Annotated in this window: 177 protein-coding genes and 7 pseudogenes; 52 read left to right on the top strand and 132 right to left on the bottom strand. The window is 60.4% G+C overall.

Annotated elements, in window-relative coordinates:
• Positions 1 to 111: 111 nt before the first annotated feature.
• On the bottom strand, positions 112 to 732 hold the full coding sequence (locus tag AC0L30_RS15335; protein WP_007594267.1) for a UbiX family flavin prenyltransferase: 621 nt from the start codon (positions 730 to 732) through the stop codon (positions 112 to 114).
• Between the two features lie 165 nt (positions 733 to 897).
• Between AC0L30_RS15335 and AC0L30_RS15330 the strand changes: the two genes are divergently transcribed.
• A complete protein-coding gene (locus AC0L30_RS15330; protein ID WP_473404641.1) occupies positions 898 to 1,869 on the top strand; it encodes a LysR family transcriptional regulator in 972 nt (323 codons plus the stop codon).
• Between the two features lie 193 nt (positions 1,870 to 2,062).
• Positions 2,063 to 3,103 carry a Bug family tripartite tricarboxylate transporter substrate binding protein gene (locus AC0L30_RS15325; protein WP_007594269.1) on the top strand — a complete coding sequence of 347 codons (1,041 nt, stop codon included), beginning with the start codon at positions 2,063 to 2,065 and terminating at the stop codon, positions 3,101 to 3,103.
• Positions 3,104 to 3,262: 159 nt separating this feature from the next.
• On the opposite strand, the pseudogene AC0L30_RS15320 reads toward AC0L30_RS15325, so the two are convergent.
• From AC0L30_RS15320 to AC0L30_RS15240, 17 genes and pseudogenes are all read right to left on the bottom strand, one after another.
• Positions 3,263 to 3,413: pseudogene (locus tag AC0L30_RS15320) on the bottom strand (acetyl-CoA C-acyltransferase); the annotation flags it as partial.
• Between the two features lie 67 nt (positions 3,414 to 3,480).
• Positions 3,481 to 4,179, bottom strand: coding sequence for an SDR family NAD(P)-dependent oxidoreductase (locus tag AC0L30_RS15315; protein WP_007594270.1), 699 nt, complete (start codon positions 4,177 to 4,179; stop codon positions 3,481 to 3,483).
• Positions 4,176 to 4,760, bottom strand: coding sequence for a 2-hydroxychromene-2-carboxylate isomerase (locus AC0L30_RS15310; protein WP_007594271.1), 585 nt, complete (start codon positions 4,758 to 4,760; stop codon positions 4,176 to 4,178). Before AC0L30_RS15310 ends, AC0L30_RS15315 begins: the two co-directional genes overlap by 4 nt.
• A 70-nt stretch (positions 4,761 to 4,830) precedes the next feature.
• On the bottom strand, positions 4,831 to 5,619 hold the full coding sequence (locus AC0L30_RS15305) for a glutathione S-transferase family protein (RefSeq protein ID WP_007594272.1): 789 nt from the start codon (positions 5,617 to 5,619) through the stop codon (positions 4,831 to 4,833).
• A 396-nt stretch (positions 5,620 to 6,015) separates the two neighbouring features.
• Positions 6,016 to 6,999, bottom strand: coding sequence for a molybdopterin-dependent oxidoreductase (locus tag AC0L30_RS15300; RefSeq protein WP_035995094.1), 984 nt, complete (start codon positions 6,997 to 6,999; stop codon positions 6,016 to 6,018).
• Between the two features lie 83 nt (positions 7,000 to 7,082).
• Positions 7,083 to 7,976: a LysR family transcriptional regulator gene (locus AC0L30_RS15295; RefSeq protein WP_007594274.1), complete on the bottom strand. Its 894-nt coding sequence runs from the start codon at positions 7,974 to 7,976 to the stop codon at positions 7,083 to 7,085.
• A gap of 198 nt (positions 7,977 to 8,174) precedes the next feature.
• Complete coding sequence (locus tag AC0L30_RS15290) at positions 8,175 to 9,329, bottom strand: CmpA/NrtA family ABC transporter substrate-binding protein (RefSeq protein ID WP_245285897.1); 1,155 nt, start codon at positions 9,327 to 9,329, stop codon at positions 8,175 to 8,177.
• Between the two features lie 209 nt (positions 9,330 to 9,538).
• Positions 9,539 to 10,582, bottom strand: a complete 1,044-nt coding sequence (locus AC0L30_RS15285) for a carbon-nitrogen hydrolase family protein (protein ID WP_007594277.1) — start codon at positions 10,580 to 10,582, stop codon at positions 9,539 to 9,541.
• A gap of 35 nt (positions 10,583 to 10,617) precedes the next feature.
• Positions 10,618 to 11,673 carry a phenylacetaldoxime dehydratase family protein gene (locus tag AC0L30_RS15280; RefSeq protein WP_007594278.1) on the bottom strand — a complete coding sequence of 352 codons (1,056 nt, stop codon included), beginning with the start codon at positions 11,671 to 11,673 and terminating at the stop codon, positions 10,618 to 10,620.
• A 16-nt stretch (positions 11,674 to 11,689) separates the two neighbouring features.
• Positions 11,690 to 12,424, bottom strand: a complete 735-nt coding sequence (locus AC0L30_RS15275) for an ABC transporter ATP-binding protein (RefSeq protein WP_007594279.1) — start codon at positions 12,422 to 12,424, stop codon at positions 11,690 to 11,692.
• Complete coding sequence (locus AC0L30_RS15270; RefSeq protein WP_473404633.1) at positions 12,421 to 13,200, bottom strand: ABC transporter ATP-binding protein; 780 nt, start codon at positions 13,198 to 13,200, stop codon at positions 12,421 to 12,423. Before AC0L30_RS15270 ends, AC0L30_RS15275 begins: the two co-directional genes overlap by 4 nt.
• Positions 13,197 to 14,405: a branched-chain amino acid ABC transporter permease gene (locus AC0L30_RS15265; RefSeq protein WP_007594281.1), complete on the bottom strand. Its 1,209-nt coding sequence runs from the start codon at positions 14,403 to 14,405 to the stop codon at positions 13,197 to 13,199. Before AC0L30_RS15265 ends, AC0L30_RS15270 begins: the two co-directional genes overlap by 4 nt.
• A gap of 1 nt (position 14,406) precedes the next feature.
• Entirely contained in the window at positions 14,407 to 15,327 is a 921-nt protein-coding gene (locus AC0L30_RS15260; protein ID WP_007594282.1) for a branched-chain amino acid ABC transporter permease, read from the bottom strand.
• A gap of 69 nt (positions 15,328 to 15,396) precedes the next feature.
• The gene (locus tag AC0L30_RS15255) at positions 15,397 to 16,563 is read right to left on the bottom strand and encodes a branched-chain amino acid ABC transporter substrate-binding protein (protein ID WP_007594283.1); all 1,167 of its coding nucleotides are present in this window, start codon (positions 16,561 to 16,563) and stop codon (positions 15,397 to 15,399) included.
• Positions 16,564 to 16,861: 298 nt separating this feature from the next.
• A complete protein-coding gene (locus AC0L30_RS15250; protein ID WP_473404640.1) occupies positions 16,862 to 17,812 on the bottom strand; it encodes an MFS transporter in 951 nt (316 codons plus the stop codon).
• 659 nt (positions 17,813 to 18,471) lie between these two features.
• Positions 18,472 to 20,094: an MFS transporter gene (locus tag AC0L30_RS15245; protein WP_007594284.1), complete on the bottom strand. Its 1,623-nt coding sequence runs from the start codon at positions 20,092 to 20,094 to the stop codon at positions 18,472 to 18,474.
• Between the two features lie 14 nt (positions 20,095 to 20,108).
• Positions 20,109 to 21,050, bottom strand: a complete 942-nt coding sequence (locus AC0L30_RS15240) for an alpha/beta fold hydrolase (protein ID WP_473404632.1) — start codon at positions 21,048 to 21,050, stop codon at positions 20,109 to 20,111.
• Positions 21,051 to 21,147: 97 nt separating this feature from the next.
• Here AC0L30_RS15240 and AC0L30_RS15235 point away from each other — a divergent pair, with 97 nt between their 5' ends.
• On the top strand, positions 21,148 to 22,518 hold the full coding sequence (locus AC0L30_RS15235) for a sigma-54 interaction domain-containing protein (protein WP_245285899.1): 1,371 nt from the start codon (positions 21,148 to 21,150) through the stop codon (positions 22,516 to 22,518).
• Between the two features lie 53 nt (positions 22,519 to 22,571).
• Here the strand turns inward: AC0L30_RS15235 and AC0L30_RS15230 are convergent, their stop codons facing one another.
• Complete coding sequence (locus AC0L30_RS15230; RefSeq protein ID WP_007594288.1) at positions 22,572 to 24,254, bottom strand: methyl-accepting chemotaxis protein; 1,683 nt, start codon at positions 24,252 to 24,254, stop codon at positions 22,572 to 22,574.
• 188 nt (positions 24,255 to 24,442) lie between these two features.
• On the opposite strand from AC0L30_RS15230, the gene AC0L30_RS15225 reads away from it, so the two are divergent.
• From AC0L30_RS15225 to AC0L30_RS15190, 8 genes are all read left to right on the top strand, one after another.
• Positions 24,443 to 25,441, top strand: coding sequence for a CobW family GTP-binding protein (locus AC0L30_RS15225; RefSeq protein ID WP_007594290.1), 999 nt, complete (start codon positions 24,443 to 24,445; stop codon positions 25,439 to 25,441).
• Between the two features lie 139 nt (positions 25,442 to 25,580).
• The gene (gene nthB / locus AC0L30_RS15220) at positions 25,581 to 26,303 is read left to right on the top strand and encodes a nitrile hydratase subunit beta (RefSeq protein WP_035995101.1); all 723 of its coding nucleotides are present in this window, start codon (positions 25,581 to 25,583) and stop codon (positions 26,301 to 26,303) included.
• Positions 26,304 to 26,313: 10 nt separating this feature from the next.
• Positions 26,314 to 26,934 (top strand): nitrile hydratase subunit alpha, encoded by a 621-nt coding sequence (gene nthA, locus AC0L30_RS15215; RefSeq protein ID WP_007594292.1) that lies wholly within the window; start codon positions 26,314 to 26,316, stop codon positions 26,932 to 26,934.
• Positions 26,935 to 26,941: 7 nt separating this feature from the next.
• The gene (locus AC0L30_RS15210) at positions 26,942 to 27,256 is read left to right on the top strand and encodes a nitrile hydratase accessory protein (protein ID WP_007594293.1); all 315 of its coding nucleotides are present in this window, start codon (positions 26,942 to 26,944) and stop codon (positions 27,254 to 27,256) included.
• 195 nt (positions 27,257 to 27,451) lie between these two features.
• Positions 27,452 to 28,474 carry a GlxA family transcriptional regulator gene (locus AC0L30_RS15205; protein ID WP_007594294.1) on the top strand — a complete coding sequence of 341 codons (1,023 nt, stop codon included), beginning with the start codon at positions 27,452 to 27,454 and terminating at the stop codon, positions 28,472 to 28,474.
• A gap of 296 nt (positions 28,475 to 28,770) precedes the next feature.
• Entirely contained in the window at positions 28,771 to 29,835 is a 1,065-nt protein-coding gene (locus AC0L30_RS15200; protein ID WP_007594295.1) for a GlxA family transcriptional regulator, read from the top strand.
• A 116-nt stretch (positions 29,836 to 29,951) separates the two neighbouring features.
• The gene (locus tag AC0L30_RS15195; RefSeq protein WP_245285901.1) at positions 29,952 to 30,221 is read left to right on the top strand and encodes a HoxN/HupN/NixA family nickel/cobalt transporter; all 270 of its coding nucleotides are present in this window, start codon (positions 29,952 to 29,954) and stop codon (positions 30,219 to 30,221) included.
• Entirely contained in the window at positions 30,193 to 30,456 is a 264-nt protein-coding gene (locus AC0L30_RS15190; protein ID WP_473404631.1) for a hypothetical protein, read from the top strand. Before AC0L30_RS15195 ends, AC0L30_RS15190 begins: the two co-directional genes overlap by 29 nt.
• 345 nt (positions 30,457 to 30,801) lie before the next feature.
• Here AC0L30_RS15190 and AC0L30_RS15185 read toward each other — a convergent pair whose 3' ends face one another.
• From AC0L30_RS15185 to AC0L30_RS15105, 17 genes are all read right to left on the bottom strand, one after another.
• Positions 30,802 to 32,190, bottom strand: coding sequence for an amidase family protein (locus AC0L30_RS15185; RefSeq protein WP_157158575.1), 1,389 nt, complete (start codon positions 32,188 to 32,190; stop codon positions 30,802 to 30,804).
• A gap of 17 nt (positions 32,191 to 32,207) precedes the next feature.
• A complete protein-coding gene (locus AC0L30_RS15180; protein ID WP_473404630.1) occupies positions 32,208 to 32,981 on the bottom strand; it encodes an ABC transporter ATP-binding protein in 774 nt (257 codons plus the stop codon).
• Positions 32,978 to 33,769, bottom strand: a complete 792-nt coding sequence (locus AC0L30_RS15175) for an ABC transporter permease (RefSeq protein WP_473404629.1) — start codon at positions 33,767 to 33,769, stop codon at positions 32,978 to 32,980. Before AC0L30_RS15175 ends, AC0L30_RS15180 begins: the two co-directional genes overlap by 4 nt.
• Positions 33,766 to 34,428 (bottom strand): urea amidolyase associated protein UAAP2, encoded by a 663-nt coding sequence (locus tag AC0L30_RS15170; protein ID WP_007594301.1) that lies wholly within the window; start codon positions 34,426 to 34,428, stop codon positions 33,766 to 33,768. The genes AC0L30_RS15175 and AC0L30_RS15170 overlap by 4 nt, the downstream gene beginning before the upstream one ends.
• 28 nt (positions 34,429 to 34,456) lie before the next feature.
• On the bottom strand, positions 34,457 to 35,245 hold the full coding sequence (locus AC0L30_RS15165; protein WP_007594303.1) for an urea amidolyase associated protein UAAP1: 789 nt from the start codon (positions 35,243 to 35,245) through the stop codon (positions 34,457 to 34,459).
• A gap of 34 nt (positions 35,246 to 35,279) precedes the next feature.
• Positions 35,280 to 36,269, bottom strand: a complete 990-nt coding sequence (locus AC0L30_RS15160; protein WP_007594305.1) for an ABC transporter substrate-binding protein — start codon at positions 36,267 to 36,269, stop codon at positions 35,280 to 35,282.
• A 132-nt stretch (positions 36,270 to 36,401) separates the two neighbouring features.
• Entirely contained in the window at positions 36,402 to 37,313 is a 912-nt protein-coding gene (locus tag AC0L30_RS15155) for a LysR family transcriptional regulator (RefSeq protein WP_198288237.1), read from the bottom strand.
• A 543-nt stretch (positions 37,314 to 37,856) separates the two neighbouring features.
• Positions 37,857 to 39,410 carry a tripartite tricarboxylate transporter permease gene (locus AC0L30_RS15150; protein WP_473404628.1) on the bottom strand — a complete coding sequence of 518 codons (1,554 nt, stop codon included), beginning with the start codon at positions 39,408 to 39,410 and terminating at the stop codon, positions 37,857 to 37,859.
• On the bottom strand, positions 39,411 to 39,878 hold the full coding sequence (locus tag AC0L30_RS15145; RefSeq protein WP_007594310.1) for a tripartite tricarboxylate transporter TctB family protein: 468 nt from the start codon (positions 39,876 to 39,878) through the stop codon (positions 39,411 to 39,413). It lies immediately after the preceding gene.
• Between the two features lie 9 nt (positions 39,879 to 39,887).
• On the bottom strand, positions 39,888 to 40,421 hold the full coding sequence (locus tag AC0L30_RS15140; RefSeq protein ID WP_007594313.1) for a helix-turn-helix domain-containing protein: 534 nt from the start codon (positions 40,419 to 40,421) through the stop codon (positions 39,888 to 39,890).
• A gap of 89 nt (positions 40,422 to 40,510) precedes the next feature.
• Positions 40,511 to 41,461: a PDR/VanB family oxidoreductase gene (locus AC0L30_RS15135; protein WP_007594314.1), complete on the bottom strand. Its 951-nt coding sequence runs from the start codon at positions 41,459 to 41,461 to the stop codon at positions 40,511 to 40,513.
• Positions 41,462 to 41,971, bottom strand: a complete 510-nt coding sequence (locus AC0L30_RS15130; RefSeq protein ID WP_007594315.1) for an MOSC domain-containing protein — start codon at positions 41,969 to 41,971, stop codon at positions 41,462 to 41,464.
• Between the two features lie 32 nt (positions 41,972 to 42,003).
• The gene (locus tag AC0L30_RS15125; protein ID WP_007594316.1) at positions 42,004 to 43,647 is read right to left on the bottom strand and encodes a thiamine pyrophosphate-dependent enzyme; all 1,644 of its coding nucleotides are present in this window, start codon (positions 43,645 to 43,647) and stop codon (positions 42,004 to 42,006) included.
• Entirely contained in the window at positions 43,644 to 44,321 is a 678-nt protein-coding gene (locus AC0L30_RS15120) for a 3-oxoacid CoA-transferase subunit B (RefSeq protein ID WP_007594317.1), read from the bottom strand. Before AC0L30_RS15120 ends, AC0L30_RS15125 begins: the two co-directional genes overlap by 4 nt.
• Positions 44,318 to 44,980, bottom strand: coding sequence for a 3-oxoacid CoA-transferase subunit A (locus AC0L30_RS15115; protein WP_007594318.1), 663 nt, complete (start codon positions 44,978 to 44,980; stop codon positions 44,318 to 44,320). The genes AC0L30_RS15120 and AC0L30_RS15115 overlap by 4 nt, the downstream gene beginning before the upstream one ends.
• Positions 44,981 to 45,000: 20 nt before the next feature.
• Positions 45,001 to 46,179 (bottom strand): acyl-CoA dehydrogenase family protein, encoded by a 1,179-nt coding sequence (locus AC0L30_RS15110; protein ID WP_007594319.1) that lies wholly within the window; start codon positions 46,177 to 46,179, stop codon positions 45,001 to 45,003.
• A gap of 18 nt (positions 46,180 to 46,197) precedes the next feature.
• Entirely contained in the window at positions 46,198 to 47,193 is a 996-nt protein-coding gene (locus AC0L30_RS15105; protein ID WP_007594320.1) for a Bug family tripartite tricarboxylate transporter substrate binding protein, read from the bottom strand.
• 244 nt (positions 47,194 to 47,437) lie between these two features.
• Here AC0L30_RS15105 and acuR point away from each other — a divergent pair, with 244 nt between their 5' ends.
• From acuR to AC0L30_RS15080, 5 genes are all read left to right on the top strand, one after another.
• Positions 47,438 to 48,112, top strand: coding sequence for an acrylate utilization transcriptional regulator AcuR (acuR, locus tag AC0L30_RS15100; protein ID WP_473404627.1), 675 nt, complete (start codon positions 47,438 to 47,440; stop codon positions 48,110 to 48,112).
• Between the two features lie 9 nt (positions 48,113 to 48,121).
• A complete protein-coding gene (acuI, locus tag AC0L30_RS15095; protein WP_007594325.1) occupies positions 48,122 to 49,105 on the top strand; it encodes an acrylyl-CoA reductase (NADPH) in 984 nt (327 codons plus the stop codon).
• A 94-nt stretch (positions 49,106 to 49,199) separates the two neighbouring features.
• The gene (locus AC0L30_RS15090; protein WP_473404626.1) at positions 49,200 to 50,411 is read left to right on the top strand and encodes a trans-sulfuration enzyme family protein; all 1,212 of its coding nucleotides are present in this window, start codon (positions 49,200 to 49,202) and stop codon (positions 50,409 to 50,411) included.
• A gap of 33 nt (positions 50,412 to 50,444) precedes the next feature.
• Positions 50,445 to 50,954 (top strand): ester cyclase, encoded by a 510-nt coding sequence (locus AC0L30_RS15085; RefSeq protein ID WP_007594328.1) that lies wholly within the window; start codon positions 50,445 to 50,447, stop codon positions 50,952 to 50,954.
• Between the two features lie 12 nt (positions 50,955 to 50,966).
• A complete protein-coding gene (locus tag AC0L30_RS15080) occupies positions 50,967 to 51,593 on the top strand; it encodes a LysE family translocator (protein ID WP_007594331.1) in 627 nt (208 codons plus the stop codon).
• A gap of 1,312 nt (positions 51,594 to 52,905) precedes the next feature.
• On the opposite strand, the gene AC0L30_RS15075 is transcribed toward AC0L30_RS15080, so the two are convergent.
• The 6 genes from AC0L30_RS15075 to AC0L30_RS15050 form a co-directional block, all read right to left on the bottom strand.
• Positions 52,906 to 54,654 (bottom strand): FAD-dependent oxidoreductase, encoded by a 1,749-nt coding sequence (locus AC0L30_RS15075; RefSeq protein WP_007594332.1) that lies wholly within the window; start codon positions 54,652 to 54,654, stop codon positions 52,906 to 52,908.
• A 76-nt stretch (positions 54,655 to 54,730) separates the two neighbouring features.
• On the bottom strand, positions 54,731 to 55,579 hold the full coding sequence (locus AC0L30_RS15070) for a sugar phosphate isomerase/epimerase family protein (RefSeq protein WP_473404625.1): 849 nt from the start codon (positions 55,577 to 55,579) through the stop codon (positions 54,731 to 54,733).
• Positions 55,580 to 55,636: 57 nt separating this feature from the next.
• Positions 55,637 to 56,707, bottom strand: a complete 1,071-nt coding sequence (locus AC0L30_RS15065) for an ABC transporter substrate-binding protein (RefSeq protein ID WP_473404624.1) — start codon at positions 56,705 to 56,707, stop codon at positions 55,637 to 55,639.
• A 105-nt stretch (positions 56,708 to 56,812) separates the two neighbouring features.
• Positions 56,813 to 57,886: an ABC transporter ATP-binding protein gene (locus tag AC0L30_RS15060; RefSeq protein WP_007594335.1), complete on the bottom strand. Its 1,074-nt coding sequence runs from the start codon at positions 57,884 to 57,886 to the stop codon at positions 56,813 to 56,815.
• 28 nt (positions 57,887 to 57,914) lie between these two features.
• Complete coding sequence (locus AC0L30_RS15055; protein WP_473404623.1) at positions 57,915 to 59,648, bottom strand: ABC transporter permease; 1,734 nt, start codon at positions 59,646 to 59,648, stop codon at positions 57,915 to 57,917.
• Positions 59,649 to 59,748: 100 nt separating this feature from the next.
• Positions 59,749 to 60,504 carry an SDR family NAD(P)-dependent oxidoreductase gene (locus tag AC0L30_RS15050; protein ID WP_007594338.1) on the bottom strand — a complete coding sequence of 252 codons (756 nt, stop codon included), beginning with the start codon at positions 60,502 to 60,504 and terminating at the stop codon, positions 59,749 to 59,751.
• 178 nt (positions 60,505 to 60,682) lie between these two features.
• On the opposite strand from AC0L30_RS15050, the gene AC0L30_RS15045 reads away from it, so the two are divergent.
• The gene (locus AC0L30_RS15045) at positions 60,683 to 61,723 is read left to right on the top strand and encodes a LacI family DNA-binding transcriptional regulator (protein ID WP_007594341.1); all 1,041 of its coding nucleotides are present in this window, start codon (positions 60,683 to 60,685) and stop codon (positions 61,721 to 61,723) included.
• Between the two features lie 179 nt (positions 61,724 to 61,902).
• Here AC0L30_RS15045 and AC0L30_RS15040 read toward each other — a convergent pair whose 3' ends face one another.
• The 25 genes from AC0L30_RS15040 to madL all read right to left on the bottom strand — a co-directional run bounded on the left by AC0L30_RS15040 (position 61,903) and on the right by madL (position 85,965).
• Positions 61,903 to 64,017 carry a TonB-dependent receptor gene (locus AC0L30_RS15040; protein ID WP_473404621.1) on the bottom strand — a complete coding sequence of 705 codons (2,115 nt, stop codon included), beginning with the start codon at positions 64,015 to 64,017 and terminating at the stop codon, positions 61,903 to 61,905.
• 217 nt (positions 64,018 to 64,234) lie between these two features.
• Positions 64,235 to 64,948, bottom strand: a complete 714-nt coding sequence (locus tag AC0L30_RS15035; protein WP_007594345.1) for a HoxN/HupN/NixA family nickel/cobalt transporter — start codon at positions 64,946 to 64,948, stop codon at positions 64,235 to 64,237.
• A 164-nt stretch (positions 64,949 to 65,112) separates the two neighbouring features.
• Positions 65,113 to 66,093 (bottom strand): hydrogenase nickel incorporation protein HypB, encoded by a 981-nt coding sequence (gene hypB, locus AC0L30_RS15030; protein ID WP_473404620.1) that lies wholly within the window; start codon positions 66,091 to 66,093, stop codon positions 65,113 to 65,115.
• The gene (locus AC0L30_RS15025; protein WP_473404619.1) at positions 66,093 to 66,434 is read right to left on the bottom strand and encodes a hydrogenase maturation nickel metallochaperone HypA/HybF; all 342 of its coding nucleotides are present in this window, start codon (positions 66,432 to 66,434) and stop codon (positions 66,093 to 66,095) included. The genes hypB and AC0L30_RS15025 overlap by 1 nt, the downstream gene beginning before the upstream one ends.
• An 8-nt stretch (positions 66,435 to 66,442) precedes the next feature.
• Positions 66,443 to 67,510, bottom strand: coding sequence for a hydrogenase expression/formation protein HypE (gene hypE, locus AC0L30_RS15020; protein ID WP_473404618.1), 1,068 nt, complete (start codon positions 67,508 to 67,510; stop codon positions 66,443 to 66,445).
• Positions 67,507 to 68,637 carry a hydrogenase formation protein HypD gene (hypD, locus tag AC0L30_RS15015; RefSeq protein WP_473404639.1) on the bottom strand — a complete coding sequence of 377 codons (1,131 nt, stop codon included), beginning with the start codon at positions 68,635 to 68,637 and terminating at the stop codon, positions 67,507 to 67,509. The genes hypE and hypD overlap by 4 nt, the downstream gene beginning before the upstream one ends.
• The gene (locus tag AC0L30_RS15010) at positions 68,634 to 69,326 is read right to left on the bottom strand and encodes a D-sedoheptulose-7-phosphate isomerase (RefSeq protein WP_007594355.1); all 693 of its coding nucleotides are present in this window, start codon (positions 69,324 to 69,326) and stop codon (positions 68,634 to 68,636) included. The genes hypD and AC0L30_RS15010 overlap by 4 nt, the downstream gene beginning before the upstream one ends.
• 13 nt (positions 69,327 to 69,339) lie before the next feature.
• Complete coding sequence (locus tag AC0L30_RS15005; protein ID WP_007594357.1) at positions 69,340 to 69,621, bottom strand: HypC/HybG/HupF family hydrogenase formation chaperone; 282 nt, start codon at positions 69,619 to 69,621, stop codon at positions 69,340 to 69,342.
• A complete protein-coding gene (hypF, locus tag AC0L30_RS15000) occupies positions 69,591 to 72,050 on the bottom strand; it encodes a carbamoyltransferase HypF (protein WP_473404617.1) in 2,460 nt (819 codons plus the stop codon). The genes AC0L30_RS15005 and hypF overlap by 31 nt, the downstream gene beginning before the upstream one ends.
• Positions 72,047 to 72,985: an NHL repeat-containing protein gene (locus AC0L30_RS14995; RefSeq protein ID WP_473404616.1), complete on the bottom strand. Its 939-nt coding sequence runs from the start codon at positions 72,983 to 72,985 to the stop codon at positions 72,047 to 72,049. The genes hypF and AC0L30_RS14995 overlap by 4 nt, the downstream gene beginning before the upstream one ends.
• A 266-nt stretch (positions 72,986 to 73,251) precedes the next feature.
• On the bottom strand, positions 73,252 to 74,121 hold the full coding sequence (locus AC0L30_RS14990; RefSeq protein WP_473404615.1) for a NifU family protein: 870 nt from the start codon (positions 74,119 to 74,121) through the stop codon (positions 73,252 to 73,254).
• 29 nt (positions 74,122 to 74,150) lie between these two features.
• On the bottom strand, positions 74,151 to 74,375 hold the full coding sequence (locus AC0L30_RS14985; RefSeq protein ID WP_085359213.1) for a hypothetical protein: 225 nt from the start codon (positions 74,373 to 74,375) through the stop codon (positions 74,151 to 74,153).
• A 13-nt stretch (positions 74,376 to 74,388) separates the two neighbouring features.
• Positions 74,389 to 74,598: a hypothetical protein gene (locus AC0L30_RS14980; protein WP_473404614.1), complete on the bottom strand. Its 210-nt coding sequence runs from the start codon at positions 74,596 to 74,598 to the stop codon at positions 74,389 to 74,391.
• Positions 74,595 to 75,662 carry a hypothetical protein gene (locus AC0L30_RS14975; RefSeq protein ID WP_473404613.1) on the bottom strand — a complete coding sequence of 356 codons (1,068 nt, stop codon included), beginning with the start codon at positions 75,660 to 75,662 and terminating at the stop codon, positions 74,595 to 74,597. The genes AC0L30_RS14980 and AC0L30_RS14975 overlap by 4 nt, the downstream gene beginning before the upstream one ends.
• Before the next feature lie 69 nt (positions 75,663 to 75,731).
• Positions 75,732 to 76,058, bottom strand: coding sequence for a hypothetical protein (locus AC0L30_RS14970; protein WP_473404612.1), 327 nt, complete (start codon positions 76,056 to 76,058; stop codon positions 75,732 to 75,734).
• Positions 76,055 to 76,540 carry a hydrogenase maturation protease gene (locus AC0L30_RS14965; protein ID WP_085359219.1) on the bottom strand — a complete coding sequence of 162 codons (486 nt, stop codon included), beginning with the start codon at positions 76,538 to 76,540 and terminating at the stop codon, positions 76,055 to 76,057. Before AC0L30_RS14965 ends, AC0L30_RS14970 begins: the two co-directional genes overlap by 4 nt.
• Positions 76,541 to 76,674: 134 nt before the next feature.
• On the bottom strand, positions 76,675 to 76,983 hold the full coding sequence (locus AC0L30_RS14960) for a hypothetical protein (RefSeq protein ID WP_473404611.1): 309 nt from the start codon (positions 76,981 to 76,983) through the stop codon (positions 76,675 to 76,677).
• A 45-nt stretch (positions 76,984 to 77,028) separates the two neighbouring features.
• Entirely contained in the window at positions 77,029 to 77,340 is a 312-nt protein-coding gene (locus tag AC0L30_RS14955; protein WP_473404610.1) for a hypothetical protein, read from the bottom strand.
• A 100-nt stretch (positions 77,341 to 77,440) separates the two neighbouring features.
• Positions 77,441 to 79,039, bottom strand: coding sequence for a nickel-dependent hydrogenase large subunit (locus AC0L30_RS14950; RefSeq protein ID WP_007594382.1), 1,599 nt, complete (start codon positions 79,037 to 79,039; stop codon positions 77,441 to 77,443).
• A 61-nt stretch (positions 79,040 to 79,100) separates the two neighbouring features.
• Positions 79,101 to 80,063, bottom strand: a complete 963-nt coding sequence (locus tag AC0L30_RS14945; protein WP_473404609.1) for an NADH-quinone oxidoreductase subunit B family protein — start codon at positions 80,061 to 80,063, stop codon at positions 79,101 to 79,103.
• 735 nt (positions 80,064 to 80,798) lie between these two features.
• Positions 80,799 to 82,244, bottom strand: a complete 1,446-nt coding sequence (locus AC0L30_RS14940) for a sigma-54 dependent transcriptional regulator (protein WP_473404608.1) — start codon at positions 82,242 to 82,244, stop codon at positions 80,799 to 80,801.
• 222 nt (positions 82,245 to 82,466) lie between these two features.
• Positions 82,467 to 83,783: a DUF3422 family protein gene (locus tag AC0L30_RS14935; RefSeq protein ID WP_473404607.1), complete on the bottom strand. Its 1,317-nt coding sequence runs from the start codon at positions 83,781 to 83,783 to the stop codon at positions 82,467 to 82,469.
• 269 nt (positions 83,784 to 84,052) lie between these two features.
• Positions 84,053 to 84,769, bottom strand: a complete 717-nt coding sequence (locus AC0L30_RS14930; protein WP_473404606.1) for a GntR family transcriptional regulator — start codon at positions 84,767 to 84,769, stop codon at positions 84,053 to 84,055.
• The gene (gene madM, locus AC0L30_RS14925; RefSeq protein ID WP_473404605.1) at positions 84,770 to 85,534 is read right to left on the bottom strand and encodes a malonate transporter subunit MadM; all 765 of its coding nucleotides are present in this window, start codon (positions 85,532 to 85,534) and stop codon (positions 84,770 to 84,772) included. It lies immediately after the preceding gene.
• On the bottom strand, positions 85,531 to 85,965 hold the full coding sequence (gene madL / locus AC0L30_RS14920; protein WP_007594390.1) for a malonate transporter subunit MadL: 435 nt from the start codon (positions 85,963 to 85,965) through the stop codon (positions 85,531 to 85,533). Before madL ends, madM begins: the two co-directional genes overlap by 4 nt.
• A 192-nt stretch (positions 85,966 to 86,157) precedes the next feature.
• Here madL and mdcA point away from each other — a divergent pair, with 192 nt between their 5' ends.
• From mdcA to AC0L30_RS14885, 7 genes are read left to right on the top strand one after another with little or no spacing between them, the layout of a single operon-like run.
• Entirely contained in the window at positions 86,158 to 87,804 is a 1,647-nt protein-coding gene (gene mdcA, locus AC0L30_RS14915; RefSeq protein ID WP_473404604.1) for a malonate decarboxylase subunit alpha, read from the top strand.
• 10 nt (positions 87,805 to 87,814) lie between these two features.
• Positions 87,815 to 88,132: a malonate decarboxylase acyl carrier protein gene (gene mdcC / locus AC0L30_RS14910; protein WP_473404603.1), complete on the top strand. Its 318-nt coding sequence runs from the start codon at positions 87,815 to 87,817 to the stop codon at positions 88,130 to 88,132.
• Positions 88,129 to 89,043: a biotin-independent malonate decarboxylase subunit beta gene (locus tag AC0L30_RS14905; protein WP_473404602.1), complete on the top strand. Its 915-nt coding sequence runs from the start codon at positions 88,129 to 88,131 to the stop codon at positions 89,041 to 89,043. The genes mdcC and AC0L30_RS14905 overlap by 4 nt, the downstream gene beginning before the upstream one ends.
• Entirely contained in the window at positions 89,030 to 89,770 is a 741-nt protein-coding gene (gene mdcE, locus AC0L30_RS14900) for a biotin-independent malonate decarboxylase subunit gamma (protein ID WP_473404601.1), read from the top strand. The genes AC0L30_RS14905 and mdcE overlap by 14 nt, the downstream gene beginning before the upstream one ends.
• A complete protein-coding gene (gene mdcG, locus AC0L30_RS14895) occupies positions 89,763 to 90,410 on the top strand; it encodes a malonate decarboxylase holo-[acyl-carrier-protein] synthase (RefSeq protein ID WP_473404600.1) in 648 nt (215 codons plus the stop codon). Before mdcE ends, mdcG begins: the two co-directional genes overlap by 8 nt.
• Entirely contained in the window at positions 90,407 to 91,255 is an 849-nt protein-coding gene (gene mdcB / locus AC0L30_RS14890; protein WP_007594401.1) for a triphosphoribosyl-dephospho-CoA synthase MdcB, read from the top strand. Before mdcG ends, mdcB begins: the two co-directional genes overlap by 4 nt.
• Positions 91,255 to 92,175, top strand: a complete 921-nt coding sequence (locus tag AC0L30_RS14885; RefSeq protein ID WP_473404599.1) for an acyltransferase domain-containing protein — start codon at positions 91,255 to 91,257, stop codon at positions 92,173 to 92,175. Before mdcB ends, AC0L30_RS14885 begins: the two co-directional genes overlap by 1 nt.
• Positions 92,176 to 92,690: 515 nt before the next feature.
• Here the strand turns inward: AC0L30_RS14885 and AC0L30_RS14880 are convergent.
• Entirely contained in the window at positions 92,691 to 93,356 is a 666-nt protein-coding gene (locus AC0L30_RS14880) for an RraA family protein (RefSeq protein WP_473404598.1), read from the bottom strand.
• 23 nt (positions 93,357 to 93,379) lie between these two features.
• Positions 93,380 to 94,591: an aspartate transaminase gene (locus AC0L30_RS14875; RefSeq protein ID WP_473404597.1), complete on the bottom strand. Its 1,212-nt coding sequence runs from the start codon at positions 94,589 to 94,591 to the stop codon at positions 93,380 to 93,382.
• 188 nt (positions 94,592 to 94,779) lie between these two features.
• On the opposite strand from AC0L30_RS14875, the gene nac reads away from it, so the two are divergent.
• The 12 genes from nac (at position 94,780) to AC0L30_RS14815 (ending at position 104,473) form a co-directional block, all read left to right on the top strand.
• Complete coding sequence (nac, locus tag AC0L30_RS14870; RefSeq protein ID WP_473404596.1) at positions 94,780 to 95,697, top strand: nitrogen assimilation transcriptional regulator NAC; 918 nt, start codon at positions 94,780 to 94,782, stop codon at positions 95,695 to 95,697.
• Positions 95,698 to 95,834: 137 nt separating this feature from the next.
• Positions 95,835 to 96,281, top strand: a complete 447-nt coding sequence (locus AC0L30_RS14865; RefSeq protein ID WP_473404595.1) for an acetyl-CoA carboxylase biotin carboxyl carrier protein — start codon at positions 95,835 to 95,837, stop codon at positions 96,279 to 96,281.
• A 4-nt stretch (positions 96,282 to 96,285) separates the two neighbouring features.
• Positions 96,286 to 97,638, top strand: coding sequence for an acetyl-CoA carboxylase biotin carboxylase subunit (accC, locus tag AC0L30_RS14860; RefSeq protein WP_473404594.1), 1,353 nt, complete (start codon positions 96,286 to 96,288; stop codon positions 97,636 to 97,638).
• Complete coding sequence (gene pxpB, locus AC0L30_RS14855; protein ID WP_473404593.1) at positions 97,635 to 98,294, top strand: 5-oxoprolinase subunit PxpB; 660 nt, start codon at positions 97,635 to 97,637, stop codon at positions 98,292 to 98,294. The genes accC and pxpB overlap by 4 nt, the downstream gene beginning before the upstream one ends.
• On the top strand, positions 98,291 to 99,280 hold the full coding sequence (locus AC0L30_RS14850) for a 5-oxoprolinase subunit C family protein (protein ID WP_473404592.1): 990 nt from the start codon (positions 98,291 to 98,293) through the stop codon (positions 99,278 to 99,280). Before pxpB ends, AC0L30_RS14850 begins: the two co-directional genes overlap by 4 nt.
• Position 99,281: 1 nt before the next feature.
• Positions 99,282 to 99,704: an acetyl-CoA carboxylase biotin carboxyl carrier protein gene (locus AC0L30_RS14845; protein ID WP_473404591.1), complete on the top strand. Its 423-nt coding sequence runs from the start codon at positions 99,282 to 99,284 to the stop codon at positions 99,702 to 99,704.
• A gap of 8 nt (positions 99,705 to 99,712) precedes the next feature.
• Positions 99,713 to 100,480 (top strand): LamB/YcsF family protein, encoded by a 768-nt coding sequence (locus AC0L30_RS14840; RefSeq protein WP_473404590.1) that lies wholly within the window; start codon positions 99,713 to 99,715, stop codon positions 100,478 to 100,480.
• Positions 100,481 to 100,585: 105 nt separating this feature from the next.
• On the top strand, positions 100,586 to 101,350 hold the full coding sequence (locus tag AC0L30_RS14835; protein ID WP_473404589.1) for an SDR family oxidoreductase: 765 nt from the start codon (positions 100,586 to 100,588) through the stop codon (positions 101,348 to 101,350).
• Between the two features lie 7 nt (positions 101,351 to 101,357).
• Positions 101,358 to 102,059, top strand: coding sequence for an amino acid ABC transporter permease (locus AC0L30_RS14830; RefSeq protein WP_473404588.1), 702 nt, complete (start codon positions 101,358 to 101,360; stop codon positions 102,057 to 102,059).
• 3 nt (positions 102,060 to 102,062) lie between these two features.
• Positions 102,063 to 102,824, top strand: coding sequence for an amino acid ABC transporter permease (locus AC0L30_RS14825; protein WP_473404587.1), 762 nt, complete (start codon positions 102,063 to 102,065; stop codon positions 102,822 to 102,824).
• A 34-nt stretch (positions 102,825 to 102,858) separates the two neighbouring features.
• Positions 102,859 to 103,593, top strand: a complete 735-nt coding sequence (locus AC0L30_RS14820) for an amino acid ABC transporter ATP-binding protein (RefSeq protein ID WP_473404586.1) — start codon at positions 102,859 to 102,861, stop codon at positions 103,591 to 103,593.
• A 130-nt stretch (positions 103,594 to 103,723) separates the two neighbouring features.
• The gene (locus tag AC0L30_RS14815; protein WP_473404638.1) at positions 103,724 to 104,473 is read left to right on the top strand and encodes an ABC transporter substrate-binding protein; all 750 of its coding nucleotides are present in this window, start codon (positions 103,724 to 103,726) and stop codon (positions 104,471 to 104,473) included.
• Positions 104,474 to 104,515: 42 nt separating this feature from the next.
• On the opposite strand, the pseudogene AC0L30_RS14810 reads toward AC0L30_RS14815, so the two are convergent.
• The 12 genes and pseudogenes from AC0L30_RS14810 to AC0L30_RS14755 all read right to left on the bottom strand — a co-directional run.
• Positions 104,516 to 104,636, bottom strand: a pseudogene (locus AC0L30_RS14810) (SDR family oxidoreductase); the annotation flags it as partial.
• A gap of 427 nt (positions 104,637 to 105,063) precedes the next feature.
• A complete protein-coding gene (locus AC0L30_RS14805; RefSeq protein WP_473404585.1) occupies positions 105,064 to 105,789 on the bottom strand; it encodes a ribonuclease activity regulator RraA in 726 nt (241 codons plus the stop codon).
• A gap of 26 nt (positions 105,790 to 105,815) precedes the next feature.
• Complete coding sequence (locus tag AC0L30_RS14800) at positions 105,816 to 106,151, bottom strand: cupin domain-containing protein (protein ID WP_473404584.1); 336 nt, start codon at positions 106,149 to 106,151, stop codon at positions 105,816 to 105,818.
• A 90-nt stretch (positions 106,152 to 106,241) separates the two neighbouring features.
• Positions 106,242 to 107,477 carry an LVIVD repeat-containing protein gene (locus AC0L30_RS14795; RefSeq protein ID WP_473404583.1) on the bottom strand — a complete coding sequence of 412 codons (1,236 nt, stop codon included), beginning with the start codon at positions 107,475 to 107,477 and terminating at the stop codon, positions 106,242 to 106,244.
• Positions 107,474 to 108,484: a 2-hydroxyacid dehydrogenase gene (locus AC0L30_RS14790; RefSeq protein WP_473404582.1), complete on the bottom strand. Its 1,011-nt coding sequence runs from the start codon at positions 108,482 to 108,484 to the stop codon at positions 107,474 to 107,476. The genes AC0L30_RS14795 and AC0L30_RS14790 overlap by 4 nt, the downstream gene beginning before the upstream one ends.
• Positions 108,484 to 109,230 carry an ABC transporter ATP-binding protein gene (locus AC0L30_RS14785; RefSeq protein ID WP_473404581.1) on the bottom strand — a complete coding sequence of 249 codons (747 nt, stop codon included), beginning with the start codon at positions 109,228 to 109,230 and terminating at the stop codon, positions 108,484 to 108,486. Before AC0L30_RS14785 ends, AC0L30_RS14790 begins: the two co-directional genes overlap by 1 nt.
• Complete coding sequence (locus AC0L30_RS14780; RefSeq protein WP_473404580.1) at positions 109,223 to 109,996, bottom strand: ABC transporter ATP-binding protein; 774 nt, start codon at positions 109,994 to 109,996, stop codon at positions 109,223 to 109,225. Before AC0L30_RS14780 ends, AC0L30_RS14785 begins: the two co-directional genes overlap by 8 nt.
• Positions 109,993 to 110,970, bottom strand: a complete 978-nt coding sequence (locus AC0L30_RS14775; RefSeq protein WP_473404579.1) for a branched-chain amino acid ABC transporter permease — start codon at positions 110,968 to 110,970, stop codon at positions 109,993 to 109,995. Before AC0L30_RS14775 ends, AC0L30_RS14780 begins: the two co-directional genes overlap by 4 nt.
• Positions 110,967 to 111,842, bottom strand: a complete 876-nt coding sequence (locus tag AC0L30_RS14770) for a branched-chain amino acid ABC transporter permease (RefSeq protein WP_473404578.1) — start codon at positions 111,840 to 111,842, stop codon at positions 110,967 to 110,969. The genes AC0L30_RS14775 and AC0L30_RS14770 overlap by 4 nt, the downstream gene beginning before the upstream one ends.
• A gap of 71 nt (positions 111,843 to 111,913) precedes the next feature.
• A complete protein-coding gene (locus tag AC0L30_RS14765) occupies positions 111,914 to 113,062 on the bottom strand; it encodes an ABC transporter substrate-binding protein (RefSeq protein WP_473404577.1) in 1,149 nt (382 codons plus the stop codon).
• A gap of 70 nt (positions 113,063 to 113,132) precedes the next feature.
• The gene (locus AC0L30_RS14760) at positions 113,133 to 113,861 is read right to left on the bottom strand and encodes a GntR family transcriptional regulator (protein ID WP_473404576.1); all 729 of its coding nucleotides are present in this window, start codon (positions 113,859 to 113,861) and stop codon (positions 113,133 to 113,135) included.
• A gap of 164 nt (positions 113,862 to 114,025) precedes the next feature.
• Positions 114,026 to 114,217, bottom strand: coding sequence for a hypothetical protein (locus AC0L30_RS14755; RefSeq protein WP_473404575.1), 192 nt, complete (start codon positions 114,215 to 114,217; stop codon positions 114,026 to 114,028).
• Positions 114,218 to 114,243: 26 nt separating this feature from the next.
• On the opposite strand from AC0L30_RS14755, the pseudogene AC0L30_RS14750 reads away from it, so the two are divergent.
• Positions 114,244 to 115,069, top strand: a pseudogene (locus AC0L30_RS14750) (dioxygenase family protein).
• A gap of 42 nt (positions 115,070 to 115,111) precedes the next feature.
• On the opposite strand, the pseudogene hpaD (AC0L30_RS14745) reads toward AC0L30_RS14750, so the two are convergent.
• The 7 genes and pseudogenes from hpaD (AC0L30_RS14745) to AC0L30_RS14715 form a co-directional block, all read right to left on the bottom strand.
• A pseudogene (gene hpaD / locus AC0L30_RS14745) lies at positions 115,112 to 116,093 on the bottom strand (3,4-dihydroxyphenylacetate 2,3-dioxygenase).
• A 152-nt stretch (positions 116,094 to 116,245) separates the two neighbouring features.
• The gene (locus AC0L30_RS14740; RefSeq protein ID WP_473404574.1) at positions 116,246 to 117,802 is read right to left on the bottom strand and encodes an acyl-CoA synthetase; all 1,557 of its coding nucleotides are present in this window, start codon (positions 117,800 to 117,802) and stop codon (positions 116,246 to 116,248) included.
• A gap of 109 nt (positions 117,803 to 117,911) precedes the next feature.
• Entirely contained in the window at positions 117,912 to 119,237 is a 1,326-nt protein-coding gene (locus tag AC0L30_RS14735) for an aminomethyltransferase family protein (protein ID WP_473404573.1), read from the bottom strand.
• Between the two features lie 60 nt (positions 119,238 to 119,297).
• Positions 119,298 to 120,419: an ABC transporter substrate-binding protein gene (locus AC0L30_RS14730; RefSeq protein WP_473404637.1), complete on the bottom strand. Its 1,122-nt coding sequence runs from the start codon at positions 120,417 to 120,419 to the stop codon at positions 119,298 to 119,300.
• Between the two features lie 29 nt (positions 120,420 to 120,448).
• Positions 120,449 to 121,219, bottom strand: a complete 771-nt coding sequence (locus AC0L30_RS14725) for an ABC transporter ATP-binding protein (protein WP_473404572.1) — start codon at positions 121,217 to 121,219, stop codon at positions 120,449 to 120,451.
• The gene (locus tag AC0L30_RS14720; RefSeq protein ID WP_473404571.1) at positions 121,216 to 122,982 is read right to left on the bottom strand and encodes a branched-chain amino acid ABC transporter ATP-binding protein/permease; all 1,767 of its coding nucleotides are present in this window, start codon (positions 122,980 to 122,982) and stop codon (positions 121,216 to 121,218) included. The genes AC0L30_RS14725 and AC0L30_RS14720 overlap by 4 nt, the downstream gene beginning before the upstream one ends.
• Entirely contained in the window at positions 122,979 to 124,022 is a 1,044-nt protein-coding gene (locus tag AC0L30_RS14715) for a branched-chain amino acid ABC transporter permease (RefSeq protein WP_473404570.1), read from the bottom strand. Before AC0L30_RS14715 ends, AC0L30_RS14720 begins: the two co-directional genes overlap by 4 nt.
• A 750-nt stretch (positions 124,023 to 124,772) precedes the next feature.
• On the opposite strand from AC0L30_RS14715, the gene AC0L30_RS14710 reads away from it, so the two are divergent.
• Together AC0L30_RS14710 and AC0L30_RS14705 are read left to right on the top strand one after the other, a co-directional pair.
• Complete coding sequence (locus tag AC0L30_RS14710) at positions 124,773 to 124,943, top strand: TetR family transcriptional regulator (RefSeq protein ID WP_473404569.1); 171 nt, start codon at positions 124,773 to 124,775, stop codon at positions 124,941 to 124,943.
• Between the two features lie 3 nt (positions 124,944 to 124,946).
• Positions 124,947 to 125,441, top strand: coding sequence for a TetR-type transcription factor C-terminal domain-containing protein (locus tag AC0L30_RS14705; protein WP_473404636.1), 495 nt, complete (start codon positions 124,947 to 124,949; stop codon positions 125,439 to 125,441).
• A gap of 153 nt (positions 125,442 to 125,594) precedes the next feature.
• Here AC0L30_RS14705 and AC0L30_RS14700 read toward each other — a convergent pair whose 3' ends face one another.
• The 4 genes from AC0L30_RS14700 to AC0L30_RS14685 form a co-directional block, all read right to left on the bottom strand.
• Complete coding sequence (locus tag AC0L30_RS14700) at positions 125,595 to 126,305, bottom strand: substrate-binding domain-containing protein (protein WP_473404568.1); 711 nt, start codon at positions 126,303 to 126,305, stop codon at positions 125,595 to 125,597.
• A gap of 23 nt (positions 126,306 to 126,328) precedes the next feature.
• The gene (gene hpaD, locus AC0L30_RS14695; protein ID WP_473404567.1) at positions 126,329 to 127,333 is read right to left on the bottom strand and encodes a 3,4-dihydroxyphenylacetate 2,3-dioxygenase; all 1,005 of its coding nucleotides are present in this window, start codon (positions 127,331 to 127,333) and stop codon (positions 126,329 to 126,331) included.
• 69 nt (positions 127,334 to 127,402) lie between these two features.
• Positions 127,403 to 128,173: a ribonuclease activity regulator RraA gene (locus AC0L30_RS14690; RefSeq protein ID WP_473404566.1), complete on the bottom strand. Its 771-nt coding sequence runs from the start codon at positions 128,171 to 128,173 to the stop codon at positions 127,403 to 127,405.
• Between the two features lie 28 nt (positions 128,174 to 128,201).
• Complete coding sequence (locus AC0L30_RS14685; protein WP_473404565.1) at positions 128,202 to 128,537, bottom strand: cupin domain-containing protein; 336 nt, start codon at positions 128,535 to 128,537, stop codon at positions 128,202 to 128,204.
• A 566-nt stretch (positions 128,538 to 129,103) separates the two neighbouring features.
• Here AC0L30_RS14685 and AC0L30_RS14680 point away from each other — a divergent pair.
• The gene (locus tag AC0L30_RS14680; protein ID WP_473404564.1) at positions 129,104 to 129,820 is read left to right on the top strand and encodes a helix-turn-helix domain-containing protein; all 717 of its coding nucleotides are present in this window, start codon (positions 129,104 to 129,106) and stop codon (positions 129,818 to 129,820) included.
• 208 nt (positions 129,821 to 130,028) lie between these two features.
• On the opposite strand, the pseudogene AC0L30_RS14675 reads toward AC0L30_RS14680, so the two are convergent.
• From AC0L30_RS14675 to AC0L30_RS14665, 3 genes and pseudogenes are all read right to left on the bottom strand, one after another.
• Positions 130,029 to 130,372, bottom strand: a pseudogene (locus AC0L30_RS14675) (homogentisate 1,2-dioxygenase domain-containing protein).
• Entirely contained in the window at positions 130,327 to 130,506 is a 180-nt protein-coding gene (locus AC0L30_RS14670) for a homogentisate 1,2-dioxygenase domain-containing protein (protein ID WP_473404563.1), read from the bottom strand. The pseudogene AC0L30_RS14675 and the gene AC0L30_RS14670 overlap by 46 nt, the downstream one beginning before the upstream one ends.
• A 52-nt stretch (positions 130,507 to 130,558) precedes the next feature.
• A pseudogene (locus tag AC0L30_RS14665) lies at positions 130,559 to 130,954 on the bottom strand (homogentisate 1,2-dioxygenase); the annotation flags it as partial.
• Positions 130,955 to 131,034: 80 nt separating this feature from the next.
• On the opposite strand from AC0L30_RS14665, the gene AC0L30_RS14660 reads away from it, so the two are divergent.
• The gene (locus AC0L30_RS14660) at positions 131,035 to 131,439 is read left to right on the top strand and encodes a helix-turn-helix domain-containing protein (RefSeq protein ID WP_473404562.1); all 405 of its coding nucleotides are present in this window, start codon (positions 131,035 to 131,037) and stop codon (positions 131,437 to 131,439) included.
• Positions 131,440 to 131,811: 372 nt separating this feature from the next.
• Here the strand turns inward: AC0L30_RS14660 and AC0L30_RS14655 are convergent, their stop codons facing one another.
• The 6 genes from AC0L30_RS14655 to AC0L30_RS14630 all read right to left on the bottom strand — a co-directional run bounded on the left by AC0L30_RS14655 (position 131,812) and on the right by AC0L30_RS14630 (position 137,367).
• The gene (locus AC0L30_RS14655; protein WP_473404635.1) at positions 131,812 to 132,528 is read right to left on the bottom strand and encodes an ABC transporter ATP-binding protein; all 717 of its coding nucleotides are present in this window, start codon (positions 132,526 to 132,528) and stop codon (positions 131,812 to 131,814) included.
• 2 nt (positions 132,529 to 132,530) lie between these two features.
• A complete protein-coding gene (locus tag AC0L30_RS14650; protein WP_473404561.1) occupies positions 132,531 to 133,307 on the bottom strand; it encodes an ABC transporter ATP-binding protein in 777 nt (258 codons plus the stop codon).
• Positions 133,300 to 134,325 carry a branched-chain amino acid ABC transporter permease gene (locus AC0L30_RS14645; RefSeq protein ID WP_473404560.1) on the bottom strand — a complete coding sequence of 342 codons (1,026 nt, stop codon included), beginning with the start codon at positions 134,323 to 134,325 and terminating at the stop codon, positions 133,300 to 133,302. The genes AC0L30_RS14650 and AC0L30_RS14645 overlap by 8 nt, the downstream gene beginning before the upstream one ends.
• Entirely contained in the window at positions 134,322 to 135,185 is an 864-nt protein-coding gene (locus tag AC0L30_RS14640; protein ID WP_473404559.1) for a branched-chain amino acid ABC transporter permease, read from the bottom strand. Before AC0L30_RS14640 ends, AC0L30_RS14645 begins: the two co-directional genes overlap by 4 nt.
• A gap of 23 nt (positions 135,186 to 135,208) precedes the next feature.
• Positions 135,209 to 136,078 carry a formyltetrahydrofolate deformylase gene (gene purU / locus AC0L30_RS14635; protein WP_473404558.1) on the bottom strand — a complete coding sequence of 290 codons (870 nt, stop codon included), beginning with the start codon at positions 136,076 to 136,078 and terminating at the stop codon, positions 135,209 to 135,211.
• 74 nt (positions 136,079 to 136,152) lie between these two features.
• Positions 136,153 to 137,367 (bottom strand): ABC transporter substrate-binding protein, encoded by a 1,215-nt coding sequence (locus AC0L30_RS14630; protein WP_473404557.1) that lies wholly within the window; start codon positions 137,365 to 137,367, stop codon positions 136,153 to 136,155.
• Between the two features lie 157 nt (positions 137,368 to 137,524).
• Here AC0L30_RS14630 and AC0L30_RS14625 point away from each other — a divergent pair, with 157 nt between their 5' ends.
• The 4 genes and pseudogenes from AC0L30_RS14625 to AC0L30_RS14610 all read left to right on the top strand — a co-directional run.
• On the top strand, positions 137,525 to 138,241 hold the full coding sequence (locus AC0L30_RS14625) for a GntR family transcriptional regulator (RefSeq protein ID WP_473404556.1): 717 nt from the start codon (positions 137,525 to 137,527) through the stop codon (positions 138,239 to 138,241).
• A gap of 8 nt (positions 138,242 to 138,249) precedes the next feature.
• Complete coding sequence (folD, locus tag AC0L30_RS14620) at positions 138,250 to 139,143, top strand: bifunctional methylenetetrahydrofolate dehydrogenase/methenyltetrahydrofolate cyclohydrolase FolD (protein WP_473404555.1); 894 nt, start codon at positions 138,250 to 138,252, stop codon at positions 139,141 to 139,143.
• Between the two features lie 33 nt (positions 139,144 to 139,176).
• On the top strand, positions 139,177 to 140,454 hold the full coding sequence (locus tag AC0L30_RS14615) for an aminomethyltransferase family protein (RefSeq protein ID WP_473404554.1): 1,278 nt from the start codon (positions 139,177 to 139,179) through the stop codon (positions 140,452 to 140,454).
• A gap of 30 nt (positions 140,455 to 140,484) precedes the next feature.
• A pseudogene (locus tag AC0L30_RS14610) lies at positions 140,485 to 141,075 on the top strand (nuclear transport factor 2 family protein); the annotation flags it as partial.
• 182 nt (positions 141,076 to 141,257) lie between these two features.
• Here AC0L30_RS14610 and AC0L30_RS14605 read toward each other — a convergent pair.
• Together AC0L30_RS14605 and AC0L30_RS14600 are read right to left on the bottom strand one after the other, a co-directional pair.
• Positions 141,258 to 141,704, bottom strand: coding sequence for a cytochrome P450 (locus tag AC0L30_RS14605; RefSeq protein ID WP_473404553.1), 447 nt, complete (start codon positions 141,702 to 141,704; stop codon positions 141,258 to 141,260).
• A gap of 26 nt (positions 141,705 to 141,730) precedes the next feature.
• Positions 141,731 to 143,050: an aminomethyl transferase family protein gene (locus tag AC0L30_RS14600; protein WP_473404552.1), complete on the bottom strand. Its 1,320-nt coding sequence runs from the start codon at positions 143,048 to 143,050 to the stop codon at positions 141,731 to 141,733.
• A gap of 1,286 nt (positions 143,051 to 144,336) precedes the next feature.
• On the opposite strand from AC0L30_RS14600, the gene AC0L30_RS14595 reads away from it, so the two are divergent.
• Positions 144,337 to 144,915, top strand: coding sequence for a TetR-type transcription factor C-terminal domain-containing protein (locus AC0L30_RS14595; RefSeq protein ID WP_473404551.1), 579 nt, complete (start codon positions 144,337 to 144,339; stop codon positions 144,913 to 144,915).
• Positions 144,916 to 145,013: 98 nt separating this feature from the next.
• Here AC0L30_RS14595 and AC0L30_RS14590 read toward each other — a convergent pair whose 3' ends face one another.
• The 6 genes from AC0L30_RS14590 to AC0L30_RS14565 form a co-directional block, all read right to left on the bottom strand.
• The gene (locus AC0L30_RS14590) at positions 145,014 to 146,693 is read right to left on the bottom strand and encodes an FAD-dependent monooxygenase (RefSeq protein WP_473404550.1); all 1,680 of its coding nucleotides are present in this window, start codon (positions 146,691 to 146,693) and stop codon (positions 145,014 to 145,016) included.
• Positions 146,694 to 146,707: 14 nt separating this feature from the next.
• Positions 146,708 to 148,462, bottom strand: a complete 1,755-nt coding sequence (locus AC0L30_RS14585) for a CocE/NonD family hydrolase (RefSeq protein WP_473404549.1) — start codon at positions 148,460 to 148,462, stop codon at positions 146,708 to 146,710.
• Positions 148,459 to 148,995 carry a DoxX family protein gene (locus tag AC0L30_RS14580; protein ID WP_473404548.1) on the bottom strand — a complete coding sequence of 179 codons (537 nt, stop codon included), beginning with the start codon at positions 148,993 to 148,995 and terminating at the stop codon, positions 148,459 to 148,461. The genes AC0L30_RS14585 and AC0L30_RS14580 overlap by 4 nt, the downstream gene beginning before the upstream one ends.
• Positions 148,996 to 149,013: 18 nt before the next feature.
• Positions 149,014 to 149,889, bottom strand: coding sequence for a beta-keto acid cleavage family enzyme (locus AC0L30_RS14575; protein ID WP_473404547.1), 876 nt, complete (start codon positions 149,887 to 149,889; stop codon positions 149,014 to 149,016).
• A 21-nt stretch (positions 149,890 to 149,910) separates the two neighbouring features.
• Positions 149,911 to 150,444, bottom strand: coding sequence for a cupin domain-containing protein (locus tag AC0L30_RS14570; protein ID WP_473404546.1), 534 nt, complete (start codon positions 150,442 to 150,444; stop codon positions 149,911 to 149,913).
• 80 nt (positions 150,445 to 150,524) lie between these two features.
• Positions 150,525 to 151,523: a fumarylacetoacetate hydrolase family protein gene (locus AC0L30_RS14565; RefSeq protein WP_473404545.1), complete on the bottom strand. Its 999-nt coding sequence runs from the start codon at positions 151,521 to 151,523 to the stop codon at positions 150,525 to 150,527.
• Between the two features lie 298 nt (positions 151,524 to 151,821).
• Here AC0L30_RS14565 and AC0L30_RS14560 point away from each other — a divergent pair, with 298 nt between their 5' ends.
• Positions 151,822 to 152,376: a TetR/AcrR family transcriptional regulator gene (locus AC0L30_RS14560; protein WP_473404544.1), complete on the top strand. Its 555-nt coding sequence runs from the start codon at positions 151,822 to 151,824 to the stop codon at positions 152,374 to 152,376.
• Between the two features lie 20 nt (positions 152,377 to 152,396).
• Here AC0L30_RS14560 and AC0L30_RS14555 read toward each other — a convergent pair whose 3' ends face one another.
• Both AC0L30_RS14555 and AC0L30_RS14550 read right to left on the bottom strand, forming a co-directional pair.
• Entirely contained in the window at positions 152,397 to 152,882 is a 486-nt protein-coding gene (locus AC0L30_RS14555) for a PaaI family thioesterase (RefSeq protein WP_473404543.1), read from the bottom strand.
• Positions 152,883 to 152,972: 90 nt separating this feature from the next.
• The gene (locus AC0L30_RS14550; protein WP_473404542.1) at positions 152,973 to 154,196 is read right to left on the bottom strand and encodes an MFS transporter; all 1,224 of its coding nucleotides are present in this window, start codon (positions 154,194 to 154,196) and stop codon (positions 152,973 to 152,975) included.
• 162 nt (positions 154,197 to 154,358) lie between these two features.
• On the opposite strand from AC0L30_RS14550, the gene AC0L30_RS14545 reads away from it, so the two are divergent.
• Positions 154,359 to 155,153 carry a helix-turn-helix transcriptional regulator gene (locus AC0L30_RS14545; RefSeq protein ID WP_473404541.1) on the top strand — a complete coding sequence of 265 codons (795 nt, stop codon included), beginning with the start codon at positions 154,359 to 154,361 and terminating at the stop codon, positions 155,151 to 155,153.
• A 303-nt stretch (positions 155,154 to 155,456) separates the two neighbouring features.
• Here AC0L30_RS14545 and AC0L30_RS14540 read toward each other — a convergent pair whose 3' ends face one another.
• The 3 genes from AC0L30_RS14540 to AC0L30_RS14530 all read right to left on the bottom strand — a co-directional run bounded on the left by AC0L30_RS14540 (position 155,457) and on the right by AC0L30_RS14530 (position 158,099).
• A complete protein-coding gene (locus tag AC0L30_RS14540) occupies positions 155,457 to 156,584 on the bottom strand; it encodes an FAD-dependent oxidoreductase (RefSeq protein WP_473404540.1) in 1,128 nt (375 codons plus the stop codon).
• A gap of 89 nt (positions 156,585 to 156,673) precedes the next feature.
• A complete protein-coding gene (locus AC0L30_RS14535; RefSeq protein WP_473404539.1) occupies positions 156,674 to 157,075 on the bottom strand; it encodes a Rieske (2Fe-2S) protein in 402 nt (133 codons plus the stop codon).
• A 100-nt stretch (positions 157,076 to 157,175) separates the two neighbouring features.
• A complete protein-coding gene (locus AC0L30_RS14530; protein ID WP_473404538.1) occupies positions 157,176 to 158,099 on the bottom strand; it encodes a VOC family protein in 924 nt (307 codons plus the stop codon).
• A 159-nt stretch (positions 158,100 to 158,258) separates the two neighbouring features.
• On the opposite strand from AC0L30_RS14530, the gene AC0L30_RS14525 reads away from it, so the two are divergent.
• The 4 genes from AC0L30_RS14525 (at position 158,259) to AC0L30_RS14510 (ending at position 162,192) form a co-directional block, all read left to right on the top strand.
• Complete coding sequence (locus AC0L30_RS14525) at positions 158,259 to 159,176, top strand: LysR family transcriptional regulator (RefSeq protein ID WP_473404537.1); 918 nt, start codon at positions 158,259 to 158,261, stop codon at positions 159,174 to 159,176.
• Positions 159,177 to 159,255: 79 nt separating this feature from the next.
• Positions 159,256 to 160,128, top strand: coding sequence for an ABC transporter substrate-binding protein (locus AC0L30_RS14520; protein WP_473404536.1), 873 nt, complete (start codon positions 159,256 to 159,258; stop codon positions 160,126 to 160,128).
• Complete coding sequence (locus AC0L30_RS14515) at positions 160,125 to 161,132, top strand: fumarylacetoacetate hydrolase family protein (RefSeq protein ID WP_473404535.1); 1,008 nt, start codon at positions 160,125 to 160,127, stop codon at positions 161,130 to 161,132. Before AC0L30_RS14520 ends, AC0L30_RS14515 begins: the two co-directional genes overlap by 4 nt.
• A 100-nt stretch (positions 161,133 to 161,232) precedes the next feature.
• A complete protein-coding gene (locus tag AC0L30_RS14510; protein ID WP_473404534.1) occupies positions 161,233 to 162,192 on the top strand; it encodes a LysR family transcriptional regulator in 960 nt (319 codons plus the stop codon).
• Here AC0L30_RS14510 and AC0L30_RS14505 read toward each other — a convergent pair.
• The 18 genes from AC0L30_RS14505 to AC0L30_RS14420 form a co-directional block, all read right to left on the bottom strand.
• A complete protein-coding gene (locus AC0L30_RS14505) occupies positions 162,159 to 162,404 on the bottom strand; it encodes a DUF2274 domain-containing protein (protein WP_473404533.1) in 246 nt (81 codons plus the stop codon). The genes AC0L30_RS14510 and AC0L30_RS14505 overlap by 34 nt on opposite strands.
• Positions 162,405 to 162,409: 5 nt before the next feature.
• On the bottom strand, positions 162,410 to 163,621 hold the full coding sequence (locus AC0L30_RS14500) for a TraB/TrbI/VirB10 family type IV secretion system protein (RefSeq protein ID WP_473404532.1): 1,212 nt from the start codon (positions 163,619 to 163,621) through the stop codon (positions 162,410 to 162,412).
• Positions 163,618 to 164,652: a P-type conjugative transfer protein TrbG gene (gene trbG, locus AC0L30_RS14495; RefSeq protein WP_473404531.1), complete on the bottom strand. Its 1,035-nt coding sequence runs from the start codon at positions 164,650 to 164,652 to the stop codon at positions 163,618 to 163,620. Before trbG ends, AC0L30_RS14500 begins: the two co-directional genes overlap by 4 nt.
• Entirely contained in the window at positions 164,649 to 165,332 is a 684-nt protein-coding gene (gene trbF, locus AC0L30_RS14490; protein WP_473404530.1) for a conjugal transfer protein TrbF, read from the bottom strand. Before trbF ends, trbG begins: the two co-directional genes overlap by 4 nt.
• 98 nt (positions 165,333 to 165,430) lie before the next feature.
• The gene (trbL, locus tag AC0L30_RS14485; protein WP_473404529.1) at positions 165,431 to 166,660 is read right to left on the bottom strand and encodes a P-type conjugative transfer protein TrbL; all 1,230 of its coding nucleotides are present in this window, start codon (positions 166,658 to 166,660) and stop codon (positions 165,431 to 165,433) included.
• Positions 166,657 to 167,013, bottom strand: a complete 357-nt coding sequence (trbK-alt, locus tag AC0L30_RS14480; protein WP_473404528.1) for a putative entry exclusion protein TrbK-alt — start codon at positions 167,011 to 167,013, stop codon at positions 166,657 to 166,659. Before trbK-alt ends, trbL begins: the two co-directional genes overlap by 4 nt.
• Positions 167,013 to 167,744: a P-type conjugative transfer protein TrbJ gene (gene trbJ / locus AC0L30_RS14475; RefSeq protein WP_473404527.1), complete on the bottom strand. Its 732-nt coding sequence runs from the start codon at positions 167,742 to 167,744 to the stop codon at positions 167,013 to 167,015. The genes trbK-alt and trbJ overlap by 1 nt, the downstream gene beginning before the upstream one ends.
• Positions 167,741 to 170,182: a conjugal transfer protein TrbE gene (trbE, locus tag AC0L30_RS14470; RefSeq protein ID WP_473404526.1), complete on the bottom strand. Its 2,442-nt coding sequence runs from the start codon at positions 170,180 to 170,182 to the stop codon at positions 167,741 to 167,743. The genes trbJ and trbE overlap by 4 nt, the downstream gene beginning before the upstream one ends.
• A 9-nt stretch (positions 170,183 to 170,191) precedes the next feature.
• Positions 170,192 to 170,455, bottom strand: coding sequence for a VirB3 family type IV secretion system protein (locus tag AC0L30_RS14465; protein ID WP_247500554.1), 264 nt, complete (start codon positions 170,453 to 170,455; stop codon positions 170,192 to 170,194).
• The gene (locus AC0L30_RS14460) at positions 170,455 to 170,781 is read right to left on the bottom strand and encodes a TrbC/VirB2 family type IV secretion system protein (protein WP_279681334.1); all 327 of its coding nucleotides are present in this window, start codon (positions 170,779 to 170,781) and stop codon (positions 170,455 to 170,457) included. Before AC0L30_RS14460 ends, AC0L30_RS14465 begins: the two co-directional genes overlap by 1 nt.
• 1 nt (position 170,782) lies before the next feature.
• Positions 170,783 to 171,697: a P-type conjugative transfer ATPase TrbB gene (gene trbB, locus AC0L30_RS14455; RefSeq protein ID WP_473404525.1), complete on the bottom strand. Its 915-nt coding sequence runs from the start codon at positions 171,695 to 171,697 to the stop codon at positions 170,783 to 170,785.
• A 257-nt stretch (positions 171,698 to 171,954) separates the two neighbouring features.
• The gene (locus AC0L30_RS14450; protein ID WP_473404524.1) at positions 171,955 to 173,289 is read right to left on the bottom strand and encodes an MFS transporter; all 1,335 of its coding nucleotides are present in this window, start codon (positions 173,287 to 173,289) and stop codon (positions 171,955 to 171,957) included.
• Between the two features lie 135 nt (positions 173,290 to 173,424).
• Complete coding sequence (locus AC0L30_RS14445) at positions 173,425 to 173,850, bottom strand: ribbon-helix-helix domain-containing protein (protein WP_473404523.1); 426 nt, start codon at positions 173,848 to 173,850, stop codon at positions 173,425 to 173,427.
• 6 nt (positions 173,851 to 173,856) lie between these two features.
• Positions 173,857 to 175,845: a conjugal transfer protein TraG gene (locus AC0L30_RS14440; RefSeq protein ID WP_473404522.1), complete on the bottom strand. Its 1,989-nt coding sequence runs from the start codon at positions 175,843 to 175,845 to the stop codon at positions 173,857 to 173,859.
• A 28-nt stretch (positions 175,846 to 175,873) separates the two neighbouring features.
• Positions 175,874 to 177,637 carry a relaxase/mobilization nuclease domain-containing protein gene (locus AC0L30_RS14435; protein ID WP_473404521.1) on the bottom strand — a complete coding sequence of 588 codons (1,764 nt, stop codon included), beginning with the start codon at positions 177,635 to 177,637 and terminating at the stop codon, positions 175,874 to 175,876.
• 385 nt (positions 177,638 to 178,022) lie between these two features.
• Complete coding sequence (locus AC0L30_RS14430) at positions 178,023 to 178,853, bottom strand: lytic transglycosylase domain-containing protein (protein ID WP_473404634.1); 831 nt, start codon at positions 178,851 to 178,853, stop codon at positions 178,023 to 178,025.
• Positions 178,854 to 178,855: 2 nt separating this feature from the next.
• Positions 178,856 to 179,368 carry a S26 family signal peptidase gene (locus AC0L30_RS14425; RefSeq protein WP_473404520.1) on the bottom strand — a complete coding sequence of 171 codons (513 nt, stop codon included), beginning with the start codon at positions 179,366 to 179,368 and terminating at the stop codon, positions 178,856 to 178,858.
• On the bottom strand, positions 179,365 to 179,829 hold the full coding sequence (locus AC0L30_RS14420; RefSeq protein WP_007594532.1) for a DUF2840 domain-containing protein: 465 nt from the start codon (positions 179,827 to 179,829) through the stop codon (positions 179,365 to 179,367). The genes AC0L30_RS14425 and AC0L30_RS14420 overlap by 4 nt, the downstream gene beginning before the upstream one ends.
• Positions 179,830 to 180,050 lie beyond the last annotated feature (221 nt).

Genomic DNA, 180,050 nt, shown 5'->3' with positions numbered 1-180,050 from the left:
GGCGAGCCTGCCGCGTTCGGCGAGGTAGGCGAGCCAGGTGCGCAGATCGGCGGGCGAGCTCACACCCTTGCTCGCAATATTTTCCATTCGCATACGGGTCTTTCCTTAAGGTCAGGGCGCGATCTTGCGCAGCGACGGCGAGCGACGCTTGAGCGCTTCGTCCTCGCCCCAGCGGCGCACCACGCCGATATCGATGTCGAACAGGTCGAGCACGCGGCCGACGGTGTGCTCGACCATGTCGTCGAGGTTTTCAGGCTTGGCGTAGAAGGCCGGCACAGGCGGCGCGATGATCGCGCCCATCTCTGAGAGCGCCGTCATTGTCCTGAGATGCCCGGTGTGCAGCGGCGTCTCGCGCACCATCAGTACCAGGCGCCGGCGCTCCTTCAGCACCACATCGGCGGCGCGAGTGAGCAGGGTCGTGGTCACGCCCGAGGCGATTTCAGACATCGAGCGCATCGAGCACGGCGCCACGATCATCCCTGCGGTGCGGAACGAGCCGCTCGAAATCGCCGAGGCCATGTCGTCGATCGCATGGTTGACATTGGCGAGCGCCCTTACCTCCGCGATCTTCAAATCGGTCTCATAGGCAAAGGTCAGCTCGGCCGTCTTCGACATCACCAGATGAGTCTCGACGCCGGCATTGCGCAGCAGCTGCAGCAGGCGCACGCCATAGGTGACGCCCGAGGCGCCGGAAATGCCGATGATCATCCGCTTGGGCGTTGCGTCCTGCATATTTGTGGTTTCGCTCCCTGGGACACGCGCCCCTTGAGTGGCAAGATTAGGCAATGCGATCCATCAGAACAAATAATCATTGATTATATCATTCATCATCTGAGATGATGGCCCAAACGAGCAAGATCGGCGAACGAAGGACTCTCCCCCGTGGAACTCAGGCAGATGCAATATTTCCTGTGCCTGGCGGAGGAGAAGAACGTCACGCGCGCCGCGCGCCAGCTCAACATCGTGCAGCCGGCACTGAGCATGCAGATCGCCAAGCTCGAGGCCGAATTCGGCCAAAAGCTGTTCGACCGCAGTGTTCAGGGCATGACGCTCACCAGCGCCGGCGAAGCGCTGGTGCGGCTGACAGCGCCGATCGTGCGCGATGCCGAATATGCGCGGCAGGAGATGGCCCAGCTCGGCGGCCGCATCTCGGGCCGCGTCTCGGTCGGCCTCATCACCTCGGTGGCGCAGAGCACCATGGCCAGTTCGTCGGCGACGGTCGCCAGCCGCTATCCCGAGATCACGCTGTCCGCCTGCGAGGGCTATACCGAGACGCTGGTCGACTGGGTCAACACCGGCCAGCTCGATTTCGCGCTGATCAACGTGCCGCGGCGGAAGACGCCGCTGGCCGCACATCACATCATGGACGAGGAGATGGTTTTTGCTTGCAGGAGGGAGAATCCGACCAAGCCGCATGCCAAATTACGCTTCGACCACATCGCGAACTTCGATCTCGTGCTGCCCTCGAAGCGCCACGGCCTTCGGCTGATCCTTGACGAGCATGCCGCCTCCGTCGGCATCGACCTGCGGCCGCGGCTGGAGCTCGACACTCTGCCCGCCCTGTGCGACGTCATTGCCACCACCGATTTCGCGACCGTGCTGCCGACCATCGCACTCCGGCAATCGCTGGCGAGCGGCACCATCCGGGCGCATCGCTTCGATGAGCAGAGGATCGTGCGCTCGATTGCCTGGGTGCATCATCCACGACGAGCGGTGTCCGTCGCGGCGAAGGCCGTACTCGATGTCATCAGCCAAGACCTTGCGCAGGCCGCCGCCGTGGCGAGAGAGTTTGTCGAGCCCGCCTCGGGCGGCGCGAGCTCGTCCTCCCGCAAAGAGCGCAGGAAGCCACGGCGGAAAACGATCTCCTGAATGCAGAATCTCTACGCGGACAAGAAATGAGACGGGTTGGTAAGTTTTGAGACCGGCCGGCATGATGGCTGCATCAAGCCGCTAACTACGGTCCAGGCGCAGAAAATCGCGACCTGGCGCTGATCCCGACGACTCTTGTCCCGGACGATCTCAGGGCTCGCAGACAAGACACAGTCGGGAGATTCAGTCCGAGATGGCAAGGTTCGGTCGCAGCAAGATCACGGGCATTACGGCGCGGCACGCTGAGGGGTTTCACCCTGACCGCAGGTCCTTGCTGTCGCTCGGCGCAGGCGCGGCTCTCGCCGCAACCGGGCTGGTTCCTGCGCAAGCGCAAGACTATCGTGCCCGGCCGATCCAGGTGCTCGTGCCCTTTGCCGGCGGCAGCGCCAGCGATGTAATCACGCGCATCCTGCTCAACCGCATGGGCTCGTCACTCGGGCAGGTCTTTGTGGTCGACAACCGCCCGGGCGCCGGCGGCAATATCGGCACCGCGGCCGCAGCGCATGCGGCACCGGACGGCTACACGTTGCTGATGAGCACCTCCGGCCCATTGGCCGCGAACAGATCGCTGTACAAGGAGCTCCCCTACGATCCGATCAAGGATCTCGCGCCCATCGGCTTGTTCGCGACACTGCCGAACGTCATCGTGATCAATTCGAGGCTGCCGCCGAAATCGCTGCACGAGCTGATCGACTATGCCAAGGCGCATCCTCGGGAGCTGAACTACGGGACGGTCGGTGTAGGCTCGTCGCAGCACCTGGCGGGCGCCTATTTCGAGCAGCTCACGGGCACCGAGCTAACTCACGTTCCCTACCGCAACATTTCCAACTATACGCCGGACTTCATCTCCGGCCAGGTGCCGCTCGGATTCCAACTTCTGCCCAACGTGATCGGCCTGATCAGGAACGGCGATGCGCGGGCGCTCGCGGTCGCCAGCAGCAAACGCATGACTGCGCTACCCGCCATCCCGACGGCTGCCGAGGCAGGCCTTCCGGACTACGAGAGCTCTGCCTGGCTTGCCCTGCTCGCGCCGGCTAACACAAACAAGGCCGTGATCGACAAGCTGTATGCCGCTGTGGTGGAGGCCGAGAATGATCCCAAGGTGCGCACGCTCCTCGTCGAGCAAGGCGCCGAACCGCTTGTCCTCGGCCCGGAAGAACTCAGAAACTTCATGGCGTCGGAAACTGCCAAATGGGCCGCGATCATCAGAGAGATCGGAATTGAACCGATGTGAATGCGGCAGTTGAAACGGCCTGGGGCGCCATCGCTACTCCTGCACGTTGCAGCCCTCGATGAGCTCGCCGAACATCTTCCACCGCTCGCCCTCGTCCCGCATCGCCTCCAGTAAAAGACCCTGCCGCGGCGTGGCCTTTCCATAGCGCAGGCGTCGCGACGTGATCGAGCCGCCTTTGACGTTCAGCTTGTTCGGGTCAGTGCCAGCTTGTCGCGGCGGTAGATCACGTGGACAGCATAGGATTCATTCAGCTCCGAGAGATCGACGTCATCGATTTTCAGGCCTACCGCTTCAGAAGACGCGGGATCGCAGCAGCGGTAGTGCCTGCACCTGGCGGTCTGGTTTCCGTCGACCGCAATCGAGCTGAACGCCTCCGATCACCAGGACTCGCGGAAGGGCCGCACCTCCGTCAGGAACGACCAGGCCGAACGCGGCTGGTGGGTGACGTGCCAGACCTCTTCGGCGATGTCGGATGGCTTGATGAAAAAATCATCCGGCTTGTCCGGGAATCGCGCGCGGGCCCAATGAACGTCGATGACGGCGTCGATCATCATGAAGGATGCGTGCACGCCCCGCGGTCCCATTTCGCGGGCAATGGCCTCGGTCAGGATTCGCTGCGCCGCCTTGGTTGGCGCGAAGCCGGCAAAGCCGGCCTTGCCGCGGAAGGCCGAGGTGTTGCCCGTGACCAGCAAGGCGCCGCCCCCTGCGGCCTCCATCCGCGGCGCCGCCCACCGGGCCAGATGCAGCAGGGCCATGACATTGATCTGGAAATTCCGCTGGAGGACTGCCGGCTCGATGTCGAGGAAGTTGCCAAAGGCCCCGCCCACGGCGTTGTGGATCACCACCTTGGGGGCGCCGGCACGTTGCTCGATGCCTTCGAGGGCGGCCGCAAGCGCGACAGGGTCGGCCACATCGCAGGGGACAGCAAAGGCGTTCGGAAGCTCGTTCTCGAGATCTGCCAAGCGTTCGGCCGTACGCGCCAGCATGGCGACCTTGTAGCCGCCGTCGTGGAACCGCCGGACCATGGCTGAGCCGGTGCCCGGCCCGACGCCGGTGATGATGGCGAGCGGCATCATGCGGCGCGCGCCAGGCGATCTTGCACGAACTGCAAGCGGTCATTGCCGAAGAACATCTCGTCCCCCACGAACATGGTCGGCGAGCCGAACACGCCGCGCGCCGCCGCCTCTGCGGTCGCCTCCTCCAAAAGAACGTGCGCAGCCGGCTCGTCCATCCGACTTTCAAGCGCCTTGGCGTCGAGACCCTCGGCGCCCAGCAGGGCCGCGACCTCGGTCGCCGTCGCCAACGGCGCCGGAACCGACCAGAACGCGTTGAAGATGGCCTTCACCGCCACGGGCATAGCGCCCAACTGCCCCGCCACGAGCGTGGCGCGCAACAGCCGGCCGGCGTCCAACTCCGAAGCCTGGGGGTGCCGATTGAGCGGTACCCCATAATGGATCGACCATCGCGAGACGTCGGTCCACACGTAGCGGCCCTTGTTTGCGCTGGTGATGCTGGTCGGCACGTTCCCCACTAGCTTCATCAGGGCCGCGATCTCGAATGGACGGAATACGATTTCGACGTCCATCTGCCGGAGCTGGGACAGCGCCAGGAAGGTGTAGGGGCTGCGATAGTCGAAATAGAAATCAAGCGTTCTCATTTGGAGCTCCTTTGACGCAAGCGTCGTTCTGCATGATGTTGATCATCTGGCAGCCATCGGCGGATGCGCGCTATGCTGCGAGTTTGGCGAGATAAGGCCCAAACTCTGGCGCGAACGCCGGATTAGCCGCAAGGCGGTCGAAGTGTGCCATGGCGCGGGGAAACCGCTCCCGGGCGATGTCCAGGAACGGCGCCTTGCCGAGCGTCCTCAGGGCTTCGCGACGGTCCAGTTCATTGTGGAACAGGGCCAGTTCGCAGGCGAAGCAGATGTCGGCCAGGCTCACCCCCTCGCCGACCAGGGCTTGGCGCGCAGGCCGCAGGGCCCGGTCGATCCCCGCCATGTAGGTCGTGAAAGCTTCGTCGGCGCGAGCGTGGACATCCGCGGCAAGTTCGGAGCCTTGCATGGCGAGCAGGTAGATCTGCGCGTCGCGGCCGAACACCAGACTGACATCCAGAAAGCTGTCAATCCGCGAGGCCTCGAATGGATCGTGGCCATATAGACCGCTCCGCTCCGCCTGGCGGGCGACCGCGCGCATGATGCTGTTGGACTCGAAAATGCCGACTTGTCCGTCCCCGCTGAAACCCGCGGGGACCGTCCCGAACGGCTGGGCCGCAAGGAAGGCGTCGGTCTTGTAGAGCTTGCGGCCCTTGAACCCGATGCGGCCCACCCGCTCCGCGGCTGAGCGTTCCTCTGCGGACACTTCGCTCAGCGGGTGAGCGTCAAAATCCCAAAGCCAGTCCACGAGTTCTGCGCCCGCGGCGCCCCGCACCTCCAACGCGACGCCGCCGATGCGCGCGGCGATGACCGCCTTCCAAACACGAGGATTGGGCAAGTAGGAAAAGATCCGCACCTCGGCCATAGTGCTGTTCCCGCGGTGCGCCGCTAAGCCGGTAGCGCAGTTATTCGTGCATTGGGCCGTGGAGCTGGACATGCTTGAGCCCTTATTCGACATGTTGAGGGGGACCAGCATGCGCGGAACGCCTGCTCGACGAAGAGGGCCGAAGCGGCCAAGGGGGGAGGCAGGAGCGGCCACGCTGATGGCGCCGTTTGGCCAGAGGTATCCCTTAGCGCACCTGACGCGGTTGCAAATAAGCGCCGTGCCCCCCATCGGCTTCCAACATTGAACCCACACGTGATGGGCATTCCGGTGATGGTTCAAGGAATTGGGCGGTGTTGGGCGGGGTCAACCTTCGGCGCCGATCGGGGGTCAATCCGTACGCCGAATAACATGCGGCGACGCGAAGCGTCATAGGTCTCATACGACCGTGAAAGGAACGCGATAGAGAGCATTTCTCTTTCCGTCGTCCGGCTGATTCTCGCCGGAACGGGAGGTCGCGCGGGAAACGATGCTTTGTTGTCCCGCCGCCACCTCGAAGTCGCACATGAATTGCGTCCACGAATGGCCGGTAGGCTTTTCGACGGCGCAGGCCTTCCAGGAAAGCCCCTCATCCAGGCTGATCTTCACGCCGGCCACGCCGCCATCCGCCCACGCCCAGCCTGATACCCGAACGACTGCCTCCCGCTCGAGCGAAGTCCCGGGCACAGGCCACACGATCACCGATTGCGGGGCGATGTTCCAGACCGGGCGCGTCACGCCTTCGGCGACGACATCGTTGTACCATCGTGTCGTAAAGGGACCAGGAGCGCGCTCTTTGCGAAGCTCGATCCTCCGGAGCCACTTCACGCTGTTGGTCCCATAGAATCCCGGTACGACCAGCCGCAGCGGATGACCGTGCTCCGGTAACAGAGGCTCGCCGTTCATTTCGTAGGCCAGGAGGACGTCGGCCCCCACGCGCGAGCGAGGGAGATCCTTCGTGTAGTGCCCGCAATCCGCGCCGCCGAACTCACCCGCGTCCGCACCGATGGACCAGACAAAGGCAGCCTCCGGGTCCGGTTCGACACGTTGGAGGACATCGTCCAGACGCACGCCGCCCCATGTCACGTTGCAAACACGCTGCGTCGGCTTGTCCGGAGCCAACGGGCTTCCCGCGCATTGGTGCACTGAGGCGACGGTTACCTTCGGCATCCGCTTGAGATCCCGCACGGTGACGCGCATTGGGCGGCCGATCATGCCGGCGATCTCGATCTCCCACGCATCACCGTCGCTCACCTCCAAGACGCCCAGGTGGCAGAGAACGATGCAATCCTTCGTCGGCGTCGTCCGCTCGATCAGCTTGTGGGGTTCGGACGGGATCCGCGCGAAGAAGCCTTTGACCTTATATTCGAACGCTTCAGACATCCAATGTTTCCGTAGCAACTGCGCGATGGAGCCGACGCCGGCCGATGACCAGCCGAGAAGGAGCGGCCGCATGGACGAGAAAACTAGAACTCGTTGAGGTAGGCGTTGTCCCGCTCGAAGATGCGCGATAGGTGACGGCTCACGGTCCGAACGCGCGCCAGGAACTGCAGGTCCTCGTGAACCGAGTGGAAGACGTCCCGATAGACCTTCACCTGATCGGGAAGCACCGGGATCAGCCTGGGATCGGTCTTCGCAGAGAACAAGGGCAGCAAACCGATGCCGGCTCCCGCAGCGATGGCCTGCTGCTGCGCGTGCATGCTCGACGATCTGAAAACCACGTTGGTGGGATCCAGCACGTCGAGCAACCAGTGAACGGGCTGGATCGCGATCAGATCCTCCACATAGTCCACGAAGGTATGGGCCGCCAGTCCGTCCCGGTCCCTCGGCGCGCCGCGCTGGGCGAGGTAGGCTTGACTGGCGTAGAGCGCTAGACGGAACGATCCGAGCTTCTTGACCTCGAGTTTCGCTCCCGCGGGATGCACGAAGCTGATAAAGATGTCCGCTTCGCGCTTGGTGAGGCTGATGATGTGCCGTTCGGTCACCAGTTCGACAGTAATGCCGGGACTTTGAACCGCGAGCTCGGCGAAGCGCTGAGCAAGAAAAAAGGCTCCGATACCCTCCATCGTCACGACACGGACCCGGCCCGCTGCTGTCGCATTGTCCGCCCCCATCGCCGGCTCGACGGCCGAGGCCTCCTGTTCGATGCGTTCGGCGATGTCGAACAGACGATGTCCCCGCTCCGTCAGCACGAAGCCGTCCCGGTTGCGATCGAAGAGCTTGACGGCAAGATCCTTTTCGAGCTCCGCGATCCGGCGGCTTACCGTCGTATGATCGACCTTCAACCGGCGGGCGACCGGCGCCAGCCGCCCCTGTCGGGCAAGTTCCAGAAAGAATACGAGATCATTCCAGTCGAACAATGCGGCCGCCCGTGCCTCGATCCACTCGAATAGGCGTCCCGACAAAATGCGGGCCAGCCGACGATATCGACATCCTAGCCTCCCGTCACCCGGCGGCCAACAGCGCCAAGGCAGCTTCGGAGACCGTCGTTTCGGCAATCTCCGCGTTCAAAATGCCTTCATGAAGCGTTCTGCTGTCCTTCGCGAATGGCCTTAAACTCATGTCTTCTGCAGCGTCGCCAGGTATTCCTCCGGCTTCGCGGAGTCGAACTCGCGACCGAAAATCCGCTCCTTGCCGAACACGATCGGCGGAGGCTCGACACCGTCCTCCTTGAGGATCCGCGCCGCGTCGGTCGCCAGCATCACCTTCTCCGCGAGAGCCTTGTAGTCAATGTCCTCCTTGAGCATCTTCCATCGCTTCAACTGCGTCATCAGCCAGACCGCGGCCGAGTATTGCGGAAATGGCCGATAATCGACGCGCTTCGGATCCTCCTTGATCGCTCCCAACCCGTCCGCGTACCGCCCCGTGATGACCTGGTCGATGACGACTTCGGGCGCGTTCAGGTACTGCGGCTGCGACAGGACCTTCGCCATTCCAACCCGGTTTCGGTCGTCGGAGACGTGAAGGCTGGCCGCAACAATCGCCCGGTAGAAGGCCATGAAGGTGTTCGGGTTCTGCGTTATCCAGCTTTCCGCCGCCGATACCGCGCAGCACGGGTGCCCGTCCCATATTTCGCGCGAAATGAGGTGGATGAAGCCTGCCCCCTCGAACACGGCCCGCTGCCCGCCCGGCTCGCCGCCGAAGAAACCATCGATGCTGCCGACCCGCAGATTCGAAACGTATTCCGTGGGCGGCACAACTCGATATTTGACGTCGTTGTCGGGATCCAGTCCGTGGGCGGCGAGATAATTGCGCAACTGCAAGGCCTGATGGCTCTGGTCGAAGGGAATGGCAAACGTCATTCCTTTCCAATTCTTCGGATCGCGATTGTCCCGGTGTTTCATCGCGAGGACGAGCGAGTTGCCGTTCTGGTTCAGAATGGTCAGGATCTTGATGGATTGCTGGTTGCCACCGAGACCTGCCGTCATCGTCAATGGCACCGGCATGACCTGTTGCGAGACATCGAGCTCGCCGTTCAACATCTTGTCCCTGATCAGGGCGATGCCGGCGATCTTTTGCAGCGAGACCTCGAGACCTTCCTTGGCGTAGGAACCGATCTGCTCGCCGTAGATCAGCGGCGCCGCGCAGGTGATGGCCAGGAAGCCGACGTTGAGTTTCGTCTTTTCAAGCGGTTTCCTTTCCTGCGCCATCGCTTGCAGGGTCGATAACGGCAGGATGCTGCCGAGGGCACCGAGAAGGGTCGCGGCGCCCACCGATTTCAGAAGCTGCCGTCGCAGAACAGGCTCCGGAAACAAGGCGTGAAGGAGCGACCGCTCGATGCCGTCCGCTACCGCCTGTTCGATCGTTGTCCGGGACGCATCGGCCGGGGCACAGCAGAAACAGCCTCGGATCCGGGAGAGTCGATCGCGAAATCTATTGCTCAATAGGGCCTCCTCTCGTCGCGATCCATCCGTATGGAGGATCAGTTCACGGGCTGAATATCGGGGGATGTCTGAAGACGTTCACCCATCTCGATCGCGCCCATCTCGGTTGGCGTATCGACGAAGGTCGCCGGCATCAGACGCTTTCGGCTGACGGTCAGATCGAAGACGTCGAACCGGTTGTAGTAGCCGACCACGTCGTGAAACTGCTTAGGTTCGATGCAGCGGCGCAGATCGAATTCGGCATATGCGATGCCCTCCTCGTCCTGCAGCGTGTCTCCCAGGGTTTCGCCAGTCGGATCGACGAAGAAGCTCACCGCGCGGGGCGTCGCGTCGATCACGTCCGCAGCGGTCGAATCCCGATCTATGAGGAAGTCGCGCAACGCCTTGTCCATGTAGCCGGCAGTGACGATGCCGAACGCCTTCGCCTCGAACGAGTGCGCGCTGGCGCGGATGCGATTGGCGGCGACGTTGTTGAAGTTTCCTCCGCCTTTGGGCCGTCGGGTCGGCCACATGGGTGGCCAACTCGAAATGTGGACCTGCTCGGCCTGAGCCATCAGGGTGTACCTGGCGAGAGGGTTGGTGTTTTCCCCACAGATGAGGTTTCCGACGCGCCCGACCGGGGTATCGACGACCCGTAGACCTTCGCCGTCGCCGGCGGCCCATACGAGCTTTTCGTAGAAGGTCGGCACCAGCTTCCGGTGATGATTGAGCACGTTTCCGTCGGGGCCGATGATGATGTTGCTGTTCCAGATCAGCCCCACGCTGACCGGCGAGCTCTCGCTGATCCCGATCGAGACGGTGACTCCGAGCGTGCGTGCCTCGTTCCGGATGGCGGCAATCTCGGGACCGTTTGCGGCGACGGACTGCTCGGCCATGCGCACGAACAGATCGTGGTTGTCGATCGGCGCCCAGAGAGCGGCCCAGACAGGGAAAGCGGGAATGTAGGTTTCCGGGAACGCGATCAGTTGCGCTCCAGCCTTCGCGGCCTCGCGGATGATCGAAACGGCTTTCGCCGTAGTGGCCGCCCTATCGAGAAACACGGGAGCGGCATGGACCGCGGCGACCTTGACCGGTGAAGACATGACTTTTTCTCGTTTCCATTGGTATGTCGTGAATGTCAGGCGGACAGCTTCTCGCCATCGAAGTAGCTCGAGAGACCCGTCCCCGGCGTGCAGTTCACGTACTCGAAGACGTTCCCCTGCTTCGGAATGACGAACACCTCGTGCCACGTCCGCAACTGATTGGCCTTACCGTACTTGCGGTAGCGCGCGATCGCCGCCGAAAAGATCGCTTCGTGCGACGCGTGATGCTCGGCCCAGTTCTCCATGTGCTTGAGCGACAGGAAGTAGCCCAGCGCGTGCGTCTCGAGCACGGCTTGCCCGGCGACGTCGCAGGTCTGCTGAAAACGTAGCGAAGCGCACCCCGTGGCCGTGGGGCTCTCCTTGAGGAAATCCATACCGCGCAGAAGAGGCGCGCGCAGCTCGCGCATATAGTCCTCCGTCTGGGACGGATCGCAGCGCCCCCAGAAGGCCGCCGATCGAATGATGGCGAGATTTTCCGGCGTGACGATGCGCCAGCGAGCCCCCTTCGTCGCCCGCGCCTTCGGAGCCGGCAGATCGGGCATCGGCGACTCCAGCTTGTCGGCCGCAGCCAGCGGAATGCGGTCTCGCATCGCGCCGTAGTAGCCGCAGTAAGGCGTCGGATAGATCGCGACTTCCTTGGAACGCATCAGCCCGGCAGGGTAGTCCAGCCAATAGATGCTCTCCTGCCGGTCGACCGGAACGGTGATACTCTCGCGGAAATAGCCGGTCGGTTCGGCCAGGCGCGCGTCGTCGTCCCACCAGGATTTCACATGGGGGTCGGCCAACCAGTCGTCGCGCTTCTGCCGGTCGACCCAATATGCGGCCACGATATGGGTGTACAGGCCGTTCTGATCGACGAACCACGCGTGATCGTGGACGGTCGGGCCGTTGCGCAGGACGAGGGCCGCTTCGATCCACCGGAAGAACGGCGATGCATGCACGTCCTCCGCCGACCTTCCGTGAACGCCATGGAAAGCGACGCAGATTTCGTCGCAGCCGTTCACGAACGCGGTCGACCAGCGCTGAACGACCGGTTCAAACCCCTTTGGCTTTCGCAGCGGATTGACCCGCTCGTAGATCTGGATGGTCATGTCCCTGCTCTCTCCCTTAATGGACGCCGAAATACGCTCTGTGCAGTTCTGGGTTCTGCATCAGCGTTTCGGCATCTCCCTCGGCCATTACCTGGCCTTGAACGAGTACGTAGCCGTAGTCCGCCACCCGTAGCGTCTGCCGGACGTTCTGCTCGACCAGCAGGATCGAAAGCCCAGCGGCCTTGAGCCTCTTCACGATCGCGAACACCTCCGACACGAACAGCGGCGAGAGGCCGAGAGACGGCTCGTCGAATACGATCAGTTCCGGGTCCGTCATCAGGCCGCGGGCTATCGACAGCATCGAGCGCTCTCCGCCGGACAAAGTGCCAGCGAGCTGGCCGGATCTTTCCCTGAGCCTCGGAAACGTCTCGAAGAGCTCCTCCATCCGGGCTGCGACGCGCGCATTGTCACGGATGAGCAGTCCGCCAACTTTGAGATTTTCCGACACCGTCATCTTCGGAAGGACGCGGTTGCCCTCCGGCACGGTCGCGATTCCGAGGGCGGCGATCCGATGGGTCGGCATGCGCGCGATCGCATCGCCTCCGAAATAGATCTCGCCTTTCCGCGCCCGGTTGAGGCCGAGGATCGTCCGGATGAGCGTGCTCTTGCCGGCTCCGTTGGCCCCGAGGATGCACGTAACCTGACCGGGCTTCGCCTCCACGGTCACGTTCTTCAGGACGTCGGCCTTGTCGTAGCCTGCGGTGACGCCGATGATCGACAGCTTGCGGGAGCTCTCGGAAGCGGTCCTCATGCGTCTTCTCCCAGATAGGCCGTCTGCACGTCCCGGTCCGCCAACAGCGCGTCGAACGACCCTTCGAAGATCTTGCGGCCGAAATTCAGGACGACGCAGCGGTCGGATACCCTGCGGATCACGTCCATCTCGTGCTCGACCAGAACCACGGCGAGTTCCGGAAGCTCGGCGCGGAACGCCAGAAGATCGCCCATCAGTTGCCGGGTCTCGTCGTGGGTCATGCCGGCCGACGGTTCGTCCAGCAACAGCACGCGCGGCTTGGCTATCAGAGCCCTGCATATCTCGATGCGCCGCCGGTCGATCATCGTGAACGAGCCGGCGGGCTGGAACAGGCGGTCCGCGATCACAGGATTGAAGCGGTGAGCGAGCGACCGGACCTCGCGGATCGAGGCGTCGACTTCGGCCCGCCAGCGTCCACGGCGGAAGATGTTCGTCGTCAGACCGAGATCGAGAGACGTGAGTTTGCCGACCACGATGTTGTCGAACGCGCTCTGTTCGAGCATGAGGCGGGACCGCTGGAATGTCCGGACGATGCCCGCCTGCCCGATCGTCTGGGGCGATTTGGCGAAGAGATCGAGGTCTCCCAAACGGACGGTTCCGGCAGTCGGGCGATAGAGACCCGTGACGACGTTGAAGAACGTCGTCTTTCCGGAGCCGTTGGGTCCGACGAGACCTACGGTTTCGCCGTAGTCGAGTGTAAAATCGAGACGATCCAGCGCGACGAGGCCGTCGAAACGCATCGTCAGTCCCGTGCAGGCAAGCAGAGCTCCGGTCACAGCCCCTCCTCCCGACCCGCGGAAAAGCGGGAAAAGTCGCGGAGCGGCCGCGGGAGAATGCCGAGCGGTCTGAAGAGCAGGATGCAGAGCACCAGCACGGCAAAAATGAGCAGGCGATACTCCTGGATCGCCTGCAGCTTCTCGGGCAGGACGATGATGATGCAGGCGGCGACGACCGCGCCCCACATGTTTCCCAACCCGCCGAGCACGACGATCGACAGCATCAGGAGCGATTCGCCCAGACCCGCTCCGTTCGGGGTGACGAAGCCGTTCATCATGCCGTAGACGGCACCGGCGACACCCACGATGGCATTGCCCAGGATGAACGCGACGGCCTTCCAGCGCACGATCGAAAGCCCGAACACCGATGCGGCCGTTTCGTCGCTGCGGACGGCGTCCAGCGCGACCCCGATCCAGGAAGCCTCGAGGCGCTTGGCGAAGGTGAACGCAAGCGCGAACAGGACGATAGCGAGAATCGCATAAGGAAAGTAGAACGACACCTCCCACGAGCCGATCGATGTTGTCCGGCTGAAGTCGAAGCCCCAGACCGAAAAGCCCTTGATCTTCATTCCCTGCGGTCCCCCGAGGGTGTCGTTCACTTCGAGGAGGGTGCGGAGGAGCAGCCCGAACGCCATGGTCACCAGCGCCGCGTAATGTCCGCGCGTGCGAAGGACGGGAAGCAGCAGGACGAGGCCCAGCGCGCCGGTGACCAGACCGCTGATCGCCAGGATCGCCAAATGAGGCAGGCCTGGATATGTCGTGAGCACCGCGGCCGCGTACGATCCGATCACGAAGAAGGCGGCCCCGGCGAAATTGACGATGCCGGCGAACGCGAGCTGGATGTTCAGACCAACGCATGCCGTCGCGAACAGAGCGACCGTCGACAGCATCAAGAGCGTATAGTGCTCTCCTCTGAAGACAACGGCGATCGTCAAGGCGCCGATCATCGCGACCGTATTGCCGAACCCGCTGAAATCGCCGCAGATCGCCGCGATCTCCCTACCCGCCGCCGATTTGTCGGCGAGCGCGAAAACGACCAGGAATGCGGCCAGCATGCCGAGCACCTGCGCCTGCGATTCCGAATGGATCACAAGCGCTCCACCTCCGAGAAGAAGCAGCACGGTGAAGGCCGCGACCGCGCGCGGGAAACGCTGAAGCCGCATCATCAGGGACAGGGATGGCGCAGGCGCCGGTATACTGCTCATCCTACACCCGCTCGCTTCTGCGCTCGGCGATCAGGCCGGTGGGAAACAACCCGATCAGCACAATCACGGCGGCGAAGGCGATTACATCCTTGTAGGCGCTCGAGAACGGCAGCGCCACGACCACCAGCGTCTGCACGCTGGCGAACAGGAAGCCGCCGATGATCGGTCCGAGCAGACTTCCGAGTCCCCCAACGACGGCGGAAGCGAATCCGATGACACCGAGAAGAAGTCCCATGTTGAAGTTGATCTCCCGGTAGTATAGCCCGAGCATGCAGCCAGCGAAGGCCGCAAGCGCGGAACCGAGGGCGAACGTGCCGAGGACGACCCGCTGGAAATCGACGCCCGCAAGCCGGGCCACTTCGCCGTCCTGCGCCACGGCGCGGATGGCCAATCCCATCCGGGACCGCGAAATCAGAAGATGCGTCGCGAATACCAGCGCCAGTCCCGCACACAGGATGATGACGCTGTCGAAACCAACGCTGAAGGAGCCGAGCCGGATCGATCCGGCAGGTAGCAACGCCGGGAATGGCTTCGGATTGCCGCCGTTGGGAACGCCCAGTCGGATCGCCTCGCGAAGCACGGTACCCGCCATGAGCGTCGCGAGCAGCACGTTGACCGCGGGTGCCTGGCGCAGCGGCAGGATGAGGAAGCGGCCTATCAACGCTCCGACCAGACTACCGATGGCGATGGCCGCGGCGATGCCCGTCCCCAGCGCGACGAGCGGGGGAAGTGCGACCAGTCCGCCGACGAGCCCGATAGCGCCGAGGCTGGAAAACGCCCCGACCGTTACGACGTCGCCGTGGGAAAACTTGATGACGTCGAGCACGCCGAAGAACAGCGAGAAGCCGACGGCGATCATCGCGTAGATGACGCCCAACATCACGCCGTTGAACAGCTGCTGCGCCAGTATTCCGAAGTCCATCGCACGATTCCGATGTTCGTGAGGGCGATGGCCGCCGCGCAGCCTGTGCGCGCGGCGGCCGTCCGATCGTCAGTCCTTTGCGAGCTTCTTTTTGCCGGCCGCGTAGTCGCTATCCGGCCAATAGACCCACTTCCCGCCCTGCGCGACGTAGACGTTTGCGCTCATGATGTTCTGACGGTGGTCGTCGAAGTTGATCTCACCGACGAGCGCCTTGTAGCCCTTCGTTCCGTTCAGTTCGGCCTTCACCTTCTTGCGGTCCGGGCCGACCTTTTCGATCGCGTCCATGATCAGGTTCGCGGCCGAGTAGGCAAACGGCCCGTAGGCATCCGGATCTTCGCGGAAACCGGCTTTGGTGTACGCCTCTTGGAAGGCCTGCCCCTCGGCATACTTGCTCAGCGGTGCACCATTGTGGAAGGAGATCGTCCCTTCGCTCGCCGCACCGGCGCCCTCAATGTAGCCTGCCGTCATGATGCCGGAGACGCCTGCGAACTGGGCCTGAACGCCCACGCGATCCATCTGCGACCGCAGGCGGACGCCGAGCGGCGTCAAGCCGCCAACCAAGATCACATCGGGCTTCAGTTCCTTGATCTTGGTGAGTTCTGCGGTGAAGTCTTGCTGGTCCGGGCTCACAGGAAAAGTCGCCAGGATCTCGCCGCCCGTCGGCTTCAGATACTCGGAGAAATACTTGAACTGGCCTTTACCGTAGTCCGTGGTGTCGTGAATCATGACGAACTTCTTGTAGCCCTGCTTGGTCAGGAATTCCGCGGCCAGCTTGCCCTCGTTGATCATCGTGCCGTTGACGCGATGGACCTCCTTGTAGTCGTTGCCATAGGTGATCTCGGGCAGGATCGCTCCCCAGACGACAACCGGCAGACCGAAGCGCGAATAGGTGTCGACGGTCGCGATGCCGACGGCGGAGCAGTAATGGGTCACGCCGGCGACGATCGAATTGTCGGACGCCGCCTTGGTCGCGACTTGGATGCCGACATTGGGCTTGCACTCGTCGTCGTAGGTGACGAGCTCGTAGGTGTACTTCGCGTTCGCGTCCGCATTCCTCTGCTGCACCGCCAATGTCGCTGAATTCCGTCCGCCGAGGCCCGGTGCAGAATTGCCGCCCGACAACGGGCCTATGAAGGCGATCTTGACGGTATCCTTTGCCGCTGCCGGAACGGATGCCCAACCGCTCAGTAAAACCGCGCTGCCCAGAACAGAAAGAATTCTTCGCTTTGTGATCATGTCGCCTCGCTCCGTCCTCGATATGACAGGAGCGTAACTGCATCCGGATTTCCGCCACCATTGGGAATCTTCGCAAGGCGTCGTGCGGAGACGAACCCGCCTGCCCGTTTAATGCGCCTTGGCTGCATCCATGCGATGCATCGTGCCGACTACTTGGGCCAACGCGCCGGGTTTGAGCTGGCCCGGGGGAAGAAGCGGGCTTTTTTGCAAGGCGGCCTGTCGCCTTCCCGCGCGGGATCGCGAATCACGTCCCGCAGCCGCGAAACCACGGCCGGCCGCGAGGCGATCGAGCGTGCGTTCAGGACTTTAGGCTGAAGTCATTCTTAAATTCATAGTCACCCACCGGCTCGCGCGACATATACCTCGCCGGCGTCCTAAACATCAGCGAGACCAAACGCCCCATCAGTGCCGGATTCGCAGCGAGATCGAACCGCTCCAGTGGGAAGTTTGTGATGTAACTAGGCAGCCGCTTGTGGAAGAACGCGCCGCTATCAAAGGGGTGGACATGCTTCAATGGCGGCGGCTTGTTAAACCGTACAACAAACGCGATCGGCAGCTGCCAGGGTGAGGGGTTCGGAACGCTGGGCGTTTTGTAAGCCGGCCGACCGACGAACAGATAGCAAAGCTCCTCCCCTCTAAAGACGGTGCACGGCGTCGCCAGAATCTTTTGTGAGCTAGCATCTCGATGATCGGGGCGCTGATCGTTCCCGACGCGCGTAAGAGCAGCCTGGAAAAAGAATATGCCAAAATTCGACCAACGCTTCCCATCGAGAACGGTGAGGTAAAAGGTAAGCACTACGGGCTTTCGGCCGATCTTGTCGGATATCCAACCGCAGATCACGAAAAACGGCACGGCGCAGGCGAGAGCGACCGACATCATGATATAGGCCGTCGCAAATTCGACCTTAAGCACTTTTTGCATGAAAATAAGAGCATAAAATTGCCCAGTGTACCAGACCACTCCAACCCCGGCGACGGCGCCAAAAAGAGAAAGCAAGACGACCTTTAAATTGCCCCATCTTGCGAAGCTTTCGGTAATTGGATTGGCGCTTGTCCGACCCTCGGCCTGCATTTGTAAGAACACGGGCGACTCTTCAAGTCGCAAGCGGATGTAGACCGACACTGCGAGCAATAAGATGGACAGCACGAACGGAATTCTCCAGCCGTAGTCCTTGAAGCCCACGCCTGTAATCTGCTGCGTCGCGAGAACAACAATGAGAGACAAGAAAAAACCCAACGTTGCGCAGATCTGGATCCATCCCGTGGGATATCGGAGCTAAGGAAGCCCTTTGGCTCAGCTGAGCAGTCGAACTTCTCTGATCGCTCGAGCGCCGGAATGCACTCCGACAAAGAGAAATTCTGTAGTGATCTCAATCGCCCGAAAAGCTGAAAAATGTTGGAATAGGTGTTGGAACGGCGTTCGGGTCCGCGATCGAGCGGGCGTACATCTCCTTGTACTTGGCCTGGTCCACCCAGGCATGCTTCGCCCACTCCGCAGGTACTGAATAAACTCTCTCCTCGGCAGTCCTATTCTCTGCGCCCATCGAGCATTCTCCGTTCATGGTATGCGAGAAGCGTTTGCAGTTAGGCTGCGTTCTTCAGCAATTGGTACGAACGCCGCACTCGAGTGCGAGACTGACCGCGGGGTAAGACCGGGGTGCTCCTGAAATTCGAAATACGATTCCTTGCCTCTCTCATCATCCAGAAGAGCGCGATTGCCCCCCTACGGTTCACGACAGAAAAAAGGGCCGCTGCCGTGATCCAGCAGCGGCCCTGCCCAGTCTAGGGAGGTTGAGCAGACGAGCCGGTCTGCCAGCGGATCCTATGCAGTCCGTTGCTTGTCGAATGCCTCCCAACCGGCCTAGGTGCTAAGAACCGGCGAGCGCGACATCTCGGTCTCGTCGGCGGTCACGTATTGATGTCTCGACCACGCGTTTCCGGCAGCAATAGAGCCCCGATGACCGCCGTCGAACCTGCGAACGCAATGGTGTACCAGAGCCCATCGAAAATGTTGCCGGTCGTGATGACAACTGCGGTTGCCACGAACGGTGCAAATCCGCCGATCCAGCCGTTTCCCAGTTGCAGCGCCACGGAAACACTGCTGTAGCGGATACGGGCAGGAAACAGTTCGACCAAAAGAGCACCAAGTGGCCCGTAGACCATCGTCGCCAGGAACACGAGGGCGAATAGCACCGCTATGACCATTGGCCCGTTTGGCTCTGCGGGTGTTTTCGTCGATGGGAGGCCTCTTTCGGTCAGCGCTTTCAGGAGTTTGGATTCATCGAAGCCAACGACTGTCTCGTCGCCCATTTGGATGCCGAGCGACGCCGAATCCGCCTTCACAACGTATGGAACGGCACGCGCCGTCAGAAATGCCTTCGCACGGGTGCAATCCTTCGTCGCCTGGGGCTGGAAGAGCTGACCCAGCAGGGATTGATCCTCGCTACAGTCGTTCCCGTGTATCACCACCGAGGTCCTAGCGCGGAATTCCGCAAGCGCCGGGTTTCCGTAAGTTGCCAGACTCTGAAATAGAGGCATGATCAGCAACGCAGACAGCGCGCATCCTGTCACAACGATCCACTTGCGCCCGACTCTGTCGGATAGCCAGCCAAAGAACAGAAAGAACGGCGTTCCGAGCGTGAGCGCGATCAGGAGGTAGAAGTTGGCCTGATCCTGGCTCATTTTCAGCGTGGTGGTCATGAAATAGAGGCTGTAGAAATGGCCGGTGTACCAGATCACCGCCTGACCGGCCACGACCCCGAAGATAGCGACGAGCACGAGGCGCAGATTGCGACCGTCCCCGAATGTATCGGCGATCGGATTCTTCGAGCCCTTACCCTCGGCTTTCATTTGCTGGAACACCGGCGATTCTTGAAGCTTGAGCCGTATGTACAAGGAGAGAACCAGAAGACCGATCGATCCAATGAACGGAATCCGCCAGCCCCAATTCGCGAAGTTCTCCGCTGAGATAGAAGAGCGGCACAATATGATGACGAGCAGCGAGAGGAATAATCCCAGCGTCGCCGTGATCTGGATCCAGCTTGTCGTGAAACCCCTCCGGTCTGGTTCGGAGTGCTCCGCAACGTACGTCACCGCGCCGCCGAATTCGCCGCCGACAGCGAGACCTTGCAGCAGACGCAAGCCGACCAGGATGGTAGGAGCCCACCAACCAAAGGTTTCGAAGGTGGGCAGCAGCCCGACAGCCGCGGTGGCGAGACCCATCACCAGCATGGTTACGAGGAAAGTCTTCTTGCGTCCGACGAGATCGCCGAGCCGTCCGAAGACGACCGCGCCAAATGGGCGCAGAACGAAACCCGCCCCGAAGGTTGCCAGCGCAGCCAGCAATGCTGCCGTTTCGTTTCCCTTCGGAAAAAACAGCGTGCTGAAGAACGCTGCCAGAGAGCCGTAGATGAAGAAATCATACCATTCGAAAACGGTACCAAGGGCGGCCGCGAAGATGATGCGCTTGGTGTCGCGATCGAGGTGGCGGGAAGCGAGTTCGGCTTCTGATTCAATGGCGTGAACTGACATCTTGTTCTCCCGCATCAAACGTTTTGCTGCAAATTTGATGGTGCTTCTTCCCTCAGGCGCGGCGGCGGCAATCCGTGCCTCGCCAAGAAGTCGCCCAGCAAGCGATTGAATGTTTCAGGTTGCTCGAGCATCGGAAAATGGCCTGCCCACCGCAAGCTATGGAGCTGACTATTGGGAATGTTGTTCGCCAAGGTCTGTGACTCACTTGGCGGAGTGATGATGTCCTCTTCGCCGACGACGACCAGCGTCGGTACGCGGATCTCTCCAAGCCTTGCGCGGCTGTCCGACGCATTGAGCGAGGTGATCGCCTGGCGCGCCACGAAGGCCGGCGTCTGCGCGACCTCGTTCTTGGCGAAGTCGATGAGCGCGGGGCTTGCAACAGAACCGAAAGATCGTTCGATGACCTGCTGGCTTGCCGCCACCACGCCCAGATCGTCGATGGCCTTGAGCACGTTGTCGACATTGACGTCGGCTCCCAATCCGTGCGGCGTGGCTCCAACCAGCACGAGCGCCCTTACGCGCTCGGGATAGGAGAGCGTAAAGTTCTGGGCCACGGTGCCGCCCATCGAAAGGCCGACCAGGACGGCCGAGTCGATCGCCAGTGCGCGATGCACTTTCAGCACGTCTTCGACGAAGGCCTCGATCGTGTAGCTTCGGTCTTCGGGACGCGGCGAACGCCCGTGACCGGGTAGATTGATGCGGACCACCTGGTGACGGGCCGAGAACGCCTCGACCTGCTCGCGCCAGAACTCGGCCGTGGTCGTGAAGCCGTGCACGAACACAAGCGGCATTCCCTCTCCTGACACCTGCACCACGGTGTCTCCTATTGTCGTGGTTCTGATGGTTGTCATTCTGCTCCTCCCGAGTTTTCTTTCCGAACAGGAGGTTCGCAAGCGCCGTGCCAATTCGGCCTCTTGTAACAGGACGACGCCTAACGCGTTGGCAATGCGATCCAAATTCTCATGGCTGGAACAGAGCGGCGCTGTTTGACGTCCAGCGATCGTGACGCTAGTGTATCATTTGCGTTACATATCTGTCCTAATCTTGTGACACTTGGACATCGAGATTTCCGCAATGGTCCTTTCGCAGTGGATTGCCGGGTCGTCGGAGGAAGCAGGCTTCCTGAGGCTCGTCCTCGATCACGTCTCCGACTGCCTGGTCGCGGTTGACACATCAGGCACGATCGTCCTGATCAACCAGCCCTATTGCAGACTCCTGGGGGGCGTTGCCGATGATTTCGTCGGGCGACACATAACCGACGTGGTGGGATCGCAAACCAAGCTCCATCTCGTCGCACGCGGCGAAGGAAGCCACGTCGGCTATCCATTGAAGGTGCGCGGCCATCAACTGATCACCAGACAGGTTCCCGTTCTTCAGGACGGCCGCATCATTGGCGCGGTCGGCCTCGCACTGTTCTCGGATCTCGGCACCCTGAAGAGAACCTTTCGACGGGCTACGCAAGCCGAACTGGCGATGCCCCAAGGCAACAAGCCTTGGCGCTCACGGTCCGGCATCAGCGACATCGTGGGTCAAGGCGAACTGATGGAGGCCTACCGAAATTCGCTTGACATGGTCGCCGGGCACGATCTCCCTGTATTGGTCTCGGGCGAAACCGGTTCCGGCAAGGAGTTGGCCGCTCACGCCATCCACGCACAGTCGAGCCGGTCGGAAGGTCCTTTCGTCTGGATCAATTGCGCTTCGATCCCGAGCGAGCTGATCGAAGCCGAATTGTTCGGCTATGAAGGCGGCGCATTCACCGGCGCGCGCAGTCGCGGAAAACTCGGGAAGTTCGAGTTGGCTTCCGGGGGCACCCTTTTCCTGGACGAGATCGGAGATATGCCGCTGCACCTACAGGGCAGCTTGCTGCGCGTTCTCCAGACCAGCGAGATGGTACGCGTTGGTGGCACGACGCCAGTCGCCATCAATGCCCGCGTCATTTGCGCGACCAATCAATCGCTTCCCGAGCTCTCGCGCGGGGGGCGCTTCAGACAAGACCTCTATTATCGCCTCGGCGTGCTGCCGATTGACGTACCTCCCCTTCGAGATCGGGAGGACATCGAATTTCTCGCCCGGCAATTGCTGACGCGGATCGCAGCCCGATTGAGCGCGGAGCCGAGGGACCTGAGCCGAAGAGAGATCGCGGCGCTTATTGCACATCGATGGCCCGGCAATGTTCGAGAACTTGAAAACGTGCTCACCCGGTTCGTGGTAACCGGCCAACTGATGTTGCTTCCTGCAGATCCACGTCCCGAGAAGGACGAGAAACGCACGCCGCAGCCGCTCAAGCAGCGTATCCAGTCGCAGACGGCCACGGAGATCCGGACCGCCTTGGAGCAATCCAGCGGGAATAAGAGCCGCGCGGCCGAGCTACTGGGCATCAGCCGCGCACATCTCTATCGGCTCATGAAGGAGCGAAGCCTGTAATTGTGCGCATCACGGGTCGATACCACCTTACGACACAGGACAATGATTTCATCCTAAGCCGCACGGACACTTGCGACGAAGCCGCTGACTTCCTCCTGTAACAGCCGCAACTTGCCCGTCAGGCGCACGCTCGAGCCAAGGACGCTGCCCGCCACCTGTCCTGTTTCCGACGTGGCGGTGTTAACGTCAGAGATGTTCTGCGAAACCCGGTTCGTGCCGGAGGCCGCATCCCTCACGCTTTGCGCGATGGCTTGCGTTGCGACGCCTTGCTCCTCTACCGCCGACGCGATCGAAGACGAGATCTCATTCACCTCGGTTATCGTCGCGAGAATGTTCTGAATGTTGCCGACCACAGAAGACGTCTCAGCCTGTATCGAAGAAATTTGAGCGCTGATTTCGTCCGTGGCCTTGGCAGTCTGCGTCGCAAGCGACTTCACCTCGGCCGCGACGACGGCAAAGCCCCGTCCGGCGTCGCCAGCCCGCGCCGCCTCAATCGTTGCGTTCAGCGCCAGCAGGTTGGTCTGAGCGGCGACCTGGTTGATGAGTCCTACGACCTCGCCAATCTTGGAGGCCGCCGCGGCCAGTCCTTGCACGGTCGCGTTAGCGCGCTGCCCGTCGTTGGCAGCTTTGTCGGCAACTTGGGCCGCCTGCGTTACGCGATGGCTTATTTCGCTTATCGAGGCCGACAGCTGACCGGCGGCCGAGGCAACCATTTGTACGTTCTCGGAAGCCTCGCGGCATGCTTCAGCAACTGAGTTCGCGCGTCCATTGGCATGATCAGCGCTTGCTGACATGCTCTGTGCGGCTTTCTGCATCTCGCTCGCCTCCGCGAAAACCTCCCGGACCACGCTTTCGACGCTCGCCTCGAATTTTCCGGCAAGTTCGACCATGGTCCTGCGCTTGTCTTCGTCCGCACTTCGCTTGAGTTCTTGCTGTTCGCTGTGCATTTTGCGCACGGCCGCCGCGTTCTCCTTGAATACGCTCAAAGCGCGGGCGAGACTCCCGACCTCGTCGTGACGGGTTGTGTATGGCACTTCGAAATCGTCTTCGCCCGAAGCAAGCTTCTCGGTAAGCGAGGTAACCGTGGTAAGTGGCCGAGTCACGGTGCGGCTGATTGCCAAGGAAATGACGACCACCAGCACAACGACGCCAAGGCAAAGCCACGCGAACGTCCAGGCGGCCTGTCGAAAGATCGCATCGATATCGTCGAGATAGATGCCGGTCCCGATAATCCAGCCCCAGGGCGCAAACCCCTTCACGTAGGACAACTTGGAGACCGGCTGATCCGAACCCATTTTTGGCCAGAAGTAGCCGTAAAAGCCGGCACCCTGTTTCTGTACAACGTCGACAAAGCCCCGAAAGAGGTAATTGCCAGCCGGATCCTTAAACTCTCCGACCGGCTTGCCATCAAGCTCAGGCTTGGCCGGACTCATGATCATGTTCGGAGCCATGTCGTTGATCCAGAAGAACTCGACCTTGTCGTAGCGCAGCCCCTTGATCTCCGCGAGTGCGGCAGCCTGGGCCTGCTCGCGGCCAAGCTTTCCGTCGCTTTCAAGCTTCTGATAGTGCGCCAGGATACCGTGGCCGATGTCGACCATCTGCTGGATCTTGGCTTGTCGATCCGTCATCATCTGGCTGCGAATGTTGTATAGCGCGATCGGAACCAGAACGATCATGCCGGTGAGCGCGACGCCGATGATGACAAGGAATTTGGTTCTCAAACCAAGAAAATGCATGGGGTTCTCACGACCGGAAAAATGATCGCCAGACTGGGTCGGGCTGCCTTACCAGCCGCTTAAATATCAGGGCTTTGCCGTCGTCGGCGCACAATGTTGACGCTGTTTGGCAGGATTTGCACGTTCACCAAAGTTGCACCAGCCCTTGCCCTAAAACTAGCGTGCTTTGCGACGAGGCGCAGGGCTCGATGGTGGCATCACAAAAAATTCCGGTTACCGTCCTCACCGGCTTCCTGGGGTCGGGCAAGACGACGCTGCTCAATCAGCTCCTTGAAAGCGGCTTGATGGCAGATTCCGCTGTCATCGTGAATGAGTTCGGGGCCATCAGCATCGACGCGGAATTGGTCGTTGGCGTAGACGAAGAGATTCTCCAGATCAACAACGGCTGCATCTGCTGCACGGTTCGGACGGATCTTGTTACGACGATCACCAAACTTCTATCGGGAACGAGGCCCATTCGTCGCATTCTCATCGAAACCACGGGTCTGGCCGATCCCGCTCCCATCATTCAGAGCTTCGTTGTCGATGAAACTCTGTCTGCCGCAACCACGCTCGATGCGGTCGTGACGGTGGTCGACGCCACCCATATCGACCGATGGCTTGCCGACCAGAGCGCCGGCGAGAACGTCGCGGCCGAGCAGATCGCTTTCGCCGACATCGCGGTGATCAGCAAGTTGGATCTGGTTGGCGAAGGCTGCCTCGCCAAGGTCGAGGCGACCATCCGGGCAATCAATCCGATGGTTCGGGTGGTGACTTCGGTCGAAGGCCGCGCAAATGCCGCCTCGATTATCGACGTCAAGGCTTTTGATCTGAAGAACTGCCTGACGATCGAGCCGCTACTGCTCTCCGACCTCGAGCACGAGCACGATCTATCCGTGATCAGCGTGGAAGTCCGCGAGGAACGGCCCCTGGACGGACCTCGATTCTTTCGATGGCTGAACGGCTTCGTGCAGAAGAATGGTGAGGGCCTTCTGCGCTGCAAAGGCATTCTGTCGCTGGCAAGCGAACCGCGACGCTGGGTGTTTCATGGCGTCCACATGACGCTCGACGGCCGGCCAGGTCGGCCGTGGGCCCCCAACGAGCCTCGTACCAGCGCGATCGTCTTCATCGGAAGGGGCCTTGAGGCGGCTCGAATTCGCGATGAAATCGCCGAACTAACCGAGCAGGGCGCAAGTCTCGTAGCCTAGCATGGGCCGACGATCCGTCATTTCCGCCGCGGTTCCATGCTGACCGGAGAGATGGTCGGCTTCGTGTCCGAAGGATCCGTCGACGTACCGGCCGCCCGCGGGTGGTGGCATGCTCAACCTCAGGAAAGGCCTGCTCCGCATGAAGCTGCAACATTATCTCGGAGGCCTCGAAGGCCTCGACCCGATATCGCTTGAAACGCGCGTCTTCGTGGAAGCCTGGGAGGAGCGCATCTTCGGCATCCACACCGCGATGATGGCACTAAGCCCGCAACTCGAGCTAGATGCGACGCCGAGCAAGTTCAACACCACGTGGACTTGGGCCGACCTGCGCAAAGGTGCAGAGTCGATGAATCCGTTCGACTACTTCAAATTCCGGTACTACGAAAAATGGCTTGGTGGCATCTCCGGATATTTCGTCGCCAACGGATATATCACGCAGGCAGAACTCAACGCGCGCACCGAAACCTTCATGTCGGCATCTAGCGCGATGCCTAAGGGCGGAGATGCCGGGGTCGATGCCCGGGTCCGGAAATATCTTCTCATCGGAGACGATCCGAAACGTGAGCGGTCAGCGCCGCCCCGCTTCGCGGCCGGAGACGCCGTCTGGGTCGCCAGCCCGAAATCGATCGACCACACGCGTCTGCCCGGTCACCTCCGCAACAAGGCAGGCATCATCGATAGCGTCTACCCAGATGCCTACACCTATCTTTGCGACACCGGCGTCGATGGAATCGGAAAGGCGATGCCCGTTTACTGCGTCAGGTTCGATCCCGGGGATCTCTGGCCTGGTAATACGGAGACGAATTTCACTTTCTATGCAGACCTGTTCGAGGCCTATCTCGAGCCCGCGACCGCCGCCTGAGGACCACCCGATGGAACGTTTCGAATACTCCAAGGACCGTGAGGCGGTGAACGCGGCGCGCGCGCGCGCACTGGAGGCGCTTCTCATCGAAAAGGGCATCATCACCAGCGAGACCGTGGACAAGATCATGGCGATCTTCGCGACCGAGATGGGTCCGTTCAACGGCGCCAGGCTGGTTGCGAAGGCGTGGGTCGATCCCGCCTTTAAGACACTTCTGGCCGAAGATACCATGGCCGCCGTCGAACAGATGAACTTTGCGACCAAGGGCGCAGGCGCGGAAGGCGAGCATATGAAGGCGGCGATCAACACGCCTGAGGTGCACAATCTCATCATCTGCACCCTGTGTTCGTGCTACCCTTGGCCAATCCTCGGTCTGCCGCCTTACTGGTACAAGGATCCGTCCTTCCGCGCGCGGGCCGCGCGGGAGCCGCGGAAGGTGCTCGGCGAGTTCGGCCTGGACATAGATCCGAAAAAGGAAATCAAGACTTGGGACAGCAGTGCTCAGATCCGCTGGTTCGTCGTTCCCGAGCGGCCGACGGGCACGGATGGGTTCAGTGAGGAGCAACTGGCGGCCCTCGTCACGCCGGAATCGATGATGGGCGTCGCCGTCGTCAAGCCCCCGGGCGCTTGAGGCAGCAATGCAGACAAGCTTCGAGCATTTCGCCTTGGGCGCAATGTTGGGACAGTCCGACATGCCGCCCAAGGACAATGGAAGCCTTTGCTTCGGTGCGCCTTGGCAGCGGCAGGCTTTCGGCATGGCGCTCGCACTTTCCAAGCTGGGCCTGTTCGAATGGGACGACTTCCGTTCGGAGCTGATATCAACGATCGCCGCCTGGGAGGCGACCCACGACAAGTCCGACCCGAGTTGGGATTACTACGAAATCTGGCTCACCGTGCTCGAGACGATGGTGGAACGGTCCGGCCTCGGTGACCGCGCGGCAGAGGCGCCCTGATTAAGACCCTCTGCTCACCCCAGACCAATGAACAGTGAATTCGTCGCTCGTCCCGGTTCGTGCTATGAACACGGGATGAAGTCGCCCACCTCCAGAGAGTCCGAATATGACGCAGGTTTGGCCGAAAGTGATGCCTTCGTGCCGGCCCATCGGAATGAAAATTGCTTAACAACTCGCCTCATTTGAGGATTGTTGATGCGGATCGCATTGCTCGCGCCCCCAGGAGTTCAGTCTCTCGACATCGTCGGTCCGGCCGAAGTGTTCTGGGAGGCGGGCAGGCGACTAGGGGATCCGAACGCCTACACCGTACAGGTAATCGCGGGGTCGGCAGATCCCGTCCGCGGAACGGGCGGGCTTCGCTTCGTGGCCGACCGGCATATCTTCGATCCAGACGAGCCGATCGACACACTTCTGGTCGGCGGCGATCCATCATTTGCGATCGTCGACCCCGCCATGGTCCAGTGGCTGCGGCGCAGAGCCGCCACAGTTCGCCGTCTTGGCTCCGTCTGCACGGGCGTCTTCCTGCTTGCGGCAGCGGGCTTGCTCGAAGGCAAGCGCGTAACGACGCATTGGGAATGCGCCACCCGTTTGCGGAATGAATTTCCCAATCTCGATATCGATTCCGATCAGATCTTCATACGGGACGGGAATCTTTGCACCACAGCCGGCGTCACAGCGGGCATGGATCTTGCGCTCGCGCTCGTCGAAGAAGACTACGGACGCGACCTGGCTCTGATCGTCGCGCGCTACATGGTGATGTTCCTGAAACGCCCAGGCGGACAGTCGCAGTTCAGCGCGCACCTTGCGGCGCAAATGTCGGGCAAGAGCCGGATCCAACAAGTTCAGCAGTACGTTCTCGACAACCTCGCTACCCAGCTCTCAGTCGACAATCTGGCGCAACAGTCGGGAATGAGCATTCGGAACTTCACGCGCGTGTTTCGCCAGGACATGAACATGACCCCCACCGAATTCGTGGACGCGGCAAGGCTGGACGCAGCGCGATTGCTCCTCGAAGACAGCGCAAAGTCGCTGCAACAAATCGCGATACGGTGCGGCTTCGGGAATGCCGATGGCATGAGGCGAGCGTTTGTCCGCAATCTGGGTATAGCCCCAGGTGAATACCGCCTTCGGTTTCGAAGTGCCTGGGCCGGTACAAGTCATGCACCGCGAACGATCCGTCCGCCAGCCGGCCATAGAACACGCGCCTCGTCCCCGTGACGAAGAGAGCTGCCGCGAGGACGAACGGCAGCGACAACAGATTTGGATCAAGGTCCCGGAATCGTACGGGCCGGTCCGTCGGGCTGCCCGGAGACGGCGATCTTCGGATACACATGGCCGATGTCGACGTGAGTTTGGCCGAATTGACGCCGTGAATCCCGGTACATCTGTAATCAAACGGCTTGTCTGATCGAGACTAAGCAAAACTCGCAGGGTCGGCAGGGGCCGGCCCGGGTGACAGCGGACTCGTCTGTCCCGGCTCAGTCCTCGATGCTCGAATAGTCGAGGTTCGATCAATGACACATGGCGACGTCCCCGCTCCTGGTCGATCCAGAGATGGTCATGGAGTTCCTGAACAGACCATTCGTGTCGGCATCGTCGTCATCAACGGCGCCAACACGATCGACTTCATGGGACCAATCGATGCATTCAATGAAGCCGGTCGATCACCTGCAACATCGGTTCGTTACAAGGTTGACCTGATCGGGGCCGCACCTGGTCTCATTGTCGGCTCCTCCGGTGTTCGCATAGTTCCTGACAAGGTCATCGGATCCGAACTGGATACGTTCTACGACACGATCCTGGTTGCTGGCAGTCAGGAACTTCAGCCGTCCGGAGACAACAACCAGCCACTGATCGATTGGCTGACCCGAGCCGCGGCGTCCGCACGTCGAATCTGCGCAACCTGCGCAGGGACCTTCGTCCTTGCTTCAGCGGGCCTGCTCGACGGACGGCGGGTCGCAACGCACCGTAACTACACCAGGCAGTTCGCAGCGAGATTTCCGCAGGTCCATATGGAGCCGGATAGGCTCTTCGCTCATGACGGTTTATATTATACCGCCGTCGGCGGAATGGCCGGCATCGACCTTTGTCTCTACCTGATCGAGAATGACTGTGGGCAGGCCACATTTCTGGACGTGGCCAGGATGATGGTCATTTTCCTGCGGCGGCCGGGCAATCACCCCCAGGTGAGCGAGTTTCTCAAAGCGCAGTCGATCCGAAATTCTCAGATCAGCCATGTCATGGATTGGGCGTTGGCGAACCTTGCGGCCGATCTTTCGGTCGACGCATTGGCGAAACGCGCAGCGATGAGTTCTCGGAACTTCAGCCGCACGTTCACGGACGAAATGATGACGACGCCGGCTCGCTTTGTCGAGGGTATTAGAGTCGAAGCGGCGCGCATCCTTCTGGAAACGACACTGCTGTCCGTCCAACAAATTTCTCATCGGGCTGGGTTCGGGAGCCCGGCTAACATGCGCCGCGCGTTCGCTCGCGCCTTCCAGACACCGCCGACTCAGTATCGCCACAACATTGGCTCTGCGATGCCAGGGGCCCAGGCGGCACAACTGCTCAAAGTCTAACTGGTTTGATTCCGCAAGCAATGCGAGGCAGGAAGGAGGCAATGGCAGAAAATGTGCGATGGAATTAACCTAACGCCGTAAACATCGCAACTTTCGCCTTTCGGATCATCGCCAACATGGCGATCTGGGTTTGGACTCTGCAAGCCCTTAGTGGTCAACCTGAACTCCTCGGAGCGACCGTGCTTGCCTGCACCTTCGACTTACGCCATGCGTTCGATCCGGACCACCTCGCGGCGACCGATAAAGTTGCGCGGAAGTTGATGCAGGAAGAAAAGCCTCAACCCTGGTCGGCGTCCATTTCGCGCTTGGTCATTCGAGATCGTAACGTTGGCCTCGTTTGCAGTTTTGGGAGCCGCGTTGTCGATCCACGTCAACACATTTACTGAACGTAGCCTGATTCGCACCTGCATCTCGGCCTGCTTCCTTCGAGCGATGGCGCCACTCACCCCGGACGTCCTGATCCACGCCCTGCCGATCTATCATATCTCCGGGATGCTTGTGGCCGGCGATGTGACGTTCGCCGCGTGTGAGCGCATCCTCTACATGCAGAAGTTCGATGCAGAGCGGATTCTCGCGGCGATGGTAGTCGGTGATCACGACGAGCGCCGACGCTGGTCCTGACGTCACCCAACGATCAAAGACCTCGCGGCGAAAATGTTCCGTCTTGAGCGCGCTGCCGGAGCTTAGTCTAGCCGCGACCGGTAGCTCCAGCGCCGATCCGGATGCCAGACAAGATCATCGCACTTAGAGAACATGCCAATTGGCTAACCTTGGGGCTGCGCAACCGCGAGAACGCATCATAGTTGACGGCGCAAGGAATGGAGCCGCCAGTTCGTTGATCGACAGCTTATCCCCACGTCCAAAGCGGACGATAGGCCCGGAGCGGGTCAGCGGTCACCGCATCGCACCTCCTATTGGGGAGCACGCTATCTCGCCATCTCACGCATCCGCACACGACACATAGTGTCAGGGCAGCTCACCAATGGCTGCAGAGACCGATTGTAACTCGGCGAAGCTCTGGGCGATATCGACCAGTAAGCCATCGTCGCCTTCCCGACCAACGAACATCAAGCCACTCGGTAGTCCATCCCTGCGCATCCCGTTGGGCACGGACAACGCTGGAATACCGAGATGAGGCGCGAAGTTCACGAACAGGCCGAGACTGGTCGAAGCGTATGCGGGATCGCGTTCGACTTCGCTGCGCTTGTGGATGGTCGGCGCCGTCGGCAAGGCCAGCATGTCCACCCTGGACCAAGTGCCCAGTTCGATCTCCCGCGCCAGTTCGGTTCTCCTATGGAGAATTTTGTAGGCATCGACGGCCCTGCAGTCTGTCGAATTCACAAGGGCAGCCTTGACGACGGGGGAATATGTCCCTTCTGGATGCGCCTCGATGAATGGCCCGAGCACAGCAGCCCTCTCGGCCATCAGTTCGGGCTTGTACGTCATGTCCGAGATTTCGGCGAACGGTTCGTAGTCAATCTGCTCGATGGAATATCCCAAACCCCTGAGCCGCTCGATGCCGGCCGCGTAGACACGCTTCGCTTCGGCATCTCCCAGGAAGTATTCTTCCTTCGGATCGATGATACCGACGACCGGATCCTTGAAAGCTTTCCGCCTGCCCAGCACCTCCTTCGAGAAGGGATCGGCGGCGTCATACACGCCAGCCGCCGACATCACCAAACGCAGGTCATCGGGCCAACGACAAAACACCGAGCAAGAATCGAGCATTCGGCCGCTCGGAACGACGCCCGTGTTACTCAGCACCCCACCCGACGGCCTGAAGCCGTAAATTCCTAGGAAGCCGGCCGGGATGCGTCCGGACCCCGCAGTGTCGGTCCCCAGTGAGAAATGCGCAGTCTTGCATGCGATGGCGACGCCGGACCCCGAACTAGACCCCCCGACGATGTGGTCGGCGCTGTAGGGGTTCTGCGGAAATCCATAGACAGAGCGCATGCCGGTCAGCCCGGTCGCGAATTGATCGAGATTGGCCTTCGCTACAAGTATTGCGCCCGCCTCGAGCAGCCGATCCACGACGAAGGCGTTCCTCTCCGGCCGATAGGCATATTCCGGACATCCCGCGGTCGTATCGTATCCGACGACGTCGATGTTGTCCTTGACCACGAACGGCACACCGTAAAGCGGCATCTTCGCGCGGACGGCGGCCGGGAGCGATGCGAGCTCCTCGGCACGTTTGCGAAGCTCCTGCTCCGGCACGACGGTGATGAACATGGGATTGGAAGCGTTTTCCGCCCGCGCGGCCAGCACGTCGTTCACAACGTCGGCGAGTTCGATCTGGCCTTGCTTCACTCGCAACGCCAACTCGCGCACCGAGAGATCGCTCAGTTCCTGTTTCATGATCTTTCCCATGCGCATCAGTAGATGACGCTTTCGATACGTCGCTGCAATTGAAGGTATGCGTCCGAGTAGCGATCCTTCAGGGCCGGATCACGTGTGTCTGCGTCGATCACGACGCCGGCGGGCCGACCGCCGAGAACGAGGACACGATGGCCGACGTACAGCGCCTCTTCGATGCTGTGCGTGACCATGACCATGGTCATGCCGGTCTTCTCCCATAGATCGTGGAGAAGCTGTTGCATCCGACGACGGAGGCTCACGTCGAGGGCGCTGAACGGCTCGTCGAGAAGGAGCACCCGCGGGTCTGTGATGAGCGCACGCGCGATCGCCGTTCGCTGGCGCATTCCTCCCGACAATTGATGCGGATAGCGCTTGGCGGCCTCCTGGAGGCCGACCGCTTCCAGCATCTCATCCAGAGCCTCGGGTCGCACCTTTTCCCTGGGCATGAATTTCAACCCGAACGCCACGTTGCTCCGCACGTTCAACCAAGGAAACAGGTTGTTCTCCTGGAAGATCATGACGATCTCCGGTGTCGGACCTTGCTGAAATTGACCATCGAAGAGTACGCCGCCGGTGCTTTCACCGATGACGAAGCCGCCAAGGGCCTTGAGCAGGGTGGTCTTCCCGCAGCCCGATGGGCCGAGCAGGCACGTCACCTCTCCTTCGCGGATCTTGATCGAGAAGTCCTCGAGGGGTGCGTAGACCGCGCCCTGACCGTCATCGTACTTGATTGTCAGGCGGTCGACCTGGAAGGCGGTCTTCGGCTGTGTGATGACCACGGGTCCGTTCATACCCGCCACCACAGCACCCGGTCGCCGATGAACTGGAGAAGGCGATCCACCACGAAGCCGGAGACACCGATCACCACCATTCCGAAGATGATCAACTCATTGTTGAACAGATTCCGCCCCATCATGATGATGGCTCCGAGACCATCCCTCAGCCCGACCATTTCAGCGACGAGTACCGCCATCCAGGCCGCGATGAAGTTCGTCCGCAGAAGCATGAAAACGCCGGGGAGAATCGCCGGCAACGTGACCCAAATCCAACGCTGGAGGGGGCCGGCGCCGAGATTGCCCGCTACCGTCGCGAACTCCGGAGGGATCCGATGGATCTCGTTCAGTGTCGCGAGTGTCAGGACGAAATAGACGCCCATGAAGACGATGAATATCGCTGTCACGTTGCTGATTCCGAACACAACGATGGCCGTCGGTATCCAGGCTATCGGCGCGATGGGGGCGAACAGTCGGAGAATGGGGCTGAGAATCCAGGTCGCGTGGCCCGACAGGCTCAGAAGCGCACCGGTGAGGATGGCCGCCACGAAGGCCACCGCCATCCCGAAGAACACCCGGAAGAATGTCGCAAAGAGTGACTCTTGAAGACTTGCCGCCTGCGAACCCAATCCGATCTTAAAATTGCTTTCGGCGATCGTGTGGAGAAACCTGCTCGGAGGAGGAAGCACGCTGGCGAGAGAGCTTCCGCTCGCGCCCACTATCTCCCAAAGGACCAAAAGCCCCACGATCGACGCAATGCCGAACGCGTACGGCTGAAGCTTACTGGCAGATCGCGCTTCAGTCATCTGGCCGTCCCCTGCGGATCCCAGACGAGGTATTCGAGGGGCGTCGGGTTGTAGGCGTTGGCGGGATTGTTGAGTTGCGGACAATTGGAGATCAGAACGATGAGGTCCATCTCCGCCCTGAGCTCGACGTACTTGCCGGGACCCGAAATGCCGTCTTCATAGTGCAGCGTGGTGTCCCTGACGGGCACATTCATGAAAAAGTTGATGTTGGATACGATATCCCGCTTGTCGATGCCTCGGCCCCACTTCCCGACGGCCAGCATGAAGTTGTCGCGGCATGCATGCATGAAGCGCTTCTCGAGTCCGTAGCGCACGGAATTGCCTTCCTGCGAGCAGCAACCTCCTCCAACGGTGTCATGCCGGCCACAGGTGTCCGCGACGATCGTCAGCATCGGGCGTCCCTCGTTCGACATGATGCGAGTTCCCATGCCGAGATAAGCGTTTCCCTGCGCGGCCATGGTTTCTGTCAAATCGTACCGCTCTTCCGGTTTGCGCGCGTTCAGGAAAAGAGCATCGACGGCCTGATTGCCCTCGACGTCTATGATCCGGATGATCTGTCCGACCTTGATTTCGTGCATCCAAGGCTCGCCCGGCGCGTGAACGAAATTGTACACGGCATCCTCGCGACGCAACGGGCTCTCCACGACGTTGATCTTCATGACGGCTCCTTCGCCCGGTTCGGATTGCTCAGAGGTAGTATCGCTCGGTGAGGATGAAGCCGCGGCTGTTTTCGGCCAGGCCGACGCGGCATGGATCGTCCTTGCCGGCGGTACCCGAACGCCAGCATTCGAGTTCGACCGCGACCGGCGCGTAGTCCGGATTCGGATCGAAGCGGTGCTGGCACGTCGACAAGACGACTATGGCGTTCATCTCGAAACGAAGGTCGACGAATTCTCTCTTCCTGCTGTGTTGCGGCACGAAACGGAACTCTCCGTCCCAGTTGACGGCGATCTTGCTGAAGAAGTTGATGTTCGCGACGACGTCGCGCTTTCCCATGCCCCACTTGCCCAGCTGCGTCAGAAAGCCGTCGTAGGCGTTGCGATACATGCCATTCCGGCACTCCTGATACCGGTGGACGCCGTACTTCTCGGCGACGTGCTCGGCCCTGCTCATTCCTCCCATCGTGTCGTGCCAGGCGCAGGTCGACTTGGCGACCGAGCAGAGCACGCGCCCCATGTCAGAGTAGCAGACGAGTCCCTCCCTGATGTGGGACGTTCCCTGCTGTTTGAGCGTATCCGGCATGTTGTACCGCTCGACACGGTCGTCGAAATTGTAGAACAGCGCCGACACGTTGGCGGTGTCTCCGAGCGCGGTCATCCGCAAGGTGTTGCCGCGGCGGATCAGGCCGGACCAATGCAGGCCGCCTGGCACCGTCTCCTTCCACAGCGACATCGCCGGGTCGTAAACCGCGGAATGCTCGGGCACCGAGGACTTTGCGAGAGCCGGAAGATCATCGAAGGTGAGCGTATAGGACATCTGATCGTCTCCAATTCCAGGGCGGTGCCGTCGCTTATTTTCCGATGCCCTCGAGGATATCCAGCCGGAAGATATCCGACGCCTTCGTCTTGCCTTTGATGTAGCCGAGCTTCGTCAGCTCATCGACGACGCCCTGGATCACCGCCACGTCGGGCATGAAGGAGACTGGAGCAGGCGCCAACTTCAACGAAGCGAGCAAGACCGCGGGCGGGACCCGGAAATAGTTTCCCTTGCTCATGAGCTCGGCCGCCTTCTCCGGCGACTTATTGATGATGTCGGCCGCGCACTGCAGCCCCTTGAGGTAGGCGACGACGACGTCCTTGCGCTGGGCGATCGTGGACTCCAAAACGCTCGCGACGCTGTTCGGCGTCGTCGTGGACCAGGTCTGGGCGTTCGACGTAAGGACCGTCGCGCCCTTTGTCTCGACCATGTCGGTCGTGTACGGCTTGATGTGGCTCAGAATGTCGAGTTGACCGCTTCGAAAGGCCTCGACCATGCTGAGCAGGTCGTTGAAGTAGACGATATCGACGTCCTTGTCCGAGATGCCCTCCTTGTCGAAGGCGCGCGTGAGGATCAATTCCAGGGTATCCCCCTGAAGCGTTCCGACCTTGAGCTTCGGCTTCTTCGTCTGGACGTACGCCTTCACGTCGCCGATCGAGTGCAGGCCCAGTTTTCCTTGAGCGACGACTTCCATGACGCCCCAGCCGCCCGCCGATGCGATCACGCGGATTGGCACACCGCTATTGGCGGCAAAGAACGGCAGCGTGAACGGGTTGATGCTGACGTCTATGACCTTGCCCGCCAGCGCGGCGTTGTTGTCGCCGGGACTTGCGAAGAATACCGTGTCTACGTCGAGACCTTGGTCCTTGAAGCAGTTTGTTTCCTTGGCGACGAAGAGAGGCGCCAGGTCGATCGCGACCAGGTGTCCAACCTTGATTTTGGTAGGCGCCTTGTCGTTTGCGGCCACCGCCCGCCCGCTCAGGAACAGGGAGAGAGCCAGAAGCACGGAAAATCGTCGCACCATTTCAGATCTCCTTCGCGTTACAGTTTCGATCCTTGGATCGGGCTGACGACGAGGATTGCCGATGCGTCGAAATCTTAAAATCTATATTCTTCGAAGGATACTTCGATGGAACTGAAGTGATCCGGAGCGCCCTCAGCCGGTCCGAAGCAGTTGCGGCCCTGAACCGCGCAGACAGCCCAGAAATTCGTGGAGGGTCGACCGGGAAACGACCGAATTTTCACGAACGGCGATCGATACTTGAGTGTCGAGGAAGAGGACGTGGGGCATCAGTTCCACCAACTCTCCGCGGGCCACCAAGGGGGCGGCATAATGCTTAGGGAGATACCCGACGCAATCGCCCGACAGGATCAGGAGGGTGGCGGCCTCGATATGTCCGATCGTGCTGATCAGGGTTCGCGCGTCGTAGAGCGGAAACTCCTGTACGCCGACGAACGAACGCCGGACCTTGTTGGCCAAGGGGATCGCTTTGGCAAGCTCGTTCGGATCGCCGATGCTCGCGAGAGGATGGCCCTTCTTGCAGACCATGACGTCGCGTTGCAGATAAAGCGGCTCGTAGCTGATTCCGGGTATCCGGCTGTAGAAGATGCCTATCGCGAGATCAATCTTGTTCTCCAGAAGCGCCTGGTTCAGCTCCTGCTGCTCGAATACTTCGAGCGAGATCTGAGCGCTGCCGCGCTGTTTGCTCCGGAACGCGGAGACGGCCTCGGTGAGCGGACATAACGGATCGGCGACGATGTTGTCGAGGAATCCCAACCTCAACTGCCCGGACTGTTCTCCCTTCAACTCTCCCGCCTGAAGTTCGAACGACTGCATCGATTGGAAGAAGTCGACGACGAGGCGATAGAAGACTTCGCCCTTCTCGGTCAGCTTGAAACCGGACCGACCGCGATGGCAGACGACGTAACCGAGGCGTCCTTCAAGCTGCGACATCTGCATGCTGATCGTCGATGCTCCGACGTTCAGAGTGGCCTGAGCGTCCGAAAAGCCGCCGGCCTCCACCACCGCCTTGAACACCCGCAGCAGGCGAATTTCGATATCCATCATGGCGCCAAAATCTCCACCCGCTCGATCACGCCAACGCATGGGCAACACCTCCTTTCCCAAGCAAATCATGGGCCAAGCGACCTATCCGGAGTAGGGTTTCCCAATGTCCTCGGCGTAGACGCCGCCCCGCTGGAAGCGAACGATCGACGGAGCCGCACCGTCAGGACGGCGGCGCGAAAGCGCCCCCCTAAAGGATTGATAAATTTGCGTATTCGACGGATTTGGCGCCCGAGAGCCGATCGACGCGGTTCGCGCGGATCGTGTGGCCTGCGAAAGCTCGCCGTATCGGCGAGACCTTGTCTCGATCATCTGAAGCGTCCCAAAGATCTGGGCAGAACCGCTCGGTTGGCTCCGCCTCGCCTCTTGGAGCCGGCCGCCGGCCTTAAATCCGGTCGATCGCTGGACTTGGACAAGCATGCTCCAATCCGTGCAGCGTGGGCCAGGCAGCCCTGCACCGTACACTCGCTGGTATGGAGATGCTGCGCCATCTCGCGGGTGGCGCGTTCGGGCCGCGATGCAAGCGGATCTTGAAGCGATTGAAGCCTACTCGGCGGGCCGTGCGACCGCGGCACCAGAGCTCTCCGGGAGGTCGAGCGCTGCAAACGCCTTCGGTTTCCGCAAGCGCACGTAGATCTGCGCTGCCAGAAGCACCGCGCACAGGAGCAAAAAGAACGCGCTGATCGGCCGCTCGACGAAGATCATGGCGTCGCCCCGCGAGACCAGCAGCGAACGGCGGAAGTTCTCCTCCAGGCGCGGCCCCAAGACGAAACCGAGCAGGATCGAGGCCGGGTGGAAATCAAGCAGCAGCAGCAGATAGCCGACCAACCCGACGACGACAGTCTCGCCGACCTGGAACATGTCGTTGTTGGTCGAGTAGACGCCGATCGCGACGAAGAACAGCGCGCTCGGATACAGATATTTGTAGGGAATCATCAGGAGCTTCACCCACAGCCCGATTAGCGGGACGTTGAGAAGCACCAGCATGACGTTGCCGATCCAGAAGCTTGCGATCAGGCCCCAGAAGATGTCCGGATGCTCCTTGATCAACTGGGGCCCGGGCACGATGCCCTGGATCATCAGCGCACCAAGGATCAGGGCCATGACAGCGTCGCCGGGAATGCCGAGGCTCATTGTCGGGATGAAGTCGCCCTGCACCGACGAATGCGTAGACGCCTCTGGACAGGCGACGCCTTCGATCATCCCGGTTCCGAACTTCTCAGGTGTCTTCGAAACCTTCTTCTCGGCCGCGTAGGAGATGAAGGAGGCTATCGTCGGTCCCGTTCCCGGAATGAGCGAGCAAAGGCTTCCGATGATGGTGCCACGCAACATCGCCGGGATCGAGCGGCGAAGTTCATCACGCGATGGACGCAGATCGCGCAGGCCGACGTTCGAATAGCGCGTGTTCACCTCGGAGTATTGATTCACGCTCTTCATGAACTCGGCGATGCCAAATAGACCGAGTGCGAGTCCGACGAGTTCGATGCCGTCAAGGAGGTTCGGAATGCCGAACGTGAAGCGCTCCGTGCCAGTCTCGACATCCGTTCCCACGATTCCCAGGAAGAGGCAGAGCAAGGTCATGGCAATACCCTTGAGAGGTGAGCCCTTCGCCAACGTCGAACCGGCGAGCAGGCCCAGAAGCATCAGTGAACAAATCTCGGTCGGACCGAACTCCAGTGCGACCTTCACCAGCACCGGCGCCAGAAAGATCATCTCCAGGATGCCCCAAGAGGCGCCGACAAACGACGACAGTACCGTGATGCCGAGCGCCGCACCTCCGCGGCCTTGCTTCGTCAACGGAAACCCATCGAGGCACGTCACCGCGTGCGGTGGATGGCACGGCAGGTTGAGCAGGATGGAACAAATCGCGCCGCCGTATTGCGCGCCATAAAACACGCCTGACAGCATCAAGATCGCGCCGACCGGGGGAATGCCGAACGTTAGCGGGAGCAGCACGGATATCGTGGCGAGAGGCCCCATTCCTGGCAGGACCCCGACCATGTTGCCAACCAGAACACCGACGAAACACCACATGAAATTCTGTGGCTCGAAGGCGACCCCGAAGCCGTACCAGAGATCGGAAAGCGCGCTCGCGAACATCTAGAACCCCCAACGGTACAGCGGGAAAGGAACCTTCAGCACGTAAGAAAAGAGGAGACAGCCGGCGACCGTTACAACCACAGCCAGGACGGCCGAGCTTGTCACTGTTGCGGTCCTGTCGCCGAGCGCGGAGACGAACACGCACATGAAGGTGGCCGCGGCCATGCCAAAATAGACGCCGAAGAGGACGAACATTAGCGGGCCCGCGAGGATGCAGGCCCAGCCTCGCCATTCCATCGCGGCCGGCAAGATGCGCTCTCCCTCTTCAAGAGGCGTCGCCAATCCCGTGACGAAGATCAACGCTCCGACGATCACCATCATGACACCGAGCATGAACGGAAACATGCCTGGTCCTATGTGCGCGAGGGTCCCGAGCGAATAGGTAGCCGAGTTGAAATCGATCCCGGCGCCTAGCAGCACCATGAGCAGCCCGGCGTAAAAGTCCTTCTTTCGCAGCACGATCGGCATCTGGGCCCTCTAAGTGGTTTTGGTCGCTATCACGACGAGCGCCGACGCCGGTTCGGAAGACACCTGGATCAGCTTGTGCGGAATCGTGGAATCGAACTGGATGCAGTCGCCGGGATTCAAGGTCTCCTTGCGCTTTCCAATGACGAGTTCGATCCGGCCGGCGAGGATGAACAAGATCTCCTCACCTTCGTGGTGGCTCATGATGCGACCGCGCTTCGCCGTCTTGGTCGGCCGCACGATGAACGCGCGCATCGTGCGTTCGGGAGCCAGTCCAGCGACAAGCGACAGGTGCGTATCGACGTCGCCCGCCTTCCCGTTCTTCGCGCGGACGATCGTGATCGGGTCGTGGTCGTCGGGCTGGCCGTAGAAGTGGTCTAAGGTAGTCCCCAGAGCTTCGGCGATCTTCAGCGCGGAGCCTATCGAAGGAGAGGAGAGCCCGCGTTCCAGCTTGGAAAGATAGCTGCGGGTCAGACCGGAATCGGCGGCAAGCTGCTCCAGCGTCATGCCGCTCTGCACGCGGAGAAATTTGAGGTTGAGTGCCATTGCGCTCGGATCTTTCCGAAGTTGTTGCCTGCATCGATCTCGCACCAAACCGTCGACAATTCAAACTGTAGAACGGGTTCTCCGACCGATCACAGATCCAGCACCAGTCTCTGTCCGGCGCAGTCGCCCACGCAGACGATGAGTTCATTCTCCCGTTCGGCGGGCGAAAGCACGCGATCGCGATGGACGGGGGGCCCCTCGGTCCAGCGCGTGCGGCAGGCGCCACAGATGCCTCCGCCGCAAGACACGGGGACGTCGACGCCGAGCGCATCCAGCGTCCCGAGAAGACCGACATCCGGCGTGACGGTCGCCAACTTCTTGCTCGCCGACAGATAGAGTTCGTAGGGCGGCACGTCGCTTCTGACGGAAACCTTTGGCGGCGCGAACATCTCGATGTGCTTCCGCTCTTCCGGCCAGGACGAAACGGCAGCTTCGAAGGCCTTCAGCATCGGGTCGGGTCCACAGCAGGCCGCCAGACCGGCCTCGGCGAATTCCCCGACGATCGCAGCGACCATGGGCTTGGCCTGCTTGGTCGTGTCGTACAAGCGGACGCGGCCCGCTTCGATCGCAGGCCCGATCATGTCGAGCAGGACCGGCTGCCCGCGACTGGTCCAATGCAGCACGTAATTCGAACGCCCCCGACGCTCGAGATGCCGGATCGCGGAGATGAACGGGGTCACGCCGATGCCTCCCGCAACGAACACGTTCGTTGCCTCCGGATGCAGCGCGATCCCGCCGCGCGGCAGCGAGACGGAAAGCGGCTGTCCCGCCTCCACGCGTTCGTGCAGGAAATTCGAGCCGCCGCGGCCCTCGCGTTCCCGCTTCACCGCGATCACGTAGCGCCGATTGTCGTCCGGCTCGTTGCAGAGGGAGTAGGTCCGGACGAGACCCTGCCCAAGATGGACGTCGATATGCGCCCCGGGCCGAAACGGAGGCAGCTCCCAATCGTCCTGGTCGACCAGCGTGAAGCGCTTGGTGTCGTTGCCGAGATTCTCGACCTTCGAGACAATTGTGGAAACCGTCTTGATCGCCTTCGCCATCTAGATCGGCCTCACTGCGTCGCCGACACGCAACGTGCCCCCAGCGATGATCTTGCAGTTCAACCCCGACCGGTTGATCAGCGGGTCGAAGACCGACTTGCCGAGTATCTCCTCGATATGCCGGCATGGCGTCGAGAGGCGGGTCGCCTCGACGATCGTCTCTCCCAGCCGAAAGCGACGGCCGACGAGATGATTCAGCGGGACGCCTTCGACGGTCACGTTGCGGCGATGTTCCTCCGGCAGCAACTCGATCTTGTGGTCGCGTCGCAGCGCCTCGAGCGTCTCCACCTCGAACAGGGTGACCTGCCGTCCCTCCTCCGGCTTGTGCGAGTAGAATCCGGTTTCGTGGCCGACGAAATATCGATCACCCTTGATTCCGCGTCCGGCGACGAGCTCGAGCGAAGGAAACGAGCGCATCGGCAGAAAGGCTCGCGGGGTCTTGTGCAGGAAGCGCACGACGCCCTGCCAGGACGTCGCGACCTGGGACTTCTCGATTGCGATGGCGTCCATCTTGGTTCTCCTAGGCCGTGATCCGAACGGTTTCAGCGTGAAACGGTGAGCGATTTGTCCAGTGTCTGACGCACATCGGATCGCACCTCGATGACGACCGGTCCTTTGGCCGTCATGGCCTCAGCGACCGTCGACGGAGCGCTCTCCGCGTCCTCGACGACGAATCCCTTCGCGCCGAAGGCACGTGCCAAGGCGGCGAAGTCGGGGTTCGAAAGATCAGTGCCGTACGGACGATCGGGGAAGGCCCGCTCCTGATGGGAACGGATCGTCCCGTAGGACCGGTTGTTGGATACGACGATCTTGAGGTTCGCCCCTCTAGCGACGGCCGTCGCAAGTTCGTTGCCCGTCATCAGGAAGCCGCCGTCTCCGCAGAAGGCCACGACCTGTCGCTCCGGAAATCGAAGGCTCGCAGCGAGCCCGGACGGGACCCCGCTGCCCATTGCACCGCAAGCCGAGCCGAGCAGCCGTGCAGTCGGCTCGAGGCTGAAGATGCGATGGACCCATCCCGCGAAGTTGCCGGAGTCCGTCGTGACGATGCCGTCGGGCTTGAAGTGTGTAGCGATGGCCGCCACGGCGTGACCGAAGACGTCTGCGGACGGTACGCCGAAACGAGGCCAGCCGTGTGTGGCCGTCCGCACCGCGGCTGCTGCTCTGAGCCACTCGGTCCGGTCCGGCGCTGCCGCGGAAACGGCGAGCATGGCCGATACGAACGCATGCGATCCAGAAACGACCGCGACGTCGGTCTGGACGCGCTTTCCGATCGCATCAGAATCCGGATAGACATGGACCAACGGCTGGCGCGGCTCGGCCTGCCGGGGAAACGCAAAGCCGAGCGAGGACAGGTCGCCCAGACGTGTCCCGACGGCAACGACGAGGTCTGCGCGTTCGAGCAGTTTTGCATGAGGTTGAGAGGGAAAGAACCCAAACTGACCGGCCCACAGCGGGTGAGCGTTCGGAAATTGGTCCTGCATCTTGTTCATGGTGATGACTGGGACGTTCCACTTCTCGGAGAACGCGACCAGGACTTCGCGGAACGATCCCGTCCGGCATTCGCCGCCGATCAGCAGGATCGGTCGCTCCGCTTCCGTCAACGCCGCCGCCGCCCTTTCGGTGGCCGCGTTGCCCGGCTCTGGATGCGCGAGTCCGTTTGTCCTGACGGCAAGCCCCTCTGCGGCTTCCTCTAGGAGATCCTCAGGCAGCTCGACGGCGACCGGGCCGGGCGTTCCCGCATGGGCCACCGCGAACGCGCGGGCCATCATCTCAGGAACGAGATCCGCCGAGTTCAGACGCACCGACCATTTCAGCACGCCATCGAACGAACGGCCACAGTCGATCTCCTGCACAGCGTCCCGCGCAAGATTCGGACGGTCGACTTGACCGACCAGCATCACCAGCGGAATCGCTTCCTGCGCGGCGACATGCAGTCCAAGCGCGGCGTTGAAGGCGCCTGGGCCACGGCTCGCCATCACGACTCCAGCGCGACCCGTGAGCTTGGCGTCGGCGACGGCCGCAAGGCTTGCACTTCCTTCGTGCCGACAGGTCACCAGATCGAAATCGCTGCGGTCGCGCAGCGCATCCAGCAGCGCCAGAAAGCTTTCTCCCGGCACGCCGAAGGCCCGGTCGATCCCATGGGCGACGAGACTGTCCGCGACCAGTTCGGCGACGCGATAGGTCATGCGACGCTCCCGTCCTGCTTGATGGTCCGGACCTCGCCGGCGACGTGCAGCGGCGCCTCCGTCCGATCGCGCAGCGCCTGAATCGTGAGGCCGTCGAGCAGCGCCCAGACCGCCAGCCCTCCCTCCGTCACGTCGATGATGGCGAGGCTGGTGAATATCCGGGTCACCACTCTACGCGCGGTGAGTGGATACCCGCATCGCTCCACGATGCGGGAACGACCATCCTTCGTGGTGTGATCCATCATCACCCAGATCGACTTCGCGCCGACGGCTAGATCGATTGCTCCACCGATGCCGGGCGGAGACCCATTGTCTCCGGTCGTCCAGTTGGCAAGGTCGCCGTCCTTGGAGACCTGGAACGCGCCGAGCACGGCGACGTCGAGATGGCCGCCCCGCATCATCGCGAATGAGAGGCTGGAGTCGAAGTAGGAGCCACCCGTCCGAAGCGAGATCGGCATTTTCCCGGCGTTGATGAGATCCCAGTCCTCTTCGCCTGCCGCTGGCTTTGGGCCTACGTTGAGGATGCCGTTCTCGCTGTGAAAGATTACGCCCGAACCGGCCGGCAAGTAGTCGGCCACGTGCGTAGGAGCGCCGATCCCGAGATTCACGAAGCCCTCCGCCGGCAGATGAAGCGCGACCATGCGCGCCAATGCGTCGCGTGAAAGCGGGGTCATCGAGGGCTCCTTGCGAAAACGCGGTCGACGAAGATGCAGGGCGTGACAATGGCTTCCGGATCCAGATCGCCGGCTTCAACCACGCGGTTGACCTCCACGGCCACCGTGCGGCCGGCGGTCGCCATGACCGCGCAATGATTGCGCGCCGTCTTGTTGTAGGTGACGTTGCCGAGCGTGTCGGCGAGATGCCCCTTGACGAAAGCAAAATCTGCCCGAAGCGGAAGCTCTAGAATGAACTCTCGTCCTTCGACGACGATCTTCTCTTTGCCCTCCGCGAACACCGTTCCGACGCCGACGGGAGAAAGGAAGCCGCCAAGACCGGCGCCACCCGCTCGGATGCGTTCCACCAACGTGCCCTGCGGAACGAGTTCGAGTTCGACTGTGCCGGCACGATATTGCTCAGCGAATTGCTTGGCACTGCGCGGGTAGGAGCAGACGATCTTGCGGACGATCTTGGCCTCGAACCACAACGACAGATCGTCCTCTGTGGAGCCCGCGTTGTTCGATACCAGCGTCAAGTCGCGGACCCCCCTGTCGAGCACCGCCTTGACCACTCCGAGCGGAAGACCCGCTCCGCCGAACCCGCCCATCATGACAGTGTCGCCGTCCTTGATGCCTTCCACCGCCGCTGCCGCATTCTCAACCACTACGTTGCGCATCGTTTCGTCCGCCGTGTTTGCTACGGGATTGACTTGAGGTACGTCGTCGACAGGCCGCGACCGACCCGATCGAGCAGCATCTCGTTGGTGCCGTCGGCGTAGGCCGCCATCCGGACCTCGGCGAAATGCATATTCAAGCGGTGGGCCGCGCTGGCGCCGGTCGCGCCCACGATCCGGACACACTGATCGATGCCCCAGAGCGCGGTATCGACGGCGAACTTCTTGGCTTGCGCCGCGAGCGCTACCGGATTGCCTCCGGTCTGTATCTGTTCAGCGGCTCGGAAGACGAGTGAGTTGGCGGCCTCGAGCCTGACCGACACCTCGGCGAGTTCCCATCGCAGGCCCTGATGCCCGGTCAGCGGTTTTCCGAAGGCCTGCCGGCCTTCGCAGTAATCGACAGCCTCGCACAGCGCCGCATGCAACGTCGCGACGCACATGGCAGCCACGTGGACGCGAGCCGCGTTGACGGAGGTCATCGATGCTTTTAGCGCGGCGCCCGGCGCGGCGATCAGACACCACTCCGGAATGAAGTGAGCGTCGAAGGCCACCTCGGCCAGGCGGAAGGAACGCGCTCCCGCAACGACAATCTCGCTTCGCCGGACCGTATTGGCCTCGCCGAACGGCACGTAGAAACTGGCGATGTCCCCTGCCCCCGCCGCATCGCCCACGCGGGCCAGGACGATCAAGCCTCCGACCAGCAGGCCGTCCGTCATCCAGGCCTTGGTGCCGCTCAGAGCCCAGCCACCGTCGACCGGAACGGCCGTCGTGGTAAGCGCGGAGACATCGCTCCCGCCCGCAGGCTCGGTCATGGCCGTCGTCAGGAGAAGCTCCCCGCGCAGCGCGGGCTGCAACAATCGCTCGATCTGGATCGGCGTACCTGTCTGGGAAAGGCGCGTCGCTCCGCCCTGGTGATGGTTCAGGCAGAACGCCGCTGCGAAGCCGTGGCGCGCCATCTCCTGCGCTACGCGGATCTTGCACAGGTACGACGCTTCCAAGCCGCCGTGGGCGCGCTTCGCCTGAAGTCCCAACATGCCGAGTGACGCCCATTCGGCGATCCATTTTTCGGGAAACGCCTCGCCCGTCATGTGAGCTGCGAAGACACTCTCCGAAAAGGGGCCGGCGCAGAATGCCCGCGCCTTCGCCACATGCTCGCGCTCTTCCGCAGAAAGTTGAGCGTCGTACTGGTGATAGAAGTCCATAGGAGATCCTTCGGCGAGCTACTTCTGAATCGGCGCTCCGATATCCTTGGCCCACTGATTCCAGTAGGCCTCTTCCTTTCCGACATCGGACGTGAAGCTCTCCACCGTCGAACCGGTGATCAGGGTGGCGCCGATCGTTTCCAGTTGCTTCAGGAACTCCGGATCACTCGAAGCCTTGTCGAGGGCAGCGCCAAGCTTGGCGACGACGTCGGCGGGAAGGCCCGGCGGACCCGCGACTCCGAACCACGGGGAGATATCGATCGGCTTGCCGCCCGCCTGTTCGATCGTCGGCAGATCCGGAAAGGCCGGCGACCGCTCGGCTGACGTGACCGCGATCGCCTTGAGGGTGCCGGCCTTGACCTGCTGACCGATCGTGGCTTCGGTAAAGAAGCCCACCTGCAAAATCCCCGACATGCAATCGACTATCGGCTGATTGCCGCCCGAATAATTGATGAACGACATTTTCGTGTCGTAGGCCATATCGAACAGCGTGCCACCGATGTGGGATGTCGCCCCGAACGTGCCGCCGAAGTTCACTTCTCCCGGATGCGCCTTCAGATAGGCGACGAGCTCCGGAACGCTGGACACGGGAAAACTCGGGTTCAGGACGAGCAGATTCCGCTGCTTGGCGACCTTCCGGATGTAGGTGAAGCCCTTCTGCTGATCATAGCGCACAGACGCATAGAGCGCTTTGGCGCGCGTATTCGAGGACTCCACCGCGACGAGGAGCGTGTACCCGTCGGGCTTCGCGCGGGAAACGTTTGACGCGGCGATCATTCCGCCGGCGCCGCCGTTGTTCTCGATGATGACGGTCTGGTTCAACTCCTTCGAGAGAAGGCGGCCGATCACGCGGCCAATGATGTCCGTGGGGCCTCCAGGCGGGAAACCGACGACCAGCTTGATCGTAGTGGAGGGGTAAGCATCGGCAGCCTCGGCCGGATCGGCGATATGTCCGACGCAAAGAACAGCCGCGCCGACGATGATGGACGCGGCTTTTCGGAATAAACGAAACATGCAGCACCTCTCTCGAAGAATGGCCAACCTTCGAACTAAGGACACTTTGTGTCAAGTATGAAACTGACGTGACGCGATACTGAACCGCACAATGACTCGGCAAAAACTGCGGAAAAAGCTTCCAATTGCAGAATTTTGCGGCATTTGTAACGCAATTTCGTTTTCGAGTTGTCGGATATTGCGGTTCCACACTTGCTCAAATTCGGCTTTTGTGTTCTAGACGATCGGTCTACTGAGGACACAAATGACAAAATCTCCAGATAATCGCCGCCAGCCGGCCGAGGCGGCCCGACACGACATTGGGTACGCGCCAACACGCGACGTTCTGATCCGTTGCGGAATGGAAGTGATGACCCAACAGGGATTTGCCGCCACGGGCCTGGACGCACTGCTGCGCCGCGCCACCGTGCCGAAGGGCTCGTTCTACCATTACTTCGAGAGCAAGGCCGAATACGGCCGCGAAATCATGAAGGAGTACGATTCCTTTTTCCGGCACAAACTGGACCGCGTCCTGAACGACGAGAGGCTCGCGCCGTTGGCACGCATGCGAGCCTTCGTCGAAGACGCCAAGGCAGGTATGGCGAAATACAGCTACACGCGCGGCTGCCTCGTCGGAAATCTCAGCCAGGAAGTCGAGGCGCTACCCGACGATTACCGGTCCGCCTTGGACGAAATCATCAAGGGCTGGCAGCGGAAGGTGGCGCATTGCCTGGAACTCGCGCGCGACGCCGGCGAGATCGGAGATGCCGCGGACTGTGATGTCTTGGCCGAGTTCTTCTGGATCGGCTGGGAGGGGGCGGTGATGCGGGCGCGCCTCGTCAGGAACGGCATGCCGCTCGATACCTTCATCTCCGGCTTCCTCGCTGGTCTCCCGCGCCCGGACGGGGCGAAGCCGCGGTCCAAAAGAAACGTGAAATAGGAGTTCAAGTTGTTCAAAGCCGTTTTGATCGAAAAGGACGAACAAGGATACCGCGCCGGGGTGGCCGAGTTGCCCGAGGCTCGCCTTCCCGAAGGAGACGTGACCGTCGACGTCGAGTACAGCACCCTGAACTACAAGGACGGCCTTGCGATCACCGGCAAGGGTCCGATCGTCAGATCCTTCCCGCTGGTGCCGGGGATCGACTTCGCGGGTCTGGTCTCGTCGAGTTCCGACCCGACCTTCTCGCCGGGAGACCGGGTCGTTCTCAACGGCTGGGGGGTCGGCGAACAACACTGGGGCGGCCTGGCCCAGCGAGCCAGCGTCAAGGCCGACTGGTTGATCAAGCTGCCGGCTTCGATGCCTTCCCGCCGGGCAATGATCATCGGCACCGCCGGCTACACGGCGATGCTATCGGTCATCGCGCTCGAGAAGTTTGGCATCCACCCTGGCACGGGCGACGTGCTGGTGACCGGTGCCGGCGGGGGCGTCGGCAGCATCGCGATCATGCTGTTGCATAAGCTCGGATTTCGCGTCGTGGCTTCGACTGGAAGACCCGACGAAGAGCCGTACCTCAAGAGCCTGGGCGCAAACGAGATCATCGACCGGTCCCAATTGTCGCAACCAGGCAAGCCGCTGCAGAAGGAACGGTGGATCGCCGCGATCGACTCGGTCGGCAGCAACACCCTCGCCAACGTGTGCGCCGGCATCAAAGCGGACGGAGCCGTCGCAGCTTGTGGCATGGCGCAAGGCTTGGACTTTCCCGCAAGCGTTGCCCCCTTCATCCTGCGCGGAATCGCCCTGTTCGGCATCAACAGCGTGACGCGCCCGAAGACGGAACGCGTCGAAGCCTGGGACCGTCTTGCCGCCTTGCTCACCGAGGCCGATCTGGAGAGATCGGCGGTCGAAATCGGTCTGAGTGACGTCGTCGCCTCCGCGGAGCGCCTCATGAGTGGCCAAGTGCGCGGGCGCACGGTCGTCGACGTCAATAGGTGACTTCGACCCCGAAAAACTGCGATGCGACTGTAGCGGGCCGGGCGTCGAAACCAGACGACGACTACGGCCCACCCAAACGGGAGATTTCGAAACGATGGCCGCTTCGGAACGAACTGCAAGCGAGGAACCCCTGCTCGGGTTCTCGACGCGAGCGATCCACCATGGGTACGACCCTGCCCATCACTCTCGCGCGGTATCACATCCCATTTACACGACGTCGACCTTCGCCTTCGGCAGCGTCGCTGAATTGGATGCGGCGGCTGCATTGGGAGGCAGGCTATACGCGCGGGAGTTCAATCCGACGACCGCGCGGCTGGAATCCCGCTTGGCAAGCCTGGAAGGCGCCGAAGACGCAGTCGTAATCGCATCGGGAATGGCTGCCTTCGGAGCGTTGATCCTTTCGCTGCTATCTCAGGGTGACGAACTCGTCGTTCATCGAACGCTGTATTCGAATACGACGAGTATGACCGAGCAGGGTTTACCCAGGTTCGGTATCAAGACCGTTCCAGTCGATCTGAGCGACCCCGCCAATCTCGATGCTGCTGTTACTTCACGCAGCAAAGCTGTCTACTTCGAGACCCCGATCAACCCAACCGGCGACGTCCTCGACATCGTTGCCGTTGCGGACCGTGCGCGACGAGCCGGCCTCTTGGTCTTCGTCGATGGTACGTTCGCATCGCCTGCGCTGCAAAGGCCTCTGCAACATGGGGCGGACGTCGTGCTGCACTCACTCACGAAGTACATCAGCGGACACGGAGACCTACTTGGAGGCGCTCTCTTGGGCCAGGCCGAACTGATCGAAGAAATCCGAGATCGCGGCCTCCGATATATCACGGGTGCCGTCCCGTCACCTGTGGCTTCGTCACTGATTCTGCGTGGTATCAAAACGCTTCCTCTTCGGATGGAGCGCCACGGATCCAATGCGCTTGCGATCGCGCGCATGCTCGATGCCCACCCGTTGGTTGAATGGGTGAACTATCCATTACTTCCGTCCCATCCACGGTACGCAATCGCGAAAAAGCAGATGTCGGCGGGATCCGGCATGCTGTCCTTTGGTCTCCGTGGAGGCTTTGAATCTGCCCGCCGCTTTCTCGACAATCTCAAACTCATTACGCTGGCCGTCAGCCTCGGAGACGCCGAAACGCTCATAATGCATCCTGCCAGCTTAGTTCGCGCCCGGCTCGCGGTTCGTCCGGAAGCACATCTTCAAAGAGGCGTCGAAGACGATTTGATTCGTCTTTCGGTCGGCCTTGAGGTCGAAGCAGATTTGCTCGGCGATCTCGAGCAGTCTTTGAGTGGGCTCTAGGACCGCGGTCCGCAAAGCAAGGATTGGAAAAATATGATCGCCGCCCCGCCCGGACTCGAGCCCGCCATGGACTTCGGTCAAATCGCTCTGTCTCCACAAAAGGAACTCGTTCGAAAATTCTACAAAGACATGTGGGACCACGCGGATATTACTCTGATCCCGGAGATATTTCACCCGGGCTTCACGTTCAGAGGCTCCCTCGGCCCCGTCCTCGTCGGCTACGACCAATTTGCGGACTACGTCAGATGGGTAACGGATTCCCTCGAGTCCTACACTTCGGACATCCTCAACCTCGTGGAGGAAAGCAACCGGGTTTCAGGTAAGCTTCGCTTCCACGGCATCCATCGAAGGCCGATGTTCAGTCACGCGCCGACCGGACGTCACGTCTGGTGGTTCGGAGCACCGATTTTTACGTTTCACGATGGCAGGGTCACGGATCTGTGGGTTCTTGGCGACGTCCACGGCCTCATCGCGCAACTCGCCCCGGACGCGGCGAGCAGACCCGAGTTCGCTACGAACGCCCGGTTGCAATCTTTGCCGTAAACGGACCTCAAAATGTTTAGTCTTCAGACCTTCCTACTCTTTTTGGCCGCCGCACTGGTCGTGGCGGTCACTCCGGGACCCGGCATCTTCTACATCGTCGCGCGCACGCTGGCCGGCGGCCGCAACGAGGGATTGGCATCCAGCGTCGGCCTGGGTCTCGGCGGCTTCGTACATGTGCTCGCGGGCGCGATCGGCATCTCGGCCCTGGTGATGGCGAGCGCCGAAGCGTTCACCGCGCTGAAGATCGCCGGTGCCTTCTATCTCATCTGGCTGGGCATCAAGACCTGGAGGGAAGCGCGCGTGACCGCACCGACCGACGTCCGGACGACTGGGCCAGGCTGTGCGCTGCGCGAAGGCATCGTCGTCGAAGCGCTGAATCCGAAGACCGCCGCGTTTTTCCTCGCCTTCATTCCGCAATTCATTGACACGACCGCGCACGTGGCTTTGCAGTTCGTCGTGCTCGGTACGATTTCCGTCGCTTTGAATACCTGCGTCGACCTGATCGTGACCCGTTGGGCGGCGAAGGCGAGAGATGGGCTCGCCGGACAACCAAAGTTCATTGCGCGGACGAGACAGACCTCGGGAGCCGTGATGTGCGGATTGGGAGTCGCATTGCTTGCCGCGCGACGCGCGAGCTAGGGTCCGCAGCCGGCAATACGTTCCCGATTCCGACAATTGAAATTGCTTCGTCGGCACTCGACCAACTCCCGTGCCATCCGAGATTCATCTCGTGAACGTCGCACGAAGCGGGGCGGCCTTACCCACTTCAGGAGGCCTGCTCACATAGGCTGTGATGAGATTTTTCTTGATCTCGCGGTCCACACGCCGCGCACACGCCGCCTTCTAAGCAATTGAAAAACTTGAACTCTCGCTCCAATCCATCATGGGCAAGTTTGAGCTAGGTCCAGCCAGCTGGGGATAGTCAAATCTACGTCCGCATCGCGCCAACGATTGTCCTACGGGCGCGCGGTGATTTGATCAACCGAAGCCTTCGATACTTTATTGACGCCATTTTTCGATATCGGACGTAAGTTTCACCTGGATGCGCCGTCACCCCTGTTCCCTGCTCGGATCTTCGGGCTGGTGCGGAATCGCATGGGCCAATGATACGGATGCTACCTGCCAGACGCTCCCGATCGCCGAAAGGAGATGATTGTGTTTGTGCCTGCAGTGAACTGCCCGGGCCACGAACTGGCGTACCAACATGTTGCTTCACGAGAATCGGTTGGCGAGGTCAGTTGTTTCACGTCGCCCAAGGTTAGAGGCGAGAGAGCACTTTCGCCTTTCCCCGCCCGACCGGATCTGCCCCGGATCGGCATTGACGGTTGGCGACGCAAGGCGGTCCCTGACTGTCAAGCCATTTCAAAATAGGCCACCACCAAAATCAAACTCGGATCGCGCCCTCTCGAAACATCGGCCCGCCGCTGACACCGCAGTTCGTTCAGTTGAGCCGGCTCACACTGGTTGTCTTTAGATTTTCGTTGATCTCCCGGTGCACACATCGTGCACAGGCCACCTTCTAACTCATTGAAATAACCAAAAACTCTTGGTCCAGTCCATCATAGTCAACCTTGAGCCATCGCAGGCAATTGTGGTCAAACGAGCGCGAATGATCAGTAGCGCGCATCGAAACTCGAGAAGTTGACACTAGGGTTTCGAGTAGAGGCATGGATCACTCGACGCCCCCCCAACACTGGCGGCGTGGAATGACGTGGCGGACGATTCAACCGGCGATGAAAGCGAAAATTGCCATCTCCAGCGCCTCATGCGCCCGCTCGACCTGTTTTCCAAACCGTCCAGCAGTACCGCCCTGGCAATCGGGGCGGCGGTTCAAGAGTATCAAACAATGACGTCGGGCAGAGACGCAATACGACCGGCTTGCCGCCAGCTACCTTGCCCTCGTTCAACGCCCGCCGATCGGGCTATGGCTGCGCCTTATTAAGATCGCGTTCTAGCCTTGTCGAATAGTTGTCGCTGCATCATCGTCACCAGTCGCACCCGCGATGTGACGGCCGGCGATATAGCCAAAGGTCATCGCCGGACCGAGATTGATGCCGCCTGAGGGGTAATAGCCGCCCATTATGCTGGCCATGTCGGCGCCGACCGCGTGCAGCCCCGGTATCGGTCGGTCTTCGCAGTCGAGAACCCGGCTACGTTCGTCCGTCTTTAGGCCGGCAAACGTGCCGAAGCTGCCGGGCAGCACCTTCACAGCGTAGAACGGTCCGATTTCGATCGGCGCCACGCAGGGATTGGGTTTTACGTCCGGATTCCCCCCCTTGCGGTTGAAGGGCGTTGAGCCGCGACCGAAGGCGGGATCCTGGCCCAGTCGCGCGTGACGATTGTATCCGTCGAGCGTCCGGGACAGGCCTTCCGGATCGATGCCGCAGGCGCGCGCCAATTCTTCCGGCGTTCGGCCGACCTTGATGTATCCGGATCGAATAAAGGGCGCGACCGGCAAGGGAGCCGGCCGCGAGATGCCGAGACCGTACCGTCGCTGGAAGCTGCGGGCGCAGATCAGCCAAGATGCGACCTCCCGACCCGGCGGCGTTTCACGGATCATGGCGCTGACGTAATCGTAGTAGCCGTTGGCCTCGTTCACGAAACGGCGACCGTCTGCCAAGACCGCAATAATGCCGGGCTTCGCCCGTTCGATGATGTGGGGAAAGCGCCCCACTGTCCCGTCCGGATACGGGACCAGCGAGACCGGGCACCAAGCACCGGGCGAAGCGAGCGACCTATCTACTTCACCGCCTGCCTCTTCGCCGAGACGCAGACCGTCCCCCGAGATAGAGTCCGGCGTGACCGACCAATGTTCTTCACCCGAAGGCGTGTAGCCGAACAGCTCGCGTCGGCGCTCCCGATCGTGCGGAAAGCCGCCACTCGCTAGAATCGTCCCACGACGCGCACGGATAGTGTAGTCAGCGTTCGGACCACCGACAATCGCACCTGTCACCACACCATCCTCGACGATGAGGCGCCTCGCCGGCGCCGACACGCGGATTTCGACGCCGAGATCCGCGGCAGAGAGGGCGAGCCGCGCCGCCAATGCATTGCCATTCACCAGCTGGGTCGCCCGGCCAAACAGTGCAAGGTCGAGGAGGTGGCGACCAACCCGTCTCGCGACATGGAGCGTCGAGCGAACCGAGCGCGTGACGCTCATGAACGCTGCGAGATCCGCGCCCGCCATGATCGGCAATCCCAGAAAGGACGTTTCGCGCAGCGGCCGCCTGAGCTCGCCGAATAGAGCACCGAGCTTCCGTCCGTTAAATGGCGCCGCGCAGACTTGGTGGCCGCCTGTCGCGGCCCCCGGCGTCGCTCCATGCATATCAGGGATGGCGTTGCCATCTACGAATTGGAGTTGGGTGTGACGCTCAAAGAACGCGACCATGCGTGGCGCTGCATCGAGAAACGCATCCACCTTGGCCGGTTCGTATCGATTGCCAAGTTCGTTGCGGAGATAAGTGCGTGGGGCCTCTGGATCTTCGTGGATACCGGCACGGCGGGCAAGCGGATTACCTGGCACCCACATCCAGCCGCCCGACCACGCCGTCGCGCCGCCGAACACAGCTTCCTTCTCGACGACGATCACCTTCAGGCCGTGCCATGCCGCGGTGACAGCCGCTGACAAGCCGCCGGCGCCTGAGCCGATGACAAGCACATCACACTCATCCAGTTTGCTTCCCTCTGGCCTCATTGGCATCGCGGTGTCCTCTTCATCGCGCTTTTGTCTTGGATTGTGATGAATTCAAGAGCACGCGCGCCCGCTCTGAGGCGTGTTACCTCGCGGCATGCCGTTCGAAGAACCTTCTGGACGAATCGGCGGCGGATTGAATCCGCCGGATGGTCGACCAATTCGCTTCTGCCGCAATCGGCGTCTCGATTACGAGCTGCGTCGCTTTTGGAAGCGCGTCCACTAGTTCATGAAGCGGCATGCTCCCTTCTCCAAGATGCAGCCGCGAACCGCGGGCTTCGGTCGGCAGATCGTTCAGCTCGGGAGAGATTTGAACCGCATCGGAGAGCTGCGCATAGGCGATACGATTGGCGGAAATGCCCGCGACGTCTTGCGGCGTGCCACCCGCACGATACAGATGCAGGGTATCGATGATCAGCCCAGCATTCGAACGGCCCGCAGCCTCGACCAAATCAAGCGCGTCCTTCCAAGTGGCAATGTCGCGGTAAAGCATGAACTCGAGCCCGACATGCAGGCCGAACCGGGCCGCCTCGTCGCAGAGGCGCCCGAACAGGTCGATACGCTGTGTCGGTTCGAGATATGCGTCGTTGCCAATCACCTCTGTGCCAATAGATGAAATGTGAGTGGCACCCAGTTCCGCTCCAACTTCAAGCGCAGGACGAAACTTTTCAAAATCGCTGGCTGGCGAGAGGATAAACGCTTCGACGTCGAATACGCGCATGTTGTGCGACTTCAACGCCGATTTGACTTTGCGGACGACCTCCGGCCGTCCGACAACCTCGTGCTGGAGGGGGTGCGCGGTGGCGCTCATCAACAATAGCCCTACAGCGCCAAAGCCACCGCTTGCGGCGCTTTCAATGAATTCGACGGGATCAACGCGACCGGCAGTAAGGTTGGCGACCGAGACACGATCGAGTGTAACTTCGTTCTTCATATTCAATTCCGTCATCGGCTCGATGATTTCGGTTGCCGGTTGCTCTGCTGCCCGCTCTTAGCGATAGCTAAAGCCAGTGCTTGCCGCCCACCAGTTCAAGATGGTGTCACGGTCCTTGAGTGCCTTTTCAAGATCGAGGTTCAGCAGCTTGACCTCGGCCAGGATCGGGAGCCCCTTTGGCGGCGTAACGCCATTGCGCACCGGATAAACACCGGCTTCGGCGAAGATCGTCTGCATCTCGTGACTCAATGCGAAATCGGCCAGCAGACGGGCCGCATTTGGATGTGGTGCGTTTTTGCTGAGGCCGATTGCGTTGAACTGAGCGACGCCGCCGGACACCGGAACTGCCATCGTGACCGGAGCTCCCTTGGCGATGATGCCTGAGATCGCAGTCGTGATGTTGAAGAAGTCAAGCGGCCTTTCGCCGGTTTGCAGCTTCGTGGCCATCACGCCCATGGACGGGTTCAATTCACCCTTGGCACTGCGGAAGCCTTTGAGGATGGCACCGCCTTTTTCAGGGCCGAATGTCTGATAGATAGCTGCGACAGTCGCGAACGTCGCCGAGGACGAGCCGGGATTCGACATGGCGCCGAGGCCATCCCATTCGGCCGGCGGGCTGATGTAATCCAGCCAATCCTTCGGCACTTGCTTGTTAGCCATGGATTCGTGATTGTAGGCAAACAGAATGAGGTTTCCATTGCCACGAACATAGCCGCCGCCTGGTGGAAGACCCAGCTTGCTTAGACTTCCTGCTTCATCGCTCGCAAAGTCCGCCAAGTACCCCGAAGTTTTCGCCGTGATGACGGTATCCTCGGCCTGATACATCACATCCAACAACGGCTTTCCAGCCGCGTTCTCGGCGACAAAGCGGTTGTATATCTGCCACGCATCACCGGTGGCGGACGTTACTTTGATCTTCGGGTATTTGGCGCCAAACGCCTTAAGCAACAACGGAACGGTGAATGGATCGCCGTAGACGACCAACTGGCCTTCCTTTTCCGCTGCCGCGACAAGCGTCGCATCTGCTGCGAACGCCGTCTGAGCAGTGGACAATCCACCCAATGCGCTGAGGACACCTGCGACTGCCAAACTTTGAAATACTTTGAAGCTGGCCCTTTTCATTCCCATTTGGTTTTCTCCCTGTAAATTTCAATATGATGAATTGTTGTCTTGTCCGCTCCGCTTCATACTTGGACGGCGCCCTGTCGCGGAACACTCCAAAGCCACGTCGAGCTACACCTCGCTGTCGAACAGATGGACATGCTCGGGAGCGATAGAGAGCGAGAGCTGATCGTTGATGGCGAACCGTTCGTATCCGTAAGTCACAACCAATTGCGGTCCTATTGGCGTGTCGACGCGTAGCTCGCGCCGGTCGCCGACAAACGTGACTTCTTGAACGTTGGCCGAGAGCCCGGAACCGGCGCCCTTGGCCACGCGCCAGGATTCTGGCCGCACCATGCACAAGGCATCGCGTTGCGAGGACGCATTCGCCATCTGACCTCGTGAAATGATTTCACCGGAGGGCAATGCGGCTACACTAGCCCCCTCGCTATTCGGGCGTACTGCTACCCGAAACAGATTCGCCTTGCCCAGGAATTCAGCGACGTAGCGAGCCGTTGGTCGGAAATATAGCTCCTCCGGCGGTCCCTTCTGGACCACCTTGCCTTTGCTGAACAGGAAGATCTCGTCACCCAGTGACATCGCCTCTTCCTGATCGTGCGTGACGAACAGGATCGTGGCGCCGATCCGTTGCTGTAGCTGTCGAATCTCATGACGCATCTCGACACGAAGCCGCGCATCGAGATTGCTCAACGGCTCATCCATCAGGATAAGCCTAGGATTGCCGACGAGGCACCGGGCAATCGAGACCCGTTGCTGCTGGCCGCCTGATAATTTCATAGCGCTCTTTTCGGCCTGATCGCTCAACCCGACAATCCTGAGCGTCTCTTGCACACGCCGTTCAATCTCGGCTTTGCCCAGTTTTTGCGCTCGCAGTGGCATCGCGACGTTGCCGGCGACTGTCAGGTGCGGCCAGACCGCATATGACTGAAACACCATGCCAAGACGTCGCTTCTCCGGCTGGATATCAACGCCGCGGTCCGAATTGAAAACAGTATCGTCGTCGATGATGATTGAACCGCCGTTGGGTCGCTCCAGCCCGGCGATGCAGCGGAGTGTCGTCGTCTTGCCGCAGCCGCTGGCTCCCAGCAACACCGAGATCTTTCCGGTTTGAAATCCTACGCTCAGATCATCGATCGCGCGTAATGGACCGAATGTCTTCGTCAGCCCTTCCACTCGAACGCTCATGTCGTACCTCTCTCGTGGAGCGTCACGGTCAAACCGCCGCGACCTGCCGCTGCTTTGTTATGAGTGTCACGGTCCACATGACGCCCACGCCCATGACGAGCTGCAGCAATGAAAGCGCCGCAACCATGGAGAATTCACCGACGGCCCAGGTATCGAAGCTGAGGATGGATAACGTCCGCGTTTCCGCCGTATAAAGAGGAAGCACCATCGACAGCTCAGAGATGAAAATGCTGTAGACCATGACCCAACTCGAAATGATGGCCGGCATCACCAGAGGCAATGTCACGCGGAACATCGTATTGCCCCAACCGAATCCGGAGATGCGGGCGCTCTCCTCAAGTTCCGGATGGATTTGAATGAGACTGCTGGTGATGGTGCGAACGGAATAGCTCACATAGCGACCGATGAGGCCTACGATGATGATCCACATCGTCCCGTAGATGCTCAACGGCATCCAAAGCCAAAAGAAGCTGACTCCAAGCGCGAACGCAAGGCTTGGAACGGACATCGGTAGTAGCACCACGTGTTCAACGAGCCGACGCCCCCACATGCGGGTCCGCGTCGTGATCCAGGCAACGGCGAGCCCCAGCATCGTTGCCGCCGTCGCAGCGATGACCGTGATCAACAGGCTGTTGACGACTGTCGCCCGTACATCTTCTGACTGCCATAAATACGCAACGTTGGCCGATGTGAACCGGCCTGACCACGTAAAAGTCGAAAATGCTGCCGCGGTGATGATAACGATCGGTCCAATGACGGTAAGCGTGAGGTAGAACCAAATGATCGCAGCCACAACATAGCGACCGCCAGCGAGCTCAATTATTTTGGGCCGAAACCCCTTGCCAGTTACGGTGATGAAGGAACGCCCACGCAGTGCAATGCTTTGCAATATGTTCGCGACCGTCGACATGAACATCAGGTAAATTGCAAGCACCGCAACGATCCCGAAGCTCGGTGGAAAATGCTGTAATTCCAGGTAAATCCGCGACGTGATTAGATAGATCTCTTTCGTCATGCCGAGGAGCACCGGCGTGCCAAACAACCCGATGCTGATGACGAAGGCGAGAACGGCTCCAGAAAGGATCGACGGGGCAACCACGGGGAGCGTGACGCTCAGCATAGTGCGTACGCGACTGAGCCCGCACACCTGTGCAGCCTCTTCCAGGCTCGGATCCATGTTTCTTAGCGCCGCCGCCACTATCATCATGACATAGGGGGCGATGTAGATGCCTGTGGTCCAGATGATGCCCGTGTAGGTGTATATATCCATTGGGTCACCGAGCCCGAGACCGCGCGCGGGCAGATTGAACAGCCCCACCCGCGGCGCGCCGATCAAGACCCAGGCAAAGGCACCAATGAACGGTGGAATGAAGATCGGCAACGTCGCCAGTTGCTCGAGCGTGCGCGCAAACGGAACATTGGTTCGCACCAGACACCACGCCAGAACGACACCAATCGCCGTTGCGAGCATCATTGCACCAAGAGAGATCACGACGGTGTTCCACGTCGCCATCCAGTAGCCTGACTCTTTCAGAACGGCGTGCAGCGCTTCGAAGGAGAGAACTGTGCGTCCATCCTGCGTCTCTAAGAAGCCACGGAGCACGAGGGCGACGAGCGGCATCAGCGCGAAAACGGCCAGAACCACGCAGAACAGCGTCAGCCAACCTCTCTGCACGAGGACGCGCGACGGTGTCGGGGCGAAGACGTTTCGGGCTCGGCTCGCACCCGATCGCTGTGCTATCGTGGAGGTGGAAAGCATCATGTGTTCGGCCTCACGAGAAACATCACATTGCAGGGTCGCGAAGTTCGATCTGCCTGCTCCGCGCCGACTGAAGCCGCGGCTCAGCAATCCACAGTCATGACTAATAGGTCGCGCGACCGCCGGTCAGGTCGAATGTAAAGCCGGTGGTGAAGCTGCAATCAGGGCCTACGGCAAACGCGACCATCGCGGCCACTTCGGGAGCCGTTATGAAGCGCCCCATCGGAATCTTTGCCTTGATCGTGGAGATAAATTCGGGGGTCATCTCGCGAAGCAACTCGGTCTCCGCCATAGTCGGCGCGACGCAATTCACCAGCACGCCAGATTTCGCGAGCTCCTTCGAAATCGATTTCGTATAGGCAATCACGCCGCCTTTCGCAGCTGCGTAGGCGCTGCCGCCGGGATTACCTTCCTTGCCCGCAATCGAAGCGACGTTGACGATGCGGCCGTAAGCCCGTTCACGCATGTGAGGAATCACCGTACGGCAACAATAGAACACGCCCGTCAGATCGATTGCGAGGACGCGATCCCAACTCTCAATCGGGTACTCCCAGGCGGCAGCAATCGGGCCGTTGATCCCTGCATTGTTGACCAAAATCTCAACTGAGCCCGCAGCAGCCAGCGCATCCTGAAAAGCAAGCTGAACCGCGGCCAGATCCGCGACATTGACCGTTTGCTGGAGCACCGGCGTGAAGCCGGCTGTCGATCCATCGAAGGCTGGGATATCCAAGTCCCAAAGGATGATCCGGCAGCCCTCGGCCGATAGTCGCTGCGCAATGGCCAGACCAAGGCCGCGGGCACCGCCAGTGACAATGGCGGTTTGCCCCTCAAGATTCCTACGCGTGGCAGTGACCGTCATGATTTCATTTCTTCCCTTAAGCCGCCAGCTGGCGCCTTTCCTGCGCTATTCTCGACTATGGAAGCGCTTCCATAATGACTATTTGGCTTGTTTCTCGGAGTCAAGCCTTTTTGGAAGCGCTTCCATGGCCTACCATGCGGATTCGGTGGAAGCCGGTTTCCGCTGGGATTGAGCGAAGGTGTCAAGTTTGAGCCAGGAGATCGTCAAAGGCGCCATTCGCATCGCCGATGTTGCCCGCCACGCCAAGGTCGGGGCCGGAACCGTATCCCGGGTCCTCAACGGCTCCCAAAACGTCGCCCCGGAAACGCGCGACCGGGTCTTGGCGACGATCAGCAAACTCGGGTACGTGCCCAATCTCGTGGCCCGCGGCCTCGCCGCCAACCGCACTGGCGTCATCGCGGCGATCATTCCGGTGATTGGATATTCCCAACACTCCGAGGTCATTCAGGGAATGACGGAAGTTCTCCATGAGCACGGAGTGACCGTCATGATTGGCTCATCGGGCTACTCGCAGGAGATGGAGGAAAAGATCGTCGCGACGTTCCTCGCGCGGCGTCCCGACGCTTTCTACGTGACCGGCACATGGCATTCCCAGAAAACCCGTAAGTTGCTGAGCGCGAGCAGCATACCGGTCATCGAAGGGAGCAATCTGACCGACGATCCGATCGACACAGTCGTTGGTTATTCGAACTTTGCAGCCGCCAGGGAGCTGACCCTGATGCTTGCATCGCGCGGCCATCAGCGTATCGCGCACGTGACCGTCAAGCGTGATCTAAATGATCGCATCGGAGATCGATTGACAGGTTATCGTGCTGCGTGCAACGACCGAGAGAATACTCAGCCTGCGCTGGTGATCGAATGTGAGAACAGCTTTTCAGGCGGAGCGGATGCCGTCGCCTGGGCGCTGGAATCCTCCGATGCGATCGATGCACTGTTTTTTGCGACCGATGTGATGGCGGTCGGAGGTCTTCTCGAATGTCAGCGGCGCGGCATCGCAGTACCCAAGCAATTGGCGATTGCAGGATTCGACGATCTGCCGATCGCATCATCCGTTATCCCCACTCTAACCACCGTGCAGGTCGATCGCATCGGCATGGGGCGAAAGATTGCGAACGTTCTATTGCAACGAATCAATGGAGAGCCTTCTCCATCAAACAGGATAGACGTTGGATTCCAGATTAGGGAGCGCGACAGCACCCTCAAGCCGAGGCTTGTATAAGGTCGTCGTATCATAGGCGATGCCCGCCTCGCCAGTTCGCGCGGGCCGCTGACATGCACAGGTCAGATCCAAGCTTCGCAATCAGAGATGCTGACGTTCGCTCGATTGAATGTAGCACGGCTCTCAGACAGGAGCTCCGAAGCAGTACTTCAGCTAACGAATTGAAGCTTTGATGTCGGTTAGAACGCCGACGCCAGCGTTACGCGCCAGGCCCGCGGTTCGGCCGGATGCACATGACGGTCGGCGATGCCGCCGATCGGCTCACCCGGTAGACGCGATAGATAGTAATATTCGATCTGGTTGCTCTGGGCGTCGAACAGGTTGAGCACGTCCAGCTGCAATCGCGCGCCATTGTCAAATCGGTAGCCTGCGCGCGCATTGAAGATCAGCGAGGAAGCCGAACGAACGCTATCGTCCTCAATCAATGGACGAGGACCGAAATAGCGCGCCTTCAGCGCGCCGAACCAGCCTATTTCACGGCCGACGATGATGCTGCCGCTGGCGATCCAGGCCGGGGCACCAGGAATGCGGCCGCCCGTGGGATCGAGATCGCTGAAGCGCGCGCGGGTATAGGCAAGATCAAGGTCGAAGGTCAGCCAGGGCGCGGGCTTGTAACTATTGGTCCACTCCACTCCGACACGTCGGCTCGGCCGGCTCGGTTCGGTCGTTCCGGCATCGCCAACGAACAGGAGCTCAGAGTCAAAGTCGAGCACGAAGACTGCGACCGAGCTGGTAAGGCCATCGATCGCCCTGGTGCGGATGCCTAGCTCGGCGCCACGCGAGCGCACCAGGAGCGGAACACGATCGAGCGGGGTTACCTTATCGCGGGGATCAACGCTGATGGTCGCGCCGCGGATATCATTGCTGTGCAGGCCGTAGCCGGCATTGCCGTAGAATTCGGTCTTGAACCAGGGTCCAAACACGATGCCAGCTTTCGGACTCATCATCGACGCCTGGGCGTTACCAGAGTTCTGCGGCGTATCGCTGAGAACGCGTCCGGCAAAGATGTCCTCGCGAATTCCAACAGTGGTCCGCAACCACTCGGCCAAGCGTGTGGTGCTATCCATCCAGAGGCCGACATTTCCTTCCTCCACACGGTCCGCGCGTACGGTCGAAAGCCACGCGCGCTGCTCGGTCGCGAATAGGCCGATCTGGATATGATCGTGGCGGCCCTCCACGCCAAAACGGGTATGTGTTTCAAACCCACCAAAGCGCCAGTCGAACGCATGCCGCGCATCAAAGCCGCCGAGTGTGCGACGATCGAGCTGACTGAATTGGTCGCCGTTCAGCGGATCATCGAGGACATAGGTGAAATTGTTGAAGAGCTGTAGCTCAGAACGGACGACATAGGCGCTGATATTGCTTTGACCGTACTCGCTTGAACCAGCCCAACTGCCGGAGAGACTGAAGCGGCTGGAGGTGCCGCCGTCGGTCGGATCGAGCGAGCCGAAGCGGCCGATGACACCCAGCTCAACGGCACGCTGCGCGATCTGATCAGTCGAATTCCAGCCGTTGGAGTAGGCCATTCCAGTGAACGTGAATCCGTCGGTTACGGTACCCTGACTATAACGCAAGACGCTGTTGATTTTCCGCACATTGTCCGGCACGTCCCAGGGACCGTCGTATTTGCTACTCTCGACCGCGGCGAGCAGTGTACCGTCGCTCACCGTGGTGGAACCCGCCACCAGCGCACGGCGATACCCAAAACTGCCAATGGTCATCTCCGCGATGCTTTTCGGCAGTTTGTTCATGTAGTCGATGCTGACCGCGCCGGCGGAAGCGAAATCGCCGACGTCGGCGAAGTATGGACCTTTGCGGATACCAACCGACTGGATCAGCTCGGGGATCAGGAAATTGATGTCGGCGTAGCCCTGCCCGTGTCCGTGCGTTGGCATGTTGACAGGCATGCCGTCGAGACTGATCGCGAGGTCCGTACCGTGATCCAGATTGAAGCCCCGCAGAAAATATTGGTTGGCTTTGCCTTCGCCGGAATGCTGCGTGACGATCAGTCCAGGAACGACCTCCAGCGCCTCGCCTGGCCGCGCGAACGGAATGGCATTCACCTGCTCGCTGCTCACAAGCAAGGCGCTCGCGGCGGTAGGCTGAATGGGCCCTACTGCGTTGCGCGACGCACCCGGCATGACCCCGCCGGTGCCTGCAGTCGCTATTTCCGGCTGATCAGAGTGCACCACATTGCTACTTCGCGACGGCCTATCTTGCGCCGCTTTTGGCCTGGCGGCCCGCCTACGCGGCGTGACATCCGGCGACGCCACCGTGACCGAAGGAAGCTGCATTGGCTGAGCCGCTGCAAGCTCTTGCGCAGCCGACGGCACCGCGGGCCCAGTTAGGGCGGCGAACGCTCCCCAGCAGAGCGATCCCCGCAGGAATTGCTTCGTCCGGTCAACTCTCACGGGGCCACTCTGACGCACCTCTGGAACAGCAATGCATCGAGACCGGCAGAGCTCGCAAGCACGAACGGCTCCAATCATACCCGGCCAACGCGCATGCCATCTAGCTCGTCGCGAAACTGTAGGCGATTGCCGTGGTATAGACAGTCAGAGCCCCGAGACCGATCGTGACAGCGCCGACAACACCTTGGATCGCGCGGTTGGTCCACGTCAGCCACCGGGCCGAGATCGCAAGCGGCACGGCGATGATCATCGAAAGGCAGCCCATTCCAAACATCGACCCGACGCCGAACAACCCAACATACAGCATTCCGTAAACGGGATTGCTGATTTGCGATACCGCGAGCACCAGCAACGCGGCCGAACCGGCAATTCCATGGACAAGCCCTACCAGCAACGAACGCCAGCGAAACCCGTGCGCATGGGTGTGCGAGTTTTGCTGATCTATCGTTCTTTCATTCCGATGGCTATGAACGTGGGTGTGCTTTGTTCCATCGAAATGTCCGTGGCGATGAAAGTGAACGCGATCACGCCATAGCTTCCAGAGAACATTGATCCCGAGGCCAATCAACATCACGCCAACGGCAGTTTCAAGTGGTTGCGCAAGGCTTTCGGGGATCGCGCGACCTAGCAGGATGGCGACACCAGCGAAGACGAACAGGGCCAGCGTATGTCCGAGTCCCCAGGTCAGCCCATGCCTGACGATATCGCCGATATTGGTACGCCGGGCTGCGATGCTGGAGACTGCAGCGATATGATCCGCTTCCAGCGCATGTTGCATGCCGAGCAGGAATCCCAGCCCCAAAATTCCGAACATCTGCGCCCCCGCGGTCTGTGGCAGACATACCCCGTTGCACATCGGGGAACAGCCGGCCGTTCGCACAACAATCAAGGTTCGCGCAGATCGCGCATGTCCATCTGCGATAGAGAAGCGTCAGAGCAGAACACTGAAGCGAGGCGCTAATCGGCGCCATCAATGCTCTAGGCGGACACCGCCTCGCCAGCTTTGCTCAATTCACGGCGCAACCAGCCGTACCAATCGGCAAGTCCCTCGCCAGTTCGCGCTGAAAGCTGAAACACCGTGATGTCCGGGTTAACAGTCCGCGCATTAGTCACCGCCTGCGAGACGTCAAAATCGACATGCGGCAGCAGATCGATCTTGTTCAAAATCATGATCTCTGCAGCACGGAACATGTGGGGATATTTCAGCGGCTTGTCTTCGCCCTCGGTCACCGAGAGGATCACAACCTTCGCGCGCTCTCCGAGGTCGAACATCGAAGGACACACCAGATTTCCGACATTCTCGATCATCACGACTGATCCCGCTACGGGTTGCAGCTCGCCCAACCCGCGGGCAACCATGTCGGCCTCGAGATGGCACCCCGTGCCGGTGTTGACTTGCACAGCCGGCGCTCCTGCGGCCCGAATCCGCTCGCCGTCGTTGGCGGTCGCCTGATCGCCCTCGACCACGTAGATCTTTAGCTCGGCAGACAGGTCGCGAATGGTGTGCTCCAGCAGCGTCGTCTTACCCGAACCCGGCGAGCTGACCAGATTGAGCGCGAGAATTTCGCGACCCGCAAACCATGCCCGGTTTTTGGCTGCCAGCGCATCGTTCCAGGCGAGGATCCGTGTCTCGAGCTCGATCAAGCTGCCCGCAGCGTGATCGTGTCGATGCTCCACGCTGTGATCATCGTGGGCTGCATGACTATGGCTGTGGCGTGTGCCGTCGGCGTGAACATGGTCGTGGCCATGATGATGGTCGTGGGGACCGTCATGGGGGTGGTGGTGATCGTGACTATGCATGAGACCATCGCCAAGCAAATGATCATGTTTGAGGTGATGCGCGTGATCATGGCTTTGATCGTCGTGGCGGGAATGGCCGCTCATATTGATTTCCTTTCCGGTCTGAAGATTTAGGACTGTGGCGCCTCGCTTGTCTCCGCATCCGCAATGACCACACATCAAGCGACCTCCTCTTCCAGTTCCATGCTCTTGATGTTCAATTCTTCGCCCTGCAATCGCGTCAGCCGGCGCGAACCGCAGCTACACGCGGTGAACAGAGTCCGGGTGACGAACTCCAGTCCACAAGAATCGCAGCGGGCGCGTCCCTCGATCTTCCTGATCTCCAGCGTTGCGCCTTCCAGCATCGTCCCCCGGGCAACGGTCTCGAAGCAGAAGGCGATCGCGTCCGGCATCACGCCGGACAATTCGCCAACATCAAGATTGACGCGGCGGACGCGGCGGCCCTTGGCGGCGTCGCCAACGATCGCGATAATGTTGCGAGTAATGCCTAGCTCGTGCATGAGCAACCTCAGCAAATCCGCGGCAATTGCTCGCCCACCAGCATGTCGACGATTCGTCGTCCGCCAAACACGGTGCGCATGGTGACACGCCCTGGCTCTCCCCGATTGACCCTGCCGACGACTGCGGCCCCCGCGCCCAGTGGATGAGCCCGCATGGCTGAGAGTGCTGCGTCGGCCTGTTCGGGAGGCGTGATCACCACAATCTTCCCCTCATTTGCGAGATAAAGCGGATCAAGGCCAAGTATTTCGCAAAAGGCCTTCACCTCCTCGCGAATAGGAGTGGCGCGCTCGTCGATTTCAATCGCAACCTGAGAGGCTTCGGCGATCTCGTTGAGTACGGTCGCCAATCCACCGCGTGTCGCATCGCGCATGAATCTAACTTCGGGCGCTGCCTCTAAAAGTGCCCCGATCAGATCATGAAGGCAGGCGCAATCGCTTTCGATCGTCGTATCAAGTGCCATGTCCCCGCGCGCGCACAAAATCGCTGCGCCGTGGTCACCGAGCAGACCGTTGACCATCACCACGTCGCCTGGCCTGGCGTTGCCGACTTCGAGCGCAAGGCCTCCGCGGATCACGCCGATCCCCGTCGTCGTGATGAACAGTTTGTCGCAGGCGCCACGTTGCACCACCTTGGTGTCGCCGGTGCAGATGACAACGCCGGCTGCATGGGCGGTCATTGCCATCGAGCGCGCGATTTGGCGCAGGAGCTCGATGCTCGTTCCCTCCTCGATGATCACTGCACACGATAAGTATAGCGGCTTCGCTCCGCCAACCGCGAGGTCGTTGATCGTGCCGCAAACCGCAAGTTCGCCAATGTCGCCGCCGGGGAAGAATAACGGATCAACCACGAAGGAGTCCGTCGTGAAAGCGAGCCGGTCTCCATAGCCAGCCAGTTCGGCCAGGCTGAACCGAGCTTGGTCCTCCAGGGGCGCGAGCGAACGATTGTCGAAAGCCGCGACGAACACGTCGTCGATCAGATCCTTCATTGCCTTGCCTCCACCACCGTGGGCAAGCGTGACCTTATCGACACTGACTTTGCCGAGCTTGCGAGCATGAACGAACGGCGCGACGTTCATACTGCCTCCTTGTAGCTCTTCTGGCCGCCATATTGGTAATAAGCTGCACAAGCGCCCTCGGACGAGACCATCAAAGACCCGAGCGGCATCTCGGGCGTACACGCCGAGCCGAATACCTTGCATTGCCACGGCTTGATAACGCCCTTGAGCACCTCGCCGCACTGGCACGATTTCGGGTCGGCGATCTTTAAGTTGGGGATGGCGAACTTTTGCTCAGCGTCGTAGCCAGCATACTTTTCGCGTAGCTTGACACCGGAGTGGTCGATCGAGCCAAGCCCGCGCCATTCGAAGAACTCACGCAGTTCGTAGACGCGTGAGACTGCTTGCAGCGCCGCTGCGTTTCCGCCATCCGGAACGATGCGGGCATATTGATTTTCGACGTCGCTGCGGCCATCCTTGATCTGCTTCAACACCATCCAGATGGACTGAAGGATATCGAGCGGCTCAAAACCGGCTACCACCATCGGCTTTCGGTAGAACCTGGCGATGAATTCGTAGGGAGCTGTCCCGATCACCATTGAGACGTGACCGGGTCCAAGGAAGCCATCGAGCTGGAGGCCCGGGCTGTCCAGGATCGCCTTGATGGTGGGAACGATGGTGATGTGATTGCAGAACACCGAAAAGTTGGTAATTCCCTCGGCCTCCGCCTGCAGGACGGTCAGCGCCGTTGACGGCATCGTGGTCTCGAACCCGAGTCCGAAGAAGACGACCTCACGATCCCTGTTCCTGTGGGCGAGCGCCAGCGCATCCATCGGCGAATAGACCATCCGAACGTCAGCGCCATCGGCCTTTGCCTGTAGCAGGCTCTTCTTTGAACCCGGAACCCGCATGGCGTCGCCGAAAGTTGCAAAGATGACGCCAGGGTTCTCTGCAATCGACACGCAATCATCGACGCGTCCCATCGGCAACACGCAAACCGGGCAGCCCGGTCCATGGATCAGTTCGATCTCCTTCGGCAACATGCCCTCAAGCCCGTAGCGGAAGATTGAATGCGTGTGACCGCCACAGACCTCCATGATATAAATCGGCCTGCCGGGCGGCAGCGTCATGGTTGAGACCAGCGCTTCGATTTCCCGGACCAGGAAGCCAGCCTTTTCAGAATCGCGAAATTCATCGACATATTTCATGCTGCGGCCCCCTTCGTGGTGGCTGATCCGCGATCGTCCGCGAGCAGCGTGTGCACCAGATCCCACAAGATGTGATAGGCCGCCACGTGACATTCCTGGACCCGGTGGATGGATGTCGTTGGCACTACTAGGCAGAAGTCGACCAGGCCTGACGATTTCATCTTGCCGCCTTCGCCGCCGGCAAGGCCGATCGTGAGAATGCCGATTTCCCTGGCCTTGGCGAACGCCGCCATCAAATTGGTAGAATTGCCGCTGGTGGAGATGCCAACCAGCGCGTCACCAGCTTTTCCTTGCGCCAGCAGCTGACGGACAAAAACGTGCTCGAATCCGAGATCGTTGCCAACGGCGGAGATCATTGCAAGGTCCGCCACGAGATTGGTCGCGGCGAGCGCCGGCCGGCCTGCCGTGATGGGATGAACAAATTCAACCGCCACATGGGAAGCATCGCAGCTCGACCCGCCATTGCCCATCGAGAACAGCCGACCGCCACGCCGGTAGACATGGGCCAGGGCCTTGGCGGCGGCGACGAGAACCGGCCCCTGCTCGTCGAAGAAACGGGAGTTGGTCTCGCGGGAGTCGCGAGCTTTCTCATTGACGGAATGCAGGAGTGCCGCGTCTAACCGCTCCGGTGACTGCGGTTGTCCATGCAAAAATGGATAAAGTGCCGTGAGATCGCTCTCGTTGGACATGGTGAGACCCTCCTTACTGGGCCGCCGACAGCTTCATTGCCTCGATCTCAGCCTGGGCTTCGCCGAGTTCGATCAGTATTTTCAAGGTCTGGGCCGCCTCTTCCTCGTTGATCCGGCTCATCGCAAAACCGACGTGAACCAGCACCCAGTCGCCTACGCACGACTCGACCGGATGGTCGTCGTTCACGATGCAGGCGATGTTGATTTGTCGCTTGACGCCACCAACATCGACTGTTGCGAGGCGCTTGGTCACATCGTCGATCTTCACGATGCGTCCGGGAATGCCGAGACACATGACCTGCTTCCTTCTGTTGACGGTCTTTGTTTATCGATCAGATGCGCTGCAGCGATGGCCGCTTGCCCCAGTGCAAGTCCACCGTCATTGGCGGGAACCTGAGCATGCGAGAGCACCGAAAACTTCGCCTGTTCAAGGCGGCGGCTGACTTCCTCGAATAGAACCCTGTTCTGGAAGCAGCCGCCCGACAAGGCGACCGTCGAGAAACGCGGTTGCGTCGCATCGTCCTCGCCGCCGGCGAGCTTTCTCGTCATAGCGACTATCGATATCGCCAAGCCCTTATGGAAGCGTGCGGCCATGACTGGCGCTGGTGTGTTCAAGATGAGATCACCCAACGCCGCGGCCCACATTGCTCGCGGCTCAATGTACGGCAGTCCCGAACCGGGCAGGTTCGGAATTGTCAGGGGGTAGCCGAGCTCATCCCCCTCATTCAGCATCGTATCAGGATCAACAAGGGCTTCCAGTCGCGCCGCGGCGTCGCCCTCGTAAGCCTGCCGCTCGCGGCAGACATCCAGCGCCGCGGCAACGGCGTCGAACAACCGGCCACATGACGACGCAGGTCGCGCGTTGATGCCCTTCTTGATCATGGCATCGAGGGTGCCGCGCGGCTTGCCTGACAAATAGCCATGCAGTGGGAGCTGGTCGAAATTCATTGAAAATTCCGGCCACTTCATCTCGGCCACCAGATGCGCATACAGGTTACGCCACGGCTCGCGGACTGCATGAGCTCCGCCGATCATCGGGACCGGCTTGAACGTGCCAAGCCGTTGATAGCCCCGGTAATCGGCGAGCAAGAATTCACCGCCCCACAGCGTACCGTCGCCGCCCCAACCCAAACCGTCGAGCACGATACCGAGCACCGCAGGGGCATCCAGCGGATAATTGTTCTCGACAAGGCAGGAGGCGAGATGGGCGTGGTGGTGCTGAACTTCGATTAGCGGCAACTCATCGGCGACGGCACGCTCATGGGCGAATTTCGAGGACAGATATTCGGGATGCAAGTCGACGGCCAGAGCGGCTGGTGCGTGATCGAATAACCTCGCATAAAGTGCGAGATTCTTCCGGTAGTCATCGAAACATCTTGCATCCTCGAGATCGCCCTGATGTTGCGACAGGATAGCGGCACCATCCTTGAGGAGGCAGAAGGTCGACTTCAACTCGCCGCCCATCGCCAGCACATCTGGCGCGGCCTCGAATCCCCTGGGCAGGACTATCCACTCCGGTGCGTAGCCGCGGGCTCGGCGCAGTAGCCTCACGCGGCCGCCAACAACGCGCACGACAGAATCGTCAATTCGGTTCGCGATTTCACGATCGTGGATCAGCGCATAAGAGGCGATCCCGCCAAGCCGTTCGCCCGCTTCCGCGTCTAGTACGACCTGCGGCTCGTCCGAGAGGTTTCCGCTGGTCATCACCACCGGCCGCGCCATCCTTCGCAACATGAGAAGATGCATCGGGGTCGTCGGCAGCATGAAGCCCAGCGTGGCAAGGCCCGGCGCAATTGTGTCCGGTAATCTTTCCGGGCCATTGGCCTCGAGCAGGACGATCGGCGCCGAGGGAGCCGTCAACAGTGCTTCTTCCTCGGCGCTCACGCTGCAATAGCGACGAATCACATCGAGATCGCGCGCCATCAGTGCGAACGGCTTGGCATCACGATGCTTCGTTCGGCGTAGACTTGCTACGACGTCGGTCTTGGTGGCGTCGCAGGCCAATTGATAGCCTCCGAGACCCTTGATCGCGACGATCTCGCCGTTCTTTATCAAGCCACACGCGGCATCAACATCATCCATCATCGAGAACTGGTCGAAGGTGAACGCGTGGCCGTCGAAACGAACCAACTTCGCCCTCGGCCCGCAGGCATGACAGGCGATTGCTTCAGCATGGAAGCGGCGATCGGCAGGATCTTCGTACTCGGCCCGGCAAGCTGCGCACATCACAAATGGCGCCATTGTGGTAGTGGCGCGGTCATAGGGGATAGCGGTGACGATGCTAAGCCGTGGTCCGCAATTGGTGCAGTTTGTGAAGGGATAGCGATAGCGGCGGCCGAACGGGCTGGTGATCTCCTCGGCACATTCGGCGCAAATTGCAGCGTCAGGCGCAACTTGGGTATTTGCGCCGCCGGTAAGGCTCCCCGCAATGACGAACTGCCCTGGCAGACCGCCACGACCCGGCCCTGTCTCGACTGCATCGATACGGGCCAGTGGTGGCGAGTCAGTGTGGATGCGGGCGATGAGCGCAGCTATGGTGCGCTCGCTGCCGTAAAGGCGGATCAGCACGCCGTCCGCGTCATTTCGAACGTCGCCTGACAAACCAAGCTCACGCGCGAAACGCCAGATCGCCGGCCGAAAGCCAACCCCTTGCACGCGGCCGCGCACGCGAATCTCCGCTCCGACACTAGCGTCTGGTTGCGCGATGCTGCTACAATCGGTCACGAAACCGCCTCCCAAAGGAGTACGCGGTTATTGCCGGCGTCTGCCACGACCAGCAGATCATCGCACGCTGAAGCAGCGTAGGGCCAGCAAAGGCTGTCGCGCGTGGCAGAACGCCACCGATTGTCTCCTTTGGCCGAGAACATGGGCTGCCCAGCCAGCGCTATGGCAGGAGAATCCATTGATAGCCCGTCCAGTTCGAATCCAAGCAATCGCGAATTTGCGGTATCGGTCACGATCAGCATTCCGCCTTGCACGGTCAGCCCGTACGGCATGTTCATCGCGCCAGATGTCGGATGATAGGAGGAGCGGTTGTGATCGAGGTGCGTGAAATCGCACTGGCCGAGCACGAAATCGCAGGCTTGTCCGATGGAACGCGGAAACGTTCGCCACGCCATGACGCGATTATTGCCAGCGTCAGACACGAATAGCATGCCGCTGCAGGCCACGATGCCGTGGGGCCAGCGCATGCCGACCGCGCCGCCGGCCTGCCCAGCATTGTCATCGCGGGTCACAAAGTCGAGCTGCCCCAAGACCAGATCGGCTGGTGTGCCGTTCGAGTTCGGAATACGATCCCAGACCAGGACACGACGATTCCCGGTGTCGCAGACAATCAGTTTCCCGTCCACGATGGCCACGCCGTAGCACCAATTCAATGTGTCCGGTCGGGGCGCGTTCGCGCCGCGATTGGCGAGACCGCTGGAAAAATCTGTCTGCCCAAGCACTACATCGGCAGGCTGGTTGGATGTTTCAGGATAGGTATGCCAGATCAGAATGCGATGATTCCATGCATCGGCTACAGCAAGGACGCCATTGGACGCTGCGATTCCAGTCGGCATGTTGAGCGTCGTCGGCCCCACGTCGCTCTTGGCGTTGCGTCCTTCCCGCGAAAAGTCTGGTTGACCAATTATCAGATCGGCTGGTGTCTGATCGGCCATTGGCAAAGATCGCCAGATCATGAGCCGATGATGGCCTGTGTCACAGACAAACAGCGGTCCGTGAGCGCTGGCAAGGCATGCCCCACGCGGGCCGAACAGGGTTGTCGGGCCTGGCACGATTGATTGCGCCAGACCATTCGGCAGCGCCTCGCCCCCAAGGACAGTGCGCGCGCCGTCATGAGCCAAGAGCGGCCGCGCGACGTGATTGTCTCCGGCCCGCGCAAGAGCCCTATCCAATCGGCGAGGGGCAAAGGAAACCTGCATGGCTACACCGAAATCCTGACCTCGACCCGAGCGCCTATAACGCGAACAGCATGGGATTGGAGCGCCACCTCCGGCGCGGTGAGGCATTCACCGCTTGAAAGGTCATACTGAAAACCATGATGCGGACAGATGATGATGCCGCTCTCCACCTCGCCGTCGTGGATCGGAAATCCGAGATGGGCGCAGGCATCCTGGAAGCAAGTGACACTCGCACCCGCGCGCGACAACAATAGCTTATCTCCGCCAATGGTGATCGCGCGAACCCCACCTTCCGGAATGTCGGCCAAGAGACCAGCCGAGAGCCAGTTCCCTTGTGCGTCAAGCGCGAACGGGCTGACAAAGCGAACTCCGTTGTCCGTGGAGCTGCCCAGCCCCTTTACCTGTACAATCTCTGTAATTTCTGGACATGCCTCCTCAACTGCCTTCTTCACGCCGGCGTGGAACGTCAATGCGGACGCCGGACAGCCGTCGCACGCCCCAATGAAACGCACTTCCACCTTGGGTGGGTTCACCTGGACGAGCTCCACGTTGCCGCCATGCGAACCCAACATGGGGCGGACGCCCTCAAGCGCCGCTTCGACTCGTTCGTTGAGGCTGGGTTTGACGATCTGATGCCGGCGCAAAACCGCGTAGACGACCTCGTCGGCGACCGCATTTTTCATCGCCGCAAGCGCGGCAGGATCAGTCTTGAGCGCCCGGATCAACCGGCGCAACGCTTCTCCATCCAACGCCTCGATGGCCAGTTTGTAGGCGCCGACGGCCGCCCGCTGGGTATCGTCCCATGTCGCAAATATGGCCTCCAGTCGCTCGATGTCGCCGACCAAGCCGGCAAGATCGTCGCGCGTCGTCGAGATCGTATCGTGGGCGTTCATATCGTTCTCACATGCGGACTCCCGCAGCATCACCGATAGCGGAGGTTCCGAAACAGATAGGGCTGCAACCCACCGCCGACGAACGCCGCGACCGGTGCCGCCATCCACAACGGGGCACCCAGCTTTGCGATCATGACCAGCAACGATGCAGTCACAAGCACGCCTACAAAAATCATGAGGAATGCTTTGCGCGGTTCGGCAAACAACTTGCCGCGGAAGAACAGGACGATTGAATTCTGAGCCATTGCCCACATGATATCGTTCTCCTCAGCCGACAATCGTAAGGATGGCGAGCCCAAGAAAGGCGCCGGCAACGCCGGCCAAGGGCCCATAGAAGCCCCCCAGTAGCGCTGCCAGTTCATTCCCCAACACCTTGCCGCCGACGACTACGCCTCCGATGACGCCGCCGCCAATCGAGGCAAAGACGCCCAGGATAAACGAAACAACCAACATTTCTGGAGAAGACGGTAGGGTCATAGATCGGAAGCTCCGGTTTCGTTCGGTTGACGATTGCTGGGATGAGAACGCACGACTTGGCCATCGGCCGAATTCGACGCCAGCAACTCGCGCTGAATCTGGTCGATCGCTTCGGCAACAACCCTTCCCTTCTCCAAGTCGCCATGCGCCATGAAGATCTCTCGCGCTTCACCGTAGTAGGCGCGCGCTTGTAAAAGATTGGATCGATTGCCACCGTCTGGATCGGAGGGATCGTCGGGCAGATTCCACAGACAGTTGGCTTTGTTGCAAATAGTGTTCGCGTATTCGAGCGGGGTCGTCTCGCGCGTCCGCACCTTCAGCGCTTCGTCGTAGGCTTCAAGTGCGCGTATGTTGTTTGCGATCGTGTGGCTCGAGGACACATATTGCAGAGCGTTGCCAAGGTTGTTTTGCAGCATCGCATATTCGGTAGGATTGTCGATCAGCGTGATGACTTTGAGACCTTCTTCGAAAGCCTGCACCGCAAGCGCTTCACGCATCTTTCCGCGTTCGTCCGTCATGGGGATCGAGAGAAACGCCGTGGCAAGGTTGTTCTGCAGGATCACGAACTCCTGCGGAAACTCAGATCGCGTGAAAGTCCGCAACGCACGTTGATAAGCGGAAATGGCGTCTGTGATGCGGGCCTTGTTCACGCCTGCAAGATTCTGCAATACCAGGCCGAAATTCATCTCTGCTTCGGCAAGCTCCTCTGGCCTGCCGAGCTCGGTGATAGTCCGGATTGCCTGCTCAAAGGCCGAGCGCGCCTGCTCAAGCGCCGCTGTACCTTCCTCCGGTATGGCCTGTAGCGCAGTGCCTTTACGCGCCAGAATTCGAGCCGACAGAACCCGCATGTCCTCAGGACAAATCGCCAGCGCCTTGTCATAGAGGGCAACCGCAGCATGAAGCTGATCCGGCGATTTGGGCTGCCGCTGCAGACCCATCGCAATCTCCATCAGCATCTCGGCCCGCTCGGAGGGGCTCGCCTCGGCGTCATCAGCAGCCGCGAGGGCCGCACGCACTTCATCGCCGAGAAGTCCTGTAATCACTGCTTCCTCCGACCAGCGCATTTTTGGCTGCACGCTTGGTACGAGAGCTACTCTAGCAGCACGAAATCCGAACTGTCTATCTATTATGCGTTATGTAAACTTAGTTTGCAGGAAAGCGCCAGCGGCGATGAGCGCACCAGCTTCCGGCGACCACGCGACCGGCAGCTGCGCGGCAACGTATTCATCGACCGCGTGCTCGCGCAGGAAATCTGGCGCATGCACCACTCGGTCTCCTCGGCTGTTGCGAAGCTTGAGGAGATAGCCCCCGGCGGCGGCGTGACGGACTGGCATGATCCAGAGGTCATCGGCGCGGCGTAACAGGATGACCGCCTCCAACCCTGCAAAATAGCGGTCGTATGTTTCGCGGCTCAGATAAAGTGCCCCGCGCGCTATTCTGACAAAAAAGACAGCGGTCACGACGATCCCTCTGGGCCAAGACGTGCATCGATCAGCGTGGCAATGCGGTCGGTCACTTTCGCGACAGCGGCTGATGCGGCATCAGAAAGGCCGATCCCCAATTCGACTGTCTGCGCTTCAATCAAAAGCACGACGACGTCCGAGGGAAAGTCGTCGCGAAAGATCTTCCGGCCTGCGAAAAGTGCGTGATCCCACCGGAAATCGTGCAGGTTAAGCGAAGGCTCGTACCGCTGCTCCAGCTCGCTTCCTGGCACTTCGAAAACCGCCCCTGGCGGAGAGCCCGAGCGACACGCATCCACAACAATCAGCGTCCGGCACCCACGCGCCGCAAACATGGTCGCCATGCCGTCAGTTCCTGCAGCCAGCAGACGGACGTTTGGTAGGCCCGCTCCAACACCGCGCGCCTCAAGCAGGCGCAGGACTTCAAGACCCGCACCGTCATCGAGGCGATTTGGATTTCCACATCCTATGACCACGATCATGGGGAGCCCGCTACGCGATGCGTCACCATCTGCGATCCCGCACCAGGCGGCAATACCTCATCGTGACATGATGCGCTGATAACGACGCGGCGCATAGATCCGGTATCGGTGGCCTGGGCCCGCAACATTGAGAGCTAAATGCGCCAGAGGCGACAGGACCATTGCGGCTCAACCGGCAGATCAAGCTCGGGCAGCTCGCAATAGCGGCGGTGAACCTTGTAATACATGCACGTTTCACACAGTTGCTCGAGACCCTCGTGTTCAACCGGCTCGAGGGTAAACCCTCCGCGGACGAGCTTCGTTTTCAGCTCATTACCCGCGGCTTTCAATCGAGAAACGATCGTTTGAACTTCTTCATGAGAATCTGCCCGCGGAAGTACCTCCGTTTTGAGGCCACCAGCCAGAAGAACACGAATCTCGTCCCGGATCTTTTCGTCGCGCACGGCGTGTTCTCCTGAGGTTCGCTCTCGCGGCTGTCAGTCGACACATCAGATTCGCCACAATCGGCACCACCACTCTGGCTCGACCGGGACCGCAAGTTCAGGCAGGTCGCACCACCTTCGATGCACCAGATAGTACATGCACTCCAGGCATCGTTGGTTATCCGGACCGTACGGATGATTTACAAAGCCTCCGACCACAAGCTTGCCTTTGAGATCCTTTGGATCGAGCCGGCGAAGCTGGAGCAGAATATCGCCAAATTCCTTGTCGGTTTCGGGAAAGGGCTCGACTTCCGTTTTGAGCCCATTCTCGAGCATGCCGGCGATCGCCTTGAGCACAACCTCTTTGTCGGACGCCATGCGCGACCGCCTTTCGCTCTAAAGATTCAGTATATGACGTTGCTACTGGCAATTTAAGCACCAGCGCTACGATACCCACAGCGTGCCCGATGAGCGAACGTCAGGCCGTTCGGAAGCGCGCCAATTCCTCGCCCGTCTTTGCGTCATGTGCGTGGACGGTGCAAACCAGGCACGAATCGTAGGAGCGGCAAACGTGACCGACCTCGACCGGGTCGTGCGGGTCCCTGATCGGAGAACCGATCAAGGCCTGCTCCATCGGGCCCCGAACGCCGTCGGCGGACCTTGGACCAACATTCCAAGTCGTCGGCGCAATGATCTGGTAATTCTTGATCTTGCCGTCCTTGACCTCGATCCAGTGGCAGAGTGCGCCACGAATGGCCTCTGTAGCTCCCCAGCCCCGTCCATCCCGTTCCGTGGGCTTGATATACCAGGGATCATTGAGCCGGAATTCACGCAAAGCACGTTCGGCCTGGCGATAAAGCTTAACCCCTTCATGCATGCGGGCGAAGTGCCGCAACATGACGTTTGCCCCACCCAACTTCCTGTACATGTCGAGTACCAGTGGATCGAAGTGCTGCCAGGCTTCCCCATGCGTGCCGCCGGCGATGAGCTGACGAGACAGCGGACCAGCTTCCAGGCGTCCTGATTCGTCGTGGCGCACAGCCGTCGACCAGGAATATTGGCCGTCCATATTGATGGTGTTCTTTTGCGTAGGCACCGTCTTGCGATCGAACGGATGCACCCCACCCGGCTCATCGTACCAGGACCGCATCGTATCTTCGCGCGTGTGCTTCTGATCCATCAGCTTGAAGCTGTTGGCGTTGCCGTCATAAACACCGCTCTTCATGATCAAAGCCGCGTTACGCCCATCGATCGTCGGCTTCTGATATTTATCTTCATGCGGCAAGTAGCCCCACGAGACGAACTTTTCGTGGCCCTTCCCGAACTTGTCCATCCCACAGTCAACGCTCATCCGCCAGAACATTCCTAGATCGGAATTTGCGTGCTCGGGCTTCTCGTCGAGCCAGGCCATGAAGTCGTCATAAGATTTGATCTCTTCGTAGCGCTCCAATGAACAACCGAGCCAGATTTTCTCCATCCAGTCACGGCGGAAATACTCCAGGATCGACCACGCTCTGGTGACGTCGGTCAGGGTCGGTGCGCACATCACGCCGCCCGGCACCATGTAGCTCGAGTGCGGCCACTGGCCGCCCAAGAGTGCGTAAATTTCCACTGGCTTGCCAGAGATCGTGACGCCGATTTCGTAGTTGCTTCCGGTAAACGGTGCCCAACGTTTGACGGCTTCCTCGTAGTATTTCGATTTCGAGTAGTTCTTGTGCGTGTAATCGATCATGAAGAGGCCGTAGTGATGACGCGGCAAGCTCTGAAGGCTCTCGACGAGCTGACCGAGATTCCGTGCCAGAATCGCATTGCGGGGCACTTCCGTTTGCCACGCAGTATCGAGCGCCCAGGCCGCGCACGTCAGATGCGAAGCACCGCAAATTCCACAGGCCCGAGGTGTGACCACAAGGCCTGCCTGGGGGTCCTTGTCACGCAAGATGACCTCGAAGCCGCGGAACAACTCGGCCTGGGTCCAGGCGTCGACGACGACTCCATCCTGAATGTTGACGCGGACATCAAGGTCGCCTTCGACGCGCCCGACGGGAGAAATATCAAGTGTTTGAACGGCTGAGGGCATAGGAATGCATCCTGATTTTACAAGGTGAAATGTCTGCGCGGTTGTTGGGTGAGCTCGCAGCTCAAACGACGAAGATGTCTTCCTCGGCCCAGGCAGGAGAAGCTGCCTTGGCTGCTGCCGTGAGCTTGATGTACCCGGCCTTGTCGACGCCGAGCGGCATGTCCTTTGGAACACCCATCATCGTTTGCGTCTTGAAAACCGTGCCCGGCATCAAATCGAAGAATGGGAATTCCGGCTCCGTGCACCCCATGCAGGGCATGCCGGCTCGCGTCTTCGACGACTGGCGATTCCACAGGATACGATTGCAAGGCGAGTGTGTCATCGGACCGCGACATCCAAGGTCATAGAATAGGCAGCCCTTGCGCTGCCCGTATTCGGTCGCGGACACCTTGTAGGCGAAGTGCATGTTGCGGGTGCAGCCCGTTTGCGTGAAACTCGTAAAAAACGTTTTCGGACGCTGGAATTCGTCTAGCGTCAGGTCGCCGCCGCGTCCCGTAGCGACCGCAACAACGATTTGCGTTATCCAATCGGGATGCGCGGGGCAGCCGGGGACATTGATGACGGGCAACCCGGCCTTGGATTTATAGGCTGGCCCGAGAAATCCGCCGTGCTTTCGCTTCAGGAACTGCAGTCCTTCGCTTTCTGACGGGTTCGGGGCTGTTGCCGGGATCCCACCCCAAGTCGCGCAGTCACCGATTGCGACCGTGTATCCGGCGACCTTCGCAAGATCAGCGACCCAATCCTTCATCGGGCGGCCCGCGAACCGATTCCATTCGCCCGTGCCGTTCGGCGCGTTGACGACTGAGCCTTCGAAGACGAAAATATCCAGTGGCATTGCACCTGTTACGAGCGCATGCAGCATTTTTTTGAGATTCTCACCGAGCTCCATACCGAGCGAAGGGTGCCAGAGAACATTGATGCCAAAATCAGTGACCAAGTCGCAGGCGCTCGGCTCCTCCGCATTGAGGAACGACATCGTATTTCCCGAACATGCGCCGCCTTGGAGCCAAAGAAGATTAGCCATCAATTTCCTCCACTATGTTCTATCGCCAACCAATACGGCGCTTGAACAATAGTACAGCAAGACCTGTGCCGGATTGGGCGACCCCGAAAAGACCTCGTAAAGACAGATGCTTAGTGTGAAGTCGCCCAAGACGCCGAGGTGTTTCTTCACGCGCATTGGCTGCAAAGAAAGTTGGCTATGCAAAGTTAGTTTTCAAATTCGCTGACCGACGTAACGCGATAATGCGCGTCAACGAGCCGGTGCTCACGAGGGAATGACGCTCCAGGAAGAACATCTTGCAGGCGGGCAACGCGGAGGGCTCGCTGCGCACACCTTTGACCTCTTCAGAATTTGCCGCGCGCCTGGTTCGCTTCAACGCACCGGATGTTCTCGAAAATGCTGCGTTTGGGTGCCGCGTAGCCAATTGCCTGTTGAGCTCCGCGCGTTGCACGCCAGCGAACCTCGATCAGACCGGAAGGCGCAGCGCACAGCGGCTTTCGGCTATCCGTGACGGTTGCCACATGCCGGGCAAGCTACCTCCAGCAAGTATCCATACCAGATGCCGCGACACCGGCTGCACCAATGGCCGGTAGCCTGACGCTCGGGCAAGCCAAGAGCTTTCGAAAGCTGGCTAGTGCCAAGCTCCCTAAAAGGTTCGGAGCTTCCCGCCGGGTTTACACGCGATTGCGGGAAGCGGACAATCTGCGCTGAGGGGTCGCTGCCGATTGCATTCTTGTCGTCGGGCATCGCAAACTCTCACTTAGCTTCGTCGAGACCATATCGCTTGATCTTGTTGGCTAGGCCAACGCGCGACAGACCAAGTTCGTTCGCAGCCCGGCTTTGGTTCCAGCGATGGCGGCCCAGCGCTTCGTTTAGAACCTGCTTCTCGAGGCTTTCGACCTTTTCCTTCAATGTCGTTCCCTGCGGCACAAATGCTAGCGCTGTGTTCGATCGCGGACGTGGTGGCGCCGCGAAAATGGAGGGCGACATATACTTTGTTGTCAAATACTCACCATCTTCCGCCAAGGAGACCATCCTGCGGATTTCGTTTTCAAGCTCGCGAACGTTGCCCGGAAAGTCGAACGCCGCCAGCTTTTCGAGGGTCCCAGCGGAAATACCAAGAATTTTGCGCCCCATCGCATCCGCATGTTTGGCTGCGAAAAATTCCGCAAGGGCCGGAATATCGACAGGGCGTTCACGAAGCGGGGGCACCTCGAGTTCGAAACCCTTGAGACGAAAATAGAGGTCCTGCCGATATTTTCCCGCGGCAACGAGCGCCTGCAACGGCCGATTTGACGCAGCGATGATGCGAACGTTGCAGGTCTGCGTTTTGTCGGAGCCAAGTGGTTTGACTTCGCCCTCCTGAAGAAACCGTAGCAGGCTCACCTGAAAGGATGGCGACACTTCCGATATTTCGTCCAGGAAAACCGTTCCGCCGTCGCCGGCCCGAAACAAACCGAGACGATCGGAGATGGCGCCCGTAAACGCACCGCGCTTATGGCCAAACAATTCCGAATGAAGCAACTCATCGGACATACCGCCGCAGTTCTGGACCATCAACGGACTCGTCTTACGTGTCGAATTGTAGTGAATTGCGCGAGCCAACAATTCCTTGCCTGTGCCGGTCTCTCCTTGGATCAGAATAGGTAATTCTGTTCGCGCCGCCTTCCTCGCAAGATCGCACAGCTCGCTGAGCTTTTCGCTCACATAGACCAATTTTTCAAAACGCTGGCTCTCGACATGCAACGAAGCGCCATTTCGTTGATGAACTCCTACCGTATCGCCTCGGATCTTGAACTCGCGCGACAGCATGCGATGCCGGCGTGAAAGCTCCCGCGACTCCAGCCCGCGCTCGACAACCAAGCCGATTTGCTTTGCATCCAACGGTTTTCGCACAAATTGATAGATCGCCGCCGGTGAAATCGCTTGTTGGCTCAGCTCCGTTTTAGCCTCAAGCGCGAGGACACGAACGATGTCCGGATGGCTGACACGCAAGCCGACGAGGAATGTCAAACCTTCTCCGCCTGACCCGTGTTCTGCCAGAACGAGATCTACGTGAGCGTCCGACAACGCGCTCGTCGCCTCTTCCGCCGAGCGGACGACCAGGACGCGATAGCCATATTCTTCCGATAAAACCACCTCGGCCGCCGACCATTGCGGTCCGCCTCGGGCAACGATGAGGACTGTTCCCTGCGTTTCCATGCAATGCTTCTTAGCTAATTGAAAACCTTCTTAGCAGCAGCCAGCGGAACCTTCAATGGGCAGTCAGAAGGCTTCCAGTTTTGGAAAATGTCTCGGAGGCGGACGATCACCCGTGAACCGAACCGCCATATGCGCAGCACTTTCACATCCGTCGTACGCACCCATTCCGTACGGCCAATGAAGTAATGACTACTGCCATGGTCCGGGGCGTTTATTGAGTTGTCATCCCCCATCGCTGACATGCTTTCGCCGGATTCGCCGAACGATCGACCAAATCATGATCGCGGCAACCGGAACAAATCCCGCAATCATGTAGTTCGGTTCAATCGATACCCATCCGCTGTCATGAGCAGCTTTGACGAAATATGCAAATAGCCCCACGACGTAATAAGTTATGGCCGCGACAGACAAGCCCTCGACGGTTGTCTGCAGACGCAATTGCAGGCGAGTCCGAGCATTCATTGATTGCAGGAGCTCCTGGTTCTGTTGCTCGAGCTCAACATCGACACGCGTTCGCAGGAGGTCTGCGGCGCGCGAAAGTTTGACCGAGAGATTGCCTTGCCGCGCATCGAGGGTGATGCAAGTGCGCATAGCAGGTGCCATTCGGCGTGCCAGAAAGGATGACCAAGTCGGGAACCCGCTCAGCTTCCTCTCCCCGATCGTCTGCAGCCGCTGCGCAACTATCTCTTCATAAGCACGACTGGCTCCAAAGCGGAAGCCGCTGGCGGCCGCGCCCGCCTCAACCTCCGCCGCCATTTCCGTTAGTTCATTCAACAGCTGCCTGTTGCTGGCAATGTCCTTCGCCCCGCGCATTTCGTTCATTACTTCGGCTAACCGCTTTTCAATAAGACCTACGGTGGGCGCGAGCCGATGAGCTTCGGGCAAGCCAAGAAGGGCGAATATGCGATAGGTCTCAACCTCAATAACTCGCTGAACGAGCGCTCCCGCGCGCTCTCGGTCTAGTCCTCGGTCGATAACGAGAATGCGAACAAACCCACACGAATCTGGCTGAAAATCAGTGGCATAAACGGCCTTTCCATCCGAGTTCTCCGCCATTGCCAGACTTGCGCGATCGAACAAAAGCTGCGGTGCTGGCCGATCTTGCTGTTCAGGGAGGAGATGCAAATCGAGAGCAACTAACAGCGGACCCGGTTGGGGAACGAGCCCCATTACCGCTGCGAGCGACGCGGCTCCTGGGCTGAATGGCTCAACATCAACGTCCGATGGGATTTCCCACGTGTAAGTCGTGAATTCTGAATGCTGTTCCCACCGCAAAGCCGTCGTGCCGAGTTGCACGCGATGGTATCTTTCCTCCAGCGACGGCAGGGTCACGCCATGTTTGCTGCAGAGCTCCGCGAGATTCACACGATCCGTTTGTGCACGTCCTTCCGACGTATCGAAAGCGAAGTGGAGGATACGACTGGAAACGGAGATTGGCGTGAATGGACGAGCATGCAACTCGCCCAAAACCGTCGAACGCAATTCATGGGTTGACAGACTGCGCGGTTCATTGTCAACGAGCAAAACGACATCATTCATTTGCAATTCCCGCGCGGATTTTGACAACATCGACAGTTGATTAAACGCCAGATACGGAAACTCCCGTGTACGGATGGATTTGACTACTCGGCAGTACGCCCGCGCTGGTGCCGTGCTCGGAGACCAATGGATTCGGCTCCTAGCTGGGTATCGAACGAGCCATGAGGTCCGCGATGGGTCCTGCTGAACTCACCGCCTAAGATTTGTCTTTGTGGCAGCGGACGTTTCGCCGCGCGTACCGGCTTGGTTTGCATCAACAGCTGCGATGATCAGACCTTGTCGGGCTCAGGTCCGTCTACAGGCCGCAGGCGATCATCGATGTAGCGTCGAAGCGCTGCGGCAGCGTTCAACATGTGGGCGCGCATTCTGCGCGAAGCCGTATCGCCATCCCCCTCAGCGATCGCCTGCATGATGGCATCATGCTCGTCGCGGGACTTGCGGATGCGATCGCCCTGGCGCAATTGCGTGCGGCGGAAGGCGCTGAGGCGCGCGCGGACCTCCTGCGCCTGCTCCGCCATGAACGCGTTGTGCGTTGCGCTGTAGATGCCTTCGTGGAACAGGCGGTTGAACGCATCATAGGCATCGACGTCGTTGGCCTCGACCATCGCCAGGGAGCCATCGTGAAGCTCGATCAGGTCGCTGCGCTCGAGCGGGGTCATGCGATAGGTGGCGAGCCTGACGCACATGGCTTCCACCTCTGCGCTCGTCTCGAACATGTCCATGATGCGTTCGGGCGTCATCCGTGCCACGACAAGCCCGCGACGGCCCCGCACCTCGACGAGCCCGCTGACGACGAGTTGCCGGAGCGCCTCCCGCACCGGAGTGCGGGAAGCCCCAAAGCGATCGGCAAGCTGCTGCTCTTCCAGCGCTGAACCGGCAACGAGCGCACCGGAGGCAATCTCGTCGGTGAGCGCGTTTCGGATGCGATCGGAGAGCAGCCCGGCATCCTCTTCCGCTTCGGCTGCGACCTTGAACAAACCCGCCATTCACTCTCCTACGATCGCGCGCACCGCAAAATAAAGGATTGACGGCGCGACCAGGCAGCCCAATCCGGTGTGAAATGTCGCCGTCAACGCACCATAAGGCACCAGACGCCGATCGGTCGCCGCAAGCCCTCCGGAAACACCGCTGACCGTCCCCATCAAGCCGCCAAACACCATTGCGCTTCGCGGATTGTTCAGACCGATCATCTTCGCCACAAAGGGGGTACCGATCATGACGATCACTGCCTTGAATACACCGGTCGCAATCGAGAGCGCAATGACCGGTGACGATGCTCCGATCGCGGCTCCGGTGACCGGCCCCACGATATAGGTCACCGCGCCGGCACCAATCGTCGTCATCGACACCGCATCGGTATAGCCAAATGCGGCGGCAACGAACACGCCGAGAATGAAGGGAACGACCGTTCCCAGTCCAAGCGCGATCGCTCCGATCGCGCCGGCCTTGCGCGCATGAACGACATCGACCTCGAAGGCCGTGGCGACGATGGCGAAATCCCGCAGCATCGCGCCTCCCATCAAGCCGATCCCGGTCAGTGCCGGCAGGTCGGCCACACCCTTTTCGCCACCGGTGGCAAGCCCCCCGAAAAAGGCCAGCGCAAGACCGAGCATGATCGCGATTGCGGAGGCGTGGATCCGCCCGAAGGTGAGGTATTTCGAGATCGCTCCCGATATCCACATCAGGATCCCCACAGCCGCGAAAGCGGTGATCAGCGCATTGGCGGCGAGTACGTGAGACATCATGTTCATCCGATCCTCCCGGACTTGAAGTGGGGCACGTTGGCCTCAATCAACTCTCGCGCTTCGATCTCGTCCATGGTCTCGACACGGCCGCTCAGTCGGCCGATCAGGGCTACCATCGCGAAACACACCGCGACCGCGCCAATTCCCGCGACGACGACGACCGGTCCGCCTTTGACCGCAGCGACCACGTTTTGCTGCGCGGCCATGGCGACCACGATCGGGATGTAGAAGCTGCCCCAAAACTCGACGCCGGTCTTGAGCCCGGGACTGAGCTGGCCATGCCGGAGCAGCCAGAGTCGGCCCGCGATCAGGAACATCATCGCGATCCCGACGCCGCCGACATTGGCCTTTACGCCGAGGGCGACGCCAAGCAGGTCCCCCAGCAGGCCGCCGAGCAGCGTGCAGATTGCGAGCAGTGCAACACCGGAAATGGTCACGGGCGCCTCCCCTCAATAGCGAGGATCGGACCCCCGGATATGGACGCCATGCATGCAATCCCATCGCAAATTCCCTCCTGTGTATGCGAATATCACTCGCTTATGGAATTGTGCATACACTAATTGACATTGTAACGCAACATGCATACATTGAACCTGCTCGAAACGAGCTGCGCATGCCGGGGAGCCGAGATGAACGATTGGGGTATGCAAAAGGCCGCTTTGGGCGAGCGCCTCGCGGCGGGCCGACGCTACGCCGAGGGGAAGGTCGTTCCTCTCTCGAGCCTGCCAGCTTTTCTCAAAACCGTGGTCAGGTCAGGCGACCGGGTGTGCCTCGAGGGCGACAATCAGAAGCAGGCTGACATCCTCGCCTCGGCGCTCGCAAACCTCGACCCTGCCGAGGTTCATGACCTGCACATGGTCCAGTCCGGTGTGGTGCTGCCCGCGCATCTCGACATCTTCGAGAAGGGCATCGCTCGCCGGCTCGACTTCTCCTATTCCGGCCCGCAGGCGGCGCGCATCGCGAAGATGCTGTTCGGCCGCAAGATCGAGCTCGGCGCCGTCCATACCTACCTGGAGCTGTTCGCCCGCTATTTCATCGATCTCACGCCGAACGTTGCGCTGATCGCCGCGGTGAGCGCCGACAAGGACGGCAACCTCTATACCGGACCGAACACCGAAGACACGCCGACTGTCGTGGAAGCGACGAGCTACAAGAACGGCCTCGTCGTGGCGCAGGTCACCGAGATCGTCGACAAGGTGCCCCGCGTCGACATTCCCGGCGACCTCGTGCATTTCGTGGTCGAAGCCGGGCGCCCCTTCTATGTCGAACCGCTCTTCACCCGCGATCCCGCCGCCATCACCGAGACCCAAATCCTGACGGCGATGCTGGCCATCAAGGGCATCTACGCCCCCTATGGCGTGCGCCGACTCAATCACGGTATCGGCTTCAACACCGCCGCGATCGAGCTGCTGCTCCCGACCTATGGCGAGAAACTCGGTCTCAAGGGCAAGATCTGCACCCACTTCGCGCTCAATCCGCATCCAACGCTGATTCCGGCGATCGAAGCCGGCTGGGTCGAGCAGATCCATTGCTTCGGATCGGAAGTCGGCATGGAGGACTATGTCGCCGGCCGATCGGATATCTTCTTCACGGGACCTGACGGGTCGCTGCGATCCAATCGCGCCTTCTGCCAGACCGCGGGCCTCTATGCTTGCGACATGTTCATCGGGTCGACGCTCCAGATCGACCTCGAGGGCCACAGCTCGACGGTTACGACCAGCCGCATCGCCGGATTCGGCGGTGCCCCCAACATGGGATCCGATCCACGGGGCCGCCGCCACCCGAGCGAACCCTGGCTCAAGGCCGGCGCCGAGGCTGCGCCCGACGCCGATGCAGCGCTGCGCCGCGGCCGCAAGCTGGTGGTGCAGATCGGCGAGACCTTTGGCGAGCGCAACGCCCCGCTGTTCGTCGAGCGGCTGGACGCGCTCGAGCTGGCGCGCGAGCTCAAGCTCGATCTCGCGCCAGTGATGGTCTATTCCGACGACGTCACCCACATCGTAACCGAGGAAGGTATCGCCAACCTCCTGATGTGCCGCACCAAGGACGAGCGCGAGCAGGCGATACGCGGAGTTGCCGGATACACCGGCATCGGCCGCGCCCGCGATCCGAAACTTGTCGAGCAGCTCAGGCAGCGTGGTGTGATTCAGCGCCCCGAAGATCTCGGCATAGATCCGCTCGACGCCGACCGGAATCTGCTGGCGGCCCGGTCGATCAAGGACCTCATGCTGGCCTCCGGCAGCCTCTACCGCCCGCCCAGCCGCTTCCGCAATTGGTGAGGAGTTTTGCATGGAAAAGCTCAGCTTCAGACTGTCTTCCCCGAGCAGCGCCAGCGGCACTCGCTCGCAGGCAATCGTCGGTGTCGTCGCGTCCGGCAATCTCGAGGTCCTGCTGGAACGGACCTCGCCCGCCGATGTCTGCACCATCGAGATCGCTACCGCCGCCCATGGCTTCGGCATGGTGTGGGATGCCGTGGTCCGCGACTTCGTCGCCCGCCGGTCGGCCGGTGGCTTGCGCATTTCCATCAATGACGGCGGAGCCCGGCCCGACACGGTCGCGCTACGGCTCGCACAGGGCGTCCGCAAGATCGAGGAGCCGGAACGATGACAGCCGCCACAGCCAACAATGTTTCGCTGAGCTGGTATGAGGCGAGCGCCCGGCAGCGCATCGACGCTCTCGTCGATGCCGGCAGCTTTCGTGAACTGATCGGCCCCGAATTGAGAGAGACGAGTCCGCATCTTTCGATCTTCGATCTGCCCGAGCAGTTCGACGACGGCATTGTGATCGGGCGCGGCCGGGTGGACGGTTCGTCCGTGCTCGTTGCCGCACAGGAAGGACGCTTCATGGGCGGCGCGTTCGGTGAAGTCCATGGCGCCAAACTCACCGGACTGCTGCGCGCGGCGTGCCTGCTGCAACAGGACGTGCTGATCCTGTTCGACACCGGCGGTGTACGGCTGCAAGAGGCCAATGCCGGTGAACTCGCGATCGCCGAGATCATGCGCGCAATCGTCGAGGCACGGCGCGCGGGCATCAGCGTGATCGGGCTGATCGGGGGACGCGCCGGATGCTACGGCGGCGGGAGCCTGATCGCCGGCACCTGCTCGCGCCTGATCGTGTCGGAGCAGGGCCGGATCAGTGTCAGTGGTCCCGAGGTGATCGAGACCAACAAAGGCATCGAGGAGTTCGACTCGCGCGACCGCGCGCTGGTCTGGCGCACGATGGGTGGCAAGCACCGCTACCTGATCGGCGGCGCCGACATGTTCGTCGACGACGACGCGCTGGCGTTCCGTCGGGCTGCGATCGACGCGCTCAAGCTCAAGCAACGGTGCGATCCAGCGGTTCTCAAGGCGGAGCAGAAGCGCCTCGAGCGGCGGATGCAGCGCTTCGGCGATAGCGAGGACGCCGTCGAGATCTGGCAGTCGCTTGGCCTCAACGAGCCGACCAATATCCCCGCGCTTCCAACGGACACGTTCCTTCGCGCGGCAGGCAAGAGGGAGAACGCCGATGACGCTCGATAACATTCTGGCCGGCCTCTTCCCGAACGGCAGCAAGATCGAGGTCACCGGTGCGATCATCGCCGGCAAGGCGACGCTAGCCGATGGAAAGCCGGTCCACGTGCTCGGCATCAGCCAAGGACAGGACCTTGGCGTGGACGAAGCGATCGAGCTCGCAGGCCATGTGATCGAGATCATCGGATCGCAAGACCGCGCTCCGATCCTGGTTCTGGTGGATTCCGCCAGTCAGCGCATGAGCCGGCGCGACGAGCTGCTCGGCCTCAGCGAGTACCTGTCGCATCTCGCCAAGGCGCTGCTGCTGGCGGAGGCAGAAGGTCACCGCACCGTCGGTCTGCTCTACGGCGGCAGCGCGGCCGGCGCGTTCATCGCAACGGCGCTGGCCACCGGCACGCTGGTGGCGCTTCCGGGCGCGCATCCCGCCGTGATGGATCTGCCGTCGATGGCGCGGGTCACCAAGCTTCCGATCGAGCTTTTGAAGGCCAAGGCGGAAGCGACGCCGGTGTTCGCGCCCGGGCTCGACAACATGGTTCGCACCGGCGGCATTCAAATTGTCTGGGACGAAACTGCGCCGTTGGCACCGCAGTTTGCGGCCGTGCTGGATCGGCCTATCGGACAGGATAATCGCGGCCGGCTCGGGGCCGAACGAGGTGGACGGCGGAAGGCAGCCGACATCGCCGACCGGGTCGTCGCGATGGCGACGAGCGCATCCCGGGACCTGCGCCGTGGCTGATCCTCTCGAACGCCATACGATGGTGAAGACTTCCCCGGCCGCCTGGACCGCGGTGATGGCACGGCACCCGGAGTTAGCCGAGCATTTGATCGTCGAAGGCTGGGCGCGCGCCGGCCGTCCGCTCGTCGTGCGGCGGCCAGGCTGCAGCCATCCCGCGGGAACTATTCCGGTCGGAATGCCGCTGCCGCCGTCTCACGGCAAGCGGCGCATCGCGGTCGCGCTCGATGCCGGCGAGATTATCGAGCAGAAGCCGCCTCCGCTGCTGGCCGACGCGGCCGCGTCCGCCCCCGCCGCGTGGCAGGACACGATCGATCGGCTTGTCCGCCTGTGTCCGGAAACCCGAACTTTCGGCAGCCTGGCTTGGCAACATCTCACCGGCCTGCCCTATCTTTCGGATCAGTCGGACCTCGACCTGCTGTGGCCCGCACTGGCACCCGAGCAGGCGAGCACCCTGCCCTTCGAGATCGCCGACATTGCGCACCTGGCGCCGATGCGGTTGGACGGAGAGATCATCTGTGCCGCAGGCGGCGTGCAATGGCGTGAACTGACAGGCGCGAACGCGGACGAAGTTCTCGTGAAGCGGCACAGCGGTGTTCAAAGCATGACTAGAGCCGCTTTTCTCGCAGGCAGGACGCCATGACTATTTCGCTGAGATGGCAATCACAGCCGGGACGCGAGCTCCATGCGGAGCAGATCGGTGATCTCGCATCGCTTTGCCTCAAGCTTGAGGTTACAACGCATCCGAAGCCGGGGCTCGTCAGCCAGATCGACAACGGCGCACACAGCGACATGGACGCCGAGCTGCTGTGCCGCAGTGCCGATACCCTCACTGCCTTCTTCCGTGAGTTGGCGGTTGCGGGCGCCGAGGGCGCCGGCATGAGCCGACTGCGCGCGATCGGGGTCGCGGCCGAGCGCGCCATGCTCGCGGCTACAGCAGGAGTGAACACGCATCGCGGCGCAATCTTCGGGCTGGGCCTCCTCTGCGCCGCGGCCGGTTTTCGCAGCGCGCTCGGCCTTCGAAAGTCGCTCGGCGATGTGGTGTCGCAAAGGTGGGGCGACGACATCCTGTCCGGCCCGATATCGCTGCGCAGCCATGGCTCCGTGGCCGCCCGGCGCTACGGCGCCGGCGGCGCCAGGGCGGAAGCGGCCGATGGCTTTCCGTCGGTCTATGACATCGCACTGCCCGCGTTGCGCGCGGCACGGACGCGCGCACCTGATGACGAGGAAGCGGTGCGCATTCAGACATGCATGACCCTCATCGCCAATGTTGCCGACACCAACTTGCTCCATCGGGGCGGACCCGAGGGATTGCGCTTCGCGCAAGCCAGCGCATCGGCATTCCTCTCCGCCGGAGGCGTCGGGTCTGCGGAGTGGCGCGCCCGCGCCGTCGATATTCATCACGCGTTCGTGGCGCGCAATCTCAGCCCGGGCGGCTCGGCGGATCTGCTGGCCATGGCGCTGTTCGTCGATCGGCTGGAGCGCTGATGCTAGCGCTGCTCTGCGGCGGACAAGGTACGCTTTCGGACAAGGTCTTCGATCTGGTCGCCGATCGAGCTGCCGCAGAGCCGATCTTTGCTGCGGCGACCGCCTGTCTCGGCGAGGATCCCCGGAAGCTGGTCAGGACGCAAGGCAGCGACGAACTGTCCGCCAACCATGTCAGCCAGATCCTGACCGTCACATCGGCGCTGGCGATCCACGGCTGCATTGCCGACCTGCTGACCCGGCAAACTGCCGTCACGGGTTACAGCGTCGGCGAGATGGCGGCCTGGAGCATTGCCGGAATATGGACGGCCGAAGAAGCCTTGCGGTTGACGGATGTCCGCGCGCAGCTGATGGACCGTGTGGCCGGACCGGGCGGTCGCCTCGGCTATGTACGCGGCCTGGATCGGGCCGCGCTCGAACCTCTGCTCGAAGCATACCGCTGCAAGATCGCGATCCGGAACCCCCATCGTCTTGTCGTGATCGCGGGCTCTGAGCAGGACGTGATCGATCTCTGCCAGGAGGCAGTTCGACGGGGCGCCGTGCGCAGCGGTCTTCTCGCAGTGAAGATCGCTTCCCACACCTCACGGCTCGCGAGAGCCTGCAAACCATTGCAGGAGGCGCTCGACGCCAGCAGGCGCGCCCCAATTGCAAGCGGGCGAATCCTGCTCGCGGGAGGCGACGGCGAGCGCATCTTCTCGGCAAGCGATGCGACAGTGAAGCTTGCCTGCCAGGTCGCGCGCCTCGTCGACTGGTCGGCGACGCTGGAGGCCTTGGCAGAGCTGGGGGTCAACAGGGTGCTGGACCTAGGTCCGGGACATGCGCTGGCCGAAATGATGCAGTCGTTCCGTCCCGACATCCGCTGCTACGCGGCCGATGGATTTCGCACGGTGGGAGGCTTGCGAAGCTGGGTTGCTTCCGAATAGCGGCCGCGGGGACCGCGGGCGGATATCGTGAGAGCCGTTCGGCGTGGGTCGGCATGGAACGGTCAGAGGTACTGCCGTTTGGCTGAAGCTCCTCGTGCGGCCTGCTTCCAGGGCTTGCTTAGACAGACTAATGCGGGATTTTTCTTGAGCTCTCGGTGCACACGTCGGCGCATGGCGGCTTCTAACCGATTTGAAAACTTAAAGTCTCGCTCCAATCCATCATGGGCCGATTTGAGCGAATTACAGCAACCGAGGGCCAACCAGATCCAATCATGGCCCCGAAGCGCTTGGATTCACGGATCGGGGGCGGGATTTGATGTCCTGTTCGTCGGCGCGATCATGCCGGGCGGCATCAACGGACGGCTGCTTGCCGTCGAGATCGACAATCGCCGGCCCGGTACTTTACACGTGGGATATCCGGAGAACGCGATCATTCACCATGGCCTGCTCGATCCGGGGCTTTCCTTGCTCAGCAAGCCGTCCCGGAAGGTCCCTGCTTCCTCCGCTTTGGCGCGTCAGTTCGCGCACCGCGCTTCCAATGCGTCGATGAACGAACGATCCCATCGGCCGTCACGCATGGCCTGCATCGTCGCTTCTTCGCGGACACGCTGAGTCTCGGCATTCGCGATCAACGAGCGAGCCGCATCGGGCGCGAATGCGAGCAGGCCATCCTGATCGCCAACGAGCAGATCGCCTGGGCGCACGACCATCCCACCGACCGTGACCGGCACATTGATCGCGCCAGGACCATCCTTGTAGGGGCCGCGGTGATTGACGCCGCGTGCGTAGATCGGAAACGTCCGCTCGCGGATTTCCGCCACGTCGCGGATTGCGCCGTCGATCACCATCCCGGCAAGCCCGATGGTTGCCCCATAGAAAGATAGAATACCTCCGATCACGGCGTTCGTGGTGTCGCCACCCGCGTCGATCACCATGACATCGCCGGGGCGGCAAAACTCGAAGGCGCGCAGGATGGCGAGGTTGTCGCCGCCCCGCGTGAGTACGGTGACCGCCGTTCCGGCGAGCGAGGCAGGCTTATGATAGGGCGTGAGCCCGACGGAGCCCCGGTTGCGCTGCATATTGTCGCTTAGGAGCGCCACGGGGATGTCACGCAGCGCCGTGATGATGTCGGCGGACACCTGTGGTGCGGAGGCATTCTTCGTGAGACCGGACGTCTGCATGGCTTCGAATCCTGTGTGGAGTGTTAGCGTAAATCCGACACGGCCCGCGCGATGCGCGCGACCCCATCGGTCAATGTTTCAATGTCGGTGGCGATCGAAAGCCTGAAATAGGGAGAGAGCCCATAGGCCGTTCCGGCAACCAACGCGACACCGGCGCTGTCGAGAAAATACAAAACCACGTCGCCGTCGGCGTCGAGCCGTTTGCCGTCGGGCGAGGTCTTGCCGATCAAGCCTCCGCAATTGACATAGAGGTAGAAAGCACCATCCGGCGCCCGGCAACTCAGGCCGGGAACGGCGTTGACGAGCGGCAAGATCGCGTCGCGTCGTTGCCGGTAGATCGCGACACTTTGCTCGACGAAGCTCTGGTCGCCGTCGAGGGCCGCCGCGGCTGCGGCTTGGCTGATCGAACAGCAGTTTCCGGCCGATTGGGACAGAAGCGTGTTGATCGCCTGGACGAGATCGCTCGGGCCTGCGATCCAGCCGATCCGCCAGCCCGTCATGGCGTAGGTCTTGGAAACACCGTTGATGGCCAGCGTGCGATTGCGCAGTTCGGGTGCGACCGTGAGAAGGTGTGGCACGCTGACACCGTCGTAGCGAATGTGCTCATAGATGTCATCGGTCATCACCATGACATGCGGATGCTTCGCTAGCACGCCGGCGAGCGCACGATATTCGTCGGCCGTATAACTTGCGCCGGTCGGATTGCTCGGCGAATTGATCACGAGCCAGCGCGTTCGCGGGGTGATCGCGCCCTCCAGTTGCGCCGCGGTCAACTTGAAATTCTGCGCCTCCGCGCACGGAACAAAGACCGGGGTACCATCACAGGCAATCGCCATATCGGGATAGGAAACCCAGTAGGGTGCCGGAATGATCACCTCATCGCCGGGCTCCAGCGTGGCCGCGAACGCGCTGTAGATCGCGCTCTTTGCGCCGTTCGTTGCAATAATCTCGTCGAGCGCATAGGTCAGCCCGTTCTCGCGCTCGAGCTTGGCCGCAATCGCGCGCCTGAGATCCACGGTACCAGCCATCAGGGTGTATCGCGTCGCACCTTTATCCATCGCGTTCGCCGCCGCCTGGCGAATGTGCGCAGGCGTGTCGAAATCGGGTTCGCCGACCACGAGACTGACAATCTGTCTGCCCTGCCGGCGCAATTCATTGGCGCGATCGGCGGCCGCCGTGCTGGGTGAAGGCTTAATTCGCCTGACGCGCTCTGCGATGCGGGATGAGTTCACCATGAACCTCGATCATACTGTCGGGTCGCGACGCTATCTTTTGGCGCGGGGTAAGGCCAAGACGAGTTCGGTCTTCCTCGATATGAATCTCTTATAGATGATGGCGATTTCGGCTAACGTGGCAGAGTTCTTGCTGGCGCCGAGGCCGGCCGAGCAAGCAGTAGAGGGCGACGGCCCGGTGGGAGCAATCCGTGAACCTGAGGCGCTTGCAATATTTCGTGAAAATCGTCGATATCGGCAGTCTTACACAAGCAGCCGACATCCTGCACGTGGCGCAGCCGGCGCTCAGCCAGCAACTGGCGACGCTGGAGGGCGAGGTCAAGCAGCAATTGTTGCTTCGGACGAAACGCGGGGTCACGCCGACGGAAGCTGGCAAGGTACTCTACCGACACGCCCAGCTCATCCTGCGCCAGTGCGACCAGGCGAAAGTCGACATGAACGCCGCCGGCCAGGGCCTGTTGGGTGCGGTCTCCGTCGGACTGGCTCCCGGCACGGCTGCGGCCAGATTGGCGCTGCCGCTGTTGCGGACGGTGCGCGCCCGCCATCCCGGCATATTGCTCTACCTCAACGAAACCTATGGCAACACGTTGTCCGAACTCGTCATGAACGGACGCATGGATATGGCCGTGCTCTACGGTGGGCAGACCGCCGTGCATGGCCTGGCGTTCGTTCCCTTGCTGAAAGAACAGCTCTTCCTGGTCGGGTCCGACCAAATGGTGGCGCCGCCCGAACAGGTGCCTCTGCGCATGATCGGAGAGCTGGAGCTGTTTCTTCCGCGCCCCTACAATGTCGTGCGCCGAATGGTGAACGAGGCTTTTGCCGCCGCCGGAATGACGCCCAGGGTCGTCGCGGAGATTGAATCGGCCAGCACGCTCACGGCCGCTATCGCCGACGGTCTCGGAGCCACGATCCTGCCGGAATCGATGGCTCGCGAAGTTGCAGCATTATGCAACGCCTGGCAATCGCGGATCACGGACCCGGTGATCGAAGCGCCCCTCGCCCTCTGCCAATCGGACCATCTGCCGCTGTCAGAACCAGCGCAAGCGATCAGGGATATTCTTCTGGAGCTGATCGCCGCGCTGCCTGGCAGCGAGATCGCATCGGGATGAACAACTAAACTCCCGGCTTCATAAGCGCGCCTTATCGGGACAAAGCCATTATGTCTTGGCGCCGGCGCCCGAGCATTAGTAGCCTTTCGTACATTGGCTGCGTGTTCGCGCGAGGAGCCCGAATTGGGTATACGCCCATGGAATTGAAGCAGATCAAGGCTTTCATCGATGCCATGGCATCGTCCGAGCTCACTGAATTGCACGCGAACAAGGACGGCTGGACGCTCAGGTTGGTGCGGGGGGCGCCGAGCATGCCGTCTCGCACCCCGGTTTCCAGATCGCCTCTCCCGACTTCCGCCCAAGCCATCCCGCGCGAACCGGGCGCCGCCTCGGCGATCGCCGACAAACCTGATACTGGCGTGCGTGCCCCCCTGTTCGGCGTCCTCCACCTCACTCCGTCTCCCGACGCATCACCGTTCGTCGTCGTTGGTCAGGCAGTCAAAGCCGGCGAGACGCTGTGCGTCATCGAAGCGATGAAGGTGTTCAACAACATCTGCGCCGAGCGGGACGGCGTCGTTGAAACCGTGATGGCGACCTCCGGAAGCGAGGTCGAAGCCGGACAATTGCTCATGCGCATTGCTTGATGCCATGTTTCAATCCGTTCTCATAGCCAATCGGGGCGAGGTCGCGCTACGCATTCAGCGGGCGTGCCACGGTTTGGGTCTCAAGACCATTGCGGTCTATTCCGAAGCGGATCGCGAAGCCCCTTATGTACGTCGTGCGGACCAGGCGCTCTGCATCGGGCCGGCGGCGGCCGGTGAAAGCTATCTCAATCAGGCGGCGATCATCATGGCAGCCAAGGTCACCGGCGCAGAGGCGGTCCACCCGGGCTACGGCTTCCTCTCGGAGAATGCGTTATTCGCCGATCGGGTGGCAGAAGCCGGCATGGTCTTCATTGGCCCCAGCGCCGCTAGCATTCGGGTTATGGGGGATAAAGTCGCCGCCAAGCGCGCCATGCGAGCGGCCGGCGTGCCTTGCGTACCCGGCCCGGACCACGCACTGCCCGACGATCCCGACCAGATCCGCGATCTCGCGCGCGAGATCGGCTATCCCGTAATCGTCAAGGCCGCTGGTGGTGGCGGTGGACGCGGCATGCGGGTGGTCGAGCAGGAGACTGCCCTGCTCGGCGCACTGTCCGTCACGAAAGAAGAAGCCCGCCGATCTTTTGGCAATGCCGAAGTCTACATCGAAAAATTCCTTGCGCGGCCCCGTCACGTCGAGATCCAGGTGCTGGCGGACCGCTACGGCAATGCGGTTTGGCTCGGCAGCCGGGATTGCTCGCTGCAACGCCGTCACCAGAAAGTCCTGGAAGAAGCGCCGGCGCCGGGGATTTCAGAAGCTCTGCTGGCGGAGGTCGGATCTCGCTGCGTCAAAGCCTGCAAGCAAATCGGCTATCTGGGGCTCGGCACCTTCGAATTTCTCGTCGAGGACGGCGCCTTCTACTTCATCGAGATGAACACGCGACTGCAGGTCGAGCATCCCGTTACCGAGATGACGACCGGCATCGATGTCGTGCAGCAGCAGATCCGCGTGGCGAGAGGCGAGCGGCTCACATTTACTCAAGCCGATATCCGCTGTCGGGGCCACGCGTTCGAGTGCCGCATCAACGCAGAAGACACCGAACGCTTCGTCCCCTCGCCCGGCACGATCACGCGGTGGGATTTGCCTGGCGGCTACGGCGTGCGAGTCGATAGCCACGCCGGCGCCGGGTATCGGGTATCCCCCTACTACGACTCGATGATCGCAAAACTGATCGTGCACGGCGACACGCGCGAGGATGCACTCGGCCGCCTGCGTATCGCGCTTGATGAAATGCAGGTCGAAGGCATTGCCACCAATCTGGCGCTGCACCGCCGGTTGGTGCGGGACCAGGCCTTCATTGCCGGATGTGTTGACATCCATCATTTGGAGCAACGATTGCGCGAAGGAGGACTGATGTGATCTCCGATCAGCCACGAATCAGCGTCCTGGGAACAAGCGCGCTGCTGTTTGAGGCGCCGGGCGAAACCGACCTTGCCACGCAAGAACGCATCTGGGCGCTTGCGAGAGAAGCGGAGGGTTGGCCGGAAATACGTGAAGCAGTCCCCGGCATGAACAACCTCATGCTGAGCTTCTCGCGTCCCCCCGGATGCTGCAAACCGATCGAGGCCCGGTTGCACGCGGCCTGGAGTGCGGCCGTGCCGATGCGAATCGAAGGACGCCTCATTGAGTTGCCGGTCGTCTATGGCGGCGACGGCGGTCCGCACATGGCTGACGTCATGGCTCACACCGGCCTCGACATTGATCGAATTGCGGCGATTCACAGCGGGCCGACGTATGTCGTCTACGCGCTTGGAAGTCATCCAGGCTATTGTTACCTGGGTGGCATGGACCGGCGGCTCGCAACGCCGCGGCGCAAAACGCCGGTCGTCAGTATTCCGGGCGGAGCGGTTTCGATCGGCGGAGCGCAAACCGGCGTTTCAGCCTCGGCCGGTCCGAGCGGCTGGAACACGATCGGCAGCACGTCCATGCGTTTCTTCGATCCTGCACTCGACCCTCCGGCGCTGCTTCGTCCAGGCGATAGGCTGCAGTTCAAGATCGCCAAGGTGATCCGATGATCGAGATCATGAAAACCGGCGCGCTCGCGACCGTGCAGGATCAAGGTCGTGGCGGTGCCCTTAAATGGGGAGTTGGAGCGTCAGGCGCGCTTGACAATCTCGCACTGGCGGCAGGAAACATCCTGCTCGGAAACGATGAACACGCGGCCGGTGTCGAGATTCAGATTTTTCCGTTCCAGGTCCGCTTTCTGGAAGACTGCGCTTTCGCGATCACCGGCGCCGATTGCGGGGCTTCTCTCGACGATCTGCCGCTGCCGCCATGGTGGGTACAGACGGCGTCGGCCGGCCAGATTCTGAGCCTGGGCATTCCTCGTCAGGGAATATGGCGCGCCAGCCGTGCCTATCTTTGCCTCGCCGGCGGAGTCGACGTGCCGCTGGTGCTCGGTTCACGCAGCACACAACTCCGCGGCACGTTCGGCGGTCTTGAAGGCCGGCCGCTTCGCAGCGGTGACAGGCTGCGGGCCGGAGCGAGGGCCAACGGTGCTGGCCGGGGAGGCTTCGGATTTAGCCCACCCGCCCTGGATCTACCTCTGACGGAAGGCGGTCTGCCGGCCGTCAGAGTCCTGCCGGCCGCCGAATACGCGCAATACACCGAAGCCGCACATCAGGCCCTGTGGAACGAGCCCTGGCGTGTCACGCCGCAGAGCGACCGCTACGGATATCGTTTGGATGGCGCGCCGCTGCACCTCATTGCGCCGATCGAAACCCGCTCCCATGGAATTGTGCCCGGGGTCATCCAGGTGCCACCAAACGGACAGCCGATCGTGCAGATGCGCGATGCACAGCCTTCCGGCGGTTATCCCAAGATCGGCGTCGTGATCGAAGCCGACCTCTGGCGGCTCGGCCAGGCGCCGATCGGCAGCCGTATCCGCTTCAGGCAAACTTCCTGGGACGAAGCGATCGCCGCTGGCGAGCTGAACGCGCGCTGGCTGGCGGAGGCGCGCCGCCTGGCGGACCTATATCGCGACCGCACGGGGAGCAACTGACATGTCCTTCGATGATCTCAGCGATCTCTCGGCATGGATGGCCCAGGCCGGCATCGACGAACTCGAATTGACCGGACCGTCGTTTCGGCTGCGACTGGACAGTGATGGCGTGCACGCGCATGACGATCTGGCTGACGACCGGCAAAGCGACACCAGGTTGGACCAGATGCTCTCCAGCAAAGTGATCGCGGCATCCACGGTGGGGATATTCCTGTACCGCCACCCCTTGCATGAAGCTGCGCTCGCCCCCGAGGGAACTCAGGTACGCGCCGGACAGGCCCTCGGATTGCTTCGGATCGGACCTCTTCTGGTTCCGGTGATCGCACCGCTGGACGGAATCGTCGGCGCCCTCCTGGTTGCCCACGCGACCCCCGTCGGGTTCGGAGCCCGCCTTGTCGAACTTCACCCCGCCAGCGCCAGGTAGCACCGACCATGGACATCGATCTCAACGCCGATCTTGCCGAAGGCTTCGGCCCGTGGCTCATGGGAGACGACGAAGCGCTGCTGGACGTGCTGTCGTCAGCCAATCTGGCCTGCGGCTTTCACGCCGGCGATCCCCTGATCATGCTCCGCACGGTCAGGCTGGCATTGACCCGAAACGTGGATATCGGCGCCCATGTCGGTTTTCCCGATCGCCAGGGCTTTGGGCGACGCATCATGCACATCGATGGCGCCGAACTCGCCGCGATGGTGATCTATCAGCTCGGCGCCCTCGACGGCATCACGCGCTCCGCCGGCGGCCGGATGACGCATATGAGTTTTCATGGCGCCCTTGGAAATATGGTTGCAGCCGATCAGGCATTGGCCGCGATACTGGTCCGGGCGGTTGCCGAATTCGACCCTCGGCTGCTGATCGTCTCATCCAGCAGCCGCGCCATCGAAGCGGCGGCTGCCGACTGCGGCCTGAAGATTGCAACAACCTTCCTCGCCGACCGAGCCTACAACGATGACGGCTTGCTCGTTCCGCGCAAGCTGCCGGACTCGGTGATCCAAGACGAAGGCGCCGTGATCGAGCGGGTGCGGCGCATGCTCGACCGCGGAGAGGTTGTGACATACTCCGGCAAGCCATTGACGATGCGGCCGCGAAGCATCCTGCTGCATGGCGATACGCCCGGCGCCGTCGACCTCGCCAGACGCATCCGGCGGGAGATCGAGGCCATCGGCGGCAGAATTGTTCCGGTCTCGCTCCTGCTAGGATAGGCCGGCGGCAGGACGCATAAGGCGGTCTTATCCCGCCACAGACATTCCATCTTATCGCGCCGCCCCGCGGCTCGGTAAGCTCCGGCAACGATCTGGAAGCCAGCGATGCCTTTTTCGGATTACAAGACTGCACTCGTGACAGGCGCCTCGTCCGGCATCGGTGCTGCCGTGGTCGAGCGCCTGCGGCGCGAGAATCTCGAAGTCCACGCGCTGGCGCGCAGTGCGAAGGCGCTCGGAGAATTGTCCGAACGAACCGGCTGCATCGCCCATGCGCTTGACGTGACGGACCTTAAGAGCGTGACCAGGCTTACACAAGAGGTCGCATTCGACGTCCTCGTCAACAATGCAGGCGTCGATCGCCCTAACCCGTTTCTAAAGGCAGAAGCCGAGGACATCGATCTTCTCATCGACATCAATTTGCGCGCCGTGCTGCATCTGTGCCGCCTGGTCGTGCCGGGAATGGTCGCGCGCGATCGGGGCCACGTGATCAATATCAGCTCGATCGCAGGCACCTACAATTTCGGCGGAAACTCCACCTATCATGCGACCAAGGCCGCCGTCAGCATGTTGTCGCGCCAATTACGAATCGATGCCTTCGGCCGGCGGGTGCGCGTGACCGAGATCTGTCCGGGCCGTATCGCCACGGATATTTTCGCGCATGTCCATGGCGACTCGGCAAACACTTACGAACGGTTCATCGAAGGATATGAGCTTCCACAAGCCTCTGATGTCGCCGATGCGATCGCTTTTGCGATTGCCGCCCCGGTAGCCGTCAATATCGGCCACCTCGAGATTACACCGACGCTCCAGGTACCCGGCGGGCTTTCGACCGCGAAGCCGGCCGCGCCCGCCGCTGATCCAACTTCTTGAGCAGATGATGCAGGGTTTCGACGTCAGCGCAATCCTGCTCAATCCCCAACTGGCCGGGATGCTGGTCGACGGCTTCTGGGTCACGCTCATCATCGCGGTAGGATCCTGGATGCTTGCGATGAGCCTGGGCATCCTGTTGCTCGTGATCCGGCTGATGCCAAGCCGCATCGCAGAGCGCGCCGTCCGCGTCTACGTCTCCTACCACAGCAATGTGCCGACCCTCGTCCAACTGATGATCTGGTACTTCGGCATCTTCAGCCTGCTGCCGTCCGCCTTCCAGAACTGGCTCAGCGAGCACTACGCCGAGGCCACATTCGCGATCATCGGCCTTGGCCTCTGTCAGGCGGCATATTTCAGCGAAGACCTTCGTTCGGGCTTGCGGTCGGTCGTGGCCGGACAGGAGGAAGCCGCGCGCGCTCTCGGACACAGCTATATCGGCACCATGCGCTATGTGCTGTTGCCTCAGGCTTTCTCCAATGCTCTTCCCGCGCTGGTCAACCATACCGTCTCGCTGTTCAAGAACAGCACGCTCGCTATAGCCATTGGCGCGGCCGAACTCACGCACGCGGTCAAGGAGGTCGAGAACCAGAGCTTCCGCACCTTCGAGACGTTTCTGATCGCGACCGTTGTCTATCTCACCTGTTCGCTCGTTTTGATGGGAATCGGCGCGTGGCTCGGCCTACGCGCCAAAGCGGTCGGAGCACGCTGAGCGATGCTGACCGAGGTCTATCATATCATCCAGGACGATTGGCTGCTTCTGCTGATCGGACAATATCCCAACGGACCGCTGGGCGGTATCGCGGCAACGCTACTGCTCTCGGTGCTCGGCATCTCGCTGGCATTCCCGCTGAGCGTTCTGGTCGCCCTGGCGCGGATTTCGCCCTGGTTCTTGTTGCGCGCGCCGGCAACGGCGTTGGTCTACACCATGCGTGGCGTGCCGCTGCTCGTGATCATATTCTGGGGGTACTTTCTCGTTCCTCTGCTGATCGGGCGGGTCGTTCCGGGCTTCGTCACGATGGTTTGCGCTCTGGTGATTTACGAGGCCGCATTCCTTAGCGAGATCGTGCGCGCCGGGATCCAAGCGCTGCCCTCGGGACAAACCGACGCTGCCCGGGCACTCGGCCATAGCCACCTCGGTGCGATGCGATACGTCATCCTGCCGCAAGCGCTCTACAACATGATGCCGAGCATACTCAGCCAGTTTGTTTCCACGATCAAGGACACGACCCTGGGTTATGTCATCAACGTTCCGGAACTCACATTCGCGGCGAACCAGATCAACAACCGCCTGCTCACCAAGCCGTTCGAGGTCTTCTTCCTGCTCGCAGTCATTTATTACGTGGTCTGCTGGAGCCTCACGCAGCTCGCAAACTGGCTTGAGCGCCGGATCGCTGTGAAGCGAGCTGGCAGCGGAGGCGCTCGCGGAAAGGATTTGGCGGTGCAGGACGGCCAACCTCTGCCGGCGGAGCTATGAACATGTTCGACGCAGCAGTTCGGGAGAACCGCACATGATCGAATTCTCGCACGTCAACAAGCGATACGGCGAATACCACGCTTTGGTCGACATCAATGCGCAGGTTCGCAAGGGCGAGGTAGTCGTCGTATGCGGGCCGTCGGGATCGGGGAAGTCTACCCTGATCCGCACGGTCAATCGCCTGGAGGAGATCCAATCTGGAACGTTGACGTTCGACGGCCAGAACGTTCATGCCAAGATGAGCAGCAAGGAACTAAATCGGATCCGAAGCCGCATCGGGTTTGTTTTCCAGAGCTTCAACCTGTTTCCGCATATGTCGGCGCTGGAGAACGTCATCTTCTCGCCTATCCGCCTCCGCGGCCTCAGGCCCGCCGACGCGCATGACAAGGCCATGCTTCTTCTCGATCGCGTCGGGCTGGTCAACAAAGCGCGATCTTATCCGGCACAGCTTTCCGGGGGACAGCAGCAGCGGGTCGCAATTGCGCGTGCACTCGCAATGGAGCCCCCGGCGATGCTGTTCGACGAACCGACAAGCGCCCTCGACCCCGAAATGGTCGGCGAAGTCCTTGCGGTCATGCGCAGCCTGGCGAGCGAGGGAATGACGATGATGTGCGTCACGCACGAAATGGCATTTGCACGCGAGGTCGCCGACCGCGTCTGGTTTATGGATGCCGGGAGCATCCTGAGCGTGGCCGAGCCGAAAAGTTTCTTCAGCAATCCAGAACACCCCCGCGCGCAACGCTTTCTTGCCGACCTTCGCGCGCGATAAGCCGCTATCAACCGCCGACCGCAGGAGTCCGATCATGTCAGTCAGAAATTTCGCAAGTCATTTCGTTCTTGTTGTTGCCAGCCTTGCCGCGACAATCTTCGCCGCCCGTGCCGACCAATTACAGGACATTATGCAGCGCAAGGAGTTGCGTTGCGGGACATTTGCCGATGTTCCTCCGTTCGCCGCACCGGATTCCAAGACCCGGGAGATGGTTGGCTTCGATGTCGACTTATGCGGCGCGATCGCAAAGTCTCTCGGCGTCGTCGCGAAGATCACGCCGTTGTCGGTCGATGCGCGCGTGCCTGAAGTGAAACTGGGACACGTGGACATCACCGTCGCCAACCTTGCATACACTCTTAGTCGCGCAGAACAGATCCAATTCAGCGACCCGTATTACATCGCAAAGGAAATGCTGGCCGTCAAAGCGAGCGACCCCGGCACCAAGAAGGCCGATTTCACGGGTAAACGCCTTTCGTCGACCAAGGGATCGACCTCCGAGCTGTCGATCAAGCTCAACGGCTCTGATCCTCTCACTTTCCAGGATACCGGCTCCGCCTTTATGGCGGTTCAGCAGAACAAGGCGGCCGGAATGGTCGCCAATACGATGACGATAACCAAGCTGGTCAACGAGTCCAAGAACGCGAACGTCCCGCTGAGAATGATCGACGAACCCATGATCCTTCAACCGATCGGCATCGGCATGAAAAAGGGCGAGCCGGCCCTTCTCGCAAAGGTCAATCAATCCTTGGCCGCACTCGATAAGAGCGGCGAGATCAATCAGATCTGGGAAAAATGGCTCGGCGCCGCCACGGAATACAAGATGGTGCGCACCGACAAGGTCGCCCCACTTGGCGAGCTGAAATTCACGCCCATTCCCTAGAGTGTTCAGGGCGAGCTGGAGTTGGGTTGCATGCGGCAACACTTAAAAAATGGTGGTGATCCCGCCATCGACATAGAGCGTGTGGCCGTTGACGAAGGACGACGGCCTTGCCGGACAGGAACACGGCCGCTCCGAACAGCTCATCAACATTTCCCCAACGGCCTGTGTCCGCTATGTTTGTGGACTTGGACGGCGGCTCGGGACCGTCCTGTAAACCCGGCGCGGGGCTTGAGCGATAGACGAAGTCGCGACGGTGAAGGCAATAACCCCTCGTATTCAGCTTGGAAGTCTTCGAATTTCTGTAGTGTTATCAAGACCAACTCCGACATTTTGCAGCTTTTCGGTGATTGAGATCATTACGAACTCCTCTTTGTCGGAATGGTGTTGCGAAGCCGCTTTAGCAATCGCCGCCTCTATGGATGTCCGTGAAATATGGGCGGCAACGCCCGTATCAGCAAAACGGTGCTTCCGCCCAGCATGCTCGCCCCCATCACAAGTAGGGACGGGCATGGTCCCAAAGCAAGTTGCTGCTGGCGACTTCATTCGAATTTGGCGTTGCGTGGACCTGCATTTTTCGTGCGACGAAGGGGTCAGCGCTGCTTGTCGGCTTGCTCCGAGAACCACGCCTCATACGCTGCCCGCGTCCGTTCATTGATGGGATAGAGGCCGTTCAGACGCTCTCCTGCGGCAACGCGCATCTGGATATATTTTTCGAGTCGCTCCTGCTCAATCCCGTCGCGTGCCACCTCGTCCACAATGCCTCGCGGGATGACCGCGACCCCATCGGCGTCGCCGACAAGGATATCACCTGGATAGACGACAACCCCGCCGCACCCGATCGGAAGATCGTAATCCGCGGCATGATGCAGTACGCGGTTTGTTGGCGCACTCGGCCCGGCACAGAAGACGGGAATACTCATCTGCGAGATAGGCTCGCTATCTCGTATGCCTCCATCGGATACCAGGCCGGCAACTCCCCGTACCTGTAGCCGGGTCAGGTAAACGTCTCCTGCCGAGGCCGCGCGCGCATCTCCGCGACAATCCATGACAAGTACGTATCCGACCGGCACCGTTTCGATCGCTTCGCGCTGCAAGGCATTCGGATCTGGCTTGGCGCCGAACGAATCGAGATCCTCCCGAGCAGGGACGTAGCGGAGCGTGAAGGCCGGTCCGACCATATTCCCCGATAATTTTCCGAGAGGCCGCACGCCTTGGATAAAGGCATTGCGGTACCCTCTCTTGAACAACTGGGTCGTCAACGTCGCCGTACTGGCGGCTTTAAGATTTTCGAAGGTCTCCTGTTTCAGAAGCGTCATTTTTGAGCCATCCAAGCTTGAACCACTTAACCGCCGTACTCAGGCCGTTTTGGCGTGAAGACATCCAGTTCCAGAGCGACTTTGTCACCGACCACCTCGATATAGTGAATCACGTTCGACGGAATGACGATCAAGCCGCCGGGCTCAAGACGCTGCACTTCGTCGCCAACGTGAAAGTCCGCGCTACCTTCCAACATGTAGACGATTTGCTCATAGACGTGGCTGTGGGGCCTGAGTTCGTGTCCGGGCTGGATACGGTGCAGTGCTAAAGTCGCCCCATCGCCTGAAAACGTCTTTCGCTCCATACCGCCGCGGATAGGCTCCCACGCGATGGCTTCCCAATTCACATTGTGTATTGGCATCTTCTTCCTCCTTTAGGGCCACGCCGCACATCAAGAGCTCGAGCAATGATTGGATGGCCTCGTCATCACGCATGCCGCGCGCTTCCGTGGCTACACGCCTCGCCATTGCGCAATATGCAACCCGGTGTCGTAGTCGGTGAAAAATGTCAGACCGTCTTTCGCCACGTAGACGTCGCCGACATGGATTACCCTTGCCCGGTCGCGCATTGGCTGGAACCAGTTGTTCGGAGCTGGCGGCACGAAATAGCCTACTTCTTCAGGTCGGAAGGGATTGGCAAGATCGAACACACGCAGGCCCGCATTTTGATAGGTGGCAAAGATGAAGCGGTCGCTGACGAATGAGCCGGGACGGTTTTCATGCAGGTTGTGCGGCCCGAAATGGCCCCCCTTCGCCACATAGTCCTGTTCGCTCGGTACGGGCATCGTGGCGATGGTGACGGGGTTTTCCCGAGCACGGATGTCGAGTACCCAGGTATGCTTCAACGGCTCCTGGTCGATATCGAGCACGGCTTCATCGGCCACAACCAGCAAGTCGCGGGTGTGCAACGGAAGCGCGCTGTGCGTACCGCCGGCGAAAGGCGGCGACCAGTTGCGATGCGCTACCAGACGAGGATTGGCTTTGTCGCGCACATCAATGAGTGTCAGCCCACCGTCTCGCCAGCACCCGTAGGCGATATCGTCGGCAACCACCGCATGGTGCAACCCCACCCGCCCCTTCCAGTCGTTGGTTTCTCCGCCAGCAGTCCACATTCCCGGCATCCACCAGCGACCGACTTCAATTGGTCGGGTCGGGTCAGCGACGTCGATGATGATAAGGATGTGATCGGTGAAGCCGTCGAGCTTGGCCGAGGCATACGCATACCGGCCGCCCACCCAGAAAATGCGGTGCAATCCCAAGCCGTCCACCGCTAGCCGTCCGATCGGGCGCGGCTCGGCGGCGTTGGAGATATCATACACCCGCATGCCCGCAGCAAAATCCACCCCGCGCTTGCCGAAGCGGGCAGAATCCAACACGGGCGCAGAGGAGGCGTAATAGTCCTTCTGCGACACAGCGGACTTGATGTCGAATTCTTCGATCACCAGCATCAGATCGTCATGCGTCTGAAGATGGATCGTCCAGGATTTCGGGTGTGACGGCACGAAATTGACCAGCTTCGGACGGCGCGGGTCGGAGACGTCCGTCACCGACACGCCGCGGCTGATGCGATGGCCGCAATAGGCATGACCGTTGGCCACCATCACCTGCAGCGCATCGCCACGGCCATCCAGATCGCTATGTCCGATAAAATCGAAGCCGTGAACCGACGCAGGCTTGTACTGCATCATCGGGCGCCCCTCCGCTGTTGCGCCAAGGCGCCCGGATTCACGATGTCGGAGCAATGAACGCCCCGCGCCATCGCATCGAGATTGCGAGCCGCTTGCCAGCGGCGGTCGAGGAATACCCGCAACGTGCGCGTTGCCGCATGTGGGGTTACGATGACGTTGTCGAGCGTGAACAGCGGATGCGACGTCGCGGGGGGTTCGTTCTCGAAGACGTCCAGTGCGGCCCCGCCTAAATGGCGTGAGCGCAACGCATCGACCAGCGCCTCGGTGTCGACCAGACTGCCGCGACCGGTGTTCACCAGCACACTGCCCGGCTTCATACGCGCCAGCGCCGCAGCATCGATCATATGGAAGTTCTCAGTCGTGGCACCACAATGGAGCGAGACGATATCCGCGCTCGAGAGCAGGTCCGGCAGAGGCAACATGTGCACGCCCTCCGAAGCAGTCACGACGGGATCGTAGGCGACTATGTTGACACCCCAAGCGGCAAGCCGCTGCGCCACAGCACGACCAATTCGGCCAAACCCGACGATACCAATCGTTAGTCCTTCCATCATTCCCGCGAATTCCGCACCGCGCCAGCCGCCGCGGCGAAAAAACTCCGGTGTCCAGACCGTAAGTTGTTTGACGACCGCAAGCATGATCGCAATCGTATGCTCGGCAACCGCGGAGACGCCGGCGCGCTCGGGTGTATTCGAGATCAGGATGCCGCGCTCGGTAGCCGCAGCGACATCGATGCTATCAACCCCGATGCCGAGCTTGGAAATATAGCGCAATTCAGGCAGCGCCTCGATCACTCGTCGGCTCAAGACAGCTCCGGAAGAGCCGAGCAGCGCTTGGCAGCCCTTCGAAGCGGCAATGATTTCGTCCTCCGTGTAGCTCTTGAAGCCGACAATTTGGTCAGCGAGCCCACGACGCACTTCGTAACCCTGGCTGCGCAGCCACGGAATGGATTCGTCGCGCGGGTCGGATCGCTCGTAGGTCAGCACGCGCAAGGTCGGAGGCGTCATCAGGGGGTTCTCGCGAGCTGGGAGTTGGCGGAGGATAAGTCCTGCTGGCCAAGGAAGGCAGCGCGCACGCTCGGGTGAGCGAGCAACTCGGCGCCAGTCCCGCTCTGGACCACTCGACCGGAGGTGAGCACGTAGGCCCTGTTGGCGAGCGCCAGCGCGGCGCGGGCATTTTGTTCGACGAGCAGGATCGTGAAACCGAATTCACGGTTCAGCCGGCCGAACAACCGGAACATGTCGGCGACAACCTTTGGCGCCAAGCCCATCGAGGGTTCGTCGAGCAGCAGCAGCCGCGGCCCGGCCATCAAGGCGCGGCCGAGCGCCAACATCTGCTGCTCGCCGCCTGAAAGGAATCCAGCAAGTTGCCCCGCACGCTCCTCCAGTCGCGGAAAAAGCGAATGTATCATCGCCATGGTCCGCGCCGCGTCACCACTGCGTCTGGCGTAGGCACCAAGTTCGAGGTTCTCGGCAACTGTCAGATTGCCAAAAACCTGTCGTCCTTCCGGAACCTGTACGACGCCACGGCGCACGATAGCGGTCGGCGAATGACCATCGATACGCTCTCCCTCGAAGCTGATCTCACCGGCACGGATCGGCACAACGCCCGAAATCGCGTTGAGCAGCGACGACTTGCCCGCACCATTGGCGCCCACGAGAGCCACGACTTCACCGGCCGCGACGCTAATCGATACATCTTCCAGGGCCGATATTGCACGATAGGAGATGGAGACGTTGCGGACATCAAGCATCGGCCATCTCCTCAATTCCGAGATAGGCCTCGATGACCGCCTTGTCCTGCTGCACTTCGGCCGGAGAACCTTCGGCAATGCGGGCTCCGAAATTCATCACCACGATTTGGTCGGAGATGCGCATCACCATGCTCATCTTGTGCTCGACGAGCACGACGACTTTTCCCTGATTGCTAAGCGCGGAGACCAATTCGGCGATATCGTCCACCTCGCTGCCGGACAACCCCGCGGCGGGCTCGTCGAACAGCAGCACCTTGGCCTGCATGGCAAGCGCGCGGGCAATCTCCACGCGGCGCTGAAGGCCGTAGGACAAATCAAGCGCCTCGCGTTCAAGTACGGATTTTGGCACGCCGACCAAATCGAGGCAGTCGCGGGCGATCTGCTCAAGTTCGGCCTCCTCCTGCACGACGCCGGGCAGGCGCAGCATCGCCGAGAGGAATCCGTAGCGACCGCGGATGTGCGCCCCAACCATCGCGGTTTCCAACACGCTCATCCCTTCGAACAGTTGCGGCGACTGGAAGTTGCGCGTCATGCCTGCGCGGGCGATCACATGCTGAGGAGCGCCGCTCACGTCTTGTCCGTACAGCTTCACCGAACCTGAATTGGGCGGCACAACGCCGCTTATCAGGTTTAAAAGCGTCGTTTTCCCCGCGCCGTTCGGCCCAATGACGCTGGTCACGTGCCCGGCCTGCGCGGTGAAGCTCACGTCGTTGACGGCTACGAGCCCGCCGTAACGCTTGGTCAGACCTTCGACTACGAGGGTCATGCCCGCCTCCTCGCGAGTGCTCGCACGCCGTCGATGACCGCACTGGTGAGGCCATCGGGCATGAACACCATGATGGTCGTCATCAGAACGCCGTAGCTGAACAGGCGGTACCGGTCGAATTCCTCAAGAAACGCCGGCAGGATCGTGATGAGGAAAGCGCCGGCGACTGCGCCCCAAGGGCTCCGCACCGAACCGACGAGGACCATGATGAGCAGGTCGATCGACAGACCGACCTCGAAACCCGATGCGTTGAAGGCGCGGGTGAAGTTGGCGTAGAGCCCTCCAGCGAGGCCGCTCATCCCGGCGGCGATGGCAAAGATCGCAACCTTGGAGCGCACGGTGTCCACGCCAAGCGCGGCAGCCGGGACTTCACCGCTACGCAACGCCCGCAAGGCACGGCCCATTCGCGAATGGATCAGGTTGATCGCCACGAGCAGTACCAGCAGCAGAATGACGGCGCAGACCCAGAACATCGCATTCGTGCTGCCGAGTTGCAGCCCAAGCGGCGCGAACGGTGGCAAGTTGCTGATGCCCGGATCGGCGCCACCGGTCAGCCAGACCCACTGCGTGTAGAAGATCGACAGAATCAGCCCGAGGGCCAAGGTGGCCATCGCGAGATAGTGGCTCGATAGCCGCAGCAACGGTCGCGCCACCAACCACCCGAACCCGGCTGGAACTAGAGTTGCAGCGATCAAGCCAAGCAAGGGATCGAGACCGAGCAGCCGTACGAAGTCCGCCGAAATATAAGCGCCGAGCCCAAGCAGGCCGCCCTGACAGAGCGAAATCTGGCCACCGTGGCCAAAGAGAAGTCCGAGACCGATGGCCGCAATAGCGTGGATCATTGCGAAGATCAGCATTGTCTTCGGGTAGGATCCGGTGACGGCAAAGCCAACGAGCACGAGCACGACGGTGAACGCGATCATCCCTTTCAGGTTGGCCTGGTATTCGCGCGCCAAGGGGGACACGGCACTCATACCCGCACCGCCTCGGCTGAGCCGAACAGGCCGGAAGGACGCAGCAGCAAGACCGCCAGCAACACACCGAGTGCAATCGAATCCTTGTAACCCGAACTGATGTAGCCAGCCGCTAGGCTCTCCATGAGACCGATCAATATGCCGCCGATCACGGCGCCGAAGGGATTGCCGAGTCCGCCAAGAATAGCGGCGGCAAATCCTTTCAGGCCGAAATAGAGACCGGTCTGATAGTAACCCGAGGCGAGCGGCACGATGACTGCTCCGGCCAACGCGCCGAGGCCGCCGGACATCGCGTAGGAAATCGCCGACATCAACTGCGGGTCGATTCCGTAGAGTTGCGCGGCCCTGCCATTTCCGGCAGCAGCGCGCATCGCTTTGCCCAACAATGTACGACGAAACACGAACCACAGACCTAACGCCACCAGAGCCAGCGTCGCAAGGACCCAAAGTCCCTGCCCGGAAAGCTGAACACCACCGAAGGTAATGCGGACTGGACCAGGGAAAGGATCCATAAAGTAGATGTCTCGCCCGACAACGATCTCCATCAAACCACGAAACACCGAGGCGGCCCCGATGGTGATCATCACGAGTGTGAGATGCTCCTTGCGGCGAGCGCGTTGGATTGCAAGACGGTCGAGCATGACGCCGAGCACTGCGACTACCGCGACTGCGACGAGGGCAGCCGCGAGTGGCGGCACACCGTAGGCCGATGACAACGCTGCTGTGATCAGGCCCCCCATCATGACGAAGTCGCCATGAGCGAAATTGATGACCTTCGTCGCGTTGTAGACAATCAGGAAGCCGAGCGCGGTTATCGCGTAGACAGCGCCGAGCACGCCCCCGGAAGCGAGGATTTGCAGAAACTGGTTCATGACATCAACCTATGTAGGCCTGCTTGCTTTGAGCGCGCCAACTGGCATTAACCGCCGGGCTCAAGCGCCAATCACTCGTCGAGTTTCCAGGTGCCTTTGACGGCTTTCAGGATGACCATCGAATCCGGCGACAAACCGTTGTGGTCCTTATCAGACATCGTGAAACAGCCGTTTGCGCCACAGGCTTTCGCTTTGGAGAGCCCCCTCGCCACGATTTCCCCGCTCAGCGCTCCGGACGTCCCGGTGACCGCGCTCTCGATCAGCAACAAAGCATCGTAGGGATGCCCGGCATTTTGCGGAGGCTCTTCGTTGAAACGCTTGCGATAGGTATCGGTCAGCCACACGAGACCCGGCCGCTGCGGGTGGTCCGCCGGAAGATCGGCCGCCACCAGCAGGCGGCTGCCTTGCACATAGGTGCCATCAGCGGCCGCGCCCGCCTTCGTGATGAATTTCGGATCGGCGACCGCTGGCGAGTTGTAGATCGGCTTGGCAAAATTCAACGCCACCGCCTGCTTGACGACCAACGTCGCGGCCGGATCGGTCGCCCAGATCAACATGGCGTCGGCACCGCTGTCGCGGGCGCGGATGATCTGCGCGGTCATATCGGTATCCAGCAATTGGAATTGCTCCTGCGCCACGAGCGAAATACCTGCGGAAGGAGCGAGTTGCTGCGTCAGGGTCGCACCGCTCTGTCCGTAAGGGCTGGCAGCGTAAAGCAAGGCGAGTTTCTTTACGCCGCGACGGGCGAAGTCGACGACCAACTGACGGATTTCCACCTCGTCGGTGGGCGGCACCTTGAACACATACGGCTCCGACGGCACTACGATATCCGTGCCGGCTCCGAAGGAAATCATCGGCACCTTCAACTCGTTGGCGACCGACTTGAGTGCGAGGGACTCCCCCGTGGTCGACGGCCCGATGATGGCCACGACATGATCGCTTTCGGCCAGTCGGCGGAAAAGCTGCACCGCCTTGCCGGTGTTACCTTCGGTGTCATAAGTCACGAGCGTCAGCTTGCGCCCGGCAATGCCGCCACGCAGGTTGTAATTGTCCACCAGCATCTTCAGCGACTTCTGAACGGGGTCGCCGAGATAAGCGGCGGGTCCGGACAGAGCGATCATCGCACCAACCTTGATGCCAGGCTCCTCAGCCTCGGCAGCAAAAGGCGACGCGAATAGCGCGCCCGCGACGACTACATTGACCCAAAAGCGTTGCAGCATGGCTCCCCCAAATCGTATTGTATCCACTTGTGTGACACGCATAGAAACGGCTGTCAAGAAAGTGGATACACTATTGATGGCCGCCTAGAGCAATTTGAAATGCAGCTCGAACCACCTGTGGATCGCGCTCTGGCGCCGTGTAGGCCAGCAGACCCAGGGCAATTCGTGAAAGATGCCGCGCCACCGCGACCATAGCCGCCTTGGGGTCGTGCGCGTGGCAGGCAGCCATGATCGCGACGTGATCGTCCAGCGTAACTGCCTGGCGGTGCGGCTGATCACGCATACGCAGCAGCCGATAGAGCGTGGCACGCTCAAACAGCGCTTGAAGTTCACGCAGGACGCTTGGCGAAGCGTATCGACAGTGCAGCCGGTGGAATGCATGGTCTGCCGCACGCCACGCCTCACCTTGATCGGATTCCGCAAACGCATTCATTTGCTCGAAAATCCGCTGCATCTCGGCGAGATCGGCGTCCGTTAGTCGTGGCACGGACAGGCTGGTTGCGAGCGTGGAGAGCAAGATGCGATTGGCATAGACAAGTTCGAGATCGTCTGCGTCGAATCCAGCGACGCGTGCTCGGCGATTGCGCTCGATTTCGACCAGTCGGTCTTCCTGGAGCATGCGCAGGGCCTCGCGCATTGGCGTGCGGCTGACCCCGAAGCGGGCCGCGAGCTGGACCTGTGAGATCGCGGTTCCTGGAGCTAACTCGCCGCTTATGATCGCCGCTCGAATCTGGTCTCGCAGGACCAAAACGGTGGCGTCGTTTTCTTTTTCGGCGTGATCATCCTCTGGAGAGAGCATAGCGCTAGATTCCTAGTGTATCCAGTAATATACGCAGTTCTGGCGTTCGCAGTAAAGCCTTCAAGCGAAGATTCGGCCGATATTGGATACAGTTTTGTCCCTAAAGTCGCGACGGCCGAGGGTTCCAGCAATCCACGCGCCTAGACGCCCCAAGTTCAAGTTTGTCATGTCTGTTGGGCAGAACGCGCGATTTCAGCTCGACCCTGGGACAGTTGTTCGATGCCGCCGATCGCTATCGTTTCCTTTCTCGCCTGCAATTTGGCGAACGCCGCGTGTCGGCGCTCAAGCAACATGGCCGGTTGCAGCTTGGTGAGGCCGAACGTGATCGTGTTCTGGCGATTCAGCGCCGCAACCATCGCCCGCCTGCTCGTCGATGTGAAGATTGTGGCGAGCGGCGGCAGGCGGCGCCGTGCCGGATTCTATTCGACAAATCAGCGAAGCCCTGGTCCGGTATCTCCATGCCTCCGTGCGCAAGGTGCGTCCCACCCAGAACGAATGGGAATACGGATCGACTTTCTCACGCGCACCGGCCAGATGTGCGACGACAAGCGCCAAGAGTTCATTCTGCTCTCGGATATGCTGGGCGTTTCCATGCTGGTCGACGCAATCAATCATCCCGTTCCGGAGGGCGCTACGGAGACTACAGTGCTCGGCCCGTTCTTTGTGGAGGCCGCGCCTGAGAAGCAGAATGGGGACGACATCTCCGGCCCCATGGAAGGCGATCCGACGCTTGTGACCGGTTCGGTTTCGAGCGTCGATGGTCACCCGCTTGCCGATGCCGTCGCCGACGTCTGGCACTCCGACGGCGATGGCTATTGCGACGTGCAGCAGCTCGACAAGATCGGCGGTCTCGCCATGAGGGCTTTGTTCCGCACCGACACAAACGGTCGATTCCTTTTCTGGTCGATCAAGCCAGCAGCCTACCCGATCCCGCATGACGGACCGGTCGGGCGAAATGCTGGAAGCCCAAGGCAGACCCCCTTGGCGTCCCGCGCATATGCACTTTATGATTTCCGCACCTGGGCGTCGCCGGCGACAAGTATCTCGACTCGGACGTCGTCTTTGGCGTCAACAACAGCCTGATCCGCCAGCTCGTTCGCCGCACGCCCGGCGCCACTCCGGATGGTCGTGTGGTCGAAACGGACTATTTCCATCTGAACTACGACTTCGGCCTCGAGCGGTCCGCAAACAACATCAAGGTGGCGTGATCCGTGCATATCGCGCTTCCGCGATCTTTTACACCGCACGGCTCATGGAGCGACAATCGGCTGCGACGCCAACGTGGAGGGCTGCACTGACGCTCCTTCGAACGTACTTCCCTCTTCAAACCACGATTTCGGAGCCGGCGCCCCCCACAACGTCTGCCTTTGCGGGTCCTTCAAGTCCCATTTAATCGGTTCGAGATCGGGATCCACCGTTTGATAGTCAGAACAGTAGATTTCGGTTCGGTGACCATCGTCGTCGCGGATGTAGAGGAAGAAGGCGTTGGAGATTCCATGTCTTCCTGGTCCGCGTTCGATGTTAGAGACCCAACCGGTTGTCGACATCAGATCCAGCAGGTCGATGATATTGAGGGGTGTCGGCACCCAAAAAGCGACGTGGTGCAATCGAGGACCGATCCCATTCGTGAATGCGATGTCGTGCACGCCTCCCTTGCGATGGGTCCAGGCAGCCCAAAGCCGTCCGGTGTCCGGGTCTTCAGTATACTCGGTTACGCGAAATCCGATCTCGTTGTAGAAATCGACTGCGGCATCAACGTTCGGCGAGAAGCAGTTGAAGTGGTCAATACGAAGCGGCTTGACGCCTTTATAGAGTGCGTATTTCTGATGTATCGCTGGCAGGCGGTCCATCTTCGAATAGAACTCGAGTGGAATTCCTTGGGGGGTCGCGCGTGCAGAACGTCCGGGATTGATACGGGCGATCTATCCAATCCACAGGTAACCCTTTGGACACGAAGTGTTTCGCGGCCTTGTCAAGATCCTCTTCACTGAAGACCTTGAATCCAAGGCTACCGGTGCTGGCCTGCTTGGCTTTTCGGAGGATCAAACAATGATGACCGCGTTCTTCGAGCCCACGGACGTATAAGGCATCCTTGGTTTCGTCCGTCAGCTGCAGGCCAAGAGTATCCACGTAGAAGGCTCTCGAACGAGCTAGATCGGTGACAGCGAGCTCGACGTGACTGAGACGAACGATATTGAAAGGCGGCGCGAGATTTGGCTTAGGTATGGGCATAGGAGCATCCTGTCAGTGAAAACTAGCTTCGCGCCGAACAGATGGCCAATTCCGCCGAAAGCGGTGATTGACCACTTGCCCTGTCTTTCGATACGTCCGCCGACGAGATGCACGCATGTACAATGCACAGCCAACTGTCCCATCTACCCGAGTCAGTTCACGCCACGATCCTTGCCGGACCAGAACGGCTTTCGTAGCTCAGCCTTAAGTACCTTGCCGGCTGCCGAAAGAGGTAACGGCTGCGCACTAATCTCAACGCTTCTCGGACATTTGAAGCTCGCTAGTCGACCCTTGCAGAAGGAAAGGACGTCTTCTGACGTGACACACTCGTTAGATTTGAGCACGACGACCGCGTGAACCGCTTCGCCCCATCTGTCATCTGGAATCCCTATGACCGCAACCTCAGCGACTTCAGGCATTAGTGATATGGCGTTCTCGACTTCGGCCGAGTAGACGTTCTCGCCTCCGGTCACGACCATGTCCTTCAATCGATCGACGATGAAGACGAACCCCTCTTCGTCCATGACGGCAGCGTCTCCGGACCGCATCCAACCATCCCGTAGCACTGAGGCTGTGGCTTCGGGCTGGTTCCAATAGCCTTTCATCACGGTCGGCCCTCGTACCGCGATTTCCCCGACGCTCCCCCTTTGAACCTCACGTCCGTCTCGATCGACGATCGCGACGTCTACCGTAGCGACCGCCTGACCACAGGAACGTAACCGCCCCGATGCCAAATGCTCCGGGGTTGTGAACCTGGCGTCCATGAGCGTTGCGATCGGCGACAACTCGGTCATTCCCCAAGCTTGCTGAAAACGGACGTGCGGGAGTTTGTCCAGAACCTGCCTGAGCAGGCCCTCCGACATTGGCGCCGCACCGAAACAGATCCGCTTGAGGCTGCCCATATCGAAGCGAGCGAATTCCTCGTGGTTCAAAATCATGTTAATCATGGTCGGTACTAATGTAACATTGCTGACGCGATGCGCCTGTACCGCCTGCAGGAAATCGAACGGCTCGAACCGGGGAATGAATACGTGGGCACCACCTAGCATGGTGATGCCGTAGGTCGAACAACTATCGGAAAGATGAAACATCGGCGCTGCATGCAGATAGATCGCTTCGCTCTCAAATCCCATGCACAGCGTCACGTTTGCTGCGTTTGCGACCAAATTGCCGTGGGTGAGCATTACTCCCTTCGGTCGTCCGGTAGTGCCGCCGGTATAGTAGATCCCGGCGACGTCATCCCCACCCCGAAGCGCATCCTCGACCGGCTCTGAACACTCGACTGAATCGTCGTACGAGATAATATCCTTCGATTGGTCGCTATCGAATTGGATGATCGTCTGCATTTCTCGTGCGCGTGGAAGTCCTTCCAAAGCTGGCGCAAAGTGGCGGTCAACCAGCAAGGTATTCGCGCCGGAGTCCGCGAGCAGAAACTCAATTTCAGGAGCGGCCAACCGAGGATTGATCGGAACCACCACCCCACCCGCCCAGGGGACGGAGAACAAGGCCTCGAAGTAACGATCGTTGTTGAGGGACAAAATCGCCACCCGGTCGCCGGACCGAAGTCCCCGAGCGCTCAAGAAACCTGCGAAACGGGAAACACGTTTCGCTGTCTCAGACCACGTCCTCCAACGGCTCTTGTCGAAAGTGGAACGAGCGTTCGGCCGTGTTTGAAGCGCCCGACGCAGCATTTGAGTGAGGTACATCATTCACTCTCTTTGATCTCGGATCGCATCTGTTCCGGAGAGTACCACTGACATGCCTGAATGTTCGACCACGAAGCGGCCCGTTAAGATAAGAAAACGCCTCGGCGAGCCTTCAGGCATTTGAGCGCCAGGTTTCCAGATCCGCGCGACGATTGTCCTTCTTGTAAGGTGACGGGGCCACTGTTGCGCGAATGACCTTTTGCCGCTTGCCCGGGCTTCCCCAGATGACTTCCACCTGAGTACCCACGTCCCCTTTGTCAAGGTCGATCACGCAATGGGATAACATCTGGCGAAACGTGTAGCTGAAGCTCCGCGAAGTCGCGACTCCGACCACTTTGCCATCCGACATGACCGCGTGTGCATTCATGCAAAAGCGTTGCTGACGCGGCATGTCCATAAAATCGTACGGCTCTTCCTCACCCCGATATAGCGAATTCTGTACGTCCCGGCAGTCGTCGGCGTTCCAGATCAGCGTCATTATCTTGCGCTGCGGATTCGCCAAGTCGTTTTCCAACGCACGACGTCCGTAGAAATCGTGATCAAACTTAATGTTTTTACTCCAACCCAGTTCGACAGGACTCCGGTACCAAGAGGATATCTCGTCCGCCTGGAAGCTTCCTTGGACTTTCAGGCATCCGTCCAGGGTCCAGCTCCTGAAACTGAGGATTCCCATCCTGTCCTTGTTGGATAAGTCCTTGAAGAACTCTTCCTCTGCAGGCTCGCAGACTGCTGGAAGATAGTCGTGGGTCACAGTTGGAAAACATGCTTCCAGATGATTGATCATCGCAGTACGCGATCCGAGCCGCCTAATGCCGGCATCCTGTCCGGCAGTAAGGATCGCCCTACGCACCTCGCCCGCATGAGCAATTGAGCCCTGGAGTTCAAAACCGACTTCACCCGCCATTCCCTGGCGAAGAAACAGAGTGGCGTGTCCGGCCACTTGGAACGAATGCTGATGCATGAAGCGCACATTACGAAGACGCGGTCCGACCAGCTTTTCCAACACCGAGACGGATGCCGGGCCCTGAACCTGGTACTTGAACTTGCTGACTTGGTAACTCGATTGCGCGTCGTAGCCTCCTTTCCGCAATTGGTATTCCAACCACGCAGTCACGGGGCCCAGCGCCTGAAATTCGAACTCCTCCGGACCGAAGCGCATCAAGATTCCTTCACCGATGATCTTGCCGTCCCCATTGCAGCAGATGATGTGCTTCGCCTGCCCGATGTCGAACTTCGCGAAACTGTTTACAGCGAAGTTCGAGAACAGTTTCAGCGCGTCGGGACCGACGACATGAAGTTCGTCGAGGAACGACCAATCTCCAAGATAGCACCCCTTCTTCCAGGACTCGCTCTCGTCGATCCAGTCCGTGTACTCTAATTTTCCCCAGCCGGCTTGCGCCGGTACGCCCTGACGCAGCCTATCGAACACTTCGATCACGTTCATTCTCCTGTAAGCCACCGATCTCGTGGAGGAGCCATTGGCACGGCCCCAGATGAATTATTTGACCAAGCGGAATTTTCCGCCCTCCACCTTGATGAGGAACGCCGAGCGTTCGTCATAACCGTTGTGATCCGAGGGAGTGATGCTGGACAGCCCATTATTCAGGTAGACGTCTCTGCCCTGTTCCAGCGCATCCCGGAGCGCAGAGCGAAACTCCGGCGTTCCCGGGGCTGCCTTCGTTAAAGCAAGGGGGGTCGCACGCTTTATGAGGGCAAGGACGTCCCAGAGATGGGCCCCGAAGAGATTTGGTTTTTGGCCGTCGTTGACGGCCTGGTACGCGGCAATGTATTCATCCGTTGCGCGCCGAAACGGATCGTCGGCCGGAAGGTCCTGCGCGATCGTGAAGGACTCGCCGGCGAATACCGCCCCTTCGACCTCCGCGCCGCCCAGCTTGATGAATTCTTCAGTCGCGACACCATGCGTCTGATAGATGGGTCCTTTATTTCCGCGCTCTCTAAGCGACTTTTGCGGGAGCACCGCCGGCGTTCCTGCAGAAGCGATAAAGACTGCATCGGGTTTGGTGGCGATGACCTTGAGGACCTGTCCGGTGACACTAGCGTCCGTCCTAGCGTACACTTCATGGGTGGTAAGCGTCAGTCCGAGTTCCGGGGCGATGCGGCTGATTTCCTTATAATAACCTTCCCCGTAGCCATCGTTTACTCCGATGTAACCGAGCGACTTTACTCCGGACTTGGCTATCATCCTTGCGATAACCCGAGCCATCAGATCATCGTTCGGCACGACTTTGAAAACCCATTTTCGCTTCTCGTCCAGCGGCTGAACGATGGCCGCTGACGCGCCAAGGGACAGCAATGGCGTTTTGGTTTCCAAAGCCACATCGATCATTGGCATGGTCGAGGGAGTAAGAGATGATCCTATGAGAACGTCAACACCGTTCTCTTGGATCAATTTTCGCGCATTTTGGGCCGCCTTCGTTGGATCGGATTCGTCGTCGAGTACGAGGTACGTGACTTTTTGTCCGGCAATCTCCTTCGGCAGCGCTGGCACAGTCTTCATTTGCGGTTGCCCGAGCGCCGCGCCAGGGCCGCTTGCCGATAGGACGAGTCCGACCTTGATGTCGGCGGTTGCTGGCGACAGACTCGAAAAAAGCGCCAGCATGGCCGCACTCAATGTGTTGGCTGAAAACCTCATTTCGTTTCTCCCCGGTTACCCTTGTTGTGAACCTCGGCCGAACAAGCGTCCGATCTTTGCTTGCCGAAGTAACGCTCTACGAGCTGTCCGTCGCTGGCAAGATCCGCGGCTGCGCCTCGCGCCGTGATGCGACCTAGCTCGAGGACGAATCCATAGTTCGCGATCTGGAGCGCCGCACGGGCGTTCTGCTCCACAAGAAGGACGCTGACCCCTGTCTTCTTGAGATCGGCAAGCATGCGGAAGATGTCCCGCACGATTAGTGGTGCCAGGCCGAGGCTCGGCTCGTCGAGCATAAGAAGCCTTGGCCTGGCCATGAGAGCCCGCCCCATCGCAAGCATTTGGCGTTCGCCGCCCGACAGGGTACCCGCCGCTTGTGCGCGTCGTTCTTTCAGCCTCGGAAATAGGCGGAACATCTCTTCGAGCGAGCTTCTTCGGTCCGCCCGGGAGCTTCGAAAGCCTCCAAGAGCGAGGTTTGCCTCAACGCTCATGTCTGCGAACAATTCTCGTCTTTCCGGAACCAAGCTGATTCCAGCCGCCACTCGTTCCTCAAGCGTCCACTTTTCGATCCGGGCGCCAGCGAACGTCAGATCTCCAGAGGACGGCAGAAGCCCCATGATTGCGTTGAGCAGCGAGGTCTTCCCTGCACCGTTGGAGCCTACGATCGTCACAAGCGATCCCGGGGTGACATCGAATTCGACCTCTTCGACCACCCTGGTTTTCCCATAGGCCACCGACAGGCCGCTAACGTTCAGAGAGGCGCCTCTCATTCGACGCCTCCGAGATATGCTTCGATAACCTTCTCGTCGTTTCGGATAGCTGACGGATTTCCTTCGGCGAGTTTGCTCCCGAAGTCGAGAACCACAACGCGATCAACCAGGTTAAGAAGAAACTCCATGTCGTGCTCGACAATGAGCACGGTGACTCCATCGGCCTTGAGCTGCCGGAGCAGTGCAGCCAACGCGACCTTCTCTCCGAAGCGTAATCCCGCGGCCGGCTCGTCGAGGAGTAGCAGCACGGGATCAAGCATCAGCGCCCTTGCGACTTCAAGGAGCCGCATCTGGCCGAGCGGAAGATCGCCGGCCGGATGGTGGGCGCGATCGGACAGACCTACCCGCGAAAGCTGTCTTTCGGCTTCTGAAAAGATGGAAGCTTCCTCCGCCCTGTCGAGCCCGAGGATCGCAGCCACAATGCCGGCTTTCCCTCTCGTGTGACCACCGAGCGCAACGTTCTCAATAACGCTGGACTCGGGCTCGATGTGCGAATGCTGAAAGCTCCTCGCGATACCGAGCGAGGCGATCTGGAGCGGCGTAAGGCCCGCGATGGATCGTCCTTGGAAAGAGACGTCTCCGTGCGTCAAAGAAAGCGAACCGCAAATGAGATTGAAGGTTGTGCTCTTGCCGGCACCGTTCGGGCCGATCAATCCAACTATTTCGCCTGATCTAACCTCGAACGACACATTATCGATGGCCGTCAGTCCGCCAAAACGTTTCCGGATGCCGTCCACCTTCAACAGGGTGTTTCCGGCAGGACCGCGGTCTCTTCTGGGAAGATCCTCTCCAGCGCTTACTGGGCGGGTAACGGGACGGGAGGAAGCCGGACCGGCAATCAATGGCCAAAGCCCCTTGGGCGCGAGTTGCAGAACCATAACAAGTAGCGCGCCGAAAGCGATCGTTTGGTAGTTTCCGGCACTCCCGAATACCAGCGGTAGCAAGTTCTGTAGCTGATCGCGGAGAATGGTGACTGCTGCCGCTCCGAGAAGCGCACCAGCCAACCGACCGGCTCCTCCCACCACAGCCATAAGCAGATATTCGACTCCGGCATTGATGCCGAACATGGAAGGCGCAATGGACCTCTGAAAATGCGCGTAGAGCCAACCGGCAAGCCCAGCGAGAACTGCCGAGGTTACGAACACCGCGAGCTTTGTCGCCGGGATATTGACTCCGAAGGCTTGGGCGGCCGCTTGATTGCGACGAAGCGCCCGGATTGCACGCCCGACCCTGCCTCGAAGTAGATTGGTGACCGCCACAATTGCCAAAACCAGGAAAACCAGCACGACGGGCAAGTAGGCTGCGGGATCGACAAGCCGGTAGCCACCTATACTGACAGGGGCTATCCCCGACAGGCCATCGTGCCCCCCGAGCGTTTTCGACCCACTGAAGACATAAAAGATCGAAACTCCCCAAGCCAGCGTACCAAGCGCCAGAAAATGTCCGTGTAACCGGACTGTCAGAAGACCGATAATGAGGGCCGCTCCCGCCGTGGCGACGATCGAAGCGGGCAGCCCCAACCAGGGGCTGAAGCCTGCTTCGATCGAGAGCTGAGCGGCGGTATACGCGCCGAACCCCACAAACGCAGCCTGACCAAAGGAAGTCATGCCACCAACGCCGGTGAGCAGTACCAGGCCCAGAGCGACCAGCGCCGAAATTCCAATATAGTCGAGAAGCGTCGTCCAATAGGCCGGCAGGATACCGCCGACGATCATCAGAGCTAATGCAAGTGCGGATGAAATGATCGGAATCTTTCCAGTCATCCCTCCGCCTCCGCTTGCGATTCCGGATGCCGGATCGACAGCCACAGCAAGGCCGGCAAGAGAAGCGCGAAGACCAATGCCTCCTTGAAATTGCTTGCCGAGAACGAGAAGAACGCCTCAGCGATTCCGACGATGAATGCCGCAAGAGCAGTCAATGGAAAACTCACCAATCCGGCAAGAATAGCGGCGACGAAGGCCTTAAGTCCGATGAGAAAGCCACTGTCGTAGTAGAAGACAAACAGCGGTGCCGCCAGAATTCCCGATATGGCGCCGAGCGCGGCCGCTACTCCAAACGCGATCTCACTTGCCCGGACGGTAGGAATGCCGCTCAACCGAGCGCCGAGCCGATTCGAGGAGCAGGCCTTCAGGGCCGCACCAAGCAAGCAGGCGCGAAAGAAGATACCGAACGCGGCGAAGCAGATCGTGGTCACAGCCAGCACAACGACGCTCTGACCAGTCACTATCAGTTCGCCGACTGCGAAGGTGCCCGAGATCAACGGTTTGGTACCGACTCCCTCGGGTCCGAAGAACACTAGTCCCAGCCCCAGCAACGCGAAATGGACGCCGAAGGCGGCGATCATGAGCGTGAGAATCGTCGCGTCGGCGAGCGGGCGAAAGGTAATCCGATAAATCATCGGCCCCATCGGCACGACCAGAGTGAGCGTCAAGATGGCGCTGCCATATGGCCCGATTCCCGAGGGCGCAAGGGTGATTGCGAGCCAAAGCAAAAACATCGGTACAGCTACATCAGCGAACAGAATGCGTGCAGCTCGCCTCCATGTCAGCGAGGTGATTTCGTAAACGATCGTTGCCACTGCCGAGAGAATTCCAAGCGCCACCAGCAGGGCCGCTGTCGGGGGCGTCCGACCGCTTTCGAGCCAGGCCATGGTCATCGCAGCGAAGGCAACGAATTCCCCTTGAGGCACGAAAATTACACGAGAGACAGCGAACACAAGGACGAGCGCCAGGGCAGCCAACGCATAAATTGCGCCGCTTATGATCCCGTCTTGGACCAGGAACGCGCCTATAGTGAAATCCACCAGTTTCGCCCCCCTTAAAATGCGTCGGGATCAGTCACGACCCAGATCCCACGCTCGATCTATCATATAACTATCTGTTTCTACGTCTCTATTTTTATTCTATCGATCGATCATTAGAAAATATCAGGATATTGCCACCTGTCAAATCTTTTGGACGCGGCAATAATCGCGGGGCAAACCCGACGATTTGCGGCTGCGCCCTCCTGATCGGCAGCGTCGCAATCAAGATAATCCCTGCGTTCGAGACGGGGGCCTGCTGCCAACCGCATAGCGTCGCGCAACAATCCCTGCCAAGCGCAAATCGCCGAAAGAAATCCCTTCGTACGGAATCGCACACCGGATCGATTTGGCGCCGACTGTTGACTGCTTCGCGAAGCAACCAGCGCCCGAACGCACCCAACGTAAAAGGGAGCGAGCGGATATACTGTCGAAGTCTGACCACGGCGCTCTCCGAAGATTTCAATTTGATCTTCAAATTACTCCTCTACTCCGAGGATGCCTTATTCCAAGGTCTGCGGTTCATGAATGACGTTGCACGAGCGACCAGGCGACAGGAGTAACGCGCCAAAGGCACAATGTCTGTCCCTCTCGATAGGGACAGACGCGCTGATGATGCGTGCACAGACGGGCCGCACCTGCTATGCAGACTCGAAGAAGACGTAAAGCGTCATTTTCGAACTGCAGGTGAAGATAGAAATCGCCGAGTATCTGTACTCCATCTGGCGATAAGTAGAAGACGATAGATACGGAATGCCTTTCGAACACCTCCCTGCCGAGTCTGGTGCGACCCGGCGAAGGGCTCACATGTACCAGCGAGTCCTGGATGCCGCTGCGACGGCCTTCACCGAAAAGGGATATGAGGGATCGAGTATCCGCGACATAGCCGACATTTTGGGGGTCCGCAGCGCAAGTCTGTGTTAGTACCTGCCTTCGAAGGAAGCCGCGCTGGCGGCCGTTTGCGAAGCTGGAGTTACCAACTTCATAACGAACCTCGGCCGAGCGGTAGCCGAAAATGGGAGCGCCGCGGAGAAAGTTCATGCGGCGGTCCATGTACAACTGTCACCGCTCCGTGAGCGACCTTACGCTGACTACATCAGGGTATTTCTACGTCATCGCCATGTGCTTAGCGATGCCGAACGCCGCCGCGCCGTGAGCTTGTCGCGTCAGTACCAGAAACTTGTGCAGAACATCTTTTCCGCAGGGATCGCAAGCGGCGAGTTTCGTGCGTCCCTCGACGCGGAGTATGCCGCCTTCGCACTGCTGGGCTTTGCAAACTCTGTAATCGCGGCACACGTCCCGCCGCGCTCTTCAGAAATCGATTGCATCATCGAAGAGTATACGAAGATCTTTCTGATTGGCGTTAGCATCGCCTCCCCGGACTGCGAACTCCGGCTAGCGTACGCGCACTTTCGCGGTTGACTGAGGTCATACTCGCCGAGCCCCCGTTTGTCCAAATTGCTGGCACGAAGACGACTGAGGCAGACGAGTCCTGGCGTGATCCGTTTGCGTTTGATCGGCAAAGTTGCCGTGAGAGAACTCCGTTCAGATCGCAAGACCCTCGCAATAGCTCTATCACTGATTTAAGGAATCCAAGCCTACGTTTACTAAGGCTGCCCGGGCACCATCGGATCTAAGATGTTGGATCAACGTAGCTGCTGCTTCTGGATTTGCGGCTTGCACAGGTATGCCAGCCGAAATGACCGTGACGAGCTGCACGTCGGGTGGAAGGGGGCCTACAACGGTGATACCGGTCATCGAAAGCAGTTCGCTCACCTGCTGAAAGCCGATCTCTGCATCGCCTCTTGCGACGACGGCGCCAACCCTCTCTGCTTCGACGCGAAGACATTTCGTCTGAATTGCTTGAGCTATACCAAGTTTGGGAAACAGTACTGTCGACAAGTAAACGCCACTTTGACTCGACGAATAGGCGATTGAACTTGCATCCAATAGCGTTTGTCTTAGCGCACTTACCGTGCTGATGTCTGGACGACGTGCGCCCTGGGGCACAGCCATTCCGATTGAAGAGCTCGCGAGCTGTCGCCTGGAGCCTAGCCGTATGATTGCGTCTTCCTCGAGCTTGCTCGCCACATCATCGAATAGGATTGCGACGTCGCAAGGTTCGCCGCCTCTTAGCCGCATTGGAATGGAATTTTTCTTAGTACCTACCGACGATCCTGGCAACACGCATAACTCAGCGTCAATCGACCGTTCCAGGAGCGGAGACAATCGTGTGAAAGCATCAATAAAAGCTCCGGAACACAATACGTTAAGCTTGCCGCGCATCAAAGGGCCTCTGAATTAGCGAGCTACATCTGATTAGCCAAAAACACTTCGAGTGTCACAGGATCGGCCTTCAACATTGGATCCTGAGGTTCCGTCCCATCGAACCGGGTCGCTTCAAAGAACCAGCGCCTTGTGGCCGGTAGTCCCCATAGCTGAGATCGCCGAGTGTCACTCAACTCCCAACGAAGTGGGCGCTCATCGGGGTCGATCGACTGATAATGAGTATTAAACAACTCGATACGATGGCCGTCAGGATCGCGGAAATATACGAATAGAGCGTTTCCGATGCCATGACGGCCGGGCCCCCGCTCCATTGAGGGCCCGTATCCCTTGGAGGCTGCGACGTCGCATGCATGAACGAGATCGCGCACTTCTGGGACCGTATAAGCCAAGTGATGAAGTCGGGGCCCTCGACCATTGCTAAAAACGATGTCATGGGGGTTGCCCTTTCGCTGCAGCCAAACACCCCACAGTTCGTCGGTTCCGTCTCGAGCCGTGTACTCAGTGAGACGGAAGCCTAAGGCCGCGTAGAAATCGCAAGCCGCCTGAACGTTCGAGGCAGCTACTTGCACGTGATCGAGCCGCTGTGGACTACCTCCGTGAAACTGATCGAATGCCTGCATGAGACGGGGCTTATTCTCCATCGTGGCGCAAAGTTCGATCGAGCAGCCGGCAGCGTCTATCAGCCGCAGCGTGCGCCCCTGATAGACGCTTTCGTGCCATGCAGCGGGGACCTTGTGCCCATCACACCACTCTTTCGCCAGATCGAGTTCTGAATCCGTAAGTACGCGGAAGCCGATCGCCTGACAGACTGGCGGCGCTTCGCTCCGGCGAAGGACAAGGCTGTGGTGACAGCCTTCTTCGAGGCCGCGGAGGTATAGATTTGAGTCGTCGCGATCGCTGACCACAAGCCCGAGAACGTCTGCGTAGAACCTGCTGCTGACGTCAATATCCCGAACGGTCAGGACTACGTGACTAATGCGGGTGACGTTGAATGGAGGATTGAGCACAAGGGACGGAATGGCCATTACAAAGCTCCTGCTTGATTGCAGAAAACGCGCCCACACTCGCGGAGCACATCCGGCAGCGGTAAATCACTATGTCTTCATTGAATTGCCGATAGACGCGGCAGCCTCGAATGTCATATCGGCGCGATTGTCCTGTTCCGAAAGCCACGCCTGGTACGCCGCTCGAGTTCCTTCGTTTATCGGATATAGACCATGGAGGCCCTCTCCTGCGGCAACTCGTAGCTTGATGTACGCTTCGAGCTGCTCCTGCTCGACTCCGTCCCGCGCCACTTCGTCTACGATGGCGCGAGGGATAACGGCGATTCCATCAGCATCACCAACAATTACGTCGCTGGGGTAAATCGCAACGCCGCCGCAACCAATCGGAAGATTGTAATCTGCAGCATGGTGCAGAATCCGGTTGGTTGGGGCGCTCGCTCCAGCGCAGAAGACTGGGATGCTCATCTGCGAAACTGGTTCGCTATCTCGGATACCGCCGTCAGATACAACACCGGCAACTTCCCGCACTTGCAATCGCGTGAGGTAAACGTCTCCTGCCGAGGCCGCCCGCGGATCGCCTCGACAATCCATGACAAGCACATGACCTGCGGGCACAGCTTCAATCGCTTCGCGCTGCAACGCGTTCGGATCCGGCCTAACGCCGAACGAGTCGAGATCCTCTCTTGCTGGAATGTAGCGGAGCGTAAACGCCGGCCCGACCATATTCTCTGTTAATTTGCCGAGAGGCCGCACGCCTTGAATAAAGGCATTACGGTATCCCCTCTTGAACAGCTGGGTTGTCAATGTCGCTGTACTTGTGGCCTTCAAGTTTGCGAGCGTTTGTTGGCTAAGTGGCTCCATGCTTCGATCACCCTACTTCAAGGGACACTTAGCCGCCGTACTCGGGCCGCTTCGGCGTGAAGACGTCCAACTCGAGGGCGACCTTGTCCCCGAGGACCTCGATATAGTGGATCACGTTCGGCGGAATAACGATCAAACGACCCGGCTCGAGACGATGTACTTCATCACCAACATGGAAATTTGCACTACCCTCAAACATGTAGACGATCTGCTCATAGACATGGCTATGCGGCCTGAGTTCGTGTCCAGGCGTTATGCGGTGTAGAGCCAATGTCGCCCCATTACCCGAAAACGTCTTTCGTTCCATACCGCCGCGGACGGGTTCCCATTCCATGGCCTCCCAATTTACGCTGTGAATTGACATTCTCTTGTGCTCCTGTCGGCGCTGGCCTTGTTCGCCCCCCGGGGCGCAGGCAATCCTGATTTGGAAATATCTCACGGCGCTTCTGGTCTGGCCAAATGATCCCGACACGATTTCGTATTACGGAATCCGAGCACAGACCTCATCGCCGACGAGTGTTCTTCGAATGGACTGACGCGCGGCAATTGAAGGAGCCACAGGCCGCCGCACATCAATGCTAAGAGCCTAGTCGCGATTCCTCGCCGTCTCTTTCGATATGTCGACGGACACAAGTCCGGGTGCGGAGCGTAGCTGCCTACCTTCAAGACTCCGCCCATTAAGCCGGCGGCGCACAGGGCCGCGCGACCGCCTTGCGCCACGGTCTTGCGCCGAATGTCGCAAAGAGCCCCGAGCTTCCCCTGTCTTGCAACGTTGTACGTATGTAATATAACCGAAAGGATGCTGGACTTTGGTCCTAGTCACCGCAGCAGGGTTTGGAAATGGTCTATTGAGCGCTTGGCGCTTACCTCCCGGACCGGATCGCAGGCCGAGAGCGATTGCCAAGGCGTTGCGCGTGCGCGAGCCACAACATGAATGATCCAACGATCCAACCTATTGCGCGCGCTTTGACTATCTTATGCGCTGTCAATCAGCGGCACTACGCGACGTTACAGGAGCTAACCTGCGATACAGGCTTGCCGAAGCCTACTATTCACCGCATCTTGGCAACCCTCCGGCATCAAGGGTATGTCGATCGCGATCCGGATCGAGGCATTTATCGGCTTACTTCTAAGGTTCAACTTCTGAGCGCTGGATTTGACGAGCGCAGCCTAGTGACGGAAGTCGGGACCGGACTGCTTCGCTCCGTGACCCGAGAAATCCGATGGCCGCTCGCTCTCGGTACACTTGATCGAACGGAAGTCGTTGTCCGCTATAGCACCATGCCGTACAGTCCTTGCGCGGTAAGAGCAACGACCGTCAACAATCGACACCCACTAATCGGAAGTGCAATGGGGTCGGCGTATCTCGCATTTTGCGGGAGTGACGAACGCGCAATTTTGCTCGACCTCGTATCGCAGATGGACGGCGAACTGGGGGAGCGAGCTCGCGATTCTCGTTTCGTTCGCGACCTAATCGCGACTGTGCGTCGTCGCGGCTTCGGGCTTCGTGAAGGTAGACAACATGACGACAGCGCGACTATTGCCGTCCCTATTCTTCACGAGGGACACGTGCCGGGAGTTGTCAGCTTGACCATGTTTAAAGGGTCGCTAACCGATGCCGCGCTGGTCCAATATCCCCCGATCTAACAAAAGGTCGCTCAACGAATTTCGGAACGACTAACGGTGGCTTCTCACGACAATTCAATTGAGCAAACTGCTACCGAGACAACTGACCCGTGAAGATGGTCCAGCCGCCCCGCCAGGGGATTAACACTGACGACTCCATGGGGGCTCATTGCATCCCTCTGCCATTGATCGACACCGATCGGGACGACAAGAGCGGCAGGATGGCCTTTCAGGATCGCACGAACTTGCGCGCGAGACCGTCCCAGCAATCAGGATAGGCACCATCGAGTAGTTCGAGCCGCGATGCATGGGCGGCTGCGCTGAGCGGATAACGCTTCTCGAACATGCATGCCATGGTGCCCGATAGCCGTTCGGGGACAGATCCCCGTGCGCTGCCTGATCGAAGGCGTCGGCATCCGGACCGTGCGCCGTCAGCGCGTTGTGCAGGCTCATGGCGCCGGGCAAGCAGCCGTCGGGCTTGGCGTCATAGACGCCATATATCAGACCCACGAATTCACTCATGACGTTCATTTGGTACCACGGCGGACGGAGGAACCTTCCATCACGCCCCATCGCTCGGGAAAGATTACGAAGTCCACGTTCGCGGTCGCCGCGGTCTCGGAGGCCGAGGTCAGCACCGTATAGATCGATGGTCTCGGGATGGTCGAACAGCACCGAACCGACCGGCGAGAAGCGGCCCAGATCATACTTCACTGGCGCGTAATTACCGAGCCAAGCAACAACATCGAGCCGTGATTGCGGAAGATCCGTCACAAAGAGCCGGCCGAGAGCTTAACGTAGAGCTGGCATTGGCTCTCCTTGTCTTCGTAGTGCGCCACCAGCGCAAGAAAATCGCGGGGCGTTCGCGAGACAATTCGCACCGATCGGCCAACGTTCCGGCAGCGTGAGGTAACTGCCGTAGTTTTCGCACACGTAGGCACGCGCGGTGCCGTTAGGCAGGTCGACCTTGAACTTCATGCCCCTCGGTATGATCGCGATCTCACCGGGCCCCGCGTCAATCACGCCGCACTCGGTAAAGACACGGATTACGTTCTGTTGCGGTACCAGCAGCAGTTCGCCGTCCACATTAAGGGAGTAGCGAGCGGTCATCGAACGATTGGCGACATAGAGATGTGCCGCCATGCCAAGTTGCAGATGCGCGTCGCCACCGGTCGCAATCGTCCGCAGGCCAGAAAGGAAATCAGAGTTCGGGCGTCGAAGCCCGTCCGAGGTAAATGGCGTCGCCCAAGAAAGTCCATAGGTGGGTCCCGAGCAGGATACGGTCGATCGGGGTCGGCTTGGTCTTGCTTGAGCCGCTCATGGAATCCAATGCACCTTTGCCGGTCAAAACCATCTGCAGGAAGACAGGGTTTGCCCCCCCGAAGGCCCACCGATATCTGGTGAGCTTGGCGAATGCGGGCTCTGTGTCGGGCGGTGGACAACGAACTCAGGGCACCTGTCCGTTCAGTTCGCCCGAGGAGCTGTTCCGCTCGCCGTTTGAGCTCAACTGGTGCTCAAAGAATGTCGTGGCGCGGCTCGACTTCATTGGAGCCGAGGCGTTACGGAAGGAGCTGGCATCCGGTGGACCTTCGCGACGTCAGCGAAGACGTATGCAAGATCCTTTCGTCGCTATTCTCTGACGGAACAATTATGCCGCAAATGGACCTGCCAAGGCGCTATTCGGCAGAGTATTTTGCGGTGGTGCACTCGGCCGCGAAGCGTCGGGTCTTTTGGGGACGCAACGTGAGCGAAGCCGTCGAAATTAAAGTCCAGCTCGTCGACCTCCCATTCAAGCCGGACGCGAGGAGGGCGGACGTGTCAACGCTTCCCATACCGTGAGAGCATACAGATCAGATTCCTCGTCGGTCGCGCACGTCGCCGCATCGTTCCTCAGGCGCCTTTAAAACGTCAGCAGGACGTGATCAGGACGGTGCGATCCGTAAAAGCCGCGGCCTGACGCGTTACCCACACAAATTGTGAGCGCTCGGTGTGCTCGCGTGGCCTGCTAACGACTACGAGCGCAGCCCCACTCCGACGTAGCGCTCTATCAGGCTGTCTTTCGTTCGCAGTTCGCTGGTTGAGCCAGCCCAGGCGATCCTGCCACGCTCGAGCAGCACGACCGTATCCACGAAGTCGAGCACCCGCTCGATCTGCTGCTCCACGACGATGACGATCGGAGACGCGTCCGTCGTGAGACGGTTGAACGCCTCCATCAATTCGTCGCAAATAACCGGGGCCAAGCCTTCGAGCGGCTCGTCGAGCAAAAGCACGTCCGGACGTCCGAGCAGAGTTCGCGCAGTCGAGAGCATTTGCTGCTCCCCGCCCGACAATCGGCCGGCCGGATTGTGGCGCCGCTCCTTCAGGCGAGGAAACACCGCATATGCCTCCTCGACAGCGGCGCGTGGGCGCTGCTTCAACCCTGCTCTCAAATTCTCCTCGACCGTCAACGACGGAAACACGTCGCGCGTCTGGGGAACATATCCCATACCCGCCCAGGCCCGATCGGCCGGATCGAGATCCATCAAGGGAAGGTCGCCAAGACTGATGGTGCCGGCATGCCGCCGCGTCAAACCCATCAGGGTCGCGAGCAGCGTCGTCTTCCCGACGCCATTGCGGCCGAGCACCGCTACTTTCTGACCCGCGGAGAATTCCAGGTTGATGTCCTCGATGATCCGTGTTTCTCCGTATCCGGCAGAGAGGTTCGAGATTTTGAGACCGATGTTCTGCATCGTCATGCCGTGCGCCCACGATGACTATCACTGGTCCTGTAGCCACCGAGATAGGCCGCCCGAACCCGGGAGTCCTTCACAAGCTCGTCCGGCGTGCCCTCAAAGATCAATTCCCCTGCAGCGAGCACCAGGACACGCGACGCGAAACGAAACACCAGGTCCATATCATGTTCGACCATCAGGATGGCAATCCCTGCCGGCAGGCGCTCGAGTGCGTTCAGAATAAGCCCGGTCTCCGACTGGGGAACTCCAGCCGCTGGTTCGTCCAACAGCAGAACGCCGGGATTAAGCGCGAGAGCCAGGGCAAGCTCGGTCAACCGTTGTTGCCCATAGGCGATATGGTGGACCAAATCATCGGCGACGGCGGACAGTCCGAGTTGGTCGAGGATTGAAGCAGTCTCATGCTCAACGGCCTGATACTGACCGGCTGGACGCCAGCAGCGCGCGGTCAGCCTCTGCCGTTGAAGAATCGCCAGCCTCAGATTCTGGCGAACCGTCATATTCTGAAACAGCCGGCTGATCTGGAACGATCTGACCAATCCCGCTCGTACACGTACCGTCGCCGATGCGCGCGTGACGTCCTGCCCGTCCAGCCGGACCTCTCCGCCGTCGGCAGCGAGCAGCCCGGTCACAAGATTGATAAGGGTGGATTTCCCCGCACCGTTCGGGCCGATCAGGGCGACCCGCTCGCCTGACTGGAGGCCGAAGGAGACGTCGCGCGTCACGGCAAGACCGCCAAACGCCTTGCGCAAGCCATTTATCCGGAGCCGCTCAGACATCACGACGAGCTCCCCGGCGCGCGGGTTTAATCCTTTGCACGACCTGCGTCCCGATGCTCTGAATGCCGCCCGGCAGCGTCAGAATGACCACCACCAGCAAAACACCCATAGACGTCAACCAGTGGAACGGATTCAAGGCTGACAACACGTGCTCGGCGACCTGGAACAACACGGTGCCCAACACACCGCCCATCAGCGTGCCAGTCCCGCCCAGGATCAGCATGACCACCGCCTCCGCCGATCTTTCGAAACTGACGCTGTCGAGTGCCACGATGCCCGCCGTGAGCGCGGCCAGGGCGCCGGCCAATCCAGCAACCGCGCCAGAGATGGCGTACATCGCGATCAGGGTCGGCCGAACGCTCGCGCCCATCGCCTCGACGCGGAGGGCATCGCTTTCGATCGCCCGACACAGCATGCCGAACGGAGACTGGACCAGGCGTCTTAACAGGGCGAAGACGGCGAGCAGCATCGCGACCGCGAGCCAATAGGCCGTCCGCCCGTAGATATCGAACTCGGCGCCGAAAATCGGGCCCGGAGAAATCCCCGACAATCCGTCGCTCCCCCCGGTCAGCCATGATGCCTTGTTGGCGGCGGCAGCCGTAAGCTGGACGAGGGCGATCGAGACCACGATCTGGGTGAGAATGCGATGTCGCGCGATGATGACGCCGGACACCGCGCCGGCCACCGCCCCGGCGAGCATACCGCAGGCCAACAGGACGAACGGCTGGGCAATGCCGCCAGAGACGGCAAGAATTCCCACCGCATATCCGCCGACACCATACAGCGCCGCGTGTCCAAGCGTGGCGATGCCGCAGAAGCCGAGCACGAGGTCGAGCGACATTACGAAAATCGCCAGGCAGATGATGCGGGCCAGAAATGCCAGATCATTCGGAAACAGCCAGAATGCGGCAATCGCGGCAACGGCAAGTACGGCAAGCTGCGTCATCGTCGTGCGATCGCGGTGGACTTGAAATCTGCCCTGCTTCGCGGAGGCGCGCGCGATAACCTGAAGCGTCATTGCGGCCGTCCAAGCAGGCCATTGGGAAACAGCGACACGGTGGCGATGACGGTGAGATAGAAGATGAATTCGCCATACTCGGGCGCCAGGTATTTTGCGGTCGTATCCGCCAAGCCCAGCAGCAGCGAGGCGGCAACGGAACCGGCGATCGAGCCGGCGCCACCGACCGACACCACGACCAGAAACACCGCCATGTAGCGAAGCGCGTAAAATGGTTCGATCGGCATCAGCTCGGCGCCGACAATGCCGCCGAGTGCGGCGAGAGCGGCAGACAGGCTGAACGCAATCGCGTAGAGGCGGGTGGTCCGTATTCCGAGGGCGGACGCAATGGTGCGATTGTCGACCGCCGCGCGCAGCCTGATGCCGAATTCGGTCCGCTCGATCAGAAACCACAAGCCGACTGCCACCGTGGCGCCGCACGCGATGACGAAGATCCTTTGCGCGGGCAGCGTACGGAATCCAATGTCGGCAGCCCCCGAAAGCAGCGGAGGCAACGGGATCGATTTCACCGTCGGGCCGAAAGCAAAATTGGTCAGCCCGATGATGCAGAAGGTGAGGCCGATGGTCGTCAAGACCTGCGGCAGCGGCGGCAGCGCGTAGATCCGGCGGTACAGCAGGCGCTCGAGCGGCCACGTGAGCAGGACCACGCCGAGAATCGCCGCGACAACGGCCACGCCATAGGGCAGACCGGCGGACCGAACGGCAAGCGACGCCAGTACGCCGCCGATCATGGCGAAGCCGCCATGGGCGAGGTTCACGACCTTGGCAAGGCCGAGCATGATCGACAGGCCAATCGAGATGATGAACAGAACCATCCCGTAGGCGAGAGCATCGATCAGAATGCTGCTTAGCGTATTCATCTGCCGCAACCGTCGCGTATCGGCTAATCCGTGAAGACCACGATCTTGCGGCCGTTCTGAATGACCCGGTTTTCCACCACATAGCGAACGGCGCGTGCCAGCACCTGGCGCTCAATGTCGCGCCCCTTGCGGATCAGGTCGTCGGGCGTGTCCCGATGCGAGATGCGCTCGACGTCCTGCTCGATGATCGGGCCTTCGTCGAGATCAGAGGTGACAAAGTGTGACGTCGCGCCGATCAGTTTGACGCCCCGTTCGTGCGCCTGATGGTAGGGTTTTGCTCCCTTAAAACCGGGCAGAAAGGAATGATGGATATTGATGCAGCGGCCGGCGAGCTTTGCCGTCAGCCCGTCCGAGAGGACCTGCATGTATCTCGCCAGCACCACGAGCTCGGCGTCGGAATTTTGAATTACTCGCCAGACCTCCGCCTCCTGCTCAAGCTTGGTTTCCTTCGTCACCGGCAGATAGTGAAACGGCACCCCCTCAAGGTCATGGTGGGCGTAGGTTTCGCGGGGATGATTGGAGATGATGCCTACGATATCGACCGGCAACTCACCGATCCGCCAGCGGTATAGCAAGTCGGCCAGGCAATGATCGGAGCGCGATACCATGATCAGGACTTTGCGCCGCTGCGCGCGATCGTGAAGCGACCAGGACATCCCGAATTGCTGCGCAGTCTCCGCGAACTGCTCCCGCAATCCGGTCGCGTCCGGTTGCGACTTGGCTTCGACCGGATTGAACACGATGCGCATGAAGAAGCGCCCGGTTTCCACATCGTCAAATTGATTGGCGTCGAGGATATTGTAGCCGGAGCGAAACAAGAATGCCGACACCGCGGCGACGATGCCGGGCTTGTTCTGGCAGGACAGCGTCAAGATGTAGCAAGGCGAAGACATCGTGGATTCCTGCGTATCTTGGTGGGTCACGGCGACGTGGAAGCAAACGCCGGCATCGGGGGTAAGCTGGACGTTCATCTCCTTGACAGCTCTAGGCCGTAATCGGGCTGGGCTTCGAAGGTTTCAGTTTCACGGTTGACCAGGCGCCCGGCCGCATCGCGCTCGACAACTCGGAGATAGACATTCTGGATGATATCGCGCGTTTGCGCATCGATCCGCACCGGCCCGCGAGGGCTCGTCCAGGAAAGCCCCTTCGCGGCTGACAGCGCGCCATCCGGATCGGGTCTGCCCGCAGTCGCCTTGATCATCGTGTACAGCACGTGCGTGCCGTCATAGGCTGACACGGTCGCGGGGTTGGGCGTCGCTCCCGGCGCTACCTTAGCCACCGCCTCCACAAATGCTTTGTTCTCAGGCGAAGGATGAGCTGCCGAGTAGAAATAGGTGGTCTCGATACCGAGCGCGGCATCGCCCTGCTCCTGAAGGTCGCTCTCTTGGGTCTCCGACGTCCCGAGAAAGCGCACGCCGGATGCTCGCAAGCCGCTGTCGGCATACGACCTCACAAAGCTGTAAGTCGGTGGGCCGTAGGGAAGGAAAACGAACAGCGCGTCGGGCTTGGCGATCTTGATCCGCTGCATGTAGGGACCGAAATCCGTGGTGCTCAGTGGCATCCGGATCGATTCCACGATCGTGCCTCCGCCCGCCTCGAAGGTCTTCTTGAACGCGGTCTCGGCATCGATGCCCGGGCTGTAATCGGCAACCGCGGTGATGACGTTGCGAATCCCCCGCCTCAATGCATTGCGGGCGATCGGCACCGTCACCTGCGGCAGCGTGTTCGAGGTGCGGACGAAATAATCCGACTTGCTCACGACGATCGAAGTCGAAGAGTTGAACAGGGCGGTTGGAATTTTTGCCGACTGAGCCAGCGGCGCGATGGCGAGCGCCTCTGGCGTCGTCACGATGCCGGCGAGGTATTGCACTTTGTCCTTGACGACCAACTCCTGCGCCAACGCTTTCGCGCGCTGCGGATCGACCTGCGAGTTGTCGCGATAGATCCACTCGATGCTGATCTCCGATGCCGGCTGTCCGTGCTGCGCCACATAGGCTTCGATGCCCTGCCGGAACGGCGCGCCGAACGAGCCTGAGAAGTTGCCGGAGAACGGCGCAATGACGCCGACCTTGACCACCTCGGCGGTCAAACCGGCCGCACTCCAAAGGATGGCAGCGGCCGCAATTCCAGTTCCGAACGCAGTTCTGAACCTGATCAGATTCCCCAAGGAAACTCCTCCCATGATACGGCCCCTTGCGCGCGGCGTATGTTATACGTATACGATGTAGTGACATACAGCTGGAAATCGGTCAAGTTTGGCCCGAGAAATGGCAATATCGTATACGCACGGTATCCTGAAAGGTGATCCCGCGGTTATGGATGACGCAAGTTCCCAGACGTTGAAGGCGCTGCTCGGTCTCCGTGGTCTTATTCTGGAAGGCGAGCTGAGACCTGGTACCCGTGTCTCCGAAACCCTGCTGGTTGACCGCTTCGACGTTTCCCGAACTCCGGCCCGCACCGCCTTGGTCCGCATGAACGAGGAAGGGCTGCTGGAGCAGCTACCGAGCGGCGGATTCGCGGTCAAAGGCTTCACCGAACAGGACCTTGCCGACGCCATTGAAATCCGGGGCGTCCTGGAGGGAATGGCTGCGCGTTTCGCGGCCGAGCGCGGCGCGCCTGCCGAGTTGCTCGCATGCATGGACCGCTGCGTGGCAGATCTGGACGATGCGGTAGCCGCCCTGTCGAAGCACTTCGACCTCAGCGAGTTCGTCCGCCTCAACGACCAGTTTCACGCGCTGCTCGTCGAGGCATCGGGCAGCGAGATGATCGCGCACTCGCTTCAGCGCATCATGTCTCTCCCATTCGCAGCCCCGAACGCATTCATTGAGTCGCAGCGCACCGACGTGCACGGCGTCGTGCAGATTCTCGTTTTCGCCCAGGACCAGCATCGCACCATCGTCGAGGCAATTCGGGGCCGTCAGAGCGCGAGAGCGCAGGCGGTAACGGCCGAGCATTCCTTCTGCGCGATGCGTTATCTGCGGCTGGTGCTGGCCTCGGGCCAGGAGCCTCGCGGTATTCCCGCCCTCACGCTGATCAAGACCTCGCGCTTCAAATAGGACCGGCCGTGAGTGCACGTATTCTGGATGGTCGGGCGATCGGAAAGGCGATTCGGAATGGGACCCGAATCGAGGTCGAAGAGCTTGTTCGGATTACCGGTGTAGTGCCGGGAATTGCCGTGATCCTGATAGGCGACGACCCGGCGTCCCGCATCTATGTCGCCAACAAGATCAGGGCATGCACGGACGTCGGAATCCGCTCGAGCCTGATCCAATATCCGAAGGATGTGCCGGCCGCCACGTTGATCGACGCTATCGAACATCTGAACGACGATCCGGCGACGCACGGCATCCTCGTGCAGCTCCCGCTGCCACCGCACTATGATGTTCGCGCCGTGCTGCACGCGATTTCCGTCGAAAAGGACGTCGACGGCTTTCATCTCTACAATGTCGGGGGGCTGGTCGTCGGAGACACGATCTTCTCGCCTTGCACGCCCTTTGGCGTGATGAACATCCTCGACCACGCCCGTATTCCGATCGAGGGCAGGAACGTCACGATCGTCGGAGCAAGCAATATCGTCGGCAAGCCGATGGCATTGATGATGATGCGCCGAGACGCAACGGTTGCGGTCTGTCACGCCAAGACCCGGGACCTCGCGCAGTATACGATCCTAGCCGACATCCTCGTGGTCGCGGCAGGTGTTCCAAATCTGATCCTGCCCCAGATGGTACGGACCGGCGCGGTTGTCATCGATGTCGGAATCAACCGGCTGCCGGACGGACGCCTGGTCGGTGACGTCGATTTTGAGGGTGTGAGCCGGAAGGCCTCCTACATCACGCCCGTGCCTGGCGGCGTCGGGCCAATGACGATCACCATGCTGCTGGTCAACACCATGTCGGCAGCCCGCCGCTTCGTCGAGCGGACTCGAGGACCGATCCTGACACCCCTTCATTCAGATTGATATCACGCTGTTGGCGTAACAAAGGAGGTAATAATGAATCCGAATGATATGCGTACGACACCGCCAGGTTATTTCACGACCCGCTGGGGCCTCCCCGAATACTCGGACTGGATCGACGAGAGCATGTCCTGGAAACAGACCTGCTATATCGGCGACTGGTCTTTCCTTTGGGAACGCCGCTTCAAGGGGCCGGACGCGCTCAAGCTGCTATCCGACACGTCCGTGAACAGCTTCGCGAAGTTCGACCTGCATCAATCCAAGCACGTCATTCACTGCAACGACGACGGCAAGGTCATCCACGAAGGCATTCTCACCCGGCTGGGCGAGGAGGAATTCATGCTGTTTGGTCGCGGCACTTTCTGGGTCGACTACAAACTTCGGCACGGCAACTACAACGCCACCTCGCAACCCGACGACTGGTTCAACTTCCAGGTTTCCGGACCGAATGCGGCCGCCGTCGTCGAGAAGGTATCCGGTCAGAACGTTCGCGATATCGGCTTCATGCGCAACGGGGAAATCACCATCAGGGGACACAAGGTTCTCGCGCTCCGGCAGGGAATGGCGGGCGAACCCGGCTTCGAGCTGCAGGGTCCGACCGCGCACTCGAAGGAAATCTACGACGCGATCCTCGAAGCCGGGAAAGACTTCGGCATCCGCCAGCTTGGCGGCCGCGCAGTGTGCATCAACCATCTTGAGGCCTGCTTCCCGACCATCCTGGTCGACTATCTGCCGGCGATGTTCGGCGAAGACTCCCGGGAATATCTCGCGGAGTTCATGGCCGCCATGCCGTCCTTTGCGGTGACGTTCAACATCGCCGGCAGCTTCCAGTCGGACGATATTCGCTCCTACTACCGCAGCCCCGTCGAACTTGGATGGGGCAAGAACATCAAGTTCGACCATGAGTTCATCGGTCGCGATGCGCTTGAGAAGGAAATGGCCAACCCTCGCCGCGTGATCCGGACGCTAGTTTGGAACGCCGACGATGTCGTCGGCGTCTACGCCTCGCTGTTCGGCAAGGACCAGCCCTTCCATTTCATGGACATGCCCCGCGACCAGCGCGGCTTCGTCTATGCGGACAAGGTGTTGCGCGGCGGCCGCGAAGTCGGTATTTCGACGTCTCGCGGGTATAGCTATTACTTCCGCCAGATGCTGTCATTGTGCGTCATGGACGTCGCCGATAGCGACATCGGCACGGAGGTCGTGCTGGTGTGGGGCAATCCCGGCGAACCACAGAAGGAAATTCGCGCCACCGTGGCTACGGCTCCCTACAAGAAGGACAACCGGCGGGCGGATATGGCCAAGCTCGCCTGAGAAGCGCGCGCTATCGGATGGAAGCAGGATATGACAACGACACAGAAAGACACCTCGGACCTGCATGACGAGAGCGATCGACGTGCAATTCGCGAGTTGATCGAGAATTGGGCGATCTGGCGCGACGCGGGCGACTGGGAGCGCTTTTGAACCGTGTGGCACGATGACGGGCGGATGAACGCCACCTGGAAAAAGGGACGGCCGCCGAGTTGATCGAGGCTTCCATCGAGGGATGGAATCGGGGCGTCAGCATCCTTCATTTCCTTGGAGGCATCTTGATTGATCTTTCGGGCGAACGCGCGATTGCACAGACGAAGATGACGATCTCGCAGAAGAGCTGGTGTTCACGACGTGCTTTGCGACGTGGTCTCCACGAGACGCTTCTACGACTTCCTGGAGAAGCGTCGGGGCCGTTGGGTTTGGTGGTACGCCAGCCCATCTACGAAAAGGACCGGATTGATCCGATTGACCCCAGCGCCTCGTTGAAGCTCGATGGCAAGCTGCTTTCGCAGTTTCCGGCCGGCTATCGCCATTTGGCCTATATGCAGTCTCAAATCGGATATCCCGTCAAAAAAGGATATGCCGGCACTCAAGGGTCCGGAAGTTGCAGCACTTTACGCACTAAGCCAACGGCGCGAGGCTGGGAAGCTTCAAAGTTGCGCGCGGCGAGGATCCAAAACACTCAGGCGATCCGCATTACGAACGGAAGAAAGTGGCCGACGCCTCGCCATCGACAGCAAGAACTCGGTCCGTGATGACGCTCGCGTCATCGCAGGCAAAGAAGAGACATGCTGGCGGCAACCTCATCCGCACGGCCGGCGCGGCCCAGCCGCGTCGAGTGAACAGAAAGCTTTCTGAAGGCTGGAGCACGCATTCCGAGCTCGGTAGTTCGCGACGAGATAACGGACGACCTCCTCTATCTCCACCTTCGCCAGGCTCTGGCCGAGGCATCCGTGAGGACCTGTGCCGAAAGTCAGCGGCTGGTTCCTTGGCCGATGCAGATCGAACTCGTCGGGCCGCTCGAACCTCCGGGGATCGCGGTTAGCAGACCAAATAGCGATGCGAACATCAGCGCCCTCGGGAATGACCGTTCCATCGAGATCGATGTTCTCAGTGGCAATCCTGCTCACGAATCCAGGACGCAGATAGAGCCTAAGCCCCTCGACGACTGCCGCACCAGACCTGCCGGCAAGTAGCGCATGGCCTCGTTGTGAGTTCAATGCAGATCGACGATGGGCATCCAGGCTCATCGTTCCTCCCATTGGGGATTCAGATCTCAAGCAAAGCGCGACGCGTCCAGATTTTTGTTATCCGCTTCATTGAGGTAGGGATAGCGGGCGACGACCGCGCGTACCTCCTTCATTTTTCCTCCAAAATCCCCCCAGTGCAGGTCCACCTCATTGCCGATTTGAGCTTCGGACAAGTCGATCACGCAATGGGACATCACCTGACGATAGTAATAGCTGTAGGCAACTCCCGACGACACTCCAACCATACGTCCCCCCTTGGAGACGTGATCCGCGTGCGCGAGAACCGCGCGATAGTTCGGCGTCGCCGGAAGCTCGAGATATTTGTATTCCTGTCCAGGGCGAAGCAACGACGCATAGATGTCTAAGACATCATCCGCGTTCCACACCAGCGTCACGATGGTTCTCTTCGGATTTGCGTGCTCTTTTTCCAGGGCCGTACGGCCAATGAAGTCATGGTCGAAGCGAACGGAACGACCCCAGCCGAGTTCAAACGGATTGCGGAAACGCGATTGCATATCGTTCGGATCAATGCTGCCAGAAAACGCTGGAGAACTGAACCGCAGCGGTTTGACCTTCTTTACGTATTCATTGAAACCCTGATCTGCGAAGGCTGCCACGATGAAGGTCCAAGACTGTTGCGGAAATCCCGCCTCTATGTGGTTGACCGGGTACGTGAGCCATCCCAGACGTTCGATTCCAAACTCGCGGCCAGCCTGGTACACCTCTTCATAGATCGCGGGTCCATCCTCTATTGGTCCATGCAGTTCGTACGCGATCGTGCCTGCCATCCCCGCTCGCATGATCTGCACTGGTCGGCCAGCAATCCGCGTTTGTCGGTAACGCAAATAATTAATGTCTCGGAGGTTCTCCTGCGTGACTTTCTCCATCGTCCGCAAGCTGTTTGGACCAGCAATCTGAAAGAGATAATTGTTCTCAACGGTCTCTTTAACGTCAAAATTCGTTCTGCTGTGTTGATAGCGAGACCATGGTCCAGCCACAAACAGGCGAAACTGGTCTCGGCCCAGTCGCTGAAGAACACCATGACCAGCGATATGTCCGGTCTCGGCGCACATGATCGCGTGCTTTGCTGTTCCGACTTTGAAATCAGTGATGTTGTTCACGCATATCTGCGAAAGGAAACTCTCGGCTTCCGGACCTTCGTACAGAAACTGCGCCGGCCCGGAGAGGCCGCCATGAATATAGCAACCGGTCTTCCACGACATGCTCTCCTGCTTCCAACCGTTGAACTCCCATTGGCGCGGCGCCCCGCCGCCAAGATTGAAGAGGGGATAATCAGAGTAGAACGGAACGGCTGTTGGAAGTGCGAAGGGTGATGGTGCAGACACGATTGTTGACCTCGTTCGAGATATTGACGGTTTAGATGCAAGACAATCCTTATGATAGGCTCAACACAACCGACCGTCTGTCCCTGCAGAATGGGACAGCCGAAGCTGCATTGGAGGCAGCTCTCGTTAGGTTCTTCAATTGCCGACAACTGAAGCGTCCCTGGGAAGGGCTCGATAGAAGTTGAGGTAGATCAGGTTCGATTGACCATCGCAGCCGCAGAGTCACCGACAATACGCTCTCGAACTGATCCTGTTTCGCTGCCTGGCGGGATCCTCGATAAAGATCCAACGTCGGTTTGTTGATGTGCCGCGCCTCACGCCGGACATGCTCGTTCAAAGAGCCAAGCGCGACGACGATTCAGCCAAACTTCATCGTGCTTTGGCATCTCAACCGCGCGCAATGATTCATGCGAGGACACGATCAGTGATTGCCTTCTATCTGCCAAGTTCGATCCCGCGCGCAAAATGCATTAAGATGACAAGAAGAATCTCGACTTCCTGCTCACTAGGACCCTGTACTGCCGAGATCCGGGAATAGGATTACATGGCAGGACGGCCTGCGGATTTAAGCGCTACCTTGATGATCGGCCTTCCCCGCGATGAATAGAAAGAAGCCGAAGAGCGTGGCGATATCGTCGCGCAATACGGGAAGAATCCCTAATTTGTCCAGCAGACGCATATATCGTTATCGATGACGAGCGCGCGCGGCAGATCCGACGTTAAGGCGTTGCGCGCTCGACCAGAAGCAGCGCAATGTCGAGCATCGGCATCGTCACCGGCGTCAGGGACGACCCGACAAGCACGTCGACGCCGTCCTGATCATCAGGCGGCGGGCGTTCTGGACTTCCTTGGTGGAGTCGGACTCCTCGTCCAAGGTGATGTAGGTCACTTACTCGCGGCCGAGTTGCCTGGGCAGCGCAGCAACCGTCTTGAGCTGCGCTTGCCCGAGCTCGGATCCCGGGCCGGTGGCTGAGATGACGATGCCGACTCTCATGTCCGCTCGCGCTTGATGAGTGGCAAGAGCACAGACGGCCAGCAGACAAGCCCCCATGAACCGTATCCTCATTGCACCTCCTCTAATGCTTTCCGCCCCCAGCCAATTGACACGTCATGGCCATGGCCTGAGCCGACTGCGACCCGGAGCGTTTGGGGCTCCTGAAGCAGACGAATGTTGATTGTGTTGGTTCTTTTCTATTTTATCGACTGATCGGTGGAAAACACACAGGTCGCCTATGGCTGTCAAACCTCTTGTTACGGAATCGAAGACGACGCGGCGATGGGCCCACATGTATCAGAAAGTGCTCGACGCCTCGGCGACGGCATTTGCCGAAAAGGGCTATGAAGGATCCAGCATCCGGGACATTGCCGACCTTCTGCAGGTGAGGAGCGCGAGCCTGTACTATTACGTGCCGTCCAAGGAGGCGGCGCTTTTCGCCGTATGCGAGGCGGGGGTAACGAACTTCATCGCCACTCTCCGCAAGGCTGTTGCCGAGAGCACTAGCGCTGCGGAAAAGGTCAGGGCTGCGATACAGGTTCAACTCTCGCCTCTTCGCGAGAGACCCTATGCAGACTATATCCGGGTGTTCTTGCGTCACCGCCACGAACTTCCCGATGATGAGCGGCGGCGGATTGTCGCATTGTCGCGCCAATATCAGAAGCTGGTGCAGGACATCTTCACCGCTGGGGTGGCAAGCGGCGATTTCCGCCCGACGTTGAACGCGGAATTTGCGGCCTTTGCGCTGCTCGGCCTTTGCAACTCGGTGATCAGCGCACATGCCTGGCCGCGTTCGGCCGACATTGACGGGATCATCGATGAATACGCCGCTATACTTCTCACAGGAGTCGCCACCAGACCGCTTGAGTAGACTTCGCCAAAGCGTTGCCCGGCGATCGGCGGATGTTGCCTCGATCCGGCCCGCGTCATGAAACTTGATCAGGGAGAAGTACGTCGGGCTTCATCAACTTACTCTCCGCAGAGGCTCTTCGGTCCTTCGATGTCTTTGCCGAACGAGCGCATCAGCAGATCCATATCTCCGGCAAATCGCTTTGGCTCGCCAAGGATCGCAACGTACCTGTCGGGCCTTACGAGAAGACACTGGCCACTGAACTTTGCTAGAGAGCGTCTCATCTCGTCATCGGGAATGCGCGCGCCTTCGAACTCCCCCCACCCTTCGTCCTCGTCCAGGCTGATTGCGATGGATCGCCATCGCTGTCGTTGGGCGAGCGGATGAGCGAGCAGCTGGTTCATCTTGCCAGCATTTATCGCGATCCCTAGCAGGATGGATTCGTTGCCCGCGAGCTCGTCGATGGAGCAGGAGGTGCCGTCAGTAAGGCTCAAGCTTAGCCGGGGAAGAATGCGGCCAACAAGCCGATCGCCTCGCCCGCCGTGACGAACGAGAAAGCCGCTCTCCAGCCGAGGTTTAGGCATGTACTTCATGCTGGCGAAGAACCGCTTGATTGGCGGAACCAAATTGAAGCCCGAGAAAACCAAGTCGCGAAGAAGCGCCAGAGGCTTGTTGCGGATATTAGCGAGCCTGCCGATGGTCACCGAATAGTGGATAATTGCCTCAACCTGCGGACGCCTTTCCGCCTCATACGTCTGCAGCAGAGGATCGCCCGCCCGTCCCGCCAGGACCTGGGCAATCTTCCAGCAAATATCGTTGGCATCGCGCGCGCCGGTGTTCATGGCCTGTGCGCCAAATGGTGGCATCACGTGAGCGGCATCACCGAGAAGAAATACGCGCCCGCGCTGCAGCTCTTTGGCAATCCTCTCAGAGAAGCCATAGACGACAGAGCGAACGATCTTTGCTGCGACGTCCTTGTAGGGTGAATGATGGGCCAGCAGATGGCGGATGCTGGCCGATGTGACGATCGCTGTCTGATCGTCTCCTGGCGCGAGCATGAACTCCAGCCGGCGCCCGCCATACGGTGTCGGGATACTGTTGAGCGGACGCGCTGGATTGCAAAAGAACCGCGAATAAGGCGATTGATCCGGAAATTCTGCCAGATCGATCACCAGATGAGGTTGGTCGATGCGCGTTCCTTCAAAGGCAATGCCGAGCGCAGAGCGAACAAAGCTCTTCGCTCCATCACAGGCAAGCAAGTACCGACCGCTAATCTCTCTTTCTTCGCCGTTGGAGGTTTGCACCGTGAGCTCGACGCTGTTTGGTCCAGTCGTGATGGCGGTCGCCCTCGTCCGATATTGGAGATCCACGCATTCATAGCAGCGGGCATGAGCGAGAAGGAGTTGCTCGAAAACCGGCTGCACGACGCCGGTTCGGTTACCAAAGCCATTCGGCGTCATGAAGGGAGCGACCTTGATGATCGGCCGTCCCCAGGAAGAATAGAAATAGATACCGAACGGCGCGGCCATATGGTCGCGCATGTCGGACAGAATCCCCAAATTGTCGAGCAAGCGCATAAATTCGTCGTCGACGACCAAAGCGCGCGGCGAGTCCGAGGTAAACTCGTTGCGCTCGACCAGCACCGTCCTGACACCGAACGATCCGAGGATGTTTGCAGCCGTGAGCCCGATCGGTCCGGCTCCGACGATGACCACCTCAGCATCGCCCCAGCCCCGTCCGTCCGGACCACGAACTGGCTTGATCGCCTCACGGAACTGCTCAAAGGTCTTGTGCCCCAATGCGTCCACTCAGATCAGGTCGGTGATGTATCGGGTGGTGGAATGACTGGCAGAAGAATGTAGCTTTCCTGGCGTGGTCCGGAATAGACCGTTGTCGTTCCCCTGTATGCGTCCGCGCCACGATCGAGCGTGTGAATGGCTGGCCCGCAACCTTTCATTTTGTTCTTGAAGTTGGACATGGGAATCCCCGGTCCTCCATACTCGTAGTCACGTCCGAGTATTGAAAAGCCCAGACGATAGCCCGCCGGAATTACGATATTTGTTGGCCAGATTTCGACATCGAGCTCATATGTCTGGTGAGGCGTAAGGGGCCTGACCTCGTCGTGGGTATGAAAGGGCCGGACTGAAGTGCTTTTTGCTAGATCAAGTCTGCGATGCGACGCCCGCAACCAGCCCTGTGCGATTGGAGTGTGGGGATCTGCCGCTCCCATGAAATGCACCTCCTGATCAAGCTCGTCGAACAGGCGCAACACGACAAACAGATCAGCGTCCGCCGTGGTCGATGAGACGTGCAACTTCGCGGCGACAGGTCCGCAGATCTCCAATTCAGCTCGCAGCACCGGCGTCTTGAATGTCAGACCATCGCTTTCCGCCTCGAACGAGACTCGGTCAAGGCTCACAGGACCGTCGGGCTGCAACTCCCCCGATGTCGGTACGAGATACAGCCTAGTCCACCTGGTGTGCGGAAGTGGCCAGTCCTGCTCGTGTCGCAACGTGTAGCGCTCACCTGGGTGGCGGACCAGCAATTGGACGCGCGGCTGCCTATCCCATCCGTTTTGTTCGCCCTTGAGGAAGTAGCTGAAGAAACGCTTTTGCAGTGACAGACCATAGTCTGTGTAAAAATGAGTCCAATGCTCGAGGCCGTGCATCTCCAGCCATTTCTGCTCCGATGGCGCGTCGAGGTATCCCTGAATATTGCCTCGCAAATGAAACCCGTTGCCGCCCCAGCTTCCTGCGGAAAGGAGTGGCACGCGGATTCTCGACCAGTCGGCCGAACGAGCTCGATTAAACTCGTCGTCGAGCGCGTGGCTGAAGATATTGCCGGGAAAGTCGACGCGGTTGCGTCGGAGCTGGTCCTCGGACAGAGTTTCGTCGCCAGCGATCGGGAGACCGGTTACGCGGCTCTTGGGGGCTCGAGGGCCAAGGCCGTGTTGGACGGATTTGACCTGCTTGTCGTACCAATTGGGCAGGAAATCACAGAGAATGCCGCCCTGTCGTGTGAAATCGCGATAGAAGTCGCCGCCTCCCTCCCAAACGCAAATCGCAGACAGGTGCGGTGGGCTCAAGGCGGCGACATGCCACGCGTTCGTCGCGTAATAGGAAACGCCGCAAATGCCGATGCGGCCGTTGCTCCATGCCTGGGCTGCCGCCCATTCGATGCAGTCGTGGCCGTCTCGCGCTTCGCGCGGAGAAAATGGATCGATCACTCCAGGCGAACGTCCTGCTCCCCTGCTGTCGATGCGAATACAGACGAAGCCATCACATACCCACTTTTCTGGATCGGCGACTTCCCAGTTCGCGTATTTACCGGTCGTGCCTCGCAGTACTTCCGGATGGTCTCTGGTCAGAATTTGCCACGCGGTCGGATAGCCATCCGCAAAATGCAGGCCCTTCGCATAGGGTCCATAGGTGAGGATCGCCGGATATTTTTCATCTGCGATGGGCCGGAAGATATCGGCCCGCAATATGATGCCATCGTCCATTTGGATGCCGACATCCCAATCTATCCTCATCCCGTCGGCAACTTCAGACCGCAGCGGTCCGATCATTGCGTCCTCCCACCGCGGTATGCGCCGTCGGAACGAATTGGCGAGGTAGCATCGGCAGAACTGATGCCGTCTAGACTGAAAGCACCGGCGCCCGTGATCGCAAAGTAAAGTGCCACAAGACCTAGCATGGCGGGGTATTCCATCCCGTGCTTGTCCCAGACCCAATTGGGCGCCAGCACGTAGCAAATCACGCTCATCTGAGCGACGAAGAGACAGGCGACCGCGCGCGTCCCCAAGCCGATTATGACCAACACGGCGCCGCCGGTCTCAAGAAGGGCGACCAGCCAGGCAAAGAGAGCTGGCGCCGGGAGGTGAAGAACGTTTTCCGTGACCCACGCTACCGCACCTAACGGATCCTTCAGCGAGGGCTGCGCGGAGCCAAACAACTTCGGCACGCCATGTGCGAGGATGATCATCCCGAAGCTCGCACGAAGAAGTAGCCTTGCGAGCGCCTCGCGCCGTTCAAGGGACGCCCACTTTTCCGGAGGAGATAAACCGACCGAGCTGATTGTGGAAGATTCTTCAACGGACAAGGCGTTACCCCTTTATCTTTATCTGCCGAGCAATATCTTCCTCGCCTCCGTCGGAGTGGCCGGCCTCGATCCGCCACGCGTCACAATCCGGACCGCCTCTTCGACAAGTTCAGCATTGCTGGACGCAAGCTTCCCCTTGGCGATGTAGAGATTGTCCTCAAGGCCAACGCGGACGTGACCTCCGAGCTCGCAGGCCGCGGCTACGATCTGGAACTGATCGTGCGAGATGCCGAAGGCGCTCCAGAGCGCTCCTGGCGGCAGCAGACTACGCATCAATTGAAGCACGTCAGCCTGGGCAGGGGCGCCCCAGGATATGCCGAGACAAAACTGGAAGAAGCCTGGTGCCTTCAGCGCGCCGGTTTCCAGGAGATGTTTGGCGAGCCGAATGTGTCCAAGGTCGAAGACTTCGACCTCCGGCTTGATGCCCGCGTCGGAAATCGTTCGCCCCATGAATTCGAGATCGTTCACGAGGTTGACCATTGCAATCCGGCCGAAGTTCAACGTCGCAACGTCTAGACTACAGATTTCCGGCTTGAGCTTGAGGATATGGTCGAGCCGCTGCTGCGGCGTCATCGGCGGATTGATCCCGGGAGCTGGCTGAAGCAGCAAACCATCTGGCGCGTATAGCGAGCCTGGCCCGCTTGTTAAATTGATGACAACATCTGTTGATGATCCCCTGATGCGGTCTACGACATCCGCATACAGGTCGAATTCAACGGACGGCGCGCCAGTGGCAGGATCGCGCACGTGAATGTGGACGACTGCTGCGCCTGACTTGGCCGCATCGATCGCCTGATCGGCGATCTGCTTCGGTGTGATCGGAACCGCCGAACTCTTGCCGACCGTATCGCCGGCCCCCGTCAATGCGCAGGTAATGATCGTCGGATAGGACATGGTCTCGATGCGCTCCCTCGGCTATTCGCGTGCGCCATCGATCAGGACGAAGGCAACCCTGCAAACATGATCGGAGCGGTTTGACCATGCATGGTTCGTCCCGCGCTGAATCAAGACGTCGCTGGGGCGCATGAGCGTCTCGCCTTCATCGAGCATCGCCCAAATCTCTCCTTCCAGAACGATCGCGTAGTCGAGTGTATGTGTTTTGTGGAAGAAGAAGTGTCGCGCTTTGGTATCGAAGGCCTCGGGACTGCCGATGCCCTGCCTGAACTCCTCAAGCTTCTCACGAGAGTAGAGGCTGTCGGGCGGGAATTCAGCAATACGAAGGATGTTGCCGCTTGGTGGCGGCTCGATCGCGAGCTGGCGATCCGCGGGAGCCGTTTCCGTGTCCTGCATGATCTCGGCGGGAGTCTTGTCGGAAACCCAAATGACGGTCCCCGCAAGGCCCGGGGTACCCGGCACCACACGAACGTTCGGTGCGGCGCCATCCGAGACGATGACGGAACGGCCGTCCGCGCGGTGTCCGGTCACAATACGACGAACGGCTTTAGCCATGGACAACTCTCAAGTTTCGAACGCGGAGATCAGGTACGGGAAGCGATCTTCGTCCCGGAGCGGTCAGGTGACGGCAAGCCTTACCAGAATTTCTTGCGCTTCTCCGGCCACCACCGTTTCTCTTCCGGCGCGATGATCTTGGAGCGGAGCGTTCCAATGCGAGACACTTCGAGCTCCAGCACATCGCCGGGCTCGAGCTTGCGGCCGATCTCCAGGCCCGATCCATTGCCGACCGTGCCCGAGGCGAACAGATCGCCTGGCTGGACGTATTCGGAGATCGACATGTAGGCCAACGACTCGCCGGGCGACCAGATGGTCTCCTTGCTGTTGCCGCGGGAGCACTCCTTGCCGTTGATGCGAACCGCCATCTCCAGATCATCAAGACGGCCGATCTCGTCCATCGTTACGATCCAAGGGCCGATTCCGAAAGCAAAATCCTTCCCCTTCCCCGGCCCCATTCCGATCTTCATCTCGAGCTTCTGAACGTCACGCGCGCTGAAATCGTTGAAGATCGTCACGCCGAACAAGGCTTTTTGCGCTTCCTCGGGCGTCAGATTGTGGCAGATGCGACCAACGACATAGCCGAGTTCCAGCTCATAATCGAAATAGTCGGTATAAAATGGCTTCGGGACTTCGGCGTCGTGCCCAACCGCAGTAAATGGCGTCCCCTTGAAATAGCCCGGTATCTCGAGCAGCGCCTCAGTAGGCTCAACGCCAACACGCTCGTGGAATTGTTTGATGTGCGTTACGAAGGTGAGGCCGTCACGAATGACGGGGGGATCGACGGCGCTAAGCCAATTCACGTTCGAGAGGGCTGTTGCTGCGTCGTCTGCGCGCGAGGCGACCGCTTCATGCGCGGTCTCCAGGAACACCTCACCCAGCGCAATGGCAGCGGACATGCTGGGAGGAAAGATCGCCGATGAGAGGCGCTGGGCAGCCTCGCGCGTTGCGCCCTTCGCTTGCCGGCGCAGCACCTCGGCGCTCGCCAAATCAATGACTCGGCTCTTCGAAGGCTCGGCCGCGACAAGGCGGCTGACCGGGCCGAACGGAGTGTCGACCGAAATGCGTCCGAGTTTCATGATCGCTCCTTCCCCTGTTATTATACGAAACGTATCGTATCGATTCATGTCACGCTGTCAAGCTGGAAGTTCGGCCTGCGCACGTCGTAAGCGCGAAGTGTTTGTCGAACGAGGCGAGGCCGTGCTAGGCAAAACGATCCGGTTCGAATTTTTGTGAATCTCAGCACCATTCATGGCATCAAACATTCAAACACGCCGCGTATCTAAAGCCCCAAGCGGACAGGTCGCCGAAGATCCGGACAGCTTGGATTCAAGGCCGATCGGACGGCCACGCGATCTTGCATCGCGACGTTCGATCTTGTCCGCCACCATGAGCCTCCTGCAGACGACATCCGTTGCGGACCTCGCGATCGAAGCCGTAGCCCGGGAGGCGCGCGTTTCGAAGGCGACGATCTATCGCTGGTGGGACGGCAAGGGCGCACTGGTGATCGATGCGTTCATGGAATCGCATTTCAGCAACACGCCGATGCCGACGGCCGTCGACCCCCGAACGGCCATCAAACGGCACCTCACCTCTCTCGCGCAGTATTTCGCAGGCCGAGCCGGCAAGCTTGTCGTGCAGATTCTATGCGAGGGCCACGACAACAACGCGCTGTTGGCGGAATTCAACGAACGATTTGCCAAGAACCGCCGGCGCCTGGTTCAGGAGACGTTTGAGCGAGGCCAGCGCGATGGACTGTTCAGGTCCGATGTCGATGCGGCATGGGCCGTCGAGATGCTGTACTCGCCGATCTATCGCCGCTTGATCTTTGGCGAGCCGCTGAACGAGCAGTTTATCGAGATGCTTTGTGCAAGCGTCGAAAGCTTGTTCTCGAGCGATGCGAAATCAAAGCCAGACAGAGGCAAGAAATAACCTGTACCGATCCGCATACCTCACGCGGGCTCGGCGCCGACAACCTCGGCCACGGCGAGCTTGCGCCGAGGCCTCACGATTGCAAGCGAGGAGGTCGCCGTTGCAATGGCTCTTTTGTCACGATCCAGAAGCCGCGCGCGGGCAAACACTACGCTTTTTCCGCAGCGCTCGATTTCCGCAAGCGCGCGGTAGCCGCCGATCTTTGCAGATCTGAGATAAGCGACGTTCATATTAATGGTTGCAACGGAAAGCCCGTCGGGAATCGCGAGCAGCGCCGCGTAGGCCATGGCAAAGTCCAGCATTGTCGTGAGCGCGCCGCCGTGAATGACGTCCTCGGCCTGGAGGAAATGCGTGCCTACCTTGAACGACAACTCGAGGCGAGGGCCTGAGAGATCGATCAGTTCCAGCTTGGTCTCCAAGGATGTCGCCAGCGCGGTCGAGTTGACCGCAATAGGCAGACCGCTGCCCGACTCATGCTGACGCAGGAATTGCTGATCGAGATTCATGAGGCGCACTGTCCGTTTCGGGTTGGCCAAGGCCGCGGCCGCCCTGTAGAGAATGTAATGATCGCCTGCCCGGCCGAAGGCGCCGCAACGTTAAGCGGTACTTGGCGCGACCGAGCGATCTCGGAAGACCGCGAGACGGCCAACGAGGCAGAGAACAGCGGAAAGCAGCAGACATCCCGTGCCGACGGCGAACCACGGCAGGTAGTTGCCGGCCGCGTCATAGAGCACGCCAGCCAGAATGGGCCCCCCGCCCCCGCCGATCGACACCGCCAGATAGATTCCGCCGAACAATGTGCTGAAGTGCGCCGGCGGAAAGCGCCTGCCCACCAGGAAAAGCGCCAGATCGAACTCCGAGCCGATGGTGAACCCCATCGCCAAGGTGCCCGGCAGGATCAGATCCGGATTGCCCGAGGCCAGCATCAGCACCCCGCAGGCCGACAGCAAAAAAATGCTGGCCGCAAGCAGATTGGTCTCGACGGTGTCCAGCAAAAAACCAGTGATCAAGCGGCCAACAATAACCGCAAATCCGATCAGCCCCGCCAGTTTGGCTGCTGCCGCAGGCGCAATACCACGATCCGTAAGCATCGGGACGAAATGGACGATCGTTCCGAAGATCCCGGTCGAGGCTAACAGGAAGATCGCGGCGAGCAACATGAAGCGCCGGTCCGCATAGAGCGCCCAATTTTGGTGTGACTCTCTCGGCTCAGTCGTTTCGCTGCTGGCCTGGCTCCTCAGCAACAGAGCTATAAGCGGGATCGTTCCCAGGGTCAGCAGGGCCAGCCCAAGGTAAGCGCCGCGCCAGCCGTACGCACCGAGCAGCGATCCGACGAGCCAGGGAAACAGAAGCGCTCCAAGGCCGGGGCCGCAATACACGATCCCATAGACAAGTCCCAAGCGCCTTGGAAAATTGCCGACGACCATGCGTCCGTAAGACACCGGCGTGGTCGCGTTGCCTAAAACGGCCAGAAGAAGCGTCAGAGAAAGGAAGCTTGCCAGACCCACAGTCGCCGTTCCCAGCAGCAGGAACGAGGCTGCCAAGCCGCCTGCCGAGAGCAACGCCATCCGGAAGGCGCCAAAGCGGTCAACCATGCGGCCGGCGAACGGACTGGCGATACCAATCGCCAGAATTCCGACCAGCGGCCCTAAGGACGCCATCCCGCGCGTCCAGCCGAATTCGGCTGCGACGGGCTTCAGAAACAGCCCGGACGTGTAGAAATAGATCGATGACACGCTCATCATCATGCCGAGCATGCAGCCTGCAATCAGCTTCCGGCCGCGCCAAAGCTCGCTAGGTGACCCAACCTCGTCGCTCACGGTTCTTCCTCCCTTGCGTCGACTCCCGCATCAACTCTTATTCTTGCTTGTTTTAGTTACTAACCGTATCGTTTCGAAATTGGCGCGTCAAGGTGCCTTGCCTCCGCCGTTCGGGACCAAAGCCCAGCCGCGTTCGAAAAAAGACTTGTGAGGGAGGAAGCCATGCAAACCCATCTGTCTGTCAAAGAGAGGGGCCTGAACGACGTCACCGCCGCCGTACTTGCGATCGGGCGGCCTGCCTTTTCGTGTGCATTGATGGATGCGTTATCGCGCATCGCTGGCGTCGACCACTGCACGGTGTTCGCCTTCGATGGGGAGCGATCAGTCCGGCCGCAGCTTAACATCGGCAGCATTTCCATCGGCGGCGAGCTCGGAGCTGCGTATGCCGGCCACTTTCATGTCGCAGATCCCAATCGAGATGTGATCTTTCGCAAAGCGGCGAGTGCCTCGCCTATCATGCTTCCGGCATTCTCCCGCAGGATGTACAATGCGAGTTACGCCAAAATGTTTTTCGAGGATGCCGGCATCGTCGATAAAGTTGCAGCGGCGATCTGGGTTGATCATTGCTGCTTCTACGTGAACCTCTATAGAACGACGGAACGGGGCCGTTTCAGCCGCGAGCAGGTGGCGCGCCTGTGCAGGATTACGCCGACGATCACCGCCGCCGCGGCTCGCCATTTACAAGCCGAAAGTCTGCTTGACGAACATCCGCTCCAAAGACTGGAGCCGCTATTCTCGCGCCCGCCCATCTCGCAGCTCACGCCTCGCGAAAAGGAGGTGTGCTTGCGCATCCTGTCCGGTCTTGGCTCCGAGGCTATTTCCGCCGATCTTGGGATCGGCCTGCAATCGGCGCTGACATACCGCAAGCGCGCATACGAGAAGCTTGGCATCTCTTCGCAGAACGAACTGTTCGCAATTGTGCTGCGACTGGCGGCATCGCCTCACCGGCTGAATTGATGACGTCGCGGACGGCGCGGCACAGCTGACGCATCCGAACAGCCTCGGGAGCCCGTTCGGACCTTGGACACACGCCCCGCAGACCGTGTTCTGGTCAAGTGTGCCATAAGATACAAGGATCGACTAGTTCGCTGCCGCCGGTTCGAGCCTGATAGTTCCCCAAGCCGGTCAGGCTGTACAGAAGTGTCACGACAGCGGCTGCGCCCGCCGTTCACGCCAGCACGGCGATGGCAGAATCGAGCCCTCCTCCACTCCCCGCAAGGACAGCGGTAACAGTCGGGCCCAGACCTTGCGCAACCGCGATCAGACAGGCGCAGCGAGATACGCGTAGCCCTCCCGAAGCAGACCCATTGCATAGTCCCTGCCATGCTCAGGCTTCCGCTCTTCCTGACAGATGGCGTATCCGATGTCGTAGACGCGCTTGACGCGCTGCTCGCGCCGTGTCGAATAACTTGAGAGCGCGGTTTCCAGATCATCGTTGCGCGCCAATTCCTGAGAGAGAACCAGCGCATCCTCGATCGCCATGCCGCCTCCGGAGGTCATTTGCGGTGTTAGCGAATGAGCGGCATCGCCGAGCAGCACGACGCGGCCCCGATGCCAGGGCGCCGGCATCATCAAGAGGTCAAATGGACGATAGCTGATGTGCTTGTCTTCACCGATCATGCCGGCAGCAGCGACCAGCTCGGGCGCGGTGTAAGGCGCGAGCAGGTTACGGAGATAGCCGCACACCTGCTCCTGCGGGATACGGAGCTTTTCATCCGTACTCTCCAGGAAGAACAGGTAGCATAATTCCTTTGACAGCGGCAGCGCGCCAACGGCTCTTCCGGCCGTGAGCCTATACAGGACGAAGCCGTTGATGGCCTCGGTACGCGGGACGGTATAGCGCCAGACCCCTTGGCCGGCATAATGCGGCTTGAACTCTTCACCAAAGACTTTCTGCCGGACCTTGGAATAGGCGCCGTCAGCTGCGATCAAGAGATCGGCATGATCAGTCTCGCCGTTCGACAGTTGAACCGAGATGCCTTTCTCGTCCTGCTGGATCTGAGTGATCGTCGTCTTGAAATCAATCCGCGCGCCGCTCCTTCTGGCAAACGCCTCCAGGATCTGACCGAGACGGGGTCGCATGATTCCCAAAGCGGCCGGCCGGTTGGGATCCCATATCCTCGGTGAAGACTGCTCCCCCAGGGCTTTTCCAGCGGCATCGCGCAATGAAACAGTGTCCCAGCCATATCCTCCTTCGAGGCAGGCCTCCGCCAACCCAAGCTCGGCGAGCGCACGCAAGGCATTGCCAAGCAGCGTGATGCCGGTGCCGATCCGGTCGCCTTTATCGCCGATTTCGATAACCCTGGCAGACACGCCCATCCGTTGCAGCGCATGAGCAACCGTCAAGCCGCCGATTCCGCCGCCCGCGATGATGACCTTCTTCACCATACCCAAGTTTCCTCCTCCGTCTCTCTTTTCGTTTACTGGCGGCATTCGCTTCGCTGATTAGAGCGAAGCCGCGATGTATTTGGTTTCCGTCAACCGGCAGTGGTCGGAGCACTCCCCCTGTAAGCCTCCGGGTCGAGCAAAAGCCGGACCTCCCCCGCCCGAGAGATCACGACCTCGACCGAGGTCAGCGACTGACCAAGGCACGGCCCCAGGACGCAAGCACCGGTTTCGATGTCGAATGTTGCGCCATGTGCGCTGCAGAAGATGTGCTGCCCGTCTTTGCTCAGATAGGCATCCTTCTTCCAAGGGAGCGGTGTGCGGCCATAGTGTGGGCAAATGTCGAGATAGGCATGGACGGCTCCGCCCCTGCGCACAAGAAAGACCGTGTCGCGCCCCTTCTTGAAAGGATCAAATCCGAAAGCCTGGCCGTCCGCCAGATCGGAGAGACGGCAGAGCACCGGGGTCAGCGGCTTTACTTTGTCTGAGCTCAATTTTAACTCGCGCACCGGCCGAGCAAAGTCAGGAACGGTCGCCCGGCTCGCTCGCACGTTGCCGGATCAGTGCCTTCTCTCGCAGTTATTGCCTGGGGGCTTAACCGCCCGGGGCCCATTTCTCGCGATGCTCGAGCAGGAAGACCTGCGAATGCTCGGTCTTCATCGGCAATTCGCGTGGCTCCCACTTGTCATCCAGAACGTCCATATCTGCATCGAACTCGGCGTGAGTCCCCATGGGGCTGTTGAAGTACCAGAACCAGTTGGAACCGAATTTGTGGCGACCCGGGCCCCAAAACGACTGATATCCCTTCTTCACCATGCGCGAGCCCGCAAGCATCAGTTCGGTGGGCCCCTGCATGTGGAACGCGAAATGCTCAAGCCCTTTCATGTATTCCGGCGTCTGGATCAGAAACAGCGTGTGGTGATCGGTGTTGGACGCCGGACGCAAGAACGGGCCACCGCCCGTGAACCGGTCCATCACGGTGAACCCAAGACGCTCGATGTAGAACGCCTCGATCTTTGCTGTATCAGGCACAAAATAGACGACATGCGACAGGCTGCGCGGCAATGCGGCGGCGTTCTCATTCGCGCCAATTTCGTTAAAGCTACGCTGGGGCGCGGCACCGGGAGAATTGATGCGCTCGGGAGGCAGATCAAGTTTCCGCCGGCGTGTGATGCGAAAGCCAAGCGCAAATTCCAAATCGTCCACTGCGTCAACCGTGCCGTCGGGCTGGACCTGAACCTGCCGGTCCTTGCTCAGTTCGTCCTTGATCTGATCGAGCGTCTCCTGATCCTCGACACCGTAGATCGTCTTTCTGAGCATGTTACCGGTTGGCAGTGGCGGCGGCAGATTGGGATGATCCTTGGGATGGATCGACAGACCCGTGCCATCAAGGGCCTCGTAGAAGCCGGAGCCGTCCTTCCCGCCCACATACTTCAGGCCAAAGTCGGCGATGAAAGCGGCGCAGGCTTCTATGCTGTCGACGCCGAACACGAGCTCATCAGGGCCAATGATCTTCACGCCTTTCCTCCTCGATGTTTGCTTTTTAGCTTGTCCGGCTTGGTGCCGAGCGCATTCGGCCGGGTCGGCGCCTTCAAGATCAGCATACGATCTCGCAATTCATCAAGAAAATGGATAGTTTAAATCCTCCATATTGATAGAATTAATAGATTCTAGGGGATGCAGTTGCGGCTCAATAATCTCGATCTCAACCTGCTCGTGGCGCTTGACCATCTAATCGTCACCAAATCCATCAGCCAGACGGCAGAGAGGATGAATCTCAGCCAGTCCGCGATGAGCAATGCGCTCGGCCGGCTGAGGCAGTATTTCGACGATCCGCTGCTCGTTCGCGTCGGTCAAAAAATGGAATTGACCGTGCGCGCGGAAACGCTGCGGCCGGAAATTTCCGACGTGCTCACGCGCATCGAGGCGGCCCTGGCGAGAAAGCCTGCGTTTGATCCGAAAGAGGCGGACCGTGAATTCCGCCTGCTCGTGTCCGACTATTCACTTCACACTATCGTTCCCCCGGCCCTCGAGCTCACGGCATCCTTTGGCAATCATATCCGCTTTCATTTCCTGCGGCAGAGCGAGCGGCCGAACATCTTACTCGAGCGTGGCGAGGCGGACCTCCTGATCGCCCCGCGGATCGTTTGCTCGCCGGAACACCCTTCGATCGAGCTGTTCGAAGACGACTATTGCTGCGTGGCATGGCGTCGCGGCAAATACGGTAAGGGGCCGCTCACTCGCAAGGCGTTCGCAGCAGCCGGTCACGTGCGATATCTTTCCTCGCCGACTGCGGGCGCTCTCGACTCGGTACTTCTGGATCAGCTTGGCATGACAAGGCGCACCGAGATATCGACCTTCGCGTTTTCCTCCGTGCCTCATCTCGTTGTCGGGACCGATCGCATTGCGGTCGTCCATCGGCGGACAGCCCAGCTCTGGGCGCGACAACTGCCAATATCAATCCTGGAAGTCCCATTCCGGATGGAATCCTTTCAACAGCAGATGCAGTGGCACCACTATCGCAGCCGCGATCCCGGCATCATCTGGGTGCGAGACATCTTCAAGCAAGCCGCCGCCAAGATGCGGAGGAAGTAGAGACTGCAGGCCTGCGAATTTCTAGCGCACTTTACAAAACGATACGTATCGTTTATGTCCTAACGGAGGAGATGCAGGAATGCAAATCACCGTCCATTGGTTCGTCGAGCCCGCCGTCGCGCTCCTGGCGCGCACTGCCCCCTCACCGGCGGTGGCGCAACTTTCGATCAACGGCATCGTCACGACATCCTCCGACGCTCAATTCGAAGCTCTCGTGAGCGGGACGGCAGATGCCGCCATCACGGCCATGGACAATGTGATGGACTGGAACTTGCGCGCTGGCGGCGGGGATTTCCGCATCATCGCACAGATAGAGCGGACAACTCCCCTTTCCATCGTCGCCCGTGCGGGCGTTGCCGGAATCGAAGGCCTCAGAGGCAAAACGCTTCTGGTCGATGCGCCCGCAAACGGCTTTGTGGTGGCCGCAAGAGCCTTGCTGGACGAGCACGGATTAGCCGAGGATTCGTACGAGCTCAAATCCGCTGGCGGCGTGCGTGAACGCTGCGCGGCATTGCTGGCCGGAGACGGAGACGCCACCCTGCTTGGTCCGCCGTTCGACCAGATGGCCATAGCGCGGGGTGCGCAGGTGCTGTCGCGCGTGAACGACCACTATCCCGCCTTTCCGGGTCAGGGCCTCGTCGTGCGAAGCAGCTCGTACGATCGCTCTCGCCTCGTGGTTTGGCTCGCCGCGATGGACCACGCGCGTGCCTTGGCGCTGACGAACAAGGATGTTGCGGTCTGGCATTACATCAAGGCGGGCCTAGCCGCTCCGCTTGCCGAGACCATGATCTCCCTTATCCCGAACTCGTTCGTCCCTGAGCGGGAGGGAGTTGCACTCCTGATCGCCCAACGCACACGCGCAGGGCTGCGCGGGGGCAATGTCGGATATTCCGACCTTGTTGATTCCGATCTGCTCGAAAGCGGCATTCATCTGCGGGAACACCCCCGATGAAGCGACAGGAATACGCACTCGCAACTTTCAGCCATGGTGCCGAGACGCCGCGGGCAGGATTAGCTGTCGGCGAACGTGTTGCCGCGCTTGAAGACATCGTCAAAATCTGCCCCGCAGTTGGCAACGAACGCCTTACCGCAAAGAGCGTTCTCGACCTTCTCCAGGACTGGGATTCCGCCTTGGAAGCTCTCGACCATTTGCGCGCAGCAGTGACGGAAGCGATGATCCAGGATCACTTCCATGCATTCGCGGACATTACAATCTGTCCGCCGGTTGATCTGCCACGCCAGATCTTCTGCACCGGTGCCAACTACCGCAAGCACGTCATTGATCTGACGCTGGATATGGGCGTTGGCCCCGAGGGGCTCGATGCTGCCGGTCTCAGGCGCTGGGCGGAGGACATGATGGACGAGAGAGCCGCGACGGGGGAGCCTTACGTTTTCACCAAGCCGGTCTCCACGGTCGCCGGCGCGTATGATCCGCTTGCCCTGCCGCCGCTGAATGAGAAGCCCGATTGGGAGCTTGAGGTCGGCGTCGTCATCGGCCAGGGCGGCAGAAACATCTCTCGCGAAAACGCGATGTCACATGTTGCCGGCTATGCCATCGTCAATGACGTGACGTCGCGAAGCCTGATCGCCCGCACCGACTACAAGCAGCTCGGCACCGACTGGCTGCGCGCGAAAGGGCAGCCGGGATTTCTGCCGTTTGGCCCGGTGCTGGTCCCTGCTCAATTCATCACCCGCCCGTACGAGTTGCGCCTGACACTGAGTGTCAACGGCAAGATCATGCAGGATGAGGCTACAGCGGACATGATCTTCGATATCAGCCGGCAGATCGAATACATCTCGCGCTATGCGCGTTTGATGCCGGGCGACCTCATCTGCACCGGCTCTCCGGCTGGAAACGGCACCCACTACAACCGCTTTCTGCAGCCGGGCGACGTGATGGTTGGAGAGATTGCAGGTCTAGGCCGGCAGACCATCCCCTGCGTCGCGCGGCCGTAGCATTCATCGTCGCGCTCGATCAAGGCCATGAGGCGCCATGAGCCAATGCGACGGCTGCAGAAAGACACCAAGCGCCTGGTTTGCCTACCGAGCTATGAACATGACGGAAACTGAGACTTGGAACAGGCAGCGAACCGCAGCGAGATCTATTGACCTGCAACAGCTTCGGCTTGCGGTTGCAGCTTGTGACTACGGAAGCTTTCGACGAGCTGCGGAAGCGCTTTCGATCAAGCACACCGCCTTCAGCCGCGCTATCGGACAGCTTGAGCACTTGGTGGGAACTTCACTGTTTGAGCGCTCAAGCGGGGGAATAAAGCCTACGCTGACTGGCCGAGCGGTTCTGCGAATAGCGCGGTTGATCCTGGAACAAGTCGACATGCTCGTTGACACAGGGAAGTCCGGCGGTCGCGGCGATACTGGGCACCTTGTCATCGGCTTCTTCACATCGATGTCCACCGGCAATTTGCGCGCGACCATAGGTGAGCTCAAGAAGCTGCTACCACGGCTCGAATTGACAACAATGGAACGCTCTCGTTTCCGTCTGATGACCGCCCTGCGCAACGGAACCGTCGACGTTGTCGTTAGCCCTGGACGCCTGCCTTCAAAAGACAGCAGATCAATACTGCTCTGGAGCGAACGCATCCTGATCTCGCTGCCTCAGGATCACTCCTTGGCGGCACGCGAGATCATCTATTGGACCGATTTGCGTAACGAAAAGATCCTTCTAAGTGGGCATGATCCTGGACGAGAGCTCGAGGATCTCTTGATTTCGAAACTCGTACTACCTGATGATCGTCCCAAGGTAGAGCGCCACGACGTAAGCCGTGGCATCATCAAGAGTCTGACGAGTATGGGCATGGGGCTCAGTCTGGTGATGGAATCGGACATTGGTGCAAGTTTCGCTGGCCTTGTGTACCGGGAGTTGCAGGACGGAGCGGGACCAAGCCGAGTGGACTTCTATGCGCACTGGCGGGACGACAATGAGAATGCGGCCTTGAAGCGCTTTCTCAAACTATTGGCAGAGCGCTATCCCTCACCTGCGCCGGCTCTCGGCGGGTGATCGGCTCGTCTCGCCTTTGCAAATCCGCGGTCCGTGGCCATAAAGCGCGCCAGCATGGGCGCGATTAGCCTCGCCGGATCGATGGGCTGCCCACTTTCGCGTGCCAAAGCCTCTGCATAGGCGAGGAGATCTCGATGGACATTCGCAGGCAGTTCCGCACTAATCTTGACCGGCTTGTCGTCTGGGAGTGCGGCAATCTTCAACTTCGACACAACGTTCACCTCGCATAAGGCTGCAGGACCAGGTCGCGATTTACGATCACACGGACGGGAAATCCCGGACGGATCGTCAGCGCCGGCTGAATGTTGAGGCTGCGCCGAACCACCTGCTGTCCAGTTTGGTTTAGAGAGTCGGAGGCGCCATGCCGCAGCGCCTGGATGATGGCGCTGTCGTTGCTGTTTGTGTCGGACCCCGCACCTATTTCTGTCCCGACGGCCAAGAACGTCGATAACGCTGCCGCCTTGAATAGCTCACCCCAATGATTGTCGACCTGGTCCTCCAGCCCTGCGTAGCCTGCGCTGTCAGCGCCGGGCTGCCGCTCGAGAACAATGGAACGTCCGTTCGGCATGATGAGCCGGGTCCAAACGAGGAGGACGCGGGACTGGCCGAAAGTCACCTGGCTGTCGTAGATGCCGATCAGACGCGCTCCCTGAGGCACAAGGAGAAAGCGGCCGGTCGGCGTGTCAAAAACATTCTCGGTGACCTGCGCGCTAATTTGGCCAGGCAGGTCGGATCGGATGCCGGTGATCAGCGCTCCTGGAATGACGGTCCCAGCCTGCACAATGTATGGTGAAGCGGGCCCGCTGACGCGGTCAGGGCTCACGGTGCGACGGTCCACAGAAGCGTTTACAAACGCAAGTTTTCGGTCCTGTGCGTTTAGCGCAGATCCCTCCTCGCTGGTGCTCGTTGCGTTCGGCGGCACGAAGCGCTCGCCTCCAGCTTTCATAGCGGCGGGCGGACGCACTTCTCTCCCATTGGTCGAAGCGAACAGATGGCTAATGCGGGCCGCCTCGCTCTCCCGATCCCGGCGTTGCTGTTCCGGATCTCCGCCGGTCGTCGGCGACTGCCCTTGAGCGGCCAGGATCGGTCGACCGAGGTCGCCTGGGAGCGGCGGCCCAAGCTGCGGCACGGTTTGCCGTGAAATGCCAGTGTAGTCCTTCGGCAGCGCCTCAATACCGTCAGCTAGATTGTGATGATCGGTGCTATAGAGTTCGTCGGGCGCCTGGTTGCGGGAGCTTTTGCTCTGGAGCGACCACAACACGGCTCCGCCGACGACAAGCAAGGCGACAGCGCTGCCGCCGGCGAGAACTTTGCGGGAGAGTCGCGTGACGCGCGGAGGTTCGGCTCGCAGGCGGAAGTTCCTGGATTGCTCCTCCGGTGTTTGCGGTGGAATGGTCCCGTCAGGACTGTTTTCGTTCTGCGTGTTCATGACGACGGCCTCCCGTCAGTCCGGACAATTCTGACTTTCTGCTGGTGTTCACCGCCCAGCCGCAGTTCTGCGGCTGCAAACAGCCGGTCCACGATCAGGACATTGCCGTAGGCGCGATAATTGACGAGCTCGGTCTTGCCATCAGGACGGATGACAAACAGCGGCGGCATCTCGCCCTGGACGATCCCTTGCGGAAACTCGATATAGACCTTTCGGCCGTCGTCATACGCCGCGAGCGGCCGCCAAGGGGGGCTGTCGCCCTCGATCGCGTAACGAGAGACACGCTGCGCTGGATCTGGAATGACGGGTCTGAGGGCGACTGAGCGCGACCGTTCGCGGACGGTTTCCGGATAGTACCAGGCAACAGACGGCATGTACGGCCGCTCGCGGGAGCGGAGCTCGATCAGGTAGGTGCGCCGGTCGGTATTGACGACAAGATTGGTCTCGATCGAGGCCCGGGTCGGCTTCACCAGAATGTGGACGCGACGCGTATCCCCGCTTCCGCTTTCCGTATCTCCCACGACCCAGCGCACGGTATCTCCGGCCGCGATCGGTCCGGATCCCGTCAACTGCTCTCCCTCTTCCAGCGCGATGTCCGTGATCTGTCCGGGAGCGGCGTAGACCTGATAAAGCGCCCCCGGGCTGAAGGCGTAGATCTGCGCCGCGTTGAAGTATCCCCTTTTGCGCGGCTCGACTCGCGCGGCGCTGTTTGCGGTCTCAACCCGGCTCACGGGTTCAGCCTCTTCCTTGGCCCCCGACTTGCCGCCGAGAACGGGTTTCCAGAGCGGCGGAACGTGAAGCGGCTGAGGTCGCTCATCGAGTGCCGCTGGAACAGCTGGCAACGGCGGGACCTCCGCGTCATAGCTGATTTCCGGCGGAATGTAGGTGGCGCATCCAGCGAGGGCAGATGTGCCAAGCAGCAGAACTGGTAAAAGGGCTCGTCTCAAAGCCGCGCGCTTGCACCTGTTCGAGCTGAGCCTGCGGTGTTGGATCGGATCTTTTGAACACATGTCACGCGTCGTCTTGATCACTGACCCAACTCCTTCGACCAGTTGATGGCGCGGACGTAGACGCCAAGGGGATTCTTGCGCAGGCGCTCGGCATCGCGCGGCGTCTCGATTGCCACCGTGAGAATCGCGGTCCAGCGCTCGGTCGCACTCAGCGAGCCGTTCTCGTAGATGCGTTGGGTCCAGGCGACCCGGAAGCTCTCGGAAGACGCACGGATGACGCTCGACACATCGACCGAGATCTGAGCCTTACCCAGCCTGGCAAAGGGGTCATTGTTGCGCGCAAAATCGTTGAGCGCGGCCGCGCCACGGTCCGTCGTAAAGTCATAGGCTCGCAGCCAGTTCTGGCGCAGAACAATGCCGTCGGCCGGCAAGCCTCTGACGTCCTCGATGAAGCGCGCCAGGTGATAGGCGATCTGAGCGTCAGTGGGCTGATAGTCGATGTTGGCTGGCGCAACACGTTGAGCCTGGCCCAGGCGATCGACCTCGACGACCCATGGCGTGATCGATCTCTGTGCTGATTGCCAAACAAGTCCAGCGGCGAGGCCGCCCGAGAGCATGAGGCAACCGAAGGCCATCAAGCGCCAATTCTTGGCCTGCACGCGCGCAGATCCAATGCGCTCGTCCCAGACTTGCGCTGCTTTTTGGTAGGGCGTGACCGGCTCGGGCATGCGCCCGTAGTGAACGGAAGGTCGTCTGAACATGGATAGTTGCCCCTGAGATCGAGTGATTGGTTTCGAGCGTCGCGGTGTCCGGTTTGACGCCGCTGCTGGCGCCCGTCGAACCGGCAGGTGGATGGCTGTCAGCGCTCTCCTTCCGACAGATCGACAGAAGAGCCGCTGCCGCCATGATCGCCAGACCGAACAGCATGACCAACCGCCGAGGCGCCGTGCCGAACGGTCTGGGCGCGCTTCATGCGCCGCGCCCACTCGGGTTGCCCCTCGGTGGACGTACTCGCGGCCGGCTCACTCGCCTGCCCGCCGCCGCCGAACGCGGCCGCGGCTCGGCGTAACGGGCTCATCACAGCCGAGCCACTCGCCTCCGTGACGCCCGCAAGGCCACCACTTCGATAAGCTGCGGACGTGCCACCCACGATGGCAGCCCCGCCACGCCCGGCACCGGCGAGCGCACCACCAGCGAGACCAGCGCCACCGGCGGCAAGGCCGGCACCCACCGCAACAACGCCGCCGGCAGCAAGGCCCGTCCCAATTGCGGCGCCGGCGCCGAGCTGCGGTCCGCCCGATACCAGGCCGTTCGCGATTCCCGGACCGAAGATGCCGAGACCCAGCAAGGAGAGCGCCGCGAGCACCAGGGTCATGGCATCTTCGATTGTAGGCTGCGCGCCGCCAAAACCGGCCGTGAACTGCGCGAACAGGGTTGAGCCAATGCCAACGATGACGGCCAGGACCAAGACCTTGATCCCGGACGATATGACGTTGCCGAGCACGCGCTCTGCCGCGAAGGCCGTCTTGCCAAACAAGCCAAAGGGAATGAGCACGAAGCCGGCCAGCGTCGTCAGCTTGAACTCGATCAGGGTCACGAAGAGCTGGATCGCCAGAATGAAGAAGGCCAGCAGCACCACGACCCACGCGAACAGGAGAACGACGATCTGGACGAAATTCTCGAAGAAGCTGATGTAGCCCATCAGGTTCGAGATCGAATCGAGCATCGGCCTTCCGGCATCGAGCCCGACTTGGGCGATCTTTCCCGGCCGCAGGAAGTCTGAGGCTGAAATACTTGATCCAGACACCTTCAGTCCGAGACCGGCAAAGCTCTCGAAGACGATCCTTGCGAGGTTGTTCCAATTGCCGATCAGATACGCAAAAATGCCGACGAATAGCGTTTTTTTGACGAGACGCGCGATGGTGTTCTCGTCTGTGCCCCAACTCCAGAATAACGCGGCAAGCGTGATGTCGATGGCGGCCAGCGTTGTCGCGAGATACCCCACCTCGCCACCCAAGAGCCCGAAGCCGTTGTCGATGTAGAGGGTGAATGTCTCAAGGAACTGGTCGATGATGCCGGTGCCGGTCATGGCTTAGCTCCCTCGGGCACCCCGGCCGACGGATATCCTTGCGGCATCCGGCTCTGATCTTTGGGCGCGGCTGTCACGCCGGTTTCCACCGCGGCAGCACCGTCCCGCCTGCCAAAGAAGCGACGGCGGTTTTCAGCCCAGACCTTGTGGCAATGCTGATACTCCGCTGCATCTCCGGAGGATACGGTGCGGCAGCGTGCAAGCTCGGAACGGTCGGCGTCTTTGGTCTGCTCTGCATTTGGCGGCGCAGACGTATTTTCCCCGCGACGAAGCTGGATCGCGCAGCCAGCGACGACCACCACCCCGACTGACACGAGCAGCGATAGCGCTTTGAACGGGCCTGTATCAGTCATCAGTGAAACATCCGCACGTCCTGGGATTGATAGCCCTGCCCCGGCGTCAGAAAACGCCGGAGCTGTTCGCGCCCCTGGTCTTGGGCTGCCGCGCGCTGCGCCGCCTCAAGGCTCTGCGCCCTGCCCTGTGCCGCGACACTGGCGGTGAGATCGGCGAGCTGCTGCGCCTGAAGCGCGAGGATCTGATTGCCAGCCTGGGCCGCCTGCAGCGCACCGCTCGCACCCTGGCTCGACGTCACGAGCGCCGATGTCTGGATGCGATTGGTATCGAGGTTGCCCACAACGCCGGCCTGGACCCGCAACGCGTCCTGGAGCGCCGCGACAGAATTCTGCCATCGCGATTGAGCGTTGCTGATCAGCAACTGGCTGGACTGGCCGCGGCTCGCCGGCGCATAGCTCGTCGAGAACGCGCGGTCGATCTGCTGGACGTCGTAGGCAATCCTCTGGGCCTGAGCCAGCAATTGCTGGGTCCGCTGGATCGATGATTGCAGTTGCTGCAACGATGAATACGGCAGGCTTGCCAGATTCCTGGCCTGGTTGATCAGCATTTGCGCCTCGTTCTGCAACGAGGTGATCTGATTGCTGATCTGCTGTAGTTCGCGCGCGGCGGTCAACACGTTCTGGACGTAATTGTTGGGATCGAAGACGACCCACTGCGCCCGTGCGGGTACCGTGACGCCGAGCACCAGCGCGACCGTGGCAGTGGTCACCAATAGGCCAAGACGCCTCATAGCGATTTCTCCAGATTGACGAGAGTGGGGATCAGGTCTGTGGCCCAGGCGACGCCGCGGTGCTGGAGCCAGGCAGGCACGAAGCCCTCAGGTCCGTGTTCGGCAAGGAGCTGTGCGATGGCAGCCTGGTCTGTCTTGGATGAGGCCGCGGTGAACGCGAGCGCAACTTCGCCAAGGCCAAGTTCAAACATCCGGTTGCCGCGGCGGGACTGGCAATAATAGTCACGCTTGGGCGTCGCCCGGCTCAAAAGATCGATCTGACGGTCATTGAGTCCGAAGCGGCGGTAGATGGCCGTAATCTGAGGTTCGATGGCACGTTCGTTCGGCAGCAACAGGCGTGTTGGGCAGCTTTCGATGATTGCGGGTGCGATCGCCGAACCATCGATGTCCGAAAGTGACTGGGTCGCGAAGATGACGGACGCATTCTTCTTGCGAAGCGTCTTCAGCCATTCCCGGAGCTGGCCGGCGAAATCATCGTCGTCGAGGGCGAGCCAGCCTTCATCGACAATGAGAAGCGTTGGACGCCCGTCGAGACGATCTCCAATGCGATGGAACAGATAAGCCAGCACTGCTGGCGCCGCGCTCGTTCCGATCAATCCTTCGGTCTCGAACGCCTGGACGGAGGACTCGCCCAGACGCTCGAATTCGGCATCGAGCAGGCGTCCGGACGAACCGCCAAGGCAATAGGGTTGCAGGGCGCGTTTCAGAGAGTTCGATTGCAGCAGGACTGACAGGCCCGTCAGGGTGCGCTCCTCCCTCGGCGCCGAAGCGAGTGACGTCAGCGCCGACCACAGGTGATCCTTGACCTCCGGCGTGATCTCGACCTTTTCCCGTGCCAGGATCGCACCGATCCATTCCGTCGCCCACCCTCGCTCGCCGGGATCGTCGATCCAGGCCAGCGGTTGCAGGGCGACGGGTCGGTCGCCTCCGTCGGACAAGGCACCACCGAGATCATGCCAATCGCCGCCCATGGCGAGCGCGGCCGCCCGTATCGACCCGCCAAAGTCGAACGCAAACACTTGGGAGTTCGGATAACGGCGGAACTGCATTGCCATCAGCGCCAGCAGGACCGACTTGCCCGCACCTGTCGGCCCAACCACCAGGGTGTGGCCGACGTCACCGACGTGAAGCGAAAACCTGAAGGGGGTTGATCCCTCGGTCTTGCCGAACAGGAGCGGCGGACCGCCAAAATGCAGATCCCTCGCTTCGCCCGCCCACACGGCCGACATCGGAATCATATGGGCGAGGTTGAGGGTCGACACCGGCGGCTGCCGCACATTGGCATAGACATGCCCGGGCAAACTGCCGAGCCAGGCTTCGACGGCGTTCACCGTCTCGATCATGCAGGTGAAATCGCAGCCCTGAATGACCTTCTCGGCCAGGCGGAGCTTTTCATCCGCGGCACCGGGATCGACGTCCCACACCGTGACGGTCGCGGTCACAAAGGCCTGTCCGATCTGGTCCGAACCAAGTTCCTGTAGTGCCGCGTCGGCGTCGAGCGCCTTGTTGTGAGCGTCATTATCGAGCAGCGTCGATGACTCGTTGGTCATGACCTCCTTGAGGATGGCGCCAACCGACTTCCGCTTGGCGAACCACTGCCGGCGGATCTTGGTCAGGAGCTTGGTGGCATCCGTCTTGTCGAGCATGATCGCGCGCGTCGACCAGCGGTAAGAGAACGGCAGGCGATTGAGGTCATCCAGAATTCCGGGCGTCGTCGCCCCGGGAAAGCCGACGATCGTGAGAACACGTAGATTGGCTGAGCCCAACGTCGGCTCGAGCCCGCCGGTTAGCGGCTGGTCCGCGAGCAGCGCATCGATGTACATGGGGATTTCGGGCACGCGAACGCGATGACGCTTGGTCGAAATCGTCGAGTGCAGGTATGTCAGCGTGGCCTGATCATCGAGCCATGCGCATTCGGGCATGAATCCTTCCAGAAGCCCGAGTACGCGGCTGGTTTGATCGATAAAGCCGCGAAGTACCTCGCGAGCATCGGCTCCAACGGTCCGATCGCGCCCTTCATAGAGCAGTCGCTCTGCCTTGGCTGCGCCCTCCTCCGGTGGAAGATAAAGGAAGGTCAGGAAATAGCTGGACTCATAGTGCGCGCCGGCCTCCTCAAACTGAGCCCTGCGCTCGGCGTCCACCAATGCAGATGCGACGTCCGGAAAGGTGCTCGGAGGATAGCTACCGGCAAAATGGCGCTGCGCCTCAACGAACACGGCCCAGCCAGACCCCAGGCGGCGAAGGGCGTTGTTCAGACGACCTGCGACACCGACGAGCTCAGCCGGCACCGCACTATCGAGGTCGGGTCCGCGGAACTTGGCTGTCCGCTGGAACGAGCCATCCTTGTTCAGGATGATGCCCTCGTCGACGAGGGCTGCCCAGGGCAGAAAATCGGCGAGACGCACGCTTGAATTGCGATATTCGGCAAGGTTCATCATCACGAGCGCTCAGATGTTGAGATGACCGGGAATGCGCAGATGTCGGCGCACTACATCGACGAAGGCGGGATCGCGCCTGGCGGCCCAGACGGCGGCCATGTGACCGATGAACCAGAGGACCAGACCTGCGATCCAGAGCCGCAAGCCCAGTCCAAGGGCTGCCGCCAACGTGCCGTTGACGATGGCGACCGCCCGCGGCGCACCGCCCATCAGGATCGGCTCGGTAAGCGCACGGTGAACGGGCACGACGAAGCCTGCGACCGCCTCGTCCATCAGATCACCACGCCGCCGCCGAAGGAGAAGAACGAGAGGAAGAAGCTCGAGGCTGCAAACGCGATCGACAGACCGAACACGATCTGGATCAGCCTGCGGAAACCGCCTGACGAATCCCCGAACGCGAGCGTGAGTCCGGTCACAACGATGATGATGACGGCGATAATCTTCGCGACCGGCCCCTCGACCGACTGCAGGATCTGATTGAGCGGCTGCTCCCATGGCATGTTCGAGCCGGCCGCCCATGCGGGCGCTGTCGTCAGCACAACCGGGCTGGCAATCGCCAGCAAAGCAGCTTCTCGGAGAATACGGAATCGTGGACGCATGTCAGTCTCCTGCTGGTGAAAGGCTGTAGTCGCCGGCGGCACCAAGCCCCGTCACGAGAGCGAGTTCTGCGAGGCGACGATCGGCGCCGCGCCCCGCAAGCACGGCGACGAGGTTGATGGTCTCGGCGATCAGGGCACGGGGAACCGTGATGACCGCTTCCTGGATGAGCTGCTCGAGACGCCGCACAGCGCCAAGCGCATTGCCCGCATGAATGGTACCAATGCCGCCGGGGTGACCGGTGCCCCACGCCTTGAGAAGGTCGAGAGCTTCGGCCCCGCGGACCTCGCCGATCGGGATGCGGTCAGGACGCAGTCGGAGTGAGGACCGAACGAGGTCAGACAAGCTGGCTACCCCGTCCTTCGTCCGCAGCGCTACGAGATTGGGCGCCTTGCATTGAAGCTCGCGCGTATCTTCAATAAGGACGACACGATCGGAGGTCTTTGCTACTTCGGCCAGAAGCGCGTTGGTCAAGGTGGTCTTGCCGGTCGAGGTACCACCGGCCACCAAGATATTCTTGCGAGTGGCGACCGCACTCCTCAGAGTCTCGGCTTGCCCGGACGTCATGGTCCCGGCGGCAACGTAATCGTCGAGCGTGAACACGGCGACCGCGGGCTTACGGATAGCGAATGCAGGGGCCGCAACGACCGGAGGCAACAGGCCCTCGAAGCGCTCGCCGGTTCCGGGAAGTTCGGCCGACACGCGTGGTGAGTTGGCGTGCACCTCCGCGCCTACATGATGCGCCACCAGACGAACGATGCGCTCGCCGTCCGCGGCAGACAAGGTTTCGCCAGTGTCAATCAACCCACTCGACAGTCGGTCAATCCAAAGCCGCCCATCGGGATTGAGCATGACCTCGACGATAGCTTCGTCTTCCAGGTAGCCTGCGATTGCCGCACCAAGTGCGCTGCGGAGCATTCGCGCACCGCGCGAATTCGCTTCCGATTGAATGGAATGGATTGCCACTGCCGTCCCCACCGAATGAGAACGTCGGGAGCGTCCTCAGATGGGTGATTAGAAAAAGCACCAATGGATTTGGCGCAACAAGCGCTTACGGTAAGCGTAGGTTGGCGTAGAAAAAGAAAGACCAAAACTCATACTTCGCACGCGAGCGAAGCAACCGGAGCGCTGCTGAGCTTGATGGTATTTGTCGGCTAGCTTACTGCCGACGTGGTTCACCACTCCGCATCGGCATCCGCCGGCATGACCACGAGCAATTGTTCGTACGAAACGAACGTTTCGACCTCTTCGGACACGCGAGCAGGCAAGAAGAGCGGAATTGAGCCCATCCACCGCCCGAACGATCCGAGCCATGGTAAAGCGAACCAGATGAAGGCGGTTATCTGCACCGCCACATTGACACCGAACGCGACCTGATAGGCCAGGACAGTTCGCTGGCCATCTACCGTCGGCCATTGCTCCAGAATCAGGCCTGTCCCGAATTGGGCCAAAAATGCCCAGCCAAAGTGCAAGACGTTCAAGGCACCATTGGCACGACCGGCAAGCTCCGGCGGGAAGTAATCCGCTATCACTGCGAAACTGACGACGGTTGCCGTTCCGACAATTGCGATAAGAGACCAGGGCAAGATGGACGGCAACGGCGCTCGCAGCATCAACGCTAACTCGGCTGCAATAAACAGTGCGGAAATGATCGCCAATATCGGCTCCGTCCCGATTCCTCTTCGCTTGATGTAATGGACTGTCATGCCGAACAACCAGGCACCGCCGCAAAGGACGACGGACATTGTGAACAGCTGTCCGACAAGTCTCGTTCGATCAAATCCCTCGACGTCGGTCAGCCAGGGCGCCGCCCACAATCCTTGCAGAGACCAGGCCGATCCCACGCAAGTGGCTGACAACGGGGCAATTCGCCAGAAACGCCGATCGCCCAAAACGGAGCTCAATGTGCCGGGGATTGATCCTGCTAGCGGGATGATGGCTCGTTCAGGAACCACGATGTAGATAAGCACGGCTGTGGCACCAGTCGCGACCGCCAGGATTTCAAAGAGCTGCCGCCAGCTGATCCAGCCAAGGAGGTGTTCGGCGGGGGTCGTGGCGCTCAACGCTCCGAGCGAGCCCAGCATGATCATGTAGCCGTTCAGCAAGGCCACTCGTTCGCTCGGAAACCAGAGAACGATGGACTTCAATCCGGCCGTCAATGCCGCCGCCACCCCAAGGCCGATCATTGCTCGCGAGATCAGGAGCAATGGCAACCCCGTGGACATCGCGAACAGGCCGGCACCTGCGGCGGCGACCAAAAGAAGGCTACAATGAACCCGGCGAGGGCCAAAGCGGTCCAGTAAAATACCGACCGGGATCTGCGCCGCCGCGAACACCAGGAAGTAGACGGACGTGAGGAGTCCGAGATCGGCAGTGCCGAGCCCGATCTCCGCGACGAGATGACTGGAGATCAGAGCGTTGATGGTTCGGAAGAGATACGAAAGATAGTATCCGGCAGCAAATGGGAGAAAAACGCGCGCGACGAGACGCCATGCCTCCGAATTTTGCATGCTGGCCCTTTTTGCTCCTCAGCTCATGCGAGCCGATACCGCGTCCAGCTTTTCGTCGGGTTGGCTAAATTGGTGCCATCGTAGGCTGGCGTGGAAAAAGAAAGATCGGCAAAATCCGTGAGGTGCGTGGTTCAATCAGGTTTGGCTGTCGGTCTCCTGACGAACGAAATCCTCTGGAATCTCCCGCAGAAAGCTCTGCCCCTTCTGCAGCCGGCGTCCGAGCGCCTCGACGAATCCTTCAAAGCGCTCCCTTCCCTTGATCTGCGCGGCAGCCTGCGCCTCGTTAGGCAACGGTGGCGTGATCGTCAACCAGAAACGAATAAAAAGGGCCAGGGTCTCCGCCGTCAAACCAACGTCACGCTCCAGCCTCTGCATCTGACGCGACAGCCGATCCAGGCGACGGGTAAACGCCGCCTCTCGCCTGTCCTCTCCGTCCGGCGATAAAAATGAGGCAACAGCCGCTTCCACGATTGCAGACCGAGATAGCTTCCTGCGATCGGCAAGGTCCGAGATCTGCTTCAGAAGCTCTGGCGGGAAATACACGTTCATCCGGTCGCGCATGATGCCTCACAATTCCATACCGTCATTCGGGTCCATGGCGACTTGACGAGCGACACCGCGCATCTGCTGACGCATAAGCCGAGATTGGCGGACCGCATTCTCGTCATCGTCAAGAACGGCAGCAAATTCCTCTGCCGGCGTCGGTTCGGTCGTCTCCTTGGCGATCGCAACGTGATCGGGGAGTTCGGGCTCGCGACGGAGGCCGCTGTTCGCCGTGTCTTCCTCGGCCTCCGCGGCTTTGCCGGTTGGAGCCTCCGTCTGCTTTCGCATTCCGAGGGCTGACCATCCGTCCGTTCGCGATGATCGGCCGGCCGTCGCCGGATCAGGCGGTGGCAGAACCCGCTCGGTGAACCGCCGATCCTCGTAGTAGCGGACCTTCTTCGCCCGGATCGGCGCCGTCCCTGCCACCATGACGATCTCGTCCATTGGCGGAAGCTGCATGACCTCGCCTGGGGTCAGCAGCGGCCTCGCCGTCTCCTGACGGGAGACCATCAGGTGCCCCAACCATGGGTTCAATCTGTGACCGGCATAGTTCTTCATGGCCCGCATCTCGGTCGCGGTACCCAGCGCGTCGGACACCCGCTTGGCGGTCCGCTCGTCATTGGTCGCAAAGCTCACTCGGACGTGGCAGTTGTCGAGGATGGCATTGTTAGGCCCATAGGCCTTCTCGATCTGATTGAGCGACTGCGCAATCAGGAAACTCTTGATGCCGTACCCCGCCATGAATGCGAGCGCGGACTCGAAGAAATCAAGCCGCCCAAGTGCCGGGAACTCGTCGAGCATCATCAGGACGCGATGGCGGCGGTCGCGGGCGTGCAGGTCCTCGGTCAGGCGTCGGCCGATCTGATTCAGCACCAGTCGGATCAATGGCTTGGTCCGTGAAATATCCGAGGGTGGCACCACCAGGTACAGCGTCGTAGGACGGCCATCTGCGATCAAATCGGCGATCCGCCAGTCGCAGCGGCAGGTCACCTGGGCCACGACGGGATCGCGGTAGAGCCCGAGAAACGACATCGCGGTGGACAGGACGCCAGAACGTTCGTTCTCGGATTTGTTAAGAAGTTCGCGCGCGGTCGAGGCGACCACAGGATGAGCACCCGGCTCGCCGAGATGGGGCGTGGTCATCATCGCCTTCAGCGTCGCCTCGATTGGTCGTTTCGGGTCCGACAGGAAGGCGGCGACGCCGGCCAAAGTCTTGTCCGCCTCGGCATAGAGGACGTGGAGGATGGCGCCGACCAGGAGCGAATGACTGGTTTTCTCCCAATGGTTCCGCTTGTCGAGCGAACCTTCGGGATCGACCAGGACGTCGGCCACGTTCTGGACGTCGCGAATCTCCCACTCGCCGCGCCGCACCTCGAGCAGCGGGTTGTAGGCTGAGGACCTTGAATTGGTCGGGTCGAACAGCAGGACGCGGCCATGCCGCGAACGGAAGCCAGCGGTCAGTTGCCAGTTCTCGCCCTTGATGTCGTGAACGATGGCCGAACCCGGCCATGCAAGAAGAGAGGGAACGACGAGACCAACGCCTTTGCCGGACCGGGTGGGCGCAAAACACAACACATGCTCCGGTCCATCGTGACGGAGATAGTCGCGGTCAAGCTTGCCGAGCACCACGCCATCCGGACCGAGGAGTCCGGCCGCTCGAACCTCTTCCGCATCGGCCCAGCGCGCCGAGCCATAGGTCTCGACGTTCTTTGCTTCACGCGCACGCCACACCGACATGCTGATCGCCACCGCGATCGAAACAAAGGTCCCAGACGCCGCGATGAAGGCCCCCTCGACGAAGACCTGCGGGGCATACGCATCATAGACGAACCACCACCAGAAGAAGATTGGCGGGTAGTAAACCTTGAAACCCGCCAGTTCGAACCAGGGCCGCCCGAGTTCGGTCTGCCAGCCGAGCCGCCAGGCCGTCCACTCGGTTGCTCCCCAGATGGCGAGCAAAACGATCAGGCCGACAACGATCACCTGACCCCAGAGAATCTTGGTTCCGGACATCGACCAACCTTCCGTACTGGTGAGATAGCTACAGTCCGAGGTCGCGCTTGCGACCAAAGCCCCATTCGATACCGCCGCCGTCCTTCACCACGCCGGTGACGTGTTGGCCGAGCCTCTTCTCGAGCTCGCGCGACCAAGGCACGAGCTGGAAGCCAAGCCCGTTATCGATCATGGCGAAGCGTCCCGATGTAAGCGTCAGGCGCTGGCGGTACGTACCTGCCACATGCTCCCCGGAGGCCGCCTTCACATGAGGCAAGCCGGTGTCGGCCGAGACTTTTGCGGCGACCTCGCCGAGTTCACGTCGGCGCAAGGTGTCCAGAAGGTCGCGCTGCAAGATGATGCATTGGCCCTGCCGCCGAGCCAGACCTTCCTGAACCAGATGCTCGGTACGGGCTTCCATGGCGTCGCGGGTCTCGCGGCCGAATCCGCCCATGGCGAGCGGCATGGGACCGCGCTCGACCAGCCTGTGGTCGAGCCAGGTCGCTCCTTTCGCGGTGATCTGGCTTCCAAGGTCGAAATCGGAACGGGTCGCGAGGACCAAGGTGGGCTGCGCATCGCCGGCTTGACCGAAGCGTCGGACTTCGACGATTCCGCCGATCGGCGGCGCATGTTCGAGAGCTTCGATGCCGCGGAAACGGACATGGTGCGCGCGTCCGTCTGTTCCGTCGATCAGGGCGTAAGCCTCACCCGTCAGCTCATCGTGCAATCCCCGATCGACCAGCCGTCCGACGATCTGGGACGCCGGTTCTCCACCCTCGATGACGAAGTCGGCAATGGCGCGCGCTTCTCCCCGCTCGGTAAAGGCGCGGTGCATGGTCTTGATGATGTCGCCGCGCATGCCGAGGTCGCGCAAGCTGCGCTCGGCCTCGAGCCCGACCATCCATTCCCCCGGTGCGGCGGATGCGGCAAGGCCCATCTTCTTCAGGTGCTGAAGACGACCGACCATCAGGCGCCGGATCTCGGGGTCGGACTTGCCGGGACTTTCTGGGCGAAGATCGATACACCCGGTCTCATCGGCCGCCAACCGGATCTCCCGATCGAGCCGCGTCCATCGTTCAGCCGAAACCTCCCTCTCCAGTGATTTGCGGATCTCGTGCTCGGGTTTTGGGCCCAGTTCGATGGCGACCAGTTCCTCGGCGCGCGAGCGCAGGCCCTGGCTGATATAGTCGCGGGAGATCACGAGATCCGCCCCTTGCTCATCTACTCCCCGCACGAGAAGATGGACGTGAGGATTGTCGGTATTCCAGTGATCGACAGCTACCCAATCGAGCCGCGTGGCGAGATCGGCCTCCATCTGCCTCGCGAGATCGCGGGTGAAGGCCTTCAGGTCGGTCATGTCGCCGGCATCCTCTGGCGAGACGATGAACCTGAAATGATGCCGATCGTCCTTGCACCGTTCTGCAAAGGCTGCGCTATCGGCCCGGTCGTTGCCGGCATCGAACATCTCGGCTCTCTCGCCGCTTCGAGTCACGCCGTCGCGCTTCAGATATGAAAGATGGGCGGTCAGGGGGGCTGAACGGAAGGCTCGCCCTTTGTGCCGAACCACGCGCGCCTTCACCACAACGCGCCGTGTCGGGCTGAACAATCTGGCGCGGCTGAAACCGAGTCTGCCGCGGCCAAAGGTGGAGCGCCCGTAGACAGCAGAGCGCCTGCCAACCGCAGACAGACTCGAGGTGTGCCCGGCTTTTTTCGCGGCGCGCAGCACCTGGTTGATGAAGCTCTTGGGCTTCGGCGCGCGGGTGTTGCGGATGCGCCCGGGCTGAATACGCAGATCCCTATCGCCTGCGGTCACAGTCGGGCCCGCAAACGTGCGAAGGCGCCTATAGTGCCGAAAGCATCCTTGATTTCATTGTTAAAAATCCAAGGCGCGGCACGCGCCCCGACCGACCGGCACGCCGGAACCCAAGCCATGTCAATGGCTTGCGGTTCGACCGGCGAGCCCCTTTTATCTCGCCGTCCTGCCGTCGTGGTCTTCCGGTCGCCGGTTCCCGAAAGAGCCGCCGCGACTTGGCAGCCCACTCGCGAAGCCCCCACTGCTTCCGAGCGCTTGCGATAGCGATCGTTACCCGAAGGGCCGAGACACCCGAAGGGTGGCTCGGTGAGGAGCGGAGCGACGAGTAGAGCGCGGGCCGAAGGCATCGCCCATACGCCATCAGCTTGCGAACCCGCACACTTGGTCATTGCGATACTCCCGAATCCGATCGAGGGACGAACACGCCAACAGGCCGCGGGACCATGGGTGAAACATCGGACGCCGAGATTGCGGCCGTGACACCGCTCGACGGCATGAGAGCCAGCAACCGATCGCGCGTTTTCATTGGATCGGATCGCGTGACGAATAGCGTCGCAGCTGCCGATGACTGTCCATTGGACGTCCACTTCGGCGGCAGTTCGATGGCAAGCAGATTTGCAAGCTTTGCGACATATGCTCGCGTCTCGTCTGGCAGAGAGCCGCCTGCGAGATGGTCTTCGTAGCGAGCTGGTCCCGCATTGTACGCGGCGAACACGCCAGGCGAGCCATACCGATCGAGCAGTTCGCGCAAGTAAGCCGTGCCAGCCAGAATGTTGTCGTGCGGGTCGTAGGGGTCGTTCCCGAGATTGTAGCGCTCGCGAAGTTCCGCCCAAGTCGCCGGCATGATCTGCATCAGGCCCATAGCGCCTTTTGGCGATCTGGCGTGCACGTCACCAGCACTCTCGATGCTTTGGACTGATCGGATCCAGTTTGGCGCAATCGCAAAGCGTTGTGAGGCTTCATTGATAAAGCCGGCAAAGGAGTGAGCGGTCTGACTGATCGCCGACTGGACGGCTGATCCGCTCTGGGCCAGAGCAGCACTGCCAGACGTGGTCAGAAGAACCATCAGAGGCACGACAGCACAAACGCGCGTGACCAACCGACCCAAGCATGCGGTCGGGCTCCCGCGAGCCTTGCAGACGTCGATCGAAACGGAGGAATGATCCCGCAATCGATCGAACAAGGGAATGGCGAGGAGAACACGTCGAATACGCAAGATCACTCCTCCCAAGTCCAAACCGGCAGCGCACGGCCGATCACGCTGGATGCCGGAAGAAATCCAAAATACCGGCCATCAAGAGAGTCGTCCGACTGCCAGTTCATCAGAAACAGCTCGCCGTCGCCGACGACGCGGCAGCCCTGCCATTTCGGCAGCGGCCTGCCTCGTCTGTCGTGATCCTTCGCCTCGCCCACCGCGACGTCGTCGACCGAAATCGTGAGGCCGGTTCTGCAAACACTCTGCCCCGGAAGGGCGAGCACGCGCTTCAGCATGGGGACGCCAATGGGCAGATAGCCGTTAAGGTCGAGGAAGGTCGCGAGCGGCTCCGGCGGCTGCACGGCGACCAATTCAGTGACTTGGAATTGGTCCGCCGGTCGGAGGCGGTAGAGACCGATCGGCACGCTCGCGGATGCGTTCCAGATGTAAAGCGGAAGCGGCTCCAGGACGATCGTCGCGACGAGCGCGGCAGCGAGCCCAATCGTCGCGGCCAGCATCATGAGGCGGCCCGTCATCGCATGACCCTCTGCCGGTGAAGCCAGGCCTGATGGCGCGCCTTCGTATACGGGCGCGGGTTTTCATTGACGGACAGACGGTTATGAACGTGATGCCAATGATCAGGCGCGACATCAGCGGGATCGATGCCGAGCGCCTCAACGGCATCGATCATCTGCAGCACGCGCTCGACCTTCGGCCAACCTGACAGGCGCAGCAGAATCTCACCGCCAGGTGTCACATACGGTACGGTCGAACAGCGCTGTCCCGGTGCGACCGCGCGCAAGATGTCGATCCGAGAAATGATCGTGCCAAAGTCGTTGGAGGTCCAACGGACGAAAGCAAAGATGCTGCCCGGTGCAAATGACAGGACACGCCGGTGACGATCGAGCTTTCTTTCCTCTACGACGCGACCGAACCGAATGCGGTTTTCGATCCGCTTCTCGAGCCACAACACTTCCACTTCCGTGAGATCAGTCATGCGGCGGCTCCCCAACGCTGGAGCTGGCAGCCGTGAGCTTGGGGCTCGGTGGAGAGTGTGTACGGCCTGCAAAGGCAGGCTGGCCTGTCGGACGGCCGTTGCCGAGCGCCACCGACGCGGCTTTCGGCCTGGTCCGTTAGAAGAAATCCGAAGGATTTCTGGTTAGCCGGGGTACTGACCTGTGCCCCCTCGCCGGCCGTGCTGCTGCGAAAATGCTGCAC

It is taken from the genome of Bradyrhizobium sp. MI1.11, from assembly GCF_055811255.1.
This window is presented reverse-complemented; position numbering and strand designations above follow the sequence as displayed.

Bases quoted from the DNA above. Each gene is read 5' to 3' on its own strand.
- AC0L30_RS14720 (WP_473404571.1), bottom strand. From the start codon at position 122,982: ATGACTGGAAAGATTCCGATCATTTCATCCGCACTTGCATTAGCTCTG.
- AC0L30_RS15120 (WP_007594317.1), bottom strand. From the start codon at position 44,321: ATGACCCCGCTTTCACGCGACGCATTGGCGCGCATGGTCGCGCTTCAT.
- AC0L30_RS15255 (WP_007594283.1), bottom strand. From the start codon at position 16,563: ATGATCACAAAGCGAAGAATTCTTTCTGTTCTGGGCAGCGCGGTTTTA.
- AC0L30_RS14875 (WP_473404597.1), bottom strand. From the start codon at position 94,591: ATGGTGAACTCATCCCGCATCGCAGAGCGCGTCAGGCGAATTAAGCCT.
- AC0L30_RS15195 (WP_245285901.1), top strand. From the start codon at position 29,952: ATGGCGATCTGGGTTTGGACTCTGCAAGCCCTTAGTGGTCAACCTGAA.
- AC0L30_RS14945 (WP_473404609.1), bottom strand. From the start codon at position 80,063: ATGGCTAATCTTCTTTGGCTCCAAGGCGGCGCATGTTCGGGAAATACG.
- AC0L30_RS15165 (WP_007594303.1), bottom strand. From the start codon at position 35,245: ATGTCCTATACGCTCACCTTCGATGATCTTCCGGCTCTCGCAAAGTCC.
- AC0L30_RS15310 (WP_007594271.1), bottom strand. From the start codon at position 4,760: ATGAGAACGCTTGATTTCTATTTCGACTATCGCAGCCCCTACACCTTC.
- AC0L30_RS15185 (WP_157158575.1), bottom strand. From the start codon at position 32,190: ATGAAACAGGAACTGAGCGATCTCTCGGTGCGCGAGTTGGCGTTGCGA.
- AC0L30_RS14940 (WP_473404608.1), bottom strand. From the start codon at position 82,244: ATGGAAACGCAGGGAACAGTCCTCATCGTTGCCCGAGGCGGACCGCAA.
- AC0L30_RS14755 (WP_473404575.1), bottom strand. From the start codon at position 114,217: ATGGTTGCGGCGCTGAATCGCCAGAACACGATCACGTTCGGCCTCACC.
- AC0L30_RS14885 (WP_473404599.1), top strand. From the start codon at position 91,255: ATGCTAGCGCTGCTCTGCGGCGGACAAGGTACGCTTTCGGACAAGGTC.
- AC0L30_RS14650 (WP_473404561.1), bottom strand. From the start codon at position 133,307: ATGTCTGAGCGGCTCCGGATAAATGGCTTGCGCAAGGCGTTTGGCGGT.
- acuR (WP_473404627.1), top strand. From the start codon at position 47,438: ATGACAAAATCTCCAGATAATCGCCGCCAGCCGGCCGAGGCGGCCCGA.
- AC0L30_RS15050 (WP_007594338.1), bottom strand. From the start codon at position 60,504: ATGACGGTCACTGCCACGCGTAGGAATCTTGAGGGGCAAACCGCCATT.
- trbK-alt (WP_473404528.1), bottom strand. From the start codon at position 167,013: ATGACTGATACAGGCCCGTTCAAAGCGCTATCGCTGCTCGTGTCAGTC.
- AC0L30_RS14515 (WP_473404535.1), top strand. From the start codon at position 160,125: ATGAAGCGACAGGAATACGCACTCGCAACTTTCAGCCATGGTGCCGAG.
- AC0L30_RS15230 (WP_007594288.1), bottom strand. From the start codon at position 24,254: ATGCATTTTCTTGGTTTGAGAACCAAATTCCTTGTCATCATCGGCGTC.
- AC0L30_RS14575 (WP_473404547.1), bottom strand. From the start codon at position 149,889: ATGTCCTATCCGACGATCATTACCTGCGCATTGACGGGGGCCGGCGAT.
- AC0L30_RS14585 (WP_473404549.1), bottom strand. From the start codon at position 148,462: ATGATCGGACCGCTGCGGTCTGAAGTTGCCGACGGGATGAGGATAGAT.
- AC0L30_RS15300 (WP_035995094.1), bottom strand. From the start codon at position 6,999: ATGTCTGAAGCGTTCGAATATAAGGTCAAAGGCTTCTTCGCGCGGATC.
- trbB (WP_473404525.1), bottom strand. From the start codon at position 171,697: ATGCTCCGCAGCGCACTTGGTGCGGCAATCGCAGGCTACCTGGAAGAC.
- AC0L30_RS15080 (WP_007594331.1), top strand. From the start codon at position 50,967: ATGTTTAGTCTTCAGACCTTCCTACTCTTTTTGGCCGCCGCACTGGTC.
- AC0L30_RS15170 (WP_007594301.1), bottom strand. From the start codon at position 34,428: ATGAAGATCAACGTCGTGGAGAGCCCGTTGCGTCGCGAGGATGCCGTG.
- AC0L30_RS15260 (WP_007594282.1), bottom strand. From the start codon at position 15,327: ATGGACTTCGGAATACTGGCGCAGCAGCTGTTCAACGGCGTGATGTTG.
- mdcB (WP_007594401.1), top strand. From the start codon at position 90,407: ATGACTATTTCGCTGAGATGGCAATCACAGCCGGGACGCGAGCTCCAT.
- AC0L30_RS14830 (WP_473404588.1), top strand. From the start codon at position 101,358: ATGCAGGGTTTCGACGTCAGCGCAATCCTGCTCAATCCCCAACTGGCC.
- AC0L30_RS15200 (WP_007594295.1), top strand. From the start codon at position 28,771: ATGACACATGGCGACGTCCCCGCTCCTGGTCGATCCAGAGATGGTCAT.
- nthB (WP_035995101.1), top strand. From the start codon at position 25,581: ATGAAGCTGCAACATTATCTCGGAGGCCTCGAAGGCCTCGACCCGATA.
- AC0L30_RS14935 (WP_473404607.1), bottom strand. From the start codon at position 83,783: ATGAATGATGTCGTTTTGCTCGTTGACAATGAACCGCGCAGTCTGTCA.
- AC0L30_RS15135 (WP_007594314.1), bottom strand. From the start codon at position 41,461: ATGGCGAAGGCGATCAAGACGGTTTCCACAATTGTCTCGAAGGTCGAG.
- AC0L30_RS15070 (WP_473404625.1), bottom strand. From the start codon at position 55,579: ATGAAGAACGAAGTTACACTCGATCGTGTCTCGGTCGCCAACCTTACT.
- AC0L30_RS15035 (WP_007594345.1), bottom strand. From the start codon at position 64,948: ATGTTCGGAATTTTGGGGCTGGGATTCCTGCTCGGCATGCAACATGCG.
- AC0L30_RS14605 (WP_473404553.1), bottom strand. From the start codon at position 141,704: ATGAGCCTGGATGCCCATCGTCGATCTGCATTGAACTCACAACGAGGC.
- AC0L30_RS15085 (WP_007594328.1), top strand. From the start codon at position 50,445: ATGATCGCCGCCCCGCCCGGACTCGAGCCCGCCATGGACTTCGGTCAA.
- AC0L30_RS14540 (WP_473404540.1), bottom strand. From the start codon at position 156,584: ATGGTGAAGAAGGTCATCATCGCGGGCGGCGGAATCGGCGGCTTGACG.
- AC0L30_RS15065 (WP_473404624.1), bottom strand. From the start codon at position 56,707: ATGGGAATGAAAAGGGCCAGCTTCAAAGTATTTCAAAGTTTGGCAGTC.
- AC0L30_RS14690 (WP_473404566.1), bottom strand. From the start codon at position 128,173: ATGGAGCCACTTAGCCAACAAACGCTCGCAAACTTGAAGGCCACAAGT.
- AC0L30_RS15055 (WP_473404623.1), bottom strand. From the start codon at position 59,648: ATGATGCTTTCCACCTCCACGATAGCACAGCGATCGGGTGCGAGCCGA.
- AC0L30_RS15145 (WP_007594310.1), bottom strand. From the start codon at position 39,878: ATGCCGATCGTGCTGCGAAAGAAGGACTTTTACGCCGGGCTGCTCATG.
- AC0L30_RS15025 (WP_473404619.1), bottom strand. From the start codon at position 66,434: ATGCACGAGCTAGGCATTACTCGCAACATTATCGCGATCGTTGGCGAC.
- AC0L30_RS14730 (WP_473404637.1), bottom strand. From the start codon at position 120,419: ATGCTGGCGCTTTTTTCGAGTCTGTCGCCAGCAACCGCCGACATCAAG.
- AC0L30_RS14630 (WP_473404557.1), bottom strand. From the start codon at position 137,367: ATGGGAGGAGTTTCCTTGGGGAATCTGATCAGGTTCAGAACTGCGTTC.
- AC0L30_RS14700 (WP_473404568.1), bottom strand. From the start codon at position 126,305: ATGCGCGGCAAGCTTAACGTATTGTGTTCCGGAGCTTTTATTGATGCT.
- AC0L30_RS14790 (WP_473404582.1), bottom strand. From the start codon at position 108,484: ATGACGCCTCCGACCTTGCGCGTGCTGACCTACGAGCGATCCGACCCG.
- AC0L30_RS14815 (WP_473404638.1), top strand. From the start codon at position 103,724: ATGCAGCGCAAGGAGTTGCGTTGCGGGACATTTGCCGATGTTCCTCCG.
- AC0L30_RS15010 (WP_007594355.1), bottom strand. From the start codon at position 69,326: ATGTCCAACGAGAGCGATCTCACGGCACTTTATCCATTTTTGCATGGA.
- mdcC (WP_473404603.1), top strand. From the start codon at position 87,815: ATGGAAAAGCTCAGCTTCAGACTGTCTTCCCCGAGCAGCGCCAGCGGC.
- AC0L30_RS14500 (WP_473404532.1), bottom strand. From the start codon at position 163,621: ATGAACACGCAGAACGAAAACAGTCCTGACGGGACCATTCCACCGCAA.
- AC0L30_RS14445 (WP_473404523.1), bottom strand. From the start codon at position 173,850: ATGCGCGACCGGATGAACGTGTATTTCCCGCCAGAGCTTCTGAAGCAG.
- AC0L30_RS14800 (WP_473404584.1), bottom strand. From the start codon at position 106,151: ATGCCAATACACAATGTGAATTGGGAAGCCATCGCGTGGGAGCCTATC.
- hpaD (WP_473404567.1), bottom strand. From the start codon at position 127,333: ATGGCCATTCCGTCCCTTGTGCTCAATCCTCCATTCAACGTCACCCGC.
- AC0L30_RS14780 (WP_473404580.1), bottom strand. From the start codon at position 109,996: ATGACCCTCGTAGTCGAAGGTCTGACCAAGCGTTACGGCGGGCTCGTA.
- AC0L30_RS15285 (WP_007594277.1), bottom strand. From the start codon at position 10,582: ATGTCTTCACCGGTCAAGGTCGCCGCGGTCCATGCCGCTCCCGTGTTT.
- AC0L30_RS14615 (WP_473404554.1), top strand. From the start codon at position 139,177: ATGAATCCGAATGATATGCGTACGACACCGCCAGGTTATTTCACGACC.
- AC0L30_RS14645 (WP_473404560.1), bottom strand. From the start codon at position 134,325: ATGACGCTTCAGGTTATCGCGCGCGCCTCCGCGAAGCAGGGCAGATTT.
- AC0L30_RS14420 (WP_007594532.1), bottom strand. From the start codon at position 179,829: ATGACTGATCTCACGGAAGTGGAAGTGTTGTGGCTCGAGAAGCGGATC.
- AC0L30_RS15330 (WP_473404641.1), top strand. From the start codon at position 898: ATGCAATATTTCCTGTGCCTGGCGGAGGAGAAGAACGTCACGCGCGCC.
- hypE (WP_473404618.1), bottom strand. From the start codon at position 67,510: ATGAACGTCGCGCCGTTCGTTCATGCTCGCAAGCTCGGCAAAGTCAGT.
- hypB (WP_473404620.1), bottom strand. From the start codon at position 66,093: ATGTGTGGTCATTGCGGATGCGGAGACAAGCGAGGCGCCACAGTCCTA.
- AC0L30_RS15090 (WP_473404626.1), top strand. From the start codon at position 49,200: ATGGCCGCTTCGGAACGAACTGCAAGCGAGGAACCCCTGCTCGGGTTC.
- trbJ (WP_473404527.1), bottom strand. From the start codon at position 167,744: ATGAGGCGTCTTGGCCTATTGGTGACCACTGCCACGGTCGCGCTGGTG.
- AC0L30_RS15305 (WP_007594272.1), bottom strand. From the start codon at position 5,619: ATGGCCGAGGTGCGGATCTTTTCCTACTTGCCCAATCCTCGTGTTTGG.
- AC0L30_RS14770 (WP_473404578.1), bottom strand. From the start codon at position 111,842: ATGAACCAGTTTCTGCAAATCCTCGCTTCCGGGGGCGTGCTCGGCGCT.
- AC0L30_RS14850 (WP_473404592.1), top strand. From the start codon at position 98,291: ATGATCGAGATCATGAAAACCGGCGCGCTCGCGACCGTGCAGGATCAA.
- AC0L30_RS14450 (WP_473404524.1), bottom strand. From the start codon at position 173,289: ATGCAAAATTCGGAGGCATGGCGTCTCGTCGCGCGCGTTTTTCTCCCA.
- AC0L30_RS14440 (WP_473404522.1), bottom strand. From the start codon at position 175,845: ATGTCCGGAACCAAGATTCTCTGGGGTCAGGTGATCGTTGTCGGCCTG.
- AC0L30_RS15265 (WP_007594281.1), bottom strand. From the start codon at position 14,405: ATGAGCAGTATACCGGCGCCTGCGCCATCCCTGTCCCTGATGATGCGG.
- AC0L30_RS14680 (WP_473404564.1), top strand. From the start codon at position 129,104: ATGAATGATCCAACGATCCAACCTATTGCGCGCGCTTTGACTATCTTA.
- AC0L30_RS15150 (WP_473404628.1), bottom strand. From the start codon at position 39,410: ATGTTCGCGAGCGCGCTTTCCGATCTCTGGTACGGCTTCGGGGTCGCC.
- AC0L30_RS14975 (WP_473404613.1), bottom strand. From the start codon at position 75,662: ATGCGCTGGTCGGAGGAAGCAGTGATTACAGGACTTCTCGGCGATGAA.
- AC0L30_RS15180 (WP_473404630.1), bottom strand. From the start codon at position 32,981: ATGAACGGACCCGTGGTCATCACACAGCCGAAGACCGCCTTCCAGGTC.
- AC0L30_RS15040 (WP_473404621.1), bottom strand. From the start codon at position 64,017: ATGCAGCTTCCTTCGGTCACGGTGGCGTCGCCGGATGTCACGCCGCGT.
- AC0L30_RS14685 (WP_473404565.1), bottom strand. From the start codon at position 128,537: ATGTCAATTCACAGCGTAAATTGGGAGGCCATGGAATGGGAACCCGTC.
- AC0L30_RS15130 (WP_007594315.1), bottom strand. From the start codon at position 41,971: ATGGACGCCATCGCAATCGAGAAGTCCCAGGTCGCGACGTCCTGGCAG.
- nthA (WP_007594292.1), top strand. From the start codon at position 26,314: ATGGAACGTTTCGAATACTCCAAGGACCGTGAGGCGGTGAACGCGGCG.
- AC0L30_RS14805 (WP_473404585.1), bottom strand. From the start codon at position 105,789: ATGACGCTTCTGAAACAGGAGACCTTCGAAAATCTTAAAGCCGCCAGT.
- AC0L30_RS14510 (WP_473404534.1), top strand. From the start codon at position 161,233: ATGACGGAAACTGAGACTTGGAACAGGCAGCGAACCGCAGCGAGATCT.
- AC0L30_RS15125 (WP_007594316.1), bottom strand. From the start codon at position 43,647: ATGACCTATCGCGTCGCCGAACTGGTCGCGGACAGTCTCGTCGCCCAT.
- AC0L30_RS14640 (WP_473404559.1), bottom strand. From the start codon at position 135,185: ATGAATACGCTAAGCAGCATTCTGATCGATGCTCTCGCCTACGGGATG.
- purU (WP_473404558.1), bottom strand. From the start codon at position 136,078: ATGTCTTCGCCTTGCTACATCTTGACGCTGTCCTGCCAGAACAAGCCC.
- AC0L30_RS15315 (WP_007594270.1), bottom strand. From the start codon at position 4,179: ATGATGCCGCTCGCCATCATCACCGGCGTCGGGCCGGGCACCGGCTCA.
- AC0L30_RS14880 (WP_473404598.1), bottom strand. From the start codon at position 93,356: ATGCAGACGTCCGGTCTCACGAAGAATGCCTCCGCACCACAGGTGTCC.
- AC0L30_RS15280 (WP_007594278.1), bottom strand. From the start codon at position 11,673: ATGACCATCCAGATCTACGAGCGGGTCAATCCGCTGCGAAAGCCAAAG.
- trbE (WP_473404526.1), bottom strand. From the start codon at position 170,182: ATGATGAACCTTGCCGAATATCGCAATTCAAGCGTGCGTCTCGCCGAT.
- accC (WP_473404594.1), top strand. From the start codon at position 96,286: ATGTTTCAATCCGTTCTCATAGCCAATCGGGGCGAGGTCGCGCTACGC.
- AC0L30_RS14795 (WP_473404583.1), bottom strand. From the start codon at position 107,477: ATGATGCAGTACAAGCCTGCGTCGGTTCACGGCTTCGATTTTATCGGA.
- AC0L30_RS15335 (WP_007594267.1), bottom strand. From the start codon at position 732: ATGCAGGACGCAACGCCCAAGCGGATGATCATCGGCATTTCCGGCGCC.
- AC0L30_RS15160 (WP_007594305.1), bottom strand. From the start codon at position 36,269: ATGGTGCGACGATTTTCCGTGCTTCTGGCTCTCTCCCTGTTCCTGAGC.
- AC0L30_RS15175 (WP_473404629.1), bottom strand. From the start codon at position 33,769: ATGACTGAAGCGCGATCTGCCAGTAAGCTTCAGCCGTACGCGTTCGGC.
- AC0L30_RS15075 (WP_007594332.1), bottom strand. From the start codon at position 54,654: ATGCCAATGAGGCCAGAGGGAAGCAAACTGGATGAGTGTGATGTGCTT.
- AC0L30_RS15225 (WP_007594290.1), top strand. From the start codon at position 24,443: ATGGTGGCATCACAAAAAATTCCGGTTACCGTCCTCACCGGCTTCCTG.
- AC0L30_RS14990 (WP_473404615.1), bottom strand. From the start codon at position 74,121: ATGAACGCCCACGATACGATCTCGACGACGCGCGACGATCTTGCCGGC.
- AC0L30_RS14965 (WP_085359219.1), bottom strand. From the start codon at position 76,540: ATGATCGTGGTCATAGGATGTGGAAATCCAAATCGCCTCGATGACGGT.
- AC0L30_RS14725 (WP_473404572.1), bottom strand. From the start codon at position 121,219: ATGAGAGGCGCCTCTCTGAACGTTAGCGGCCTGTCGGTGGCCTATGGG.
- AC0L30_RS15205 (WP_007594294.1), top strand. From the start codon at position 27,452: ATGCGGATCGCATTGCTCGCGCCCCCAGGAGTTCAGTCTCTCGACATC.
- AC0L30_RS15325 (WP_007594269.1), top strand. From the start codon at position 2,063: ATGGCAAGGTTCGGTCGCAGCAAGATCACGGGCATTACGGCGCGGCAC.
- AC0L30_RS14840 (WP_473404590.1), top strand. From the start codon at position 99,713: ATGGACATCGATCTCAACGCCGATCTTGCCGAAGGCTTCGGCCCGTGG.
- AC0L30_RS14765 (WP_473404577.1), bottom strand. From the start codon at position 113,062: ATGCTGCAACGCTTTTGGGTCAATGTAGTCGTCGCGGGCGCGCTATTC.
- AC0L30_RS14545 (WP_473404541.1), top strand. From the start codon at position 154,359: ATGCAAACCCATCTGTCTGTCAAAGAGAGGGGCCTGAACGACGTCACC.
- AC0L30_RS14820 (WP_473404586.1), top strand. From the start codon at position 102,859: ATGATCGAATTCTCGCACGTCAACAAGCGATACGGCGAATACCACGCT.
- madM (WP_473404605.1), bottom strand. From the start codon at position 85,534: ATGAACATGATGTCTCACGTACTCGCCGCCAATGCGCTGATCACCGCT.
- AC0L30_RS14905 (WP_473404602.1), top strand. From the start codon at position 88,129: ATGACAGCCGCCACAGCCAACAATGTTTCGCTGAGCTGGTATGAGGCG.
- AC0L30_RS15060 (WP_007594335.1), bottom strand. From the start codon at position 57,886: ATGAGCGTTCGAGTGGAAGGGCTGACGAAGACATTCGGTCCATTACGC.
- AC0L30_RS14955 (WP_473404610.1), bottom strand. From the start codon at position 77,340: ATGGCGTCCGACAAAGAGGTTGTGCTCAAGGCGATCGCCGGCATGCTC.
- trbL (WP_473404529.1), bottom strand. From the start codon at position 166,660: ATGACCGGCACCGGCATCATCGACCAGTTCCTTGAGACATTCACCCTC.
- hypD (WP_473404639.1), bottom strand. From the start codon at position 68,637: ATGAAATATGTCGATGAATTTCGCGATTCTGAAAAGGCTGGCTTCCTG.
- AC0L30_RS14760 (WP_473404576.1), bottom strand. From the start codon at position 113,861: ATGCTCTCTCCAGAGGATGATCACGCCGAAAAAGAAAACGACGCCACC.
- AC0L30_RS14775 (WP_473404579.1), bottom strand. From the start codon at position 110,970: ATGAGTGCCGTGTCCCCCTTGGCGCGCGAATACCAGGCCAACCTGAAA.
- AC0L30_RS15155 (WP_198288237.1), bottom strand. From the start codon at position 37,313: ATGATGGATATCGAAATTCGCCTGCTGCGGGTGTTCAAGGCGGTGGTG.
- mdcE (WP_473404601.1), top strand. From the start codon at position 89,030: ATGACGCTCGATAACATTCTGGCCGGCCTCTTCCCGAACGGCAGCAAG.
- AC0L30_RS14930 (WP_473404606.1), bottom strand. From the start codon at position 84,769: ATGGCGGGTTTGTTCAAGGTCGCAGCCGAAGCGGAAGAGGATGCCGGG.
- AC0L30_RS14825 (WP_473404587.1), top strand. From the start codon at position 102,063: ATGCTGACCGAGGTCTATCATATCATCCAGGACGATTGGCTGCTTCTG.
- AC0L30_RS14985 (WP_085359213.1), bottom strand. From the start codon at position 74,375: ATGTGGGCAATGGCTCAGAATTCAATCGTCCTGTTCTTCCGCGGCAAG.
- AC0L30_RS14565 (WP_473404545.1), bottom strand. From the start codon at position 151,523: ATGAAACTCGGACGCATTTCGGTCGACACTCCGTTCGGCCCGGTCAGC.
- AC0L30_RS15275 (WP_007594279.1), bottom strand. From the start codon at position 12,424: ATGAGGACCGCTTCCGAGAGCTCCCGCAAGCTGTCGATCATCGGCGTC.
- AC0L30_RS15105 (WP_007594320.1), bottom strand. From the start codon at position 47,193: ATGTTTCGTTTATTCCGAAAAGCCGCGTCCATCATCGTCGGCGCGGCT.
- AC0L30_RS14555 (WP_473404543.1), bottom strand. From the start codon at position 152,882: ATGAATCTCGATCAGCAATTCCTGCGTCAGCATGAGTCGGGCAGCGGT.
- AC0L30_RS15210 (WP_007594293.1), top strand. From the start codon at position 26,942: ATGCAGACAAGCTTCGAGCATTTCGCCTTGGGCGCAATGTTGGGACAG.
- AC0L30_RS14655 (WP_473404635.1), bottom strand. From the start codon at position 132,528: ATGCAGAACATCGGTCTCAAAATCTCGAACCTCTCTGCCGGATACGGA.
- AC0L30_RS14980 (WP_473404614.1), bottom strand. From the start codon at position 74,598: ATGACCCTACCGTCTTCTCCAGAAATGTTGGTTGTTTCGTTTATCCTG.
- AC0L30_RS14845 (WP_473404591.1), top strand. From the start codon at position 99,282: ATGTCCTTCGATGATCTCAGCGATCTCTCGGCATGGATGGCCCAGGCC.
- AC0L30_RS14465 (WP_247500554.1), bottom strand. From the start codon at position 170,455: ATGGACGAGGCGGTCGCAGGCTTCGTCGTGCCCGTTCACCGTGCGCTT.
- AC0L30_RS15115 (WP_007594318.1), bottom strand. From the start codon at position 44,980: ATGCGCAACGTAGTGGTTGAGAATGCGGCAGCGGCGGTGGAAGGCATC.
- AC0L30_RS15005 (WP_007594357.1), bottom strand. From the start codon at position 69,621: ATGTGTCTCGGCATTCCCGGACGCATCGTGAAGATCGACGATGTGACC.
- AC0L30_RS14950 (WP_007594382.1), bottom strand. From the start codon at position 79,039: ATGCCCTCAGCCGTTCAAACACTTGATATTTCTCCCGTCGGGCGCGTC.
- AC0L30_RS14835 (WP_473404589.1), top strand. From the start codon at position 100,586: ATGCCTTTTTCGGATTACAAGACTGCACTCGTGACAGGCGCCTCGTCC.
- AC0L30_RS14520 (WP_473404536.1), top strand. From the start codon at position 159,256: ATGCAAATCACCGTCCATTGGTTCGTCGAGCCCGCCGTCGCGCTCCTG.
- AC0L30_RS14865 (WP_473404595.1), top strand. From the start codon at position 95,835: ATGGAATTGAAGCAGATCAAGGCTTTCATCGATGCCATGGCATCGTCC.
- AC0L30_RS15110 (WP_007594319.1), bottom strand. From the start codon at position 46,179: ATGGACTTCTATCACCAGTACGACGCTCAACTTTCTGCGGAAGAGCGC.
- AC0L30_RS15140 (WP_007594313.1), bottom strand. From the start codon at position 40,421: ATGGCACTCAACCTCAAATTTCTCCGCGTGCAGAGCGGCATGACGCTG.
- AC0L30_RS14660 (WP_473404562.1), top strand. From the start codon at position 131,035: ATGGCGTCGCCCAAGAAAGTCCATAGGTGGGTCCCGAGCAGGATACGG.
- AC0L30_RS14710 (WP_473404569.1), top strand. From the start codon at position 124,773: ATGCCTTTCGAACACCTCCCTGCCGAGTCTGGTGCGACCCGGCGAAGG.
- AC0L30_RS14740 (WP_473404574.1), bottom strand. From the start codon at position 117,802: ATGATGTACCTCACTCAAATGCTGCGTCGGGCGCTTCAAACACGGCCG.
- AC0L30_RS15245 (WP_007594284.1), bottom strand. From the start codon at position 20,094: ATGTCAGTTCACGCCATTGAATCAGAAGCCGAACTCGCTTCCCGCCAC.
- AC0L30_RS14670 (WP_473404563.1), bottom strand. From the start codon at position 130,506: ATGATCTGGGCCGCTTCTCGCCGGTCGGTTCGGTGCTGTTCGACCATC.
- AC0L30_RS14460 (WP_279681334.1), bottom strand. From the start codon at position 170,781: ATGCGTCCACGATTCCGTATTCTCCGAGAAGCTGCTTTGCTGGCGATT.
- mdcA (WP_473404604.1), top strand. From the start codon at position 86,158: ATGAACGATTGGGGTATGCAAAAGGCCGCTTTGGGCGAGCGCCTCGCG.
- AC0L30_RS14525 (WP_473404537.1), top strand. From the start codon at position 158,259: ATGCAGTTGCGGCTCAATAATCTCGATCTCAACCTGCTCGTGGCGCTT.
- AC0L30_RS14995 (WP_473404616.1), bottom strand. From the start codon at position 72,985: ATGGCCGATCAGACACCAGCCGATCTGATAATTGGTCAACCAGACTTT.
- trbF (WP_473404530.1), bottom strand. From the start codon at position 165,332: ATGTTCAGACGACCTTCCGTTCACTACGGGCGCATGCCCGAGCCGGTC.
- AC0L30_RS14595 (WP_473404551.1), top strand. From the start codon at position 144,337: ATGTATCAGAAAGTGCTCGACGCCTCGGCGACGGCATTTGCCGAAAAG.
- AC0L30_RS14785 (WP_473404581.1), bottom strand. From the start codon at position 109,230: ATGCTTGATGTCCGCAACGTCTCCATCTCCTATCGTGCAATATCGGCC.
- AC0L30_RS14425 (WP_473404520.1), bottom strand. From the start codon at position 179,368: ATGACGGGCCGCCTCATGATGCTGGCCGCGACGATTGGGCTCGCTGCC.
- AC0L30_RS14570 (WP_473404546.1), bottom strand. From the start codon at position 150,444: ATGGCTAAAGCCGTTCGTCGTATTGTGACCGGACACCGCGCGGACGGC.